This is a genomic window from Arthrobacter sp. P4_H3 (assembly GCF_056400885.1).
Genome location: NZ_JBFUKK010000005.1, coordinates 169,865 through 395,482, shown reverse-complemented (window position 1 = coordinate 395,482; position 225,618 = coordinate 169,865). Strand labels below are relative to the sequence as shown.

The following is a 225,618-nucleotide window of genomic DNA, read 5'->3' as shown; positions in this document are numbered from 1 at the left end:
GCACCCCGGACGCTGCGGCATCCGCAAGCGCTCCCGGCACCGTTTCGGAAACTCCGACGCTGGACACCTACGGGACTGACCTGACGGCCCTGGCTCGCTCCGGCGGCCTTGACCCGGTCATCGGGCGCTCCGATGAAACAGCCCAGACCATCGAGGTCCTTGCCCGGCGCACCAAGAACAATCCGGTGCTGATCGGCGAAGCGGGCGTGGGCAAGACGGCCATCGTCGAAGGACTGGCCCAGGCCATTGCCGCCGACACCGTGCCTGAACAGCTCCGCAACAAGCGGGTCATTTCGCTGGATCTCCCGGCCATGCTCGCAGGGACCCGCTACCGGGGCGACTTCGAGGAGCGCCTGACCAAGGCGATGGACGAAGTCACCGCGAACCCGGGCCAGTTCATACTCTTCATCGACGAGCTCCACACCGTCATCGGTGCAGGCGGCGCGGGCGACGGCGGCATGGACGCGGGCAACATCCTGAAACCGCGGCTTGCCCGCGGCGAACTCCACGTGGTGGGAGCCACCACCCTGAACGAATACCGCAAGGTGGAGAAGGACCCCGCGTTCGAACGCCGCTTCCAGCCCGTGCAGGTAGGGGAGCCTTCCATCGAAGATGCCGTGCAGATCCTTTCCGGGCTGCGCGAGCGGTATGAAGAACACCACGGTGTCCGCTACACCGACGAGGCGGTCAGGGCCGCCGTCGAACTGTCCGCCCGCTACGTGACGGACCGGTTCCTTCCCGACAAGGCGATCGACCTTATTGACCAGGCCGGTGCCAGGCTGAGCCTCAAGCTCGGGTCCCGCCAGGACGCTGCCGGTCTCCGCGAGCGGCTGGACGCGCTCGAGGAATCAAAGAACGCCGCCATTGCTGCGGAGGACTTCGAAGCGGCCTCCCGGTTCCGGGACGAAGCGAAAGACCTGAAGGAGAAGCTCGACGGCGGCGCGGCCGGCCAGGAAGCCGACGGCGGCGGGTCCGCCGTCGTGGGTGAAGCGGAGATCGCCGAGATCATCTCCCGCGCAACCGGCATCCCGGCAAGCCGGATCACCGAGGGTGACCGGGAACGCCTGGCCAGGCTGGAAGAAGACCTGCACCAGCGGGTGGTGGGCCAGGAGGACGCCGTGAGCCTGATTGCGAAGTCCGTTCGCCGCAACCGCACGGGCATGGGTGCCGCAGGCAGGCCAATCGGGAGCTTCCTGTTCCTGGGCCCCACCGGTGTGGGCAAGACCGAACTCGCCAAAGCGCTGGCGGGCTCGCTCTTCGGCAGCGAGGACTCCATGATCCGTTTCGACATGAGCGAGTTCGGTGAACGGCACACCGTGAGCCGCCTGGTTGGTGCCCCTCCGGGGTACGTGGGTTACGACGAAGCCGGGCAGCTGACCGAGCGGGTGCGGCGCAATCCGTACTCGATCGTGCTGCTCGACGAGGTCGAGAAGGCCCACCCGGACGTGTTCAACCTCCTCCTGCAGGTCCTCGACGACGGGCGCCTGACGGACGGGCACGGACGCACCGTGGATTTCCGCAACACGGTGGTCATCATGACCTCGAACCTGGGGTCGGAGTTCCTGGCCAGCAAGGCGGGACCCACCGGATTCACCGCCGCGGGGGAGGGAAGCGCGTTCGGCTCGGAGAAGGCCCTGCGCGACCGCGTGCTGGCGCGGCTGCGTGAATCGATGCGGCCGGAGTTCCTTAACCGCATCGACGAGATCGTGCTGTTCCGCAGGCTCGACCAGGCCCAGCTGCGGCAGATCGTCCGGCTGATGCTGAACGATACCGAAGCCCGCCTGCGCTCGCAGGGCATCGGCCTGGATGTCAGCGAGGACGCGGTGGACTGGATCGCCGAGCGGGGCTACGAACCCGAATACGGTGCGCGGCCCATGCGGCGGGTGATCCAGCGCGAGCTCGACGACAGGATCGCCGACCTGCTGGTGGGCTCCGGCCTGGCGGCCGGGGGACAGGTCACTGTTTCCGCGGACGGGCCTGAGCTGGTGGTGGCTGCGGGTAGCCCGGAGGTTCCGCTGGCCGCCTAGCTGGTGGATCAGCGCGCACGGACAGCAGCGGCCCGGCCGGTGACGCCTGAGGCGTCACCGGCCAAGCCGCGGGCTAGCGCGAACGGACAGCTGCGGCCCTGCTTTTGAAGCCCTGCCGCTAGTGGATCAGAGCGAGCATGATCCCCACGCCCACGAACAGGACGCCGAACGTCCGGTTCAGGATCTTCTGCCCGCGCGCGTTGTGCGTGAACCGCTGGAACGATTTGGCCGCGGCGGCGAAGAAGAACCACATGACCAAAATGTCGATGACCACCACGGTGGCAGTCAGGACCAAATACTGGAGCAGCAGCGGCTGTTCCGGCCGGATGAACTGCGGCATGAAGGCCAGGAAAAAGATGATGGCTTTGGGGTTCAGCAGATTGACCCACAGGCCGCGGCGGAACATGGAGGGGGCCGGTTCGTTGCGGAGTTCGGCCGCTTTCTCCTGGTCCAGATCGGGCTTGTGCAGGAACTGCCGGATGCCCAGGTAGACCAGATAGGCGGCCCCTGCATACCGGATCACGTTGAAGGCCACGAGGGAGCTGGCCACCAGGACGCCCACGCCCAAGGCCACGATCAGCACATGGACCACCAGTGCAGCCTGCTGGCCCAGTATTCCCCAGATGGACCGCCGGAATCCCGAATTCAGCGAGTTGCTCATGGTGTTGATGGCACCGGCTCCGGGAGTGAAACTGATCAGGACGCCGGCGCCGGCCAGGGCCAGCCAAAGGGAGGATTGCACCAATCCAGTTTAGGGGCGGGAACGCTGCCGCAGCATCGCCGTGTTTCCTCTAGGCGCCCAAACGGCCGTAGCGGAGGATCATGTTCCCCTTGCTGGTGCGCTGCGAATCCTGCAGCTCCAGCCGCGTCACGGGGTCGCCGTCCTCGAACAGGCGGCGTCCGCTTCCGGCGATTACGGGGTGGACCATCAGCATCAGAGAATCCAGCAGGCCGGCGAACAGAAGCTGGCGGGTGAGCGAGATGCTGGCGAACACGGCAATCTCGCCGCCGTCGCCGTCCTTGAGGCCGGCCACAAACTCCTCCAGCGGGGCATCCATGAGGCGGGAGTTCTGCCATCCGAGCTCACCCGAAAGTGTCCTCGATGCCACGAACTTCGGCAGCTTGTTGATGAACTCGCCGAAGTCGGCGTCGTCGGCCGCGCTGGGCCAGTAACTGGCCCACTGCTCGTAGCCGATCCGGCCGAGGAGCCCGGTTTCCACCCGTGCCATCATCTGATTCATCCCCGCGCCGAGTTCCTCATCGAAACTGTCGAACTGCCAGAGGTTCGGGGACTCGACCACGCCGTCCACGGAATAGAAAAGGCCTGCGGTCAACGTGCGCATTGTGGGTTCTCCTCGCTGGTGGTTTTCCTTCGCATCCTAGGGACAGAACGGAGCCCAGGGAATGGGCTGCAGGAAGTACTAGGCCCTTGCGATGACTTCGCCGTTGGGGATCAGGAACCAGCCGTCGTCCGTGGAGCCCCAGCGGTGCCATCCGGCCGAGATCCGGGCCAGGTCCGCCGCGTTGGCGAAGCCGTATTCCAGGGCCTGGTCCGCGAATGCCGAGTGCAGCACACGCTCGCCCCACACCCGGGCCTGCCATCGGCGCTGCTGGCCGGTGGCATACAGCCAGTTGCTGCTGGTGGGTGCCACGTCGGTGAACCCTGCGGCCTGCGCCCACGAGACCAGCCGGCGTCCGGCATCGGGCTCGGCCCCGTTGCGCCGGGCAATGCGCTGGTAGAGCTCCATCCACTCGTCCAGTTCCGGGATGGCGGGATACCAGCTCATGCCGTGGAAATCGGCGTCCCGCACTGCCACAATGCCGCCCGGTTTGGCCACCCGGCGCATCTCTCGCAGGGCCTCGACGGGATCCGTCAGGTGCTGGAGCACCTGGTGGGCGTGGACAACGTCGAACGTTTCGTCCTCGAAGTCGAGGTCATAGATGTTGCCGGCCAGGAACTCGACGTTCTCCACCCCGCGCTCGGAGGCAAGGGCGGTGGCGTGGGCGATCACATCCGGGGAGCGGTCCAGCCCGGTCACGTGCCCCGGCGCCACCAGGCCGGCGAAATCGCAGGTGATGCTGCCCGGCCCGCAGCCGACGTCCAGCACGGACGCCCCCGGCGTGAGGTAGGGGATGACGAACGCGGCTGAATTCTCGGCGGTCCGCGAGGCATGGGCACGGACCACTGATTCGTGGTGTCCGTGCGTGTACACATCTTCAGGCTGCTGCGCACTCATAAGGAAACGCTACAGCGCCGTGGGGGAAATGCGCGGCAGCCGGGCGGAAGGAAAACAGGCAGTTTATGGTGCCTCGCCGTCCGTTTCCCCACTTCTGCTGCCCGCCGTTCTGCGGATGATTGGAGGAGTGGGAAACAACAAATCCAGCAATCCGGCAGGGCTCGGGCTGTTCCGGGCAACAGGCATCTACGTGGGCGCAATCCTCGGATCGGGCATCCTGGTGCTCCCGGCCATCGCCGCCCGGGAAGCGGGCCCGGCCTCGCTGCTCGCATGGGCCGCCCTGCTGGTGTTCTGCACGCCCGTCGCCTTCAGTTTCGCTGAGATGAGCCGCCAGGAGCCCGACGCCGGCGGGATCGCCCACTTTGTCACCCGGGCCTTCGGGCGCCGCGCCTCCGTGGTGGCCGGCTACCTGTTCTACTTCGCCATCCCGTTCGGCGCGCCCGCCACCGCGGTGATCGGCGGCAACTACATCGCCAATGCGCTGGGCGGCGGCCACGGGACCGCGCTGGTGGCCGCGGCGCTGCTGCTGGCGGCCGGATTCGCGAGCAACGCCGTCGGAATCAAGCTGTCCAGCCGCCTCCAGCTGGTGCTGATGGTCCTCCTTGTGGCGCTGCTGGCGCTCGCCGTAGCCGTGGCCGCACCCTTTGCCAAAGCGGAGAATTTCCAACCCTTCGCGCCGCACGGCTACTGGGCCGTCGGCGGAGCGGCCAGCCTGCTGTTCTTCTGCTTCGCGGGATGGGAGGCGGTGACGCACCTGGCGGCCGAGTTCCGGGATCCCGGCCGCGACCTCAAGCGCGCCACGTGGCTGACGCTCGTCGTCGTCGGGGTGGTGTACATCGGCGTCGTGGCAGCCTCCGTGGCCGTACTGGGTCCGGCCCTGCCCGGAAGTCCGGTGCCGGTCGCCGACCTGCTCGAAAAGGGGCTGGGGCCGCTGGCGGCCCCGCTGACCGCGGTTGCCGCGGCTGTGCTGACGTTCGGCCCGCTCAACACGTTCATCGCCGGCGCGAGCCGGCTCGGTGCCCGGCTGGCGGCCGACGGCGTGCTGCCGCCGGCGATGGCGCGCGGCGGCGGGCCGGGCGAGGTGCCTTCCGTGAGCCTCGCCGTCCTGGCCGGGATGACATTTCTGTCCTTCGGGGCGGCGGTCGCCGGGCTGGCCAGCATGCAGTTCCAGATCGGCGCTGCCTCGGCCTGCTTCACAGCAGTGACGGCCTTCGGCCTCGCGGCGGGCACCCGGCTGCTGCGGCCCGGAACGCCGGCGTGGTACGGCGTTATCGTCGCTGCGGCGGTGATGCTGCTGATCCTGCTGTTCAGTGGCTGGGCGCTGGCGGTTCCGGCGCTGCTGGCCGCGGCCGCGGTGTGGTCGGGGGCGCGGCTGCTGCCGGTTCCTGCGCGGCCGCTTCCTGTGCTGCGCTGATAGTCGCCCCGATCATGGACTCCATGAAGCGGGCGGCCACCTCCAGTTCCGCCGCGGTGAACTCCGCCATGGCGGCGCCCATGTGGCGGGCCAGCGGAAGGAACATGGCGCCGCCGTCGCGGTAGGCCTTGGGAGTCATACGGAGCTGGACCTGCCTGCGATCCGCTCCCTGGCGTTCGCGCACCACGTGCCCCGAGCCCGACAGCCGGTCGATCAGCGCCGTGGTGGCCGGGGAGCTGAGGTTCAGTTCCTTCCGGAGCACCCCGGGGGTGACGATCTGCTCCTTGGCCGTGTGCCGCATGATCACGGCCAGGGCATTGAGGTCCGTGCGGTGCATGTCATTGCGTCCGCCGGCGGAATCCACATACCGGTTGGCCTCGAGGGTGAACTCCTGCAGCAGCCGGACAAGGCCCTGGGGTGCAGCCGGTTCGGGCCGTTCGGATGACTCTTCGGACACGTCGACCTCCTTCTGCAGTGGCTTCGCAAATGCTCCGGCCTCGCGAAGATTCTCTCACTCAAAGCCGGACGGCACGATTTTCGGCGTGTACTTATCTCTACCTTGTACTTATCTCTATGGTGGAGATAGTCTATTATGGAGTTGATTCTACCCGGCCGAGGCAAGCACCAGAAGGACACATGAAACAGAGACATCCCGGCACTGCGCGCGTTCCGTTCTGGCTCCGCTGGCTGGTCCCCGTGTTGCTGGTAATCACGTGGCTGGCCATCGCGGGCCTCGGCGGCCCCACCTTCGGCCGGCTGGACGAAGTGTCCTCCAATGACCAGGCTTCGTTCCTGCCCTCTGGTGCGGAAGCCACGGAGGCCCAGGACTGGCAGGCAAAGTTCAGGGACTCGGATGAGATCCCGGCCGTCATCGTCGTCGAAAGCGGTTCCGCCTTCACTCCTGCGCAGCTGGGCGAGGCCGCCGTCCTCAAGGGCAAGCTCGAGGAAGTACAGGCAGGCAGCGCGGTCATCGGCCCCATCCCGTCGGAGGACGGCAAGGCGGTCCAGTTTGTGGTGCCCATTTCCTCCTCGGGCGAAGTCAAGGAGATCGTCCAGGAGTTGCGCGATGAGGTTCAGGCTTCGGCTCCGGAGGGAATGCGGACGTTCGTTACGGGTCCCGCGGGGCTGACCGCGGACCTGGTGAGCGCCTTCGCGGGCATCGACGGCATCCTGCTGCTCGTTGCCCTTGCCGCCGTGTTCATCATCCTGCTGATCGTCTACCGTTCCCTGCTCCTGCCCATCGCGGTGCTTTTCACCTCGGTGTTCGCGCTGTGTGCGGCCATCCTGCTGGTGTTCGGTATGGCCAAGCTTGGCTGGATCCAGCTCAGCGGCCAAAGCCAAGGCATCCTCTCCATCCTGGTCATCGGTGCCGCGACGGACTACGCGCTGCTGTACGTGGCCAGGTTCCGGGAGGCGCTGACCCACACCACCAACCGCACCGCGGCAGTCCTCACTGCCTGGAAGGCCTCCTTTGAGCCCATCCTGGCTTCCGGCGCCACGGTGATCATCGCCCTGCTGTGCCTGCTGTTCTCCGACCTCAACTCCAACAAGGCGCTGGGGCCGGTGGCGGCCGCCGGCATCCTGTGTTCGCTCTTAGCGGCCCTCACGCTGCTTCCGGCCCTGATGGCGTTGCTGGGCCGTGCCGCCTTCTGGCCGTTCCGGCCCAAGCTGGTGCCCGAAACCGAGCGTGAACCGCAGCTGGTCACCGGCCTCGAAGGCCAGAAAGGGCTGTGGCGCGCCACCGGCTCGCTGGTCTCCCGCCGGCCCCGGACCGTCTGGGTGGCCTCCGTGCTGCTGCTCCTGGTAGCGTCCGCCGGCATCCTGCAGCTCAAGGCCAACGGTGTGCCGCAGACCGACGTCATCCTGACGGCGTCCAACGCGGTGGACGGCCAGGACGCCCTGGCCCGCCATTTCGACGCCGGCTCCGGCAGCCCCGTGGTGGTCGTCGCTGACGAGGCGAAGGCGGAGGACTTGCTGGAGGCAACCAAGGCGACGGACGGCGTCGGCGACGCCTACCTGCTGGCGGACGGCGGCGCGCCCATCATCAGCGGTTCGCAAGCCGCGCCCGGCGCACCCGCGGCGCCCGGTGTCCGGGACGGCAAGGTGCTGATCAACGCGACCCTGAACTATGCGGCAGACTCCGGTGACGCCGAGAACGTGGTGGTGAAGCTGCGCGAGAACGTCAAAGCGGTCGACGGCGGCGCGCTGGTGGGCGGCGTGACCGCGACGGCCCTGGACACCAACACCACGGCCCAGCGCGACCTGGTGGTCATCATCCCCGTGGTGCTCGCCGTCATCCTGGTGATTCTGATGCTGCTGCTGCGCTCGGTGCTGGCCCCGGTGCTGCTCGTTGCCTCGGTGGTTCTCTCCTACGCCGCCGCCATGGGGGTCTCCGCCCTGGTGTTCAACAACATCTTCGGGTTCCCGGGCGCCGATGCCACTGTGCCGCTCTTCGGCTTTGTGTTCCTGGTGGCGCTTGGCGTCGACTACAACATCTTCCTGATGAGCCGGGTCCGCGAGGAATCGCTCAAGCACGGCACCAGGCCCGGGATCCTGCGGGGCCTCGGTGTGACGGGCGGCGTCATCACCTCAGCCGGTGTGGTGCTCGCCGCAACGTTCGCTGCGCTGGGTGTCATCCCCATCATGTTCCTCGTGCAGCTCGCCTTCATCGTCGCGTTCGGGGTCCTGCTGGACACGGTGCTGGTCCGCTCGCTGCTGGTCCCCGCACTCTCCTGCGACCTGGGCCGGCGGATCTGGTGGCCCGGCAAGCTCAGCCGGCCGGAGCCCGATGCGCGGGTACAGCGGGACGCCGGTACCCCGGAATCCGAACCGGAGACCGCCGGCCGCCGCTAGCCGGGGTCCGCCGTCCGGAGCCTCAAGCCTGCCCCCGCCACCAGGCCACCGTGGCGGCGGCGGCCTCCGGAAGGGGAGTCGGATGCAGGCCCAGGCTGGCTTCGCTCACCCGCGAGTCCATCACGAACGGCCGCTCGAACTGGTAGAGCATCTCGGCAACCTCCCGCATTCCGGGGGCGAACACCCCGATTATCCGCAGCAGCCAGCCGGGTATGGCGCCAACCTTCGCGGAAGCCACGCCGCCGGCTTCGGCGAAGGCGGTGGCGAGCTCGCGCTGGGTGAGGGCCGGGCCTGTGGGGGCATGCCACACCCGGTTCCACAGCCCCGGCGTCTGCGCCGCCCGGATCATGGCTGCGGCAAGGTCCGGCACGTAGGTGAAGGAGTGGGGCTGGTCTGCGCTGCCGATCACCAGCAGCCGCTTTCCGGCCAGCACCGCCGGCACGATGCGTTCGCCGGCGTGGGAGGTCCGCACCTGCGGACCGAAGAAGTCGCCCGCCACGACGCTCACGGTGTTCGTAGGGGAGGCTGCACGTGCCTTCAGCAGTTCGGTGCGCACACCGCGCTTGCCGCCCTGCGCCTCCCGGGGGCTGTCTTCAGCCATGACGGCGTCCGGCTGGCTGTAGGAGTACAGGCTCTCAGGAAATACGACGACGGCGCCCGCCTTGCCTGCCGCCGCCAGTACGGCCTCCTCGGCTTGCGGGAGCTCCTTTCGCCACGCTTCCGCTGCGTAGGCGGAGCCGTGGATGCAGTGGAACACGGCCGCCGCCCCGTCAAAAGCCTCGCCAAGCAGCGCGGGGCTGGAAACGTCCACGGACATCCTGTCGATGAGGGGGTGCTCAGGACCGCTGCCGGAACGGGTCAGGATCCGCACCCGTTTGCCTTGACCGGCAAGTTGCTCCGCGACGGTCCAGCCAACGGGACCGGCGCCGGTGACCACATACAGTTCGGGCATTGGCTTCTCTTTCCTATGGAATGTCATTCTGCTCTTCAGCAGCCAGTCTGCGGTTGATCCGCCATCCTGCGCTCTATCGAGAGAGCAGTGCTCTCGAAACAAGGATGTCCCTTGAGGGCGGGCATGTCAAGAGCAGTGCTCTCAATTGTTGACAGTGCTCTGATTCGTGGAATGCTGGACTCATGCCAGTCCCTGATTCCTCCGCACCCGGCCCCCGCTCAGCCGGCGCGGCCGCCGGTGAAGCCAGTGCTCCGGCGCCCCGCACGCCGCGGGAGCGCGCCAGGGCGCAGACCGTCGCCGATATCGTCCGGCTGGGCCGGGAGCACCTGGCCGTCCACGGGGCCGGAGCGCTGTCGCTTCGGGCCGTGGCGCGGGACCTTGGCGTCGTCTCTTCCGCGGTGTACCGGTACGTGGAAAACCGGGACGAACTGCTGACCCTTCTGCTGATCGACGCCTACGGCGAGCTCGGCGACGAGGTGGATGCCGCCGTCGGCCGCGTGGCGGACGCGGACTTCATGGGGCGCTTCCAGGCGCTGGGCCGCGCCGTCCGCGGCTGGGCCATCCGCGAGCCCGCCCGCTACGCCCTGCTTTTCGGCAGCCCGGTACCGGGATACCGGGCCCCTGCCGAGCGCACTACCGGGCCGGGGACCCGGGTGATCTCTAGCCTGATGGCCATCTTCGACGCCGCCTGGCGGGCAGGCGCGTTGGGCGCCGAGGCGGCGCCCGCGGGCGGGATTCCTGCGGTTCCCGGCCCCCTGGCGCCCGACCTGCACGCCATCCGGGAGGAGCTCGGCCTGGCCTTGCCCGATGATCTGCTGGCGCGCGGCGCACTGGCGTGGACGTCACTCTTCGGAGCCGTCAGCTTCGAAGTCTTCGGGCAGTACGGGGCGGACACCTTCTCGGCCCCTGACGCGCTTTTCGAACATCATCTCCGGGTGCTGGGCGGGCTGGCCGGGCTGGGCTAGGGGCCAATGTGGCCGCCGGGGCCAGCGGTTTCGTAGCAATTGTGAACGCTAACAAAAAAGTCTTGTCTGCCCTTCTACAACGATGTAAAGTGTGGTGCAGCCCACGGTCGCGCAGGCCGGCTTCCGGTCATCCGAAGGCGGCTACAAGTTTTGTCCGGCTACGTCCAAAGGAGTGACGGTGAAGCACCAGGATTCCGGCAGTACCCATTTGAACCGCAGGCAATTGCTGCTGAGCGGAGGTGCCCTGTTCGGCGGGCTCGCCCTCGCCGGTGGCCTGAGCGGGTGCGGCGGTGCAGCCCAGGCCGCCGCGGACGACATCCGCTTCTGGCACCTGCTCTCCGGCGGAGACGGCATCAAAATGATGGCCATGATCGACAAAGCCAACGCGGACCACGCTGACTTCAGGATCAAGCCCACTGTGCTCGCCTGGGGCGCGCCGTACTACACCAAACTGGCCATGGCCTCTGCGGGCGGGCGGCCGCCCGAGGTGGCCATCATGCATGCGGCCAGGGTGCCCGGCTATGCTCCCGGCGGACTGCTGGATGCCTGGGACCTGGACCTGCTCGCGGAGTTCGGGGTGCGGCCGGAGGACTTCGGCCCGAGAATCTGGGAGAAGAGCCAGTTCAACGGCAAGGTGTTTTCGCTGGCCCTGGACTCGCACCCGTTTGTGATGCTCTACAACACGGAGGTGGCGGGCAAGGCCGGCGTGCTGGGGGACGACGGGAAGCTGGCCAAGATTTCCTCGCCGTCACAGTTCCTCGAAGTAAGCCGTGAACTGCAGCGCGTCACCGGCAAGCACGGACTCTCCTACGGATACCTGGGCGACGGCGCGCAGATGTGGCGTCTGTTCTATACCCTCTACCGGCAGCACGGCGCGGACTTCGTCCTGGATCCCGGCAAACCCGCCCAGGTGGAGCGGGATGTGGCCATCGACTGCCTGGAGTACATCAAGTCCCTGCTGGATAACACCATTTCCACAAGAAGCGGCGACGGCGGCACCGCCATCGCGGAATTCGCCAGTCAGGGGTCGGGGCTGCTTTTCACCGGCGTTTGGGAACTGCCCACCATGAAGACGGCGGGTGTTCCGCTCGGAGCCAGCACCATCCCCACCCTGTTCGGAACGCCGGCTGCCTTCGCCGACTCGCACTCGTTCGTGCTGCCGCACCAGGCGAAGCTTGACGAATCCAAGCGCCGCGGTGTGTACCAGTTCGTTGCGTCGATGCTCCAGGGCTCCCTGAGCTGGGCGGAGGCCGGCCACATTCCGGCCTACCAGCCGGTGGTGAAGTCCAAGGAGTACGCGGCACTGGATCCGCAGGCGGATTATGCGAACGCGGCGGACATCATCAACTACGATCCCGAGGCCTGGTTCACGGGTTCCGGATCCGACTTCCAGAGCTATTTCGCCGAGAACGTCCAGAACGTGTTCCTCGGACGGGACAAGGCCACCGACGGCTGGGACGCCTTCATGAAGCGCATCAACGCGGTCCTCGCCATGCCTAACCCGGTGTGAGCACCTAACCCGGCAGCACTGCCGGAGCACGCATCGCCGAATCCCGATTGAGCACCGCCCCGTTCGTGACAAAGGAGTCCTCATGAGCACCGCCCCAACAACAGCGCCCGCCGGGAAATCAACCCGCAGCCGGCGCGACGATATCCCAGCGCCCACCATCCCAGCGCCCGCGGCGAAATCATCCCGCTCCAGGCGCGACAACATCCACGGCTGGGCCTTCTCTGCCCCGTTCCTGGCCTTCTTCCTGACGTTCCTGGTCTGGCCCATGATTTCCGGGGCCGTCATGAGCCTCACCGGAAAGTCGCTCACCGGCGCCAACAGCGGGTTCATCGGCCTGGCCAACTACACCGAGGCGTTCGCCGACCAGGACATGTGGCGGTCGCTGGGGAACACCCTGTACTTCACGCTAATCAGCACCGTGCCCCTGGTAGTCATCGCCCTGGCCCTGGCAGCACTGGTCAACATGGGCCTTCCCGCGCAGTGGCTGTGGCGGCTCTCCTTCTTCTCGCCCTTCCTGCTCGCCTCCACCGTGGTCTCGCTCTTCTTTGCCTGGATGTACAACCCGGAGCTTGGGCTGTTCAACGATTTGCTTGCCAACCTGGGCATTCCGCCGGTGGCCTGGCTGAACGATCCCGCCGTGGCGATGTGGGCCATCGTGATTGCGACGGTCTGGTGGACCGTGGGCTTCAACTTCCTGCTGTACCTGGCCGCGCTGCAGAACATCCCGCAGCAGCACTATGAAGCGGCCTCGCTCGACGGCGCCGGCGGCTGGCGGCAGTTCTTCTCCATCAGCCTTCCCCAACTGGGCCCCACCACGGTGATGATCGTTATCCTGCAGATCCTCGCGTCCCTGAAGGTCTTTGACCAGATCTACCAGATGACCGAAGGCGGACCGGGCGGAGCGACCCGCTCCATCGTGCAGTACATCTTCGAGGCCGGATTCACGGGCTACCGGCTGGGCTACTCCGCAGCCATTTCCTACATCTTCTTCGGCCTGATCCTGCTCATCGCACTGGCCCAGGTCTTCACCGCACGGAAAAGGAGCGCCTAGCCATGGCCACCACCACACTTTCCAAGCCTGCACTCCGGCCCAAGGGCTCCGCCGAAACCGTGCCAAACCGCCGGCCGAAGACGCCGCTGGCCCGCATCCTGGCCACCGCCGTCGTCTCCGTCCTCGCCGTGGCGTGGCTCGTGCCCTTTGCCTGGGCCACCGCCACCGCACTGAAGACCGAAACGGATGCCGCGACCACCCCCATCAGCTGGATCCCGGCGTCGGGCTTCACCTTCGATGCCTTTGCCAAAGTGCTGCAAAGCGGCAACATCCCCACCTGGACGCTCAACTCACTGTTCACTTCCGCGGCGATCACCGCCATCACGCTGGTGATCTCCGCGTCCGTGGCCTACGCCATTTCGCGGATCGACTTCCGCGGCAAGAAGATGCTGATGGGCGTGATCGTGGCCTCCATCATCATTCCTCCGCCGGTCCTCATCATTCCGCTGTTCCAGCAGATGCAGTCGCTGAACCTGATCGACACTTACTGGGCGTTGATCCTGCCGCAGGTGATCCACTCGCCCATGGTGTTCGTGCTCAAGAAATTCTTCGACCAGATTCCGCGTGAACTCGAGGAGGCAGCCCTGATGGACGGCGCGGGCCGGCTGCGGATCTTCACCACGATTGTGCTCCCGCTGTCCCGCCCGATCCTTGCCGCCGTGGCCATCTTTGTGTTCATCGGGGCGTGGAACAACTTCCTGTGGCCGTTCATTGCCACGAACGAGAGTTCCCTGCTCACTTTGCCTGTGGGGCTGCAGACCATCAAGAGCGCCTACGGCATCCAGTACGCCCAGAACATGGCCTCCGCCCTGCTGGCCGCACTGCCCCTGATCGTGGTGTTCCTGTTCTTCCAGCGGCAGATCATCAGGGGCGTGGCCACCACCGGCCTCGCCGGCACCTAGGCCATCGCCGGACCTCAACACCCTGCGCCATCCACACCAAGCCAAACACCAGGACAGGAGCAAAATGTCCCGCGCACGAATCACCATTGACCGCGACTTCACCGTAGGTGAAGTTCCCCGCCGGATCTTCGGATCCTTTGTTGAGCACATGGGCCGCTGCGTCTACACCGGCATCTACGAGCCGGGCCATCCCCGGGCGGACGACCGCGGTTTCCGCCGTGACGTTATGGACCTCGTCAAGGAACTCGGCGCCACTGTCGTCAGGTACCCCGGCGGAAACTTCGTCTCCGGCTACAACTGGGAGGACGGCATCGGACCGGTCGCGGACCGGCCCCGCCGGCTGGACGGCGCCTGGCACACGCTGGAAACCAACGCGTTCGGGCTGCACGAATTCGTGGACTGGTCCCGCGAAGCCGGGGTGGAGGTCATGGAAGCCGTCAACCTCGGCACCCGCGGCGTCGATGCCGCCCGCGAACTGGTGGAATACGCCAACATCCCGTCCGGCACCCGGCTGTCCGACCTGCGCCGCAAGAACGGCCATGAGGACCCCTTCAACATCAAGCTGTGGTGCCTGGGCAACGAGATGGACGGGCCGTGGCAGATCGGGCACAAAACGGCCGAGGAGTACGGCCGGCTGGCCCAGGAAGCCGCGAAGGCCATGCGGTTCGTGGATCCCGACATCGAACTCGTGGCCTGCGGCAGCTCGAACTCGGGCATGCCCACCTTCGGCGCGTGGGAGCAGACCGTCCTGACCCACACCTACGATCAGGTGGACTACGTCTCGCTGCACGCTTACTACCAGGAGCACGACGGCGACGCCGGCAGTTTCCTGGCCAGTGCCGTGGACATGGACTACTTCATCGAATCCGTGATCGCCACAGCGGACGCCGTCCGGGCCAAGGGCAAGCACAAGAAGCACATCAACCTGTCCTTCGACGAATGGAACGTCTGGTACACCCGTCCCGGTGACGCCGACAGCCCGGCGGAAGTGGGCAGGCACGGCTGGCGCGAGCACCCCCGCGTCATCGAGGACCAGTACAACGTGACGGACGCCGTCGTCGTCGGGACCTTCCTCAACTCCCTGCTCCGGCACGGAGACCGCGTCAAGATCGCCAACCAGGCGCAGCTGGTCAACGTGATCGCCCCCATCCTGAGTGAGGAAGGCGGGCCTGCGTGGAAGCAGACCATCTTCCACCCGTTCGCCCGCATGGCCGAGCTGGCCCACGGCCAGATCCTCCGGCTGGCGGTCGATTCGGACAAGTACAGCAACACCAAATTCGGCGACGCCGACCTCGTGGACGTCAGCGCCACCTGGAACGAGGAGACGGGGCGCATCGCGCTGTTCCTCGCCAACCGCGGGCTGGAAGAGGCGGCGGACATCGAAGTGGTGCTTCGCGGCTTCGACGCCCGGCAGGTGGTCCGGGCCGAAGTGCTCCGGATTCCTGACGGCGCCGACCGTTTCATCACCAACACGCAGGAAAACCCCGGCGCCGTCGGTCTCACTCCGCTGGAGGGGGTCAAGGCCGCCGGCGGCGAAGTCCGTGCAAGCCTGCCCGCCCTTTCGTGGGCTGCCATCGAACTGGAGGTCGTGCGCAACTGAGGTGAAGTGCTGACACAGTGACGGGCGACGGCGGGCGGCACGTTTTCGTGGCCGCCCGCCGTCGTGCGCGGGGCCGGGGACGGGGCCCGTTCGGCCCTGTCGGACGGCCGGCCGGATGGGTAGACTGCCACTGCGCCCGTCCGGGCGTCCGATGCTTCCAGGAGGGATCCGTCAGTGTCAGAGAACAGTGAATTCGAAGCACCAAAGCAGCCCGCCACCGAACCCGCGCCGGCAGGCGAAGCGGACAGCGGTCAGTATGTCGACGGTGACTACGGCAAAGCGGGAATTGCTCGCGAGGACGAAATGACCGCCGTCGAAGGCGAGTATCCCGAAGGCGATTATGGAACCGCCGGGGATGTCGAGGAACCGGCCGGCGCCGTCGAAGGCGAGTACGAGGCCGGCGACTACGGCAAGGCCGGCACGGCGGGGGAGAACCTCGTCACCGTTGAGGAAGCCGAGTATCCGGACGGAGACTACGGAGCCGCCGGCACGGCAGGCGCTGCCGGGAGCGCCGAGGGCATTGAGAGTGTGCCTGAGGAGCACCGGCTGGTCGAGGACGAAGTGCCCGTGGAAGACGAGGCCGACAAAGAAGACGAGGATCAGCCGCGCGATCCCGCCTGAAAAAGCCCGCCTAGGACGCTGCCCGGGGGCCGTTCACGCACAGCGAAACCCGGCCGCGGCCGCCGTCGTAATGCCTGTAAACCGGGGGAAACCCGGGTCCTTCGCCGCAATCCCCCGCCGCCGCAATCCAAAGTTGAGTCGAACTGGCTCAACTTTGGATTGACTTAAATCCGGCCATGAGTAAAGTTGAGTGTAGATCGCTCAATCAGTGGGCGTGCCTGAATTTCGACCAGCCCGGACACCGGGCCCGGGATCGTTTCCAAGGAAAGAAGGAAGCAACACATGTCACGTGCAGTAGGTATCGACCTCGGAACCACTAACTCCGTCGTCTCCGTTCTCGAAGGTGGCGAGCCCACCGTTATTGCCAACGCCGAGGGCGGCCGCACCACGCCGTCCGTCGTTGCGTTCTCCAAGTCCGGCGAAGTCCTGGTCGGCGAGATCGCCAAGCGCCAGGCCGTCAACAACATCGACCGCACCATCGCCTCCGTCAAGCGCCACATGGGCACTGACTGGTCCGTGGCGATCGATGACAAGAAGTACACCGCGCAGGAAATCTCCGCCCGCATCCTGATGAAGCTGAAGAACGACGCCGAGTCCTACCTGGGCGAAAAAGTCACCGACGCCGTGGTTACGGTTCCGGCCTACTTCAACGATGCCCAGCGCCAGGCCACCAAGGAAGCCGGAGAAATCGCCGGCCTGAACGTCCTGCGCATTGTCAACGAGCCCACCGCGGCCGCCCTGGCCTACGGCCTGGACAAGGGCAAGGAAGACGAACTCATCCTCGTCTTCGACCTCGGCGGCGGAACCTTCGACGTCTCCCTCCTCGAGGTGGGCAAGGACGAAGACAACTTCTCCACCATCCAGGTCCGCTCCACCGCCGGTGACAACCACCTCGGCGGCGACGACTGGGACCAGCGCGTCGTTGACTACCTGCTGAACCAGCTCAAGGTCAAGGGCATCGACCTGTCCAAGGACAAGATCGCCCTGCAGCGCCTGCGCGAGGCCTCCGAACAGGCCAAGAAGGAACTTTCTTCCTCCACCAGCACCAACGTCTCCCTCCAGTACCTCTCCGTCACCCCCGACGGCCCGGTCCACCTGGACGAGCAGCTGACCCGCGCCAAGTTCCAGGACCTCACCAAGGACCTGCTGGACCGCACCAAGAAGCCGTTCCAGGACGTCATCAAGGAAGCCGGCATCAAGCTCTCCGAGATCGACCACATCGTCCTGGTGGGCGGTTCCACCCGTATGCCCGCCGTGTACGAACTGGTCAAGGAACTGGCCGGCGGCAAGGAGCCCAACAAGGGCGTCAACCCGGACGAGGTCGTCGCCGTCGGCGCCGCGCTGCAGGCAGGTGTCCTGAAGGGCGAGCGCAAGGACGTGCTGCTGATCGACGTCACCCCGCTGTCCCTCGGCATTGAAACCAAGGGCGGTGTCATGACGCACCTGATCGAGCGCAACACGGCCATCCCCACCAAGCGGTCCGAGACGTTCACCACGGCTGACGACAACCAGCCGTCCGTGGCCATCCAGGTCTTCCAGGGCGAGCGCGAGTTCACCCGCGACAACAAGCCGCTGGGCACGTTCGAGCTGACCGGCATTGCTCCGGCTCCGCGCGGCGTCCCGCAGGTCGAGGTCACCTTCGACATCGACGCCAACGGCATCGTGCACGTCTCCGCGAAGGACAAGGGCACCGGCAAGGAACAGTCCATGACCATCACCGGCGGCACCGCCCTCTCCAAGGAAGACATTGACCGCATGGTCAAGGACGCCGAGGAGCACGCAGCCGAGGACAAGGCCCGCCGCGAGGCAACGGACACCCGCAACACGGCCGAGCAGCTCGCCTACTCCGTGGACAAGCTCATCGTCGACAACGCCGACAAGCTGCCCGAAGAGGTCAAGACCGAGGTCCAGGCCGACGTCGACGCCCTCAAGAAGGCCCTCGAAGGCACCGACGATGCCGCGGTGAAGACCGCGTTTGAGAAGCTGCAGGCTTCCCAGACCAAGCTCGGCGAAGCCATCTACGCGCAGGCCGGTTCGCCGGACGGTGCCACGGGTGCAGCAGGCGCTGAGGGTGCTCCCGCCGGCGGCGACAAGACGGGTTCTGCTTCCAGCGAGGAAGACATCGTCGACGCCGAGATCGTTGACGAAGAAGAGAAGAAGTAATCATGCCGCATCACGGTAACGAGGAAGAGCACAGCTCTTCCAAAGACCATGGCCGCGACAACCGGGAGAACGAGCGCCAGGAGAACGAGCCGCAGAAGCCGGTCATCCACGACAACCGCAAGGTTGATCCGAAGACCGGCCAGGCCCGCCACCCTGACCAGGAGCGCGCTGCCGCAGGGGACTCCGGTTCCGGGGACGCACTGTCCCAGGCCGAGGACATCCTCAACAGCGTTGAGGTTCCGGCCGAGGAATCGGTGGCGCAGGGCGTAGGCGCAGAGGAGGCGGAGGAACTCAGGAACGATCTCCGCCGCCTGCAGGCCGAGTACGTCAACTACCGCAAGCGCGTGGAACGCGACCGTGCCGTGGCAGGGGAGATGGCCGTCATCGGCGTCCTGAACTCGCTGCTTCCGGTACTGGACGACGTCGACGCCGCCCGCCAGCACGGCGACCTTGCCGACGGCCCGTTCGCCGCGATCGCCGCCAAGCTGGAGAACGCGCTGAAGACCTACGGCCTGGTGCGCATCGATGAGACCGGAGTGGAGTTCGATCCCACGATCCACGAGGCCCTCATCCAGCAGCCCGGCGAGGACGTCGAAATCGACACCGTCAGCCAGGTCCTGCGCTCCGGCTACAAGTCCGGCGAGCGGGTCCTCCGGGCAGCACGACCAAGCCACCACGCGAAGGGGCGGGGGCCCATCACCTGCGCAGCGCATTTTGTAAGAACTTGAAAGGAAACGCCATTGGCTAGCCAGGACTGGGTCGACAAGGATTTCTATAAGATCCTTGGAGTCGCCAAGGACGCTTCCGACGCCGATATCAAGAAGGCCTACCGGAAGCTTGCGCGCCAGCACCACCCGGACACGAACGCGGGTGACGTGGCTTCGGAGAAGAAGTTCAAAGACATCTCCGAGGCCTATTCCGTGCTCTCGGATCCCGATGAGCGGCAGCAGTATGACGCGATCCGTGCCATGGGCGGCGGCGCGCGGTTCGCTCCCGGCGGCGGGGGCGGAGCGCCTGGCGGTGCCGGCTTCGAAGACCTCTTCGGCGGCCTGTTCACCGGTGGCAGCGGCCGTCACTCCGGTGGCTACAGCACCTCTGGCGGCATTCCGCCGGAGTTTGCCGACCTCTTCGGCGGACAGTTCGGCGGGCCCGGCTCCGGGGCCGGGTTCCAGCGCGCACCGCAGAAGGGCGCCGACCGCACGGCGACCACCACCATTTCATTCGCGGGTTCCATCCGCGGCACCACCATCGGCCTGCGCGAACCTGAGGGCGACGTCATCGACGTCCGTGTCCCGGCAGGCATCAAGGACGGCCAGAAGGTCCGCGTCCGCGGCAAGGGCCAGTACGGTCCCGCCGGCAACGGTGACCTCATGGTCACCGTGAATGTCAAGGGCCACGACTTCTACACCCGTGACGGCGACAATCTCCGCATCCACGTTCCGGTCTCCTTCCCCGAAGCGGCCCTGGGCGCTGACATCGAGGTGCCCACGATCGACGGCGAGAAGGTCAAGGTCCGCGTTCCCGCAGGAACCCCGTCCGGACGCACGCTGCGTGTCAAGGGCCGCGGAGTCAAGCACGCCAAGGCCACCGGCGACCTGCTGGTGACCATCGACGTCGTGGTTCCGCAGAAGCTGACCAAGGAAGCGGAGGAGGCCGTGAAGGCCTTCGCCGCAGCCACCGCCGGTCAGGACGTCCGCGCCGGCCTGGCAGCCAAGGCACGCCTCTAGGGTTTCGGGGGACAGGGCAGGGATTAGGGAGAGGGCGGGCATGGACATTAACTTCGATCAGCCGATCTTCGTCATCTCGGTGGCGGCTGAGCTGGCAGACATGCACCCGCAGACGCTGCGGCAGTATGACCGCCTGGGCATCGTTTCGCCCAGCCGCGCGCCCGGAAAATCCCGGCGGTACTCCCAGCGTGACGTCAACATGCTCCGCGAGGTGCAGCGGCTCTCGCACGAGGGCGTGTCGCTGGAAGGAATCAAGCGGATCCTGCAGCTGGAGAACCAGGTGGCTGCGCTGCAGCGACGCGTGGGCGAACTGACCGAGGAACTGGGCCGCCGCCGCACGCCGCTGGACTCGCGCATTTTCGCTGCCGGGACCGCGGGCGACGTGGTCAGCCTGGCGCGCGGCCAGCGTCCCCGCGCCCGCTCCCAGGCCGTTGTGGTGTGGCGCCCGCGCCCCACCGACTGACCCGCAGACGGGCACGGCGGCTTTGCCTTGACAGGCGAAGCGTACCGGAACAGAGTGGATGGTCACGCCCGCTCGCTGCCAGTCTTCATTGCCCCGGAAGGAACGCCCTCATGGCCTTTGTCTCTGTCGGAAAAGAAAACAGCACCACCGTTGAGCTGTACTACGAGGACCACGGACAGGGACAGCCGGTGGTCCTCATCCACGGTTACCCCCTCGACGGAGCCTCCTGGGAACGGCAAACCGCTGTGCTGCTGGAGGCCGGCTACCGGGTGATCACCTACGACCGCCGCGGGTTCGGTAAATCCAGCAAGCCCACCGAGGGCTACGACTACGACACCTTTGCCGCGGACCTCAATTCCCTGCTCGCCGAGCTCGATCTGGGTGACGCCGTGCTGGTGGGCTTCTCGATGGGAACCGGCGAAGTGGCGCGCTACCTCAGCACCTACGGATCGGCCCGCGTGTCCAAAGCCGTGTTCCTTGGCTCCCTGGAGCCCTTCCTGCTGAAGACGGCGGACAACCCCGACGGCGTTCCCCAGGAAGTCTTCGACGGCCTGCTCAGCGCCGTGAAGGAAGACCGCTACGCCTTCTTCACGGAGTTCTTCAAGAACTTCTTCAACACCGACGACACCCTGGGCAGCCGCCTCAGCGAAGAAGCGCTGCGGGCCAGTTGGGTCACCGCGAGCAACTCCTCCGCGCACGCCTCCGTGGCTGCGCAGCCCACCTGGCTGACGGACTTCCGCGAGGACATCCCGAAGATCGACGTTCCCGCGCTGATCGTCCACGGAACGGCGGACAACATCCTGCCCATCGACGTCACCGGCCGCCGCTTCAAGGAAGCGCTGCCCGCCGCGGACTACGTGGAGATCGAGGGCGCCCCGCACGGGATGCTGTGGACCCACGCGCCGGAAGTCAACGAGGCACTCCTGGCGTTCCTCAAAAAGTAGGAGCTCCCCGGCCTTCCCGAGGCTGCGCTAACGGAGCGGCACGCTAGCTGGTTGCGGCGTGGACCCTGAGTTGCATCAGGGCGAGGTCGATCAGCGGCGTGCGGGCCCCGAGGAGCCGTGCCCGCCGGGTGAAGTCGCCCAGCAGGTGTTCCGTCTCGCCGGGGAGGCCGGCAACGATGTCGCGGTAGAGGGACGATGTGAAGCTGGATCCCGGCTGCGTGAGTATGCTCACGGACTGCTCCGTTTCGTGGTCCGGCACCGGATGGCCGGCCGCGGCCGCGACGGCACCAGCTTCGGCCAGGACGGAGTGCACGAACTCCTTGCCGCCGGGCACTGCGACGATGGCGCCCACCGGTCCCCGCATCAGGCAGGTCACGGTGCCGGCAGAGACGATGAAGACCCATTTGTGCCACATGGATGCCAGGGCATCCGCCGTGGCCGAGGCCTTGAACCCGGGCACCGTGAAGAGCTCCACCGCCTGCAGGACGCGGTCACTCGGCGGGCCGTGCTGTTCCCCGACGGTGAGTGTCGCCAGCGGATTCATCTGCAGGATGTCGCCGTCGTCGGTGACGGTGGTGACCACCTTGACGATCCCGCCGAGGACCCGTTCGGCGCCGAATGCGGCCTCCAGCGTGTCCATGTGGGCCAGGCCGTTGAGGAACGGAATGATCACTGTCTCCGGCCCGACTGCCGGTGCCATGTCGGCCAGCGCCTGGGGGAGGGCTGATGCCTTCACGGTAACCAGCACCAGATCGTAGGGGCTGTTGAGGTCCGCCGCGGTGACAAGCGCAGGTTCGATGATGTCCTCTTGTCCCAGTCCGGTGATGCGCAGACCGCGCCGGCGCAGGGTGGCGGCCCGACCCCCGCGGACCAGGAAGGTCACGTCCCGGCCGGCCTGCGCCAGGCGCGCGCCGAAATATCCGCCGGTGGCGCCGGCACCGACAACCAGGATCCTTTGGGCATGCGGCTGGCTTTTCATAGTGCTCCTCAGTGATGCGGGCGCCACCGGACTGAGTACCCGGGAGGGCTTCCCGGCGCCGGGACAGGCAGAATAGAGTACACGCTACTCGTGACGGACCGCAGCGGCAGCCGCTTGAATGGAGCACAGCTGGGTCTCACAGCTTGTTTCTGGTCTCTCTGGGGGTTTTCCTTATGCGTGTTCTCTGCAATCCCGAGGTGTCACTTCCGTGCCCTGCGGCAACTCCATGCCCTGCACAAATTGGCGGCGTCCGATGAGCGCGGGAATGGAATCCGTTGCCATGTTCGCGGGCTCGATGTCCGGGCAGGTCCTGCTGTCCCTAGGCCAGACTATGGTGGTGGTGTGCCTCTGTTTCGATATGGTGCGTGCCCTGTCCGTGCCCAGGTCGCACCGGCGCTACGTGGCCAGCACCATTTTCCGCACACTGGCCGTGCCGTCCGTCCTGGTCATGGGCATCAGCGTGCTGGTTGACGCCGCCTTCTGGTCCTGGATGGACGTGGCCATGGGCGTCTTCGTGATGGTGATGATCGTCTTCCGCCTGCACCACGACAAGGACGAGGACAACTGGTGGAAGGGCAAGGGCAAGAAACTCGCCCGCTGGGCCCGGAAACAGCTGTCGTCGGGACGGTCCCTCGTGCCCGCGATGGCCTGACGTCCGGCGTTGGAACGCTGGCCGTCAAACCCTCAGTCGTTGAACAGGCCGGCCAGGTCCTCTGCTGTCAGGGAACCGCCGGAGAGCGCATCGCCCTCCATGACGTCCGCGAACAGCTGAGACTTCTTCGCCTTCAGCGCCATGACCTTTTCCTCGATGGTGTCCTTGGCGACCAGCCGGTAGACCATCACATTCCGTGCCTGCCCGATCCGGTGGGTGCGGTCCACGGCCTGTGCCTCCGAGGCCGGGTTCCACCACGGGTCCAGCAGGAACACGTAGTCCGCCTCGGTCAGGTTCAGGCCGAAGCCGCCGGCCTTGAGGCTGATCAGGAACACGGGGGCGGTGCCGTTCTTGAACTCGTTCACCACATCGGTACGGTTGCGGGTGCCGCCGTCGAGGTAGCAGAACTCGATCTTCTCCTCGACCAGCCGCTCACGGACCTTGCCCAGGAACCCGGTGAACTGGCTGAAGATCAGTGCCCGGTGGCCCTCGGCCACGAGGTCCTCCAGCTGCTCGAACAGCACGTCCAGCTTGCTGGACCGGACACCGGACAGGGAAGGATCCACCAGGGATGCGTCCAGGCTGAGCTGGCGCAGCAGCGTCAGCGACTGGAAGATGGTGAAGCGGTTCTTGTTGACGTCGTCGATGAGGCCCAGGATCTTCTGGCGCTCCCGCTGCAGGTGGGTTTGGTACACCTTCTGGTGCCGGGGGTTCAGCACCACCTCGAGGATCTGTTCCTGCTTCGGCGGCAGGTCGTGGATGACCTGCTCCTTGGTGCGGCGCATCATGAGCGGACGGACCCGACGGCGGAGCTTGTCCAGCTGCCCCTTGTCGCCGTTCTTCTCCACCGGCTTCTGGTAGTACTCGGCGAACCGCTTGGGGCTCGCGAACAGGCCGGGCGCCACAATTGAGGTGAGCGCCCAGAACTCCATCAGGTTGTTTTCCAGCGGCGTGCCGGTGATGGCCAGCTTGAACGCCGCCGGTAGCTTCCGCGCGCACTGGTAGGCCTTGGACTGGTGGTTCTTCACGAACTGGGCCTCGTCCAGCACCAGGGCCGCCCATTCGCGGGACGCGTACGCCTCGTAGTCGATCCGGAACAAGGCGTAGGACGTGATCACGATGTCCGCGCCGGCCATGGCCTCGGCCGGGTCCACGCCGTTCTTTGCAAACGTCTCACCGATGGCCCGGACGGTGAGGCCGGGAGCGAACCTTGCGGTTTCAGCCTCCCAGTTGCCCACCACGCTGGTGGGGGCCACAACCAGAAAGGGTGCGGAGCCCGGTGCGGCGGCCGCACCCGGGGCGGCGTCGTCGTCGGAAGCCTGCGCCCCGTCAGCAACGATGCCCGCCGGAACCCGGGTGGCTTCCTTCGCTGCGCAGATCAGTGCCAGCGCCTGGACGGTCTTGCCCAGGCCCATGTCGTCAGCCAGCACCCCGCCGAGTCCGTGCCGGTAGAGGAAGCTCAGCCAGTTGAAACCCTCCAGCTGGTACGGGCGCAGCTCGGCATTCAGCGTGGCCGGCAGGGGCAGCCCTTTGATGCCGCCCTCGAGCAGCCCGCCCACGGCCTCGCGCCAGGCGGCGGCCTGCTCGTCCACAATGCCCAGGTGCGCCAGTTCGTCCCAGAGACCCGCCTGGAACCGGCTGATCTGCAGCGGTGCATCCTTGTTGTCCTGCAATGAACGGGCTTCGTCAATGAGGGCGCGCAGCTGATGCAGTTCGGGCAGGTCCAGGGAGAAGTACGCGCCGCTGGGCAGGAGCATCCGGGTTTCACCGGCCGCCAGTGCGGAGAACAGCGCGGCGAAGGAAACCGGTTGGCCCTCAAGCGTGATCACAATGCCCAGGTCGAACCAGTCGCGGCTGTCCGTGGCCTTGGTGGAGATGGCCACCACGGGGGCTTCCTCGGCCTCGCGGTAGTCGGCGATGTCGCCCGCGGTGTCCACCACGACGTCCGGGGTGTTGCGGAGCTGCGGCAGCACTTCCTCGGTAAAGGCCAGGGTGTCCAGCCCGCTCAGCTCTGCTGACGCCGCCAGCCGCGGGGTGCCCCAGCCGCCCGTGGCGGATTCGCCCAGCTTGGGTACAACCTCCCAGGGCTGGCCCACGGACTCGAGGATGCGGGCTTCGGTGGGGTCGTCCCGGTAGCCATGGTCGCCCGGGTGGCGCCACAGCGGCTGTGCCGTGACCAGGTTCCCGGACTTGTAATGCCATTCCCAGTGCAGGCGCACTTTGTGGTCGGTGCCGTAGTTTGCCAGCAGGGACAACGTGGGAACGGCCAGCGTGGGCAGCTCAACGGACTCGTCCGACGCGGTGACCCGGGCGGCCTGCTTGAGCTTGGGGTAGAAACCGGTGAGGAACCGGGTCTCGTCCCGGGCCGGAATGTGCAGGGCGCTGCCGGCCGTGACGAACGTCAGGAGTTCCTCGCTGAGGCCGCTTTCCAGGGGAGCCAGCGTGATGATCGATCCGGTGCCCACGCCCGGAAGGGCGTCCCCTCCGGACGTCAGGAAGATCCCGTGCGCAGGACGGCCGATCGTCCCCACGGACGCCGGATCAACCACATCCCCCTCGACGGTGATGGTGGGCGCAAGCGTCAGCCCGCCGTCGTCGGGCGTTTTCCCGTTTGAGACGGCGCCGGCTTCATCCCCGCCGGAAGCGCCGAACCGGGTCAGATTAAGTCCGACGGCGGCAGGGTCCTCCACGAACCGTACGGGTTCCGGGCCGCTGGCGTGCACCAGGGCGACGCCGATCTTCCGCGCCTGGGCCAGCAGGCTCCACAGGTTTTTTCCGGCGTAGGTGTTCAGTCCCAGCCAGGGCGCGGTGGAATTGTGCTGGCGGTTGGCGAGGGCGGTGTGGGACGCAAGGAATTCCTGCATCCACTCCACGTGCGACTCGTTGCATTCGCGCCGGTAGTTGAGGTAGCTGAGCGTGTTCCAGGAGACGTCGCCGCGGATCCACTTGCCCTTGGCGCCCATGATCACGGGGCGTGCCTTGAGCTGGCGCACGCTGCGGAGCGGATCACGCCGGCCCGTGTAGGAGAAGTGCGGGGCAGGCTCTTCGATGTCGAACTGCAGGGCCAGCGGGATGCCGTTGGTGGACTGGGTGATTCCCGGCCGCGCAATGAGCGGGCCCAGTGCCTGCTCCCAGTCCGGCATCTCCTGCGCGAGCGGCTCACGGGCCAACCTGGTGGCCCCGGCCGGGGCCAGCAGCTGGACGCGAGTGGCCGGATTGTCCTCCGCGGCGAACAGCAGCGCGGCCACGTGCTTGCAGTCCTTCCGCACGGGGCAGCTGCAGACGCCCACGGTGCAGCTCCAGCCGCCCGCCTTCCGGACCAGCTTCGCAGTGGTTGAATAGGGCGCGTCCGATCCGCCGCGGACCTTGCCGAGCATTAGGCCGGTGGCGGCATCGAAGGAAATCCCCGAGACCCGGCTGCCCATGGCGTAGGCGAGTCCGGCCGCGAGGGAGCGGTCGTTGATCGCGGGGGTCTGTATTGCCAGTGCCGCACTCTCGTCCGGTTGGGATGGCATGGTGCGCGCTACTTTCAGCAGGTAAAAATCTGCAGGTTATCTGACCCATCTTACCGAGCCGGGACAGGCCCTGAAACTTCGCCCAACGTTCAACTCCTCCTCAACCCGTGGACCGGTCCGCTGCATAGCGTGAAAGGGTCCTGAGCACCACCCGCTTTCAGCAGTGAGGATTTCCCATGAGCACCGTTCAGCCCGCCAGCAAGCACCCCGTTGTCCTGACAATCGATAGCGCCCCGGCGGCCAACGAGGACGTGGTTGATTCCAACGTGACGGTGGTCAACGCCATGTACGCGGAACTGCTCGACGCCCCGGAAATTGCGCCGAACGCCCTGCGCAGCTACTACGTTGACTTCTACCTCACCCAGGCGCTGGCCGGCGGCTTCGCGCAGTACGTCTTCACCGTGCCGGAGCGCGAAGAGATCGACGCCTACGTCCGCGAAGGCCTGGAAGGCATGGGCGCCACCGCCCACCTGGCGCTGTTCAACCGCGCGGCCGCGGCTTTTGATGCCCTCTCCGAAGACGACGCCGACACGTATCTGGACGGGGACACTGAACACTTTGACGACGCCGACGACGACGGTGACAGCACCGACGACGCCGACGACGACGGCGACGCCGACGACAGCACCGACGGCGACCGCGGGAGCGCCACTGCGGAGGCGGCCCGGTCTGCCGAGGCAGTCCGGGAACTCCAGGGGCTTGACGACGACTTCGAGTCGCTGCTGGAGACCGAGGACATCCTTGCGCTGAACGCCGCGTGGCTCCGCAGCCAGGAAGGACTGCTGGTGCTGGCCGACGAGCAGCTGGAGCTGCACATCGCAGAGCGCGTGGCGCAGATCCCCAACCTGGCCGAACGCCAGGCCGAGGCCGCGGAAGAGGCACTTGAGAACGCGCCGGAGTTCGAACTGATCATCCGCGAACTGTGCGACGTCGCCGGCCACGAGCTGCAGAAGATCACCATGGGCGATCCCAACTACGAGCACAACGGCGAGACTGTCCTGGCCTGGCACTTCATCACGGACCACGGTGATTTCATCATGGTGGAAGAGGACGATGAGGCTTACATGATCAGCCCCTCGACCAAGGAAATTGTTGCTGCGGTTGAGTTCGAAGAGGCTGACGCCTAGGTCCCTGCGCCAGGGCTGCGGCGACCGCGGCGGGAACACCGGGGCGCATCCCCTGTAAAATTGAGTGAAATCAGACCAGAATGCAGAACGCCGGCGCCGGCTATAAACCCGGCGCCGGCGTTTTTGCATCACGATGATCGGTGGACATGTCACTCAGGTTTCTTCCCAGCAAACTCACGCCACGGGCCCTGTGGGCCGCGGTGGCCGCTGCCGCTGCCTTGGTGCTGGTGGCGGTGGCCGTGGTGGTGGGGTTGGGGTCCCGGCCGGACCCGGGCAGCCCGGCTGAGCAAGCGCTGGCTGACGTTGCCAGGGCGCAGTCGGAAGCCAAGGATGCAAAGGGCCGTTACGGCTCGTACTGGCTGGCCGGGGGAGACCGCAGCCTGGAGGGCCTGGCGCATCCGCTGGTGACCGACGGCGTCTCCGACCTCCGCACCATCGAATGCGCCGAAGGCTGGGTGGCCGCTGCCCGGCTGGGCCAGGACGTCTATGTGCGGTCCAGCGTGCGGGACCAAGTGGTGCGGGCGGGTTCCGCGGACATTCCCCGGCCGGGCTGCATCACTCCCGAAGCGGTGGATGCCATGCTGGCCGACCTCGGGGCCGGACCGGAGGTGCCCGCACCGGCAGATTCGGCGTTCGCGCGTCCGGACGGAGCCTCCGCCTACCGGCCCAGCTACCACATCACGCCCCGGGAAAACTGGATGAACGATCCCCAGCGGCCTTTCTGGCTGGACGGTCAGTGGCACTACTACTACCTCTACAACTCCGGCTACCCCGGGGAGAACGGCACCGATTGGTACCACCTCACCAGCACCGACCTGGTGCACTGGAAGGACGAGGGGGTGGCCATTGAGAAGTACAAGAACGGCCTTGGAGACATCGAGACGGGCAGCGCTGTGGTGGACCATGGGAACTCCGCAGGGTTCGGCAAGGACGCCGTGATCGCCGTTATGACCCAGCAGGACGAGGGGGTGCAGCGGCAGTCGCTGTTCTACTCCACCGACAAGGGGTATTCGTTCAAGGCCTACGACGGCAACCCGGTGATGGAGAACCCCGGGGAGCAGCACTGGCGCGACCCGAAGATCATCCGCGATGAAGCCAACAACCAGTGGGTCATGGCCTTGGCGGAGGGCGGGAAGATCGGACTGTACGCGTCCTCCAACCTGAAGGAATGGCATTACCTGTCCGGTTTTGAGCGCGAGGGCCTGGGCGTCCTTGAGTGCCCCGAGCTCTTCCAGCTCGACGTGGACGGCGACCCGGCCAAACGGACATGGGTGCTCGCCGCCAGCGCCAACGGGGCCGAGGAGGGAAAGGCCACCGGTGTGGCCTACTGGACCGGTGCCTGGGACGGCACACGCTTCACGCCGTCCCACGAGAAGCACCAGTGGCTCGACGACGGCTCCGATTTCTACGCCGCCGTGACCTGGGACGACCCGCGGCTCACGGAAAGCCAGCGCATGGGTTCCCGCCACGCCATCGCCTGGCTGAACAACTGGGCCTATGCGCGAAAGCTGCCCACGGAAGACTGGCACGGCGGCGCCGATACGGTGGTCAGGGACATCCGGCTGAAGACCGTTTCCGGCAAGCCCACGCTCGTCTCCACGCCCACCAACGCACTGAAGTCACTGGAAGGCAGGACGGTCACTGTGGAGGACAGGAAACTGACTCCGGACGGTACTGCCGGGCTGCCGTCGCCCGACGGCGGTGCGTACCGGCTTGACCTCACGCTCGAACGCGCGGCCGGGGACGACGGTTCCGAGGCCAAGGTGGAGCTGCTCGCCGAAAACGGGGTCTTCGCCACAGTGGGCTATGACTTCGAATCGGAAACCGCGTTCGTCTCCCGTGACGGCGGAGCCAAGGACACCGCCGGACTCGCACCCGATTACGGCACGGTCCGGCGGGCGGAATCAGCTCCCCGCGAGGGCCGGGTGCAGCTGACAATCTATGTCGACTACAGCTCCGTTGAGGTGTTCGTCAACGGCGGGGAGAAGACCCTGACATCGCTGGCGTTTCCCGAGGGCGCCCCCAAGGGGCTGAAGGCATCGACCAAGGACGGGGCACTGACGCTGAAGTCCTTCAGCTACACGCCGATGGCCGCCGCGTCCTGATCCGCCCGCTGATGGGCGGCCCGGTCCTGGGCAGCCGCGTCCTGGGCCGCCCGGAGTTCGTCGAGGCTGGGCGGGTTGGCGCCGGGGCGGCTGACCGTAATCGCCGCCGCAGCCGATGCTGTCCGGCCGATGGCCTCGAGCACCGAAGGGGCCAGCCCGGCGGTGCCGCGGGTCAGCAGCCCCAGGATCAGGGCGGCCATGTACGAGTCGCCCGCGCCGATGGTGTCCGCCACGGACGTGGTCACGGACGGAATGTGAAGACTGCCCTCAGCCGCGCGGAGCAGTGATCCTTCGGCTCCGGCCGTTATGACGGCAAGCCCGGTGCCCAGGGCCAGGATCCTCTCCGCGGTCTGCTCCAGGTCCTGCCCCGGGTACAGCCAGCGGGCGTCTTCGTCGCTGAGTTTGACGACGTCGGTCAGGGGGACGAGTTCCTCGAACAGGGACTTCGCTTCATGGTGGCTGCCGAGCAGTGCCGGCCTGATGTTGGGATCGTAGGTGACCATGCAGTCCCGGTGTGCCTGCTCCAGCAGGGTCCGGACGGCGGCGGCGCCCGGTGCCAGGAACGTGGCGATCGAGCCGGTGTGCAGGACCTTCGGAAAAAAGGCCGGCGCCAGCGCCGCCAGCCGCCAGTCGATGTCGAAGACGTAGCTGGCCGAACCGTCAGCGGCGATCGTGGCCGTTGCCGAAGCAGTGCGTCCGAGGGAACGGGCCCCCGGCAGCAGCACGACTCCGGCGCTGGACAGGTGAGCTTCGATCGCCGCCCCGCGGGCGTCGTCGCCGATTGCCGTCAGCAATCCCGTGCTGACTCCCAGCCGGCCGAGCCCGTAGGCGACGTTGGCCGGCGAACCGCCGGGGTGCTCCACGTCGCCGTCGGGACGGCTGACGACGTCGATCAGCGCCTCGCCGACGACGATGACGTCGGGGCTGTCGGCAGGGGAGGGGTGCGAACCGGGATTGAACATTGGGTCTCTTTCGTGAAGCCGTCCGCGGACCGGTGATCCGGTCCGCGGACGGAGTTTTGGTGAAACTACTGCGGCGCTCAGGCCGTGGCCGCGCCGGTCATAATGGCCACCGCATCGGTCATGCTGTGCGACTGCGGCGTGATGGTGGCAGCGCATTTGCCGAGGCGCTGGATGTGGATACGGTCGGCGACGTCGAATACGTGCGGCATGTTGTGGCTGATCAGGATGACGGGGAGCCCGCGGTCCCGCAGGTCGCGGACCAGTTGCAGGACCTGGTTGGATTCGCGCACGCCGAGCGCCGCCGTCGGCTCGTCCAGGACCACCACTTTGGAGCCGAACGCCGCGGCCCGCGCCACCGCCACAGCCTGGCGCTGGCCGCCGGACAGGTTCTCCACGGGGACCGTCACGTCCTGCAGTGTCGAGATGCCCAGCCGGGTCAGCTCTTCCTTGGCCTTGCGGCGCATGCCCTTGGTGTCGAGGACGCGGAAGATTTTGCCCAGCGGGCCGGGCAGGCGTTCCTCCCGGCCCAGGAACAGGTTGGAGGCCACGTCCAGGGCAGGCGAGACTGCCAGGTTCTGGTACACGGTTTCAATGCCGTGGACGCGGGCGTCCTGCGGGCGTTTGAAGTGCACCTGTTTGCCGGAAACCATGAGTTCGCCCGAGTCCGGAATCTCGGCGCCGGTGAGGCATTTGATGAGCGTGGATTTGCCGGCGCCGTTGTCGCCGATGATGGCCAGGACTTCGCCGGGGTACAGGTCGAGGCTGACTCCGTCCAGGCCCACTACGCGGCCGAAGGTCTTGACGAGGTTCCTGGCCTGCAGGATGGGCTGGCGGAGCCCGGTGCTGGCAGGCTGGTATTGGGTGGCGGTCATGATTTCACCTTTCGGATCCACTGGTCGATGGACACAGCGAGGATGATGAGGACGCCCACGGCGAGGGTCTGGTAGAGCACATCCAGGCCGGCCAGCGACAGGCCGTTGCGGAACACACCGACGATCAGGGCGCCCAAAAGGGTTCCCCAGACGGAGCCGCGGCCGCCGAAGAGGCTGGTTCCGCCGATGACGACGGCGGTGATGGAGTCGAGGTTCAGGTCGACGCCGGCGTTGGGGCTGGCGGCGTTGGTCCGGCCGATCTGGATCCAGGCGCCGATGGCCAGGACGGCGCCGGCGGCGAGGTAGACGCTCATGAGGACTTTGTTTACGGGGATACCGGCCAGCCGGGCGGCTTCCTTGTCGTCGCCCACGGCGTAGACGTGCCGGCCCCAGGCGGTTTTGCCGAGGATGAACGCGATGGCGATGTAGAGCAGCAGCATCACGACGACGCCGGTGGAGATCCGCACCGGGCCCACCGGGAAGGTGGATCCGGTCCATGTCAGCAGGTCCGGCATCGCCGAGCCGCGCACGGTGGCCCCGTTGGAGTAGAGAAGGGTCAGCGCGATGAAGATGTTCAGTGTGCCCAGGGTGACGATGAACGGGGGGAGCCGGAACCTGGTGACCAGGAACCCGTTCAAGGCTCCGGCGGCGAGTCCGATGACCAGGCCCGCGAGCAGCGCGAGGGGCGCGGGCAGTCCGTTGTTGACGGCGAGTTGGGCCACGACCATGGAGGAGAGGATCATGACGGCACCGACGGAAAGGTCGATGCCGGCGGTGAGGATGATGAGGGTCTGGGCGATGGCCAGGGTGCCGACGACGGAGACCTGCTGCGTAATCAGCGAGAGGTTTTCAACCCGCAGGAACCTGTCATTGAGCAGGCCGAACACGACCACCGCGATGAGGAGGACGAGGGCAGGGCTGACGGCGGGGTAACGGTGGAGGATATTGCGTATCCGGCTAAGCGGCGTTTGTCGGTCGAGGAATTCCTCCGCCAGGTCGGCATGCCCGGCGCTGGGCGGTCCGGCGGTCTGTTGCTGGGTCACGATATGTCCTGATCTTCGATGATGGGTGCTATTGCGTAGCGGGATAGCTCGGGAGATGAAGTGCGGGGCGGCCCAACTGGCTCAGACCTCCCCGCACTCAGTGATACTGCGTGGCTACTTCCCCCAGCAGATGTCGGATGCCGCGGTGGTGGTGATGCTCTTGATGCCGTCGGCCGGCTTGTCCGTGACGAGTTCGACGCCGGTGTTGTAGAAGTCCAGGCCTTCGGAGTTGGCGGGCTTCTTGCCGGTCTTGGCCAGGTCGACGATGGCCTTCACACCCAGTTCGGCCATCTTGACCGGGTACTGCTGTGCAGTGGCGCCGATGACACCTGACTTGACGTTGTTCACACCGGTGCAGCCGCCGTCGATGGAGACCACCAGGACGTCCTTTTCCTTGCCGGCAGACTTCAGGGCCTCATACGCTCCGGCGGCTGCCGGTTCGTTGATGGTGTAGACGACGTTGATATTCGGGTTCTTGGCCAGGAGGGTTTCCATGGCTGTGCGGCCGCCGTCCTCGTTGCCCTGGGATGCCTGGTTGCCGACGAGCTCGTAGTCGCCGCCCTTGCCGCCGGTGTACTTGCCGGTCTTGGCCTCGTCGCCGTTCTTCTTCGCGTCGGCGGTGTCGATGCCGAGCCCGGTGAGGAAGCCCTGGTCGCGGTTGTAGTCGACCGAGACAATCTTGTCATCGAAGAGGTCCACGAGGGCGATGGTGGCCTTCTTCCCGCCGAGCTGGGCCGCGGTCCATTTTCCGATGAGCTCACCCGCGGCGAAGTTGTCCGTGGCGAAGGTGATGTCAGCAGCATCCGCCGGGTCCGGGGGAGTGTCCAGGGCGATGACGAAGAGGCCGGCGTCCTTCGCCTTCTTCAGGGCGTCGACGACGGACGGGCCGTTGGGGGTGATCAGGATGCCCTTGTCGCCCTTGGAGATGGCGTTTTCGATGGCCTGGATCTGGGTGTCCTCGTCGCCGTCGGCCTTGCCGGCTGCCAGCTTGAGGTCCACTCCGCCGGACTCGGCGGCCTTCTTGGCGCCATCCTGCATGGAGACGAAGAACGGGTTCGAGGTGGTCTTGACGATCAGCGAGACGCCGATCTTCTCCGACGACGAACCGCCGGTGGAGCCGGCGGAGGAGGTGTTACCGCCGCACGCCGTCAGGCTGAGCGTGCCGAGCGTCAGGACGGCGCCGAGGGCGAACAATCGGGTTGCGACGGTCCGTGGGGCTGTGGAACTCAACATTGAATCTCCTGTTTCCGTGGCACTAGTTGTGCCTGACAACGATGTCATGGAACATGTAACCAAGCTCACAAGGTACAGTCAAGGCATAAATCGATAATGAAGGGCGAGGTTTGACAACGATGTCTAATCGTTACCAAGCAGAGGCGACGCAGGGCAGGCCCACAATGCGCCATGTGGCGGCGCTGGCCGGGGTCGGCATCAAGACGGTGTCGCGCGTTATGAACGAGGAACCGGGCGTTTCCGAGTCCACCCGGCTCCGCGTCCTCGGGGCCTCCCAGCAGCTCAACTACCAGCTGGACATGGCCGCGGGCAGCCTCCGGCGGACCGGGCGGCAGACGCTGAGCATCGGCCTCCTGCTGCCCAGTGTGTCCAACCCGTTCAGCGGAGAGATCCACCGGGCGCTGGAGGACTCACTCGCTGAACGCGGGATCGCCGTGTTCGCCGCTAGCCTGGACGACGATCCCCAGCGTGAGAAAGCGCTGGTCGCCGCATTCCTGGGCCGGCGGGTGGACGGCCTGGTGCTGACGCCGATTGCCAAGAGCCAGGCATACGTCATCCCGGAGCACTCCCGGGACCTGCCCATGGTGTTCATCGACCGCGAGCCCGTAGGCATCGACGCCGATGCCGTGGTGACGGACAACGCCGTCGGTGCCGCTACAGCGGCCTCCCATCTGCTGGCCCACGGACACCGGAAGCTCGCCTACCTGGGCGACCGCACCGAAATCCAAACAGCGCGGGAACGGAGGCAGGGCTTCATCGGGGAACTGGGGAGGGCCGGCCTCGCCACGTCAGCTGTTCCAGTCCGCGAAGGACTGCACGACGAGGAGTCGGCGCGGCTGGCGGCACTGGAGCTCCTGGCCTCCGACGACCCGCCAACCGCCATTTTTTCCAGCCAGAACCTGGTCACCTTTGGAGTGATGAGGGCGCTCAAGGAGCTGGGTGCCAGCAAGCGCGTGGCGCTGGTGGGGTTCGACGACTTCACGCTGGCGGACATGATGGAACCGGGGATCACCGTGATTGCCCAGCACCCGGAGCGGATAGGCAAGCTCGCAGCCGAGCGCCTGCTGGCCCGCATCGACGGCGACCGGATTGCCCCGACAACGTACATCGTGCCGTCGGAACTCATCGTGCGGGGGTCCGGTGAGATCCCGCCGTCCTGAGCGACCGGCCTGGTCCGCTTTTGCCTCACCCCACACAGCCCCAGTACAGACACATCCTTGAAAGGGAGCACCATGACCAAAACGCTTTACGCCGAATTCACGGTCAAGCCCGGCAGCGAAGCCCGGGTGGCCGAAATGATGCGCGAACTCACCGAGAAGGTGCGCAGCGAACCGGGCAACGAACTGTTCCTGCCCTACACGCGTGAGTCGAACCCGAGGGAGTACTTCGTCTTCGAGGTGTACCGGGATGAGGCCGCGTTCCAGGAGCACATCAGCGCGGACTACGGTGCGGCCTTCAATGGAGAGTTGGTGCGCCATATCGAAGGGGACGGCTCGGTTCTGACCTGGTTGCAGCCCCGGGCCTAAGGAGGCCTCGAGTGAGAGGGCCGGTGCCCGCGGGGGATCCCGCGTGCACCGGCCCTTTTCCTTTGGGCGTTGCAGCTACCTGCTGTTCTTTACAGTACTGAGTGCGGCGGCAAACATGGATGGCTGAAGCGGGGTGACCGTGAGCGACTTGACCCTGGCCGTGCCGCCTTCGGCAAAGAGGGCCACCTGACCGGCACCGGCGCCCGGGAACACCTGGTCCGTAATGGTGCGCAGGCCGTTCTGGGCAAAGACCTCCACGGACGCGCGGTCAACGTAGATCCGCAGGGTCACGTTGCCGCTTCCATCAACGGTCACCGGCGCCGAGTCCACCGACGTGAACAGTGGGTGGAAGCCCGTATTGCCGGAATTGCTCCGGTCCACATACACCTCGCCGGTTGCAGCGTCGTAGCCGATCTCAGTGGACGTTGTCCCGTCTCCCAGCACCGTTATGCCGGACTTGGCTGCCGTTCCCGGGGCGAACGTGACATCGATCCGTTGGACATCACCCGACGCCGCAGCCGGAAGCGGGTGGACGCCCGGTGCAATGCTGCGGGCAGACTTCTCGCTGTAGGAAGATTTGGCGGCCAGCTTGTCAACCTGGCTGGCCGCCTTCTGGGTCAGCCGCGGCCCGTCAGCAGTCTGGGTGAGGCCCACTTCGCGGGGCAGCGACATCGCGCTGCGCCAAGGGGACGTGGGGACGAGGTTGGCGTAATCCCAGTTGTTCATCCATCCGAGCATGATGCGCTTGCTCTGGGGCATGTTGCCGAAGGAAACCGAGGCGTAGTAGTCACGGCCATAGTCCAACCAGTCATAGCCCTGCAGCCGGGGCTTGGCCGGCCGTGCCGAAGCAACGAACTCATCGGCCAGGATGTGCCCCCAGCCGAAGCGGTTGTTGTCCACGATCCGGAGGTTGGCCTGGCGGCCCCTGAACTCCGCGACATTCCACGATGCCCAGTCCAGGACTTCGCTGTTGGTTCCCGTGGCGGACCTGACCACTTGCCCGTCCACCACGAGGTTGACTGTGGTCTCGTCCGAGCGGGGAACGGCCGCCTGGTCGGTCAGCATGACGTGGTCAAGGGTGAGGTGTCCCCACCCCCCGCCCGCCTGGTCCACGACCCGTAGCTGTGCGCTCCGGCCGGCGAACTCCGAAACGTCCCAGCCCTTCCAGTTGAGCGCGCCGGCGTTATCTCCGCTGAGCGTCCTGACAACGTTGCCGTCGATCAGGAGCTGGGCTTCCAGCACTTCCCCGGAGTCAGCGGCGCGTTGCCCGCCGCCCACGAGCATGCTCATGAAGTTCCGCGTGACGGTGAAGGCCGGGGACGTGAGGGTGCCCTGGCGGTCATCACCCGGGGCGCCGCCCGCTTCGAAGGTGTTGATCCGTTTGGCCCCGATGAAGTAGTCGCCGCCTGCCGTGGCCGGCTGGAAGGCGGGCGCCAGGTCCGCAGTTCCGGTCCAGCCGGCGTCGGCCAGGGTGCTGCCGTCCGGGACCTCGAAGCCGTTGAACAGCAGGTCTCCGGCCGGGGCATTGTTGTCCAGCTTGTCCGAGATGCGGGGATGCTGTCCGCCGCCCACGAGGAAGTTGATGTAGTCACTGCCGACCGTGAACTCCGGTGAACTCATGGAGCCAAGCGGCCAGTCGCCGTCGTTGAAGGAATTGACCAGCCCGGCCCCGGCATAGCCGGTGACCTGGCTCTGTCCTGCCAGTGATCCCTGTGCCGGGGTGTCGGCAAACGGCCCGTTCTTCCAGTTTCCGGGTTCGTTGTTGACCGTCCAGCCGCCGTAGCTTCCGTCGTTGAAACCCGCCAGCGGGGTTCCGGCCGGGAGGGAATCCGCGGGGTCCGTGGTGTCCGACGTGAACGTGGTGCCGTCAAAGTCACCCACGAAGTACTGCCCGGCAGAACCGCCCGCTACGCCGCCGGGATTGATGTTCACCACCATGACCCACTTGACGTTGTCCGGGTTTCCGTCCACGGCCAATGGAAAGAGGTCAGGGCATTCCCACAGGCCGCCAGTTGCGTTCGCCGGCCCGAAGGAGCTCAACTCGGTCCAGTCCTTGAGGTTATCGGACTTGTACAGGAGCACCTTGTGGTCCAAGGCCTCCACGGCGGTCATCACCCAGTAGCCGCTGCCGTCCGGGGCGTCGTACCAGAAGACCTTCGGGTCGCGGAAGTTGGCTGAGTTGCGGTTGAGGACAGGGTTCTGGCCGTACTTGGTCCAGGTCTGGCCCTGGTCCAGGCTGTACGCCAGGGACTGCGCCTGCAGCCCCCGGTGCGGGGAGGCGTCCTTGTAGGCGCTGGTAAAAATCGCCACCAGGGGAGGATTTGCCGCGGTGCCGAAGCCGGAGGAGTTGTTCTTGTCCACCACCACGCTGCCGGAGAAGATGTCCTGCTGGTCATCGGTGGGGATCGCCAGCGGCTGCTCCTTCCAGTGGACCAGGTCAGTGGACGTCGCATGCCCCCAGGACATGTTTCCCCAGGTGTTCCCGGACGGGTTGTGCTGGTAGTAGAGGTGGTAGACGCCCTTGTAGAAGACCATCCCGTTGGGATCGTTCATCCAGTTCTTCTCCGGCGAGAAATGGACGGCCGGGCGGTACTGCTCTTCACCCGGAGTGGTGGCCGCTCCGGCCGGGATGGCCCCGGCCAAGGCTCCGCCAAGGGCAAGGCCCGCCAGTGCCACGGCGGTGACTGCCCGCAAGCCGGTGGTTCGTGTTGTGTGCATAGTGCTGAGGTCGCCCTTCATCGCGCGTGCCTTTCCCCAAAAAGACAACGTTGTCAGTGGAGGGAACGCTAAATTAAGTCCACGAGACAAGTCAACGTACTGGTGCGCGATAGGCAGGATAAGGCACGGCAGAGCACAACGGGCAGGACCGTCCCGGCGTCACTGGCCCCCGGCAGGGCCAGGGCCCCTAGTCCGCAGCGCTGGTCCGGTACGAGGCGAGGAAAGTGGCGATCCTGCGCACGGCTTCCTCAATGTCCTCGACGGCCGGAAGGATGACAAAGCGGAAGTGGTCCGGCCTGGGCCAGTTGAACGCCGAACCGTGTGAGACCAGGATCTTTTGTTCACGCAGCAGGTCCAGGACGAACTGCTCGTCGCTCTTGAAGGGGTAAAGCTCCGGGTCAAGGCGGGGAAACAGGTACATGGCCGCCGCCGCGGGCACACACGTGACGCCGGGAATGGCGGTGAGCAACTTATGGGCGCGGTCGCGCTGTTCGCGCAGCCTGCCGCCGGGCCGGATCAGGGCCTCGATGCTCTGGTAGCCGCCAAGGCAGGTCTGGATGGCGTGCTGCGCCGGCACGTTGGGGCACAGTCGCAGGGAGGCCAGCAGTTCCAGGCCTTCCCGGTAGGCCAGTGTTGCGGCGAGCGGACCGGTGACGGCCACCCAGCCGGCGCGGTACCCCGGCATCCGGTAGGCCTTGGAGAGCCCGCTGAAAGTCAGGACGCAGACGTCCTCGGCCACCGAAGCGGTGTGGATATGTTGGGCGTCCTCGTACAGGATCTTTTCGTAGATTTCATCCGAGAACAGCACCAAATGGTGCTTGCGGGCCAACTCGGCAAACTGCTCCAGGATGTGCCGCGGGTAGACGGCACCGGTGGGGTTGTTCGGATTGATGATCACGATTGCCTTGGTACGCTTGGTGATCTTTGCTTCGACGTCGGCCATGTCCGGCCACCAGTGCTCGTCCTCATCGCACAGATAGTGCACGGGCTTGCCTCCGGTCAGGGTGACGGCGGCCGTCCACAGCGGGTAGTCGGGCGCAGGAATGAGGATCTCGTCGCCGTTTTCCATAAACGCCTGCAGGCACATGGAAATGAGCTCACTCACGCCGTTGCCGATGAAGATGTCCTCGACGCCGATCTGCATCAGGCCCCTGGTCTGGTAGTACTGCGAGATGGCCGTGCGGGCCGAGAAGATGCCCTTGGAATCGCTGTAACCCTGCGCCCCGCGCAGGTGGTGGATCATGTCCACCACCACGGACTCGGGGGCCTCCAGGCCGAACGGTGCGGTGTCGCCAAGATTCATCTTGAGGATCCGGTGCCCTTCGGCTTCCATCTCCTTTGCCGCCTGGAGGATGGGCCCGCGGAGTTCGTAGCGGACATTCTGGAGTTTGCTGGAGTGCTGCATCGGACGCATGCTTGATCTTTTCACAGCGCTGGTCCCACGACGCCGTCGCGTAGTATTCCCAACCGTGCAACGTGGCGGGTTTACACTGTGGTCAGCGCCCTTGAAGCAGCCCGGGGGACTCTTTTCTGTGCCGGGGGGACAGACCGATGAACCGTATCCAAGGATCAACCAACCCGCTTCGAACGCTGCGGCGGGCGGCGGCGTCCAACGATGACCGATCGCCGGCCGAATCAGGCTCGCCGGCCGGGGACGTGCCGCTGTCCGATGACGCGCCGCTGATCGAGGGGATCGACCGGATTTTCGGCGGGTTCGGGGCCCGGGGCCGTGTGGTGCTGAGCCAGCTGCCCCTTTCGGTCACCCTGTTCCTGGTTGTGGTCGCTGCCGCGATCTTCAGCCCGGCAACGCTGGCGGATGACGCGTTCAGGCTTGCACTGCTGGCACATGCCATACTGTTCGCCCTCTGCCTGGCGGTTCCCTGGGGGAGGGTCCACCCCGAAACATTCACTCTGATTCCCATCCTCGACTGCGTGGCCATCGGATTTACGCGGCAGGCCGGCGGCCCCAGCTTCAACATCCTGAGCCTGCTGCTGGTTTTCCCGGTGGTCTGGCTGTCCGTGGGCCGGCGCCGGCACCGGGTTGTCCTGGCAGTCCTCGCGACAGTGCTCAGCACCGTTGTCCCCGCCGCCGCCATGGGACCGGACCCGGCGCAGGCTTCGATGATCCGGACCCTCTTCCTGCCGCTGGTGATGGCCGCGATCGCGGTGACGGCCCACGTCGTGGCCGGCGCTCTGTACCGGCAACGCCGGACACTGGTCCGCAAGGACCGTGATCTGGCTGCAACCCTCGCCGAGAGCGTGCAACATCAGGGGTTGCTTGATGCCGTGCTTTCAACCGTTGATGTGGGTGTCTGGGTGGTGGACGAAAACGGCCAGGACGTGCTGACTAACAGGGCGATGCGGACCGACCCCTCGTTGGCCCGGCTGACACGCGCCGCAGGGTCTGGGAAGCTCTATCACGGCGACAGGACCACCGTTGTGCCGCCGGAGGGGTTCCCTGCCGCGCGGGCTTCCCGGGGTGAGGCGTTCACCCATGAGCTTTACTGGGCGGGCGAAGAAACGGAGCAACGCGCCTATTCCGTCAGCGGCCGCGCCATCCGGTCCCTGGACGGGACCAATTCGGGGGCTGTCGTGACTTTCGCCGAGGTGACCGCCCTGATAAACGCGCTGGCTGCCAAGGACAATTTCGTTGCCACGGTATCCCATGAACTGCGCACGCCGCTGACGTCAATACTTGGCTACCTGGAACTGGTCCTGGACGAGCCTGGCCACGAGGACATAGAGCCTGAGCTGCGGATCGTGGAGCGGAACGCCGGCAGTCTGCTGGGCCTGGTGAATGACCTGATTGCCGTCGCGTCCGAAAACGTGGAGCTCGTCCTGCGGGAAACGGATATCGCAGATCTCCTCGCCGCCGCCGTGGCCGCCAACCAGGCGCGCGCTGCCCTCTGCGGAGTGGCCCTGGTGCTCGACGCGGACCAACCGCTCACGGCCCGGGTGGACCCCGCCCGGATCCGGCAGGTGTTCGGCAACCTGATATCGAACGCCGTGAAGTACTCACCGGACGGCGGGAGGATCACCGCCCGTGCCCGCAGGAACGGCACGGAACTGGTCTGCTCGATCACCGACACAGGCATCGGCATGACGGAGGAGGACCAGGAACAGGCATTTACCAAGTTCTTCCGTTCGGCCCGGTCCCGCGATACTGCCATTCCGGGAGCAGGCCTTGGCCTTCCCATCAGCAAAACCATCATCGAAGGGCACGGCGGGTCGATCGGCCTCACCAGCGCACCGGGAGAGGGCACCACCGTGACCTTCACCCTTCCGGCTGACCCGCGCTAAAGCCCAGACCAGCTGTTCGGATCAGCTGGTCTGGTGGCGCGCTTTCGCCAGGATGTCCAGTATTCGTCGTCCACTTCGTCGACCGACGTCAGCCGCACCCTCCGGTCGAAGAACCCACGCGCCCGCGCCTTGACGGGCTCGAGCCTGCCCTCAGCCGGAGCGCAGCCCAGGCCAGGAACGCATCCGCAAGGGGCCGCAGCACGGGGTGGCTGGCGTACTGGGCGTCGATCAGTTCATCGGCGTCACGCGTTCTTCAGATCGGTCGGCTTGCCCATGGTCAGATCCTAATGCCGGCGGCTGTTACGCGGTCCCCAAAAAGAATTTTGGGGACCGCGTAACTTTTCCGGAACCCGCAGCGATGTAAGGGGAGTGTGGACCGCGTCCGCACCGCTTGAGTGGCCGGATCCAACCTGGCCGTTACTGACACTGTTGTATATGTTTTCGGAGGGTTCCATGTCCTTGTTCACTGTTTTTGCCACTAGCAAGATTGCCGCGAGCGCATTGGCGGCCGGCACGCTGGCGGTCGGTGGCACCGGCGCAGCCGCATTCGCCGGAGCGCTTCCCTCCGACGTTCAGCAGAGCGCCCACGAGCTGCTCGGCGCCCCCGCCCCGCACGTCGGCGGCGTTTCCGAGACCGCCACGGCCGACGCCAACGCAGAGGCTTCCGCTTCCGCCACGCCGTCCGCTTCCGCCGATGCCGCCGCTGAGAGCGACAACGCCAAGGCCGAAGCATCTGCAACCGCTGTTGGCCCGGACGCCACCGGCCCCGCCGCTTACGGCCTGTGCACCGCCTTCACCAAGGGTGGCCTGGCAACGTCCTCCACCGGTTTCGCATCGCTGGCCATCGCCGCTGAAGGCGAAGCCAACATCGACAGCTACTGCGCCGATGTAGTTGCCGCTACCAAGTCCGACAGCCACAAGGTTGACGGTGCCGGCTCGGGCGACGCCGCCGCCGACGTCAACACCCCCAACGTCCCGGAGGTTCCGGAAGCACCGGAACTGCCCACCCAGGCAGCCGTTCCCGCCGCACCGGAACTCCCCGCCGAGGTCCCCGCCCAGCTCCCCGAGGTGCCCGCCTCAGCTGGCCGTCCGTAACACAGCCGCCTATGGTGGATCGCGGGACTCCTTCACTTTGGCAGGAGTCCCGCGGTGCAACATGCGCCAGTCCCCAGCCTTCCGGAACCCGGATATGTGACCACGCTGCGTGGCATGGAGGAGCCTGACGGTGCTCGACACTTTGGCAGATGAATACGTGCACACGGCCGGGGCCGACCCCGCCGTGCTGTTCACCCTTGTCTACCGAAAGTTCTCCGGCGCCGTACTCGGTTACCTGCGGGCCCGCGGTGTGGATGATCCGGAGGCGGTCACCCAGGACGTCTTCCTGGCCTTCTATCCGAAGCTTGACGGCCTGACCGGCGGACTCCAAGGCGCCAAGTCGCTCATCTTCTCAATCGCCCACGCCCGCATGGTGGACCACTACCGCCGCGACGAGCGCAGACCGGTCCTCAGTCCTTACGAGTCAGACCTCGACGGCCGAAGCTCCGCCTCGGCAGAGGAACAGGCGCTCGCAAAGGTTGACTGCGGAGGTGCCGGAGCCCTCCTCGACGGACTAAGCCCGGACCACCAGGAAGTGCTTGCACTCAGGGTGGTCGCGGACCTCTCCGTGGAACAGACCGCTGACGTCATGGGCAGGACTCCAGGAGCAGTCAAACAGTTGCATCGCCGGGCGCTCAACGCCCTCAGGGAACGCGCCTTAACAGGAAGCCAGGCACATCATGAGTGACATCTCCTCATCCCGGGACCAGCGGATCATCGACGAACTGCTGGCCGACGCCGGCATGGACGACGACGGCGAGCTTCGCCCCGTCCTGCTGGAACTGCGTGCCCTGGCAGCCGACAGCCCCCGTCCATCCGCAGCGGTGGAGGCGCTGATGGCACCGGCAGCCATGCTTGCGGCAGCGCCCACGGCGTCCGCCATATCCGCCAGTCCAGAGTCAGCCGCGCCGGCCATTTCCGCCGCCGCTGCATCCGCCGCCCCCACCGTCGACGAACTTGCCGCCCGACGCCGGCGCAAAAGCCGCCTTCCGCTCACAGCCCTCACCGTCGCGGCGGCCCTGGCCGCAGGAGGCGCCGCTGCTGCGGCCTCGGATGAAAACTTCCGCCACACCCTGGGCAACGTCGGTCATGCCGTGACGTTCATCGTGGGGACCATGACGCCCGGCGGGAAGACTCCCGCCCAGCCCGCACCGGACAACGGTGGAACCGTGCCTGGAACGCCCGCCCCTGCACCGACGTCACCGGCGCCATCCCCGGCGGACGGCGGATCAGCCCCCGGCGGGCAGGCTGGCGGGAACACCCCCGCCGATCCCGCCACACCCTCACCAGGCGCATCCGGGACCCCCGGGCTTACGCTGCCCGCAAAACCCGATCCCCGGAATCCGGGCACCATTCCGGGGCAGGGCCAGTTGCCCACCGTGAAGCCGCTTCCGTCTCCTCCGGTGAGCCCCGATCCGTCCGGGCTGGTTCCCACGCCATCCGTTGAAGTGCCGACTCCCGAACTGCCCAGTCCGCAGCCGGGCCGCTAGCCACGCTGACGCCGCGGGCTAGTATCCGGTGGCCGCGGCCTTCACCATCTCTCCTGCAGGGCTGACCAGATACCAGACGCCGTTGACGCCTTGGCCGGTGATGTCCCCCGCGGCCTTGTCCTTGATGTAGTAGTACACGGGAAGCCCGTTGAGGGTGACCTGCTTTTTACCTTCCGGCGTCGCGATGGTTCCCACCGTTCCGGTCACGCCGTCAACTGCCGGTGAGTCCGTTTCCGTGAGAACCGGCGGCCATGCCGCTATGCAGGCGCCCGTGCAGGCACTGGTAGCGGAGTCCTTGACGTCCTTGGTGAAGAAATAGACGCTCATGCCCTTGGCATCCACCACGATCTGGCCGGCACCGGATGATGCCGTCTTCAGCTCCGCCGCGCCCGCGGGGACCGGGGACGACGCCGGCGCGGATTTTTCGACAGGGGCGGAGGCCGACGTCGTTCCTCCCGCAGTGGTGGGAGTCGTTTCGGTGCCGCCGCCACAGGCGGTGAGAAGCACGGCCAGCGCCACAGCTGACAGCCCTGCGCCGAGTTGCTTTTTCATGTCCAGCTCCTTGGATTCGTGCCGGCCAAAACGGTGGGGTCCGGCGCTATCCGGTACGACGTACTTGGGCGGAGAATGGTTCACAGCGGCCGCTCCCTGAACCGTTTGCGCCGCGGCGTCGTCGTAACAGGGGACGGCGGGCGGGAGGCCTGCCGCAGCAGCACGAGGCAGCACAATGCAGGGCACCATCAAAACAGCGGGAGGGCCGCGGATGCCGCTCGATGAAGAGGTCGTGGCAGCGATCTACCGCGAGCACGGGGCGGCTCTGCGGCGCTTTGTGCTGAGCGCCTCCCGCGATCCGCAACTGGCGGACGACGTTGTTCAGGAGACCGTACTCCGCGTCTGGCAACAGGCTCCGGAAATTACCGGCAGCCTGCGGAGCTACCTCTTCCGCACTGCCCGGAACATCATGATCGACAACTACCGAAAGGCCCAGCGCCGTCCCATCGAGGCGACAGAGCGGGACGTGGCTGATCCGGCGGAAGCCAGCGAACGGGTTGACGAGCTGCTCAACCGCGTCCTGATGGAGGAGGCCCTGCTGCGGCTAAGTGCTGAACACCGGGACGTCCTGGTGGCCCTGCACTATCGCCGCTGCACTGTTACGGAAACGGCTGTGGAACTCAACATCCCTGCCGGGACAGTGAAGTCCCGCGCGTTCTACGCGGTGCGGGCGCTGCGGACCATCCTTGACGAAATGGGGGTGCAGCGGTGAGCGGCGCGGAAATGCACAAATTGTTGGGGGCATACCTGCTGGGCGGGCTGGAGCCAGCTGAAGCGTCGCGCTTCGAACAGCACCTGACCGCGTGCGCGGACTGCCGCCGGGAGCTGGACGAACTCGCCAGCCTGCCGGCGCTGCTTGACGCCCTCCCTGTCGCCGACGCCGTCGCCCTCACGGGCACCGCCTCCGCGGCGCCGGCAACCCCGGGGACCGTCAGCGGGGCGGGCGAGGGCCTTCCCGCAACCGCCGCCACGCCCGCGGAAGCCACCCCTGCGGGAGCCGCATCGTTGGGGGACGTGGCTCCCGCGGGGGACACCGCCGGCCTGCTGGACGAGCTGGCGGTGCGGCGGCGGAAATCCCGACGGCGGTGGACGGCGTTCGTCGGGGCGGTGGCCGCCGCGTGCCTGGCGCTGGGAGTCCTGGCCGCTCCGCTGTTCAACCAGCCGCCGAAGCCGGACGCGAGCTATTCGGTGGAGGCACCGGGCGGGCTGCAGGTCCAGCTTGCCCTGATGCGGAAGGCGTGGGGGACCGAAGTCTCGTTCACGGGGACCAGCCTGCCCACCCAGGGAACATTGTCCCTGTGGGTCAAAGGCCAGGACGGCACTGAGGACCGCGCCTGCAGCTGGTCCGCGACGCCCGGCGGCCGGTCCAGGATCACCGGCGCAACGCCCACCCAGATCAGCCGGATCAGCAGCGTGGAACTGCGTAACGAAGGGCAGCAGACAGTGGCTGTCATTTCCATGGTGGACGGCACATCCGGCGCCCATTGACGCGGTCCGTACCCGGTGGGACGCTGGGCACATGGTCCGCGGCAGGACCGGGCGTTTCGCCCGGATTCAGCCTTTCGGCATCGACAGGGTGGCAGCCGCCGTCGGTGGTGATCCCGACGTGCTCCGGATGGAAAACCTGGACACTGACATCGCGCCGCCGCCGTCGGCCATCATCGCCACCCGCGATGCGGTGGGAGACATGGCCGCCAACAGCTGGCTGCCCTTCACCGGGAAGCTGGCCCTCCGTCAGGCGGTGGCACACCGGCTCCGGCAGCAAACAGGTCTCTCCTACGATCCACGCTCCGAGGTGGTGATCACCGGCGGAGCGCTGGCGGGAATGCTCAGCGTCCTCCTGGCCACCGTGGACCACGGGGACGAAGTAATACTCACTGATCCCACCTACGCTGGAATGATCAACCGCGTCCGGCTTGCAGGGGCCGTGCCGGTATTCGTCCCGCTGACGGTGTCCGGCGGGCGCTGGCGCCTGGACCCGGGGCGGCTGGCGGCCGCGGTCTCCGCCCGGACCCGCGCCATCCTGCTGATGAGCCCGTCCATGCCCTCCGGCCACGTGTTCACCGACGCCGAGTGGGGCGCCGTCCGCGACGCCTGCCAGCACGCGGACTGCTGGCTGCTGTACGACGCCGCCATGGACCGGATCCTGTTCGACGGACTGCCGTACCGCCATCCGGCGTCGTTCCCCGAGCTGGCGCACCGCACCATCACCCTGGGCGGCGTGTCCAAGAACTACCGCATGATCGGCTGGCGCGTCGGCTGGGTGGCGGGTCCCCCGGAGGTCATGGGGGATATTGCCCTCGCCGCGATCTACAACACCGCGGTGGCCAGCGGTTTCGGCCAGGCAGGTGTCCTTGCCGCGCTGACCACCGACGACGACGGCATCGCCGGTGCCGTGCGGGAGTGGCAGTCGCGCCGGGACCTGGTTGCCAGTGAACTGGCGGGGCTTCCCATCGTGATTCCCGAAGGCGGCTGGTCCCTGCTGCTCGATGCCGAGGCGCTGGGGATGCGGGCACCGGAACTGTCCCGGCGGCTCCTCGAAGCGGGCCGGATCGCAGCGACGCCCATGACGGCGTGGGGCCAGGACGTGGCCCCACGGTACGTGCGGCTGGTCTACGCCACCGAACCGATGGGCCGGCTGCAGGGCGTCGGGGCGCGCGTCCGGGCCGCCCTCGAGGACTCCGAGCGCGTGCTCAGGCGTTGAGGGCGCGGAACTCCGCCACGAGCCGCGGGTCCTCGCAGGCCCGGGCGAAGGCTTCGATGCGTTTTTCGATCTCGCGGCCCAGCAGCCAGCCGCCGATCCGCTCCGCCACGGGCCGCAGCCACGCCGGCCGGCAGGAAAAGGTGTACTTCCAGACTGCACGGGTGCCGCCGTCGGCCGGGGTGAACCGCCACCCGCCGCCAAAGGTGCCGAAGAACCACGGACCGGAGACCATGGTCATGCCCACATTCCGGGGCGGCGTGTAGGAGACGTATTCGCTCACCATCACCAGCCCCATCTTCGAGACCGTGCGGGTGCGGACGCCCTTGCCGGCGGCCCGGGCACCGTCCAGCCAGCCCTGGGCCGAAATGAAGGGATCCCATTTCAGCCGGAAGTCGCCGGTGGTCTGCGAGAAGGCAAAGGCAGTTTCCGGATCGAGGCGGATGAAGCGTTCGGCGCGTACCTGGGGCATGCGTCCACCCTAGCCCGGAGGGCGCGGGCGGCTCACATTTTGGCCAGTTTTGCCCGTGCCACCTGGAACACGCCATAGGCAATCAGGCCGATGCCGACGGCGGCCAGCAGGTACACCCCGAACGGCTGGTCCCGCAGGGCCTTCAGGCCGCCGTCGAGCCCGGTGGATTCCTCCGGGTGCGCCCGGACGGTTGCTATGACAATCAGCAGGCCCACCAGCAGGAGGGCAAAGCCCTTCGCAACATAGCCCACCACGCCGAGCACGCTTACGGCGGTGCGCTGCGTGCCCGGTGCAGGCATCCTGAGGTTCTTTTCGAACGACTTGCGGATGCCGCGGATACCGTACGCAATTCCGGTGATCGCTACGGCTGCGCCAATGACGATCAGCAGCGCGACACCGCCCGGGGCCCTCATCAGGGCCACGGTGAAGTCGCTGGTGGACTGGCTGTTGTCCTTGCCGCTGCCGATGGCGAAGGAGGCAAACGTGACAGCGAAGGCGGCGAAAACCAAGGCCTGCCCGGCAGCCTTGAGCTTCCGGAGGATCTTTTGGCGTTTCGGCAGGTTGCTGTAGTCGAAAACTGCGTCGCTGGCCTGCCAGATGGCCAGAGCCACACAGGCGGCGAAGCTGCTCCACAGCAGGAGGGGCCCGGCTGGCTGGCCGGCAAGCTGCTGCACGGCACCGCTGACATCCGCGTGGCCCTCCCCGCCCATGGCCAGGCGGATGGCGATGGAACCCACCAGGAAATGAAGGAGGCCGCTCACGGCGAACCCGGCGCGGGCCATGATCTCCATCGGCCGCGAATTGGTGACTTCCTCAGCCGTGCCGGCGGCCGATCTCAGTTCTTTTTTGATGTCCGGTTCCTCGCGCAGTTCTCGTGGCCGCGGGCTTGTCCCGCCGTGGTGTTAAAGGCCAATCGTGCCACGGGAACCGGATCCGGAACAGCTCCTTTTCCGGCAGTTTTTCCGGTGTCCCTTTCCGGCAACGTGCACGCTGGACACGGACCCTGCGGGGCCGCATGGGGAGGGATGCCCATGGCGCGCCCCGTAGTGACATGGCACGATGTGGACCAGCCGCCGCCCTCGCAACGGCACCATTCTCTGGGGAGACACCATGACCTTTTACGGTGCTGACGTCAGTCAGCTTCGCGCCTTGGCCAAAGCCGCAGACAAGGCTGCGTCGCTTCTCAGCACCAGTGCTTCCTCGCTGCAGAGCCAGATTCTTGCCGCTCCCTGGAAGGGCAGTGACGGGGAACGATTCCGGCAGGAATGGACGGGCACCCACCGCCCGAGCCTGGAGCGCGTGGTGGCAAGCCTCCGGCAGAACTCCAAGGTCCTGCTACAGCAGGCCGCGGAGCAGGAAAAATCCTCGGGGGCCGGCCCGGGCGGCACGGGTGCGGGGCCGGGCGGGCTTGCCGGGCTTTTCGAGCAGATGAAGAGCTGGGTGCAGGAAAAGCTGGAGGCCGCCCGTGAGGCGGCCGAACACCGGGCCGACCTCCAGGGCCAGCTGGACACGATGGCCGGGGCCAGCCCGGAGGAACAGGCGAAGTGGTGGGACAGCCTCTCCGCGGCGGACAGGAAGTACCTGATCGAGGGCGAAGGCCCGGACGGTCCGCTGGCCAAGGACCTGATGGCCATGGACGGCGGGATCCCGGAATCAGCGCAGGACCTCGCCCGGAAGCACCTGCTGGAGCTGGCCAAGGAGGACATCCCCGTCTATACGGAGACGGGCAAGGCGTCCATCGAAGCCCGAGTCCTCTGGGTCCACGGCGGCGCCGAGGTGGGCACCGAAGTGGTGGAAAACGCGGACGGCTCGGCCACTGTGAAGGTGTACGGCAACATGGGCCTGGGCGTGAACGACGCCACGGGGTCCGCCGGTGCCACGCTCACGGGCGAAGTAGCCCGTGAGTACACGTTCGACAGCGTCGAAGAGGCCATGGCTGCCCGCAACCAGATGTACGAGGACCTTCCGCCGGACAGCGTGGGCGAGATCAAGGACGTGGCCGGAAACCCGCCGGACTACATCCTGGACACCCTGAACGAGGCGGCCTCGGATAACGGCTCCAGTGGCCACGAGGACAAAGCCAAGGGATCGTTGAGCCTCGAGGCGGGGTCCGAGTCCACCGATGCCGCCGGTTCCGCAAAGCTGGAGCTGGCCTATGAGAAGAACCTGACCGACGGAACGTCCAAGGGCAGCGTAGAGGTTTCCGCCGAGGGCAACCTGGACCTGGACGGGCGGACGTTCGAGGCCTCCGGCAAGGGCGGGCTGGAGCTCAACATGGACAAGGACAACAACATCAGTTCGGTGTCGCTGTCCATGGAGGGCACTGTGGCGCAGGGCGTCAAGGAAGGTATGGACGTCAAGGCGGGCAACGTCGAATCCAGCGTGACGGCAGGTACCCAGGGCTCGGTTAAGATCGACATCGATTACACGCCGGAGAACAGCGCCTTGATCGACAGTTACATGAAGAACGTGGCCTTGGGGAACAATGGGGCAGCCGCACAGGACGCCGCCAGGCTCTACGACGCGGGCTCGGCCACCGTCCAGGTGAACACTGTGGTCACGGCGTCCAACGAGGCCGGATTCGACATCAAGGCCGGCGAGGTCAAGGTCAGCACGGAGAACCAGGTCACCACCAACGTCAGCACGTACCAGAAGGTTCCGAACGACACCAAGCTGTCCCGGCTGTAATTCCGCGGCCGCCCGTAATCGTCGCCTTCCCCAAAAACACTGCGTTACCGCTGAAGGAGCAACCACCAGCCATGACAGTTCACATCGAATCCCCGCTCGGTTTCACGGCGGACTTTCCCGACCACACCCTGGTCCTGGACGACTCCACCGCGGGTCCCAACACCGAGCAGTACGGGCTGCTGGGGGACGTCCTGGTCACGGTCATCACGGACGACGTATCCGTTGAGGGCCCGGCCCAGGCCAACGGCTGGGCACACCTGATGGCAAGCCATTACCTTGACGAGCGCGGCGGAAGCCTGCTGACCGAAGGCGAACTGAACCTTCCCGGCAAAGCCGCGTACGCCGTCGTCGTCGGTTATGACGATGCGCGGGGCGACGCGAAGGCGGCCGCCACCGTGGGGGTGTGGGAAAAGGACCGCTTCATCGGCGTGGTGGTCATCTGGCCGTATGTCGACCCCCAGCTCGAGCCGCGGATCGGCCTGCTCAAAGACGTGGTCGGCGCCATCCGGGTGAGCTGACGCCCCGCTTATCCGAAGGTGAACCAGGGACCGGCAACGCCGGCCCACGTCCAGAGGCCGCCCGTCAGGTTGAACGCGGTGAACGCCAGGCCAAGCAGCCCGGTAATCCGCCCGGCGCTCATCCGGGCCGACCGCTTGATGGCCACGATTCCTGTAATGACCGAGGTCAGGACCAGCCCCGCCAGGATGCCCGCCAGTTCGATGAGCATGACCCAGTACCCGCCGGTGTCCCGCACGGGGACGTTGGCCAGGAGGGGTTCGGCGGCGGCCATGATGAACGTGGACAGGCTGAACATGGCCGCAACCGGTGCCAGCACGGCGGACACCAGGCTGATGATGCCGGCCGCCAGCCCGCGCGAATCAGCGGAGCGGCCCTGCGGGGTCGCGGGCAGTGCGGAGGCCATGCTGCATCATAGCCGCCGGTAGCACAGATCGAAGATGAGGCGGCCGGCCTCGTGGGCCTTGTTTTCGAAACTCGTCCGGATGCGCCCCTCGAACCGCGGTGCCCAGCCGCCGGTCTCGTCCACGCCCTCGTTCGGGCCCGTGTGTTCGGTGCTGACCGGGGCGCGGCCCTCTTTGACGGGCGCGCCGCCCACCAGGGACTCGACGCCAGACTGCCATACCTGGGTGAGGGGGCTTTCGGGGCCCCTGCGCTCGCCGTCGTGCAGGTTCATGAAGTCGGCAGAGCCGGCCATGACATCGCGGACGTGCACCGCGTAGTTGGACCAGTCCGTGGCCACGCGGAACAGGCCGCCGGGTTTGAGTGCCGTGGCAACGAGCGCGGCAAACTCGGGCTGGATCAGGCGGCGCTTGTGGTGGCGGGATTTGTGCCAGGGGTCGGGGAAGAAGACCCAGACCTCGCTGACGGACCCCGCCGGCAGCATGGTGGCCAACACCTCCGGCGCGTTGGCCTCGACCACGCGGACGTTGCTGAGCTTGCGGCTGTTGATCTTGATCATGGTGTTGGCCAGGCCCGGGGTGTAGACCTCCACGGCCAGGAAGTCCCAGTCCGGGTTCTCCTCGGCCGCATGGCAGACGGCATCGCCCAGGCCCGAACCGATCTCCACGATCAGGGGCGCCGTGCGGCCGAACTCCGCCTCGGCGTCGAAGACATAGTCCGGATGCACGGACGTGTTGGCGATGTGCCGCGGAACGTCAACCGCCCAGCGGTCCGAGTGCTCCTCCCAGGCAACCTGCCGGCGGCCCTGCAGGCGGGTTCCTCGGCGCACAAAGCTGACGGGCCGGCCGCCGTAGGTGCCGAACGAAGCCTGCGTGCCGGGGGTCACCGGGCGGGCTGCCTGCTGCTGTTCCGGAGCGGCATCCGGCGACGGGGCAGATTCCGGTGCTGCTTCCGGCGTCTGCGCGTGCGTCGGTTCGGGGGTTTCTGGGGATTCACTCATCATTTCCAGAATAGTGGACATCGTCAGGGGAGCCGGGCCCGCGGCCCCTTGGCCGGACTGGGGCTAGAGCCGGCCCGGCCCCTGAGCCGGCCCGGGGCGGGGATGGGCGCCGTCAGAACAGAATCATGAAATCCCCGTTCCGGAGCACCAGCGCCATGGCGGCGGCCACTTGCAACCCGGAGATCCACAGGCTGGCGGCGGCGGTCGTCCAGCTGTTTGATCCGGGCGGGGATCCTCGGACTGCAGCGACGCCCAAAGACACCGCCAGCAGTCCAAAAAGCATCGGGAGGCTCCACAGGACCAGCGGGGCAACCCACATCAGCGAACCAGTGCCTTCATCAGGCCTCGTAAACAGTGCCGTCAAGAGGCTGGCCGGGGCGGTTACGATCATGCTCGCGGGCGCGATGAGACTAAAAACCAGGCTGGTGTTGCCTGCACCGTCGCCGCCGCGACGCCGTGGCTGGGCGGGCGGTGGCTGGGCGGGCGGTGGACCAGGCGGTGATCCGGCGGGTGAAACGTACGATTCCGGAAAGCTCATGGGTCCCCCTGTGCCGGATATGCGGGTCCTGTGGCGCCAGGACGTGGTCAGTCCAGACTAGGGACGGCCGGGCGACGCCGCAGCCGGGATTCGGCCCTATGTGGATAACTCCTGCGAGAATGGGCCGGTGACCGAAGCCAACAACGCTGCCACGAACGCAGCCAGGAACGCTGCCCCGAAAACAACAGCGCCGGGCCGCGTCCTCAGGGACCCTTCCGGCACGCTGGTGGACGCCGAAGTCGACGAGCTGCCCGCCGCCGAGCCCACCCGCGTCAGCGGACCCCGCGGGCTGATCTACCTTGGCGTCTGCCTGGTGCTGATCGGGCTGAACCTGCGGACCGTGTTCTCCAGTTTCGCGGCGGTCCTGCCGGAAATACGGTCCGACGCCGGCCTGCCGGGCTGGGCGGTGGTGGTCCTCACCACCGTGCCGGTGACCCTGCTGGGTGTGTTCGCCCCGCTGGCGCCGGTGCTCGCCCGGCGTTTCGGCGCCGAGCGCGTGCTGCTGGGGGCCATGGCCGTGCTTACCGCGGGCCTGCTGCTCCGCCCGGTTGAACTGCCGGGCGCCGGGCACCTGCCCGCGCTGCTTGCCGGAACAGCGGCCTGCGGCGCCGCCATTGCCCTCTGCAACGTGCTGCTGCCGGGCCTGGTGAAACGCGACTTCCCGCACCGGCTGGGGCTGATGGGCGGGCTGTACACCACCGCCATCTGCGCCTCGGCCGCCCTGGGTGCCGGCTTCACCTACCCGGTGTTCGCTGCGTCGGGGGAGTGGACAGCGGCGCTGTGGTTCTGGGCGCTGCCCGCCGTCGTCGTACTCTTCCTGTTCCTTCCGCTGGCCGTCCGGCAGCGGCACCCGCGGCACCAGGCCGTTGCCGACGGTGTCAACGTGTGGCGTTCGCCGGTCGCCTGGCAGGTCACCATCTTCATGGTGCTGCAGGCCATGATGTCCTTCAGCGTGTTCGCCTGGCTGGCACCCATCCTGCGGGAGCGCGGAGTGGACGGCGGGACGGCCGGGCTGATCGTCTCCGCCTCCATCGTGCTGCAGATGCTGGGGTCCCTCTTCGCGCCGGCGCTGGCCGCGCGGTTCCGCGACCAGCGGGCGATCAACACGGTGGTGGCGCTGATGACCGGCGGCGGGTTCGCGCTGAGCATTTTCGGTCCGCTCGACCTCATCTGGATGTGGACCGGGCTGCTGGGCCTCGGGCAGGGCAGCCTGACCGCGGTGGCGCTGACCATGATCATGCTGCGGACAAGGGACGGGCATACGGCCGCCCACCTGTCGGGCATGATGCAGGGCGTGGGCTACGGCCTCGGGTCCACGGGCACGCTAATGGTCGGGCAGCTGCACCAGGCCACCGGCTCCTTCGCCGCGGCCGGCGTGCTGTTCCTCGTGGTGGGGGCGCTCGCCGCCGTGTTCGGTTACAGGGCGGGACGGGACCGTTTCATCGGCGGGTGACGCTCGACGGCGGTAGCCCTGCGGTAGCCCTGCGGTAGCCCTGCGGGAGAGCCGGAGGCACCTGCCGGGAGTCCCGGCAGGTGCCTCTGTCCTTGCGGTGCGCTGGTTTCAGTCCTTTCCTGGCTTATTCCTTGCCGAGGCCGGCGGCGCTCACCTTGTCTCCGCCGGTTTCGGCGGTGACGCTGTTCAGGGCGGTGAGGTCGAAGATGCCGTTGATGTCCGCCTGCTTGGTGGTGCCCGCGTCCACACCGTCCTGCAGCAGCTTCTTGTAGGCTCCGGCCAGCGGATCCACCGTGAAGACGATGTTCTTTAGCGACCGCTCAATGACGTCCGGCTTCAGTTCGGCACCGGACGCGTCCTTCAGGGCAGCGTTGATGACGGTGGACTTCTCGTCCGCAGCAGCGGAGTTGAGCCACTTCACGGACTCGGCGTGGCCCTTCAGGAGGGCTTTGACGGTGTCCGGGTGCTCGGCGGCGAACTTCTTGTTCACGATCAGGATGGTGGTGGGGAACTCGCCGGGCTTGCCGGTCAGCGACCCGTCCCACAGGTCCTTCTCATCGACCAGGACCTTCGCACCGGCCTGCAGCACCAGGCGGGAGGCCCAGGGCTCGGGCAGCCACGCGCCGTCGAGCTTGCCGTCCTGGAACAGTTTCAGCGTCTGGGCGTTCTCGGTCGGGTTGATCGCCACATCGCCGCTGCCGTCGGTGCTGGTCTTGTAGCCCTGCCCGGCCAGCCAGGCCCGCAGCGCCACATCCTGCGTCCCGCCCAGCTGCGGCGTGGACAGGGTCTTGCCCTTCAACTCCGCCGCGGAGCCAATCTCCGGCTTGACCACCAGCTGCGCCCCGCCCGCCGCRGCGCCGGCAATGATGCTGAYGGACTCSCCCTGGCTCTTGACGAACGAGTTGATCGCCGGGTTCGGCCCGATGTAGGCGGCATCGATCGCGCCGGCGTTCAGCGCCTCGATCGCRGCCGGGCCGGCGTTGAACACCTGCGTGCTCAGCTTCGTTTCGCCCAGGCTCTTGGCGATGAAACCCTCCTTGACCCCAACCAGGGCAGGAGCATGGGTCACGTTGCCGAAGAAGCCAAGTTTCAGCTCGGCCGCGGGGGTGGGGGCGGCCGCCTGGGCTTCGGTGCTTCGGGAAAGTGTTGACGCCACCACGGCACCGGCGGCAATGAGCAGCACCAGGCCGAGGGCAACCAGAACCTCGACGGCGCGCTTGCGCTTTGGTTTGTTGCTCTCTCCTGCCACGATGCGGGTCATTTCGGGCTGGGGACTTGTCATTGTTTCACCATAGGGAGTGTCATAAACGAGGTTCAATGACTGGGAAACCGGGGGTCACGCGCGTTCATGCAGCGTCATATTCGCGCAACACAGGGCAAGGCCATTCCCGCCGGAAAAGGGCGCGGGCATTGCTGCCCGGCCGGGAGACTGCCACTCTTGCTGCATCGGCACCACCGGCGCCATCCGTGCCACCGGCGCCCAGGAGAGGAAGGACCAGACGATGCCGCTCTACCTGTCGAAATTCAGCTACACACCGGAGACGTGGGCGAGGCTGACCAGCAACCCCGAGGACCGCAGGAAGGCCGCACAGGCATACATCGAATCCGTCGGCGGTAAACTCCACGGATTCTGGTACGCCTTCGGCTCCCACGACGGCTACAACCTCTGGGAGGCACCCGACAATGTGTCCATGGCCGCGGTTGCACTGGCGATCAGCGGAGGCGGCGCACTGAGCTCATTCGACACCACGGTGCTCCTGACCGTCGACGAAACGCTGGAGGCCCTGCGGAAGGCCGATCAGATCAAGTACAGGCCGCCCGGCACCTGACCTTCGCCGGCACAGCCGGCCCGGCCCGCTCGGCGGCCCAGGCGGCCGCGCCAGCCGGAGGACCAGCTCAGTCCCGTATGCGCTCCAGCCGGTACGTCAGCTTCGATTCACGCTTGGGGTCGTCCCCCAGGGATTTGGTGCGGGAAATGTAGTCCCTGCCCCAGGTATTCAGCAGGAAGTCGTCCGCAATCCGGACGTGGCCGGCAGGGAACTTGTAGTCCATTCTTTTGGCCACGGTGGACCAGTCGGCGGCGCCGAAGAGCTCCTCGGCGTCGGCCACGGTCCGCACACCGTTGGCGGCAAGCAGGTCCCCCAGCCAGTCGTATTGCCGGGCCTGGCTCCTGGGGTGTTCCGAGAGCAACCGCGTGAGCATGTCCTGGAGGATGTCCCCGGTGAGCTCGGTGGCGGGGCTCTCGGCGAAGTCGGCAGTGCTTTCGGCCTGGCGGCGTTTGACGATGTCGTTGATCGCGGAGAACTGGGCGTCGGCGAGTTCGATGAGCGTTGACGCCATGGTGAACGCGCGGTCCACCTCGGCGTTGGCCTCGCTGCCGCCCTTGTAGCGGATGTCGTGTTCGAAGGCGGCCCACGCATGCTGCAGCACGGTCCGGATCTGGACCTCGAACCGGTCGCCGATGAACGAGTGGCAGCCCACGGGAACGTTCTCGGCAGGGATTTCGAGGACGAGGTGCCTGCCTGCGTAGCCGATCTGGCCGTTACGCCGCTGGGAGCTCGTTTTGTCGTCGTCCTCGCGGCAGCTGAATTGCCCCTTCAGCGCCGTTGCGACGTCGGCGATGTCGGGTTCCAGGAACATGATGACGCGGACGCCGATGAGGTCGTCGAGCTGCTCGAGGCCCCGTTCATACTTGAAATTTCCGTCGGCTTTGAGCCGGTCCAGTTTTGCCTTGACCGAGGCCGGGTCCTTGACCCTGGCCTGCACGGTGTGGTGGTTGAGGCCGTCGTCCCTGAGCCGGGCCCGGATGGCGTGCCCGATTGCGTCCGAAGCCGCGTTCAGCCGGGGCAGCAGCTCCGCGTACTGCTCCAGGGAGCGGGCCACAACTGCCTCATGATCTTCCAACCGTTCCCCCGATCATCAGCGGCCCATGTACCCAGCAGAGTATCCAAGCCAGCCGGTTTCAGCTACTGACCGTGCTCAATCCCCTTTGACATTGATCAGCTGCCGAAGGGTGTGACGGATCCTGACCAGATCCTGCGCGTCGCGCATCACGACGTCAATGGGCTTGTACGCCGCTGGAATCTCGTCGATGAAGGCCTCGGTGGCGCGGAATTCGATCCCGACCATGGCCCTTTTCAGCTCTGCCAGCGAGAACGTCTTGCGGGCGGCGGTCCGGGAGTACTCGCGGCCGGCTCCGTGCGGCGAAGAGTTCAGGGATGCGGGGTTGCCAAGTCCCGCCACCACGTACGACGCCGTCCCCATGGACCCGGGAATGAGTCCCGGATCGCCGTGCTCGGCCCTGATCGCGCCTTTACGCGACACCCAAACGGACTTCCCGTAGTGCCTTTCCTGCTGCGTGAAGTTGTGGTGGCAGTTGATCCGCTCCCGCTCCCTGACGTGGCCGCCCACCCAGTTGGCGAACTGTGTGATCACACGCTCCATCATTTCTTCCCGGTTCAGGAGGGCGAAGTGCTGGGCCCATCGTAGCTCCGCGATGTACCGGGTGAACTCGCTGGTGCCTTCCTCCAGGTAGGCGAGGTCCGGGTCGGGCAGCCTGGTTCCGCGTTTCCGGGTCACCTGCTGGGCCACGCCGATGTGATGCTGGGCGATCTTGTTGCCGACGCCGCGCGAACCCGAATGCAGGAACAGCCAGACGGCATCGGTTTCGTCAGCGCAGACCTCGATGAAGTGGTTGCCCGATCCCAGCGAGCCGAGCTGGAGTTCCCACTTGGCCAGGTACTGGGCCGGATTGAACCCGGCCTGGGCCGCCATTTTTCGGAGTTCGGCAAGGCGCGGCTCGGCTGAGGCCGTGACTTTCCTGTTGTTGTGGCCCGCCGAAAGCGGGATGGCCCGTTCGATGGCCTCGCGCAGCCGTTTGCGGTCCTTCGGCAGGTCCTTCAGCGAATACTGCGTCCGTACGGCGATCATTCCGCAGCCGATGTCCACGCCGACGGCGGCCGGAATGATCGCATGAAGGGTGGGGATGACCGAGCCCACGGTGGCGCCTTTGCCGAGGTGCGCGTCGGGCATCAGGGCCAGGTGCGGGTAGATGAACGGCAGCGTGGAGGTGGCCAACGCCTGCTCGAATTTGCGGCGATCTCGCACGTTTCCGGCGACCTCAGCGCAATCAGATCGAGTAGCGCTCGTCCTCGTGGTCACCCGGGTGGTCGTTGACCAGCCCGGCGGCAAGGGTGTTGCCGTCCAGCGGGTCGATCACCAGGAAGGCTCCGGTGCGGCGGTGGTGCAGGTAGTTCTCCAGCGGCAGCGGGGCGGCGAGCCGGAGCTGCGCGTGGCCGATGTCGTTGAGTTCCAGGCTGGACGCGCCCTCGAGCTTGAAGGTGGCGAGGTCCAGCTTGCCGCTGACACTGCGGACCAGGGCCTGCACCGTGCGGGTGCCGTGCTTGACCAGCACCTTGGCGCCTTCACGGAGCGGCTTCGGGGACAGCCAGCACAGCGCGGCGTAGAGGTCTGCGGAGGCTTCGCGGACGGTGCCTGCGGCAGCGATCGTGTCACCGCGGGCGACGTCGAACTCGTCAGCGAGGCGCAGGGCCACGGACTGCGGAGCCACGGCTTCGGTGAGCTCGGCCCCCGCGAAGTCGATGCCCGTCACGGTGGTGGTGCGGGGGGCCTGGCCGGGGGTCAGCACGCTGACTTTGTCCCCCACCTTCACCGAACCTTCGGTGATCTGCCCGGCATAGGCGCGGTAGTCGCGGTACTTCTCGACGTCGAGTCCGCCGGCAATTGCGTCGGGAGCCAGCGCGCCCTGCGGCCGGACCACCAGCTGTACCGGGAAGCGGAAGCTCTCCAAGTGGCTTTCGAGTTCGTCCGCGGCGGGCAGGGTTTCGAGCACCTCGAGCAGGGCCGGGCCGGTGTACCAGGGGGTCCGCTCGGAGCGCTCCACCACGTTGTCGCCGTCGAGCGCGGACACCGGAACCACCAGCAGGTCGGTGATGCCGTCCGAACCGAGGCCGAGCTCGCGGCCCACCTTCTGCACGTCAGCTTCGATCTCGCGGAACACGCTCTCGCTGAAGTCCACCAGGTCGATCTTGTTCACGGCCACGATCACGTGGGCCACGCGCAGCAGCTGCAGCACCGAAAGGTGCCGGCGGGTCTGCTCCAGGACACCCTTGCGGGCGTCAATGAGTACGACGACGGCATCCGCGGTGGACGCGCCGGTCACCGTGTTCTTGGTGTACTGCACGTGCCCGGGGCAGTCGGCCAGGATGAAGCTGCGGCGGTCGGTGGCGAAGTAGCGGTAGGCGACGTCGATGGTGATGCCCTGCTCGCGCTCGGCACGCAGGCCGTCGGTCAGGAGGGCCAAGTCAATCGCTTGTACACCGGCTGCGCCGGGTCCCCCAAAGCCGCGGTCCGCGGAGGTGCGGGCAACGGCGTCGAGCTGATCTGCCAGGATCGCCTTGGAGTCATGCAGGAGGCGGCCCACCAAAGTGGACTTCCCGTCGTCGACCGATCCGGCGGTGGCGAAGCGGAACAGCGAGGCGTGGGCGAGGGGTGCCTCGTCAAGAAGGGCAGCCGCGCGGGCTGTATCGATTTCGGTGCTCATTAGAAATAGCCATCCTTCTTGCGGTCTTCCATGGCGGCCTCGGAGATGCGGTCATCCGCACGGGTGGCGCCACGTTCGGTGATGGTGGAGGCTGCAACTTCAATGACGACGTCGCGCACCGAAGCGGCGGCCGACTCTACGGCACCGGTGCAGGACATGTCGCCCACGGTGCGGTAGCGGACCGTCTTGGTGATGACTTCCTCGTGCGGCAGCGGCTGGGAAACCTCGCCCACCGCACGCCACATGCCGTCGCGGGCAAACACTTCGCGGTCGTGGGCGTAGTACAGGCCCGGCAGCTCGATGTTCTCGCGTTCGATGTAGCGCCAGATGTCCAGCTCGGTCCAGTTGCTGATGGGGAATGCGCGGACGTGCTGGCCCACGGTGTGGCGGCCGTTGTAGAGGTTCCACAGCTCGGGGCGCTGGTTGCGCGGGTCCCACTGGCCGAATTCGTCGCGGAGGCTCAGGATGCGCTCCTTGGCGCGGGCCTTGTCCTCGTCGCGGCGGCCGCCGCCGAACACGGCGTCGAACTTGTTCTTCTGGATCGCGTCCAGCAGCGGGACGGTCTGCAGCGGGTTGCGGGTGCCGTCGGCGCGCTCGGCCAGCTCGCCGCTGTCGATGAACTCCTGGACGGAGCCGACGACGAGCTTAAGTCCCAGCCGCTCGACGGTACGGTCGCGGAAGTCGATGACCTCGGGGAAGTTGTGGCCGGTGTCCACGTGCAGCACGGGGAACGGGACCTTGCCCGGCCAGAACGCCTTCGTGGCCAGGTGCAGCATCACCACGGAGTCCTTGCCGCCGGAGAACAGCAGCGCGGGCTTCTCGAACTCGGCCACGACTTCGCGGATGATGTGGATCGCTTCGGACTCGAGGGCGTCCAGGCTGGAGAGGCGCGTGGATACGGCGGCTTCAGTCACCTGGGTGGTCTCCTCAGTTAGGAAAGTGCTCATACGTGTAGTCCGCATTCTGTCTTGTCGGTCCCTGCCCAGCGGCCGGCGCGGGGGTCGTCGCCCGGCGCCACCTTCCGGGTGCAGGGCTGGCAGCCAATGGAGGGGTAACCCTGGGAAAGCAGCGGGTTGACCGGCAGGAGGTTGTCATCGGAGTACTGGACCAGCTGGTCGAACGTCCACGCGGCAACCGGGTTGACCTTGACCAGGCCGTTGGTCTCGTCCCATGTGACCAGCGGGGTGTTGGTGCGGGTGGGTGCCTCATCGCGGCGGACGCCGGTGAACCAGAGCTCGTAGCCGGCCAGGGTGCGGCGCAGCGGGGCCACTTTGCGGAGGGCGCAGCACTGGGCTGCGTCGCGGGCAAAGAGGTCCTTGCCGAGGAGCCGGTCCTGCTGCTCCACGGTGTTCTCCGGCAGCACGTCAACGACATTGACACGCAGGTTCGCGGCCACCTCATCACGCGTGGCGTAGGTTTCCGGGAAGTGGTAGCCGGTCTCCAGGAACAGGACGTCGACGCCGGGCATCTGGTCCGCGACCAGGGCCGGCAGGACGGCGTCGGCCATGGAGCAGGCGACCGCCACTGCGGAGAGGTCGAAGTTGCGTTCCACCCAGGCGATCACGTCGCGGGCAGGAGCGTCCCAGCCGAGCTCGGCGGCGCCGGACTCGGCGATGGCCTTAAGCTCGTCGTGGGTGCGGAGCTTGGGGGTTTCGACGGTCTCAGCGACCGGGTCGATGCCTGCTGCGTGCTTGCTCACTGGAGGGCCTCCTCATCTGCTGCGTGGGCCCACTCGGCGAAGGTCTGGCCTTCGGCGCGCTGGGCGACGAACGTGCGGACGACGCGTTCGACGTAGTCCGGCAGGTCCTCAACGTAGACCTTGAGGCCGCGGACGGTGCGTCCCAGGCCGGCCTCCTCGCGGTCGGTGGAAGCCAGCCCGCCGCCGAGGTGGACCTGGAAACCCGGGGTGGGGTCGCCGTCGGGCGTTGGAAGCATCATGCCCTTGAGGCCGATGTCCGCGGTCTGGATGCGGGCGCAGGAGTTGGGGCAGCCGTTGATGTGCAGGGACAGCGCGTGCGGCAGCTCGCCCGACGCCGTGAGGTCAGCCAGGCGGCGTTCCAGCTCAGCGACGGCGGTGGCCGCGGTGACCTTGGTTTCGACGATGGCCAGCTTGCAGTATTCGATGCCGGTGCAGGCGATCGTCCCGCGGCGGAACACGGACGGGCGGGCGGACAGGCCCAGCGCGTCGAGCTCGGCAACCAGCGGCTCAACGTGGTCCTTGGCAACATCCAGCACCACGAGCTTCTGGTGCGGGGTGGTGCGCAGGCGGTACGAGCCGCGCGCCTCAAGGGTGTCCGCGAGCTTCACCAGCTGACCGCCGGACAGGCGGCCGGCCAGCGGAGTGGCGCCGATGAAGAACTTGCCGTCCTTCTGCTCGTGCACACCGATGTGGTCACCGGGGGACGTGGGCTTGGGCGCGGCGGGACCGTCGGCCAGCTTGTAGCCCAGGTACTCGTCCTCAAGGATCTGCCGGAACTTCTCCGGACCCCAGTCAGCCATCAGGAACTTCAGGCGGGCCTTGGTGCGCATGCGGCGGTAACCGTAGTCGCGGAAGATGCTGGTGACGCCGAGCCAGACTTCGGCGGCTTCCTCGGGCTTCACAAAGGCACCGAGGCGCTTGCCGAGCATCGGGTTGGTGGACAGCGCGCCGCCGGCCCAGAGGTCGTAGCCGACGCCCAGTTCGGGGTGCTTCACACCCACCAAGGCGAAGTCGTTGATCTCGTGCACCACGTCCTGGCTGGGGTGGCCGGTGATGGCGGTCTTGTACTTGCGCGGCAGGTTGGACAGCAGCGGGTTGCCGATGAACCGCTCCCCCAGCTCCGCGATCAGCGGCGTGGGGTCGATGATCTCGTCCTTGGCGATGCCGGCCACCGGTGAGCCCAGGATGACGCGGGGCACGTCGCCGCAGGCCTCGGTGGTGGACAGGCCAACACCTTCCAGGCGGGTCCAGATCTCGGGGATGTCCTCCACGCGGATCCAGTGCAGCTGGATGTTCTGGCGGTCGGTGAGGTCGGCGGAATCCCGGGCGAAATCAACGGAGATCTGGCCGATGACGCGCAGCTGCTCGGTGGTGAGCGCACCGCCGTCGATCCTGACCCGGAGCATAAAGTACTTGTCTTCGAGCTCGTGCGGCTCAAGCGTGGCGGTCTTGCCGCCGTCGATCCCGGGCTTGCGCTGCGTGTAGAGGCCCCACCAGCGGAAGCGGCCGTGCAGGTCCTGGCCCGGGATGGAGTCGAACCCGTCCTTGGAATAGATGGACTCGATACGCTCGCGGACGTTGAGGCCGTCGTCTTCCTGCTTCCAGGTTTCGTTGGCGTTGAGCGGGGTGGTGCCGTCAACCTTCCACTGGCCGTGCGGCTTCGCTGCCGGACGGTTGGCGCGTGCAGGTCGCTTGGCGGCAGCGGAGTCCGCGGACGCTCCGGCTAGAGCTGTATCAGTCATGCATCGACTGTAGGTCCGACCCGAAAGCCGTCACAAAGGGTCAGAAACGCGAGGTCACCTAGGGAAACATTTCGTCATGAATCGCCGGGGAGCCTTGAAGAAGGATTGGGGCTGTGCATGGTCCGGGGCTGTCCGCCAGGGTGTTCAGCACGGCCCCGTTAGAGGTGGCCTCAGGGGCCCCGCCGCGGGCCGTCAGGGGCGGCGACGGCGGCGCCAGGGTGCCGCGTCAGGGGGTCGCTGCCGCGGCGGCTGCCGCAGCGGCGACGGCGGCGTCAGGGGGTCGCTGCCGCGGCCTCTGCCGCAGCGGCGACGGCGGCGTCATAGCGGTCCAGCGCAATCTCGGCCATGAGCCGGGAGGGCAGCAGCGGCTCCGTCACCACGTCCGCTTCGGCCTTGGCCAGCTGGTCGTGGAAGAAACCGTGCGCCAGCAGGTACGACGCAATGATCACGCGCCCCTGCCCCTCCCCTCCCGGGTATTCGGCACGCAGCGAGGCGACGGCGTCGGGCACGGAGGGCTTGGCGGCCGCACCGTAGGCGGGAACGATCCTGTTGCCCCGCAACGCCCTCAGGTGTTCGGCGAGCTCTTCAACGCTGACCGAGGCTTTGGGGTTGGTGGATCCGGCAGCCGCGAGGACCACGGCATCCTGCTCGGTGGCTCCGGCTTCGCGCAGCCGCTGGTCGAGGATCTCTGCCAGCCTGGGATCCGGCCCGAGGGGATCCGACGCGGTGCTGCCTTCCCGGCCCCGCGCCGCGCGCGCGATGTCCACCTTGGTGTGGAAGCCCACGCTGAGCAGCAGCGGCACGATGACGGCCTGCTCGCCTTCCGGCAGCCCGGCCATGACATCCACCAGGTCCGGGTCCTGGACGTCAACATAGGCTTCGCGGACGTCCAGGCCGGGGCGCAGTTCGCTGATCCCGGCACGGAGGCCGTTGACCTCGGCAGCACCCAGAGGGCTGGACGTTCCGTGGGCACAGGCGATCATGATGGGGCTATTCATAGGGGCTAGCGTAACGTTGGAGCCGCCCTATCCGCCCCTTGAAATTCACCGGGACGCCCCATGACCTTCTCATTCAACGCCGTTCTGGTATGGCTGGATCTGGCGGGTGTCTTCTTTTTCGCGGTGTCCGGCTCCCTCCTTGCCGCGCGGAAACAATTCGACCTCATCGGATCCTTGCTTCTCGCCTCCCTCGTTTCGCTGGGCGGCGGCGTGATCCGCGACATCATCCTCAACAGCGGCCCGCCCGCGGCGTTCACCAACCCGGCCTACCTGGCTCCCCCGCTGCTGGCCACCGTGCTGGTGTACTTCCTGTTTTCCAGCTTCCAGCGCTTCACGTCGCTGCTCATCCTGTTCGACGCCGGCGGCCTGGCCCTGTTCTGCATCACCGGAACGCTGAAGGCACTGAGTTTCGGAATGAACCCCGTTTCGGCCGTGCTCCTGGGGGTCACGACGGCGGTGGGCGGCGGACTGCTGCGCGACATCACGGCCAACGAGGTGCCGCAGCTTTTTGACCCGAAGGACCTCTACGCGCTGCCTGCGTTCACGGGGGCGGCCCTCACCACGGTCCTGTGGGTGTCCGGTGCATTCAACGCATTCACCGCGGGGGCCGTGGCCGCCGTCGTTTTCGCCTTCCGGGTCACGGCCTGGCGCCGTTCCTGGTACGTTCCGCTGGCCGTCCGGGGGTGGCACCGGCTCGGGCTGGGGACGGCGGAAAACAGTGGCCGGGATTAGCTAGGATATGAACCATGACTGACATGTTCCTCGAGAAGTTCCGCGCGCTTGTTCCGAAGTATCTCGAAGACGAATGGCAGGAAGAGGACGGACTGGCCGAAGACGAGCTCGAGTCGGCCCTCGCCGAGCACCAGTTCCAGATCCCGCTGGTCCTGAAGGAGTTCTACCAGGCACTGGGCGGCTGCGAGGACCTCATGGAGGCCTACCACTACTTCTGGGACCCCGAGGAACTCGAAGTTGATGACGAGGGCTTCCTCATGTTCCTCGAGGACGAAGAAGAACAGTTCACCTGGGGCTTCCGCGTGGGCGACCTCGGTGTCCCGGACCCCATTGTGTACCGCCGCAACAACGCCCGCGGCCAGTGGAAGAGCGAAGAGGGCACCTTCTCGGAGTTCGTGTTCGACATGTTCGAGTGGGCGTTCAACGACGAAGAGGACTAGGTCCCGCGGCCTCGTTTGGGCGGCTCCCCCGGCCTAAACGGGGCACTTCGACACGGACACGCCGTCGGCTAAGCCCGGTTCCGCGGTTTCGGCGTCCAAAGTGCCCCACGACGGCGGCAGGAATGCACGACGGCGGCGGTCACCGCGTGCTGAAACCTCCCCGCCGGCACAGCTCCAGTACCTCCAGCACCTCGGCCACCATCCGCTGCGGGTGATTGACGACGTCGTCATAGCCGTACCGGAGGCCCAGGCGTCCGCCGATGACGGTGGCATTGTTGCGCTTCCGGTCCTTCTTCACCTGTCGGGGCTCCAGATGCGACCCGCCGTCGGTTTCCACCACCAGGCATTCCTCAATGAGGAAGTCCACCTCGCCCACGCCCGGAAGCTCCACATGCCGCCGGACATGCAGGCCAGCCCGCCGGAAGTGGTAGTTCGCCAGAACTTCGAGGATGGAGTCCGCCCGAGGGATCACGCTGTCCAGGACCGCCCGGGCGCGCGCGTTGCGGTTTCCGGGCAGCTTGCGGCGCAGGAACTCCACGGTGATGTCTCCCCGTTGGGCTGCGCACTGGACCATAACCAGCGATTCCACCTCCGGCAGGCAGCGCAGGGCGTGAATGAGCACGTCGGCCAGGCCGGCGACGGGAAGCCACGGATGGGCCGGATGGAGGCATCTGCCATGTGTCAGCGTCCCTGGCGGCGTCTTTCTGTGCGAGGGACTCAGGTGCACAGGCCCCGCATCAAGCACGGTCCACAAGCCGTAAGTGGGCGCGGCCGACAGGCACGTCAGCAGGGCATTGTGCCGTAGCGCCATCCCAAGTGCTCCTGCCTCCGCGGGCAGGCTGTAAATGCCTCGCCGGATTCGCACAATGCGCCCCGCAGCCAGTGCTTTGTCGCGGGCAGTGTGCCTAAAACCCGCCGCGCGGAGTGCCGACGCCTTTGTTACGCCGGACCGAGTGCGGAGGAAGGTCTCGATGTCCATGCTCCCAAGCTGCCCCTTGGCCGGCGGGATGGGCAGATCCGGGCTGCGTCATGTGGACAACCCGTCCGTCCTGGGGCACTTCGACACGGACACGCCGTCTCCTGAGCCCGGATTGCGCATCCCCGGGCTCAATGTGCCCCGCGACGGACGAAGGCCCGCACACCGGAGGCAGTGCAAGGCCGGCAGTCAAGGCCGGCCCAGGAAGTGTGACACGCCCATTAACATCCGATTCGCGTTCGTGACAAAGCTGTCATAGACTTATTCACGGATCCACTAAATGCCTCCGGTGGATCTGATGCGAACGGAGAAATGGCCCCGGTTCGATGCAGCGAGTGACTCGTATTGCTGCAAAGGACCGGGGCCATTCCGTGTTTAAGCACTTGGCGGGAAGCAGGCGCCTCCGGGCAGGGCCCTAGCTGGCGCGGTCCACCACGGCCAGCGCGAAGCTGATGAGCGAGGACTTGACCACGCCTTCGGGCAGCGGCGCCAGCGCGGCGATGGCCTCATCGGCCCAGGCGCGGGCCACTACCCACGATTCCGCGGTGACCCGGTGGTCGCGCAGGCCGGCCACGGCGGCAGCCAAAGCAGAGTCGGAGGTGAGGTCGCCGTCGATCAGTTTCAGGAGTTCGACGGCGGACGCGTCACCTTCGGCGGCGGCGTTGCGGAGCAGCAGCACGGGCAGGGTGGGCACCCCTTCGCGCAAATCCGTGCCGGGGGATTTGCCGGATTTGACCTTGATGCCGGTGACATCGATGACGTCGTCGGCCAGCTGGAAGGCCACACCGATCTTCTCGCCGTACTCCACCAGCAGCGGCTCGTAGGCTTCGTCGGCACCGGCAAAGATGGCACCGAGCTGGCCGGAGGCAGCCACCAGGGATCCGGTCTTGTCCGCGATGACGGACAGGTAGTGCTCCACCGGGTCCTCGTCGGGGCGGGGTCCCACGGTTTCGTGCAGCTGGCCCAGGCACAGCCGTTCGAAGGTGCGGGCCTGGATTCCCAGCGCGCGCGAGCCGAGTTCGGACACCAGGATGGACGCCCGGGCGAAGATCAGGTCGCCGGTGAGGACCGCCACGGAGTTGCCCCAGACCTCGTGGGCCGTGGGGGCGCCGCGGCGGAACGGGGCCGAGTCCATCACGTCGTCGTGGTACAGCGTGGCCAGGTGGGTGAGCTCAACCACCACGGCAGCCTGCACCACAGCCGGCCGCGAGGCGTCACCGAGGTGGGCGCAGAGCAGGGCCAGCAGCGGGCGGATACGCTTGCCGCCGGCTTCCACCAGGTGACGCGACGTCGCATCGGCCAGCGGATCGGAGTTGGCAATGGCCTCGCGGAGCTTCTTTTCCACGCGGGCAAGGTTGGTGGTGATGGCGGGGCCCAGCTCCGGGTCCTCGGCGATGGCGGCGAAACCGGCCGGCAGCTGGAGTCCTGTGGCGATCGCGGTGGTGTTGGGCTCGGGCTCCCTGGAGTCCGGCAGGCCGTGTCCGGCATGGGTCCAGCTGTGCTTGGCAGAGTTCGTCACGGGTTAACCCTAACTTTTTGTTGCGGAAACCGCGGATGTGTAGCTGGACGGGGAGAGGGAGGTGTTGGACGTGGCAGGCACCAGGGCCTCCAGGAGTCTGATCACCCTGTCCTCGAATCCCTTGGCTGAGTCATCCGTGACGTTGGCCATCAGCCGGACTACGAACTTCATGAGTGCCGGCAGCGGCATGCCGGTCCGGAGCGCGAGCTTCATCACGGACGGCTTGCCGATCACCGAGGCGAAGGCCCGGCCCAGGGTGAAGTGGCTCCCCCACTGGCCGCGCACATAGTCCGCGTACCCCTTGAAGTGGAGGTCGGCGTCGTCGTGCGTCCATTTGGCGTAGCGGCTCTGCCAGGTGTTGGCGTCGATGACGTATTCGGCCGCAAAGCGGGCGGACTCCATGGCGTAGGAGATGCCCTCGCCGTTGAACGGGGACACCATCCCGCCGGCGTCGCCCAGGAGCAGCAGGCCCGGGTAGTAGTGCGGCGTGCGGTTGAAACCCATGGGCAGCGCGGCGCCGCGGATCTCGCCCACCTGGTTTTCGGGCGTGAAGCCCCATTCGGCGGGCATCCCGGCGGTCCATTCGCGCAGGACCTGCTTGTAGTCGAGCCGGCCGAATTCCTTGGAGGAGTTCAGGATGCCCAGGCCCACGTTGGAGGTGCCGTCGCCCACGCCGAACACCCAGCCGTAGCCGGGGAGGAGCTGGCCGTCGCGGCCGGGGAGCTCCAGCCAGCCTTCCATCCAGTCGTCGTCGTGCCGGGGGCTCGTGAAATAGGTGCGCACGGCCACGCCGAGCGGGCGGTCGTCACGCTTCTGGATGCCGAGGGACACGGCGGTTCGGGACGAGTTACCGTCCGCGGCGAGGACGACGTCGGCAAGGAAGTCGCGCGTCTCCCCCGTCTTGCGTCCGGACTCGTCAAGCAGCGCGGCGCGGACGCCGATGACGCGGCCGTCCGGCGAGCGCAGGGCTTCGGTGACGCTGTGCCCTTCCAGGACGCGGGCGCCGGCGGATTCGGCGTGCCGGGCCAGCTCTTCGTCGAAGCCCAGCCGGGTGCGGATCAGGCCGTATGTGGGGAAATCGGAAACCTCCGGCCAGGGCAGTTCAATGGTGCGGCCGCGTGCGATCAGGCGGAGGCCCTTGTTGCGGCGCCAGCCGCCTTCCTCGGGGTGGGGCATGCCGAGCTTCTGGATCTCGCGGACGGCGCGCGGAGTGAGCCCGTCGCCGCAGACCTTTTCACGCGGGAACCTGGTTTTTTCCAGCACCGTGACGCGGATGCCGGCCTTGGCGAGGTAGTAGGCGGCAGTGGACCCGGCGGGCCCTGCGCCGACGATCAGTACGTTCACGGCAGGTTCGGCTAGCTCGCCGGCCGGGTGATGTTGCGGCGGAGCTTCGCCACGGGGCCGGTGTGGTTGGCGATGGCGGCCGCGCTGCCGGACAGCGGCTTGTGCGCGCGGTGGACGGCGACGATGCCGCCGCTGAGGTTGCGGTACGTGACCTTCTCCCAGCCGGATTCCTGCAGCCAGCCGGCCAGGTGGTCCTGGTCCGGCCAGGCGCGGATGGACTCGGCGAGGTAAACGTAGGCGTCCGGGTTGGACGAGACCTTCACGGCGATGGCCGGCAGCGCACGCATGAGGTATTCGGTGTACATGGTCCGCCACAGCGGGACCACGGGCTGGGAGAACTCGGCGATCACCAGCTTGCCGCCGGGCTTGGTGACGCGGAGCATTTCGGCCAGCGCCTTCTTGGGCTCGTTGACGTTGCGCAGGCCGAACGAAATGGTGGTGGCGTCAAAGGTGTTGTCCGCGAACGGCAGTCGCGTGGCGTCGCCGGCGATGAAGTCGATGTCCGGGCGGCGGCGTTTGCCCACCTTGAGCATTCCAAGCGAGAAGTCGCAGGCGATGACGTTGATCCCTGCATCCGCGTAGGGCTCGCTGGATGTGCCTGTTCCGGCGGCGAGATCCAGCACGCGCTGGCCCGTCTTCACATCCATGGCTTCGACGACTACCCGGCGCCAACGGCGCGTCTGTCCCATGGACAGGACGTCATTCACGACGTCGTATTTGGGGGCGACGTCGTCAAACATCGTGGCTACTTCGTCCGGACGCTTATCCAAGGATGCTCGGTTCACCATGTCATTGTCTCAAATGTTGGGCGGACCCACGAACCACGGCCCGGCGCAGCGCGGCGAAGGACCCCAATCAGGCGCCAGCGGCACTCGGGAGTACTGTTATCTCATCATGACGAGTACGTTCCGCGCCGGCATTATTAAGACACTGACAGTCCCCCTGGATGGAAGATCATTCTCCGGGGGGCTGCCGTCATTTCTGGTCCGGGACGATGTCCTCTGCTGGACCCGCCGCGAAGCCGGACTGGTGGGCTTCGGCGAGATCGCCCGCTTCACCGCCACCGGCCCCGAGCGTTTCCTTGAGGCCGACATCTGGTGGCGGCACCTGGTCCTGGAAGCGGACATCACCGACTCCGTGGAGTGCCCCGGCACCGGCCCGGTGGCGTTCGGCTCCTTCGCGTTCTCAAAAGTGTCCACGCACCGCTCCCGGCTGATTGTTCCCGAAGTCGTTGTGGGGGTCAGGGACGGCCGCGCCTGGCTCACCCAGTTAACGTTCGACGACGGCGAACTCACCGAAGCGGGCGCCCTCGCCGCCCTGCAGCGCTGGCTGGACGCTGATCCGCTGGATGCTTGGGGCGACGGATCCGAAGCCTCAACAGCCGACGTCGGCCGCCCCCTTGGCGCCCCTCCGGGAGGTGGCGTTGCCGCGGAACCGGCTGCCGACGTCGTGCCCAAACTCGAAACCGGCTCCCTCAGCGAGCACGACTGGATGGCGGCAGTGGCCGCCGGCGTCGCCGAAATCCGCACCGGCAAGCTCGAAAAGCTGGTGCTGGCCCGGGACATCGTCGCCACGATTCCGGAAGGCGTGAATGCCGCGGAAATCCTCCGTCAGCTGGCCGTCCGGTACCGCGAATGCTGGACCTACGGCGTGGACGGGCTGGTGGGGTCGACCCCGGAAATGCTGATCCAGGTGGAGGGCCGCACAGCCCAGGCGCGGGTCCTGGCCGGCACCCTGGACCGCCGCGATGCCGAGGGGATGGACGGCTCGCCGCTGGAATTCGCCGAGCGCGTGCTGGCCGGGTCCGAGAAGCAGCGACACGAGCACGAGATCGCCATCCAGTCGCTCACTACCCAGCTGGCACCGTTTTCCGAGGCCATGAACGCGCACAGTGAACCGTTCATCCTGGAGCTGCCCAACGTGTGGCACCTGGCGTCGGACGTCAAGGCCGAACTGACCGAGGTGGAAGGCCACGTGCCCACGTGCCTGGCGCTGATCAACGCGCTGCATCCCACGGCCGCGGTCTGCGGAACCCCCACCACGGTGGCCGGGGCGCTGATCCGCAAGCTGGAGCACATGGACCGCGGGCCGTACGCAGGTCCGGTGGGCTGGCTGGACGCGGCGGGGAACGGCGAATGGGGCATCGCGCTGCGCGGCGCCGTCGTCGAGGCGCCGGACTCGGTGCGGCTCTATGCGGGCTGCGGCATCGTGGAGGGCTCACACCCCGAGGCGGAACTGGCGGAGACGTGGGCGAAGTTCCGGCCGATGCTCGAGTCGCTGGGCATCAGCAACTAAGTTCGCGCCGCCCGCACCCAACTAGGTAGCAGTAGGTGTCGTTTTGGCCGCCCAAAACGACACCTACTGCGACCCAGTTGGGCGGAGTGTCCGGGGACGCAGACACCAGCGCCTCGCCTAGGCTTGAAATCAGAGGTAGTTTGGTTATCCAATAGTGAAACTAAGTTTTCTGTGATGCACATCTCGTGTTCGGCGTTACACTATAAGCCGTTTTAGTCACGCATACCCCTGCAACAAAAGGTAAGAAACTATGCAGCCCATGTCCTCCGCCACGGCAAAGCTGGCCGCCAAGGCAGCCGCAATCCTCGCCGTCGGCGCCCTTTCCCTCACGGCCTGCGGCGGCAGCTCCACGCCTGCAGCGTCCTCCGCGGGCGGCGTCCAGCTCATCAACGCCGGCAAGCTGACCGTTTGCTCCGACGTCCCCTACGAGCCGTTCGAATTCCAGAAGGACGGCAAGATCGTCGGCTTCGACATGGACATCGCCGCCGAGGTTGCCAAGGACCTGAAGGCCGAGCTCAGCGTTGTGGACAGCTCCTTCGAGGCCATCGAGACCGGCACGGCGCTCACCGGCTGCGACGTCTCCATCTCCTCCATCTCCATCACGGACACCCGCAAGGCCGTCATGGACTTCTCCGAGCCGTACCTGAACGACGACCTGACCCTGGTGGCCACTGAGGCTTCAGGCATCACGAACATCGACGGCGCCAAGGGCAAGAAGGTGGGCGTCCAGCAGGCCACCACCGGCGCCCAGTACGCCAAGGACAAGGGCATCGACGCCCAGCAGTTCGAGGACACGGGACTCCTGGTCCAGGCCCTCAAGGCAGGCACCATCGACGCCGCCCTGGGCAACCAGTCGGTCCTCGGCTACGCCATCAAGGACGACGCCAAGTACAAGCGCGTGGAAAACTACGCCACGGGCGAGAAGCTGGGCATCTCCATCAAAAAGGGCAACACCGCCATGGCCGACCAGGTCAACTCCACGCTCAAGCGCCTGACCGACGACGGCTCCTTGAAGAAGTACGAGACCACCTGGTTCGGCGAAGCCGCCAAGTAGCACACACTCCGGCCCGGGCACTCCAGCCAGAGAAACCCGGGCAGCCCTGTGACCTACCAAGTTGGGGCCCTGTACCGCTGTATGACAGTCCGCTGTAAAGCACTCCGCTGGACAAACAGCCCGTACGGGGCCTCAACTGCGCAAACGAATGTGAGAACACCATGGCAATGACCGCACGTCAACGAGCCAAAGTCAGCCTGTACGTCCAGGCCGGAATCTTCGTTCTGGCTGTGGCCGCGCTGATTCTGGCCACAGACTGGAAGACCATCGGCAACAGCGTCTTCAACTTCGCCAAAATCGGCCCAATGTTCCCGGACATCTTCCTGGTCGGCCTCAAGAACACCCTGATCTACACGGCCCTGGGCTTCATCGTGGGCCTGTCCGGCGGTTTGCTGCTGGCCCTCATGAAGCTCTCCAGCTTCCCGCTCTACCGCTGGATCGCCACCGGCTACATCGAGTTCTTCCGCGGCATCCCCGCGCTGCTGGTGTTCATCGCCTTCGGCTACGGCGTTCCGCTCGCGTTCGGCGTGCAGTGGAACGTGACCATTGTGGTGATGATCTCGCTGGGCATGGTGGCTGCGGCCTACATCGCGGAAACGCTCCGCGCCGGCCTGCAGGCCGTGCCCAAGGGACAGCTGGAAGCTGCCCGCTCCCTGGGCATGCCCCAGTGGCGGGCCATGGTGTCCATCGTGATCCCGCAGGCTTTCCGGATCGTGCTGCCGCCGCTGACCAACGAAGTCATCCTCCTGACCAAGGACTCCTCGCTGATCTACGTGCTGGGCCTGACCGCCTCGCAGTACGAGCTCACCAAGTTCGGCCGCGACGGCATCTCCAGCCTGGGCGCAGGGCTCACCCCGCTCCTCGTGGCGGGCGCCTTCTACCTGGTGATCACCATCCCGCTGAGCCTTTTGGCCCGGAAGTTCGAAAGCCGCTCCGCGCGGACGAAGCGATAGGCAGGACAGTCATGAACGACGTCGAAAACACCGCCCGCAATACTGCCGTACATGCCGCCGGGGTTTCCCTCAAGGACCTCCGCAAGTCCTACGGCTCCAACGAAGTCCTCAAGGGCATCAGCCTGGAGGTCGCCCCCGGCGAGGTGGTCTGCCTCATCGGCCCGTCCGGTTCCGGCAAGTCCACCCTGCTGCGTTGCGTGAACCTGCTGGAGCAGCCCAACGAGGGAACCATCCACGTGGGCGGTTTCGAGGCCACCGACCCCGATGTGGACATCGACAAGATGCGCCGCAAGGTGGGGATGGTGTTCCAGCAGTTCAACCTGTTCCCGCACCTGAACGCCCAGCAGAACTGCACCATCGCCCAGACCAAGGTGCTCAAGCGCCCGCAGGCCGAGGCGGACAAGGTGGCGCGCGCCAACCTGGACCGCGTAGGCCTGGGCCACCTGGCAGACCGGTTCCCGGACCAGCTTTCCGGCGGTCAGCAGCAGCGTGTGGCCATTGCCCGTGCGCTCAGCATGGACCCCGAGCTCATGCTGTTCGATGAGCCCACCTCGGCCCTGGACCCGGAAACCGTGGGCGACGTGCTGTCCGTCATGCGGAACCTGGCCAAGGAGGGCATGACCATGCTGGTGGTGACCCACGAGATGGGCTTCGCCCGCGAAGTGGCCGACCGCGTGGTCTTCATGGACGGCGGCGTGGTGGTGGAGGAAGGCGTGGCCGAGCAGGTCATCAGCGCCCCCAAGCAGTCCCGCACCAAGGAATTCCTGAAGCGCGTCCTGGACCCGACGCACATCGACATCTCCAAGTAGGTTTTGCCCGCATCCGGTGTCCGGAAGCGCACGCACTTTCGACACGCAAATGCCCTGGCGCACCCGGAATTCCGGGTGCGCCAGGGCATTTGGGCGTCACAGGACCTTTTGCGCGTCGAGAACTGCCGAACGCGTCCGACGGCGGGGCACCCCGGCCGCTGCCACCTTGCGTTCCAGCCGGGCCGGCTGCATCAGATCCGCCCACACCCACCGGACAACGGTGAACCCGAGAGCGCGGATCCGGTCCTCGCGGTACTTTTCCTCGACCACCACCTGGGATGGCGTCCTGCCCCTGAGATACTCCGGTTTGAGGTACTTCTCCTCGCCGTCAAACTCACCCACCACCCTGGCCCGCTTCCAATAGAAGTCGGCGTAGCCAATCAAACCCTGTTCATCCCTAAATTCCTGCTGGAGGACCGGCGCTTCAAACCCCGCAAGATGAAGGAGTGAACGGCTATACGACTCCCCCGCCGAACCCGACCGGGCATCAGCGAAGTCCAGGGCCGCGTGGATCCTGCGCTGTCTGGCCGCGCTATAGATTGATCCGGCTGCCGCCCGGAGATCGTCCTTGCTCAGGGCGGACAACTTTGCGGCAGCGCGGGGTCTAAGCACATGGTCCAGCGGGACGACAGCCTCAGCGAACGGGGTGAACGCCGCCAGATCCAGGACGGTGCGGACACGGGACGTGACCAGCAACCCGTCCCGTCGGACGACTTCCAGGCCGGAAGGGGCAGCGAAGTGGCGCCTGACACCCGCCCGCGACCTCCCGCCGTCGTTCGTCAGGGCCAGTGCCTGAACCGGGTGTCCTACGCCGATGGTGGGAACTCCCCAAACGCTTGCCGCCGAGTGCCTGGCGAAAATGGTGGGCTTTTCGAACATTTCCGCAGCGGCACGGATCCGCAGCCCGTACTTCTGCCAGTCTTTCAGTTCCTGCCACACAGCCCCGTTCGTATAGACGCCGTGGCGGATCCGCACCAGGGCGCCGGAGCGAACCTGCTTCGCGAGGTCCTTAGCCGTAAGCCCGTGCAGCCCGCGGTCACGGGCAAGGAGGAGGGGCGGGAGGTCCGTCATGCATTCAGGCTGGCAGGGGCACGCCGCAGGCTTCAGGACGAATGCTCCTATGTGGAAATCCTCCCGGGCTCTTTCGACGCGCAAATGGGCTGGCGCAGGGGTTATTCCGGGCGCGCCAGCACATTTGCGTGTCGCCAGCCACTTTGGGCGTCGTGTCTTACGGGGACAGCACGCCGCGGACTGCTTCCGCCACTGCGGCCTTGATGCGGCCGTGCAGCTCCCTGAGGCCCTGCCGGTCGGTGCGGACCTCAATGATGCTGCGGCCCTGCTGCGGTGCGGCGAGCGCCTCGGCGAGTTCCGCCGTCGTACTCACCGCGCAGTGTCCGACGCCGTACGCTGCGGCGAGTGCCGCGATGTCCACTGTGTGGGGGGTGCCGAAGAGGCGCTCGACGGCGTTCCCGTACGTTCCGGCTTCCTGCACGGCTCCGTGTTCCAGGAGGTTGAAGATGGCCCCGCCGGCGTCGTTCAGGACCACTATGCGCAGGAGGGGCTCGTTCTCGGCGAAGCCCAGGAGGAGGCCGCCGGCGTCGTGCAGGAAGGTGACGTCGCCAACCAGGAGGGTGGTTTCCTGCCGGCCGCCCCAAGCGATGCCGGTGGCAGTGGAGATGGTGCCGTCAATCCCGGCGAGGCCGCGGTTGGCGAACACCGTGGCCTGCGGTTCGGGCACGGGCTGACCGGCGAGGTCCACATCCCGGATGCCGTTGGAGGATCCCAGCATCAGCTGTCCGCGCGCATGCTTCCACACCAGCGCCCCGACTGACGGTCCGGTTGCTGCTGCTTCTCCGGACAGCACCTGGTCCAGCGCGTGCTGCGCGGCGGCACCGGCCAGCAGCCAGGCATCCAGCCAGGCCGAGGAGCCGCGGCCGGAGAAATCGGCGAGGTCCGCGAGGTTGTCCAGCAGGAGTTCCGTCCGCCGGCCCGGTTCGAACCAGGCCACGGGAACCGGCTGGTAGAGGGCGGACGGGACGTCGGCCCGGGCCAGCAGCGCGGAGACCGGGCGGGACAGGGTCGGCCGGCCAAACAGGACCACGCGCTCGATCGGCTGGGCGGAATCCGGGCCGAAGTGCTCCAGCAGGAGCCGATACGGGCCCACGGCATTGGGGCCGAAGCGTGCGTTGGAGGACGGTTCGGCGAGCAGCGGCAGGCCGTGGGCGCGGGCGAAGGCCTCGGCGGCCGGACCGGCGTCGTGCCCGGCCAGGACCACGGTGCGCCGTTCCTCCAGCGTGGCCGGTGCCGGCGGCAGGGTCATGGGCTCCGGGCCGCGCCCGATCCTCCACGTCCTCCGGCCCGCTGCTTCCGGGAGTCGGTCGCCGGCGGCGGGGACCAGCGGATCACGGAAAGCCAGGTTCAGCTGGACGGGCCCCGGTGCGACGTCTTCGAACACGCCCGTGGCGGCGCTGAGGGCGGTCTCCACCGCGCGTTCGGGATCGGTGCCCGCGGGGACGTCGGCGGCAAACCGCACGTGCTCGCCGAAGAGGTCCAGCTGGACGGTGGTCTGGTTGGCGCCGGTGCCGCGCAGCTCGTCGGGCCGGTCAGCCGACAGCACCACCAGCGGCACAGCGGCGTGGTTGGCTTCCATGACGGCGGGCATGAGGTTCCCGACGGCGGTCCCGGACGTGGTGAGCACGGCGGCCGGCGCTCCCGTGGACAAGGCAATGCCCAGGGCGGTGAAACCGGCGGAGCGCTCATCGATCCGGACCAGGAGTTCCACGCGGCCGGCGGCGTCGGCCTCGGCGAGCGCATAGGCCATGGGAGCTGACCGCGAACCCGGCGAGACCACAACATACCGGACGCCGCCGTCGAGCAGGGTTTTGACAGCGACCCGGGCGGCCTCGATAGCGGTCAGGGTGTCCTTCGCCGTGTCGGCCGGGGCGCCGGTGGCGTCACCTTCGGAAAGAGGGGCGTCGTCGGCGGCGGCATAGGCATTGAGCGGGTCCAGCGGGTTCTCGGAAGTCACCAATCCAGTCTCCCATCAACCCCAACGCTCTCTCACTTCCTGCCGCCCAAACCCCCAACGCTCTCTCACTTCCTGCCGCCGAAACCCCGGACGCTCTCTCACTTCCTGCCGCCCAAACCCCGACGCTCTCTCACTTCCTTCGGCGAAGTGAGAGAGGATCGCAGGAAATCGCGCAGGAAGTGAGAGAGCGTCGCAGGAAAACCCACAAAAAGTGAGAGAGCGTCGCAGGGGGCGCACCAGCTCACACGAGTTAGGTAAACTGCAGCAAAGCAGTGTTTTCCCCACCCGGAGGATCAGCCCATGAACCGCAAGGCCACCGCACTGGACGTCGCCAAGCTGGCGGGTGTCTCGCGCAGCGCTGTGTCGCTCGTGCTCAACGGGCGGGGTGACGGCAACGTGGCCGCGGAAAGCCAGCAGCGCATCCGGGAAGCAGCCGCCGCGCTCAACTACTCGCCGAACAAGATTGCCCTGAGCCTGCGCAACCAGCAGTCGCGGATCATCGGGATAGTGTCGGACGAGGTGGTCACCAGCCCGTTCGACGGCAACATCATCGCCGGCGCTGACGCCGTGGCGCGGTCGCACGGCTTTGTCACCGTGGTGATGGATACGGAGCACGACGGGTCCCGGGACGAAGGTGCCGTGGAAACCCTGCTGGACCGGCAGGTGGACGGGCTCATGTACGTGACGGTGGGGCTGCGTCCCCTGAACGTGCCGCCGAACATGGCCCGGGTCCCGTCGATTCTGGCCAACTGCTTCGATGACCGCCCCGAGGCAGGCCTTCCGGCCGTCATCCCGGACGAGGTTCGGGGCGGGCGGGAAGCCGCGGAACACGTGATGGCCCTCGGCCACCGGGACATAGCCTTCCTCGCCGGGGACTCCCTGACTCCCGCCGCCCCCCGCCGGATCGAGGGCTACCGCGATGCGTTCAAGGCCGCGGGAATGCCCGTGAATGAGGACCGTGTCATCCAGGTGGGCTGGGACATCGACGCCGGATTCCACGGCGCCATGAAGCTGCTCGACAGCGCGGACGCGTCCACCCGTCCCACCGCGATCCTGTGCGCCAACGACCGTCTGGCCATCGGCGTCGTGCTGGCCTGCTACCGGCTGGGGCTGAACGTTCCGCAGGATGTGTCCGTCATGGGCTACGACGACGAATTCCGCGTCGCCAAGACCATGGTCCCGGCGCTCACCACCATGGCCCTTCCGCTCCGGGAAATGGGCGCCGTGGCCATGACGGCGCTGCTCGCCGAGGTGGAGGCGGCTCCGAACGGAAAGAACGACGACGGCGGCGGCTTGGGTGCCAGCGATGCCGCGGGTGCCAGCGCCGAGCCCGCGGCCAGCTCCCAAACGATGGTTCCGTGCCGGCTGGTGGTCCGGGATTCCACCGGCCCTGTCCCGGCCGGGCGCTGAGGCCCGGCCGGATCAGGACCTTTGGCGTCAGCCCTGGGCCGGCGGCTGCTTCAGTTCCCAGACGTCGGCCGTGGCGCCGGCCGGAAGGTGCAGCTGCCATTCTTCCCCCGCCGCCGGGTACGCCCGCAGCGTGGTGGCCACGGAACCGGCGCGGTAGACCTCCACCAGTGAGGCATCGACAAAGACGCGCAGCTCCTCCCCCGGCTGCAGGTTTCCGCTGAACACGCTCTGGCGGCCGCCGTCACCCACGAGCAGGAGTTCGACGGCGGTGTTCCCGCCGCCGGCCCCGCCGCCAGTCCCGTCTCCAGTAGCCGCACCGGCAGTAACCAAGGCTTCAGCAAACGGGGGCAGTACAACGGATCCTGCCGCTTGGCTGGCCGTCAATGCTCCACGGTAGGCGTTGACCTCTGGGGCAGGACTGACGGAAAGGGCGCCGTCGACCACGGAGAGTTCTCGCGGGAAGGTCAGGACCCCGGCCCAGCCGGCGGCGTCTATTTCGTCCTGGCTGCGGCCGCGGCGTCCGTCCCGGCCCGGTCCTTCATTGGCCCAGCCCCACAGCAGGGCCCGGTCCTCCAGCGCCACGATCTGGGGCGCGTAGAAGTCCCGTCCGAGGTCGGACTTTCCGCCGCCGCGGGGCGTGAAGACCGGCAGTCCGGTCGCCGGGTCCTCGGTCAGGGAACCGACCAGGTGTCCCACGCCGTTGGCATGTTCGTGTGCGTCACCTGAGAGCCAGAGCGAGAACATCATCAGCCAGGTTCCGGCGTCGCCTGCGGACTCCCCTGCGGACCCGGACCGGGACCCGGAGTCGCCGGACAGGCCGGAGGAATCCGGCACGCGCACCAGCTGCGGGCATTCCCAGATCTCCGCGGGCGTGAACTCCGAAGCCACCGGATTCTCCGAGGTCAGCCAGATGCCCTGGTACTTCCAGTCGGACAGGTCCTCCACCGTGTACAGCAGGAGTGCGGCGTGCCCGCTTGCGAGGCCCGCGCCCTGCATGGCGTACCGCTTGCCGTTGAACCGGAAGATAAACGGGTCGCGCACCGCGATGACCCGCCCGTCGTTCGGCATCGAGGCAGCAACATGGCCGGTCTGCTCCCAATGGACCAGGTCCTCCGAACCGCGGGCGATGACCACCTGGGAGTGGCCCCCGTCGCCGCGGACGCCCGAGTACGCGGCGGTGGGAACACCGCCGTCGTCCGTCACCACACCGGTCCAGCAGCCGTACTCATCCGGTCCGCCGGGCTGGGGACGCAGCGCCACCGGGTGTTCCTCCCAGCGCACCAGGTCGGCGGAGCTCACGTGGCCCCAGGCGATCCTGTGGTGCCGGGCGGAGTCCGGGTTGTACTGGAAGAACACGTGGTAGCGGCCGTTGATGTAGCTGATGCCGTTGGGATCGTTGATCCAGCCCTGCGCGGGACGCGGGTGGAACCGCGGGAAGGCGGGATCGGTGTGGGCGGCGGCGACGTCGTCGAAGCGCAGGGCGGCGAGGTCCGGGGAGGGCATAACGGGGGGCCTTTCGGTGAGGAGGTTATTTTCCGGTGCCGGCCGTGAGGCCGTCCTGGAGTGCGCGCTGGCCGAACATAAAGACCACCAGCGCCGGGATCATGGACAGGACCACGCCTGCAAGCACCACGGAGATGCTGCCGGTTCCCAGGTTGCCCTGGAGTGAGACAAGTCCCAGCGGGAGCGTGAAATTCTGCTCGGAGATGGTCAGGATGAGCGGGCGGAAGAACTCGTTCCAGTGGAAGTTGAATGCGAGGATTCCCACGATCGCCATGCCGGGCATCGCCAGCGGTGCATATATGGAACGGAACGTCCGCCAGGGTGAGGCGCCGTCGATCGAGGCGGCCTCGGCCAGCTCGGTCGGGAGCCCCATAAAGTACTGGCGCATCAGGAAGGTGCCGAACGCCGTCGGAATGGCCGGCAGGATCAGCGCCAGCAGTGTGTCCGAGAGGCCCATGCCGCGGATCAGCATAAAGACGGGCACGATCGTGACCTGCACCGGCACCATCATGGTGGCCAGCACGATCGAGAAGAGTGCGCCGCGGCCGCGGAACTTCAGGTGCGCGAAGGCGTAGCCTGCCATCGCCGCTGTCACCATCTGGCCCACCGCGATCAGTCCGGTGACCAAGGCGCTGTTGAGGACGAGCAGGAAGATATTCAGTTGCTGGAATACTTGACCGTAGGACGTGAAATCCGGGTTCCACGGGAAGAATGACGGCGGCAGCTTGAAGGATTCCGACGGCGACCGCAGCGACGTGGACAGGGTCCACAGCACCGGACCCAGTGTCAGGGTTGCCGCGATCAGCAGCAGGACGATGCGGATGGCGAAGTTCCAGCTGAACCTGCGCCGGTTGGGTGACGTTTCCGGGAGGCCTTCCGAGAGCCGGGGGGAATGCCCAGCCAGGCCGTGGTCTGTTGTGGTTGTCATGGCTGGCCTTACTGGTAGAAGACGAATCGTTTGCTGAGCCGGAACTGCGCGGCCGTGATGGCCATGATGATCAGGGTGAGAAGCACGCCGATGGCGGAGGCCTGACCGAACTCGAGGCGCTGGAAGGCCGATTCAAAGATGACCATGACGGCGGTGCGGGTGGAGTCGCCGGGGCCGCCGCGGGTCAGCACGTAGGGCTGGTCGAACACCTGCAGGGCGCTGATGATCGCCATCACCGAGGCCACCAGCGTGGTGGGGCTGAGCAGCGGCAGCGTCACGTAGAGGTGCTTGCGCCAGCCGGTGGCGCCGTCGATCGATGCCGCTTCATATGTCTCCACGGGAATGGAGGCCAGGCCGCCGATGAACAGCAGGAAGGAGAACCCGAAGTTCTGCCACACGTAGACAAGGATCACGACGGCGGCGGACCCGCCCGGCGTGGTCAGCCACGGCACCGCGGGGATTCCCGCGAGGGACAGGAACCAGTTGACCACGCCGAACTGCTCGTTGAAGAGGTACCGCATGAAGATGGAAACCGAGGCCGCGGACAGGATCAGCGGGAAGAAGAAGGCCGAGCGGAAGAAGACGCGCAGCCAGGCCGGCATCTTCTCCTGCACCATGATGGCCAGCGCCAGTGCCAGCCCAAGCTGGAAGGCCACGGCCACCACCACAAAGAGGATGGTGTTCAGGAACGACACCCGGACGGTGGGGTCCTGGACCACCTCGGAGAAGTTGTCGAAGCCCACGAAGGTCGGCGCCGAAATGATGTCCCAGCGGAAGAAGGCCAGGACCACGGAGGCCACGATCGGGATCAGGGTGAAGAGGCCCATACCCAGGATGGTGGGGGCCAGGAAGATCCAGGCCAGCCAGCGCTGGCTGTGCCTGCCGTTCGTGGCGGGTGCCTTGGCCTGCGAGGCCGGTCCGGCCGCCTGCCTCGGCCGCTCCCGCGGCGTGGTGGTGGTGCTCATGACTGCCTCCTCAGGGCCAGTTCAAGGTCGCGCTGCATGGAGGCGAGGGCCTGCTTGAGCTGGCGCTCGTCGCCGCTGACGGCCAGCGATACGTTCTTCATCAGGGCCGTTTCGACGGCGGCCTGCTGCGGTGGGGCCGGAATGGGGCCGGTGGTGGGGAACCTGTCCAGGGTGTCGTAGAAGACCTTCCAATTGGCGGGTCCCTTGCCGGCGTAGAGCTGCTCGTTGACCATGGAGCGGCGCGCCGGCGTCGTGATCGGGTTGGGGAAGATCAGTTCCATCGCCTCGCGGCTGGAGCTGAACTTGATCCACTCCCAGGCGGCGTCCTTGTCCTTGGCGGTCTTCATGATCGCGTAGCCGGCGGTGCCGAACTGGTGGCGCTGGGTCTTCCAGCGCGGGAAGAACTGGACGTCGAAATCGTTTTCGCCCATCCCGGCCTCGTGCAGGCCCTGCACCCAGTAGCCGCCGGCCGGCGTCGTACCGATGCGGTTGGACGCGAACAGCCCGACGAGCGAACTGCCGCCGCCTTCCTCCGGGCGGACCCCGAGTCCGTCCTTGACCAGCCCGCGCAGGTAGTCGAAGGACTCGAACACGCGGTCGTCATTGGCGTTGGGCTCCAGCCACTGGTACCCGCCGGACCTGAGGCTGCGGGAGGGATCGTTGGCGTAGAAGCCGTCCCAAAGCCACTCCCCGCCGGCGGACCTGGTCTCCTTCAGGAAGCTGGTGTCGTTCGCGTACAGCCACGGCACCACACCGCCGAAGAGCCGGTTGGTCCAGTAGTACGGGGTGAAGTCCGAGGTACGGGCCTTGCGCATGGCGGCGAGGCTGTTCCGGAAGTCCAGGTGGGTCCAGTCATCGGCGGGGCGCTCCAGCCCTGCCTGTGCGAAGGCGGTGGTGTTGTAGTACATGTTGGCCGCGTTCCAGTCCATGGGGAGCTGGTACAGGCTGCCCTTGTACATGAAGGCTTCCACCAGGCTGGGGTGGACGTCGTCGAAGAACTCCGCCATGTCCGCGGCGTCGCGGCGCACGTACTCGTCGAGCGGGTGGGCGAGTTTTTCCGCGAACAGCTGGGCGCCTTCGGTGGCCACATAGACCACATCCGGCGGGGTGCCCGCGGCCACCATGGTGAGGATCTTGGTGAAGAAGTCCTTCCAGTCCACGGCCTGGATGGCCTGGACCTTGACCTTGATCTCCGGGTGGAGTCGGGTGAAAGCGTCGATGGCGCGCTGGCGGGCGGCGGCGTCCGCGGCGGTGCCCATGATGGCGATGCTGAGGCTGTTGTCCCCGCGGCCCGGAATGTCCGTCCCGGAGAGACGCGGCCACGATGCCACGGTTGCTCCGATAATTCCCGCGCCGAGGGCACCAAGGGCGGTACGGCGGGTGAATTCCCGCAGGTGCCCGTTTGTGGCTCCGGTCATGTCAATTTCCTTCCTAACACGTGTTAGGAACTGTAGATCAACGACCTAACACGTGTCAAGCGTCACAAGTCAGGCGTCGCGGCTGGGCGCTTCACCGCCCAACGGCTGGCCGTCCGGGCCGGGCCCGGCCGGGCCCGGCCCGGCCGGCTTGGTCTCATCCGTTCTTGGAGCCGGTCCCCTCGCTCATCCCCGGCTGCGGTGGTCGGTGCTGCGCATGCGGACGGCCACCAGGATTCCGGATGCTGCCGTCAGGGCGGCGGCGACGGCGACGGCGGCAGGGATGCCATACGCGTCGGCGATGAGGCCGGAGAGCAGGGCGCCGAGAGCGAAGCCGCCGTCGCGCCACAGGCGGTAGATTCCCACGGACCGGGCCCGCCATTCAGGGTGGGCGACGTCGCCGATCGCTGCGAGCAGGGTGGGGTAGACCATTGCTGTGCCGGCGCCGAGGAGGACGACGGCGGCAAGCCAGGTTCCGAAATCATGTCCGACGGCGACCATTCCCAGTGCCAGGGCTTGGATGAGCATGCCGCCGGCGATGAGTGGTTTGCGGCCGATCCGGTCTGAGAGGGCACCGGTGACCAGTTGCCCGGCGCCCCAGACGGCCGGGTACACGGCGGCGAGGATGCCGATGCGGTCGATGCTGAGCCCTGCTGCGGCAAACAGGACCGGAAACAGCCCCCAGGCCAGTCCGTCGTTGAGGTTGTTCACCATGCCCGCCTGGCTGACGGAGGACAGTGATTTGTCCCGGAAGCTTGTCAGGATGAAGACCTGACCGTTGCTCAGCCCGGCCTGGGTCCCCGCATGGACCGGGACGTGGTTCGCGGCTTCGGATTTGGCGTGATGGCGTGTTTCGCGGACGGTCAGCACTGACAGGCCGAGTCCGACGGCGATGAAGGCGGCGCCGAGCAGGAACGGGCCGGGACGCAGTCCGTAGGTGGACGCGATGTAGCCGGTGGCCAGAGCGGTGCCTGCGACGCCGAGGTAGCCGGCTGCCTCGTTCAGTCCCATTGCCAGGCCGCGGCGTTCGGGGCCGACGAGGTCCATCTTCATCATCACGGTGGTGGACCAGGTCAGTCCCTGGCTGATGCCCAGGACGACGTTGGCCACGATGATCCAGCCCCACGAATCGCCGAAGATCAGAAGGAAGGGGATCGGGAGGGCGATGAGCCAGCCGGCGACGAGGACCGGTTTGCGGCCGTAGCGGTCAGAGAGGGTTCCGGCGAAGTAGTTGGTTGCCGCTTTGGCCACGCCGAACGCCAGGATGTAGGTCAGGGCGGAGGTGTACAGGTCCAGGTGGAAGACCTCTTCAGCCAACAGCGGCAGTACCGTCCGCTCCTGGCCGAGAGTGCCGCCCACGAGCGCGTTGACGGTAACGAGGAGCATGAACTGGGCCAGGTTCTGGCGTAGGCCAAGTGTGATGAGATCCCGCTGCCCGGGTCGCCGCGGTGAAGGGGTGTTGCCGGATCCCATGGTCGCGCTCCAAGTTTCAGTGCGGGGTGGTTGGTGTTCCGATGGCGGGAACACGGCTTTGGCGGCGGCCGGGTGTTCCGTGCCGCCGCCTTGCCTGTCATTGAGCGGGTGAACTGCCTTGCCTAGTTGGTGGACACGGTTTCGCGTGTCTGCTGCCATGCGGCCCAGCCTGCGTAGCTGCCGTCGAGTTCGACGACGTCGTACCCGGCGCGGCGCAGGGCGCTGGCGGCCACGGAATTGCGGACACCGCTCTGGCAGTAGGTCACGATGGTGCCCTCGGAGGGCAGTTCATCGAGGTGCCACATGAGCCGGCCGCCGCTGAGCTGGTGGGATCCGGGGATGTGTCCTGCCGCGTGCTCGGTGCGGTTGCGGACGTCCAGGACCATGGCCGCATCGAAGCCGGCCAGGTCTGCCGGCCGGATGAGCTTCGGGGCCGTCATGGGGAGGCCCTGGATGCTGGTGATGTAGCCGGCGACGTTGTCGATGCCGACGCGGACCAGGTGGTCCCGCATGTCCTGGGCCTGCTCCTGGTCCCGGACCAGGAGCACCAGGGGGTTCTTGTCGGTCTCAGGGTTGACCACCCAGGCGCCGTAGCTGGCTACGGACTTGCCCGCGGGAACGTTCAGGGAACGGGCCACGGTGCCCTCGTGGACCTCGGTGTTGGAGCGGGTGTCGATGAAGGTCACTGCGTCTTTTGCGAGGTCCTTGGCGACGTCGGCGGGGTCCAGTTCCTCGAGCGGGGAGCGTTCGCCAATGATGGCCGGGCCTTCACGGTTTTCGCGCTTCATCCGGCCGAAGTAGGCGTGTGCGTCCGGCTGGCCATCGAGGAGTTCGTCGATGAAACCCTGCTCGTCATTGGCGGCGAGGTAGGGCCCCCACCAGGCGTAGAGGCGCTCGTAGCCGACCGTGGTTGAGGGGATGGCTCCGAGGGCCTTGCCGCATGCGCTGCCTGCACCGTGGGCGGGGTGGACCTGGACGTGGTCCGGCAGGGCCAGGAACTTATCCCGCAGGCTGGCGAAGAGCTGCTTCGCGCCCACGAAGCGGGTGTCCACGCCGCCGGCCGCCTCGTCGAGCAGGTCCGGCCGGCCCAGGTCACCGGAGAAGACGAAGTCACCGGAGAGCAGATAGCCGGGCCGGTCACTGAACGCGCCGTCAGTGACCAGGAACGAAAGGTGTTCCGGGGTGTGGCCCGGAGTGTGTACGGCCTGGATGCTGATGTTGCCCAGGGTGATCGTGTCGCCGTCGTAAAGCCGTTCGCCGTCGAAACCGTACTGCCAGTCCGGGCCGCCTTCGCCGGAGACGTAGATCCTGGCGCCGGTGGCGGCGGCCAGTTCGCGGGTGCCGGAGAGATAGTCGGCATGGATGTGGGTCTCGGTGACGGCGACGATCTTCATACCGTTCTTCCCTGCCAGGTTCTGGTAGACCGCGATGTCCCGGCGGCCGTCAACAACAATGGCCTCACCCTTGGCCTGGCAGCCGATCAGGTAACTGGCCTGGGCGAGATCCTCGTCGTAGATGCGCTCGATAAGCATTGATGCTCTCCTTCGTTGGGAAGTTTTCGTTGGGCTCTTGGTTCAATTCTAATACCCCGGGGGGTATCCAGCAATCAGTGGTGTGCCACGCTGTCGTGGCTGTGGGTGTTAGGCCTGCTGCCGTGCGGCATCGGCCCGCAGTTTGTTCATATCCAGGTTCTTTACGCCCTGAATGACCTCTTCCAGTCCTGCGGCGTTCAGCGCTCCGGGCCGGGAGAAAACCAGGGTTTTGTCCTTGAAGGCCATCAGTGTGGGGATGGAGGTGATGCCGGCTGCCGCGGCCAGGGCCTGTTCGGCTTCGGTATCCACCTTGGCGAAGGTGATACCAGAGTGCCGTTCGGCGGCGGCGCCGTAGGTGGGGGCGAACATGCGGCAGGGGCCGCACCAGGCTGCCCAGAAGTCAACGAAGACGATGTCGTTGTTCTCCAGGGTGGCTGCGAAGTTCTGTTCAGTGATGTCGATGGTTGCCATGACCGGTTCGTGTCCTTCCGATGCTCTCTCAAACGGGTGTGTGGTCCTGACCCTTGGCGGGCGGTCAGGTGGTGGGCAGGCCTGCGCGGGTCCAGGCGATCATGCCGCCAGTCATGGTGTCGGCGGTGAAGCCGGCACCGTTGAGTGCGTCTGCGACGCGGGCGGAACGGTTGCCGCTGCGGCAGACAGCGATCACTGGCACGGAGCGGTCCAGTTCGGACAGCCGTGCCTGCAGCTGCCCCAAGGGGATGTGCAGTGCCCCCGGGATCATGCCTTCGGCGACTTCAAAGTCCTCGCGGACATCGAGGATCCGAGCTGTGGCGCGGCGCTGGTCGGCTTCATTGATGGTGATTTCAGCCATTGGTTTCTCCTTCGAATGGTTCGGCTGGATGGGGTTCGGGTGCTTCTTAGCGGACGGGCTCGCCGGCCCCGCGCCAGGCGCCCATGCCGCCGCGCAGGGAATGGGACTCATAACCTTGTGCGGCAAGGACCCGGGCGGCGGAGGCGGAGCGGACCCCGGACTGGCACATGGCGATCACAGGCCGGGATTTCTGGATCCCGGCAGTGCTGGCCTGGAGCCTGTCCAGCGGAACGTGCTTGGCCTGCGGCGCGTGTCCGGAACGCCATTCCTGGGCGGAGCGGACGTCGATCAGCGTGGCGCCTGAGGCCAGAAGTTCCTTCGCCTCAGCTACTGAGACCGTCTTGTACGGCTTGCTGAATGCCTTCTTCAGCGAACGGATGAGGCCCATGGTGTTCTCCTTTTGTTTCGGTAGGGGGTAGCTTTTCAAGCGGTAACGGTGCCCGCCGTGACCCAGGCCGCGACGGCAAAGATGAGCACGGCGAACGAGACGCGGATGTGCTTGTCGTTAAGATGGCGGACGAGGCGGGCAGCAATGAGGGATCCGAGGATCGCCGGGAACGCGAAGCTCAGAACGCTGGGCCAGTCGATGGTAAATCCCGCGGCGTGGGCACCGAAGCCCGCGGCCGAATTGATCACGATGATGGCCAGAGACGAACCAACGGCCTGTTTCATGCGCAGGCCCAGGAACAGTGTGAGAGCCGGGGTGATCAGGAAACCTCCGCCCACACCGAGCAGTCCCGTGAGGAACCCGACGAGGACCCCGACCCCCATGGCCTTGGGGGCGCAGGAGCGGAAGGCACGGTTGGGACCGGTACTGCACGACCCTTCCGTTTCCGCGGTCCGCATGAGCATCCGGATCCCCGCGATCACCATGATGACAGCGAAGGCAAGCATCAGGATGTCCGGATCCAGAATCCGGCCAACAGCAGCCCCGCCCCACGCGGCGGGGATGCCCGCCGCACCGACAATCACGACCACCGGCCAGTTGATACCTTCGCGCAGCCGCGGAATCAGCGCAGCCAGGGAAGAGATGCCCACCACCAGAAGGGAAGTGGGAATGGCCTCCGCCGGGCTCATACCCACGCCGTAGACCAGGGCGGGGACAGCGATGATCGAGCCGCCGCCACCGACTACACCGAGCACGATCCCGACAAAGAGCCCCAGTGTCAGGGCGGCGATCATGCTGCCGGGGTCTGCTTAGCCCCGGCCACCGGGAACTGCAGGATGACGCTTTCGCGGGTTGGCTCCTTGGTGGACCTGTTCCACGGCATCGCCGCGATCGCCTGGCCCATGGCGCAGGTGTTGGTGGCCGCCGAGACGGTCAGGCCTGCGCCAATGACGCCCGCGAGCGTCCGAATCTTGGGCGAGATGAACTTGCCGCCGGCCAGGCCCAGGACCACCAGGGACCCGGCGGCGAGGCGAACCTGCCGTTCCAGGTCCCAGCGGTCCTTGCCCCTGACGACGTCGCCGCCGGCCGCTGCGAAGCCGGGGACGCCGCCGGTCAGGACGTAGGCCGTATCGATGCCGGAACCGGCGAGACGCTGACGCGCCTGCTCGGCGCGGGCTCCTGACTGACAGACCAGGACGACGCGGCTGCCCAGGCGGGCGGCGAGCTCGTCGGTGTGTTCGGAGAGCAGCGGCAGCGGCACGTTGTAGGAGCCGCGGATATGCAGGGAGTCGAATTCCGCCGCGGAACGCACATCGATAACCACGAGGTCCTGGTGTTCGATGACCCAGCTGCGCAAGGACTCCGGAGCAAGGGCGGTGATGGCGGTGGAGGGGGAAGGGAAAGTCATGGTCAGCCTCTCGAAAGGGGGATTACCGGTGGATACCCCACCCAGTATTACAGATACCCATGGGGGTATGCAAAACACCCCACGGGGTATATGGTTGATGGCAAGACACCCACGCCTTTGGAGACTCCATGCAACTCGATTCGACTGAACTGACCCCGGTGGTCAACCGCCTCAAGCGCGCCCAGGGCCAGCTAGCAGCTGTCACCCGCATGCTGGAGGAGGGCAGGGACTGCAAGGAAATCGTCACGCAGCTGGCTGCCGTGTCGAAAGCCCTGGACAAGGCCGGCTTCGCCATCATCGCCAGCGGCCTGGAGCAATGCATCGTCCGCGAAGACGCCACCATGGACCGGAAGGAGCTGGAAAAGCTCTTCCTCTCCCTCGCCTGATAAGCAGGGACTGCACGACCCCGTGCCGAAACCCACCCGGACCGTATCTGCAACGACATTTCAGGAGCAGGTTTATGAGCTACACACACTCCGTTACCGTCCCGCTATCGTGGGAGGATGCGGTTCAGCGCACCCGGGAGGCACTCGGGGAAGAGGGCTTTGGCATACTCACGGAAATTGACGTCCGCGCCACCTTTGCATCCAAACTCGGGATCGACGCCGGGGATGCCGTCGGCGACTACGTAATCCTTGGCGCCTGCAACCCCGCTTTGGCGAGCCGGGCCCTCGCAGCCGAGCCTGAGCTCGGTGCGCTGCTTCCATGCAACGTCATTGTCCGACGAGCCAAGAACGCACGCGAGACCACAGTCGAAGCCATCGATCCGCAAACCATGGTCCAACTCAGCGATAGTCCGGCCGTCCGCGAGGTCGCGGACGACGCCGATGCCCGCCTGCGCAGAGCCCTCGCCGGGCTCGTCCATGCAAAGGAAATCTCCGACTGACCAAAGTGTAGGCACTTGTAAAGGGCAGAGAAGCTAGACCAGGCCCTGGCACCCCGGACGCTCTCTCACATCCGGGCGCCTCACCCCGGACGCTCTCTCACATCCCGGCGCCTCACCCCGGACGCTCTCTCACATCCCGGCGCCTACATGTTCTCCGGGGTCTCGATGCCCAGCAGGTCCAGTCCCTCGGAGAGCCTGTGGAGGACCAGAGCGCACAGGGCCAGCCGCGACTGGCGAACGGAATCCTCCGCCTTGAGCACGGGGCACTGGTCGTAGAAGGACGTGAACAGCTGCGCGAGCTCGAACAGGTACGCACACAGCCGGTGCGGTTCGAGGAGTTCCCCCACCCGGCGAAGGTTGGCGCCGTACTCCAGCAGGTGCAGGGCCAGGGCACGTTCGGCGGGTTCGACGACGGCGATGGACGCAGCCGCCGTCGGCTCGCCAGCCGCCTCGCCCAGGGAAGCCGCCTCACCCGGGGACCCAGCCTCGCCCGCAGACTCTGCCTCCGCCACAGACTCCGCCTCGCCGGCCTTCCGCAGAATGGAGCGGATCCGCGCGGCGGCGTACTGCACGTACGGGCCGGTGTTGCCGCTGAGTGCCAACATGCGGTCAAAATCGAATACATACTCGGTATCGTGCCCCACGGAGAGGTCTGCGTACTTCACCGCTCCGATGCCCACCTGCCGGGCGGTCACGGCGCGCACGTCCTCCGGAAGGTCAGGGCGGCTGGCGTCCACCACGGCACGGGCGCGGTCCACGGCCTCGTCCAGCAGCGCCATGAGTTTCACCGGGGTGCCCGAACGGGACTTCAGGATCTTGCCGTCCTCGCCCAGGACGTTGCCGATCTGCACGTGCGTGGCCTCCACCGTGTCCGGCAACCAGCCGGCCTCGCGGGCGGTCTCAAAAACCATCCGCAGGTGCACGTTCTGCGGGGCGCCCACCACGTAGAGGATGCGGTCGGCCTGAAGGTCCTGGACCCGGTACCGGATGGTCGCGAGGTCCGTCGTGGCATACCCGTACCCGCCGTCGGACTTACGGATGATTAGCGGCAGCGGCTCGCCGTCCCGGCCCGTAAACCCGGCGGGGAAAGTGCACAGTGCCCCTTCGCTGACGCGGGCCAGGCCCCGCTCCTCCAGTTCCTGGCACAGCTGTGCTAGATGGCGATCGTACGAACTTTCACCCGCGATGTGGTCGTCCTCGAGGCTGACTCCCAGCGTGGCGTAGATGGCGTTGAAATAGACCTTCGAGTGGTCCACCAACCGCTGCCAGACCTCCAGCGTCTCCTCGTGGGCCGACTGGAGTGACACGACGCGGAGGCGGGCCCGCGTCGCGAAGTCGGGGTCGCCGTCGAACTTTGCCCGCGCCGCCTGGTAGAACGCGCTGGGGTCCTCCACCAGCAGCGCGGCCTCGGGCGAATCCTCGCCGATCTCCAGCCAGTGCTCAATCAGCATGCCGAAGGGCGTGCCCCAGTCGCCGATGTGGTTCTGCCGGATCACCGTGTGGCCCAGCGCCTCGAGGACGCGGACCAGGCTGTCCCCCACCACGGTGGTGCGAAGGTGCCCCACATGCATTTCCTTCGCAACGTTTGGGGAGGAATAGTCGACGACGACGCGCTGGGCTTGCGTCTCCGGCCCGCCCTGCGGCTGGGAAGCCTGGGCGTTGAGCAGCTCCTCGATCCAGGTGCCGTCGAACGTGAGGTTGATGAAGCCCGGGCCGGAGATTTCAACGCCGGTGCAGAGGCCGTCCAGCTCCAGGGACTCGACAATGCGCGCGGCAGCGTCGCGTGGAGCCAGGCCCACCTTCTTCGCGAGCGCCATGGCGGCGTTGACCTGGATGTCCGCGAATTGCGACGGCCGGACCACCGGGTCGGTGTCCCGGAACTCTTCGCCGAACGCTTGGGCAATAGCTGCCTGGACTCTGGGGACAACCATCTCGGCCGGATTATTCACAAGCTCAAATTATCAGTCCCGGGCCCTTCCGACGCTCTCTCACTTCCTGCGGATAAATCCGGGACGCTCTCTCACTTCCTGCCGCCAAAAAACGGACGCTCTCTCACTCCCCCGACCGTGCGGTCAGGGAGTGAGAGAGCGTCCTCCAAAAACCCACCAAAAGTGATAGAGCGTCCGTCAAAAAGGCACCAAAAGTGAGAGAGCGTCCTGGAAGGGGGCGGGAAGGTGGGGCGGGACGGAGGGGCCGGTGGGGTGACCCGGCCCGATGAGTGGGAAGCGGGCGTTAGCCCCGGAAGACCTGGACCACCGACGGGCGCGGGGCGCGCGCTTTACCGGCAGCCGGCGTCGTGCCTGCCGGAACGTAGTCCGGGAAGTACGAGTTCGGTGCGTCGAACGTGCCTTCCTCCCCCGGGTGCTGCACGGACACGAACACGGTGCGTTCGTCGTCGTGCACGATCGGTCCGCAGGTCTCGGCGTCGCGCGGGACGGCCAGGAACTGCTCCACCTTGCCGCGATCGGCGCCGTCGAGGGTCACCTTGAACAGGCCGTCCGCGCGTCCGATGCCGGCAGGGGCGCCGTCGGTGGAGATCCACAGGTTCCCCACCGAGTCGAACGCCAGGTTGTCCGGGCAGGAGATCGGCGAGACCTGGTCCGCCGGGAAGCCGGAGAAGTAGGTGACGTCGCCCTGGGCGGGATCGCCGCAGACCATCAGCAGGTTCCAGGTGAACTTGGTGGAGGTCTGGTCGCCGGTTTCGGTGATTTCCACGATGTGGCCGTCGCGGTTGGCGTTGCGCGGGTTGATCTCGGTGGCGCCTTCCTTGCCGGCCTTACCGCGGTCCGAGTTGTTGGTGCAGGCAACGTAAACCTTGCCGGTGTGCAGGCTGGGCTCCACGTCCTCGCAGCGGTCCATCTTGGTGGGGCCCACCTTGTCTGCGGCGAGGCGGGTGTAGACCAGGACCTCTTCGACGGTCATCCCGGGCACGGCCGAGGCGCCGTCAACCACCAGCGGCAGCCATTCGCCGGTGCCGTCGAACGCGCCGTCGGCCGGCACCGCGCCGGTCCCGGTGATCTCGGCCGCCGGCGAGTTGCCCGTGAACTTGGCCACGTAGAGGTTGCCGGCGGACAGCAGCGTCATGTTGTGCTTGCGGTCGCCGTCGCGGTACTTGTCCTTCGAGACGAACTTGTAGAGGTAGTCGAAGCGCTCGTCGTCACCCATGTAGGCCACCACGTGGCCGGATTCGGCCACGATCACGTTGGCGCCCTCGTGCTTAAACCGGCCCAGCGAGGAGTGCTTCTTCGGCGTGGACGTGGGGTCAAACGGGTCCACTTCCACAATCCAGCCGAAGCGGTTGGTCTCGTTCGCGTAGCCGGCGTTGCGGGTGTCGAAGCGGGGGTCGTCCAGTTCCCACTGGCGGGCGGTTGCCTTTGAGGTCAGCCCGTAACGGAGGTCCGAAGCGGACGTGCCCGGGGCGACGAAGTACCCGTTGAAGTTCTCCTCGCCGGACAGGACGGTTCCCCACGGTGTGGTGCCGCCGGAGCAGTTGCCGAGCGTGCCCTTGATCTTGCGCCCGGACGGGTCGTCGATGGTCTTCACGAGCGGGGAACCGGCGGCGGGACCGGTGAGTTCGTAGACGGTGCTGTTCAGGTAGCGGCGGTTGAGCCCGGCGCCCTGGACGTAGCTCCACGGCTTGTTCTTGTTCTGCCGCTCCAGCTCCACCACGGTCAGGCCGTGCGCGGCCTGGCCCACGGCGCGGACATCGGCGGCCGGCATGGTGGCCGGGAACATGATGTTCTCGTTGGTGTATTCGTGGTTGGCGAAGAGCACGGCGCGGCGGCCCTTGCTGCCCGGGACCTCGAGGATGTCCGTGTAGTCGTTGTTGTAGCCGAACTGCTTTTCCTGCGCGGCCGCCGTCTGGTTGTTGATGTCGAACGCGGGAGCATCCTTGAAGATCGGGTCGCCCCAGCGGATCACGGGCTGCCAGGTGAACCCGGCCGGCAGAGTCAGGGTGTCCACGTCCGCGGCGATGGACGGGATCGCGGTGAACTGCAGCTTGGACTTGCCGAAGCCGTCCTTCGCTGCGGCGGCGAGGCCGGTGCCGCCGTCGGCGACGGCAGTTCCGGCGGACGTGACCGCACTGCCCAGCACGACGGCGAGCGCACCGGCGGCGCCGAAGCCGAGGGCGGCGCGGCGGGACATGGTGGCGGAGGCGATGTCGCGGAAGTAGCTGTTTGAGCTGGTGTTGCAGACCTCGCCCGAGCAGGCGTTGTCGCACTTCAGCGCGCAGGTGACGGGGCTGCGCTTGCCTTTGGTGTGGCCGAGCATGGGGAGCAGGGCAAACTTGCGTCCGGTCGTTTCAGACATGAGGGGGCCTTCCAAGGAATCCGATGCGGTCCCGCCAACCCTGCCAGCAGCTTCCAACCGGGAGCCGACAACCAGATGAAGATCCGGTGAACCGGCGGTGTCGCGCAGAAGGGTGAGAGAGCGTCCCAGGAAAACCCGCAGGAAGTGAGAGAGCGTCGCAGGAAAACCCGCAGGAAGTGAGAGAGCGTCGCGGGAAAACCCGCAGGAAGTGAGAGAGCGTCAGGCCTGGGCGGGGGCGGCCAGCGCTGCGTGCACCCGACGGAGGCGGTCCAGCCACCAGTCCCGGCGGTCGGCGGGGGCGGCGAACTCCTCGAGCAGCCCGGCGTCGGCCGTGACGTCGCGAAGGCGGATGGCGCCGTCGTCGGCCACCAGCGGATCCCGGGTGACGTCGGCCGCGAGCAGGGACACCGTCCCCAGCCCGCACGCGTACGGCAGTTCCGGCAGCGCGGCCGCCAAAGCCAGCCCGGCGCGGATCCCCACCGAGGTGTCCAGCGCGGAGCTCACGACGGCGGGCAGCCCGGCCTGCGCCACGATGTCCAGCGCACGCCGGACTCCCCCGAGCGGCGCTACCTTCACCACGATGAGATCTGCTGCGCCCGCCCGCGCCACGCGCAGGGGGTCGTCCTCCTTGCGCACGCTTTCGTCGGCAGCGATCAGCAGGGGAATGCCGGCGGCCCGCAGCCGGCGGCGCACCTCGGCCAGGCCGTCGATGTCCGGCACCGGCTGCTCTGCGTATTCCAGCCCGACGGCGGACAGCCGGGTCAGTGCCTCCACGGCTGCGGGAACGTCCCACCCGCCGTTCGCGTCCACCCGGATGGCTGCGTACGGGAGGGCGCTGCGGACGGCGGCCACCCGGGCGGCGTCGTCGTCGAGCGTCTGGCCGCGTTCAGCCACCTTGATCTTGACGGCATCCACCCGGCCGAAGCGGGCCAGCACCTCCGGAACGCGGTCCGCCGAGACGGCCGGGACGGTGGCATTCACCGGAATCACGGACCGCAGCGGCGCGGGAAAGCCCTGCCAGCCGGCCTCGACGGCGGCGGCCAGCCACCGGGAGGCTTCGGCGTCGCCGTATTCGGGAAAGGGACAGAACTCGCCCCATCCCAGCGGGCCTTCCAGCAGCAGGGCCTCACGCTGGGTGATGCCGCGGAACTTCACGCGCATGGGCAGGCTCACCACGTGCGCGGACGCCAATAACCGGTCCAGGGAAGGAAGGCCCTGGTCCATTTCGGAGTCTTTCCCCCGGGGCTGGCTGGGTGCGTCGGCAGGCATGATTTCACTCTACCGGCCACCCCTGACAACGGGCCGACGCGAAAACGGGCGGCCGCGAAAAAGCCCCGCTGCAGACAGGGAGGCCAAGGAGTCCCTTGGTAGGGCCGACGGCGACTGGGGGCGAGCTTCACGTTTATGAGACTCGTCGCCGCCGGCCCAGCTCAAGGAGCCCCGGGCGCACATTCCCTGCGGATAACCGCCGGATCTGCTGCGGGGCGGTCCGTGCAAAACCGGACCGTTGCTAAAATCCTAGGGACCCCGGGCCGCCGCCGCATGAGTATCCGCTACTCGTTTTGGCGGCTCCGATGTACTCAGGAAAGCGGCCATCACGCGCCGCGAACAGCGTGCGATGGCCGCCGGCTGGAAGGGCCGAACGCGCCCTGGCAAACGTGGATTTACCGGTGGTTGTGGTCGTCATCCTTGGCGCGGTCCAGCAGCTTGCAGATGTCCTTCGCGTCCCGGATGCTGTTGTGCGTGACCTCGCCGGAGACGATCTCCATCTGGTCGGCGGCGGCGTAGACAACGTTGCCTGCCAACCGTCCGCGTTCGAAGTAGAAGGCCTTCGGCAGCCCGGCGTCCTCAAAGGCCTTCTCGTCAGCGGCTCCCATAGCGAACACCAGGCTGGGACCCCGTGCGGAGAGGTGGGCGCTCAGGCCGTCCGCTGCGAGCCTCTGGGTGAAGGGTCCGGAGACGTCCAACTCGTCGATCGTGGCGCCGTCGGAAACGCGGGTGAGGTCAATGGTGGCGTCGCCCCGGAACCTGATCACCAGGGTCCCGTCGTCCTTCTTCTCGCCCTTGTACTTCACCTCGCGCTCGTCGCCGGCTTCCACCTTGATGGTGGTGTCGCAGGCCTCGAACTCGTAGGGCTCGTAGTACGAGTCGGGAACCGAGACGTACTTTCCGTCAGTGTCCTGCGGGGGCCACGGCCCTGCAGCCCCGCCTCCGCCGTCGGATCCGGCGGACGCCGGAGCGGAAATTCCCGTAAGCAATGCCAGCGCCAGGGCGGCGGGCAGGCACAGATACCTCATTTTTCGGTTCATGGCAGCACTCCTGAAGATGGCAGGAGGGGACGCAACGGGGCCTGACCTGCCAATGTTTATAAACATCAAATGCCAGCTAGGCGACGAGACCAGTTGTGATGCGGTGATGTTGCGGGTGATGTTGCGGCCGCTGTGTTCAGGCCGACAATACGTTCAAGCTAGCGCCGCCGTCGCCGGGGTGTCAACGGTTAATCGGACGCCGGCGTACGCCACATCCGGACACGGAAGAGGACGGCGAATACGCCTCGAAACGGGGCGAGTAAACAGGGCGAGCAAATGCGGGGTTTTGCGGACGCCAATGCCCTGCGTGTCACCGTCGTCGTGGGCATTGGCATCCGCTACGGTCGCCGGCTTAGTGCTGATCGGCTGGCGGCCGGTATCCCTAGCGTAGGAAAATCGCTGCCGGCCAGCACGAGTATTTGCTACCTGTTTTGGGACGCAAGTGCAGCCAGTGGTGGCCCTCGGTACGGTGCTCCCAGCCCGCGGAATCGGCGGTTTGATCCGGGAGAGCGAGCCTCTTACTTCGGTCCGCGACGAGGGGTCTTTGGTCTCTGTTAGTTGTTTTCCGGCGGGTATGTACTGAAAGAACACCGGCCACTCTTCTGGCCTTTCCCTGTCCATAGTTTGGAGAAAGCCATGTCTGATTTGTTCAAATGGTCCCCGCGTGCGGCTTCCCGATGGACCTCTCCGTTCGACACGCTGCTGAGGTCCCCTCTGGAGCTGATGGACTCCCTGGACCGCATGTTTGAATCCACCACGGCAGCTGCCCCGATCCGCGTCGAGGAGTTCGTCGACGGCAAGACCCTGGTGGTGCGGGCCGAGATGCCGGGGGTCGATCCCGACAAAGACGTGGAAATCACCCTCACCGACGGCTTTCTGCACATCCATGCCGAACGCCAGGAGAAGGAAGAGCACAAGGACAAGGACCGTTACCGGTCCGAGTTCCGCTACGGATCCTTCAGCCGCCGCATCCCCTTGCCCGAAGGCGTGAAGGAAGAGGACATCAAAGCCTCCTACACCGACGGTGTCCTGGAAGTCCGCACACCCCTGCCGGACGAGGCCGCAGCCCAGACCGGGGCCCCGAAGAAGCTCCCGATCAGCCGCGGCTAGCGGGGGCCCACGCCCCGGCCGTCCGGCCGCCCCGGCCGTCCTGACTGAGCACGCGAGACGGACATCCTGACATCTAAAGGCCTCATCACCGAAGGAGCATCACGTGGAACGAGTCATCGACAAAGTAGCGCTGGTCAGCGGGGGTGCACGCGGAATTGGAGCTGCGATCGCATCGCGGCTCCATGGTGAAGGGGCAAAGGTCGTCCTGGGCGACATCCTGGACGAAGAGGGAAAGGAAGCCGCGGAGCGCATCGGCTCTGGCGCGCTTTATGTCCACCTCGATGTGACCAGCCCCCAGGACTGGGAGGCTGCGGTGAGCGCCGCCGTCGAGACGTTCGGAGGCCTGAACATCCTGGTGAACAATGCCGGCATTGTGAACTTCGCCTCCATCGAGGATTACACCTTGGAGCAATGGAACACCGTCATTGCCGTGAACCTGACCGGCACCTTCAACGGGATCAAGGCCGCAATCCCCGCCCTGAAGCAGTCCAAAGGCGGGTCGATAATCAATATTTCCTCGATTGCCGGCATCCGCGGCTACGAGCAGATCCCCGGATACACGGCCTCGAAGTTCGGCGTGCGCGGACTCACCAAGAGCGCCGCGCTGGACCTGGGACACTATGGCATCAGGGTCAACTCCGTCCATCCCGGAGTCATCTCCACCCCAATGACGGCCGACATGACAATGGACATGAGCCACGTGGCGCTCAGCCGTATAGGCCATCCCGGAGAAGTCGCGGACCTCGTCCTCTACCTGTCTTCCAACGAATCTTCGTTCGTCACCGGAGCCGAGTTCGTGATCGATGGTGGAGACACCGCGGGGACAGTAACGCCACGGCAGAAGACGTAACCACTCAGACGGAGCCTCTGCTCGGGCACAGAGGGCGTTCGCCGCCAGGTGCCTAGCGCCGGGTGCCTAGGACCGGGTGCTTGGGACCGGGCGCTTAGGACCGGGCGCTTAGGACCGGGTTGGCAGCGGGCGGACGAGCGTCAGCGGGGTCCGGGCCGCGGCGAGTGCTTCGGCCAGCCGGACGACCCCTGCTGCCCGCATGCCGTCCGTGAAGGCCACAGTGCCGGCCTCGCTGGTGCAGTTCAGCAGCGCAGCGGTCACCTCGGCGATCAAAACCGGGAACCGGCTGGACCGGTAGCCGCCGTAGGCCGGATCCTCTGACCGATTCAGCGTCCTGGTGACGAGCACGGCTGCCTGCGTCCGGCGCGTCATCCCGAGTTTCACCAACACGGACGAAACCAGGTTCTTGACGGTCTTTTCCGCCAGGAACATCTCCTGGCTGATCTGGCGGTTACTCAACCCTTGCCCCAGGCCCATGGCCACGTTCTTTTCCTGTCTGGAGAGCCTGAGGAGTCTCTCATCCGGCCGGTCCGGCCCGAACCCGGAGACCGGAGTCAGGATCCCCGGCTGGAACCGGCGGCTGTAGGCGGTTTGCCCGTCCAGGACCCGGCGGATCAGCCGCAGCTGTTCGGTGCTGTCATCCTGTTCCGACAGACACCCCCACGCTCCGGCCAGAATCGAGTCAATCAGCACCCTTTCGTCGGTCTCCCCGGTCATCAGCACGCACCGGATGGACGGGTCGGCAGCGGCGACGGCACGGCACACGCCAGCACCGGAACCGTCGGCAAGATCATCGTCCAGAATGACCAGATCCGGGCGCAGGGCAGGGATCCGACGGACGGCTTCGCAGGCGGATCCTGACTCCCCGACGACGCTGAGTCCGCCGGCCTCCAGCAGTCGCCGCAGGCCGCGCCTCACCACTTCTTCGTCGTTAAGGATGTACACGTTCTGGCCGGCCAACGGGTACCTCGGCCGGGCTTCCTGGACAGCCATCATAGCCGTTCCGTTCCTTCGCCCTGGGAGACCGAAAAGGCGCTGTTCCTGTTCCTGACGCCGGCCTCACTACTGCGAAAACCAACCTGACCGGATCCCCACCCGGTGTTTGCAGCCAGCGCGCAGATGCGCACCCGCCCTCACTGCTCACGCTAGACCTATCAGCCTTCAGAAGACAGCGTCCAGGCACTTTCGGAGGCACGGCGCAGGCATCTTCGGAGGCACGGCGCAGGCACTTTCCTCAGACGGCTCTCAGCATTTTGTGGGACGCTGATGGTGATGAGTTCTCACCTTAAAGATTCCCGACGACGGCGGCCGGCCGGGCAGGTGCGTGGCACCAAGCGACTGGGGGCGCTGTGCATCCTCGCAACACTGGCCTGTGTTGCCGGCCTGATTGCAACGTATTACTTCTTCGTGCGGACCACCACGGGGCAGTACATCGACGAATCCGCCCTCGTGGAGGCCGTCGCCATCCACGGGCCCGCCGGGAAGGCCGCAACCAGGTTCCTGGACTGGCTGCCCACCATCTCGCTGGTGATGGCCGCCGTCGTGGTCCTCTTTGTCACGGTGATCCGCAAACGGTGGAGGGCCGCAGGCATTGCCGTGGCCGCATGTATCGGCGCGAACATCGCCACGCAGGTACTGAAGGAACTGCTGCCGGCCCGGCCGTTCCGCGGGGTCGAAACCCTGGAATTGAATTCGTTGCCGTCCGGCCACACCACCCTGGCTGCGTCGGCTGCGGCCGCCGTGTTCCTGATGGCCTCGCCGCGCTGGCGGCCGTTCGCAGGCTTCGTGGGCGGCAGCTTCGCCATCGTGTCCGGGATTTCCACGGTGGTGAACCAGTGGCACCGGCCCGCCGACGTCGTGGCGGCCTTCCTGCTGGTGGGCGCCTTCGCGATCCCGGCCGGATGGCTGATCATCCGCACGGGCAATTCCTGGAACGTGTGGGACGGCTTCGGCGGGCACTGGGCGTCCTCACGCTGGTGGATCCGGCTGCCGGGCCTGATCTCCCTGGTGTTTGCGGCAGCCGCCGCGTATTTGCTCACCCGGTACATCCCCGGCCAGGGCGGCAGCACCACCAGCTACTTCTGGGGCGGCATCTCACTGATCGTAGTGGCCGGGTACCTTGCCACCGTGGCCACCACCGCGCTGTTCGCCTTTGCCGCACGACGGCGGGTGGCCGGCGGCCGCTGACGGCCCGCCTGGCGCTGACAGAGCCGGGCGCTACTTCAGGAACGAGGCGTGGAAGGAGTTCAGGTCCACCGGCACGCCGTTGAGGCTGTGCTCGAACTTCTGCTGGATGCCGATCCGCATGGTGGTGGACGTGTTCCAGCCGCCGTACTGCACCGGGGCGGGCGCAAGGTAGTCAGCTGTCCAGGTTGAGTAGTCGAGGTTGCTTGTGTCGGTGTCCCACAGTGGAACGTCGGCGAAGGCCGCGCTGCTACCCATGAGGGCCGGCCAGATGTGCCGGCCGCTGTAAATCACCGGACGCACACCCAAGCCCTTGACGCCGTCCACCATCGCCCGGGTCACCGGCGAACTGCCAGGCTCAACATCCAGGGCGAAAAACTGCAGCTGCGGGACATACGGTCCGGCCGCGCTGATGCCGCCCTGCCAGCAGGACGCATCCCGCGTGTAGATGGCAATTTTCAGGCCGGCGTCGAGCGCCATCTTGAGCTGGGCCTGCGTCCGGTGCCACGGCTCGCAATTACCCCACGCAGTGGAATGCATCACGTAAAGCCGAATACCGGCGTCGAACGCTTGTTTGAACCACGCAGGGTCGCTGATCTCCGCGGTGCTGTCCACAGCCTTCACGGAGGGGTCCGTTTCAAGCGGGAGCGCTGCCGTGACCTGCAACATCGTCTCCTGGTCGGAAGCGGGCCGGGCCGCCGCGGATGCCGCTGCGGGTGCAGATCCGAGGCTCAGTAGAAGAGGCAGGGCGGCAAGAACAACAACGAGGTTGATCGGAAGCATGCGATACTCCTGGGTCTGGCCGGCCCGGTTCGGTCCGGTGGGATGCGCAAGTTGATCGGACCCAGTTCCCGGTCAACCCGTGGACACCACAAGTGATGCAGGTTGGTCCCTAATTTTACGGCCATTGCAGCGAAAGGCGCGTCCCTTTACCAGCGGATTCCCATTTACATTGCCGCGGGTGAAGGCCAGAATAAATCGCACCACAGCCTCCACTGGCTCAGCAGCGAGCTGACTTCCATGCTGCTCAATTCAGGGGGCTGCTCTGATGGCCGATCTCTACGAATCCAAGCTTTCCACGCGGGTGGATTTCCCGGCCCGGGCCAGGGCCGTTGCCTCAATTCCGTCGTTGCTGAGGGTCCAGGGATTCCTGCGCGCGCATGCCCGGCGCCAGAACGATCCGGGAATCTGCGACTTCACCCTGGGCAATCCGCACCAAATGCCGCAAGAGGCATATGTAGCGGCATTGCGGGATCAGCTGGAGCCCAGGAACGAACTCTGGTTCGCGTATAAGTCCAACGGCGCCGAAGCCCAGCAGGCGGCGGCGGCATCGCTGCAGCGCCTGCTGGAAATGCCGTTCGAGCCGGAGGACATCCATCTCACCACGGGCGGGTTCACCGCCATCGCCATGGCACTGAAGGCCGTGGCGGACCCGGGTGATGAGGTGATTTACAGCCTGCCCCCGTGGTTCCTGTACGAGCCGATCGTCGTCGAGGCCGGCCTGGTCCCGGTCAAGGTGCGGCTCGACGAGGAGACGTTCGACCTGGACCTCACGGCTGTCGCGTCCGCCATCACGCCCCGCACCCGGGTGGTGATCGTCAATACCCCCAACAACCCCACCGGCCGGATTTACCCGACCACGCTGCTGGTAAAGCTGGCGGCGATGCTGGAGCTGGCGTCGGAGCGGAACGGCCGCCGGATCTACCTCCTGTCCGACGAGGCCTACAACCGGATTGTCTATGACGGCGCCCGCTTCCACAGCCCGGCCGAGTACTATCCGCATACCCTGCTGGCTTACTCCTACGGGAAGACGCACCTGGCACCCGGACAGCGCATAGGCTACCTGGCCCTGCCGCCCACCATGCCGGACCGGGACGCCCTGCGGGAAATCCTGGGTGCGGTGCAGGTGGCCATGGGCTGGATCTACCCCAACGCGCTGCTCCAGTACGCGCTGCCTGCGTTGGAGACGTTTTCCATCGATGTGGGACAGCTGCAGCGGAAACGGGACCGGCTGCACGAGGAGCTGACGGGGATGGGCTACCGGCTCCACCGGCCGGAGGGCTCGTTCTACCTGTTCGTCCATTCGCCGGTTCCCGACGACGAAGCGTTCACCGAGTCCCTGGCCACCCGTGACGTCTTTGTGCTGCCGGGGGTCCTGTTTGAAACACCGGGATTCTTCCGGATCTCGCTCACGGCCAACGAAGAGATGATGGAGCGCAGCCTGCCCGCGTTCGCGGAGGCGATCAGGCTCGCGGGGGTTGGGTGAGTTGGCGCGGGTTGGGTGAGCTGCGGGGGTTGGGTGAGTTGGCGCGGACACACAGGATGGCCCGGGCGCCGCACTGCGCCCGGGCCATCGGTCTGGAGATGCTTACGACAGCGCTTCGCAAACGTCCACGGTTTGGCCCGCTGGGGCTTCCACATCCACCACATTAAAGGTGGTCAGGGAATCCAGAGTGAGCACCAGCCTGCCCGTGTATTGCGTTATCGCCGGCCCACCCACGTCCGTCACAGGGAAGAACGCAAAACCGTTGTGTCCTGTGAACGTGACCGTCACGGTTCCGTCCGGGTTCGTGACATACTTCGCGACGGATCCGGAGGTCTTCACCGTGTAGGTTTTGCTCGTGTCTTCAAGGTTCGTGTAGGTGAGGAGGACGCCCTTGCCAGCGGTGAAGAAGTCCCCGTTTCCGAACGTTATTCTGGTGATCTTGCCTCCGGTGCCTGTGACCAGAACCGGGAAGTCGCAGCCCGGCGTGGTGAACTCAAAGTCCTGAGCTCCAGGTGGACGGTCGACGACGGCACCTGCGGCCGGCGCCGTCAGAAGGACAGCTGCCGCCGCAGCGAGTGGCGCGAGCCAGCGGGTTGATTTACCGAACATGGAAGTCTCCAAATCTTTTGCAGGGGAACGTATCACCCGGTGGGCGGAGACCATACGTTGCAAACAGGTACGGGCGAACCCTGACGGCGGCATCCACGCCGCCCCGCCGCGGTCCGGTGTTCGATCCACCGGCGCACGGGATTGACCTTACTCAGCAGCCTTAGGGTCCACCTGAGTGGTCAGTACCTGTTCTTCCCGGCCCACTCCTGCATGGGGGCCCGGCTGCTACGCACTGTGCCGCAGGCTCCCGAACACGCCGGGTCTGTGTGTTGACTCGCCGGTGGTCGCGGAGGAATATCGCACTTGTCCGCACCGGCGCTGCCAGGGCTCTCCACCGCCGTGCAGCGCGGGTGGCCCCAGCCGGAAGAAGGATCCCCCATGTCCATACTCGCCACCACTCCCGAAAGCCAGGCGTTCGGCCTGAAGGCGAAGATATACGACGACGACCTCCGGTCCCACGGTTACGTCGCCAAGCACACGAAGGACCTGGCGGTGAACCCGGAGGCGTATGTGGCGTTTGAAGCGCTCATCAGCGCCATCACGCAGAACATGGATGCGCGGCGCTACGAGCTGATCACCCTGGCCGCCGCCCAGTCGCTGGGTTCGGCACACTGCCGGCTGGCCCACGGACTGAAGGCGCTGCGGGCCATTGCCGAGGACGAGCTGGTGCAGATCGCCAAGGACTATCACAACGCGGGGCTAACACCCGCGGAGGTGGCCATGATGGAGTACGCCGAACGGCTCAGCACGGACGCGGTGGCCATGACCGACGCCGACACCCTCGAGCTGCGGGACCACGGCTTCACCGACCGGGAAATCCTGGACATCACGTTGGCTGCGGCCGCCAGGAACTACATGAGCCGCACGCTGCAGGCCATCGCCGCGGAGGTGGATGTTCCCACCAAGCTCTCCCCGCAGCTCCGCAGCGCCCTGCTGTCTCCCCTGGCACAGTACGGCGCGGCGGCGAAGCCCCGGCACCGCGACGCCTGAGCCCAAACGCTCTCTCACTTCATGTGGCAATAAACCCAAACGCTCTCTCACTTCATGCGGCAATAAACCCAACGCTCTCTCACTTCATGCGGTAAAAGGCCCAACGCTCTCTCACCCCGCCGGGACGCCGGAGATGGTGAGAGAGCGTTCAGGGAAGAAGGCACAAGAAGTGAGAGAGCGTTTGGGGAAAAGGCACAAGAAGTGAGAGAGCGTCACGAGTCGTAGGGCTTGCTGCCTGGCTGGTTGGGTGGCGCCGGGAGTGCGTGGGCGACTGCCCGGCTTCCATGGCTCGCCCTAGGCCTGCCGGCGGTACGTTGCGTCGACCACCTGGTACGGATCGTGGCCGGGCACCATGTTGTGCATGGTGATCCGTCCGCCGTTGCCGTCGCCGGGGTGGACGTGGATCTGCCAGCCCCAGTCGGGTCCGGACGGGGCGGGGTACCAGCCGGTCAGACGGATCACGCCGTCGTCGTCGATGGTCCCGTCAAGGGTCAGCCATTCCGGCCCGGAGTGGAAGGAATCAACCCAGACCGCTTTGGCCCCTTGGGTTCCGGCGGCCGCGTCCGACGGCGGCACCTCACCCGCCGCCGTTCCGGGCACCTCACCACCCGCCTCACCACCGGCCGGGCCGGAGCCCAGGAGCAGCAGGCCGCTCTGCGGCTTGCCCTCGTGCTGCCACGTGTACTCGATGGTCACGAACGCCCCGGCGGTCACGGTGACGGTCGCGGCCGACACTGATTCCTGGTACTCGTCCGTGGGCATGATCCGCAGCAAGTTGTGGCCCTGCCAGCTTCCGATGAACGGCGCCAAACTTTCGATAATCGTCATACCGGCAGTCTGGCGGGTAAGCGCGGCCGCCGCCAGCACGGCACGCGGTCCTGCTGCGTCAGCTAGTAGTTCCGTCGGTGTTTGAGCCGCGGAATCGTGATGGCGAAGACGACGGCGGCGGCGAACCCCAGCACGCCGGTGGCCCACACGCCCGCCCCCAGTGAGACTGCCGCGGTGACGCCGGAGAGCAGCGCCGGACCGCCGGTGGCGCCGGCGTCGGCAATAAAGCGCCACAGTCCCAGGAACTGGCCGCGCCCGCGGGGCGGGGAGAAGTCGGCCCCGAGGGTCATGATGAGGCCGGAGCTGATGCCGTTGCCGAACCCGATCAGCAGGGCCGCCAGCAGCAGGCCCACAAAAGTGCCCGTCAGCGGGATGAGCATGAGGGCGGTGCCCATGATCACCGTGGACGGGATGGCCACCCATTGCCGGCCCTTGCGGTCCATGAGCTTGCCCGCCGGGTAGAACACCAGCATGTCGATCGCTCCGGAGAGGCCGTAGATCAGCGAGGCCTGCGTGGCGTCCATGCCCAGGTTGTCCGCCCACAGCGGGATGACCACCTGGCGGGAGGCGCGCAGGGCACTGAGCAGCAGGATGCCGGCGCCCACGGTGAGGAACACCCCGGCGTGGGACCGGGCGATGCCGCGCATGGTGGGCTCCGGGCCGTGGTGCCCGCCGCCCGAACCGCCAACAGCAGGCAGGTCGGGGATGGTGATGGACAGGACGGCAGCGGCTGCCATGGCCGCCACGCCCACCCAGTACGCACCGCTGATCCCGGCGAACTGCATGATGCCTGCGCCCACGAACGGTCCGATGAAGATGCCGATCCTGCTCACGCCGCCCAGTGTGGACAGGGCACGGGCGCGGAACGCCACCGGCACCGCCTCGGTCAGGTATTTTTGCCGGGCAAGGCTGAAGACGCTTGCGGCCATTCCGACGACGACCATCGCCACGGCGAGCAGCCACAGTCCGTCGGGGATCACCGAGGACAGCCCGGCCGCCGTCAGCGCCAGGGCGCCGGCCGCTGCGGCCCCGACGATGGACCAGCGTTCGCCGAATTTGAGGGTGATGAGGGAGGCGGGCAGGTTGAAGAACCAGGAGCCCAGGCCGATGAGCGTGACGATCAGCGCGGCCACCGCCACGGACGCGCCGAGGTCCCGGGCGGAGAGCGCCACCACCGGGAGCACCGACCCTTCGCCGATGCAGAACAGCAGCGCAGGTCCGAATGCGGGGACGGCGATGCTGCGGAGGCTGAAGGTCTTGGTGGCTTGCGCGGAGGTCATCCCCTTCATCCTATGACCCGGGTTCCGCCGCCGGCACCGCAGGGAATCCGACGCACATTCGGGGGTCACAAAATGCCTCGCGAGGACTACCGTTTGCCTTGTGGGGTACTTACACGTGTGCCCGTCACCAAAAGGAGGATCGTCCCATGGGCGAAGTGTGGATACGCACGGTCAACAACAGCCTGGTCCGCGGCAGCATGGTCACCGAGATCGCTTCCACCCGCGGGTCCCTTCATGAGGACCAGGGCTACGCGCTGAAGGTCATCCTGGACGGCAAGGCCCACGTACTGATCGACGACGGCGAGCTCCGGGGCTCGCTGACCGAACGGCTCGAGTATGCCCGGAACCTGGAGGACGCTCTGCTGCTTGCCCTGGACGAGGCCGGACGGATGGAGGCGTCCGCGGTGGTGGAGCACGATCCGGAGCGGGACCGGTGGCAGGTTATTGCCGCCGCGGAACTCGGTGGTGGTGTCCGGGCCGGCCTCAATGCTGCGGCAGGATCGCGCATGTAAGAAAGTAGGCACTCCGTTCTCTTGCCGGGATTGGCTGCCTGCCAGCAAAGGAAGCAAGCTATGAAAATCGCCGTTGCCGGGGGAACCGGAATTGTCGGTCACCACGTGGTCAGCATCGCCAGGGACCGGGGGCACCAGGTGGTGAGCCTGAGCCGTGCAGACGGCGTGGACCTGGTCACCGGCCGTGGCCTCGACGAGGCACTCCGGGGTGTGGAGACGGTCATCGACGTTTCCGGCATTCAGACCAGGTCGACCAAGAAGGCCGTGGACTTTTTCACGAACAGCACCCAGAATCTGTTGGCTGCCGAGAAGAAGGCCGGAGTGCGCCACCATCTTGCCCTCTCGATTGTGGGCATCGACACGGCGACGTCGGGGCTGTACGCGGGAAAGCTGGTGCAGGAGGATACGGTCCGCCACGGCGGTGTGCCTTGGACCCTCCTGAGGTCCACCCAGTTCCACGAGTTTGTGCCCATGACCGTCGGCATCGCTTCACTGGGCCCGCTGGTGCTTGTTCCGCAGATGCGGACCCAGCCGGTGGCGGCGCGGGAGGTGGCGGAGGCGCTGGTGGATGCCGCAGAGGCAGGGCCTAGTGGCCGCATGCCAGACCTCGGCGGGCCACGCCCGGAGGAACTGGACGACCTCGTCCGCGCCTACCTGCAGAAATTCCGCATGCGGAAGCAGATCGCGAAACTATTCATCCCCGGTTCCATGGGCAAAGCCATGCGCAGCGGCGAGCTCATCCCCAAGCCGGGTGCCGCCGTCGGACGCCAGACGTTCCAGGAGTGGCTGGAGACGGACGCCTCCTCCCCCAACTAGGTAGCAGCAGATGTCGTTTTGAGCGCCCATAACGACATTAACTGCTACCTAGTTGGGCAGGCGGAGCAAAACGGGAAGCGCCTAGACGTACCCGTCCACAATCGCGGCCGCGATTTCCTTGTAGGCGCGGCGGGTCTCGGGGCGCAGCACGTCCAGGGTGACCAGGTCGCCGTCGGCCACTCCGCGGTCGTGCGGGACGGCGATCAGCTGCCGGCAGATGCCGGAGAGGTGTTCCTCGATGGCGTCCTTGTCCACGCGGGAGGAGACCTCGTCCTTGTCCGTGATCACCACGATGGCGTTGCGTGCCAGCTCCTCGTAGCCGTGGCCGGCGAGCCACTGCAGGGTGCTGCGGGCACGCTTGGCCCCGCTCACCGCATACCCGGCGGCGATCACCAGGTTGTCGGCGGACTGCAGGATACCGCTCATCGCGTTGTGCGTGACGCCGGTGCCGCAGTCGGTCAGGGCCACCGAGTAGTAGCCGGAGATGAGCTTGCGGATGCGGAGGTATTCCTCGGCCGTTAGCGAGTCCGACACCTCCGGGTCCTGCTCCCCCGCGATCAGGTGCAGCCGGCCGGCGTGGTGCATGTAGCGGGCCAGCGCCGTGAGGGAATCGACCGAGTCGATGTTCTTGAGCAGGTCCGTGATGGTGCGGGGGCTGGCCTGCTGGTAGATGCCCTCGCCCAGGGCGCGCTCCACGAGGTCGCCGGAGTCCGGATTGGCGTCGATGGCGCACGGGGCGTCGCCGCGGAATTCGGCGAGGGTCAGGCCCACGCCCACGGTGGTGGAGGTCTTGCCGATGCCGCCCTTGAGGCTGAGCACCGCGGTGTTGTAGCTGCCCTGCAGCTGGCGGGAGATCCGCCGGCCCAGTTCGTCCTCTTCACGCTGCCGCGGGCCGGGGCCCAGGTTGATGGCTCCGCCGCTCAGGGCGAAGAGGGCGCCGCGGAAGCCGCCGCGGGGGCGGGGCTTCTGCTGGCGGACAAAGGAACCCGGCGAGGTGATGAAGTCGGGCGCGTCCGCTGCCGCCAGTTTCGCGGCCTGGCGCGAGGTCGCGCGCTGCGGGGAACCAGCGGAGGTGGTCTCTTCAGCGGTAGCGTTCGACGGCGGCGTGCTCGGTTCCGCGGGAACGGCCCGGCGGGAGGCGGCCGGCTGCGACGTGGGGAGAGCGGGTGCTGACGCAGGCACCGGGGACGGCACCTCTGCGGGAGCTTCCTCCGGACCGATCTCTACTTCGGCCTGGGCGTCGGCGACGGCGGCCGCTTCTGCCCAGGAACTCCGCCGGGTGGGAGCAGTGCGGCTGGTGTTGGGAGTTGCAGCGGCGGGCATGGTTCCTGTCCGGGCATCCGGAGATGCACCGGCCGGGCGACGGAGGTCGCGGCGGCGGCGCGTCTGAGACTGCCCTGCATTTTTTGCAGAGGCTCGTGCGTTCTTATCGGCCGATTCGGGCATGTTTGTCCCCCCAGGACGTTCGGCAAAGCGTGCAGCTGCTCTTTAGGGCGTGGGTCAATCAGCAATTCTAGGCGCTTCGGGACGAAAGTCCGCCACACAAGGGGTGGAAGAGACGCGGCGCACAGTTGCCCCGCACGGGTGGGCGCCTTACATTGAGGCATGGCCAACTCCACCGAGCGCGAACGCGTCCTGGAACTTCAGGACCACATTATTGGCAGCGAGAATGTTGCCGAGTTTCTGCAGCGCCTGTCCGTCATGGCGGCCGCCGCTGTGAGCAGGGCGACATCCAGCAAGGTGGAGTGCGGAGTGACACTGAAACGCCGCCGGCGGACGGCCACCGTAGCCGGGAGCAGCCCCAAGGCACTGACCCTTGACCGGATCGAGCAAAGCATCGGAGAGGGTCCCTGTATCGAGGCACTCAAAATCAAAGCCCCCGTGCTGCTCAGCAACCTGGACACGGATCCCCGCTGGCCTGCTTACCGGGATGCGCTGTCCGCCGAGGGGTGCCAGGGCACGCTGGGCGTACCGCTGGAGCTTGGTGAGGAATCGGCGGCTGCACTGAACTTCTTCGCGTTCTCGTCCGGGGTATTCACGGACAGCGTCATCCAAGAGGCCTCAGACTTCGCCGATATCGCCGGCGGCGCCGTGCGGCTGGCGGTCCGGCTTGGCACCGCGCAGTCGCTGGCGGATGATCTGTCCGCCGCAATGGAAAGCCGGACGTCCATCGACCTGGCGTGCGGTGTGATCATGGGCCAGAACCGCTGCTCGCAGGCCGAGGCCATGGCCATCCTGACCAAAGTGTCCAGCAACCGTAACCAGAAGCTGCGCCTAGTCGCGGAAGAGATGCTCAGCAAGCTCACGGGTGCAGACATCCGTACCCACTTCGATCCCGCCTGATCTCGACGCCGGCCAACGCCCCCGCGCGCCCGCAGCCTGCGCGCCCGCGCGCCCGCGGCCAATGGGCCCGCGGCTAATCTCCCGGCTTGCCTGCCCGCGGGTCCAGCCGCTCGGCGAGTCCGGACAGCAGGATGCTGATTCCCTGATCCAGCTCCGCCTCGCCGTCGTAATCCGCCAGAACCGGCGCCAGCTCCCGGAGGTGCGGGAACTCGCGGGCCGGGAGCCGGTGCAGGCCCAGCCGGAGCAGCGCCTCATTTTCGTCCGGGTCCACAACGAACTCTTGAAGCTCATTCAGGATGTGGCCGTACAGGAAGCCGTAGTAGGCGCGGTAGACGTGGAGGGCGTCGTTGGGGGCAAAACCGGCCTCAATGAGCAAGCCGAGGATCTGTTCAAGCGGGCGCAGCGTTCCCAATGGCCGCAGCCCCAGCGGGGTGGACAGCGGACGCGTCACCAGCAGCGGCACAACGTTGGGATGCCGGAGGGCCAGGAGCCGCAGGTCATGGGCGATCCGGCGGAGCTGCGACTGCCAATCGGGGTCCTCCGCGAAGATTGCCAGCTCATTCAGGACCAGTTCGGTGATCCCGTCCAGCAGATCCGCGCGGTTGGCCGCATAGCGGTAGAGGCCCATGGGGTCGCGGTCCAGGGCCTGGCCCAGCCGTCGCATGCTGAGGGCTTCAAGGCCTTCGGCATCCACCAGCTCGAGCGCCGCTTTAAGGACCACCTCGCGGTTTAGCCGTCTTTTGGGGGCCGTGTCCTGCGGGGCTGTCATCGTGGTGGTCCTTTGGTCGGAAATGGCCGGCATGCGATCGCATCTGGCTGCCCTCTATTGCTTTACCCGTAGTCTACGCCTAGAGTCTACGGTGTAGATATATTCCGTTGAAGACACCAAAACTCCTGGATACGTCACACCCGCCGCTTAGATCAGGGTGGACCGCTTCAGGCCTTGTGCAAGGATCTGGAACGTAGCTGCTGTAGCCGAACGGCGGCACATGATGCACTGCATGGAAAAGAACCAATCATGGCCGTTTCACATTTTGACCGCTTCCTGAGTGAAGCCACCGCACCGGATCACGACGGCGACCTGTCGCTGAGGAAGGACCAGCTGTACGGGCTGTACACCAGCTGGTGCCTTCTCAACCGGTCCAACCCGGTAGCCGGATCCGATTTTTGGTCCGCAATGAAAAGCCACCGCATCCGGCCTTCGGACACCGGGCTCCGCATGACGGGGCCCGCCGCCGCAGACTACATCCTGGCCACGTACCCGGTGCTCGTCTAACCGACAAACCGGAGAAAACCCTCCCGCAGCAACGGACCACAAAGGGCCGGTTCGCGGGTCAGCCTTGGGGGCTGACCCAGGAACCGGCCTTTTGCCTGCCCGGCGCACGCCGCCGCCCGGCGATGCCGCGCGGATGCCCCCGTCTCGAAGGGGACGGGCCCTACTCGTGCGTCGGTTCGCCGGTGATCCGGTGGTCGGCGTGGTTGATGGTTTCGCGGATGAGCCGCACCAGGTGCCCGTCGTGAAGCGAGTAGATGACATGGCGGCCGTCTTTGCGGGTGTCCACCAGGCCGCTGAGGCGGAGTTTGGCCAGATGCTGGCTGACCACCGTCCGGGGCACGCGGGCGACGCCGGTGAGTTCAGTGACGGTTTTCGGACCGGTGGAGAGCTGCCAGAGCAGGTGCAGCCGGGTGGGTTCGGCCAGCATCCGCAGGGTTCCGGCGGCGGCCTCGAGCAGCTCCGGGCCCGGGGCCACCGGGTGCACCAGGGACGGGTGGTCAGGGTCCGCTGCGGACGGGCGCTCCGGCTGGCTGCTCATCGCTGTGCTCCTCGCTCTCGATCTTCGGGGGCACCGCGGCAGGGTGCCGGGGCCAGGACAGGAATGCACCTGCACTGCCTATCATCGCAATAAACGTCAGCGCGGCGGCGGCCCAGCCGAGTCCGGCAGCTGCTCCGACCCACCCGGCCAGCGGATAGGTCAGGAGGTAGCAGGCGTGGGAGAGCGAGAACTGCGCGGTAAAAACATAGGGTCTCGTCTCCTCATTGGACGCATCGCGCAGCAGCCGGGACGACGGCGTGAGGATGGTGGAGTTTCCGGCGCCGAGCAGGAACCACAGCCCCAGCAACAGCACCCATCCGGCACCGCCGACGCCAAAGGCGGTCAGGGCGGTGGCGCCGGCCAGGCCGACGGGTATCAGGGCGGCGCCGGTGAGCATCACGGCCCGGTCCCCGAACCGGTCCAGCACCCGGGGCGCCGTCAGCGCCACGATCATGGACCCGACGCCAAAGCAGGCGAGCGCCAGGGCAAGATCGGTATTCGGCCGGTGCAGGACGTCCCGAACATAGATCACCGTGTTGACCAGCACCAGGGCCGTGGGTGCCGCGACCACCACGTTCAGCGCCAGCAGGGACCGCAACCGCCGGTTCCGCCAGAAGATCCTGGTTCCCAGCGTGGTCCGGTGCCACAGCGACGTCACGGGACCCGCAGCTCCGCTGACCCTGGGCAGCACCGTGACGGCGACCATGAGGGCCGAGAAAAGGAAGCCGCCCACGGTTCCGAGGAACAGGTTGTTGTAACTGACCAGGGTCAGCAGCAGGGCAGCAATGGCCGGGCTGACCATGGCCTCCATGTCATAGGCCAGCCGGGACAGGGACAGCGCGCGGATATAGTCCCGCTCGTCCTTCAGGATGGTCGGGATCAGCGACTGGAAGGCCGGCGTGAACGTCGCGGACGCGGACTGCAGCAGGAAGATCACGATATAGATCTGCCAGACGTCGGTGATGAAGGGCAGGCACAGGGCCATCGCCGCGCGCACCAGGTCCGCCCCGATCAGCACCCGCTTCTTCGGCCAGTGCGCCGCCACGGCATTGATGACCGGGGCCAGCCCGACGTAGGCCATCATCTTGATCGTCAGCGCCGTGCCCAGCACGGCGCCCGCGTTGCTCCCGGCCAGGTCATAGGCCAGCAGCCCCAGGGCGACCGTGAGCAGACCGGTGCCGATCAGTGCCACAATCTGCGCAGCGAACAGCCGGCGGTACGTCGTATCCCTCAGAACTGCCAGCATCGCCCACTCCATACGTGCATAGGTGCATGTCTATGCACCCATGCTACAGCTCCCCAGAAGCGGCCGGTGTCGACGCATGCACACACGCCCGGATTCCCCGGGCGCTTACGATCCAATAGTAATCATGCTTAGTATTAGGTGAGGTTTCACACCACCCACCACCGTGTCCCCAGCCGCGGTACTCCGGAAGGCAGGCACCAGGACATGGCCTCGGCCCATCAGAACAGACCGGCAGGATGGTCAACACACCGCTTATTGTCGACGGCGGCCCGGCTGGACGAGCGCCGGATCAACCGCTGCCTGGTCGGTCTGGGCCTCTCCAAGTCATCCTTCGACGCCCTTGACTGCGTGGAGGAGCTGGGGCCGGCCACCCAGAACCGACTTGCCGATGAGCTGGGAATCACCGCCCAAAGCCTCGGCAAGATCCTGGACCGGCTGAGGGACCTGGGCCTCCTGACCAAGGAGCGCGCCGCGGGCGACGGCAGGATCAGGAGCGTGCGGCTGACGCAGCGCGGGCGTTCGGTGCTGCGGACGGCCGAGGAACTGGTCCGCGGACTCCCCCGCCCGGAACGCGAGGCGGAGCTGGGCCTGCGGCAGCATCTGGAACGGCACATCGCTCACCTCTCCGAGGCCCACCAGTCCCGTGCGGAAGCGTAAACAAACGCCCTGAACCCTGCAAGACCCGTAACAGGAGTTACAGAATCACCCTTGAGTTAATCTTGAGCATTTCTTGGGGGGCACTTGACCGTTCCTTGGCGGCCACTTGAGCGAGGTCCACGAGACTTTTTCTAACGGAGCCGGACAGGGCCCCGAAGGTCGGCGGATACTCCGCACAAGTTCAAGGGGAACTTCAAATGAGCAAAGTAGCTGGACGTAAAAAGCGCATCATCATCACCACCGCAGCAATGCTGGCAGTCGGCGGCGGCGCAGCCTTCGCTTACTGGTCCGCTACGGGCATCGGCACCGGCTCGGCCAGCGCCGGCTCGACTGTGGCCTTCACGGTGCTCAGCACCCCCGCCGCCGGCGATGCACTGACCCCCGGCGGCCCCACCCAGACCGCTGCTTTCACGGTCAAGAATGAAAACACCGGTTCGCAGAACCTGGTCGCCGTTACCGCCAAGGTTGCCAAGTCTGACGGTACTGCCTGGACTGCCGGAAACTGCTCCGCCACTGACTTCGCCGTTGGCACTCCTGCCATCACCTATGGCGAGATCGCAGCAGGGACCACGGTCACCGGTTCGGTCACCGTCCAGATGGTCAACCGGGCCGCCAACCAGGACGATTGCCAGGGCGTCACCGTTCCCCTCTACTTCGAAGCAAAGTGAAGGAATAACGCACTACGGTTCCTCCTCAGTACCGTCACCTTCATCCCCCAATGGTGAACGTGGCACCCCCACCACCCCCTGAGCCAACGTCGAGAAGGTACGAATGTCCGGCAGGCGCAACACCAGCTCCCCCGAAGCCCCCCATGGCTTCCGGCGGGGGCTGGTGTTGTTTCCCCGCTCATTCGGCCGCGTCATCGCCGCTGGCATCGCGCTGGTGGTGGTGGCCCTTTTCGGCGCCCCGGCGGCTTCCGCGTACTGGCCGGCTTCAGGGACGGGAAGTACGACGGCGGCAGTCGCCACCCTGGCCGCGCCCACCAATGTGGCGGTCCCGGCAACCAGCAACTCCAACGTAGCGGTCACCTGGACTGCATCAACGGGAACGCCCGCACCGACGGGCTACTACGTCACCCGCATCACCGGCGCCACGTCGATGCTGGCCTGCGGCAGCAGCCCTGCCGCGCTCATCACGGGCACCGCGTGCACGGATGCTTCCGCGCCCGAAGGCACGCACCATTATGTGGTTACAGCCGTCCACCGGTCCTGGACCGCAACCAGCCTGACCAGCGGGAACGTCACTGTCGACAACATCAACACCATCAACTTCATCGTCCAGCCAGGGGCCAGTGTCACAGCCGGCTCGGCCCTGCAGTCCGTCACCGTCGAGCTGCGGACCGCATTCGGAATCAAGCTCCTGGCGCCCGGAGTCCAAGTGACCATCGGCATCGGCAACAACCCCGGCGGAGGCACACTCTCCGGCACACTGACGGCAACCACCAACATCTGGGGCGAGGCCACATTCGCGGGCCTGTCCGTCAACAAGGCCGGCACCGGCTACACCCTGCTGGCAACCAGCCCGGGATACTCCGGCGCCGTGAGCACCCCGTTCACCGTCTCGCCTGCGGCCGCCTCTCAGCTCGTGGTCACAGGCCCCGCTTCGGGCACCGCCTCCGCAACCGCAACCATCGGACCGTTCACCGTGCAACGCCAGGACGCCTACGGGAATCCCGTAACCACCGGAAGCACCACCGTCACCCCCACGTCGAATTCCACCGGCACCAAGGTCTTTGCCCTGACAACCGGCGGCGCAACCGTCACAACGGTGACCATTCCCGCCGGGGCCTCATCGGCGTTGTTCTACTACGGCGACACCAAAGCGGGCTCGCCCAGCATCACGCTCACGGCATCCGGGCTGGCCCAGGCATCGACGCCGGTCACCGTTTCGGCCTCAACAGCCACGACCATCGAGTTCATCCAGGGTCCGGCCAACACAGCCAACGGGCAGCCAATGGCACCAGTTACCGTTCAGGTCCTGGACTTCTTCAGGAATCCGCTGATCACCAGCATCGACCCGGTTACCATCACCAAAGTGGAGCAGGCGGGTAGCCTCAAGGGGGCAACACCGCAGAACCTCACGGGCGGCGTTGCGACCTTCAACGGGCTCTCAATCACCGGGAAAAACACCTACCACTTGGTCGCGCACTACGGCACGCTGACCGTCACCAGCGCGGCCTTCTCCATCACCTGATCGGGATCGGCAGCCCTGGCATCTCGAGTGAACAGTGTTCATGGATGCTGCGTATGGGGCCATTGATACGAGTGGTCCCAGCGAGAATTACGGGTAGTTGGCACTCGCGATTCGCGGCGCGGCGCCTCCTACTGTGGAGGCATCGCAACCGACCGGGACGAGCTGCCAAAAGGACCAGGGGGCTCAACGTCCGGCCGGCCGAACATCAGGACCCGCCTTCCGGCGCGTGCAGGAGCTGAGCACCCTGCCCGTCCGAAGGCGGGTCCTCCTGCATCCCTTGAAGGGTCGGCCAAGGCCGTCTGCCTGGTGCTTCGCGGGTAGTGGTTAGCCACGGAACAGCGTGGCAGCCATGAAGGCGCCCGGCCACCGCAAGGGTGGCAGGCACTTGTTTTGGGACCCGCCAAGTGTTGGGATGTTCCCAGGCGACAGCCTCGCCTGACCGGTCTTCGGCCGGCCCCTGACGCGAAGGAGCTTCCCATGGCAGGACTTGGCAGTAAGTTCGACAAGGATTACGAAGACAAGAGCATTGAGGAGCTGGCCAGTGCGCCGGTGGGGGCCCTCCAGGGCATCTCGGAGGCCGATGCCCTGAAGCTTCAGGAGGCCCTCGGCATCACGACGGTAAAGGACCTCGGGACCAACAAGTTCTTCCTCTGGGCGCAGGCCGTCGCGAAGCTCGCCGAGTAGCCGCCCGCCAACCGAATCACAGACCCAACAAAAGCCTCGGGCGAGAACATTCTCGCCCGAGGCTTTTCTGTGGAATAGCCGCAGCTCAGGGTGACGGTTGGTTAGCCCCGGAACAGCGCCGCAGCCACGACGGCGGCTGTGAGGACCAGGAGAATGCCGAGCAGCACGTACCCCCGCCATTTGGGGCCGGAGCGGTGCGGGTTGATGTCTACATACGGCATTACTGGCGGACCTTCACAGGAACGGGCTTCGTTGCCGCGCCACGCTTCAGGCGGAGCAGCAGGTATAAAGCGGTGAACGGAATGACAAGGGTGCCCATCAGGACGCACAGCGCAAAGGCATATTCACTCAGGGCCACGGAATTACCTCCAGGATGCGTCGTTGCATTCGAGCTGTCCCGTTACGTGAAGACTCTTCAGGCGAACGGCGGGCAACGAACTGTGAGATCCCCCATAGCGGATCGCTCATCACCATAATGTCCGGATATCAAATCTGTCCAATTTCGCTAAAGCATCCGACAAATCTTGTCAACCGCATACCGATTTATCTCATGTCCTGCCGCACTCAGCGCCCCAGTGCCATCACCATCACGACGGCGGTTGCGGCGGCCAGCGCCGCCAGCCCCACGTAGGCCAGCACACGGAGACGCCGCTTGCGCAGCTCCCGTCGCGAATCCCGGGCCGTCAGTCCACGCGCATAATTCCCCATGCCGGTGATGGTACCGGCACAATGTTTCAGGGAAACCAAGTCAAGCGGTATATGACGGTTAGGTCAGTGCTGCCATCCGTTGGCGTCCTTGATGGGCGGCGTGAAGGTGGGCCGGGTTTCCGGCGGCATGTTCTGCTGGTCCAGCCAGGATCGGACGGGGTACGGATCATCTGCAACGATGTTCCTCGCCACGAAGCGGCGGATCGCTTCCTTAATGTCCTTAATCATGCACTTACGCTACGGCTCGGTAACTCCTCTAGACAGAGTGGTCTGTACTCGTCTTTTGGGCACTCCACCACTCGTTTTCCGGGAAATCCGGTACTCGTTTTGGAGTACTCGCGCGGACTCCTGTTAACGGCCATTCCACAGTCAAAAACACAGGCCAAAATACCCCTGTTTTTATCTTTGCGCAGCGTCTAGCGCACTTTTTGGCGGGAGGAGCATACTAATACCGCCGCCCAAATCGATGGATGTTTTTCGCTATCCGGGCGGCTCATTCACCGGCAGTGCCCGTCGGGCCGGCCGGCATCCTGGCGAGGGTGGGACACCTTGTTCCCACGCTTCGCATCCCTTACCGAAAGAACAAATCTCGGGTCTCAGAGGGTTGGAAAAGAAAATGATGTCTCGCACCAAAACAGGAATGATGTCCATGGTTGCCGCTGCCGTTCTGGCAGTGGGACTTGCCCCGGGCGCCGCCGTTGCACACGAGGGCTCGGGCGGAGGTTCAGGGCACAACGGCTCGGACAAGAGTGACGACTGGAAGAAGGATTCCGAGCAGCGCCGGCTGGTGAAGACCCTCCGGAATGTCACTGACGACTACCGCTGGCTGGATAACGCAATTGCGGATGGCTACGAGAAGGCCAGCGAATGCGTGGAGAAGGCCGGCACCGGCGCCATGGGATTCCACTACCTGAAGAAGGACCTGCTGGACGACAAGACGCAGGCCCGCAAGCCGGAGGTGCTCGTGTACATGCCCAACGAGCGCGGACGGATGAAGCTGGTGGCCGTCGAATTCCTGTCAACAGCAACGGAGCGGCCCGAGATCGCCGGCCTGGACTTCGAAGACGGCCCGTTCCCGGGCACGTTTGCCCTGCACGCCTGGGTGTGGAAGGACAATCCGGACGGCATGTTCGCCGCTTACAACCCTGCACACAGCTGCCCTAAGTAACGGCCCCACACATCGGCAGTGAAAGGCCGCAGGTGAAGGTTGGCCGCACCGGCGGAACCCGCGGATCTGCCGGATGCTGCCAACCTTCACAACGTCTGGCAGGCCTCAGGCCCTGGCGGTGATCAGGGCCTTCTGCAGCAGCGGAACCAGCTTGGAGTTCCGGCCCCAGACAGGATCAAAGATCTGCAGCTCCCAGCACTCGGCCAGCGATTTGGCGAGTGTCTCGTTGACCCAGTCCGTGTAGGTTTCGTGGGCGTAGGAGGGCCCGCCGGAACTTCCCAGCCACGTGAATTCCCTGGACCCCTCCAGGGCCACGCAGATCTGCCCGTTGCCGGTTTCGCCCGGAGGGAACACCAGCACCACCAGGTCGGTTTCCACCAGGACCGCTGAAATGACGGCTGCGGACTGTTCCGTGCAGCGGCCGCTCACAAACGCGCGCTGCATGTTGCCGCCGGCCATGCCCGTTCCGGGCTGCGAATCATCCGTGAGGAAGCCGAGCCGGTTGATCGCGGCCAGGGCCTCGCTCATCGGTCCGTTCTCTCCGGCGTACTGCGGCGCCGTGTAACCGGGCACATAGCTGAGGGATCCCTCGAGCCATCGTGCCGTCAGTTCACAAGCGCCTTCGAGCGTGGTGCAGTTGCGCCACGCATCCTCGTCAGGGACACCTTCAAACATGGGCTGTCTCCTTACGTTCCCCAGTTGTCACAAGCAGAATGTATCACTGCTCACATGCGTTGTGCTCTGTCACTTACGTAACAAGCGTGTGAACGGGCCGGCACGCCGGTGGGCGCGTAGTGCACCCCGCAGCGGCCCCCGGCACCGAGCCGGCGGCTCTACGGAGCGGCTAGTGCTTCGCCGCGTAGCGGTACATAAAAGCGGCCATCTGGTCCCGGAGGATGGATGCGCCTGGCCGGAAGGTGCGTGTGGTGGCGGATTCCGCCCAGCCGTTGCTGATGCCGTTCTTGGCCAGCCACGAAATCTCCTTGTAGAAACCATGGTCCGTGGGAATGTCCACAAACGGCGACTGGGTTTCGGGTACGTAGTCGGGTTTACCGGCGTGGCGGTAGATGAAGGCTGCCATCTGGTCGCGGTTGACCGTGGCGCCCGGCCGGAAGGTCCTGGTGCCATCCGGTTCGTTCCAGCCCGTGCTGATTTGCTTCCACTCGAGCCAGGAGATCTCCCTGTAGAAGGCATGGTCGGTCGGGATGTCGGCGAACGGCGAGACAGCAGGCGGAACAAAGTCCGGCTTGCCGGCCAGCCGGTACAGGAAAGCGGCCATCTGGTCCCGGTTCACTGGCTCCGCGGACCGGAACGTCCGCGTCCCGTCCGGCTCGGCCCACCCCTGGGTAATCTCATCGGTTGCCAGCCAGTTGATCTCCAGCGCAAAGGCCGAACCGTCGGTGATGTCGCGGAACACTGAAGAGTCGAACGTGTGGCTCCACCAGGTAATTTGCCCCTCTATCAGGGCATAGCCCGCAGTGGCCTGGGCCACCAATCCTATGTTGCCGGCACCCGGGTAGGTCCCGGCGGCGACCACGGTGCCCGCCATCACGTACTCCACCCCTTCGGAGGCGGGCACGGTGTAGGTGTCGTTCGGGGTCCCGATTCTGTCGGTGAACTGAACAGGCGCAGGAATTACGCCTGTGGTCACCACGGCCGTTTCTGCGCTGGTCCGTTCGGCCGGCGTGTACCCGGCCTTCGTGCCGTTGATACGGACAGATAGCGCCTTGCCTTTGTCGTCCGCCGTAGGTGTGTACGTGCTGGCGACCGCGCCGGGAATCGCGGTGCCGGACCGGAGCCACTGGTAGGACAGGGCCACTGGCGCCGGATACCAGTCCCCTGCGTAGGCCGTCAGGCGGCCGCCGACGATGGCCTGCCCCGAGATGTCGACGTGATCCGGCGCGATGACCAAAGCCGCCACCGGTGCCGTCGGAGCGGAAGTGAACGTTACGCTTTTCCCGAAGAACCGGCTGCCGGTGACGGTGACCGTGAGGTTGGTCCCGGCGTCGTCCGGTTGTATGAAGTAGCTCGATGCCTGCGCTCCCTGAAGCGGGGTGCCGTTCCGGTTCCACTGGTAGGACAAGCTGATGTCGCTGGGGGTCCAGTTGCGGACCTCGGCGTAAAGGTTGTATGCGACGGCGGCCTGTCCACTGATGGTGGGGGTGCTTCCGGTGATCTCCCGGTCGGGCTTGAAAGTGAGTGCCGCCGCCGCGTTCACCACGCCGCTTCCGCAGCCTTTGGCACATTCGGATGCGTTGTTCCACGCCGTGTCCTTGAGTCGCATTTCCACACCGGCTGGGGTGATCTGGTCTCCCAGCCGGGACACCAGGAGGGCGGCAAGTCCGGAGGCGTGCGGGGCGGCCATGGAGGTCCCCTCCGAATACGCGTAGGTTTCGGCGGAAGGCGCCTGGGTGCCCTGGTTGAACAGCACCACAATTCCGTCCTGCGGGGCTTGGGCCATGCTGCCGCCCGGCGCCGCCACATCAACGGCCGTGCCGAAGTTCGAGTAGGGTGCCAGCCAGCCGTAACGGTCCGTTGCCGCCACGGAGATGACGCGCTGGCAGTTGGAAGGACTGGTGTCCCTGGCCGGCCGGCTCTCGTTTCCGGCCGCGACCACCACGGCAGCTCCGCTGTTGTAGGCGAAATCGACGGCGTTCTGGAAGGTCGCCGAACAGGGAACGGTGGCGCCGAGGCTAAGGTTGATGACCCGGGCGGGCGTGGGGTTGGCGGGCAGGCCCGCGACACTTCCGCCGGCGGCCCAGATGATGCCGTCCGAAATGTCGGACAGGTAACCGCCGCACGGGCCCAGGGCGCGGACCGGAAGGATCTTGGCCTCCGGCGCCACTCCGGCGATGCCGTTGGCGTTGTTGGCCGTTGCGGCGATGATGCCTGCCACCTGGGTGCCGTGCCACGAGGACGGGCTGGCCGGGCGGCCGTCCCCGCACGCGCCGGCCGCGGTCCAGTCACCTTCGTCGCGCGCGTTCGCGTCGCGGCCGTCGGAATCTCGAGAATAGGCGGGGTCGGACATCATGTCGTAGCCGGGGAGGACGTTGGCGTTCAGTTCCGAGTGGCTGGTGATGCCGGTGTCCACCACGGCCACCACCGCGCCGGCGCCCTTGCTGACGTCCCAGGCGGCGGGCAGGTGGATTGAGCCCCATCCATCGGCGTGGAGGCCCCATTGCTGCGGGTAGTACGGATCGTTTGGAGTTGCCGCCGTGGCGTACATCCGGATGTCCGGTTCGGCGTGCTCGACGGCGGGATCCCCCCTCAGCGCTGCCAGCGCCTTCTCGGTTTCACCGGCATCCAGCGTGCGCTCGGCCCGCAGGACGCGGGCACCTGAGGCTGTCCCGCGGACGTCGGTCACGGTGACACCCGCGTTCCGGGCAACTTTGCTGAGGGACTCTGTCCGCATCGGAGATCCCGCAGTGGCCTTATCTTTGAACTTCACAATGAACTGGTCGGTAGCGGTTCCGGGACTGCCGGCGGCCGCCGGTGCAACCGGAAGCACCGGCGCGCCGTCGGCGGCTGCCGGGAGTGAAACCACAGAGCCGCAGACCAGTGCCAGAACACCGGGTATCAGTAAGCGGGCGGACAGACGGGTGCGCAGGGCATGAGACATCGCGAAATCCTAGGGGCCAGGCGTCGACCCCCCAGGAGCCGGACCGCGGGAAATAGAGACCGCGATATCCGCGTCAAGCATGAGTGTAACAACGACTTTAGAAATTGCCAGAGCTTGATGTCATCAGTTTCTAGTGGTGCGCTGTGTACATCCGTCGCGTGTTTATATACCGGATTTCCTAATTGCTGATAAAGGGGCTGCATGCTCCATCGCATAGGACACGAGATCGTTGTCGAGCCAGCCTTCATACGGTTCAACAACGAATGTGCATTTCTCCATGGAGCCTAAAGCGTTGGCCGCACTGGCAACCGCGGCCTGGTCGGCAGGAATGCCCTGCGCGAGCCTGTGCCAAGTAGGGCTTCAACATGTTCCATCTGAAGAGTCCCTATGCTGAAGCATGGGCTCCCAGTGGGTGGTGGGACTTGCGCCCGCGGTCGTCACGAGTCACACTCCCCAGGGGCGCGCGGATAAGCTGTGCACCATGACGCAGAAATATGATTTGGGGGCGGCGCCATCTTGGGGGCAACGTCTTATCGGCATCGAAGGCCTTCGCGGCCTCGCAGCGGCGATGGTAATCATCACCCACACCAACCAACGAATGGCTCCAGACGCAGGACCTGACTGGCTCGGAACCGTCGCCAACCTGGGCGGACAGGGACTGACCTTATTCTTCGCACTTTCCGGCTTCTTGCTGTACCGGCCCTTCGCCAGTGCGATGGTCAACGGAACCAGCTTCCCTGAACTCCGGCGCTACTTCAACAATCGTGCGCTACGCATTTTTCCCGGCTACGTTGCTATATTCCTCATCGTGGCCCTCGTCGCCGGGGTGGCATACCTGCGTCCCGCGGAGCTCGGCGAAGTTTCAGTAGCCGGAGATCAGCCTGTCGGCTACATGACTGACCCACTGCTGCTAATCAGTAATGCCCTCATGTTGCAGACCCTAATTCCTACCGCCATCAAAACGGGCATCCCCGTTGCTTGGTCGCTCACGGTTGAACTGGTCTTCTACATCGTGATGCCGCTTATGGCCTTGATCGCGTTCAAGCTCATCGGACGAGCACGCAAGTCCCCCGTGCTGTGGGCGTCACTGCCCATAGCCGCTATGCTCGTCATCGGGCTAGCCGGGAAGTTCTGGTACGCACTCATAACCAACCCGGCTAACCGAGCCGAGGAGTACTACCTCGAATGGGGCGGAAACTGGACAGCCGTGCTGGCCAGGAGCTTCCTGTATCACGCGGACCTCTTCGCGTACGGCATGATTGCCGCCCTGGTCCTTTGCCTTTACAAGAGCGGAACGATCACACCTGAGACGCTCCAGCGATACCGCTGGGCTGCCCTCGCTGCCGGCGTTGTCTGCGTACCAATCGCGTGGAAGTTCGGCTACTCCAACTCCGGGTTCGCCGTACTATCCGGGGCCGTGATCCTCTTCGTCTCCACACCGAACGTGCGCAACCAGCCGGGGCAGCTCTCAGGAATTCTCGAAGCCCGTCCGTTCAAAATTGCTGGGACCATCTCGTACAGCGCGTACTTGTGGCACATGCCGGTCATCCTGCTGCTGCAGAAGTTTGGCCTGGCGCTCCCCGACACAATCCCCGGCTGGATCGGGAACACCCTCATTGTTCTGGCCATCACGGCACTTCTTTCCGCCGTCACGTACAAGTTCATCGAGAAGCCGCCGATGGCCTTCAAGAAGCGCACTGACTCTGCCAGGCGACGAGCGGTTCCAGTTCCTGTCTAGGGCGGATGGTAGCCCGAAGCCTTGGCTACTTAATCAGTGCAAGCGTGACAACCAGAAAAGTGCAGCCAGCCAGAACGACTAACCCGCCGAATTGGATGTACGGCCACCACGGCGCCTTGGACATGGGCAATTTCTCGTAACGGTTATATCTGCTCACGCTTCACTTCTACACGCCGGTCCTGAGTGGCACCTGACTATGACTAAACGTTGTGGCTCATAGGACCGGGCGGGGCCACTTTCAGGAAGGTTGGTCGACAACCAACTTTGCCTGGGCCATGAGGTCCTCGTGGGTCCGGGCACGTCCAAGCATGACAACTAGGCGTCAGCGCGGATCTGTCGCGCCACACCCATTGAACCTCTTGCACCTGTTAAGCTAGCTCGCCGCCGGCGTGATGAACCCCGCTCGTTTGGCAGGGACCTGTTGGCAGCACGCCGGAAACCGGCTGTCCGCGAGCAACGCGAATGTCGAGCGGCAGCGAAATCCTAGTGGTGCGCGCGGGTCTCCTGCAGGCGTTTGATGAACCAGCGGGACTGCTCCGGCCCGTACGGCAGCACAGGGATCGCCTTGGTGGCGTCGCTCGGGGTGTCACGGATGGACTGAATGGCCTGGCGGACGGCGGTGGTCATGGTGTTGGCCATGGTCTTCACGAACTGGTCGCTGCAGGGTTCGCCGTGGCCCGGGATGAGGAATTCGTAGCGGTGCCGCAACGCGGACAGGTGCCGCAGGGCGTCGGCCCATTCCTCCGGGAAGGCGTCCTCGAAGGACGGGTGCGAGCCCTGTTCCACCAGGTCGCCGGCGTACAGGGTGGTGGACGTGCCCACCAGCAGGTCGCCGTCAGTGTGGCCGCGGCCCAGGTAGAACAGCGTCACGGTCTGGCCGCCGAGGTCCACCAGGACAGGCTGGTCCTTCACGATCGCGTTGGGGACCACGAGTTCGGCGTCGGCGCCTTCGCCGGCGGCCATTTCGGGTTCCAGGGCGGCGACCATGCGGCGCTGCCGGTCCCCGTTTTCCTCAATCTCGCGCGCACAGTTCTCGTGGGAATAGAACTCGGTGACGCCGTCGTCCGCGAAGACGGCGTTGCCGAAAAAGTGGTCGTAGTGTGCGTGGGTGTTGACCACTACAAGCGGCAGCTGGGTCTTTTCACGCACGGCGGCGAGGATCTCCCGGCCCTGCCGCGGTCCCCCGCCAGTGTCGATCACCATGGCGCGTTCGGCGCCGATTATGAGTCCGGTGTTGAGCTTCGAGCCTTCGGTGGTCAGCACATGGTTGCCTTGGCCGACCTCCATCCATCGCGACATTCTGTTCTCCGTATTCATGCGTTTCGGCGATCCTAGGCCTCGATTCTACCCACGCCTTGCTGGTGGAAGCTTGATGGAAGGCACGCGGCGGCGGACCAAAACAGCGGTCATCGTCTTGGTCGGCGCGGGCCTGTGCCGTACCTCAGTTGTCCGGCCGAGCAAGCGGAGGTGCCCGCATGGAATCCGGAACGTCCCTGGAGCGGATGGTGTTTTTCAGCGACGCCGTATTGCCCTGCTGCTCAGCCTCGTCTCAACCGTCGGCATACTGGCTGCGCTGGTGCAGTTCCTCGGGCTGATCCGCTAGCCGTTCCCGGTGCCGTATCTGGCCCGGGTGGCGGCAGAGCCGGACGCTTCCGATGCTCGGAAGGAGGCGGTGAACGTTGTCTTCCAGGCGTTCAACCGGTACCTGGGGGTGGCTGTGGGCGAACATCTCGGCTACCCGTTCACGGGAACGTGGAGCGTCTTGGTCGGGGCCGCAATCATGCAGAGCGACGAAGTACCGGCGTGGCTGGGCGTAGCGGGGATTGCGGTGGATGCGGTGCTGGCACTCTGCTCGCTGGAGTTCGTTGGGCCATTCGAGCTCGACGGCTGGAAAGTGGCCGCTGCTCTGACGCCAGTTACCTACATTGCCTGGTCGCTGTGGCGACGGCAACGGGCGTGGCAATGTTGCTGTGACCTTGCCGCACACCTTTTGTTCCACAGCGGTAACCCCCGGGAAACCCAAACCTGCTTATGATCTGGCTATGGCTACTAAACAGCACAAGACTTTCTGCGCCCCCTGCGGCGCCACGACGAACCATGTCACATCCTATGGGTCACCCGACGGCGGAACCGGCATGTCGGTGATTAGCGTCAGGTGTGCGGAGCACTCTGACTTGTATTCCTAGCGCGGGTTCTGCGCACCTGCGCGATGCATTAGGTCGCCGTATCCCCCATTGTCGAAACGTTGAATCGCCCTAACGAGGACCTATTTCAGCACAGCAACCCTCGCAGCAGGTTGGACCGATTCCAGAAGCTCTAGTAGATAGGCGCCATAGCCGCTTTTGACTAGTGGCTCGGCGCGGGCGCGAAGCTCGTTGTCGGAGAGGAACCCAACACGCCATGCGATTTCTTCGGGCGATCCGACTTTCAGCCCTTGTCGGCTTTCGACGGTTCTGATGAAGTTTGATGCGTCATTGAGGTCGTCGAAGGTGCCAGTATCGAGCCACGCAGTCCCGCGCGGCAGTACTTCCACCTGCAGCTTTCCTCGCTCAAGGTAGGTCTTGTTTACGTCAGTTATCTCGAGTTCACCGCGAGCTGACGGCCGAAGATTTCGCGCAATTTCCACGACGTCGTTGTCGTAAAAGTAGAGACCCGGCACCGCGAAGTGACTCTTCGGATTCTTGGGTTTTTCTTCTAGGGAAATCGCGCGTCCGGCTTGATCAAACTCCACGACGCCGTAGGCTCGGGGATTTTGCACCCAATATCCGAACACTGCGCCCCCGTCTATATTAGCGAAGCGGCGAAGCTGAGTTCCCATACCTTGACCGTAAAAGATGTTGTCGCCCAACACCAGTGCAACTGAATCGCTGCCGATGTGATCCGACCCCAAGGTGAAGGCCTGCGCCAACCCGTCGGGAGACGGCTGTTCCACGTAACTCAGGTTCACCCCAAATTGTGATCCGTCGCCCAAGAGCCTTTGGAACTGCTCAGCATCGTGCGGTGTAGTGACAATCAGAATGTCCTGGATGCCCGCAAGAATGAGCGTTGAAAGGGGGTAATAGATCATCGGTTTGTCGTATACCGGAACAAGCTGTTTGCTGATGCCGAAAGTAATTGGATGCAGTCGCGAACCAGTTCCCCCAGCCAATATGATTCCTCGCATGTGACAGATCATTTCGTGTTCGCAACATTTCCGCAAACCCGTACGGATATGCGTCATTCTGCACATTGCTGCGATCCACGCGAAGCAACTGCATTGTCCAGTTCCGTTCGGCAGGGCGCCAGCCCGCCGAACGGCGTTCACCGTGGAACAGATCCCCCCATATCCGTTGCGTTTCAACGATTGTCCGGCGCCGAATTGCCAGGGTGGCCCGAATTCAGGCAGCAACTACGGGGCCACTATCGCCGGCGACTGTTGGAAACGATCCGCCTCAAGCACGCTCTCAAGCCATATGGTTCATCCCAGTACCGGCGCCCGCGTCCCGACAATCTGTTCTTGGACAATGCCGACTGAGTAACCGGTCGAGGGCAATCCGATACGTCGGGGCCTAATGCCACCCGACCGACTAGCCGCGACAGGTGGCTCCTCTGAAGTGCCGGGTCCGGGCACGCTCTCCAGGCCGGTGTTGGCTCGACCAACGAATGCTCGCGCGCAAGGGCTACAGCAGAGCATTCACAAAGCAGGCGCGGAACTTGAAGCGCCAGGCCGTATCAGGCTCTCGCAGTAGTCGCGGGTCCTTGGCGGGTTGCTCCGACGGCGCGATCCCAAGCCAGCGACATCGATCCCCATTGGACGTGTGGCATGACGGCAGCCGCACTAGTTCAGGGCATGACATAACACTAACCACTTCATGCGAGCGGGTTAGGGTTATGTCATGCAGCGCTCAAACAGGCCTCTGACCAAGCGGCCAGCAGAACATTCGTCAATGGCGGACATATTCCCATTCGCGATGCTTGTGCTGTCGGTCACTGGGATCGTAATAGCTGCTGAGGTGGGCAGCACAATCGTACTTCTTGGCGTTACTGGTCTAGCCGTTGTCATGATGCTGGGCGTTCTGGCACCAAGTCTCGGCATGAAGAGGCCTGATATCTCAATCTTCCTCATAGTGCCGACCGTCATTTCGGCATCACAGAACGTTTACCTGTCGTTCGTGGCAGAATACGTCGACGGCGCCGAGCTGCAGTTGGTCGTCATCGTGAACTTCATTTACTCGGCGGCCCTTTACATAGTCCTGCTGTCGAAGGAGGACCCTTCGGCCGACCCGGCACGAACCCAGCTCTACCGCAAGGTGACCTTCTACCTAGCCGTCCTCATGGGCTACGGATTGCTGACGGTCGTTTTATTCCGGACAGAGCCCATGGCTGCACTCGCATCTGCCCGGAACATCATGGCTCCTCTCCTGTTCTTCCTTGTCGGCATTCATGCCAGCCGACTAGCACGACTTCACAGCTACCTCCGATACCTGGTGTGGCTCGGCGTGCTTGCGGTTGGCTTCGGCTTCTTGGAGGCCAATACGCCTGGGTTCTGGCAATCCATCGGGCTTCCGACTCTTTGGGAGAACAAGGGCATCCCAGTGAGTCCCGGAACCGGGCTGCCCCCTAACTTCTACGCCTCCGAGCAGATCGACGGACAGTTCATTCGCCGCATGGTCGGGCCGTTCGCTGACCCGGTCAACTTCGGGACATTCCTTTTTTCAGTATTTATGGCCGCGTGGTTCCTAAAAAGTCGAATTGCAGTTCTGCTGGTAATAGTCGCGTCAGGGCTGGCTGTCAGCAAAGGCGCACTCCTCGGCATGCTTGTCTGGTTCGCTTTTTGGACCCGATACTTTGCGTCTCGGACCATCCATTTCATAGCGATTATCATGGCCGCCGGCGCCGGACTATCCTTCTACGTCTTCACACTGGACAGCTCCACAGGCTCGACAACCGCACACGTGAACGGGTTCCTGGCCGCATTCGTGGAGCTTCCCGCACACCCACTTGGTCGCGGCATGGGCGGCACGGGTGTGCTCGCCGGCCTGTTCTCCGAGGGCGCTGAGTCAACGTCGGCAATCACGGAGAGTGGAATCGGAATGATTCTCGGGCAACTCGGGGTAGTGGGACTCGTGACATACGTGGCGTTCTTCGTCGTCCTCGCCAAGTACACCCGACGCATACGGGACCGGCGACACAAGCTCCTGGCCGCAGGAATCCTCGGCGGGTTTATCCTGAACGCAGCCTTTAACGAAGTCGCGCTCAGCCCGAACTCATCCGGAACCTACTTCATCATCCTGGGCCTCGTCATAGGCTCGGACCTGATCGGCCGCGAGGCCATCGTGAAGGAAACCGCCAAAGCCGGACCAGGACGACCGCGAATCGCCGCCACTGGGAACGTATGGCGAACAGGCCGGCAGTAGAGAAACAGTAGATCCGCAAAGTCCTGTCAACCCGAGATATGCGGCACCGCGGGCGGATTTCGATATCCTGTAAACCAGTGCGGAATAGAAACCACTAACAGGGAAGCTTTGCTGCGGCCGCGAGCGGGCCGACATGAAGCCAACTAGCCCCGCACAGTGCATTGCGTCTTTGTCGCCCGTTATATGCCCTTCTGAGCATTGCACGATATGGCGTCTGGACGCCCATTTAAAACAGGTGTCAATTGTCGCCCGACTTTGGAAATATGGCGCGAACCGCAACGCTGAAGCCCACCGCCGGCAGCAGGACGAGGGCTCCGACGATAGACGCGCTGGTCAAGCACAAGTCCCGGAACGTGTGTCTTTCTGGCTGCCTGGGCTCCCATCCGCCGCCATTCATCAGGTAGATCATGTGTCGACGGTACAGACTTGGTGGGCCGTGGGCACGAGTATCAGATACTTGTTTCTCGAACCCATAACACTTGCCTCTATGGTTTCATTACACCGGCCCTCTTGCGGGGTTTATCTAGCTGCGGGAGCACCTGCTAGGTCGTGGCCGGGGAAGCCTGGGTCTAGGCAAGGCCACACTCGGAAGATGCCGAGTGTGGCCTAATCCGCTTCACAGGGACCTGATGGGCCACGAAGCCATCGTTGAACCGCCTACGCGGATCCTAGCTTTTTATATGCGGTCCAAGTATTTGGAATTCCTCCTTAAGAAACAACTGAGTACAAATCGATTTTAACTAAGTACTCGAAAATAAATAAACACGTAGTCGCCACCGTGGTTTATGAAATTGAAAGGAAATAGCTTTCTGAGGACGACGATTCATGAGTTTGGGAGGCTCAAGATGTTGACCTTTACAACAATGACCCCTTTGCGACGCTGCGATGACTAGCGAGATGGGGGAGAGGAAGCAGTCCGCCGCTGAAGTCACTGCAGGGTTCAGGCGCCGCGGGCTCCTGCGCCTTGGAACACTAGTAACGGCGCTCACAGGAGCTTCAGCAATCTCAGCTCTGAGCACAAACGCTGCCCAAGCTGCCCCAGGTGACAAGAACCCACCTACCGCATACGTTCCCACTGCGGAAAAGGGTGTGGCGTCCGGTGTGGCTACGCTGGACATCGAATCGAAGATCCCGACTGCCCAACTTCCAGACCTGTCTAAGATTTATGGCCCAAAAGCAGAGCTCATGCAGGCGGCATTCGCCGCGGGCAGTAACGGCGAACGCTACGTACAGTTCGGTTTACCTCAGCACGAAGACGGTACAACCTACAAATACCCATCCCAAATTGACTTCGGCACCGTAACTCCTCCGCCACCGGCGCTTGCGCCGGCGAGCAAGGGGTTCGATATTGTTGCCCACTGGTACAACGACTTCGGTTTGGATTCCGCCGCGCTCGCGGCCGCAGAGACGAACGGATGGTACGGCTGGTACGACTGGCGGTGGAACAAAACCTCGAACACAGGTGATGGAGTTACGAGCTTTGGTTATGACGCAGCCCGCCACCCCATCCAAGGTTTCTACAAGGGCGATAACCCCAACGTTCTCGGTTGGCAGTGTCTATGGATGGCCGAGGCCGGTGTCAATGTAGTGAGCATCACGCAGGCGCCCGGCTTCACGACTTCGGGGTGGGCATCCCCCAGTAGCGTCAACCACTGGGTTTACCAGTTGTTCAACAACACGCCTAACTTTGATGCCCTTCAATACATGTTGTGGCTGAAGTCCAAAGGGACCACAGGAGAAATCGAAGCTCAGAACGATGAAGTGGTGGCGGCCTACGCCGACTATCCTGGCGCCTACTCTTACAGCGAAGACGGCAAGACCTACGCCGTCGTCTACATATGGGACTTGGAGGCGACCCGAGGAGTCTATGACAACTTCGTTGGACACACACGCACTGTTGCATACCTCAAAGCTCTAGCCGCAAAATTTAGGACGATCGGCTATGACGGGATGCTGGTCATGGCACGAAACGGTGGAGTCGTTACGGCCACCGCCGGCATACAGCAGGACCTCCGACTTGGGGGTGTTCTAGCTGTCTCGTCGGAATACGGCGCCAGGTACGGGACCGATGCCAGCTACGGGAACTCCTACTCAAACTACGCTGCCAATGTGGTTTTCCCGACCGCAGGCATCGTCAATGTTGTCACCTCTGCAAATTCGGCTTACCCTCACCCTTCCGCTTGGAGACTCTCCGGCACCACCCCTGCGCTCTTCAAGACGGTGCTGCGCAAGGCTGTCAGCCACATCATCCGTAACAAGATGCGCCGCATCGTGACGATATACAACGTGTCTGAATGGGCCGAAGGCGGTCCCGGACTCCTTCCCAACAAGCAAGACGGGTTCGGCTATCTCGACGCGATCCGTACGTTACCAGTTGCGCCTCTGCCGCGGAGCACAACTTCACGGCCTGGAACGATCCTTGGGGTGACCACCTATCGGCCAGATAGTGACGTCATATTCGGCGCAACGGGGGCTTCACTGCAGGATGCCAACGCCGCAAGCCTTTCGGTAACCTTTCTCGCTCCCGAAAGTGGCAGTGTTCGAGTGTCGTTGTCTGGGGTCGGTTTCTCATCCACCGCTGACGAATCCGTACGGGTGTACTGGGCCCTCCGCGAGGGGAGTACTGACATCGCTGCCTCAACCACCCTTATCACCACCGGAACGGTCAGGCGAAGGTGCTGTGCGGAGATTCCGGTCACCGGCCTTACGCCGAAGCAGTCCTACACCTATAAGTGGACAATGAGAGCAGGCGCCTCATTACAGACCGTTGCCTTGGCACAGGGCCAAAACTTTGGAGCCTCGTCCATGGTCGTTACGGCTACTGACTAAGCGGTGGGACGCGATTTGGGGGTGCCCCTCACTAAAGCCAACAACATACTGAGCGCCGCACCAACTTAATTCAGCACTCTCAGATGTCAGCCAGCACGGACCCCGGATTCTCCATCGAGTCAGCTACATAGCGGAGGAATCCTCCGGCCGTTCCGCCATCGCACACCCGATGGTCGAACGTCAGTGTCAGCTCGGTAACCTTACGGACGGCCAGCTCGCCGTTGACCACCCAAGGTTTGTCGATGATCCGCCCAACGCCAAGAATCCCCACTTCAGGGTGGTTGATGATCGCTGCTGAGCCATCCACTCCGAAGACCCCGTAGTTGTTGAGTGTAAAGGTGCCACTGCCCAGCTCGGACGGTGTCGCCTTGCCCTCGCGTACGACCGCGGTGAGCCTGCGGATTTCGGCGTCCAGTTCACGGGCACTCATCTTGTCCGCGTTGCGCACTGACGGCACCATCAGTCCGCGGTCTGTCTGTGCTGCGAAGCCCAGGTTGACGCCGTCGAAGGCGACGATCTCCTGGCTCTCCCCGCCCGCGGCGTCCTCCGTGGTGACAATCCGGGTGTTCAGTGCCGGGTACTTCTTCAACCCGGCCGTCACAAACCGCGCGATGAATGCCAGGAGGCCTGGAGTATTGTGCGGGTCCGCCTTCTTCAGTGCTGCCCGCATCTCCACGAGGGCCGTGGCATCAACGTCGACCCACACCGTGGCTTCCGGGATCTCGGAGCGGCTGCGGGTCATGTTCGCGGCGACAGCCTTGCGAACGCCCCGGACCGGCGTTCGTGCTGTGATGCCGAGGCCTGTGCGGGAGTCGGTCTCCGCGCCCGTTCGGACGGGCCCAGCCACAGAGCGCGTCTCAGCCGTCGGGCGTCGGGTTTCGCCAGGCTCGACCACCGGATGGGGCTCATCCAACCTGCGCGGCTGTACCGCCGGGGCGGGAGCGATCGCCGCCTCGACATCCTTGCGCAGGATCAGCCCGCTGGCACCCGACCCTTGGAGTCCCCCCAAATCAACTCCATGGTCGCGGGCCATCCTGCGGACCAGCGGCGAAATCACCGCGCCGAGTTTGCCCGGCACTCGGGTGCGCAAAAGAAGGAGATCGTCGGCTGCCTTCTCCGCACTTGTGATTTCGACAGGCTCAATTGCCGGGCGGTCAGGCTCAATCACCGATGCCGCGGTCGAGGATTTCCGGGGGCGGGTGCGCCCGGTGACGCCGTGTCCACCTGGTGTTCCATATCCGATGAGGACGTTGCCGGATCCGGCTTTTTCCTCTTCCCGGTATGCTTCCGCCGCGGCCGAGGCGGCAGGCTCGGTTTCGGCAGGTTCAACCGCCGGAGCCTTGGGTTCGGACGGCTCAGCCACCGGGGAGCCGGTGGGTGTGACCGAGATCAGGGGCTTCCCGACGTCGAGGGTCTGGCCAGGCTCGCCGTGAAGCACGGCAACGGTCCCGGCGTACGGGGACGGGACCTCCACCATGGACTTCGCGGTCTCAACCTCGGCGATGGGCTGGTCGACGCGGATTTCGTCGCCCACGGCCACGAGCCAGTTCACGAGCTCGGCTTCGGTGAGGCCTTCGCCCAGGTCCGGCAGCAGGAATACTTTCGTTTCGCTCATCTGATCAGTCTTCCCACTGGAGGTCGTCAACGGCGTCGAGGATGCGGTCCACGCCGGGCAGGTAATAGTGCTCAAGCTTCGGCGCCGGGTACGGCACGTCGAAGCCGGTGACGCGGCGAATGGGCGCGGCAAGGTAGTGGAAGCAGCGCTCCTGGACCCTTGCCACGATCTCCGAAGACACCGATGCGAAGCCATGGGCTTCGGCGATTACCACGGCACGGCCGGTCTTGCGGACCGACGCGCAGACGGTCTCATCGTCGAACGGCACGATGGAACGGACGTCGATGACTTCCAGCGAGCGGCCCTCCTCTGCTGCCGCGGCAGCGGCGGCCAGGGCGGTGGGCACGGACGGACCGTAGGCGATCAGCGTGGCATCGGTACCGGGGCGGGCGACGGCGGCGCGGCCTTCGGAGGAAGTCCCCCGCTCGGCGTTCGCGGCGTGCTCGGCGCGGAGTCCTTCAAGGTCCACCAGGTCCTTGGACCAGTAGAGCTTCTTGGGCTCCATGAACATCACCGGGTCATCGGAGTCGATGGCTTCTCGGAGCATGCGGTAGCCGTCGGCGACCGTGGCCGGGGTGAAGACCTTCAGGCCCGCGGTGTGGGCGTAGTAGGACTCGGACGAATCGCAGTGGTGCTCCACTCCCCCGATGCCGCCGGCGTACGGGACACGGATGACGATGGGCAGCTTGACCGCACCCTTGGTGCGGTTGTGCATCTTGGCCACGTGGCTGACGATCTGTTCGAAGGCCGGGTAGGCGAAAGCATCGAACTGCATCTCGATCACCGGACGCATGCCGTTCATGGCCATTCCCACGGCCATGCCGACGATGCCGGACTCAGCCAAAGGTGTGTCGAAGCAGCGGGACTCACCGAACGTCTTGGTGAGGCCGTCCGTGATCCTGAAGACGCCGCCAAGCATTCCGACATCCTCGCCGAACACCAGCACGGAGGAGTCGGCGTGCATGGCGTCGGCCATGGCGGTGTTCAGTGCCTTGGCAAGGGTGATGGTCTGCGGGCCGGTCGATTCGGCGGTGGCGGCTGCCTTGGCGGCGGCGCGGGCTGTTGCCGCACTCACGTTGCCGTTGACCTCGGAGGAGGTGGTGACCGTGGGGCTCATTTTGCGGCCTCCGTATCGGATGTTGCACCGGCGCTGGCGTCGCGGGCCAGTTCGTCGGCAAGCATGGCGGACTGTTCCACTAGCTGCGGAGTGGGGGTGGAGAAGACGTAGCGGAAAAGGTCCTGCGGATCGACCGGGACGTCCTCACCCAGGCCTTCGCGAAGCTGCGTGGCAACTTGTTCCGCTTTCTCGGCGATCCGGGCGGCGCCGTCGTCGTCCAGCAGTCCGCGGTCTGTCAGGTACTTCTGCATCCGCTTCAGCGGATCCCTGGCCACCCACTGGGCCACCTCGCTGTCCTGGCGGTAGCGGGTGGCGTCATCGGCGTTGGTGTGGGCCTGCATGCGGTAGGTGTGGGCCTCCACCAGGAGCGGGCCGGACCCTTCGCGGGCCAGTTTGACTGCGCGGCCGAGCACGGCGAGGAGGGCGACGACGTCGTTGCCGTCCACACGTTCGCCGGCCATGCCGTAGCCGACCGCCTTGTGGGCGAGCGACGGCGCCACGGACTGGTGGGCGAGCGGAACAGAGATGGCGTACTGGTTGTTCTGCACGAAGAAGACGACAGGCAGGTGGAAAACGGCCGCGAAGTTCAGGGCCTCGTGGAAGTCGCCCTCGCTGGTGGCGCCGTCGCCGCACATGGCCAGGACCACGGTGTCTTCGCCGCGGAGCTTCGCGGCGTGGGCGACCCCCACGGCGTGGAGCAGCTGGGTGGTCAGCGGCGTGCACTGGATGCCCACCTTGTGCTTGACGGGGTCGTAGCCGCTGTGCCAGTCGCCGCGGAACAGTGTCATGGTCTGGACCGGGTCCACGCCGCGGGCCATCACGGCCACGGAGTCGCGGTACGTCGGGAAGATCCAGTCACCGTCGGAAAGGCAGAGGGCGGCTGCCACCTGGCACGCCTCCTGGCCATGGCTGGAGGGGTAGACAGCCATGCGGCCCTGACGGACCAGAGCGGAGTTCTGGTCATTGACTCGGCGGCCAACAACGAGTTGCTCATAGGCAGCCAGCAGTTCGGCGTCACCGGGCAGGGAGTATTCGTGGCCTGGCTGGGCGCCCTGCTCGGTGTGGGGGTTCAGGGTGCCGTCCTGGTCCACCATCTGGATCTGGTGGCGGGCCGGCAGCATGTAGTCCTCCACCGTGATGCCGAACTTGCGCACAGCCTCGGCTGCGGCGTCTTCGGTCACGTGGTTCCCGGCCGGCTGGTCCGGCGAGTGCTGCCCGAGGGCAGTCTGATCCGCGGAGATCGTCATTGGTCCGTCCTTCTGTAGCCACTATTCGTTTCCAGTATCGTCCTGAGGGAACTTTCGTATCCAGTCCCGCGGGAAATCGTGGAGAAGTATGGAATTTTGGCCTAGTCTGAAAGACGAATCGTAAGTGTGAGCTGCGTTACCGGCGGGAGTTGTGGACAAATGGCAGGGACCGAAGGGGACCAGGTGGCAGTGCCGCTGGATGACGTGGACCGGAACATCATCGCGGAGCTGACGCGGGACGGGCGGATGTCCGTCACTCAGGTTGCGGAGAACGTGCACATCTCACGTGCGCACGCATATACACGGATCGCACGGCTGACCGGTGAGGGGGTGCTGACCAAGTTCACGGCCCTCGTTGACCCTATTAAGGCCGGGCTCAAATCCTCCGCGTACGTGACGCTGAAGGTAAGGCAGCATTCGTGGCGCGAACTGCGCGAACTCCTCAGGGCCATCCCGGAGGTGCACCACATTGCCCTGGTGGGCGGGGACTTTGACGTCATCCTGCTGGTGCGGGCAGTAGACAACGTGGACCTGCGCAGAGTGATCTTCGACCAACTGCAGTCCATGCCGGGGGTGTTGGACACGCAGACGTTCCTGGTGTTTGAGGATGTTGATACGCGGTAGGTGAGCTACTTCAGTAACGCATGTCCAATGGCCCCTGTTGGGCTGAATTCAGACCAGGCGTGCCAGATTCGTATCTCGCGGGCAATAAGTGGCAGTTAGCCCAACATAATTCAGGCACCGACCAGCAAGCGCACTGATGCACTGCGATGAGCCCCTCTGGTAAAGAGCCCGATTCGGATCCGATTCTCCTGGATCGAGGGACCGAGAAACCTGCCGCTCGCCGTCCCACCCATTCAGACCAGTTGACTCGAGGACTGCTGCCGCGCCGTGGGCCTGGTTACCGTCACAGTTGGACGGCAGACCGAATAGATACTGAGGGCCGGTACAATTGCTTTGACCGCACGAATATTGCCGTTCTGGGGGCAGGCCGTCCGGCTGTCCCCCAATCGACACAGGGGGACCCCAGTTTGGACTTACGCGATTACTTGCGCATCCTGCGACGCAACTGGATTTTGATAGTGGCCAGTACGCTGTTGGGTTTGATGGCGGGAGGTGCGGTTACTCTACTTACACAGCCGACCTACACGGCCCAGACGCGGCTCTTTGTTGCACTTCTGAATTCCGGTTCAGTTCAAGAGTTGCAGCAGGGGAATACGTTTAGTCAGTCCCGTGTCCTGTCATATGTGAAAACAGTCGATTCACCGGCCGTCCTGCAGCCGGTCATCGATTCCCTGGGCCTCGACATAACGGCCGCCGACCTAGGCAAGAAATTGCGTGCGACATCCGAACCCAACACAGTTCTGATAAGCATTTCCGTAACTGACCGTTCCCCCGCGCAGGCAGCGGCGATTGCCGAAGCCGTCGGAAATAGTCTCATCAGCACGGTGGACCGGCTTGAGAAGCCTAGAACTGACGGGCCGTCCCCGATTAAGCTGTCCGTCATCACCCCGGCTTCCGCTCCGGTGGCACCTTCCGCGCCGACTCCCAGTCTCAACATACTCATTGGATTGATTGCTGGTCTCGTCGGAGGCGTTAGCGTTGCTCTTCTTCGTTCCACGCTTGACACAAGAATTCGAGGAGAGATTGACCTCCGCCTCGTGAGCAATTCTCCCCTCCTCGGGGCGATCACGTTCGATGCCGACGCCACGAAGAAGCCTCTATTGACACAGGCAGCAGCTCAAAGCCCCCGCGCAGAGTCGTTCAGGCAATTGCGAACCAATCTTCAATTCGCAAATGTATCCGGGCAGGCAAAGACCGTTCTTGTTACGTCGTCCGTTCCCGGAGAGGGCAAGAGCACGACAGCAACAAATCTGGCTATAGCTCTAGCCGAAGCAGGACAGGCTGTCTGCATCATTGATGCCGGCCTTCGGCGTCCAATGATCAGCGAGTACCTCGGTCTAGATCGAAACGCGGGGCTGACAACGGCCTTGGTGGGCGCGGCGGACGTTGACGATCTCTTACAGCCGTGGGGCAACAATAACCTGTTCGCCCTGACGTCGGGCCAGGTTCCGCCCAACCCCAGTGAGCTGTTAGGTTCGGAAGAAATGCGGCAACTCCTCGCTCGCCTTGAGCAGGTCTTTGACACGATTGTCATAGACGCCCCGCCCCTGTTGCCAGTGACGGATGCGGCAGTTCTGTCTCAGCACGTAGGAGGTGTCGTGCTCGTTGTAGGTTCCCAGAAACTTAGACGCCAAGACCTTCAGAAATCATTGGATGCCCTAGAACTCGTCGGGGCAAAGTTGATGGGGATCGTCCTGAATCGCTTGCCCGCCAAGGGCCCGGATGCATACTCGTATGAATATTACTCGCGCGAAGAAGAACCAGCACGGGTTCAACGCGACGCTGGATTCGATGTCCAGTCTCTGGACTCATCGGAATTCGACGCCACGATCTTCAGTGATGCGCGAAATCCAGCCAAGGCCTTTCCCGATACCCGTTCGAAGCGCTAAACGATATGAGCGCGGTGGGCTGGCCTACCACGCTCATATCTCTCATAGGTCGATAGACGTTGCACGCTCCGCCAAGTGGTGTTTCGCGGCTGGTTAGCGACTAGCCCTAAGGCGACTCCACCCGACTGATTCTAAAGGACCTCTTCGGCGGAAAAGCAAGAATGACAATAGTACGGAGCAATGGCGCGGGCGTCCGGTAAACAGTCATGTCAAGGCCCTTACACTCTCCGCGCTAGGCGGCGTGGACAGGCGTGGTGGTCACCAGGGGCACATTCCCGGCCAGCGAAACGGGAAAAATGCGGCGGAGTGGATCCGTCGCCGCACTCAGTTTGGTAAAGCGGCTCTTCACGGGAACGCAGCCCACCGACTGCTGGAGGTCTTTGCCGCCGATGACGCGACCGGCAAGCTCCAAGCCAGCCGTATGGAAGGTCAAGGAACAGCTCAGGGTTCTGCTGCGCACCAATTCCCTCGCCAAATGCCGCCGCCGCGAAAGAGGAATTCAAGGTGCTCGTGGACGCCGCAGCACGGCCGGAGACGAACAAGCTCTACCGCACCATTTGCAGGTGGTGGAACGAGATCGAAGTCCTCATCGTCACCGGCGCCACGACATGCAAGGTCGAGGCAAACAACACCGGCATCAAACACATCAAACGCACCGCACGCGGCTATCGCAACCCCGGCAATTACAAATCGATTATTCTCATGAGAAGTGCCCTCCGGACGGCGGCATGACACTCATCCAGGGAATCCCGCTCCCCATGAACCTTGAAGAACCGGCAAAGCCCACTGTGCTCGAGCAACGGGCTCCTTCAGAGCAAGGCTGACGGGCCTTTTCAAAGTGAGCACTTCTCCATTTACCGAAAATAGGCGACCCATGCGTTGATCCCGCCATGCCAACGTGGATTCGGCGTTCTCGATCACGACCGTTCTCACTCCTAAGCACAGCCACGACGGAGCTCGTTCGTCCCCAGGCTAGCGGGTTCGGAGAAAGACTTCTGAGCTTCCCAGCCGCCCGGCGCTCGATCTACACTCAGCGACCGGGCGCATGCAACGCAGTCAGCTACCTCGTTGTGGACCTGTCATCGGGAATCGGCTCATGCCCTTCACTAACACCTCTCCAGATGATGGCGGTGACGGTCGAAAACAGACTGGCCAGGCAGGAGGGCCCTGTGGCCGCCGCTGTCGCACGGGCCGAGGCGAGAGATGGCTCATGTCTGCCGAAATCCAGGGTGGGACGGCGGTAATGCGGCGATCATCCTCGCCTCGTACCTGCACCACGGCTGCGTTCATCCGGGAAACTTTCGGCGGCGCGAGCACCCTCCTCCCCTGACGAAAGAGCCTGCAGCGGCTAAGCATCCACTGCGACCCACAAATTCAGCCAGGACTGGACGTCCTCGCCGCAATCGAATCCTCACCCACGGTCATCATCCGCATCTACAACCTGGGGCCAACAACGGGGGGCGTGCCCCACCGGAAAGGAGCTACCCCAAGTTCTTCGTTCCTAGACACATCATCCGCCTAGTAAAGATGCCCCTGGCCTTACTCTCCTCGGAGAGGATCCGTAGCCTCGTGACACTACTCGTGGATGTTCAAGATTTCATCAATGCCTCTTCGTGGTGACCGGGCAATTCGATACTCAGCTGGCGCATACCCGATGGCGACAAGCATAATAATGTCATTCGACCCGTGAATTCCACCGGATTTGCGAAGGGCATCCGACTGCGCATTCGACATGGACCAATTAAGCATGCAGGTGTCAACGCCAAGTCCGTGCAACGCCATTACGAAATTCATGGCGAAGAGCCCGCCATCTACCCAGCGCTGGTTTCGTTCATTGTGGCCGGCGAAAAGCCTTCGGTCGACTGTAATCACGGCAACTTGCGGGACGAGATCCGTGAACCCGCGGTTCCCGTTCTGGTGACGCAATATTTCGCGGGCTTTTTCCCCGCTGAACACGTGCGCCTGCCAAGATTGACGGTTGCACACTGATGGCGTAGTTCCAGCCAATTTCGCTGCATTCTGCAAGGTTTCAAGGGGCACGCGTCGCGTAGTGTCGAAGTTCCGCACACTTCTTCTAGTCCCGTAAAAATTCGTGAGCAACTCGGGCTCTATAAGCGCGTGGGCCTCGCGAACAACGACAGGGCTCACGATGTCGTCGATGGACTCGCCATCATGCCATTGTTCCAACGCCTCAAGCGCACTAGTCGCGTGTGCAATGTAGTGGGAATCGGAGCCCGTAGAACGAGCATGTGGGATCAGCGTCGACAACCTTGACATTACTTCCGTCCCAAACCTCGGTTTCGGAGCATTCAGGGCCAAGCCCTTTTCGACGCGGTGGTAGTCCTTTGTCAACTGGCATTCCAATTGGCGACCTTGAAGTTTCGTGGACGCCCGTGAGTCGGTCGGCGCGCAGTCCGCCAAGTAACGTTGAGCATCAGTCCGAAACTCACGCCAAGCCTGGACCTTATCGCGTCCACTGCGGAGCACACTGGCAAGCGGCTTAGGGATCAGATCAACAGACGAACGCACAGAAAAAAACGACGCCATAGAGCGTACACTTCCCTTCAAATCGGAGTGAGTGAGCGCTTTTGCCCCACTTCCAGAATATCCTATGAATTTGTGGGAGTAGTTTTTTGGCTACTGAACTACGTTGACCGATGTGTAGCCCCGATAGATTCGAAAACTCCTCAGATCAGTCTCGAACAAACTCCCTAGCGACCAATATTCTTGACATTCGACGCGAGAGTGACATCAGCAGGAATGGAGACTGACTCTTTCCTCAGCCAAGATCCAACCCAGCAAGTCGCCCAAATGGTCCTAGATACTTCACCAAGCACTAACCCAAGCTGGCTGCCAGCCACTCCGGAACTCAGGGACAGCAGTATTACACCCCCAGCTGCTATGGGGAGGACTACGATCTTGCCTAGCAACGTCGTCCTTACCCGTCCTGCTGACTTTAGGATCAGGTTTGGCCCCGCAGCCAGTCCGGCAGCCGCTGTGGCGAGCGCTACATAAGGAAATACGTCGGAAGCTCCTTGTGCCGAGTCGCCGAGAAAGACTGCCAAGACGTCTAACGGCAGGAGTTCCACAACAGGAATCCACACGACAGTAACGAGTACGGAGCTCGCGGACATCAATATCCCCAAGTTGCGAACTGACCGAAACTGCCTTTTCGCGATGAGTCGGTTAGATTCTGCGGCTAAGGCCAATATCACTCCGCGGGTAAGCAGCAGAATCGGTAGGACCAGCATTGAGGCAGCCCGTATCTGGCCGGCAGCCACTGCACCGAGCAGCAACGCGATGAAATAGACGGCGCCCGTGGAGACTACGTTAGTCAAGAGAAAATCACCAGCGAAAAACTTGGGCTGCCCCCCGGCTACCGCTATCCATTCTTTGGCGTTCGCGAAGCTCAACCTTGTTTTCAGCAGAAATAGTCCGACGAACGCGGAAAACCATGCCGCGGCACCCCAGGCGCAAACAAACCACAGCAAATCGCCGAGAAAAGATGCGAGAACTAGGAAGCCGATGGTTGCAGCCAGCGCTGACGCGTCAAGCAGGCTTGCATGCCCAGTCCGCCCATGTGCCATCAAAACGAACCTGACGTTGTCTTGGAGCACAAGTCCAATGAGCGCAGCAGCCACGACCATCCATAAAGCTGAACTCATGACCATACCGATCATCAGTGTCACCAGCGCCGCAGATAACCCAAGAACCGCGCTAGCGCTCAAACATGCTGAGGTCGCAAGCGACTGCTGCTCCCCGGTAGCCGATGAATGCCTAAATACGAGAACCTCGGAGGTGAGCGCGCGAATGAGTCCCGTGACAAAAAAAGCGGATGTAAGCGCCAGTGAAAATACACCATAGTCTACTGCGCTAACGGACCTCGCGGTAAAGATCGTAAGTGCCAAGCTGATTGAACTCGCGAAGACTTGAGAGGACATGCCCCACAGAATCCGTTTGACTCGACTGAACTTAGTCATAACCGAGTCATTCTGGGGTCCGTTTCATCGAATGACAATTCAATCGCGACTGAGGGCATCGAAGTTCCTTTTCGAGGAGATCAGTATTTCCGGCAGAGCGTTTGAGATATTAGAACAAATATTGGGGCGATCCCTTTCGATTGTTCTCAACAAATCGATGCACTGCGCGCCCACTCCAATCTTCGGAGCAACACAGAAGCTCTCAAGGTTTACCAACGCGTAAAGGCCTTCGACCTTGCCCTGGGTGCCAAAAGTTATGGTGGGCACGGCTGCGGAAAGCGCAATAACAGCCAAATGCATGCGCCCTGTTACCACAACGTCGACCTGCGAGACCACCGCTTTGACTTGCCCCGGCTCTAGCAAGTAGTCGACTCTGTGGATGTTTTCATCGGTCTTCGGCCAAGAGCTCATCAAAGCTGCAATGGCCTTCGAATCATCGTCACCGGACCTAATCACGTGCGGAAGTAGCAAGACACTATAGTTGGACGACGTCAAATATTCGACAATTTCCGAATAATCTTCAGATAGATCAATATTCCTTGAAATTAATCCACTAACATTCAGAATCGCAATTCGACGTCCAGAATCCTTACGGTCTTTTATCCAAGCGTTAAGGCTTGGAACATCTTGGTGAACATCCAACGAGAAGACGGTATCCGCTACGAGATGCGCGTTTGTGATTCCGTCCAGCTTCAATCGGTCAAGGCTCTTTGGGTCCCGGGCGTAGATTCGTGCCCCATGATTCAGCCTTCGCATGGCGGACTTTGCGCTACGTCCAGCATTAGGGGACCAACTGAACCCGAGAATCCGCGAATCCACGCCCATCATCAGCGCGCAGTTGATGGAACTCATACGGGCAACTGACTGTTCAGGGCTGTAAACGCCGTCCATGATGTCGGCGCCAATAACCGAATAGCTCCGCGCACCCTTAAGTAGGCGGATCAGCCCACGCGTCGCGCTAAGCCTCACCACAGGGAATCCGTTCACAAGATTCGGAATCTCGTGGACGGTTACCCTACTGACTTGTTCCTCGGGAACCTTTAGGCTCCTCGCGTCGGAAGTGATAATTGCCAGCGGTCCGTCGGCATTCTGTATGAACGACTCCAGCATTGCCTGGTCCCCGATGTTTCCTCCGCCCGTTGCGGCTAGTAGAACATGGTGACCGCCGCGGCTCAATTGCGCCCTTCGAGCCATCAACGCGAGGAGGACGTCGAGTCTCCAAACAACCTCTAGGTAAAAGTAGGACGCCCTGAGCGTCCTAACGATCTTTCGAATCAAAGTAATCTCCTGCGTTTTTCGCTTGGCTGCTCATTAGCACACATTAGGATGCGGTCTCTTAACGGTCAGTCAGTGATGGAAGTCTGACTAGCCCGACATTGTCCTGAATGATCACTTGGTCGTTCCGGCGCATTCGCCGAAGAGAGCCATCCAAGAATCATCAGTTCGCCGACGGTAGTCTTCGAATATTTCACTCGGGCTGGTAGTCGATTCCGCAACAGCCACTAGATGGTCAAGGACTTCAGCAGCTGGGGCCTCCGGTCGATATATTGTCTCGGGAATCGCACCGAAAACATCCCGCGCAAAGGAATTTTCCGGAGATACACTAAGCCTTCCTCGCTCGAGCGCTCGGATGGCGATACCGCTTTGAAAATAGTTACGGTAGGGAATGAGCACAACCGCTGCCTCGTCTATTGCGGCATCCAACTCGGACTCTCCGAGGAATCGGCTGTCGACTTCCCACCCTGGTATATTCTCTGGCCATCCTCTGCCGAAGATTCGTGGCCGAAGGTGCTTGGCACGCAGCAGGGGACCAATCTCGGCCAAAAGCGAAAGGTTTCGTTCGGGCTTAAACTGGCCAGCAACTATGATGTCGCTCCCGTTGGCGATCGGCTTTCTCAAATCTGTCAGCAGTGGGTGGAGAGCCTTTCTGACTGACAGCCTAGGAAAGAGCTTCTGCGCTTCAATGTGTGCATCATCGGAGTGGACCAAAATGACCGGAGCGCGATCCGATTCGTACGTCGAGGCTAATTTTCGGCTGAATCGGTCGAAACCAATTTGTTTTCGGATAGGAACCGGATCATGAAACACTACTATGTTCGGACTGCCCTTTTTGTGCCAGAGTGCGGGTTCAAGTAGTCCTAAACTCGGCCAGCACTGAATAGTCCGAGACTCTGCTGGCACTTTGTGGCGAGAGTTCTGGACCGCGTTCTTGAGCTTTACTGCCTTTCCCCAGATTCCAGGCCTATCCTCGACGGCCAGCGATGCCGTCGAAGAGTGTGTCAATCCCACCCGATTAAGCGTCTGGGCAAGCTCATTTTCATAATGGCTCAATGCATGCGGTAGAGGATTACTAATGTAGATGGTCAACGGGTCTCCCAATTCAGAGCTACGAAGTTGCCTTGCCCGCAATGGGCGATCGGCTCAATTCCCGAGTTGACAGCTCACTAACGGATTCGAGGAGAGTCTCTTCGTATAGTCTGCACACGAGTTCCCAGCTGTAATGTTCGCGCGCCCGTTGGAGGCTCAAGGAACTCGAACTCAACTGGAGTTCCGAATCCGCCAGAAGGGCGCTAATAGCGCTGGCAATTGCTCCGGGCTCCGGCGTGACGAATTCAGCCCCAGCAGCAAGGACTTCACGGTTGTACACAGTGTCCCGTGCAACGATCGGGGCGCCGCAGGCCATAGCCTGTACCAAAGCCGGATTAGTACCTCCGACGCTGTGACCGTGAAAATACGCGCCTGCGTGCTGCCATAGCGCCAGCAGCCTTCGATCATCGCTTACATGCCCGAGCCACTTCACATTCTCGTACTTACGCGCCAGTTCGGCGGCTCGCTCATCGAGCGGGCCACCATAGCCAGATGAGCCAACAATTACCACTTTCGTGGTCGTGGCCAGCAGTTCGGCGGCCGCAAAGAACTCCGCGACCGTGTTTTCCGGAACGAAACGTGCCACCAGGAGAACATAGGAGCGGTGCTCCAAACCCGGTTCCAGGGGCAAGTCCCCTGGGACGTCACCGCCATAGGGGATAAAGACGCTTTCGCGGGAAAATCCTTGAACCCATCGCCGCTGAATCTCGGCGGCGTCTGCCACTAGTGTGGTGCCGAACCAAGATGTGAAACGGGCTGAGAGTTTGAAGATGCCCTTGGCCAAACGCCCCCATTTAGCCCGTTCCCATTCGATTCCGTCCACGTTTACAACTACCGGGATTCCTCGGAGCCGGAGCAACGGCAGCCAGAAGCCGTTTGCCACATTCATTACCAGCGCGACATCTGGTTTCCTACGTATCGTGTCGAGGACAGCAGTCAGTCCGTAAGACAGAGTGCTTAGTGATTTGCTCTCGATGCCTGATGTGACCACAGTTTTCACGCGGAGGTCGCGAGTCTCGTCGTCATCTCGAGTCGAACCGTGCCGGCCGTATACCGTTACATCCCAACCGGATTCAACTAGAAATGGTGCGAGCTTCCGCACAGCGGTCTCGAAGCCGCCGTAATAGCTCGGATACCCTCGCGTGCCGATGATGGCTACTGATTTAGACATGCGTCCCCCTCTATATCTACAAAAGGCCGGCTTAGGCCGGCTGAATCACACGGCCCTTAGGTGCCCGCCCGTGATCGGAATAATTCAGTCCTGTCCCCCCGTATGCAGCCAACAGGTATCGACCATAGGCTACAGTTGGGAAGCCTTTCTGAAGTGTGCCCGCAGATGATCGTTCGGATACGGAAGGCGGCAGAAGGGTTCGGGGGTAAAAACAGTCTCATAGTATCCCGTTGCCAGGTAGCCACCACGATGGGTTTCCTCGGCGGACTTCAAACCTGGGTTAAACTTCGACATCCGGCCACTGTCCTACGGCTTGGTTGGGCAGGCAGAGCATGTTGCTGGCGCCTGAGCAGGAGCAGAGAATAAGGATGAGTGCAACATTTCAGCCGTTGAACAAGCGGCTGTAGCATATGCACGGGATCACCCTTCAGTTAGAGATGAATACGTTATGGGGATGCTGAGTGGGGACCATGTCGAATTGGCGGGTGCGGACAGCGCGCACTCTTGGGGTAGTTGACGCGTTTGTCATTGTTTGGGCAGTAGCTGGGGCGTATGTTGTCCGGTTTGGATTCGAGCCAAACTTCGTCATCTCGGGTCAAGAAACCAACTACGTGTGGCTATCGATCGTTCTGTGCCTGGCTTGGTGGTTCATGCTAGGCGCGTGGAACAGCCGCCAAAGCCGTATATTGGGCGCTGGCCCCGACGAATATAAGCGTGTTGCAGCAGCGTCCCTCTGGCTTTTTGGATTGGTCGCTATAGTTTCGTATGTTTTTCGAATCGAGACGGCTCGTGGCTACGTCGGCATTGCACTTCCCGTCGGGCTCGCCGGCCTGGTCCTTGCCCGGTGGTTACACAGACAACATTTGAGCGTCAGCCGGCAGAAAGGCGCGAGCATGTCGCGATTGCTCATACTGGGCGGTCCGAGTGCGGTGGCTCATTTGGCGTCGACCCTTGTTGGCGCGAAGGATGCAGGCTATCTTCCAGTGGCCGCTTACACTCCTGGCAATCAAGTCGAGAATCTCGACGAGGAAGTTTCCGGCTTGCCGATTCTTGGAGTTCGCCCTGACACCTCCTCCATCCTCGACGCAATAGATGAATGCAGCGCCGACGCGGTCGCCGTGTCGGCTGGTGTTCAGTTGCACCCGCAGACATTGCGGCACCTTGGTTGGGAACTTGCAGCGCGAAACGTTGGGCTAATTATGGCCCCCGCTCTGACCGACATCGCTGGTCCGAGAATTCATACGCAACAGGTTGCGGGACTTCCACTAATTCACGTTACTACTCCGACGCTCGAGGGCGGTCAGCGAGTAGCGAAGCGGCTCTTTGACATCGTGGTTTCAGGTGCCCTAATCGTGGCTTGTTCCCCACTCATGCTAATTCTTGCGCTCTGGGTCAGAACCGACAGCCGCGGGCCAGTCCTTTTCCGTCAGGAACGGGTCGGCATCGAAGGGGCGCCCTTCCGAATGTTAAAATTCCGTTCAATGGTTGTAGACGCAGAGAAACGACTCGCGGACTTGGCCGAGCGCAACGAGGGCAATGGCGTCCTCTTTAAGATGAAGAACGATCCCAGGGTTACTCGGGCTGGGGGCGTCCTCCGAAAGTACAGTCTTGATGAACTGCCGCAACTCTTTAATATTTTCGCGGGAAGCATGAGCCTTGTCGGCCCTCGCCCGCCGCTGCCAAGTGAAGTGGAAGCATACGAGCACGACGTCAGGCGAAGATTGTTGGTAAAGCCCGGCCTGACTGGACTCTGGCAAGTCAGCGGCCGCTCGAATCTATCGTGGCAAGACTCGGTAAGACTTGACCTGTATTACGTAGAAAACTGGTCCCTTGCCGGGGACCTCGTCATTATCCTTCGGACGGTGCGTGCTGTATTCCACAGCACCGGCGCCTACTGATCCGCTAAGACGACCGCCAGCCCTTGTTCCGGAAGGACGCCGCTCAGTATGACGGATGGTAATACGCAATCAAATTCCAAATACGGCAGCACCTCTCGCCGTGCAGGCGGAGGAACCTCCCGTAGACGGAACCGTCGTCGCCTTATTCTTACCCTCGCAGGGATAGGGACGGCAGCGATCCTCCTCGTCATAACTGCATTGTGGATTGGGGGGCGGGCGGGAACAATCAAGTCTGAACTGGATGCCGCAGCCCGACTTGTTCCACAACTCAAGGACCAGGTCGCCAGCAATAGCGCACAAGAAGCCGAAGGCTCCGTTAGGCAGCTCCGGTTACACACAGCCGTAGCTCGCGGTGCCGCCGAAGATCCGCTGTGGACATTGGCCTCCGCGATCCCGGTTATTGGCCCTAACTTTAGCGCCGTAGCAGAAATCGCGCGCTCGGCTGACGACGTCGCCACCCTGGGTGCTGCGCCTCTCGTGAAGGTTTTCGATTCGCTCAACTGGGATAGTTTGATGCCAAATGCCGCCGGCACGAACTTGGAACCGCTCCAGAAGGCTGCCCCTAGTGTCGCCTCCGCGGCGCATGCAGTAAGAATTTCTGCAGAGCGGCTGGACCGAATCGATACGACGAACCTATTGCCTCAAGTGGCAGAGCCTCTGGCTCGAGCCAAAGAACAACTGCGGTCGGTAACCGGGGCTCTTGACGCATCGGCTGACGCCGCACGAATCGCCCCGGCAATGTTGGGCGCCGAAGGGCCTCGCAACTATCTACTCATGATCCAAAATAACGCCGAGGCTCGTGCCACCGGGGGAATTCCGGGAGCCCTCGCGGTCGTTACTCTCGAAGGAGGGAAACTAACTTTAGGCGCGCAGAGTACCGCTGGTGATATTGGTGTTGCGTCACCAACGCTCCCCGTGGATCCCGAGCAGCTACAGATATATTCGTCGCGTCTTGGCAAATACATGCAAGACGTCAACCTGACCCCCGATTTCCCAACGGCAGCCAGCACAGCCATGGCAATGTGGGAGAAGAAAACCCAGCAGCGCCTCGACGGCGTAGTTTCCATGGATCCCGTCGCGTTGAGCTACATCCTTGCCTCGACCGGACCTGTAAATGTCAAAGACTCTGACCTCGCGATTGCCGGTAGCGGCCTTCCTGCTGAACTGAATAGTAAGAATGTTGTGTCAACCCTGCTTTCGGACGTCTATGCCAAGATTGACCGGCCACAACTTCAGGATGCATATTTTGCGGGAGTAGCCCAAGAAGTTTTCGCAGCACTATCGAGCGGTAAGGGCGATGCCAAAGGGCTAATTTCCGGCATTTCGCGAGGAACCTCAGAAGGTCGCGTGCGAGTGTGGTCCGCCACGTCGGCCGAGCAGACCTTGATTGGAAAGTATCCGCTCAGCGGTTCTATCGCCGGTGGCAGCATCTCTCCGGCCGAGTTCGGCGTTTACTTCAACGACGGTACAGGCGCGAAAATGGACTATTACGTGAAGCGCACTGTGCAACTGGTTCAAGAATGCACCGACGATGATTACGGACAGGTGAAAGTGCGCATCACAAGCACCAATAATGCTCCGGCTGATGCTGCAACGTCCCTCCCTGCCTACGTGACTGGCAACGGGGCGTTCGGGGTTTCAGCCGGAACTGTTCAAACAAATGTGATCGCTTATGGTCCGGTTCAGGCGTACGTCGAAACAGCCATGGTTGACGGCAAGAAGACGGACTTCGCCGCAAACCGACACGGCAACCGGCCGGTAGGAACTGTGACAGTTTCGTTGGCACCAGGACAAAGCACCACTGTGGAGCTGACTTTTGGAAAGATTGTCCAGCATACTGAACCTAACTTGGTTGTCACGCCAACGGTTCAGCCTGTCAAAGACGTGGTACTCGGGACGGAAATAGCGGAATGCGTTCCTGGGAAGTAGACATCACGTTAACAGTATGTAAAGCGACTTGATTCACTTTGGTAACACCCGTCACGGGATGCTAACGTCTACTTGGGCACAGCAAATGAGATTTCAACCTACGGTCACTCGGGGGATCGGAAATCTCCACTCATCACGTGACACACATCGTAATTACGGTCTCAGGGGGACTCATGAAGAAATCACTTGCAGCACTCGCACTCGCAGGTTCCATCGCACTTATCGGCGCAGCACCGTCCATGGCAGCCACCTACCCGGCACCGCCGGCCAACGCTGCGGTTTCTGACGGAACCGTTGGCCCGGGCGAGCAGTTCATCTTCCGCGGCAACGGCTTCCTTGCCGGCGAAGGCCTGAGCATCACCGTAACTCCGGGCAACCCGCCGGCAGCAAACGGCTCCAGCGTCTCCAACGGTAGCCGCACTGTACCGACCAAGATCACCTTGCCGCTGGCAACCCAGACGTTCTCCGCAACGGCTGACGCCAACGGCGCATTCGCCATCCCGCTGACTCTCAGCGAAGCAGGTACCTACACTCTCACCGCAACCGGCCTGACCTCAGGCAAGACTGCAACCGCAGTCATCACCGTTGTAGGCGCCGGCTTGGCAAACACCGGCGGTGCCCCGCTGGCCAACACCGGCACCGGCCTCGCCAACACGGGTGCGGACGCAAGCCTGGTTCTGTGGTCCCTCGTGGGCGCAGGCGCACTGGCTGCCGGCGCAACCTCGGTAGTTGTGGTTCGCCGCCGCGCCAAGGCTGAGGCCGCAGCGTAAGGCTAAACCAACAAGCACCAAAGAGGGTGGGTGGTTCTCCGGGAAACCGGAGAACCACCCACCCTCTGCTTTAACTGGAATCTGCGGGCCAGACCTCTGACCTTTGTGGTATTCATAAGAGTTATGGGGAGACATTGGCGCCGTCCACGCTGGCAGTTCGACTTTTCTGTGCCCTTGCCACCGCCCCACGCGCTCCCCTACGTCTTCCTGATTCTGTTGGCGATCGCGGCAATTGCTGTGTCCATTTTGGCCGTCCTCAAGACAAACTGAGGCCTGTGTGAAGCGCCTGGACCAACCCCGTTTCTGGCAGGCAATCCTCGCAGCAATGTTTGTGCCGCTGGGGGTTGTGGCATTCTGGCCGACCCCAGTAGACGAACCCATGCAAGGCGTTCTTGCGGGCTTCCTCATCGTCATCCACGCCCTAGGAATTCCCGGCTGGGTCAATTATTCGCTCATAGAAGCCACAGCGAACGTGATCCTCTTCGTGCCGCTCGGAGGAGTAGCATCACTGGCCTTCCCGGCGAAGCGAATTTGGCAGCTCGGTGCCTTCGGTCTGTTGGTCTCTGGCTGCATGGAACTGGGCCAGCAGCTATTTCTTCACGATCGCTTCGCGAGCCCTTCAGACCTTGTCACAAATACCGCAGGGTGTGTCATAGGGGCACTTGCGTCGCGGTTCGGTGTCCGGGAGCTTAAGCGGCGAGAGGCTCAACGCCAGCTGGCGTTGAGCCTCTCTAAGAGCACCTCGTGAAGTGAATTATTCGTTCACGAATTCCTTCATCCATGCTTTCAGGTCTTCGCCAAAGTCCACTCGCTCCGAAGCAATGGAAATGACGGCCTTGATGTAGCTGAGCTTGTCTCCGGTGTCGTAGCGGCGCCCACGGAACACAACTCCGTACACGCCGCTGCCTTCACCCTCCGACGTCGCGAGGGTCTGCAGCGCGTCCGTCAGCTGGATCTCGCCACCGCGGCCCGGCTGGGTCTCCTCCAGAACGTCGAACACAGCCGGGTGCAGCACGTAGCGGCCGATGACGGCCAGGTTCGACGGAGCCTCGTCCACAGAGGGCTTCTCCACCAGACGGTTCACCCGGAAGTAGTTCTCGCCGTCCACGGGCGTAATGTCCGCGCAGCCGTAGGCACTGATCTGGGACGGGTCCACCTCGATCAGGGCAATGACAGAGCCGCCGGTCTTGGCCTGGACATCGATCATGGTGCTGAGCAGCTCATCGCGTTCGTCGATGAGGTCGTCACCCAGCAGCACCGCGAACGGCTCGTCCCCCACGTGCTGGCGGGCGCACAGCACTGCGTGGCCGAGGCCCTTGGGGTCCCCTTGGCGCAGGTAGTGCAACGGCGCGAGGCTGGAGGCGTGCCGGACGGCCTCCAGGCGGTCCAGGTCGCCCTTAAGCTCCAAGGTGTGCTCCAGGGCCGGTGCGCGGTCAAAGTGGTCCTCCAGGGCCCGTTTCTGGCGCCCAGTGATCATGAGGAGATCCGTCAGGCCGGCTTTGACGGCTTCTTCCACCACGTACTGGATTGCGGGCTGATCAACAACCGGCAACATTTCCTTCGGCATTGCCTTGGTGGCGGGCAGGAAACGAGTCCCCAATCCGGCAGCAGGAATGACGGCTTTTCTTACTCTTTTCCCCAAAGTCATAGCTGCACCATACAAATCGTTGGGCGAAACTGGCAATGCAGGTCCAAGATTACGCGGCGTATGGGGAGCGCTGCCCATCGCAGGATTTCTGTTCACCGGACATACTTCGGATTGCAGCATTCACGAAACTTGGGGGACATCTTGAACAACGACCAGCAACAGCCCGGTACTCCGCAACAACCGGACCACAACGGATGGCAGCAGCCCGACGCCCCGGCGCCGGGACCCGACGGCCAACACCAGCAGTTCCCGCCGTACCCGCCTCAGCCCGGGCAGCCGTACCCGCCGCAGCAGGGCCAGCAAAACCAACAGGGCCAGCCGGAATTCGGCCAGCCGCCCTATCCCCCGCAAGCGGACCAGTACAACGCTGGCCAGTCGCCGTACGGCGACCCCGGACACGGACAATACGGACAGCCCGGACCGGGTCAGTTCGGGCCGCCCCCTCGGAAGGGCGGCATTCCTGTCTGGGGCTGGGTTGCCGGCGGTGTTGGTATTGTGGCGGTCCTGGCTGTGGCCGGCGTGATGGTCCTGGGCGGCATCGTGTCAGCCAACGCGCGGAACGTAACCCCGGCACCGACGGAGACCGCCGGACGCTCAGAGTCAGCTGGCGCTACCGAGGAAGCTACTACCCAAGAGTCCTCGGCCGCAGCCACTGACGACGCGGTGTACCTCTTCGAGGACGCCGACTTTACCTCGGCGCCGGTCTGGTCCACCGCAATGCCCGCCGGCTGGACCATGTCCGACGCGAAGAGCGGCACTTTCACGTACCGCAACAGCGAGAACGGGTGTATGTTCACAACGCATCAGGCAATCCTGCCGCCGCGCAGTGCCGTCACCGATGAAGAGGCGACCAAAACCTCCATGCAGATCGAGATGGATGGCATCAAGAAAGCGGCCGCCTCCCCGGTCACGGTGGTGGCTGACGCCGACTCGCTCTACACGAAACTTCGGAACGCGGACGGCCGGACCATTGAACTCCAGGAAGCCGAACTGCAGTTCAAGAACAAGAGCAACGTGGACCTGGTGTACCGCATGGCAATCCGGTCCATGCCCGCCGGCGACGGCCTGATGGAACTCATCCTGGTCTGCCCGGCCAGCCTGCCGACCGAGTCTGAGGTCTGGACGGAGCTGACGGACAGCGTCACCATGGTTGACGATCCCGCGGCCTGATTTCGCCAGGCCGGCTCAGGGGCCCTTACCGGCCCTTGAACTCCGGCGTCCGCTTCTCCTGGAACGCCTTGAAGCCCTCTGAGTAGTCCTCGGATTTGCACAGCCGGGCCTGCTCCGCGTTTTCCTCCTCCATGGCCTCCCAGAGGCCAAGGCGCTGGTCGCGGATGTGGGCCACCAGGTCCTTGCTGGCGTTGAAGGCACCCGTGGCGCCCGTGGCAACCTTCGCCACGATGCCGCGGGTGTTTTCCAGCAGCTCGCCCTTGGGCATCGCCCGGCTGAACATCCCCTGCGCCACGGCCTCGGCGCCGGTCATCAGCTCGGCCGTGTAGATCAGGTCCAACGTCCGGTGCATGCCCAACCGCTCGGTGAAGTACCAGTGCCCGCCGGAATCCAGCGTGGCGCCCAGCTTGGCGAACGGCGAGCCGAACTTGGCGTCCTCCGCCACGTACACCACGTCCGTGGCCAGCAGCAGCCCCAGCCCCACGCCCAGGCAGGCGCCCTGCGCCGCCGCGAACGTCGGCGCGGGGAAAGCTGTCATCTTCTTCAGCAGCGGCTGCAGCAGCCCGCCCAGGTACCCCTGGACGTCGTCCGTCTCCGGCGTCACGCCGGCGATGTCCCGGCCCGCGCAGAAGGCGCGGCCCTCTCCCCTGAGCAGCAGCGCCCGCACCTCACCGCGCGAGGCGGCGTCAGCGGCGTCGTCGTACGCCTGTGTTAAATCCTTGAGCGCCTGCTCGTCCAGTGAATTCAGCTTGTGCGGGGCGTTCAGCACAACCTCGGCGATGCCGTCGGCGATGGAGAGGGAGATCATGGGGCTCCTTGCAGTTCGAAAGACTTAGACGTCGAAGTCGACGGTGACTTCGGGCGTGGTGGGGTGGGACTGGCAGGTGAGCACGTAGCCCTTGTCCAGTTCATCCTGCTCCAGGGCGTAGTTTTCGTCCATGGTCACCTTGCCCGTGACCACCTTGGCCCGGCAGGTCCCGCACACTCCCCCGGCACACGCGAACGGCACGTCCGGGCGCACGCGCAGGGCGGCGTTGAGGATGGATTCGCGGGCGTGCGTGGGGCTGGCCACCTTGCCCTCGAGGCCGTCCAGCTTGAACGTGATCTTGTAGGTGTCCGATGAGGTGTCCTCACTAACCGGCCGGCCGATGTTGCCCTCGGGGCGGTCCGGCTTGCCCGAGGTGAACAGCTCGAAGCGGACGTGTTCCGGCTTCACGCCGCGGGCGGCCAGGGTGTCGCGGCACAGCTGCACCAGCTCGAACGGCCCGCACAGGAACCACTCGTCCACATCGTCCGCGTGGATGGCCGTGCCCAGCAGCTGCTGGAGCTTCTCGGCGTCGATCCGTCCGCTCAGCAGCGGCGCGATGCGCTGCTCGCGGGACAGCACGTGGTGCAGGGCCAGGCGCGACGGGTACTTGTCCTTCAGGTCCGCCAGCTCCTCCAGGAACATCACGTCCATGGCGGCCTTGTTGGCGTAGATCAGGTCGAAGCGGGTGTCCGGGTTCGCCGCCAGCAGCGTGCGGGCAATGGCGATCACCGGGGTGATGCCGGAACCGGCGGCGATGGCCACGAAGCTGCCGGGCTCCCCCACCAGATCCTCAGGGTGGTTCATGGAGTTCATGACGTTCTGCTCCACGGCTTTGCCGTCCCGGCCGTGCTTGGAGACGAACGCACCCATGGGGCTCATGACGTCCAGCTCGTCGCCGGCCTTGAGCTCGGCGTTGGCCCAGGTGGAAAACTGGCCGCCCAGGTCCTTCTTGATGGCCACCCGGATCTCGCTGCTGCCGTCCGCGAAGCTGCGCGGCTCGGCGCAGATGGAGTAGCTGCGGCGCACCTCGTGCGGCTGGCCGTTCTCATCCGGCATGGTGGTGCGCAGGGCCACGTACTGGCCCGGCAGGTAGTCATACTGCCCGGCCAGCTCGGCCGGGACCCCGAACGTCACCTCGATCGCATCGTCTGTGAGCCGGCGGACTTCGTCCACGGTCAGGGTGTGGAAGGACGCACGACGGCGGCCGGTGGCTGCAGCCTGCTCGGCGGCGGTCTGGCGGACAACAGGCATGGGGGCTTCCTTACAAAACTTTGAAGTAGTCGAACGGTTCCTTGCAGTCCTGGCAGACGTACAGCGCCTTGCAGGAGGTGGAACCGAAGCGGGTGAGTTCCTTGGTGTTCAGCGATGAACACTGTGGGCATTTGACAGCCATTTGCAGGCGGACGGGGCCGGCATGCCTGGCGGCATCCGAACGGCCGGTGGGCGGCGCAATGCCGTATTCCTGCAGCTTGGCCTTGCCGGACTCGGTCATCCAGTCCGTGGTCCATGCGGGCGAGAGCACCAGCTCCACGTGCACGTTCGGGTAACCCTCCTTGGCGAACGCCGCCGTGAGGTCATCCCGGATGGCGTCCATGGCCGGGCAGCCCGAGTACGTCGGCGTGATGGTGACCTGCACCGCAGGAACCATGCCGCCGTCGTCGAAGAGCCTGACATCCCTGAGGATGCCCAAATCCGCAATCGTGAGTACCGGGATCTCCGGATCGCACACCGTGGCGGCGAGGTCCCAGGCCTTCTGCTCGGGAGTCCGCGCGTCCGCGCGGCCTTCTGCCGCGGTGGGGTGGCTGACGTACATGTTCGGCATGGCTACCAGCTCGCTCCGGGGAACTGCCGGGCCAGGACCTGCATCTCGGCCAGGAGGTAGCCCAGGTGCTCGGAGTGCTCGCCCTGGCGTCCGCCGCCGCGGGCGGCCGGAACCTGCGGAATGTCCAGTAGCGCTTCGGCCAGGACCTCGCCGGTGAGGCGGTCAAAGTCCGCGCGCAGGCTGGAAGGCTCGACGGCGGCACCCGCCGCCGCGAGGCGGGCGGTGAGTTCGTCGTCGCGGAACAGCTCGTCGACGTAGGGCCAGATGACATTGAAACCGTGGATCATCTTGGCGCGGGACTCGTCCGTGCCGAGGGCCAGCCGGAGCACCCACTGCGTGCTGTGGTCCCGGTGGTAGTCCACTTCCTTGACGGCCTTGGCGGCGATGCCGGCCAGGGTGGCGTCCGTGGAGTCGGTGAGCCGGCGGTAGAGCTCGAACTGGTAGTAGCTCACCACGAACTGCCGGGCGATGGTGACGGCGAAGTCCCCGTTGGGCTGCTCGACGAGTTCCACCGAGCGGAACTCCTCTTCGTCGCGGAAGTAGGCGAGATCGTCCTCGCTCTTGGCTGTTCCGTCCTCTCCGAGGGCCCCGCCGGCGTAGCTGAGGAAGGAGCGGGCGTGGCCCAGCTGGTCCAGGGCGATGTTGCCCAAAGCCACATCCTCCTCCAGCTCGGGGGCGCGGGAGATCCAGTGACCCAGCCGCTGGGCCAGGACCAGGGCGTCGTCGCCCAGGCGCAGGGCGAACTCGGCGGCGTCCTTGGTGGGCTTGGCGGTGCCGCGGCTGACGGCGAGCGCGATGTCCTCCGGGCGGAGGGCGTTGCCCGGCGTGATGCGGGTGGCGCTGGCGTTGGCGTCTCCGCTGGTGCCGCCGGTGGCGACGCCGACGGAGATGTCCCCGTGGCCGCCGTCGTCGTGCGTTTCTGTTGTCTTGGTCTCGGGGGTGCTCACAGGTGCTTCACGCCCTCACTCTTGGTGTAGTACGTGGCGTGGCGGTAGTCCTTGCCCTGCGGCGACTCGAAGAAGGAGCCCTTGGCGTCCGGGTCGCTGGAGGCGATGGCGTCCGCGGGGACCACCCAGATGGACACGCCCTCGTTGCGGCGGGTGTACAGGTCGCGGGCGTTGCGCAGCGCCATTGCTGCGTCCGGCGCGTGCAGGGATCCGGCGTGCACGTGGGACAGGCCGCGGCTGGAGCGGACAAAGACTTCCCAGATGGGCCAGACGTTGCCGGCGGGGGTTTGGGGATTCATGCTGCGGATTCCTTCTCTGCTTGCTTCTTGGCGTAGGCTGCGGCGGCTTCGCGCACCCAGGTGCCGTTCTCGTGTGCTTCGCGGCGGCGTTCCAGGCGCTGGGCGTTGCAGGGGCCGCGGCCCTTCAGGACCTCGTGGAACTCGTCCCAGTCCAGGGGGCCGTGTTCCCACTTTTTGGTTTCCTCGTTGAAACGGATGTCCTTGTCCGGGAGGGTGAGCTCCAGGACCTTGATCTGCTCCATCATCATGCCGACGAACCGGTTGCGCAGTTCGTCGTTGCTGAAGCGCTTGATGTTCCAGGCCATGGACTGCTTGGAGTTGGGTGAATCGTCATCCGGCGGGCCGAACATCATCAGGGCCGGGGCGTACCAGCGGTTCACGGCCTCCTGGGCCATCTGCTTCTGCTCCGGGGTGCCGTGGGAGAGTTCCAGCAGGATCTCAAAGCCCTGGCGCTGGTGGAAGGACTCTTCCTTGCAGACGCGGACCATGGCGCGGCCGTAGGGGCCGAAGGAGGCACGGCACAGCGGCACCTGGTTGGCGATGGCGGCGCCGTCCACCATCCAGCCGATGGCTCCCATGTCCGCCCAGGTGCGTGCGGGGTAATTGAAGATGGAGGAGTACTTGGCCTTGCCGTCCATCAGGTCCTGCATCATCTGGTCCCGCGGCTGGCCCAGGGTCTCGGCGGCCGAGTACAGGTAGAGCCCGTGGCCGGCCTCGTCCTGGACCTTGGCCATCAGGATGGCCTTGCGCTTCAGGCTGGGGGCGCGGGAAATCCAGTTGGCTTCCGGCTGCATGCCGATGATCTCCGAGTGCGCGTGCTGTGAGATCTGACGGATGAGGGTCTTGCGGTAGGCAGCCGGCATCCAGTCGCGGGGCTCGATGCGCGAGTCCTCCGCCATGACGCGGTCAAAGTACGCCTGACCTTCTGCCTCGTGCCGGGCTGCCTCTGCGAGCTGTTCTGGTGACAGCTCAGCGGGCACTGACTGCAGGGTCTGCGATGCCATGGTTGCTCCTATGCATATCCGATAAATAATTACCGACCGTTCGTTCAGGATATGCGGAAGGCGCGAGATGCGTCAAGGAGGCTGGGGCAGAGGGCGTGGGGAGTTAGGGCCCGCATGCGGGACGCAGGCCAATGCAACCGGCCTGCGTCCCGCATCCGATCAACTACTGCCCTGTGGCAGGGTGGCTAGGCCGACCAGGCGAACGGGGCCGAGAAGGAGTTCTTACCTGCGTTGTCCCAGGTCATCCCGAACACGTCGACGCGGCCAGTGCTCGCGGTGCCGGCTGCCAAGGTGTCGGCAGGAAATCCGATCCCGCTGACTTTCACCCCACGTTCCGTAGGGTCCATGGAAGACACAAAGTCCTCGACCGCCATGTCCACGGCACTGCCGATCCTGACCTGATGCCGGCGCCCATTGTTGGAGTAGGCCATCTCCAGAGACTCCATGCCAACCATTTCATCGATCAAGCCGGCCAGACCCTCCATCGGTCCGCCAAGCTGGCCGCCGAAGACTGCACCGAGCGACTCGGCCTGCTCAGCTGAGGCGGCAGCATCCATCAGGACCCCGACCTTCCAGCCCCCGCCACCCATCAAAGCGGGTGCGTCGGCGACGACGCAGACGGTGAGGCCACCGACGTCGACACCATTAACGTCGCCGGTGTCAACGTGGAAGGCCAGCGCCACCTGGCAACGTTCGTTATCCGCCGGTGCGGTCAACCCGGAAGTCGCGCACGGGCAGACCATATCGCAGTTGCAATTCTCAAAATACGTACCCTCTACACGCCACGCCATTTTGGGGCTCCCTTCGAAGTGGCACCCCCCGAAATAAAGTCTCCTCCCGCCCATCACCACGGTCAACGGCCTCAGATGACCATTCAAAGACGCCGGCCTGGCGGCACTCAGGGGCGGTGGGCGTCCTGCGGCTGGGTTGTGCGGGCGACGTCCTGGATCCGTTCCGTTGCCGCCCAGCTGGCGAGCAGGCGCAGCCGTTCATCGGAGGGGGATCCGGGCACGGCCGGATACACGGTGAGGGTGAAGCCGGGATCCTCCGCGAGCTCCATGGCTTCATAGGGGAGTTCGAGTTCCCCGACCACCGGGTGCCGGAAGACTTTTGTGCCGGCGTAGTGGCGCCGGACATTGTTGGCCGCCCAGCGGGTCCGGAATTCCTCGCTGCGCACGGACAGTTCTCCGACCAGGTCGGCCAGGCGTTTGTCGAAGGGGTTGCGCCCGCTCTGGGTCCGCAGGATGGCCACGTTCGTGTTGGCCGCCAGGTCCCAGTTGGGGTAAAAGTCCCGGGCCCTGGGATCGAGGAAGATGAAGCGCGAGTGGTTAGCGGGCCGCGCCGGACCGCGGTACATCTCCGAATAGAGGGCGTAGCCGAGCTGGTTGGCCGCCACGATGTCCATGTGGTGGTTGCCGATGAAAGCCGGGGCAGCGGTAATGGCGTCCAGCATGAACTGCAGGGCGGGCCGGACGTTTCCGCTTTGGAGCGGACGGCGCTGGCTCCTGCCGGACGGACTGGCTGCACGGGCCAGGTTGTAAAGGTGGTCCCGTTCGGCCTCGTCCAGCTTCAGTGCCCTGGCGATGGCGTCGAGGACGCTTTCGGACGTACCGGCGAGGTTCCCGCGTTCAAGCTTTGTGTAGTAGTCCACGCTGACGCCGGCGAGCATCGCCACCTCTTCACGGCGCAGGCCGGCCACCCGGCGTCGTCCGCCATAAAGCTTGAGCCCGGCCATTTCGGGAGTGATCTTTGCTCGTCTTGAGGCGAGGAACTCGCGCACTGCCATCCTGTTGTCCACTCATCCACGCTACCGCCCACGAGCTTCCCTAGGGAGGTACTGCCAGAACCCGGATCAGCAGGGCACTCGCTAGGGATGGCGGGCCCGTGTTGCATTGAAGGTGAACGGGTCACCCCCCACAATGCGAACGGAGCCAGCGTGACAGCCATTGACACACCGACGTCCACACCTGCACAGACCGTCGGCCGCCCACTGGCGACGGTCCTCGGCCTGCTGACCATCTTCGGTCCGATTTCCATGGACCTTTACCTGCCGGTTCTGCCGGCGCTCACCGCCGAACTCCAAAGCACGACGTCGGTAGCCCAGCTGACCATCACAGCCTGTTTGCTTGGACTGGCGATAGGACAGGTCATCGCCGGCCCCCTCTCGGACCGTTTCGGCCGCCGGACGCCGCTGCTCATCGGAGTCATCGCCTACACCGTCACCTCGGCCCTGTGTGCGCTGAGCCCGACCGTCGAGACGCTCATCGCCGCAAGGTTCGTCCAGGGACTCGCGGGCGCGGTAGGCATCGTGATCGCACAGGCGGCCGGACGGGACGTCTACTCGGGCGGCAAGCTGCTCCGCTACTACGGCCGCCTCACCGTCCTCGGCGGAGTTGCCGCCATTATCGGCCCCGTCATCGGAGGCCAGTTGGCAACGGTCACCGACTGGCGCGGGGTCTTCCTCTTCCTCGCAGCCGTGGGCGTCGCCATCCTGGTGGCATCCCTGGTGATCTTCCGGGAGACGCTGCCGGCAGACCGGCGCACCACCGGAGGCCTCTCCCATACGCTGGGCGACTTCCGCCGCCTGCTCGCCGACCGCGTGTTCGTGGGAGCGGTCCTGATCACCGGCTTCACCTACTCCGCCATCTTCGCCTACCTGAGCGGGGCGACGTACATCCTGCAAGGCGTGTACGGGCTCTCACCCCAGGGCTACTCCTTCGCGTTCGGCCTGAACTCCCTGGGCTTCGTGATCTTTGGATTCATCGGCGGCCGCCTGTCCGAACGGTGGTCCGAACGGGGCACGCTCGCAGTGGGACTGGTCATGACCCTTTTAGGGGCCCTCGGATTGTTCGCCACGGCCATCCTGCACCTGCCGTTGATCGCCATCATCCTGTCCCTGTTCACGATGGTCAGCGGCGTGGCCGTGACCAGTCCCCCGGCCACGTCCCTGGCGCTCAAGGACTATCCTGACATCGCCGGCACAGCCTCCTCACTCCTGGGGCTGGCCCGGTTCGCTTTCGGCGGCCTGGCCGCTCCCCTGGTGGGCATCGGCGGCGCCAACGACCCGGTGCCGTTCGGCATCGTCGCCGCCGTTGCCGCGGGGGCGGCAGCACTCAGCCTGGGGCTGGTGCGGAGGCAGCGGAAGGAAAACCAGAAGGCGACCGTCAAGGAGAAGTAGCTGTCGGTTCGTTCATACAAGTGGGGGCTCGTCCAAAGGGCGGCCCCCACTTCCGTTTGTTTCCACCTGGTCTTAGAGGCGGGTGACGCCGATTGTGTGGTCGGCGGTGAACTCCTCGATGGCCCAGTCGCCGTTAAAGCGACCCAATCCGGAGTTGCGTTGCCCGCCGAAGGCAACGTGGGCTTCATCCTGGATTGTCATCTCGTTGATGAAGGTCATACCGGCCTTGACCTTGTGGGCGAACTGCAGGCCGCGGTCGAGGTTCTGGGTAAAGACCGCGCTGGAAAGGCCGTAGGCGTGGTCGTTGGCGAGGTCAAGGGCGTGATCCTCGTCCTCGGCCCTCAGGATGGCGACCATGGGGCCGAAGATCTCCTCGCGGGCGATCTCCATGTCAGGGGTGACATCGGCGAAGACGTGCGGGGGCACCACCCGGCCGCTGATCTCGCCTTCGACGACGGTGCGGGCGCCGGCCTCCTGGGCCCATGTGATCTTCTGCTTGAGTCCTGCAAGCTGGGAGTCGTTGACCACAGGGCCTACCAGGGTGCCCTCGGCGGTGGGGTCGCCGTACGCCACGGACGAGGCAGCCTCGGCGAAACGGGAGACGAACTCCTCGTAGACCGGGGCTTCGACAATGATCCGGTTGACGGACATGCAGATCTGGCCGGAGTGCAGGAAAGCGCCCGGGACGGCGGCGGCCACGGCCGCTTCGAGGTTGGCGTCGTCGAGGACCACCAAGGGGGCGTTACCGCCAAGCTCCAGGGCCACTTTCTTCAGGTGTTCGCCGCTGGTGGCCACTGCACCCACATTCTGTCCGACCGGGGTGGAACCGGTGAAGGAGATCAGTCCCGGCACAGGGTGGGCCACGAAGTCGTCACCGATCTCCGAGCCGGCACCGATGACAGTGGAGAGCACTCCTGCCGGCAGGCCTGCTTCCTCGAAGATCCGTGCCAGGATGAGCGCGCCGGTAACGGGAGTGTCGCTGGCCGGTTTGATGACAACGGCGTTACCCAGGGCCAGGGCCGGGGCGACAGACCGCTGGGACAGGTGCAGTGGGAAGTTCCAGGGGCTGATCACGCCCACCACACCGATCGGCTTGCGGTAGACGCGCATCTCTCGGTTGGGGGTGTTGGAGTCAAAGATCCTGCCGTGGACCCGAGTGGGAAATGATGCCGACTCCTGCGTGATTCCGACGGCGAGGGAGACCTCGATGTTGGCCTTCAGCAAGGTGGAACCGGACTCGCGTACCAGCCAGTCCACGATTTCTTCGCGGCGCTCCTCGAGGATCTGCGCGGCACGGCGCATCACCTTCTGGCGCTCGGCCGGCGGCAGGGCGGCCCACCCGGCCTGGGCCGCCTCGGCGGCCCGGTAGGCGTCGTCGACGTCTGCGACGGAAGCCTGACGGATGGTGGTCACTACGCTGTCGTCGTAGGGGTTGGTCACGGTGAGGGTCTTCGCCGACTGGCCCTCACGCCAATTTCCGGCGATGTATTGCAGGGTAGTGGACTGGCCGGCGAATGTCGCCGGGGCTTCGATGGTGGAGATGGTCATGGGGTGTCGCTCCTGTTCACGTTATGCGGGAAGTATGGCTGGACTAGTTGGTGTGTTCGCTGGCCAGGACCCGGAGGGAGTCTTCGATCTGCTCGCGGTCGGACCAGCTGCCGTGGAAACCGAAGGGAATGCGTCCGGGCAGCTTCACCCTGGCGAGCGGGGTGCGGCCGAAATCCGCGGTGTCATAGATGCACAGCTCTGATAGCTCCGTCTGGCGGTTCCACCAGATGGAGAGCAGGTAACCGTCGTCCTCATTCACGGCCCCGGTCCGCGGCACGAAGATCGGTTCGGAGGGGTTGGTCAGGTCATCCAGCCCTTCGATGACCGTGACCGTTTCCTTGTCCAGGTCGGTCTTGGCGAGGCCGTCACTCATGGTGTCGGCGTCCCGGCCGCGGGTCGTGGCGAAGTAGCCGAATTTGTGTTCCAGGCCGACCTTGTTCGGGTTGATGGCCGGGAATTCGCCCGCGATGTGGCTGGTGGCCTGGTTGGTGACGCGTCCGGTGGCGGTGTTGACGGTCCAGCGCCACGGGATTGCGTTCATGAACCACTCATGGGAGTCCACGGGCCGGGTGATACGGTCCGCCGGGGTGCCGAAGCGTTCCTTGATGCGGGGGGCTTCGATGACGATTTCGTTGCCTCGCTCGTAGGCGTTGAAGAAGTGGGTCGGGAAGAACGTCTCGTCGACCCGGTAGGTGCGCACTTCGTGGGTCGTCCGGTGCATGGTGACAATCTCGACACCGTTGTTCGTGGCTGCGGGGTCCCACACGAGGCCTGGCTTGCCCTGGCCGATATTAGGAGCCAGGAAAAGCCCCGGGGTGACGAAGAAGATCGCGTAGTTCTTGCTCACCGCGAAGTCGTGGAACATGGACGGGGCACTGGTGCTGAAGGCGAAGGTGTCGAGGACCTTGCCGTGCCGGTCTGCCTCGTACCAGGTGACGTTGGTACCCATGTAGGAGTAGAAGAGCATATTGCCGGTGTCCGGGTCGAGCTTGTAGTGGGCGGTGCAGGTGAACGGGACATCGCCGTTGAAGTCATATGTCCCGAACGTTTCCAGGGACTGCGGATTCATCTGGTGCGGCAGGCCGCCCTCGAAGAATACGAGCAGCCGGTCGGCGAGGACGCCGACATTGGTGTTGGGCACGTTCTTCATGGGCGGGGCGCCGGCCGGCAGCGATGGGGCGGTGCCGCCGTTGACGAACCCGGAGTAGACCGCCTCCCCCGCCTCCATCTCGACTTTGAGCGCGTCGGTCATGACCCATTTGTTCCGGTAGGCGGCCTTGCCGTCACGCAGATACGTTGCGTAAACCATGCCGTCACCTTCGAACCAGTGGTAGCGGTCCGTGTTGCGCGGCTTGAACCTGGGGTTGGACCCGGTGCGGAACAAGGCTCCGTCCAGGTCATCGGGAATCTTGCCGATGACCTCCAGGTCGAAGGCTTCGGTCTCCTCATGCCAGGGGGTGAAGGGGCCGTTGAGGAACTTGTTGTCTGTCTCCCACATGGTGGTGCCTTTCGGTCTCTGAGTTCTTGGGGTTCTTGGAGTTCTAGGAGTTCTTGGAGTTCCTGGCCGACGAGGGCCAGATGCCGTGGTTGCCCGGCGAGAGCGTTCCGGCGGGGTCCAGCGCGTCCTTGAGGGAGGTGTAGAGCCGGTTCAGGGCGTGGTCGTTGAAGTCGAAGTTTCCTGCCACGTGCTCGATCAGCGAGGGGTGGGCGCGGTATTCGCTCCAGCCCCATTCGGCGGCCTTTTCACACATGAGGTCGACGGCGGCGTGCGCGGCTGCCGCTTCGGCGGGGTCGTTCACGTCGAAGAAGACCATGCAGGCGCCCACGAGGCTGCGCGTGTTGGCGATCCAACCGAAGCCCGCCACCAGTCCGGCTTCTTCGAGGATGGTGCGGACCATGAGCTCGTGCTTGGCCGCGGATTCGCCGTCGAACGGGATCGCGGGCGAGAAGTCGATGTGGCCCACGTTTTCGCCGATGTGCTTCTTCATCATGTCCAGCAGGAACATGTTAGGGATGCCGGCCGGGACCAGGTCCAGCGGGTGCACTTCTTCCGGGCTGACGTCGCCGCGGTAGGACCGTAGGTCGACGGTGACGCCGGGAAGGTGGGCGACGGCGTCGGTGACAATGCGGCGCCGTGCCTCCACGATGGCTTCGTGGCCGTAGAAGGCGATGCGGGCGTGCCAGCGTCCCGGGGGCAGCGTCGCGGACAGCTTCGCCGTCTTCGACATCCCGGTGGTGTCCTCCATCGGGTTGGCCCGGCCGTCCTCGGGTTCCGGTGAGCTGGTGATCAGCGGCAGGCCTTGGATGGTGCCGTCCAGCACCAGAGGGCGGAGCGCGTCGATCAGCGGAGCGATGTCCTCGTCGTTGTGGCAGATGACCGCCCCGGTGGTGAACACCTCGGGTTCAGGCATGAGCCAGACGCCCATCTTGGACACGATGCCGAAGTTGGACTGCATGAACAGGCTGTCCAGGGACGGGCCAAAGCCGCGCTTGTGCCGCTGCCACATGGGGCTATTGCTCATTGCGCCCAGGCCGGTACGGACCACTTCGCCGGAGGCGAGGACCACCTCCATGCCGCAGACGGCACTGGCGTGGTCGCCGTTGACGGTGTAGCCGTAGCCGTGGTCCAAGGTGTTGCCGACTATGCTGCCCCAGCCGAGGTCCGGGACCGAAATCCAGAGCTTCAGCCCGCGGGCCTTGATCTCCTTGTAGAGGTCGAAGAAGCTGACTCCGGGCTCGAGCAGGGCGTAGCCGGCGGCTTCATTGATTTCCAGAATCCTGTTCATCCTGCGCAGGCTCAGCACGACGGAGCCGTTGACCACCGGTGCGGAGCCGCCGTAGCCGTAGTTGCGTCCGGTGGAGGAGGTCCAGAGCTGGATCTGCAGTTCGTTGGCGATCCGGACCACGGCCTGTATCTCTTCAACGCTGGAGGGCTGGACCACAAATGAGGGCTGGTAGTCCTTGGCGTCGTCGCCCTCGTAGGGGTCGCGGAAATCTTTAACCTGGCTTTCATCCAGCAGGACGGCGTCGGCCCCGAGGACCTCGGTCATCCGCGCAATGGCCTCAGTCAGGACCGACGATGAGTCTTTGAGTTCAGCGGTGGTTGTCATGTGCTGTGTCACGCTCCGTTGCTTGACGGGTGTTCAACTCCGAACACCGATTGGTTCAAGTGTGGTGTGGGGCACAGGGTTGGTTCTTGGTGCCGGACGGCAAGAAAAGCCGTTCCGTATGGCGCCCGGGAGCAAAGACCGTGCGCGCATCCCTATACTTGGCTTCCGGTAGGCAAGACCAAAGGGGGTTTATGGCAGTGATGAACTGGATGGAGAGCCTCCACCCGCCAGCGGACCGCGCCGGCGACGGTCCGGCGTCGGATCCAGAGATCATTGCCAGCGCCGAGGCGGAAATCGGCGCGCCAGCCACGGCATGGGCTGTCGAGACTGCCGCGGAGATAGTCCGCCAGGTGGATGAGGACTTCAGCCTCGCCGGGACGCCCGGCATGATGACAGGCACCGAGCGGGAGGGCTGTGAAGCGTCCCTCCTCACGACCTTGATCGGTTTGCACCGCGGCACCGCGGCGGCGGACATTGTGGCCCCTCGCGGTGCACAGGAGAACGTCCGGTTATCCGTGCGGCAGGGCGTCCCGATCGGTTCCGTGCTGCGCACCGTCTGGGCCTGCCACACCCGAGTCCAGGATGCGCTGCTCGCCGTCATCGAGCAGGAAGTCCCTCCCGATCGCATGGTCGCTGAAGTGCGCGAGCTCAACGCGGCGCTTTTTGCCTACGTGAATTCCTACGTCGTCGACCTCATGCACGGTTACGAGGACGAGCTCACCCTGTGGCATGGCAGGCTGCCCGCCGAGCGGCTGAGGGTCATCACCGCAATCCTCGACGGTGAAGAGCCGGGCGAAGACGCCGAACGCATTCTGGGGCTCAGGCTCGGCAGGCACCATCTGGTCGCCCTGGCGTGGCCCGCCACCACCGGGCACATCCCGGACCGTGAGGCGGCGCGTCAGCGGTTCGGCACCGACGCGGCAAAGGCGCTCGGCGCCGCCGGCTTTTTGACCTTCGACTACCAGGGCACCACGCTCTTCTGGTGGGCGTTCAACACCCGCCCGGACCCTTCTGTGGCAGGTGGGCTACGTGCTGTGCCACGTGCCGACTGGATCCACGTCGCTGCCGGACGGCCCGGTTCCGGGCTAGCCGGGCTACGGTACAGCTACTTAGAAGCCCAGCAGGCTGCCCGGGTCGCACGCCTTTCGCCACGGCAGAATTTCTGGGACTACGACGAAGCCGGGATGCTGTCACTGCTCCTTGCCGACCCGGAGGGAGCTGCCAGGTTCGTCCAGGTCCGGCTCGATGGGCTGCTGGGTCCGGACCAGAAACTGACCGACATCCGCGACACCCTCCGGCACTTCCTGCTGGCCGGAAGCAGCCGCCTCGCCGCAGCCCAAGCCCTGCATCTGGCCACCAACACCGTGGCGTACCGGGTCAAACGCGCCGCCGAGCTCCTCGGCCGGCCCATCAACGAGAACCAGGCGGGGACCCTGGCGGCACTGGAGATGGCGCACACCTTCCCACATCTCATGGACGCGCAAGCCCCTTATGCGAGGCGGAACTTCACCCGGTAACAACATAAGGAATCTCACTGACGTTGGGGGCTAGCCCAGGCGTGCCTTGAGATTATCGTCCAGTGCTGCGAGGAACTCCTCCGTGGTGAGCCATTCCTGGTCCGGTCCCACCAAAAGAGCCAGATCCTTGGTCATCTGGCCGGCTTCGACCGTCTTGATGACGACGTCTTCGAGAGTGACGGCAAAGTCAATGACGGCAGGGGTGTTGTCCAGTTTGCCGCGGTGCATGATTCCCCTGGTCCACGCGAAGATCGAGGCAATCGGGTTGGTGGAGGTCGGCTTGCCCTGCTGGTGCTGGCGGTAGTGGCGCGTCACGGTACCGTGGGCGGCTTCGGCCTCGACGGTCTTGCCGTCCGGGGTCATCAGCACGGAGGTCATGAGGCCGAGCGAGCCGTAGCCCTGGGCGATGGTGTCGGACTGGACGTCGCCGTCGTAATTTTTGCAGGCCCAAACGTAACCGCCTTCCCACTTCATCGCCGATGCCACCATGTCATCGATCAGCCGGTGCTCGTAGGTCAGTCCTGCCGCGTCGAACCGGTCCTTGAACTCGGCGTCGAATACCTCCTGGAAGAGATCCTTGAACTGGCCATCGTAGGCCTTCAGGATGGTGTTCTTGGTGGAGAGGTACACCGGGTAGTTCCGCTGCAGCCCGTACGCGAAGGAAGCGCGGGCGAAATCCCGGATGGAGTCGTTGAAGTTGTACATACCCATCGCCACCCCTCCCCCGTCCGGGTAGGTCACCACCGTCTGTTTGATCTCTTCGCCCCCGTCGGAGGGGGTGAAGGTCATGGTCAGCGTGCCAGGACCCGGGACCTTGAAGTTGGTTGCCATGTACTGGTCGCCGAAGGCGTGGCGGCCGATGATGATCGGCTTGTTCCAGCCCGGAACCAGGCGCGGGATGTTGGAAATGATGATGGGCTCGCGGAAAACGACGCCGCCCAGGATGTTGCGGACGGTTCCGTTCGGGGACGGCCACATCTTCTTCAGGCCGAATTCCTCGACCCGGGCCTCGTCAGGGGTTATCGTGGCGCACTTGACGCCGACGTTGTATTCCTTGATCGCGTTCGCGGCGTCGACCGTGACCCGGTCATCGGTAGCGTCACGGTTCTGGAGGGACAAATCGAAGTACCTCAGGTCCACATCCAGATACGGGACGATCAGGCGGTCCTTGATGAACTGCCAGATGATGCGGGTCATCTCGTCGCCGTCAAGCTCCACAATGGAGCCAACGACCTTGATCTTTTCGTTCATGCGGTCTCCTTGATTTCGGCGAAACGGTTCTTGAGATGTTGCAGCTCGGCCGCCAGTTCGCCGGGCAGCGACTCACCGAACCGGGCGTACCACTGATCGATGCTGTCGATTTCCCGGGCCCATTCCTGGGAATCGACCGCCAGGGCGGCACTGAGGTGTCCGGAGGTGACGTCGAGGCCTTCGATATCTAGGGACTCGGGCGCGGGGACGAAGCCGATGGGGGTTTCGATGGCAGCCGCTGTCCCCTCGAGGCGTTCCATGGCCCATTTCAGGACGCGCGAGTTGTCTCCGAACCCGGGCCAGAGGAAGCTCCCGTCGCTGCCGCGGCGGAACCAGTTGACCAGGAAGATCCGGGGCAGTCGGGCAGGGTTGGCCGTGCGGCCGGTCTCCAGCCAGTGGTTGAGGTAGTCCCCTGCGTCGTAGCCGATGAAGGGAAGCATGGCCATGGGATCGCGGCGGACGACCCCGACCTGACCGGCGGCTGCCGCCGTCGTCTCGGAAGACAGCGTTGATCCCATGAAGACACCGCCCGCCCAGTCCCTGGACTCGGTGACCAGAGGGATGGTTGTCTTCCGGCGGCCACCGAAGAATATGGCCGAAAGCGGCACACCCTCCGGCTGGTAGTACTCCTCGGCCAGGATGCCGACCTGGCTGATGGGCGTGCAGAAGCGTGAGTTGGGATGGGCCGCGGGCCGGCCGGAGGCGGGGGTCCAGTCCTGGCCTGTCCAGTCGGTCAGGTGCTCGGGGATGTCCCGGGTCATCCCTTCCCACCAGACGCCGCCGTCATCGGTGAGGGCCACGTTGGTGAAAATGGTGTTGCCCTTGGCGATGGCGTCCATGGCGTTGGGGTTGGTCTGCCATCCGGTGCCGGGTGCCACGCCGAAGAGGCCCGCCTCCGGGTTGGTGGCCCGCAGTTCCCCGTCCTTGCCCGGACGTATCCAGGCGATGTCATCCCCGAGGGTTTCCACCGTCCAGCCCTCCACGGTGGGGTTCAGCAGGGCGAGGTTGGTTTTGCCGCAGGCCGAAGGGAACGCCGCACTGACGTAGTAGGTCTTTTGTTCGGGGCTGGTGAGTTTGAGGATGAGCATGTGTTCCGCGAGCCAGCCCTCCTGCCGGGACATCGCGGACGCAATGCGCAGTGAGTAGCACTTCTTGCCCAGCAGCGCGTTGCCTCCGTACCCGGAGCCGTAGGACCAGATGGACCTCTCCTCCGGGAAGTGCACGATCCATTTCTCGTCGTTACAGGGCCAACTGACGTCCTGCTGGCCCGGTTCCAGCGGCGCACCGACGGAGTGCAGCGCAGGGACGAAGTCCGCGTCCAGCTCCACCATTTTGGCCAGGACGTCGGAACCGGTGTGTGCCATGATGCGCATCGACGCCACCACGTAGGCGCTGTCAGTGATCTCAACCCCGAATTTGGGGTCCTCCGCGTCGAGGTGGCCCATCACGAACGGGATTACGTACATGGTGCGCCCGCGCATGGCGCCGGCGAAGAGCCCCCGCAGCTTCTCTTTCATCTGCGCAGGCTCCATCCAGTTGTTGGTGAAGCCCGAGTCCCGTTCGTCTTCGGAGCAGATGAAGGTCCGCTCTTCGACGCGGGCGACGTCCTTGGGGTCGGAGAAAGCGGCAAAGGAGTTCGGGAACTTGGCCTCGGCCAGCCGCGTCAGCGTGCCGGCTGCGACGAGTCCATCGGTAAGCGCACGGTATTCGGCCTCGGATCCGTCGACCCAGTGGATACGGGCCGGTCCGGTGAGGGCGGCGACCTCCCCGACCCAGTCCAGAAGCCGATCAGAAGCAACGGGGGCGGTGTCCAGGAGGCTGGAGTATGTGGTGTTGTGCACGGTTTTTCTTCCTTCCCCCGCACTTACGACGGGCGGGGCGGTCCTAGAAAAGTCATGGAAATTGTTCGCAAAGCCTCGGCCAGGGCTGACAGGAATCAGTAGCGGCCGTCCGGGCACCGGTAGAGAATCCGGCGAATGCTTTACTATTTGATGAATACATCATCTAATATAACAGTCAATCAGTGATGCGGGTCGCCCTGCCGTCACCGCGACCCCCTTGGACCCACAACTTTGCGAGGATGCCCCATGACCGCTCTGCACTCCATTCCACTCACCCTCATCGACGGAACGGACACTGACTTCGGCCGCTTCAAGGGGGAGGTGGTGCTGGTGGTGAACGTCGCGTCCCAGTGCGGGTTCACCCCGCAGTACGCGGGGCTTGAGGCGCTGCACAACAAGTTCCGCGACCAGGGCTTCGCGGTGCTGGGCGTTCCGTGCAACCAGTTTGCCGGGCAGGAGCCGGGGGCCGACGCCGAGATCGCCGAGTTCTGCGAACGAAACTTCGGCGTGACGTTCCCGCTGACCACCAAGGCAGACGTCCAGGGTGAGAACCAGCACCCGCTCTATGCGGAACTCACCAATTTCAAGACCGGCGAACTTCCGGACCTGGTGCAGTGGAATTTCGAGAAGTTCCTGGTGGACCGCGACGGCGCGGTCATGGCGCGTTTTTCCCCCGGTTTGGCGCCGGACTCGCCCGAGATCATCGAGGCCGTCCAGTCAGCCCTCGCCTGAGCCTGACGCAGGGCCAAGGGCGGGCCGTCACCGGCAGGGATGCTGCCGGCAGGTATTTAGGGCCTCGCTGTCAGACTTTCGGCGTAGGGCAGGACGGTCCTCAGGTCGGGGGCGCCGGTTTCCAGGCGCGCCCGGGCGAGGGCGATGACGTCCAGGTCGGTGTTTTCGGCAAGGCGGACGACGGGGTGACCGTTGGGCAGCAGGCGCCACCGCGCCACGGGGAGGTTCCGGACCAGGACGGTGCCGATGAAAAGCCCGGTTTCAACCCTGAGTCGCCATGTCGCCGGCCGGTTCCTGTCCGGCCCGGCGAGGAGTCCTTCGAGTACCTCGATCCCCGACGCGGCGTCAGCGAGCGTTGCGCCGCGGGCTGCGGTCCATTGACGGAGGCTGCTGCACTGCCCCAGATGGGCAGTGAGCTGTTTCTCCGCGGCAGCGGTGCCGAGCGCCGGTTCCCTGGTGAAGAAGATTGCATAGTCCCGGGGGGTGCCGGTACCAGGGTTGTGCCGGGAAAAATCCGCGGGCTGTCCGCTCATATCCTGAGGCCTCCCGTTACCACCCGGGTGAGGGGAATCCCCGTCTGGAGTTCGTGTCCGTTGAGGGAGCTGTAGGCGGTGATGCGGCGATCCTCCCCCAGACCGGCCAGGGAAGCCCGGGGGAAGAGGGCCGTGACGGAGGACCCCGCGCAGGACGCGCCGCCGCGGGGATGCACTGTGCGGGTGGCGGTCCCGAAATCGTAGGTGGACAGGCCGGTGACGCGCCCGTCCCGGAGGCTGACCGTGAGGTGCCGGACCGTGGTCCGGTCCGCGTCGCCGGCACGGAGCCCGACCAGGTAGCTTCCCTTGCCTGGCGGCCTGTTCAATTCGAATTCCACGCGCACGTCCGGGCCGGAGGAGTCCACCGAGACACCGGCAATGAGCGGAGCCGGAGGCACGGGGGCGGGAACGGGCGCTGGCCGCTCGACGCGCGACTCCATCCGCGGGTCCCTCATGGCCGGGCCTCTGCGGTCCGGCGGGCCGTGGCCGCCGCCGTGGTCATTGTCGCGCAGGGCATGCGGTGCCCCTTTCCCCGGTCGGGCAAAGTGGCTGCCGATGCCCTTGGCCGGTGTGGAGTGTCCGTCCGGTCCACTGAAACCCGGGCCTGACAGGGAAGGAACGTTCCGACCCCTGTTATATTGGATGATGGATCTATAAAATAGTCAAGCAAGTGCAGATTGTGATCGGCCGGAGGCAGACATGGAAGAATTCTCGGATTTCCGGGCGCCGTTGTACGAGGTCAAGGCCAACCTTTTCAAAGGCCTGGCGCATCCCGTGCGGATCAGGGTACTGGAGCTGCTGTGCGAGGCACCGGAGGTGTCCGTGACGGATCTTCTCGCCGCCACCGGGCTGGAGGCGTCGCATCTGTCCCAGCACCTGTCGGTGCTGCGCCGCTACCACCTCGTGAAGAGCGAACGCAGGGCACTACAGATGTTCTATTCACTGGCGTACCCGCAGGTCGCTGACCTGCTGTCCGTGGCACGTTCGCTGCTCAATGACATTCTGCACACCACCCGCCAGCAGCTCGAACATTCGGCGGCCGCGTCGCCGCTGGCCGGGGCCTCAGGCAGCTCACAATGAAGGCCCTGACCGCGGCCCGGGCGCTTCTGCCCGGCCGGGGGGACTATGCAGATGTGCCCCGCACCTGGAAAGGGGACCTCATCGCCGGGGTCACGGTGGGCATCGTCGCCCTCCCCCTCGCTCTGGCTTTCGGGGTGAGTTCCGGCGCCGGAGCGGCCAGCGGACTGATTACCGCTGTGATCGCCGGCATCGTCGCCGCCGTCTTCGGTGGTTCCAACATCCAGGTTTCGGGCCCGACGGGGGCGATGGTCGTCGTACTGGGTCCCGTCATCGCCGCACACGGCCCCGGGGCCCTGGCCGCGGTGGCCGTCCTCGCCGGGATCATCGTCGTCGCCGCCGGTGTCCTCAAGCTCGGCCGGGTGGTGACCCTGATTCCCTGGCCGGTGATCGAGGGATTCACCCTCGGGATCGCCATGATCATCTTCCTCCAGCAGGTCCCGTCCGCCTTCGGCGTCAAAGCCGGACCGAACAGCAACGCCGCCGTGTCTGCCGTGCAGGGACTCGCAACGGCGTCCCCCGCAGCCCTCCTGGCCCCGCTGGCACTGGTGGCACTGGTCGCCGTCATCATGATCGCCGCACCCCGGATCCACCCGCAGATCCCCGGTTCCCTCATCGCCATCATCATCGCCAGCATCGCAGCCCAGGTACTGGACATGCCGGTGGCGCGGATCGGCGCCCTGCCCAGTACCCTGCCGGCCCCGGTCATACCCGCGCTGGATTGGGGCACCGTGGCTGCCCTGGCCGGGCCGGCCGCGACCATCGCCGCCCTCGCCGCGATCGAGTCACTGCTTTCGGCCCGGGTTGCCGCGTCGATCTCCGACACCGGCCCTTACGACGCGGACCGTGAACTCGTGGGCCAGGGCCTGGCCTCCGTCTTTTCCGGGTTTTTCGGCGGCATGCCCGCCACCGGCGCCATCGCCCGCACCGCGGTGAACATCCGCTCAGGCGGCCGGACCCGGCTGGCCGCCGTCACACACGCACTGGTGCTGCTGGGTGTGGTGTACCTGGCCACCGGCCCGGTCTCCCGGATTCCGCTCGCCGCACTCGCCGGTGTCCTGATGGTCACCGCGACCCGTATGGTCTCCGTCAGCACCCTGCGCAGCGTCATTGGCTCCACCCGGGCCGACACGGTCGTTTTCTTCGTCACCGCCCTGATCACCGTGTCCTTCGACCTGATCCAGGCCGTCGCCATCGGCATCGCCGTCGCGTCCTTCTTCGCCCTGCGCACCCTGGTCAAGTCCAGCGGCGTGCACCGCGAAGAGATCCCCGGCCCCATTCAGGAAGGCGACGAGCACATCGCCGTGTTCCGGCTCGACGGTGCCCTGTTTTTCGCTGCGGCCGAACGCGTCCTGGACCGGGTCAGCGCGATCCGCAACGTCGATGTGGTCATCATCCGCATGTCCCAGCTCCAGGTCCTGGACGCAACCGGCGCCCGGGTCATCACTGACATCGTCAACGCCCTCGAACGCCGCGGTATCACCGTGCTGATCAAAGGCATCCAGGAACGCCACCTGGCCTTGGTCACCAAGGTAGGTGTGCTGGAATCCCTGCGCCACCACAAACACCTGTTCGATGATCTGCCGCCCGCCGTGGAACACGCCCGCAGCCACGTCACCCGCGCCAGGGCCGCCCGTACCGCAGAAAATCCCGCACAGGACAAGGCGCCCAACGCCGGCCAAGACCCCGCCCGTGGCCGGGGCGCGGCAGCCACTCCCGGCCGCGCCACGGACCGATGAATGATCAGGAGCATCCTTTGCCGCCAACAGCGCCCCTGGAATCCCGGGCCGAACCGGACCGCCTGCCGCTCTACCTCCTGGGTTTCGGACTCGCGGCCCTTCTGCTGTTCGACCTCCCGGCACTTTTTGCGGGGCCCACGAACCCGGCCTGGCTGGCCGCGGTGGTAATGACCGGCCCGACCGTCGGCATCCCCGCCGGGATCGCCGCATGAGCGTGGACGGCATGCCGCTGCCGGCGTGGAAGCACGCAAGGGGACGGCCCGGCTACCCCGCCGACGCCGCGGCCTGGAACCGCTGGTACGCCGAAACGGACTACGGCTGGGCCCCTGCCAGCTCGTCCGTGCGCTCGGAACTCAACGGGCTGGTCCCTGGACGGGCGCTGGACCTCGGGGCCGGGGACGGCCGCCACGCGGTGTGGCTGGCCGGCCGCGGCTGGCACGTGCAGGCCATCGATTTTTCCACCGAAGCCCTGCTGATCGGACGCGAACGCGCCTTCGCCGAGGGCGTCACGGACCTGATCACCTGGTCGGTGGCCGACGTCACCGCCCACACCCCGGGACCGGGGAGCCTGGACCTGGTCCTGGCCGCCTTCCTTCACCTGCCCGGCACGGACCTTGAGGGCACCATAGCCCGCACCGCCCCGGGTCTGGCCCCCGGCGGGCTCTTCCTGTACATCGGCCACGACCCGGCGGACCCCCGCGAAAGCGCCCTCGGACCAAGGACCGCAGCAGTGCTGCACGACAGCGCCCGGGTGGCCGCCTGGGCCAGACGGTCCGGACTGCAGGTTGAATCAGCCGAAACCCGGTCCCGGCCAGTTCCCGGTTCCCGCATCCCCGCGCTGGACTGCGTCGTTCTCGCCCGCAGTCCGGTCCCTCCCGCCCCGTCTCCGTCCGCAATTCCCGGCCCGCCCCGTGTACAGGAAGACAGTCATGGATAAATACCTCAAGAACATCTGGTCAGCTTCGGCGGAACTGGAATTGATCCAGTTCCGGACCGATCAGGCCCACGAGGACCTCGTCCAGGCCCTGTGCGAGGCAATGGCGGCACAAATATCCCCGGCCTCCGTCGCGGCTGCCGCCAACCTGAGCCTCAGTGAACTCTTCGACACGCTCCGCAGGCCCAGGACCACCCCTTCCCCCCAGACCAGGAGCCACTCATGAACCCTTCCCCGCCCCGCAGCATGACGGACGCGGCTGTCCACGGATCCCGTGTGGTCGGCGTCGGGTCCTACCAACCTGAAAGGGTCCTCACGAACAGTGAACTGAGCCTGCTGGTGGACACCAGTGACGAATGGATCCGCAGCAGGGTGGGAATCGAATCGCGCCGCATCGCGGACGCCGAATCCGTGGCCGACATGGCCATCCGGGCCGGACTGGACGCCCTCCAGGATGCCGGGATGGACGCCACGGACCTGGACCTGATCATCGTTGCCACCGTCACGGCCAAGGACCGCTCCCCCAGCACCGCCGGCCGGGTCTCGGCCAGCATCGGCGCCGGGTCCCCGGCCGTCTTCGACGTCAACGCCGCCTGTTCGGGTTTCACCCATGCGATGGCCATCGCCGATCAGGCGATCAGGGCCGGGTCCGCAACCACGGCCCTGGTCATCGGAGCGGAAAAACTCAGCGACTTCACCGACTGGACCGACCGGAGCACCTGCGTCCTGGTCGGCGACGGGGCCGGCGCCGCAATCCTGACCGCCAGCGACGAACCCGGGGTCGGGCCGGTCCACTGGGGCTCAGTACCGGCCCTCGCACAGGCAGTCAGAATAGAAGAACCCTCCCTGCATCTGGAGCAGGAGGGCCTCACCGTCTACCGCTGGGCCATCACACAGGCAGCGCAACTGGCACGCCGGACCTGCGAACTGGCGGGAATCCGCCCCGAGGATCTCGCCGCGTTCATTCCGCACCAGGCGAACCTGCGCATCATCGAACCCCTCGCGGACCAGCTCGGCATCCCCCGGGCAATCACTGCCCGCGACGTCATCCACTCCGGGAACACGTCATCGGCCAGCATCCCGATCGCCCTGGCCAAACTCGTCCGCAGCGGGGAAGTACCCCCGGACAGCCCCGCCCTGCTCTTCGGGTTCGGCGGCGGGTTCGCCTTCGCCGGCCAGGTCATCCGCACACCCCGGAACACATGAGGCTTCGAGTGGTCCCCCACGCGGTGGGCGGCTCAGTCGCCGCCCTGTTCCAAAACTGATGTGGCGATGAGCTGCCCCACGGCTGCCGCGACGGCGGCCTGGTAGCCTTCCGACCGGCCGTGCCGGTTGCCGACTTCTTCGGCCAGCCGGTCCAGCGGGACCGCCGTGGCGGTGGCCTCCCAGATGGCCGGCCCGATCCCGCTCAGCCGCACTATCTCCGCGTCCAGCATCACCAGCAGATCGTCGCCGACAGCCACCGCATCCTTCGGATCGGCCCGCCGGATCCACCCGTCCGGGATATCCCCGGACACGGCTTCTGCCAGGCGCGCTTCCCACTCAGGCTTGGAGCGGCGCCGCTTCCGGAAGAGCGGTTCCAGGGCCTCCGGCAGGTCCGCGGCCTCGGAGTACGTCACCTGCCAGACTCCCCCGACGCGGTCGACCAGCCGGCACAGCGACTGCAGCGGCTCGTCGATTTCACCCTGCGAGGACGAAACAGGGACCAGCGCCAGCAACGCCTCCGCCAACGGCAGCTGGCGCAGCACGGGGGCCGGGCGGTCCTGCTGGTCGGCGCCGTGGTCGGCGCTGCGGCCCGCTGTGGGGTCCGCCGTGGGGGCCACGTCAAGGGCCGCAGTTGGGGCCGCGTCAACCCGGTCCAGCAGCACGATGGACTGAATGAACGGTTTGGCCGGCGCCGGCTGAAGTCCCAGTTCGTCCGGGCCCACCTGGTGTATGGGCTCCCCGGGCCCCTGCTTCACGGACAGCGGCTTGGGGTAGGGAACCACAGAGCCGTCCGGGCCGATGGCCACGGTTTCGTCCGAAATGTAGCCGTACGTTCTTGCCAGCACCGAGGCTGCCGTGGTTTTGCCCGTTCCCGGCTTGGCCACGAGGGCCACCACGGCCCCGGTCACGGGTGAGGCCACCGCGCAGGCGTGCAGCATCATGAGCTCCCCGGCGTTCTCCAGGATGGCGGCAACAGTAACCCGGGAGGTGACGGTCTCGGCCAGCTCCTCAAAGGAGGCGGCCTGCAGGGCGAACGTCCCGCCGTCGTACATCGACAGATACGAGATGGAAGCGGAGAACGGCGAGGCCTCCGTGGGTTCCTTGGGCAGCGGCGGAATCAGGGGCGCCCCGCTGCCGGCACATCTCGCCCAGGCAGAGCGCATGTTTTGCTGCTGCTCCTCCGTGACCGAGCGGCCCCAACGCACAGCGAACTGCGTGCCCAGGACGTCGATCCAGAGCAGTTCCCCGCCGCTGAGCAGATCCTCAAAGAGCCGCGCATCCCATCCGTTTGAGAAATCCCACTCAAACGGCGGCTCCCGGCCGGGTTCCCTGTCCTCACCGCTCACGACTCCCCCTCAAGTCCAGGCCGGTTACTGCTCTGCGCTGCCCGAAATTTCGATCAGCCGCTGGGCACCGATCACGCCACACCTTTGACTACCCTGCGGCGGCTGAATCCGCCGTGCCCGTCATTGCTGGTGACTTCCGCGTTCATGACCTCAGACAATTGCGCCCCCGACGTTGTTTTGGCTGGGGCCGTCCCTCTTGGACCGGCCGAAGACCGCGCCGCGTTTTCACCGGCTGCGCCCACTCTCCCCGACGGCGCCAAAGGTTCGCGCAAGCGATTTGCAGGACTTCATCAAGGTTTGCTGTGTCAATGCGAAGCGGAGCTTGCGAAGCATCGCGTAGCTAAGCGTCGTGCAGCTAAGAGTCGTAGGTAAAGGGGCAGGGCTTAAATGTCGCACCCCTCTGGTTGAGTTATCCCATGGAAGCCATCGGAGAACTCGCCCCGAACCAGGCCCCGCGCCTCGGGCGGTTTTCCACCGCGCCATTTGCTCCGACGATTCCGATGCGGACCCTTCGCACGGTACGTCCGGTTAGTGTCGTCGCCGCGGGTCCACCGGATACAGCTCAACCGGATACAGCGTCCGACGGCGGGAGCACCGGTGATCTGTTCCGGTGCGTTGAGCTGTTGCAAGGTTTGGGGTCGAGGGCTGTTGCGGACGCCGAGTTGCTGGATTTTCGGGCAGCTGCTGATTTCGCCGCCAGGGTGGAGGAAGCTGCCCGGAACCTTGAATTTTTGCAGGTGGTCGCCGCCGGAGCTGTGGAACGCAGCCGACGTCAGGCACAGGCGGAAGCGCGCTCAGCCGCCGTCGGCTCAGTCTCAGCGGGCTCAGGTCCGGCCGGGTCCGGTCCGGCCGGGTCCGGTCCGGCCGGTTCAGGTCCGGCCGGTTGGTTCACCGGCGGGGGCCCGGAACCGGCCGCGGCGGATCATGCGGTGCCCCCGGCGCCGAGCTCCGCCGGACCTGATCCGGCCGATGACGGGTGCCGGAACGCGGCCGAGTTCCTCCGAGACAGATTGCGGATCGGCATCGCCGAAGCCCGCCGCCGCCTCGCCCTCGCGTCCGCGGTGCTGCCCCGGGCGGGGTTCAGCGGGCACATCGAGCCGGCGGAACGGCCCGTGCTCGCGGCCGCCGTCGCCGCAGGGACTGCGGCGTCCCGGTCCGCGACCATCATCGCCCTGGCCCTGGAGAAGGTCCGGCACCACGCCCCCGAGGAAACCTTGGCCCGGATGGAACACCAACTGACCCGGCAGGCTGTGGAGAGTGATGCCGATCTGCTGTCCCGGGTCGCCCGTCGCTGGATCGAGGGGATCGATCAGGACGGGTCCGAACCGTCTGAGGAAGAACTCCGCCGCCGCCAGGGTGTGTTCCTCCGGCAGGTCCGCCGCGGCCTGCAGCACATCGAAATCTTCGCAACCCCGGACCAATGCGAACCCCTCCTGACCGTCATGAACACCGCCACCAACCCCCGCACCCGCGCCAGCGGCGCTGTGGACAGCGACGCCGACAACAACGAAAACAGCCGCGGCGACGGAACCGACTCCAGCGGGACCGGCGGCGCAGCTGATGCCGATCTGGACCGGCGGACCCGTCCGCAGCGGCTCCTCGACGGCCTGGTCGGCGCCTGCAAAGCGTCCCTCACCACCGGAGGCCTGCCGGCGGCGGGCGGGCTGAAGCCCCAGGTCATGGTTACCATCGACTACCGCGACCTCCTGGACCGCCTCGACCACACCACCAACCAGGGACCCCGCTACCGCTCCGCGGCCACTGGCACCAGCAACGGCACTGGCGCCGGCACTGCTGGGCCGGCCGGACCCTGGGACACGGACCACGGCAGCGAGACCACCCTCAGCCCCGGAAGCACCGCCAGGCTCACCGGCACCGGCACCGGCTCGTTCACGTTCACCGGCCCCGTCCCGGCGTCCATAGTCCGGAAAATCGCCTGCGACGCCGACATCATCCCCGTCCTGCTCGGCAGCCAGGGACGCATCCTGGACATCGGCCGCACCACCAGGATCTTCCCGCCCCACATCCGCAAAGCCATCACCGCCCGCGACCAAGGCTGCGCTTTCCCCGGCTGCACCATCCCCGCCCCCTGGTGCGAAGCCCACCACATCTCCTATTGGTCACACGGCGGACCCACCAGCACAGACAACGGAACCCTGCTCTGCAGCCATCACCACCATTTGATCCACAAGGAACAGTGGCACATCCAGGTCAAAACCGGGGTCCCGTGGTTCATCCCGCCACCCCATATCGACCCACGCCAAAAACCCCGGCAAAACACCTACTTCAAATGCTGAAAATTTCCGGCGCTGCTCTAGAGGCTGAGGCGCTGCTCTAGAGACTGATGAGGGAGCTGGAAGCCAGAATTGTCGGCACCTGCTTCCCGTGCTCCTGGAAAGTGATCACTGCGGTCACCGAGAAGTCGAGGTGATCTGTCTTCCCGCCGCAGTATCCGTAACCGTCGATCGCGAAGTCCACCTCCGTGAGGCCCGCGGTAGCGGCCAACATGAGGTCCGCCGTGCTAGTGCCACTCCTGAGGTTGTGCGTCGTCGAAACGCTGGCGGCGCCCATACCTAAGGATGAAAATGTCAACAACAGGTCGCCGGTGACCGGCGTCCGCCGGGGTCCCTGCAAGGCCGATGCAAGCGGCGCTACCGGGCTCATGGTCAGTTGAACGCTCAGCGAACCGGCGAGGTCGCCGAGTCCCCGCAGACTGAGCATGACGGGTACCTTGACGGCGGGCCGCAGGTGGCCCGCCTCATTGGGATGCGTGATCGAAGGAATGGCACGAATGCCTGAAACCAGCGCGGCGGAAGCCTGAGTTGCCGAACCTGCCGTTGCCGAGGCCGGCGTGATCGATGCCGCTGCGGCCGCCGCCGCGGGCACGATCCTAAGAGGCGGCATGGCCGCGACGGACCTTGTGTCGGCCCACATCGCCCTGCTCCGAGTGGCTTCGGCAGGTTCCGTGGCGCGATATGCGAGTTCTGACATCTTCGTCCCCCGTACATTCGGTTGGGGATCCGCGACGGACCGCCCAGCTGCTGCGGCCGGGATCTCACCGGCTGACTCCACTGTGCACACTGTGCCTCTGGTTTGCCTCAATCGAGCCGCAAGACTCGGTCAATATCTGCTGATGTCTCTGGGCGATTCACCCCCGGGCCGGGGCTGCCCTGCGTGTTAAGTTGAATATCCGGGATCGCACCGATCTGCCAGCAACTCCGGAAAGAGCCCTCACCGTGGAATCGCCAACGCCCATACGGATCCTGACAGTCTGCACGGGAAACATCTGCCGCTCCCCCGTGGCCGAACGCCTGCTGCAGGCCGGACTGGACCAGGTCCTGCCCGGCGGCTTCGAAGTGCGCAGCGCCGGAACCCGCGCCATGGTGGGCAGCCCCATCCAGCCCCTCTCCGCGGACATCGTCCGGATGTACGGCGGCACGGACAAGGCGTTCGCCGCCCGGCAGCTGACCGCCAAGATCCTCCGCGACACGGACATCGTGCTGACCATGACGTCCAAGCACCGCGGCGAAGTGCTGCAGCTGGACGCCTCCCTGCTCAAGCGCACGTTCACCATCCGTGAGTTCGCCCGCATGCTGGAGGCACTCGAGGAACGCGACGCCGCCTCCTCCGAGGCCGCCGCCGCCTCCGCCGAAAAGGCGCCCTCGGCAAAGGCGTCCGACGCCGGCACGCTCTGGCGCGGGCTGTCCGCCCGCCTCGCCTCCGTCCGGCACCTCGCCCTGGCGGCGGACAGCGCCGACAACGAAGTGATCGACCCCTACAAACGGGGCCCCGAGGTCTACCGCCAGATGGAAGACGAACTGGCCCCGGCCATCCTCACCATCCTCCGCTACGCCCGGCTCAACACGCCCACATAAACAGGACCTTCGGCGTCGTTCTTTTCGGTGTCCGCGGTGGTACCGTCCGGTTATGGACAACCAGTCTGATCCGGAAGGGGCGGCTGAGAACAAGCCGCCGCGGGGAAATTCCGCATGGGTTCCCGCCTGGCTGCGCCGGCAGCCCACCTGGCTCAAAGCGGTTCTGGCGATGGTCCTGGTGATCGCCCTGGGCAGCACCGCCTACGCATTTTCGCAGGTGGGACGCGGCGGAGCGCCCGCCCCCACCGCCAGCGGGGCTGCGACGGCGGAAGGCGCCACGGCGCCGCCGTCAACGGAGGCTCCGACCGAAACGGCCCCGGCACCCGCCCCCGCTCCGACGCCGCCGCCGGCACCTGAACCGCCGCCCGTCGCGCTGAACATCCTGCTGATCGGCAGTGACAGCCGCGGGGATTTCCGGGCCGAGGAAGCCCAGGCCGCCGCCGGAAGTCCGGCCGACCAGCGCGCGGACGTGCTGATGCTGATCCACATCCCCGCCGACCGGCAGAAGGTCTACGGCATTTCCCTCATGCGCGACCTGTGGGTGAACATCCCCGGCTACGGCGAGGCGAAGATCAACGCCGGGCTGGAGCTGGGCGGCACCCCGCTGATGGTCCGGACCGTGGAGACGCTGTTCAACACCCATATCGACCACGCCGTGATGGTGGACTTCAAGGGGCTGTGGGATGCCACCAACGCCCTGGGCGGCGTGGATGTGAACGTCACCGTTCCCTTCACCTCGGGTACCGACTCGGGCCACTACTTCCCGCCCGGCATTAACCACCTCGACGGCGGCCAGGCCCTGCAGTTCGTGCGGGAGCGCTACGCCTTTGCGGACGGCGACTTCCAGCGGATCCGCAACCAGCAAACGTTCCTCAAGGCGTTCATCGGCAAGTTCATGAGCGAGGGCACGCTCAGCAACCCGGCCACGGCCATGCTGCTGGTCAACACCCTCCGTCCGTTTGTGCTGGTGGACCCGGGCCTCACCCCGGAGACGCTCGTGCGGCTGGCCTTCGGCCTGCGCGGAGTGGGGCCGGAAGACGCCACTTTCTTCCGGCTGCCCGACGCCGGCTTCGGCACCAGCACCACAGGGCAGTCGATCGTCATCCAAAACCCCGCGGCGGTGGCCGCCGTCTCCGCGGCACTCGCAAACGGCACCCTGGCGGACTATGTGGCGGCCAACGGATTCGAGGGCGGTAATTGAGCGTTCACAATCGGCCTCGACACGCGAGCAGGGCGTAAACTAAGGGCCAACTGCAGGGGCCGGGGAGCTGATGGGGATGCACGCACACTGCGTGGTGATTGAGGAGGATCCGGACATCCGGAGCCTCCTTTCCCTTGCGCTGTCCCGGGCCGGCTTCAACGTGAAAACCGAGTCGACCGGAGCTGCCGGCATCAATGCTGTGGCCGAGGACAAGAACCTTGAGCTGGTCACCGTTGACGTGGCCCTGCACGACGTTGAAGGCAACGACGTACTGACCGCCCTCCGCGGAGTCTCGCGTGCGCCCATCCTGGTGATCTCGGCACGCGCCGAACCCGTGGACCGGCTCACCGCCCTGGAATCGGGCGCGAGCGCGTACCTCACCAAGCCCTTCCGGCTACGGGACCTGCAGGACCTGGTCCACACCCTGGCCCCGGCGAACTAGCCAGGGCACACCACGCCAGAACCACCTGCAGGCGATTAGGTGCCTACACAGCTGGTCCGTGGTGCAAGGTGATGGAGTCATGCCGGGCGGGTCCACGCCGCGGCGAGCGCCGCCGTCGTGGGTGATGCCGGGTGGGTGTCTGCCGGGTGGGTGTTGCCGGTGTGGGTGTCTGCCGCTTAGGCGGCGAGGCTCATGGCCCGGCTCCTGGCTCCTATTGCCGTCCCGGAGCCCAGTGACGCGGGAGCCAGGACGCTGATGTTGCATTCCGACTGGAGCGGGTCAATCGACGCCGGGAGGTGGTGCGATTCCGAACATGCCTGCAGCTGCTCCATTGCAGCTGGTTCAACACGTGCGTGGCTGACATCCACAACGAGGTGGAGTCCTTCTTTCAGGTGGTTGGCCCGCTTTACGACTACATACAGGGCCTGGAGGCTTTGAGCCGTCACATGCCCCTGGGCTGCTACTTCTGCTTCTCCACAATCGAGGTCGAGCCGGACTAATACCTTGAGCTTGTCGTTCAAGTGAATCCCCTATTCGTGCATGGCCGCGACGCTGCGACCGCATTCAGCCTATGGACCTGATGTGACCTACGCAACACTTGGCGTCACATCAGGGCGGAGTGGCGTTACGAACGGCGCGGGTTGTTGAACCCTGCTTCGCGGTGGGGTAAGGGGTCGCCGCATCGCCACCGGGGGCGTGGGCTGAGCCAATTCACGTGAGCTAAGGGCCGGCGGCGCCTGGGGAAGCCTCGGTCTCAGAAGGCTTGTCACCACCGGCCCAGCTCAACGTGATCCGGATATTGTCCGGGCCAAGTATCGGTCTGGCGGGGCCTTCCCAGGGGGACCGGGATGTCCGTCGACCGACTCCTAAAGACTATTTACAGCAGCCATTCCGATCTTGAGTGACCGCTACTTGTCTTTAAGTTGCAGAAGTGACGCCGTGTGCAGGGCGCTACGCACGGAGAAAGCGGACCACTCTATCCCCCGGTAGCGAACGCGGGTGCCCGCAGCGGAATAGCTTTATATATTGAGTCAATGACCGAGACTTCAGTGCAGCACCCAGCCGACAACACCCAAGCGGCCGCCGCCCCCGTAGCCCGGAAGGTCCCCACGGAACGGATCCACCACGGCGACACGTTCGTGGACAACTACGAATGGCTGCGCGCCAAGGACTCCGCGGAGGTGGTGGAGCACCTCAAGGCCGAAAACGCCTACCAGGAGACCGTCACCGCCCACCAGGAACCGCTCCGCGAAGCGATCTTCCAGGAAATCAAGGGACGCACGCAGGAGACAGACTTGTCTGTCCCGAACCGCAAGGACGGCTGGTGGTACTACACCCGCTCCGTGGAGGGCAAGGAGTACGGCATCCAGTGCCGGGTCAAGGCCCAGGACACCGGGGACCCGGTGGCCGACTGGACGCCCCCGGCGGTGGAGGCCGGCGTCGAACTTTCCGGTGAAGAAGTCCTGCTGGACTGCAACGTGGAGGCCGAAGGCAAGCCGTTCTTCGCGGTGGGCGGGACCGCCGTGACAGTGGACGGCAATCTCTACGCCTACGCGGTGGACAACGCCGGCGACGAACGCTTCACGCTGCGCTTCAAGGACCTGCGCACCGGGGAGATGCTGCCGGACGTCATCGAGAACATCTTCTACGGGGTCTCCTTCTCCCCCGACGGCACCCGCCTGTTCTACACCGTGGTGGACGACGCCTGGCGCCCCTACCAGGTGAAGTCCCACGTGCTGGGCACGCCGGTCACCGACGATGAGGTGATTTACCAGGAGGACGACGTCGCCATGTGGCTGGGCTTCGACCTCTCCTCGGACCGGCGCCACCTGGTGCTGAGCATCGGCTGCTCGGAGTACAGCGAGACGCGGCTGCTCCGCTTTGATGATTACGACGCCGGACTCGCCACCGTGATCTCCCGCGACGAACACGTCCTGTACGAAGCCGAACCGTTCCTGCTCGAGGGTGCCGAAAAGATCCTCGTGACGCACAACCGGGACGCCATCAACTCCATGGTGTCGCTGGTGGACCCGGCCGAGCTGACCAAGCCGCTGGCCGAGCAGGAGTGGACCACCGTCGTCGGGCATTCTGACCAGGTGCGCGTCAACGGCGCGGGCGTCACCTCCACTCACGTGATTGTGTCCGTCCGCAAGGACACCATTGAGCGCGTCCAGGTGCTGGCGCTGGCCGGGCTGGGCACGCCCGCGCAGGGCGATCCGGTGGAGCCCGCGTTCGACGAGGAGCTGTACACGGCCGGTGTGGCGGGCTCCGACTTCGAGGCGCCGGTGATCCGGATGGGCTACACGTCCTACTTCACGCCGTCGCGCGTTTACGACTTTGTGCTGCCCACGCCTGCCTTGCCGGCCGGCGAACTGCTGCTCCGCAAGGAGAGTCCGGTGCTGGGCGGCTACTCCTCCGCCGACTACGTGGCGACCCGTGAATGGGCGACGGCGGCTGACGGCACCCGCATTCCCCTCTCGGTGCTGCGGCACGCCTCGGTGGCCCGGGACTCCTCCGCGGCGGGCCTGGTGTACGGTTACGGCTCCTACGAGCTGAGCATGGACCCGGGCTTCGGCATCCCGCGGCTGTCGCTGCTGGACCGCGGCATCGTGTTCGTGATCGCGCACATCCGCGGCGGCGGCGAGCTGGGCCGGCACTGGTACGAGGACGGCAAGAAGCTCCACAAGAAGAACACCTTCACGGACTTCGTGGCCGCCACGGACTGGCTGGCTTCTTCTGGTTGGGTCGCGCCCGGCCGCATTGCAGCGATGGGCGGCTCCGCCGGCGGGCTGCTGATGGGCGCCGTGGCCAACCTGGCACCGGAGAAGTACGCCGCCATTGTGGCCGCTGTGCCGTTCGTGGACGCGCTGACCACCATCCTGGATCCGGAGCTGCCGTTGTCCGCCCTCGAATGGGAGGAATGGGGCAACCCGATCACGGACCCCGAGGTCTACGCGTACATGAAGTCCTACACGCCGTACGAGAACGTTCATTCGGTGGCGTACCCGAAGATCGCCGCAGTGACCTCGTTCAACGACACGCGCGTGCTCTACGTGGAGCCGGCCAAGTGGGTGCAGGCCCTGCGTGCTGTTTCCACTGGGGCTGAGCCGATCGTGATGAAGATCGAGATGGACGGTGGCCACGGCGGAGCCTCCGGCAGGTACGTCCAGTGGCGCGAACGGGCCTGGGACTACGCCTTCGTGGCCGACTCCGTGGGCGCGACAGAACTGCTGCCGGGGGCCGGGCTGAAGTAGGGCTTCATTTCCCCCCATCGATTGCTCCGTAGCCGCCCTTTTGGAACCCCACAAGGGTGGTTACGGAGCAATGGATGGGATTTTTGGCCCCATCAACCCGAATTAGCGCGACCGGGCGTTCCATTCGTCGCGGAGCATGGCGTAGATAACTTCCGTGGCCCACTCGCCCTTGTACCGCCATTTGTCCACGTGTTTGGCCTCGAGGCGCATGCCCAGCCGTTCACAGATGGCGGCCGACGCGGTGTTGAGGGCGTCCAGCTTGGCGTCGATGCGGTGGAAGTCCAGGCCCTCGAACCCAAGCCTCAGCACGGCCTCCGCAGCCTCGGTGGCATAGCCATGGCCCCGCGCACCGGGAGCCAGGCTCCAGCCCACCTCGCCCTGGCCATGACCGGGAAGCCATTTGAGCACCACTTCGCCGATAAGGCCGGGCGAATCCGCCGCCTCAATCGCCAGCGCCACCCAGTCACCCTCCTTGTCGAACACAAAGTTTGCGTAGTGGCCCACCCGTTCCATGCACTGCGTATAGGTCTTGGCCGCCCCGGGCAGGAACCGTGCCGTACCGGGCAGCGAGTGGTACGCATGGAAGGCATCGAGGTCGGCGGCCTCGAAACGGCGCAGGACCAGGCGTTCGGTGCGGATGGGGAGTCGGATATCCGGCATGGTTCGAGCGTACCGTCTCCCGCGGTCCACCCATTTGGGGGTGACCGCGCGAAGGTCAGCCCGGAGCAGGCCGGGAGCCTGGCACCACGGTTTGCCACTAGTGGCCGCTATTCCGGATTCTTAGCGGCCACTATTGGCAAACGGGCGGCCGCGGCCAGCGAAATTACGAGGCAGCCGATGAATCGACGACGGCGGCAGTCGCCTCCGCGATCGCACGCTCCTCGTCCGTGGGCACCACCAGGACGGGGATGAGCGACTCCGCGGTGGAAATCACGCGAGGTTCCTTGGACCGCTCACTGTTCAGCCCGGCGTCGAGCTCTATGCCCAGCGCACCCAGCTTCTCCCCCACCAACGCGCGGAACTGGTGCGAGTTCTCGCCGATGCCCGCGGTGAACACCAGGGCCTTGGCCCCGCCCACGGCCACGTGGTAGCCGCCGATGTACTTGGCCAGCCGGTAGGACGCGACGGCAAGCGCGGTGGCGGCCCGTGCGTCGCCGGCTTCGGAGGCCTCCACGACGGTGCGCATGTCGTTGTTTCCCGCGAGCCCCTTGAGCCCGGATTCGCGGTTGAGCAGGGAGTCGATGTCCTCCGTGGACCAGCCGGCCCGGCCGAGGAACACCAGGATGGACGGGTCCAGGTCGCCGGAGCGGGTGCCCATCACCAGGCCTTCCAGCGGGGTGAAGCCCATGGACGTGTCCACCGATTTTCCGCCGCGGATGGCCGTGACCGAGGCGCCGTTCCCCAGGTGGGCGATCACGCCGTCGAACTCTTCCACCGGAAGGTCCAGCAGCGCCGCCGACTGGTGGGCCACGTACTCATGCGAGGTGCCGTGGAAGCCGTAGCGGCGGATGCCGTGGTTCGTGTAGAGCGAGTCCGGCACCGCGTAGCGCCAGGCGTGCTCGGGCAGGGTGCGGTGGAAAGCGGTGTCGAACACGGCCACCTGGGGCATGTCCGGCCACTTCCTGGCGATGGCGCGGATGCCCAGCACGTTGGCGGGGTTGTGCAGCGGGGCCAGCGGGTTGAGCCGCTCGATGGCGCGGGTGATCTCGTTGTCGATCAGCACGGGCTCGCCGAAGCGTTCGCCGCCGTGCACCACGCGGTGGCCGACGGCGTCCAGCTTCCGGTCGCCCAGCACCTCATGGATGGCGGCATCCACCTGCTCCAGGGCCTCCGCGTGGTCGCGCGGGCCCTCGATCTCGCCGTCGCCCCCGCCGCCGTTGCCCATGCCGATCTTCTCGATCAGGCCCTCCGTGAGGACGCTGTGGGATTCCACATCGCGCACCTGGTATTTGAGCGAGGACGAGCCGGAGTTGATGACGAGGACGAGCACTGGGCCTCCTAAGCCTTGGCTGCTGCGGTGGTCGGTGGAAGTTCGATCGTAGCGTGGCCGGCCACCGGGAGCTGCCGGGTTGCTGTAACGTCGCTGGGGGCCGGGCCCTTCGCCTTGTGCTCCCGGGCCGGCAGGGCTTTTTCCCGCTGCAGGCTCCCGTTGCAGGCGGAGACCGGACAACCCCAACCTCTAAGGACACATGACGACGACCAAACCAGCCGACAATGCAGGCCACGGTCTGCCTCCTGCAGATACCCCAGCCGCCGGGCCGGCGGGGATGCCGTTGGGAGCCAGGCGCCTTGCCCTCATCGGGGGCCTCTGCATTCCGGTGGGTTTGGTCGCCGGTCCGTATCTGTTCGGTGTTCAGGCCGTGGCAGTGGCCGGGGCGGTGGCGGTTGCCGTCGCGTTGTCCTACAGGCTCGGCGAGCGCTGGTTCTCGCCGTGGTCGTGGCTCACCGCAGCTGCCGGCGCCCTCTGGATCGCCTCCACGCTCGGATACTGGGCGACCATCGTGGCGGCTGCCGAAGCGTCTGCTGCCTTGTCTGCCTGGTCCGCTGTGCTGTTCAACATCGGCGTTGGCGCGGTGGTGCTGATGACCGCCGGTGCCCTCGCTGGAGCGATCGCACGGTACCGCGCCGGACGGCAGCCCGGCGCACCGTCGGCCTGAAGCCGGTGTGGGGCGCGCCCCCGTCCCTTACGGGCGGGCTCTGCCGCGGCGGAGACCGGCAGCCATCCGGATTGTCGCCGAAACATGACTTTTCGGTACACCTAAATTAACGCTATCCTCGTCCTAACAGGACCCCGATGACGAGGAACGACGATGACCACCACCACTCTTCCGGCCCGCCCGGCCACGAACGGGCGTTGGTCGCGGCTGCTGCTGATGGGGCCGGCCTTCGTTGCCGCCATTGCGTATGTGGATCCGGGAAACGTCGCGGCGAATCTCACGGCGGGCGCGAACTACGGCTATCTGCTGGTCTGGGTGCTGGTGGCTGCGAATGCCATGGCGGTCCTGGTGCAGTATCAGTCGGCCAAGCTTGGTCTGGCGACGGGGCTCAGCCTCCCGGAAATTCTTGGCAAACGCCTTGGTACCCGTCGGCGGCGGCTGTACTGGGTCCAGGCTGAAGTGGTTGCCGGGGCCACGGACATGGCAGAAGTCATCGGCGGCGCCGTTGCCTTGAACCTGCTCTTCGGGCTTCCCTTGCTGGCCGGCGGCCTCATCATCGGGCTCGCGTCCATGCTGCTGCTGGCACTGCAGTCCGCCCGCGGCCAGAAATCCTTCGAATACGCGATCCTGATCCTGCTCGGGATTATCGCCGTCGGGTTCGTGTCCGGGCTTTTCGTCAACCCCCCGGACGCGGGAGGCGCACTGTCAGGTCTAGTGCCCCGTTTCGAGGGGACGGACACGGTCCTGCTCGCGGCCAGCATGCTCGGCGCGACGGTGATGCCGCACGCAATCTACCTGCACTCTGCCCTGGCCCGGGACAGGCACGGTTTCTCCGAGGACCCTGCCGTCAGGACCCGGCTGATCCGTGCCACGCGCTTCGATGTGGCCGGAGCCCTGTTGCTGGCCGGTGTGGTGAACATCGCCATGCTCCTGCTGGCCGCGTCCAGCCTGCGGGGCATTGAGGGAACGGATACCATTGCCGGCGCCCACGCTGCCGTGACGTCAGCCCTTGGCCCCGTGATCGGCGTGGTGTTCGCGATCGGGCTGCTGGCTTCAGGTCTGGCCTCCACCTCGGTGGGCTGCTACGCGGGAGCGACAATCATGGGCGGCCTGCTCAAGATCCGGGTGCCGCTGCTGACCCGCCGGGTGCTTACGCTGATACCGGCACTGGTCATTCTCGGCGCGGGCATTGAGCCGACCCTCGCCCTGGTGCTGAGTCAGGTTCTGCTCAGCTTCGGGATACCGTTCGCCCTGATTCCTCTGATCCGGCTGACCGGGAAACGGGACGTCATGGGAATCCACGCAGACTCCACGGCGCTGAAGATCGCCGGCTGGACCAGCGCAACGTTGATCGTTGGCCTGAACTGCGTCCTGATCGTCCTGACGATTACCGGGCAGTCCTAAACAAGGCGCCGCCCGCACCTGACCGCCCGGGCACTGCTGTTGCAAGGCACTGCTGTTGGGCGGGCCCGGCTGTTGGGCTGGCGCTGGCTATTGGGCGGGCTCGGCTGTTGGGCTGGCGCTGGCTATTTTGCGGCGTCATCAAGCAACTGCCGGAATTGTTCCTCCGAGTTCAGTGTCAGTTTTTCGCCGTCAAGGAAGAACGTGGGAGTGCCCGTGACGCCCAAGGCGGTACCGTCGGCAACGTCTTTGCGGATCCGGTCCTTGGTTGCCTCATCGGCGACGGCGGCATCGTATTTGCCCAGGTCCAGCCCGAGCTCTTGCGCGTAGGTGCGGAACAGGGCCGCCTGGGAATCCTGCTTTTCACCCCACTGCGGCTGGGTTTCGAACATCTTGGTGTACATCTGTTCGTATTTTCCCTGCTGGGCGGCGGCTTCGACGGCGAGGGCGGCGGTGCCGGAGTTCCGGTGCCCGGGTAGGGGAAAGTACCGGTTCACGAAGGTGACCCGGTCACCGTAGTCCTTCTTCAGTTCCTCCACCAGCGGCACTGCCACACGGCAGGACTCACACTCAAAGTCCAGGAATTCAACCAGCTGCGCCTTTTCGGTGGCCGGCTTCGTGACCCGGTGACTGTCCTCGCGCACGAGCTGGGCGTCGACCGCAGGCTGCACGGCCTCCGGGGTCGGTTTGGTGGCCGTGAAGACCGCGTACCAGATCAGGCCGCCGCCGACGACAACTGCCATCAGGACCCAGAGGACCAGGCGGACTTTCCGGGCGGGGTCGGTGGTGTTCGCGGGCGTGGACGGTGCTGGTGTCATTTAGTGGGGCATGCTTTCCTGGTCGCGGTGGGCGGCGGGTTCTATCTGGAAAGTGGAGTGTTCGACGCTGACGTCGAAGTGTTCCGCGACGCAGTGCTGCAGGTCCGCCAGGATGGTCGCGGCGTGGCCGTCCCTCATGCACGGGTCCTGGACGGTGACGTGGGCGGAGAGCACCGGTGTTCCGGAGCCGACGAGGGAAGCGTGCAGGTCGTGGACGTCGATGACGTGCGGCAGGGCCAGGATGTGTTCGCGGACCTTGCCCAGGTCCAGGCCCCGGGGCACGCTTTCCATTAGCACGTCGGTGGTGTCGCGGAGCAGCTTCAGGGTGCGGGGAATGATCAGCGCGCCGATCAGCAGGGACACGACGGCATCGGCCCTTGTCCAGCCGGTGAGCGCGATGACCACCGCGGCGACGATGACGGCCACCGATCCGAGGGCGTCGTTGAGGACCTCGAGGAAGGCCGCCTTCATATTGAAGTTGTGGTGCCGGCCCGAGGCCAGGACGATCAGGCCGATGGCGTTGCCCGCCAGGCCGATGATGCCGAACCACAGCATGGTGGACCCGCCGACTTCCGGGGGTTCGAAGAGCCGCCGGATGCCTTCGATGATGACGAATCCGCCCACGCCCAGCAGAAGGGCTGCCTGCCCGGCGGCGGCGATGATTTCGGCGCGCTTGTACCCCCACGTCCGTTTCAAGGTGGCAGGCTTCAAAGCCAGCGATGACGCGATCAGTGCGATGAGCAACCCGGCCGAATCGGTGAACATGTGCCCTGCGTCCGCCAGCAGCGCCAGGCTTCCGGTCAGGACGGAGCCGATGATTTCAGCGACCATCACCGCGAAGGTGACGCCGAAGACGATGACCAGTTTGCCGCGCTGACTGGCGGCACCGGCGGCACCGTGTGAGTGGTCGTGCCCGCTCCCCATGGGTCAGACCTTCCTGCGGGTGTTCAGCGTCAGGGCCTGCGGCCCCTCCTCGGATTCACACCCGGCACAGCAGCCGTCCGTGCTGGCGCCGTGGGCGGTGCCGGTGGTGTTGGGGGCCGTGCCGGTGTTGGGGACGGTGCCGGTGTTGGGGACGGTGCCGGCGGCCGGGTGGGCAGCGGCGGTGTTGTGGACCGTGCCGGCGGTGCTGGGGACCGTGCAGCAGACATCGCCGCGCCAGGCGTTGATGCCTTCCCGGATGGCGATGGCTGCGATCACCAGTGCGGCGCCGGCATCCGCCCACCACCATCCCAGCGTGCTATTCAGGACAAGCCCCGCCAGCAACACCGCAGAGAGATACGTGCACAACAATGTCTGCTTTGAGTCCGCGACCGCCGTCTTGGAGCCAAGTTCCCGGCCCGCGCGGCGCTGTGCCCAGGACAGGACCGGCATGACGGCCAGGCTCAGGGCCGCAATCACGATCCCTGGCGTGGAGTGCTGGGCCTCTCCTCCGCCAGTGAGTGACCTAACCGCGTCGACGGTGACGAACGCCGCGAGGGCGAAGAAGGACACCGCGATGATCCGCAGCGTCAAATGCTCACGCCGTTCCGGGTCCTTGGCGGAAAACTGCCAGGACAACGCCAGCGCGGACGCCACCTCGATGACCGAATCCAGTCCGAAACCGATCAGGGCGGAGGAGTCCGCGACGCCGCCGGCCCACAGGGCCACCACCGCCTCGACGAGGTTGTAAGTGATGGTCGCGGCAGCGAACAGCCGGATCCTGCGGCTCAGTACCGCACGGCGTTCCGGGCTCAACGTGTTCACCAGGACCGTCATGCGAAGCACTCCCCGTCCGGGGCGCAGCAGGACGGATCCACCGCGAGGACAACACCGATCAGGTCCCTGATTGCGTGGCCCAGCCGGGCGTCCGCGAGTTCATACCGACTACGGCGGCCATCCGGGACGGCGACCACAAGTCCGCAGCCGCGCAGGCACGTCAGGTGGTTGGACATGCTCTGCCGCGACACCCCCAGGGAGTCGGCCAGATCCGAAGGATAGGACGGGGCATCTGAAAGGGCCAGGAGGATCCGGGCCCGGGTTGGGTCCGAGACCGCGTATCCGAACCGGGCCAGCACGGGAGCCTTGGTGAGCGTTTCCATTCCACCAAAGTACATCTGTGGATGTACTCACACAAACCTGTCTTAGCAAACCGGGCGTTTCTCAGGCTGTCCGTCCCAGACGATGGTGGGAAACCCCAGCCGTTGCGAAAGGTCCGGCGGGAGCCTAGAGTCGGCGGACCAGTTGGACAACGCACGGAGGACTTTGCCATGACTGATAGCACTTCCCAGCCGGACAGCAACGAGCCGGGCACCGGGGCCAAGAAGCCGGATCCCACCGGCGTCGAAGGTGCCAACCCTGCCTTGGACGACACTGGCAACGTCAAGGCCGCCGAGGTGGGCGAGGCCCCGGAGCCGCCCGAGAATCCGGAAGAGCTGGATCTCACGCCCGAGGGCCCGGCCAACGAGCCGGCCAAGCAGGAGGATCCTGACAGCCCGGCGGAGCCCGAAAACAGCTGACGGCGCCGGCCGCCGTGCCCGGGTACTGCATTCCGCGACCGGGTGCTGCATCCGGTGCCCGGGTACTGCATTCGGCGCCCGTACCCGCGCCGGCCGCCGAATGACCGCGGCTACGCGTGCGCGGCTGCGGGTTCCGGCTCGGCGGCGGGCTCCACGGACTGCGCCTGCACGGCGGTGATGGCCACCGTGTTCACGATGTCCTCCACGGTGCAGCCGCGGGACAGGTCGTTCACCGGCTTGCGAAGCCCTTGCAGGACAGGCCCGACGGCGACCGCTCCCGAGGACTGTTGCACCGCCTTGTAGGTGTTGTTGCCCGTGTTGAGGTCCGGGAAGATGAACACCGTGGCCTGCCCGGCGACGGACGAGCCCGGCATCTTGGACTGGGCAATGGCGGCGTCCACGGCGGCGTCGTACTGGATGGGGCCCTCGACGGCGAGATCCGGGCGGCGCGTCTTCACCAGTTCGGTGGCCTGCCGGACTTTGTCCACAGCCTCGCCGGTCCCGGACCCGCCGGTGGAGTAGGACAGCATGGCCACCCGCGGGTCCACGCCGAACTGCGTGGCAGTGTCGGCCGAGGCCAGCGCGATGTCCGCCAACTGCTCCGCGTTGGGGTCCGGGTTGACCGCGCAGTCCCCGTACACCAGCACCCGGTCCGGCATCAGCATCAGGAACACCGAGGAAACGATCTTCACGCCGTCCCGGGTCTTTACGAACTCCAAGGCCGGGCGGATGGTGTGGGCGGTGGTGTGCGCGGCACCGGAGACCATTCCGTCCACCACGCCGAGCTGCACCATCATGGTGCCGAAGTAGCTGCCGTCCAGCATGACCTCCAAGGCCCGGGCCAGGTCCACGCCCTTGTGCGAGCGCAGCTCCGCGTACTTCTCGGCGAATTGCTGGCGCAGCCCGGACGTGGCGGGATCCACGATCGTCATTCCCGAGAGGTCGATCCCCTGGGTGGAGGCCAGTTCACGGACATCCGACTCGTTGCCCAGGATGGTGAGGTCGCAGACGTCCCGCCGGTGCAGGATCTCAGCGGCCCGCAAAATCCGCACGTCGTTACCCTCGGGCAGCACGATGTGCCGGCGCTGCAGCCTGGCCCGTTCAATCAGGTCGTGCAGGAACCGCAGCGGCGTCATCCGCTCCAGCCGCGGCAGGTGCAGGCGCTCCACCAGCTCGGCCTCGTCCACGCGCCTGGCCCACAGCCCGACGGCGGAGGCCACCTTGCGGCGGTGCCCGGACCAGATTTCGCTCCGGACCTCGGACACCCGTTTGGCGGTGGTGTAGGTGTCGTCCGGGCTGGCGAACACGGGGAACGGCGCCTGCGCCAGCAGCGAGTAGATGTTGGGTTCCGGGGCCAGGCCGCCGGTGAGGATCAGCGCGGACGGCACCGGGAACTCCGGCGAGAACGACGACGCCAGGCACGCGACCATCACATCCGCACGGTCACCCGGCACGATCACCAGTGCGCCGTCGTCGAGCACGTGCAGGAAGTTGGCCACGCTCATGGCCGCCACCTTGATGGAGTGGACGTCGCGTTCCATGTCCGGCCGGCCGGCCACCTGTCGGATCCCCAGGGCCGTGGCCACCTCGCCCGTAGTGGGCCGGGCAATGTCCTCCAGCTCCGGGAAGACATACACGGGCCGGCCGGAGGCGCCGGGCTTCACGGCCGCGACGATCCCGTCCACGTCCTCCGGGTCCGCGCGGTTAACCATGATGGCCAGCAGGCTGCAGCGTTCCGCCGCCAGTTCCTTGCGGGCAACCTCGACGGCGTCAGCCGCCTCCTCGACGGTCCGCCCCTTCGCGCCGACAACCGCCACGACGGAGGCGGCCAGGTTGTTCGCGAGGCGTGCGTTGAGGTCGAATTCGACGGCGGCGTCCTGGCCGGTGAGGTCGGTGCCCTCCACGATCACCACATCGCAGTGCCGTGACATTTCGGCGAAGATCTCCACGCAGCGGGCGTCGATCTCCGCCCGGTTTCCCTCGGCCAGCAGGGCACGGACCTCGGCATATGTCAGGCCGCCGCGGCAGCGGTCGTCGTCGAGATCGAAGCGGGACTTCATCAGCGCCACCATGGGGTCCGACGCGGCGTCGGGGCCGTGGACCACCGGCTTGAAGAAGCCAATGCGGTCCGCATGCCGGTGCAGCGTGTCCGCAAGCCCCAGCGCTATGAGCGACTTGCCGGATCCCGGCGTGGTCGCGCTGACGTAAATCCCCTTGGCCATGATCCGCCCTTAGGTAGTGACGTGGTGGTGCTCCGTCCTTCCATACTTTCATTTGTTGGCGCCGGGGGCGATCCGGCCCGCTTTCTCCGCGGGGGCTTGGGAGTATCGGCGCCGCGTGCTGCTCAGCACGGCCAAACCGTAAACTATGGCGGTGGGGGTCGCGACGGCCGCCAGGGCGACGCCAAGCGGCGACACCTGCCCGTCATGTGCCAACAGAAGCCCGGTGGGACCCTGCAATGCCGTTGTGGCGCAACCAACCCACGTCACCAGCGCTGCCGGCCGTGCGCGGGATGCCGAGCCTCGAGCCAGGAGCGGTGCAAGGAACCCTCCGGCCGCGGCGAGCGCGGTGACAATAAGGACTGTTCGCTGCGCCACCGAGCCCATGGCGGCCGGCCCGGTGGTTCCCGGTCCGAAAACGCCCCAGTAGGCCATCGCCGTAGCGAACCAAAGCATTCCAATTCCGCAGACGACCGTCACGACGGCGTGCGCAGGGGGTCGCGGCCCGGTAGCGATGAGGTTACCCCAGCGGCCGTCTGCGTACAGGGCCAGCAATATCGCCAGTGCGACAGCCATTAGGCCAAACCCGCCATAAATGATCGCAAACATCCAGCCCTCGAGGTTTCCTTCACCGCCGGACGTCACGCTGCCTTCGATTACCAACTGAAGCGCACTGCCCAGGGGAACGCCGATCAAGATGGGTGCGAGCAAGCCAGTAGCAGCACCGGCGACGGCGATGACGGACCACACGGGCAGGCGCCGTCCCCACGGTTGGATCAGCGCCAGGGCCAGCACCACAGCGGACAGGTCCATGCCGATGGTCAGGATGTTTCCGCTGACGAAGCGCGGTGTATCCATCTCGCCCACGCCGGTTCCCGGCCGCATGCCAACCTGAGAGCCTGCCAGCCACGCAATCTTCACCACAGCATAAGGAGCGACCGAGGCTACTACGCCCCAGAAGGCCGCGATCCGCAAGCGTTGTTTTGAAAGCACCATGTTCTTTCCCCCAAAAGCTAGAGACGGTTCTCTAGATGCTGATCTCCAAGATGCCATAGAATGACGGAAATGCCAACGCCCACTTCGTATACCCGAGAGCAAATCCTCGACGCGGCCATGCACGCAGTGCACGAGCACTGGCGCTCAGCGACGGTGGCTCACGTCACTGCCAGGCTCGGCGCCCCGTCCGGTTCGATCTATCACCGCTTCCGCTCCCGGGAGGCGCTCTTCGCCTCGGCCTGGGTTCGCTCCATCGGGCGTTTCCATCGGGAATTGGAGCGCGTTAGTGCCGGCGACCCGGTTGAAGCAATCGTCGAGACTGCCCTGCTCATCCCGCGCTTCTGCCGCGAGAACCCCCTGGACGCCCGGATGATGACCGCGTACCGGTACAACGACCTCATGCAGAACCCCCCGCCCGGCTTGCTGGCGGACTTGGAAAACCTCAACGCCCCCGTCGGCGAAACCCTGAATCGGCTTACCCTTGCCCGCTACGGCCGGGTGACGCCGCGCGGTCTCAGCATCGTTGCTCTCGCCTGCCGCGAGGCACCCATCGGCCTGATCCGTCCGATGATCGGGGACGCGATCCCGCTGTGGATCGACGATGCCGTCCGCGCTGCGAGCACCGGGATCGCAGGCCTGCCGGACGCGCCGTAGTCCAGCGGGATGATCCGCCCTTAGGGTGCGCCTTGGCGGCGCTTCACCCCCGCTCAATGCCGGAATAGGGCCCGGAATCAGCCTCGCGATCATCGACTGCTCTTGACAGCATGCCCCAAAATGGGATTACCTAATGAACATTCGGTAAATAAAGCTGGAGGCAATGACGCATGGCTGAACTAACCATTCCCGGGGCAACCCACCAGATCCTGAAGGACGACTATGCCTCCGAATGGATGGGCATCGAAGTCCTCAAGCTGGACGACGGGCACGCCACCATCCGCATGACGCTCCGGCAGGAAATGCTCAACGGCTTCGGCATGGCCCACGGCGGAATGATCTTCGCCTTCGGCGATACCGCCTTCGCCCTCGCCTGCAACCCCGCCAGCCCGCCACCCGGCGCAGCAGGGACCGAGACCGACACCATCACCGTGGCCGCCGGCGTCGACATCAACTTCCTCAAGCCGGCTTTCCGGGGCCAGGTGATCACCGCCGTCGCCAACCGCCGCGCCCATTCGGGCCGCAGCGGACTGTACGACATCCAGATCTACGCCGCAGACCCACACGTCGCCGCAGGCGCCAACACCGCAGGCACCAACGCCGCAGGCACCAACACGGGCGGCTCCACCGCGGACGCTGCCGCTACCGACACCCCGGGCGAGCTCATCGCCGAGTTCCGCGGCCGCAGCCGCACCATCTCCAAGAAATAGAAACAGGGAACCCAGATGACCCTCCACGCCACTGAACCAGCCTCCGCCACCGGCGCCGTACTGGACCCCGAAGAAACCATGTCCCGCGACGAACTGGAGACCCTGCAGCTCAGCCGGCTCCAGCACACCGTCGCCTACGCGTACGACCGCGTCCCGCTCTACAAGCGCAAGTTCGACGAAGCCGGCGTGCACCCCACGGACCTCCGTGAACTGGCGGACCTGGGCAACTTCCCGTTCACCACCAAGGACGACCTGCGCCAGGAATACCCGTTCGGGATGTTCGCGGTACCGCAGAACCAGGTGGCCCGGATCCACGCCAGCTCCGGCACCACCGGACGCCCCACCGTGGTGGGCTACACCAAGAAGGACCTGGCCGACTGGGCCAAGCTCGTGGCCCGCTGCTTCCGCGCCTCCGGCGTCCGGCCCGGCATGAAGGTCCACAACGCCTACGGCTACGGCCTCTTCACCGGCGGCCTGGGTGCCCACGCCGGCGCCGAAGCGCTGGGCTGCACCGTGATTCCCATGTCCGGCGGGCAGACCGAACGCCAGATCCAGATGATCCAGGACTTCGAACCGGACGTCATCCTGGCCACCCCCACGTACCTGCTCACCATCGCCGACGCGATGGCCCACAAGGGCATCGACCCCGCGTCCACGTCGCTCAGGTACGCCGTGCTCGGGGCCGAACCGTGGACCCAGGAAATGCGCCACGAGCTCGAAGTGACCATGAACATCAAGGCCTGCGACATCTACGGCCTGTCCGAGGTCATGGGCCCCGGGGTGGCCGGCGAAGCCGTGGAAACCCAGGACGGCAGCCACATCTGGGAGGACCACTTCCGCCCGGAGATCATCGACGCCTTCAACCCGGCGCCCGGCAAGGAGAACGTCCTGGGCGACGGCGAGCACGGCGAACTGGTGTTCACCTCGCTCACCAAGGAAGCCCTGCCGATCATCCGCTACCGCACCAAGGACCTCACCCGGCTGCTCCCGGGCACCGCGCGCCCGGCACACCGCCGGATGGGCCGCATCACCGGCCGCAGCGACGACATGATCATCCTCCGCGGCGTGAACCTCTTCCCGTCCCAGATCGAGGAAATCGCCCTGCGCATCCCCGAGCTCAGCCCGCACTTCCAGCTGATGCTCACCAGGCCCGAAGGCCAGCGGATGGACCAGCTAACGGTCAAAATCGAATGCCGCGAGAACGTCACCTCCGCGGACAGTACGACGGCGGCACGCACCCTGCGCGAACAGATCAAGATCCACGTGGGTTCTTCGTGCACGGTGGAGATCGTGGAGCCCGGTTCGCTCGAACGCTCCAGCGGCAAGCTGCGCCGGATCTACGACATGCGCCCCAAGGGATAGCGCGAACGGACACTTAGGGCCCTGGCGTTCAACCCACGACACGGGGATGGTCCCCGGCTACGGCAGCCGGGGACCATCTTTTCGGGAGGCATTCAGTGCACTGCTGCCAATGCGCGACAGCGCTGTGACGTGCCGATGGCTAACCGTCTACCGGGCAACCCAATGTGCCTGATCCCGTCCCGGTCTGTGAAGTCCCGGACTTTGAAGCTGTTCCATTGTTTGGACCGGTCCCCGCGCCGGCAAGTTCCTAATACAAAGTTTCTAGCACCGGCGAATCCCCCAGGCAAGGGTTTTTTGCGGGCGCCTCCCGCCGGTTACGCCGGATGACCGAACGTTCATGAGAAAATAGCCGGTATGTCCACAACTGATGCACCCACCAAGCGCGGCCGCCCGGGATACGACCAGCAGTCGGTGCTGCAGATCGCCGTCGAGGTCTTCAACCGCCACGGCTACGACGCCACGTCCATGGGCATTCTTGCCGAAAACCTGGGCATCTCCAAGTCGGCCATCTATCACCACGTGCCGTCCAAGGGAGACCTCCTCAAGCTCGCCCTTGACCATGCCCTGGGCGGCCTCGAGGCCATCCTGGACCAGCCGGAGGCCCAGACCGGAAGCGCCGACGCACGGCTCGAATTCGTCCTCCGCCAGACCATCTCCGTACTGGTGGAACGCCTGCCGTTCGTCACCCTGCTGCTGCGCCTGCGCGGCAACACGGACATTGAGCGTAACGCGATGGAGCGCCGACGCACCTTCGACCACAAGGTGGCGGAACTGATCTCCGCCGCCCGCGATGAAGGCTCCCTCCGCGAGGACATCGACCCCCGCACCGTCACCCGCCTGCTGTTCGGCACCATCAACTCCATCGTGGAATGGTACAAGCCCGGCGGCTCGCTGTCGCCGGAGAAACTGGCCGACGACGTCATCACAATGGCATTCACGGGGCTCAGCGCGCCACGCTGACGCTGTTCTCCCCCACGTCCTCACCGCGGCTGCGAGGGCAGTCATTGACGGCGGGAATGGCGGCGATCACCCTGTAGTCATGGCCACGAAGTTATCCGAAGTCATCTTCGGCACGTTCCCCCAATTGCGTTACCAGCCCACCGCCAAAAGGGTCCGTGCCATGGTGGGCGGGAACGCCGTCGTCGACACTTTATATGCACTCCTGGTGTGGGAGCCCAAGCGCGTCACCCCCATCTATGCCGTCCCCGAAGTGGATCTTCGGGCCGAACTCGCGCCGCCGCGGCAGGAGCGGGGCGAGGTCACGGAACACGGTTTCAGGCTCGGCTCGGACGGGCCCCCGGCGCTGGATCCGCGCACCGGTTTTGGCCGGCACACGGCGCCCGGTGAGGAGTTCGACGTCGTGACCTCCGGGGCGAGGCTGCCCCGGGCGGCCTTCCGGCCGGCGGACCCCGACCTCGCCGGCTATGTGGTGCTGGATTTCAAGGCCTTCGACTGGCTGGAGGACGATGAGGAAATCATCGGCCATCCCCGTGATCCGTTCCACCGGGTGGATATCCGGGCGTCGTCGCTCACCGTTGAAGTCAGGCTCGACGACGTTACGCTGGCCACCACGAACGGTGCCCAGCTGCTGTACGAAACCATGCTGCCGGTGCGCTACTACATCCCTCCGGCGGACGTCCGGCTGGACATCATGGAGGCCAGCCCCAAGAAGACGGTGTGCCCGTACAAGGGAACGGCAAGCTACTGGACCTACCCGCAGTCCGAAAACGGTCGGAACATCGCGTGGATGTACGACCTGCGGTTCCGCGACGCCGCACAGATCCATGGGCTGGTGAGCTTCTTCAACGAACGGGCGGACATCACGGTGGACGGCGTCAGGCAGGAACGGCCGGTGACGCCGTGGTCCACGCCGCCGGAATCGCCGTGAGGCCGAGTGATTCCTGGTCGCCCTGAGGCAGGGGTCATCCTGATGCAGGGGTCATCCTGATGCAGGGGTCATCCTGATGCAGGGGTCATCCTGATGCAGGCAAAAGATAAGGCGTCCCGCTGAGCCGGAACGCCCGTCTTCTTCGCCCTGGCCGGCCTGGTCACCGGCAGGGGCCCACAGCCGCTAGAGCTGGTACTCGGCCTGCTGGATGCCGAGGGTTTCGTGAACGCAGAGAATATTATTCTCTGTGTCCATGAACCATGCGCATTTTTCGGAATCGGTAGTACAAATGTGGTGTTCGCCAGTCTTCAGATCAGGGCGATCGTAGTCCTGGAACCGGACGCCGCGGGCTTCCATTTCATCAACGGTCCGCTCGATGTCCCTGACCTCAAAGCTCAGCGTGGTGTGCTCGGAGTGCCTGCCATCCTTTACGGGCATCAGCTGCAGCATGGGGCCGTCGCCGCTGCCAAACAATTCGCTTCCGTCATCTGCCACGCCGCGATGAGGCAGTCCGAGTGTTTCCGCGTAAAAACGACGGGCGCGCTCTTTGTCATCCACGGGCAGGACGGTTGTGGCTGTGTTCAATACTAGGGTCATTTCGCCACCTCCTACGCTGAAAATTTTACGCCGGGGCAGGGCGGAAAGATCTTACGAAACCCTCTCTCAGATCCTGCCGCCCAAACCCCCAACGCTCTCTCACCGGGGTGAGAGAGCGTCGGGGGAAAACCCACCAAAAGTGAGAGAGCGTTGGGGGGAAACCCACCAAAAGTGAGAGAGCGTCGGGTGGGCGCTACTTCTCCACGAGGGTGAGGACGTCGTAGGTGGCCACGATTTCGTCGTTCTGGTTGGTCAGGACGGCGTCCCAGGCCACCTCGCCGTACTCGTCGGTCTCGCGCGGGGTGATCTTCTTCGCCGTCAGGGTGACGCGGATGGAGTCCCCCGCGGCCACCGGAGTGATGAAACGCAGGCTCTCCAGGCCGTAGTTGGCCAGAACGGGACCCGGAGCCGGCTCGACGAACAGCCCGGCACCCCAAGCCAGCAGCAGGTAGCCATGCGCCACGATGCCCGGGAAGAACGGGTTGGCTTCGGCGGCCGCCTGGTTGGTGTGCGCGTAGAAGGTGTCGCCCGTGGAATTGGCGAACGCGGTGATGTCCTCCAGCGTGACCTGGCGCAGCTCGGACCGGACAGCGTCTCCGATGTGCAGGCTCGCCAGCGACTTCCGGAACGGGTGGGTGCCTTCGGTCTCAATCGTGAAGTTGCGGTCCGCGCCCGTGTGCCAGACGCCGGTGACGGCGGTGAGCATGTTGGGCGAGCCCTGGATGGCGGTGCGCTGCATGTGGTGCATCACCGAGCGGATGCCGCCCAGTTCCTCGCCGCCGCCGGCGCGTCCCGGTCCGCCGTGGACCAGGTGCGGGACCGGTGAACCGTGGCCGGTGGAGCTGCGGGCGTCCTCGCGGTTGAGCATCAGCACGCGGCCGTGGTGCGCGGCAATCCCGGTGACCAGTTCGCGGGCGACCTCGGGATCGTTGGTGCACACCGAAGCCACCAACGAGCCGCCGCCACGGGCGGCGAGGCGCACGGCGTCGGCCAGGTCGGTGTAGCCGATCACCGAGGACACCGGGCCGAAGGCTTCCAGCGAGTGGACTTCCTCGGCTTCGGCGTCCGCCCAGCTGAGCAGCACCGGGGACATGAAAGCACCGTCTTCGACGACGCCTTTGGCTCCGTCGGCGCGGGTGACCGACGGCGAATCGAGGGTGCCGTACGCAAGCTCGCCGCCGGCGTCGAGCATGGACTGAACAGCGGCGCGGACATCGGCCAGCTGCTCAAGGGAAGCGAGCGCACCCATGGTGACGCCCTCGGCACGAGGATCACCCAGCACCACGCGTTCCTCGATGCGGGCACCCACGGCGGCAACGACGTCGGACACCAGCTCCCGGGGCACGATGGTGCGCCGGATGGAGGTGCACTTCTGACCGGCTTTGACGGTCATTTCGGTGACCACGGACTTGATGAAGGCGTCGAACTCGGGCGTGCCCTTGACCGCGTCCGGGCCCAGGATGGCGGCGTTGAGCGAGTCCGTCTCCGAGGTGAAGCGGACGCCGCCCTGCACAACGTTCGGGTGCGACTTCAGCGCGTTGGCCGTCGACGCGGAGCCGGTGAAGGCCACCAGGTCGCGGTAGTCGAGGTGGTCCAGGATGGTGCGGGCCGAGCCGGAGATGAGCTGCAGCGAGCCCTTCGGCAGGATGTTGGACTCGATCATGGCCTTGACCACGGCCGCGGCCACGTAGCCCGTGGGAGTTGCGGGCTTGACGATGGTGGGAACGCCGGCGATGAAGGCGGGCGCGAACTTCTCCAGCATGCCCCACACCGGGAAGTTGAAGGCGTTGATCTGCACGGCGACGCCCGGGATGCGGGTGTAGATGTGCTCGCCGGCGAAGGAACCGTCGCGGGACAGCACCTCCATGGGGCCGTCCACCACCACCTGGGAGTTGGGCAGCTCGCGGCGGCCCTTGGAGCCGAAGGTGAAGAGCACGCCGATGCCGCCGTCGATGTCCACCATGGAATCGATCTTGGTGGCACCGGTCTGCGCGGACAGCTCGTAGAAGTGGTCGCGGCGCGCGTTCAGGTACTGCGCCAGTTCCTTCAGCTTGAGGGCGCGCTGGTGGAAGGTCAGCGTGCCGAGTTCCTTCTGGCCGGTGGTGCGGCCGTAATCCACGACGTCGGCAAGGTCCAGTCCCTCGGTGCTCACCTTCGCGAGGAGTTCTCCTGTGCTGGCGTCCAGGACCGGAACAGCGGAAGCCGCGGCTCCGGCGTCGGGCGTCCACCAGGAGTCCCGGACGAAACTGGGGACTGTCTCAACAGTGTCCAGTGAGGATTTCGGAGCAGTTGCTGTGGTGGTCATCGTTGACGGGTCCTTCCAACGGGGGGCAAGATCTTCACGGTCAGAGCATTACTGACCGTCCGTTCGGTAATATGTCTACAGTACATGAATGTGCCTTGCTGCACACTAGAGGAAGACCAAGGAAAGAAAGGTGGCCATGCAGCCCGAAACAGGCAGCCCGGAACTGTGGAAAATCACACTGGGCGAACTCGACGAGAAAATGGGCGTGAAAATCCTCGAGGAATCAGTGGAGCGCGTTGTCGCCACCATGCCTGTGGAAGGTAACCGGCAGTCGTTCGGGCTGCTCCACGGCGGTGCGTCACTGGCCGTGGGCGAGGCCGTGGGGTCCTGGGCCGCCGTGATCCACGCCAGCACCCTGGGCAAGACGGCGGTGGGTGTGGACGTGTCCGCGACCCACCACAAGTCAGCGCGCGAAGGGCAGATCACCATCACGGCCACGCCCATCCACCTGGGCGGAACGCTGACCACGCACGAGGTCCTGCTCACCAACGACGCCGGCCAGCGCCTGTGCACCCTGCGGATCACCAACCTGCTGCTGGACCGGAAGAACTAACGACGCGGGGGAAACTTGCCCGTGCCGGGACTTATGGCACGTTCGAATCGGCTCAGCTTCCATGAGACTGAGAAGGGAAGGAGGCCCCGTTATGACTGTTCTTGTGGCCTATGCAAGCGAGCTGGGTTCCACCAGGGAGATAGCCGAGCACATGGCCTCCCGTATTGCGGTTGCACTGGGCGCGGTCGAGTGCCGGTCCGTGGAGGAGGTCGATTCTGTCTCCGGTTACGACGCTGTCATAGTCGGCAGCGCCATCCACAACCAGGCGTGGCTACCCCCGGCTGCGCTGTTCTTCACCCGCTTAGCACCCGAGCTGGCCAAACGACCCGTCTGGGCCTTCAACGTAGGGATGTCAGATGCATTGCCCAAGCCGTTCCGCAAGCGCGGTGCGGCACTGCAGCAGAAGCGTCTGAGAGGTCTTCTGCCCGAGGAAGTTCCGCTTCGCGACCACAGAATCTTCTCCGGTGTCTACCAGTCCGATCAGATGCCAGTACCGCTCCGGGTCTTGTTCCGGTTTACCGGTGGCCAGTTCGGGGACTTGCGGAACTGGGCGGCTGTCGACGCCTGGACGGATCAAATTACAGCCCAACTCGCTAAACCTGCTTCCACGGCTTCAGGCAGCATCACGCCATAGCTTCTCCTCACGGGCTGGCAGGACCGGCTGCTACCCTTTTTCCATGCGCCCGGCAACACACCGGCTCGCCGCGGTCGACGAGGCGAACTTGGTGCTTGACCACGCCGGTCAGGTCAACGTTTTCCTGGTCGCCGGCCTGCTGACGGCGGGCGGCTTCGTCGGTCCCGATGGCACGCCTGACCTGACCGCCCTGCGCGCTTCCCTTCGCGATCGGATCACGACGCTGCCGCAGCTCCGGAAGATAGCTGTGGCCACGGGTCGCCGGCATCGCTGGGTTGAGGCGACGCCCGATCTCGAGCACCACATCCGGCTCATTGAGGCCGTCGACGGGCTCGCTGGCTTCGAGCAGACGTGCGGGGAACTGATGAGTGCGCCGCTGGGACTGGATCGTCCATACTGGGAGATTCTGGTGGTGCCGGGTGCGACCGTGGGTGGGCTCGGGGTCGTGCTGCGCATCCACCATGCTGTCGCCGACGGGGTGGCGGCGGCAGCGATCGTACAGCAGCTCTTCGACCCCGTGGAATCGCGGGGGACGCCGGCGCACGTGCCTCGTGTCCTAGTGCCGAGGCAGGCACCGCGACGCGACCTACGGCAGATCCTCGGACGGCTCGGCTTCGGTCTGCGCCGCATGCAGATGACCCTGAGCGGTCGTGAGGTCGGTCCCACGGTGCTGCTCGGTGAGCGTAGTGCGCATCGCGGGGTTGTGTTCCTGGATGCCGACCTCGCTGCGCTCGAGGCGCATGTTCGGCCGCTCGGCGCCACCGTCAATGATGCCCTGCTCGCTGCAGTGGCGTTGGGTTACCGGGCGGCGCTTTCCACCGCCGGAGAGCGGATCCCTGCCCGGCTACCCGTCTCCGTGCCGGTCGCACTGCAGCGCCGCGGGACAGCGGGGAACCAAGTCGGGGTCATGCTCGTGCGGCTGCCGCTCGGCGAGGTCGAACCCGACGAACGCGTCCGGCTCATCGCGGAACAGACCCGGGAGGAGAAGGCGCGGGCGAGGGAGCAGGGAACGCTCGAGTTCATGCGCGGCCCGATCGGCGTACGCATCATGGACCGCATGGCTCGAAGGCAGCATCTCGTCGCAGGGTTCGTCACCAACGTGCCAGGCCCGGCCGGCACCTTTCGCCTCGCAGGCGCCCCGGTCGTCGCGATCTGGCCGGTTGCCGTGCTCGCCGGCAACGTACGGCTCGGCGTCGCTGCTGTCTCCTACGCCGGCCGGCTCCACTGCGGCATCCATTTCGACGCGGAAAACGTGCCCGGAGCAACCTTCGCGCGCGCTATGGGCGAGGAACTGGCGCGGCTGGGCTCGTGACCCCAAAAAACTTCATGACTTTGCATCCAAAGAGGGCCTCCGGCCGGTAGTAAGGGCGTAAGCACAAACACAGCCCGTCACCGGGCGTCCCTCTGAGGAGTTTGAAATGCACAAAACAACCTACGCCGCCGGAGCACTGTCGCTCCTGGCTGCACTGACCTTCGCGACCCCGGCCCAGGCCGGCGGCTGGCACCACGACGATGCCCCTGCGAAGCTCTCGGTCCTGCACGGCGTGCCCGGCCTGACCGTGGACGTGTGGGTGGACGGCAACCTCACGCTGGATGACTTCACCCCCGGCACCCTGGCCGGTCCGCTGGAGCTCGCGGCCGGCGACTACGAAATCGCCATCACCGCCGCGGACGCCACCAGCGCCGACAATCCCGTCATCGGGCCGGTGGACGTTGAACTCGACGGCGGCGGAGACTACACGGCGGTGGCCCATCTCGACGCCGACGGCGCCCCGACGGCCACGCTGTTCGCCAACGACACGAAGGCCCCGCGCAACGACAGCAAAGGCAAGCTGACGGTCCGGCACGTAGCCGCGGCCCCCGCCGTCGACGTCCTGGCCGGCGGAACGGCCGTGATCGAGGGACTCAGCAATCCGGACGAGGCGACCCTGAAGCTGGAGGCCGGGACCGTCTCGGCGTCCGTTGCCGCGGCCGGAACCACAGCTCCGGTGATCGGGCCGGCTGACGTTACCGTCGAGGCCGGCAAGAACACGATTGTCTACGCCTGGGGAAGCCTGGCCGACGGCACGCTGGCTGTGGCTGTCCAGGCAGTTGACTCCTCCGAGCGGTGGTGCGGACGCCACTGAGGCCGCACCTAAGAACGTCGTGCGCCTTCACTGAAAACCGCTGCCGGCGGGGCCGCCTGACAGGCGGCCCCGCCGTCGTGCCCGCACCGCCTGCGTCAGCGTGCCCCCGCCCCTGCGTCAGAGTGCCCCGCCCGCCGCTTCCGGCGTTGCGGAGTCGTGGCTGGCGCCGCCGTGGCCGCCGCCGTGATGGTGACCGCCGTGGCCTCCTCCGTGACCGCCGCCCCCGCCGCCGCCGGAGTCGCCCACCCTTTCGCGGGCAAGGAACATTTCGACATCGAAGAGGTTGTCCGCGCGGCGCGCAACATTCAGGAGCGTGGACATGGATGCCACCTCTTCCACCTGCTCCTTGAGGAACCAGAGCATGAACTGCTCACCCAGGGGGTCGTTTTCCGCCCGCGCCGTCGCGAACAGCTCCTTGATGCGGTCCGTGACTTCGACCTCCTGGGCCAAAGCCAGGACCAGGGGTTCCTCCGCCGACGTGAAGTCGTTCCGGACCGGCTCAATTCCGGGGATCGTGATCCTGATGCCGCGGTCCAGGATGTACCGCACCATCATCATGGCGTGGTTCCGTTCCTCCAGCGACTGCCGGTAGAAGTGCTTGGCCAGCCGGGGCAAATCCTGCCCGTCGAACCAGGCGGCTATGGCGATGTACTGCTGCGATGCTGCGAATTCGTTGCCCACCTGTTTGGCAAGCAGGTCATTGAATGTGGCGCTCATGGGGCACTCCTCGAGTCGGGGTACAAGGCTGAGGACCTGCGGCACAAAGGCTCGTCTTGGCCCGGGGTTGCCGGAGGGCCTGAAATGAGCTTGCTCCGGTGCGGCGTCGGCGGTCAAGACCCTCCCGGCAGCTGCCCTGGCGCGCACCCATGGGTGCGCCTCTCGCCGCATCCATCGCCGCATCTATGGCGGACCGTCAGGCGGCACGGCATAATGTGGTTCCACAGGTCTCACTGCCGCTCGAAGGAGCCACCGATGACGCCTGCCGGCCCGCAAGATTGGGACGCTGCTCTCGATCATGCGTTCGCAGCCGGCCAGGAAGCTGCACTCGCCGAGGCCTACAGGCGGCTGAGCCCGCTGGTGTACACCCTGGCACTGCGATCGCTGGGGGAACGCGCAGCAGCCGACGACGTCACCCAGGAAGTGTTTATCCGGGCCTGGAAATCACGCTCCAGCTACCGGCCCGAAGCCGCCCGACTGCCGGCCTGGCTGGTGGGGATCACCCGCAACGCCATTGCCGATGCGTTGTCCGCCCGCATGCGCCGGCAGGAGTTGGAGCACGCGGCCGGCCAGTTTGCAGGTGATGGCCTCGCCGCAGCTCCACCGGCAGCTGACGTGGAAGCCGTGGCCGACCGCATAACCTTGGAGGAAGAGCTGGAGCGGTTGGGCGATCCACAGAAGGCGATCATGAAGCTGGCGTTCTACGAGGACCTCACACACGATGAGATCTCGTCGCGCCTGCAACTGCCGCTCGGTACCGTCAAGAGCCATATCCGGCGCAGCCTCACCCGGATGCGGACCCGCCTGGAGGTGGGCCATGAAGCATCTTGACGACGAGCAGCTGAGCCTGATGGCCCTTGGTGAACCAGCACTGACGCCGGCCGAGGCTGACCACCTGGCGTTCTGCAGTGACTGCGCCGGCACTCTCGCGGCGCTGGAACGCACCGTCCATGCCGCCACGATCGATCCCGCCGAAGTGGAACTGGCAACGCCCGGACCGCACAACTGGACAGCCATCCACCAGGCGTTGGGCCTTTCCCCTGACCAGGCGCATGACCCGTTGGGCCGGAAGGGGTCGTGGGGCAGTTCAACGACGACGACGGCGGGCACCGCGACTGAGTCACCGACGACGGCGGGCACCGCGCCTTTCCGCACTCGCGTCCGCGAACGGCGTCCCGGTTCCACGGGCCGCCGGTGGGTGGCGACGGCCGCAGCGGCTGGGATCATGCTCGGCGCCGCCGCTGTGTGGGCAGCCTACAACTTCCTCGGGCAGGGCCCGGAAGCGGCGCCTTCACCCACCCCGACAGCTCCCCAGGCCGTGGTCATCGCCCAGGCGCCGCTGCAGCCGTTGGAGTCCTACACGGCCAACGGCAAGGCCCTGGTGGAGAAGCTCCCCGACGGATCCCGCCAGCTGGTGGTCCAGCTGTCCGACGGCCAGGTCAGCGGCTTCCGCGAAGTCTGGGTGATCTCGCCGGACCTGAGCAAACTCGTCAGTCTTGGCGTGCTGGATGGCGAACCCGGCGTCTTCGCGATCCCCGAAGGACTCGATCTTGCCGAGTACCCCATCGTGGATGTCTCCAACGAGCCGTTCGACGGCAACCCCGGGCACTCCTCGGACAGCATTGCCCGCGGCGAGCTGGCCGCTGAAAACTGAGAGGCTGGCGGGGGTTACACCCAGCTTCCTGTGCGGTGAAAGTGCCAATCGGCCCATAAGTGGACGGACCCTGCCTGCTAGGTTTGGTGTGCTGAGCAACGAACACCACCTGCTTAAAACCGGTATCACCGGAAGGGATCCATCATGCTCTCAGACACCTCCGCTCCTGTCATCAAGGCAACGCTGCCTGTCGTAGGCGAGCACATCGAGGAGATAGCCAAACGGTTCTACCAGCACATGTTCGAGGCGCGTCCGGACCTTCTGGACGGCCTCTTCAACAGGGGTAACCAGGCGGACGGCCGGCAGCAGCAGGCATTGGCGGGCTCCATCGCGGCATTCGCCGGATTCCTCGTGGACAAACCCGATCAACTGCCGGACCATCTGCTCTCCCGGATAGCCCACAAGCACGTCTCACTCGGCCTGAGCCCGGACCAGTATCAGGTTGTCCACGACCATCTGATGTGGGCCATTGTGGATGTGCTCGGAGACGCCGTCACACCCGACGTCGCAGCGGCCTGGGACGAGGTCTACTGGCTCATGGCCAACATGCTCATCAACAAGGAGCGGGGACTCTACAACGCCGTGCATCTCTCGCCCGAGACGATCTGGCGGACCTGGCGCGTTGCCCGGCGGATCCAGGAAACTGACGACGTGGTCACGTTCATCGTGGAACGGACCGACGAGCGCGACGTCAAACCGTCCCTGCCCGGCCAGTACGTCACCATCAAGATGGCCATGCATGACGGCGTGCACCAGCCCAGGCAATACAGCCTCACCAGGGCCGACGACGGGCATCACCGGCAGTTCGCGGTGAAGCGGGTTCATGGCCTCCCGACGCCCGATGGCGAAATGTCCAACTTCCTCCACGACGAGGTCCACGAGGGCGACGAGGTGGTGCTTTCGGTACCCTTCGGTGACGTGGTCCTGGAATACACGGACAGGCCTGTGGTCCTGGCCAGCGCGGGCATCGGCATCACGCCCATGGCTGGAATGCTTTCCCATCTGGTGAAGTCCGGTTCCCGACGCCAGGTCATGCTCCTGCACGCGGATGACTCGGCAGAATCTTTCCCGCTGCGGGCCCAGGTCACCGAGGATCTGGCAAAACTGCCGGACGCGTCGTTGAGCACGTGGTTCCTTGAGCCTGCGGTCCCGGGGACGGGCGGAACCGGCGGGGCCGGGGGTGCGCCGGAATTCGAAGGTTTTATGGACGTCAACGCCGTCGATCTGCCCGACGACGCCGAATACTATCTCTGCGGCCCCCTGCCCTTCCTCAAGTCAGTCCGGAGCGCGCTTGTTGCACAGGGCGTCCCGGCCAAGGACATCCAGTACGAAGTGTTCGGCCCGGACCTCTGGCTGGCCGATTTCCAGTAGCACTGAGTTTTTGTCCACTTATCGCGAGATATGGCACCTTTTGGACGCAATAAGTGGACAAAAACTCGAGGGCGTCTTGCTCAGCGGCGGGAGCGGCGCCTGGCCAGGACCAACGCGATGCCGCCGAGGACCAGAACCCCGGCCCCGACACCCGCAGCGGTGAGCAGGCCGTCGGCGCCGGTGGCCGGCAACTGGCCCGAGATGCCTGCCGGGGTGACGCCGGCGGGGGTAATAGCGGCGGGGGCAACCACTGGAGCGGGGTCAACCACAAAGGTGACGGTCACCGGAACCGAGGCAACGCCGTCGACCGTTTGGCTGGCCGACGCCGTATGCGTGCCGGCCGCGAGTCCCGCCGGAAGCGGCGAGCTCCAGGTGCCGTTCGACGGGGCCCGCGCCGGTGCGGCGCCGTCGATGGTCACGGTCACCGCCGCGCCGTTGAGCGCGGTACCGGTGATCTGGCCGGGAACCGCGTCGTGGGCAAAATGCTGGCCGCCCTGGATGTTGGTGACCGCGGGCGCCGGCGGTGCAACCGTGAAGGTCCGGCCTGCCGGCGGGCTGTCTGCGATGCCGCGGGCGGTCTGGACTGCCGTGACGGTGAAGGAACCGGCCCCCGCGTTCCCGGTGACGGGCACGGTCCAGTTTCCGTCGAGGCCAACCACGGCCTGCCCGGAGGCATCCCCGGAGATTTGCACGGTGGCGCCGGGGGTACCGGTGCCCTGAATGCGTTCGAGCGCCGTGAGGACTTCCCCGTCAGCCGGGCTGGCAATGGAAGGCGCCGGGAGGTCGGACGGCAGCACCGTGACGTCGAACGTACTGGCGCCGGAGTGGCTGAAGCCGTTGATGGTTTCGGCCGTAAACCGCAGCCGGCCGGCCGGAGACGGAGCAGTGAACTGCCAGTGCCCGGAGGCGTCGACGGGCACCTCTGCGGGAGCCTGGCCCGGCACCGTGATGCGGACGGTTGAACCTGCGGCGACGGCGGAGGCCGGAGCTGCCGGAACCTGTCCGGTGATGGGCTGCCCGAGCGCCACTCCGCCGCCCCCGGGCGGTTCCGTGAGCACGGGTTTGTTGAGGAACAGCTGGAGCTGAACACCGGGAAGCCTGGTCATGGCGTCCTCCAGGGTGGTGGCCACGGCGAAATTCGACGCTGAACCTGGCGCGTCACCCGCAGAGTGTGTGCCGACGGCGAAGTTTCCGCTGATCCACGGGCCGCCGGAGTCGCCGCCGCTGGACTGGACCGAGTTGGACAGGAAGCCGCGGAACGCCCGGAGATCGGAGGGGTCAGTGGCGGAATTAATGCCGCCCACGACGTAGATTCCCACCTCATCCACCGTGCCGCAGGACCAGCCGTCGGTGCGGCCGGAGCGGCAGACGGCCTGCCCGGGCGACGGCGGCGCGGTTCCGATGATCTTCACGGCCGTGGCACCGGGGTTTGTGGGAGCATCCCAGCGGGAGGCTGCAGGCTGAACAGCCAGGCCGGAGCGGATGGACTCGATCACTGCGATGTCCGTGCCGATGTTTCCCGGGTTGGCCTCGTCACCGGTGATCCACGAGTTTCCCGGCCCGCCGAACTGGCTGAAGCCGAGGGTGCCGAGAAGGTTGTTGGTTGGCGATTCGGGACGTTCCACGTTGGCCGTTGAAAGGGTTCCGTCGTCAGTGCAGTGGCCGGCGGTAAGAACTATCGGCTCCCCTGCCGGGCTGTAGGCGCCATACCCTGCGGAGCAGATGATTCCGTTGTTGAGGACAAACCCCTGCCCGCCGAAGAAGTCCTCCTCCGGGGCGAGCGGTTCGCCCTGCTCCAGCCGTACGTTCGAGTACCGCGCCACGAACTCGGACGGCGAGGCCGCCGGGGCTGACGATGTGGTGGCTGCGTGTGGGGCGGCGCCGGCCGGGGCCGCCGGGGCCGCCGGGGTTGTCGGGGTTGCCGGGGTTGCCGGAGCAACACCGGCCTCCGCCTGGTTGGTGCCGCCGGTGCGGATCACAAAACTGCCGTTGGCGTAGGCGACGGCCTGAAGGCCGGCGGCGCCAACTTCGCTGACGTAGTCCTTGAACAGCTGGTCCGTGCTGGCCGCGACCCGGTCCGGCGTTTCCGCGTCGGATGGTGTTCCCGCTGCGGCAGCAGCGCTGGGTGACGGCGCCGCGGGCGACGGTTCAGGGGCCGTCGGCGCCCCTCCTGATGGCTTCGGGGCCGGCGCCACCAGGACGAATTCACCGGACACACCCGGCTGACCCGCCGCGCCGGATCCTGCAGCATTGAGTTCAGCCACACGGGCCGCAAGCTCCGGGCCACTGCCCTCGACCACAATCCGGCCGTCCTTCAAGCTGATTCCCACATAGCCGGGCAGTCCGCGCAAGGAGGCAACGGCGTCGGCCGCGCGTTTGCCCTGGTCACCGGCGGCATTGAACTGTTCGAGCGTCATTCCCAGGTCGCGGAGGACGGCCTCCGTCAGGCCGGCATCGCTGATCGCGGGCGCGGAATCGCCCGCTTCGGGGGCCTGCGCAGCCACGGCGGGCGCCACCGGCGCCGCGGGCCCCGCGGGAGAGGCAGCAGGCGCCGTAGTGGCAGCAGCCGCTGAAGGACCAGGGAGCGGCGGACCGGACTCTGCGGCGGCGGGGCCTGCGAGGAAGGTGGAGCCGAGGGCCAGGGCGGCTGCGGCAGCGAGTCCCAAGGCGCGGTTGAAGCGGTTACGGCCGGAATGATGCGTCAAAGCGTCCCCCAAGTTTCGTTCACATCGCCACCCTTGTTGCCAGCCGGGACCGGATCGCAGCCAGCTCGGCCACGGTGATCCCGTGCCGCAGAAGATAGTTTGTGGTGTCCAGCCGCCGGACGAACTCGAGGGCTCCGCCGCCGCGCTTCTCCAGCAGGGGCAGCAGGGCGTGTTCCTCCAGGTAGCGCTCGTGCTTGTGGGGCACCGTGGCCGTGCGGTGGCGTTCGTTGATTCCCCGCATGGCGGCCTGATAGCCCGAAACAATCTCGTGGTCACCGGCGCCCGTGAGGTCCTGGAGCATGGCAGCGATCATGCCGCTGCGGTCCCGCCCGGCCGAACAGTGGATCACCACACCGGCGGGCGCAGCGGCGACGGCCCGGAAGACGGCCACGAGCCTGTCCGGAAACAGCCGGGCGTTGGCCGCGTAACAGTCCGGATCGTTCAGGTACGGGGAACAGAGTTCCTTGAACTCCGGGTGCTCCGGGTCTTCGGTGGGAGCATGCACCACGTCGAACGCCGCCAGCACGTCCGCGCCCACCTCGGGATCGGTCTCCCGGCGGCCGTGTTCGGCAGCGTTCCGCAGGTCGATCACCGTGCGGACGCCGTCGTCGTACGCCTGTTTCCAGCCCGCTTCGGTGACCCATTCCCGGCGTCCCATCCGGAACACGCTGCCGGAAATGCGCCACGCATTCACGGCTCCGTCCCAGTGCACGGGCTGTCCAGGCTGTTCCATCCAGCCAGCTAACCACAGACCCCTGCATCCGGCACCGGTACTCGCCGAAAAATGAGGTGCCAGCAAACAAACGGGTATGCCAAACGGTGTTCGCAGGGCCGGCGCAAGCGTACTCTTGGGCGTACTTGCGGCTTTGCCGCCCGCCCGCGGCACGCAGCCCGGCGCACAATTCAGAACAAAGGGGAAACTGATGGGTGACCGGATATTACGACGGCGGCGCGCGGCCTTCGCGGCAGGCCTGGCGACGCTTGCACTGGCGTTGGGAACCGCGGCGGGTCCGGCGACAGCCGCTCCGGCCCTGGCCTACGTTGCACTGGGTGACTCATTCGCTGCCGGACAGGGAGCCGGCCCGTATTTGGATGAGTGCTTTCGCAGCTCGCTCAGCTACCCGGCCGACGCCGTAGAAAAGAAGACCGTGCGCCTGGCCATCAATGCCGCGTGCCAGGGATCCACCACGGAAGTGGTTGTGGCCACGCAGCTCGAACGTCTGAACAAGAGCGTTGCGGTGGTGACCATTACCGCAGGAGGCAACAACCTCGACACCACCGGTCTGTTGGCCGTGTGCACGTCACCGGGCCAGGAGGCCGCCTGCTTGCAGGGCCTGCAGTCCCGTTCGATCGCGCTTGCCGAGGCACAGACCGGTTCCGGGCCCCTGTTCCAGGGCCTGGTGACCATGATCAACGCAGTGAAGGCCACGGCACCCGATGCCCGGGTCTATGTGACCGGATATCCGCTGCTGTTCCATTCACCTGAGCCCGGTTCGCTCCAGGAAACCGTGAACGGACTCACGCTGGGGCTCAATGCCGTGATCGCAGGGGCAACCGGTGCCGACGGTCCCGGAGGCGCACAGTACGTGGACGTAGCCGGAGCCTTCCTGGGCCACGGGATCGGCTCCGCGGACCCCTGGATCAACTACAACCCGTTTGTGCCGGGGCCGGAGAACTTCCATCCCAACGCGGCCGGGTACCGGGCCTACTCCGCGGCCCTCACCGCGGCCGGCGCCTACTCCATCCCCTAGCGCTGTTTCGCGAGCCTGAACTCCAGGCCGGTGCGGACCATCGGCCATTCGTGCTCGAGGATCGAGAAGACCACGGTGTCCCGGAGCGTGCCGTCCGCGGTCCGGCTGTGGTTGCGCAGCACGCCGTCCTGCTTGGCTCCGAGCCGGGCGATGGCTTCCCGGGACTGGTGGTTGAGCCAGTGCGTCCGGAATTCGACGGCCGGGCAGCCCAGCGTTTCGAAGGCATGCCGGAGCAGCTGCAGCTTCGAATCCGGGTTGCTGCCGCTGCCGTGCGAGGAAGCCGCGTTCCAGGTGGAGCCGATCTCCACGCGGGGAGTGGCGGCGTCGATGTTCATGTAAGTGGTCATCCCGATGACCCTGCCGGGGCCTCCGGTGGCGGGGTCGATCAGGCGGGTGGTGAACGGCAGCATGGAGCCCTGCTCCTGGAGCCCCAGCCGTCGGTCGATCTCGGCAGCCATGCCTTCAGGGGCGGGCACACTCGTGTACCAGAGCCTCCAGAGCTCGCCGTCGCGGGCCGCTTCCACCAGGCCGTCGTGGTGCGCGTGGCTTAGCGGCTCGAGGACGACGTATTGCCCGGTCAGCGTAATGGGTTCGATGGAAGTCACGGCACCATCCTAGGGGGCACCGGCTAGGCTTCTCGGATGATCACTGTTGCAGGAACCGTCCGCTCTCCCCTCGCCGCAGAACAAGCCTTCGCCTACCTGTCGGCATTTGAGCACACCGCCGAATGGGACCCGGGCACGCCCGTGGTGAAGAAGCTCTCCGAAGGGCCCGTTGCCGTGGGCCACCGGTACCACGCCGAAGCGGAATTCCGGGGCAAACGGCAGACCCTGGTCTACGAGGTGGTGGAACTGACCGGCAGCCACATCAAGCTCCGCGGCGAAAACAAGACGGTCATTTCCGAAGACTCGATCGACGTCTCGCCGGACGGCACCGGCTGCGCGGTGAAGTACACAGCCGAGTTCCAGCTCAAAGGCCTGCTCAAGATCGCCGAGCCCTTCATGAAACCGGCGTTTATGTCCCTGCGGGATCCCGCGATGAACGGCCTGAAGTCGGCCCTCGACGCCCGGGCAGCCGGCTAAGGGTTCCCAGCTTTAAGCCGTCCCGGCAAAGCCACCACGCTTACGCCGGCCAGGCGGCGCTAGGCCGCGAAGCTTACGCCGGCCAGTCGAAGAATCCCTTGCCGGTCTTCCGGCCCAGTTCCCCGCGGGCCACCTTGTCGCGCAGGATCTGCGGCGGCGCGAAGCGCTCCCCCAGGGTCGACTGCAGGTACTCCGCGATGCCCAGCCGGACATCCAGGCCCACGATGTCGGTGGTCCGCAGCGGCCCGGTGGGGTGCTTGTAGCCCAGCACCATGGCGTTGTCGATGTCCTCCGCGGACGCGACGCCCTCCTCCACCATGCGCATGGCTTCCAGCGCGATGGCCACGCCCAGCCGCGACGATGCGAAGCCGGGCGCGTCATTGACGACGACGGCGCTCTTGCCGAGTGCCTCGACCCACCTTTTCGCCGCAGCGGCAAGCTCCTCGGAGGTCTGCTCACCGAGCACCACTTCGATGAGCGTGGACGCCGGCACCGGGTTGAAGAAGTGCAGTCCCAGGAAGTTCTGCGGACGCTTCAGTTCGCGGGCCAGGCCGTTGACGGACAGCGAGGACGTGTTGGACGCGAGGTAGGCGTCGTCGGAAAGGCGCGCCTCGATTCCGCGGAGCGAGGTGACCTTCAGGTCCCAGTCCTCCGGGACGGCCTCCACCACCAGCTGGCGGTCCTTGAAGTCGTCGTAGTCCACGGTCACGGAGAGGCGGGAGGCCATCTCGTCCAGGTTGGCGTCCGTGGCGCCCCGTTCGATGCTCTTGGCTGCCGCGGACTCGACGCGTTCCCGGGCGGCTTCGGCGGAGGCTTCGTCCCGCTCAACCACCAGGACGTTGGCACCGTTGATCAGGAAGGCGTGGGCGATGCCGGCCCCCATGCGGCCGCCGCCGAGAACCCCAACGAAGTCGGGAAGGTTGGCGTCGGGAAAGTTGGCGCCGCGAAGGTTTGCCGGAAGTGCGGAGTTGCTCATGGTTACTGCTTCCCGTCGGACTGGTCTGAATTCTTGGCTGACTTCTTATCTAAGAAGGCCTGCATGCGGTCGAACTTCGCCTGGGATTCGAAAAGGATCCCCTGCGCCAGCTGGTCGATCAGCGGGTGCGCCTCGGCCGGTGCATGGAACACGGATTTGGTGATCCGCACGGCCAGCGGGTCCTGCCGGGCGATGCGGTCGGCGAGGCTGTGGGCTCCGTCCATCAGCACGGGGGCCTCGTGGATCTCCGTGATGAGGTTGACGGCGAGGGCCTGTTCGGCGCGCAGCACCAGACCCGCCAGCAGGATCTGTTTGGCAACGGGCTCGCCCACCAGTTCCTTCAGCCGCCAGCTGGCGCCGGCAGCGGCGAGGATGCCCAGGCCCGTCTCGGGGTTGCCGATGCGGACGCTGGGTGTGCCGATCCGGAAGTCCGCTGCGTAGGCAAGCTCGGCGCCGCCGCCCAGGCAGTAACCGTCCAGTGCGGCAATGACCGGCATGGGCAGCTTGGCGATCCGGACGAAAATCGTGGAGTTGATGCCCTGCAGCGCATCGTCCCGGCGCCGTTCACGCAGCTGGGCGATGTCCGCGCCCGACGCAAAGACGCCGTCGACGCCCGCGATGATGAGCACCTTGGGGTTCTGCTCCAGCGCGGCACACACGATGTGGAGTTCGTCCACCATCTGCTGGTCGATGGCGTTGCGGACCTCGGGGCGGTTGAGGAGCACCACCACGCGGTCGTCACGCTCCTCGACCAGGAGGGTGCGGAAGTCGTGGGTGCTCAAGTGTCCGTTCGCGCTGTCCGGAGCCGGCATTAGACACGCTCCAGCAGCATTGCAGTGCCCTGGCCGACGCCAATGCACATGGTGGCGAGACCCATTTTGGCGTCTTCGCGTTCCATCCGGCCCAGCAGGGTAATAGCGATCCGTGAGCCGCTCGAACCGAGCGGATGCCCCAGGCTGATGGCGCCGCCGTCGTTGTTCACAATGTCAGGGTCCAGGCCCAACCGCCGCATGCTGGCGAGCGACTGGGTGGCAAACGCTTCGTTGAGTTCGACGGCGCCGAGGTCGCCCACGCTGTAGCCGCTGCGGGCCAGCACTTTCTGGGTGGCGGGGACGGGGCCGATGCCCATGATCTCGGGTTCGCACCCCGCCGAGGCGCCGTCGATGATGCGGGCGCGGGGGGTGAGGCCCAGCTTCTGGATTGCTGCCTCGGACGCCACGATGATGGCTGAGGCGCCGTCGTTGAGGGTGGAGGAGTTGCCGGCGGTGACGATCGAGCCGCCCTTGACCACGGGGCGGAGCCCGGCCAGCACGTCCATGGTGGTCCCGGCGCGGGGTCCTTCGTCGGTGTCCACCACGGTTTCGCCCTTGCGGGTCTTGACCGTCACCGGCACGATTTCCTCGGCGAAGCGTCCGGCGGCGATGGCCGCGAGGGACCGTTCGTGCGAGCGGACGGCAAAGGCGTCGGCGTCTTCGCGGGAAATGCCGTCAACGCGGCCCAGTTCCTCCGCAGTCTCCGGCATGGAGTACGTCATCTTGCCGTCCCGGGAGAGTTCGCCCTTCTGGAACAGCGGGTTGGCGAACCGCCAGCCGATGGACGTGTCGAAGATTGCGCCGGGCTTGGCGAAGGCCGTCTGCGGCTTCTCCTGCACCCAGGGTGCCCGGCTCATGGATTCCACGCCGCCGGCAATCACGATGTCCGCGGCTCCGGACTTGATCATGTGGCTCGCCATGATGATGGCGCTCAACCCGGATGCACACAGCCGGTTCACCGTGATTCCGGAGATGTGGAGGGGAAGCCCCGCCAGCAGCGTGGCCATGCGTGCCACGTTGCGGTTTTCCTCGCCGGCGCCGTTGGCGTTGCCCAGGATCACTTCGTCGATGGAGTCGGGGTCGAGCCCGGCCCGTGAAACGGCCTCGCGGACCACGAGGGCGGCGAGGTCATCCGGGCGGATGGCTGAGAGCGCGCCTCCGTACCGGCCCACCGGAGTCCGGGCACCGCCCACCAAAAATGCCTGCGGTCCTGCTACTGCTGAGGCCATGGAAACACCCTTCACGCGATAAACGGCACTGTCATCTGCGGCGGCAAGAGCCCTGCGACTAATTTACCGACCGTTCGTTCTATAAAGATTACACGGCGGCCGCAAGGGGTCAACCGGGCTCCCGGCGCCTAGAGGACAGTTATGCCGAGATGGGCTGCCAGCAGCGGGGCCAGCAGGCTCAGCTGGTAGTCGTCGATCACCACGCCGGACAGGCTTTCGAGCCCGCTGATGGTGCGGAAGTCGGTGCCGCGGAGGTCGAAGTCCTTGAACTTGGCGCCGGCCAGGTCGAGGGTGCCGATGGTGCAGTTCTTCAGCGCCACCCGCGTCCCCGTCACCGAGCCGAGGTCCAGCTCGTTGATGATGCAGTCGCTGATCTGCACGTCGGTCAGCCGCGATCCGCGCAGGTTGACGTAGTCCAGCTTCCCGCCGTCGATCCGCACCGACGTCCAGCCACTCTCGTACAGCTCCGCCGATCCCCACCTCGGATTGCTGATCTCGACATCCCGCAGCGTGGCCCGCGCCGCCGTAAACACCGGGGCGTAGACCTCCGCCAGGATGCAGTCCCGGAACGTGGCACCGCGCAGCTGGGTTTCGTTGAAGGAGACCCCTCCGAATTCACACTCGGCGAAGTCCGTGCCGGTCAACTCCAGGCCGTCGGCATCAGCGCGGCTGAACCTCAGGCCGTCGTATCGTTCTCCACGCTGGAAATCCGGCGACGGCTCATCGCGGAGTTCCTCGAGCCGGACCGGAGAGAGCCGGGGTGCCGTCACCCTTGCTGCCTTGCCTGCCGCAGCCTTGCCTGCTGCCTTGCCTGACGGCGCCCTGCCCGTGGCGGGCCTGCCCGCCATCAGAGGGACTCGGCCTTCGCAGCAATCTCGGCCAGGTCCCTGGCCAGCGCCTTCCTGGTCATGCTCATGCCGATCTTGCCAAAGAGGGCCATGGCGATCCTGCTCAGCAGGGTGGGCTTGACCACCTCGGCGCCGAAGGTCAGCGAGAGGTCCGTCCCGCCGTCGCGCCCGGCAAGCGTGAACCGCGTGGTGTAGTCCGCGCCGCCCTGGAGCGCTTTGACCGTGGTGCTGCCGCCCCGGGTCGGCGACGGCGGTTCGGCCTGGGATACCCACATTTCCACGGTTTCGGCGCGGCCCATCATGGTGCGGGTTTCCTTCCACCGGGTGCCTTCGCCGTATCCGCCCTCGCTAAGCATCTGGATGGAATCTATTCCGGACAGGGTGGCCGCCGAGCCCGGAATGTCCGAGATCACAGCCCAGACCTTGTCCGGACTGGCTTTGACGTGCTGGGTGAGGGTGGTCTTGTGGTCCATGCAATCGAGCCTAGCCGGGAGCACCGACAACCGTCACGGACGGCGCCGGGCACCCTTGAAATTCCCTTGGAACCCCGCAAAGTGCCCTTGAATTAGTAAGCATGCTTTGTGTTATTGTATTGATGCTTAGTTTTTTACCGGCAACGAGAGGTGGAATACACCATGGGAATCGGCGACAAAATTCAGAACGAAGCAGAGCACCTCGGCGGCAAGGCCAAGGAAGCGGCCGGCAACGCCACGGACAATGACCGCCTGCGTGCAGAGGGTCAGAAGGACCAGGTTGTTGCCGACGCCAAGAAAGTTGGCGAAAACGTGAAGGACGAGTTCAAAAAAGACTAGAGCAACCTAGGCAGCGGCCACGGCAGCTGCCTGGAAACGACGGCGGGCATTCCTTTGGGGGATGCCCGCCGTCTTTTTTGTGAGATTCTCTGGTGACAGCAAACGCCCTACGGAAGGTCCGCACGATGCCGATCATCGACCTCAGCGGGGCCGGCACTGCCCCGAAGAACGCAGGGAACCTGCGCGGCTACCTCGCCGAACCTGCGGGGACGGGTCCGTTTCCCGCCGTCCTGATGATTCACGAGGCGTTCGGCCTCAACGACATTGCCCGGCGCCAGGCGGACCGGCTGGCAGCGGCCGGCTACCTCACCCTGGCCGTGGACCTCTTCAGCGACGGCGGCCCCCGCCGCTGCCTGGTGTCCACCATGAAGTCGATGCTGTCCGGCTCCGGCAAGGCATTCACGGACCTGGCCACCGCGCAGGCCTGGCTGCAGGGCTCGGGGCGCACCAACGGCAAGATCGGCGTGATCGGCTTTTGCATGGGCGGCGGCTTCGCCCTGCTGGTCGCCAGGAACGGATTCGATGCCGCGGCCGTCAATTACGGCAGGCTCCCCAGGCACCCGGAAGAAGCCCTGCTGGGCGCGTGCCCGGTGGTGGGCAACTTCGGCAAGAAGGACCGCACTTTGCCCGGCGCTGCGGCCAAACTCGAAGCCACGCTGGAATCACTGGGCATCGAGCATGACGTCAAGGAATTCGAAAACGCCGGCCACGCTTTTATGAACGACGCCGAGGAAGGGCCCCGGCCGCTGCGGCCCCTGTTCCGGGTGATGGGCATCAAGCCGGACCCCGAAGCGGCCCCGGAAGCCTGGCAAAGGATCGAGGACCACTTCGCCCGGCACCTGAAGGACGAGGCACCTGAAGGGAAGGACTGACCCCGGGCGCGAACGGACACTTGAGGCCCTACCGCCGGGCCCCAAGTGTCCGTTCGCGCTCATCCCGGGGGCCTCAAGTGTCCGTTCGCGCTCATCCCGGGGGAACGACGACGGCGGCGGCCACCTCGGAAGGTGACCGCCGCCGTCGTCGTACTACTTGGGTGGAAAGCTTTAGCTGAAGAGTTCGCTCTTCGGTTCGTTGTTCCTGACCTTCTGCCAGCCGAGCCACAGCACCAGGGCGAAGAACGGGATGGTGGCGAGGGTCCAGAGGCCCAGGTGGAAGACCTCGCCGGTCTTGCTGGTCATGGTGTCGAAGCCGATTAGCACCGTGATGAGCAGCAGGGCGACCAGGCCGGCCCAGCTGCTCCAGGTTCCGCCGGGCGCGGGCAGGGAGGAGACCTTGCCCTTCTTCTTGCGCAGCGCGATCTGGCTGGCGAAGATGGCGCCCCACGTGAAGATCACGCCGATCGACGCGGAGTTGAGGGCGAGGTCGAAGGCGTGCGAGCCGCCAAGCCAGATGTTGAGCAGGATGCCGACCAGGTAGACGGCGCCGATGGCCAGGATGGCGGCGTACGGCACGTGGCTCTTGGACATCCGCGTCAGCCACTCCGGAGCGTGTCCGTTGTTGGCCATGGTGCGGAAGATCCGGCCGATCGAGTACAGGCCCGAGTTGCAGGACGACAGCGCGGCGGTGATGACGATCATGTTCATGACGTCACCCATCCAGCCGAGGCCCATCTGGCCGAACACGGTGACGAACGGCGAGGTGCCGGCCACGTACTGGTCCGACGGAAGCAGCATGGCCAGGAGGGTCACGGAACCGACGTAGAACACCACGATGCGGAATACGACGGCGCGGATTGCCTTGGGCACTTCCTTGGCCGGGTCCTGCATTTCGCCGGCCGTGATGCCGACGAGCTCAATGCCGTTGTAGGCGAAGATCACGGCGTTCAGGACCAGGATCATGACCAGCGCACCCTTGGGGAACATCCCGCCTTCCGCTGCGAAGAGGTTGCTGACCGAGGCGTGTCCGTCGCCCACCTGGGCGTTGGTGACCACCATGAAGGTGCCGACGGCCAGGAAGATCAGGATGGCGCCCACCTTGAGGCAGGAGGCCCAGAACTCGAATTCGCCGAACGCCTTGACGCTCAGGAGGTTGACGCCCACGAGCAGCAACAGCGCTGCGATGGCGGACAGTTCAACAGGCACGTTGGGGAAGAAGAACTGGAAGTACAGTCCGATCGCGATGAGCTCGGCGATGCCGGTCATGGCCCAGTTGATGAAGTACATCCAGCCGGACAGGTACGCGCCCTTCTTGCCGAACATTTCGCCGGCATAACTGACGAATGAGCCCGAGGTCTGGCGGTACATGATGAGCTCGCCCAGGGCGCGCATCAGCAGGTAGGCGATGACGCCGGCAATGGCATAGGAGAAGATCAGCGCGGGGCCCGTGGAGGCCAGGCGTCCGCCGGCACCCATGAAGAGGCCGACGCCGATGGCGCCGCCCATGGCGATCATGGTGACCTGTCGGCCGCTCAGGGACTTCTTGTAGCCCTCGGCGC

At 65.5% G+C, this 225,618-nt stretch carries 210 protein-coding genes (2 of these 210 only partly in view); 98 read left to right on the top strand and 112 right to left on the bottom strand.

Features of this window, described 5'->3' with window-relative positions; translation table 11 throughout:
- Window positions 1–2,027 carry the 3' portion of an ATP-dependent Clp protease ATP-binding subunit gene (locus AC1DRE_RS09965; protein WP_476984475.1) on the top strand. It extends 553 nt beyond the left edge of the window, so the window shows 2,027 of its 2,580 coding nt (coding positions 554–2,580); its start codon lies beyond the left edge, outside the window; it ends in the stop codon at window positions 2,025–2,027.
- A 118-nt stretch (window positions 2,028–2,145) separates the two neighbouring features.
- On the opposite strand, the gene AC1DRE_RS09960 is transcribed toward AC1DRE_RS09965, so the two are convergent.
- The 3 genes from AC1DRE_RS09960 to AC1DRE_RS09950 all read right to left on the bottom strand — a co-directional run bounded on the left by AC1DRE_RS09960 (window position 2,146) and on the right by AC1DRE_RS09950 (window position 4,264).
- A complete protein-coding gene (locus AC1DRE_RS09960) occupies window positions 2,146–2,769 on the bottom strand; it encodes a LysE family transporter (RefSeq protein ID WP_476984474.1) in 624 nt (207 codons plus the stop codon).
- 49 nt (window positions 2,770–2,818) lie between these two features.
- Window positions 2,819–3,370: a dihydrofolate reductase family protein gene (locus tag AC1DRE_RS09955; protein ID WP_476984473.1), complete on the bottom strand. Its 552-nt coding sequence runs from the start codon at window positions 3,368–3,370 to the stop codon at window positions 2,819–2,821.
- Between the two features lie 78 nt (window positions 3,371–3,448).
- A complete protein-coding gene (locus AC1DRE_RS09950) occupies window positions 3,449–4,264 on the bottom strand; it encodes a class I SAM-dependent methyltransferase (protein ID WP_364123831.1) in 816 nt (271 codons plus the stop codon).
- A gap of 127 nt (window positions 4,265–4,391) precedes the next feature.
- On the opposite strand from AC1DRE_RS09950, the gene AC1DRE_RS09945 reads away from it, so the two are divergent.
- A complete protein-coding gene (locus AC1DRE_RS09945; RefSeq protein ID WP_476984472.1) occupies window positions 4,392–5,678 on the top strand; it encodes an APC family permease in 1,287 nt (428 codons plus the stop codon).
- Here AC1DRE_RS09945 and AC1DRE_RS09940 read toward each other — a convergent pair.
- Window positions 5,572–6,135, bottom strand: a complete 564-nt coding sequence (locus AC1DRE_RS09940) for a MarR family winged helix-turn-helix transcriptional regulator (RefSeq protein ID WP_476984471.1) — start codon at window positions 6,133–6,135, stop codon at window positions 5,572–5,574. The two genes, AC1DRE_RS09945 and AC1DRE_RS09940, sit on opposite strands and share 107 nt — an antisense overlap.
- A 179-nt stretch (window positions 6,136–6,314) precedes the next feature.
- On the opposite strand from AC1DRE_RS09940, the gene AC1DRE_RS09935 reads away from it, so the two are divergent.
- Window positions 6,315–8,531, top strand: coding sequence for an MMPL family transporter (locus tag AC1DRE_RS09935; RefSeq protein ID WP_476984470.1), 2,217 nt, complete (start codon window positions 6,315–6,317; stop codon window positions 8,529–8,531).
- 22 nt (window positions 8,532–8,553) lie between these two features.
- On the opposite strand, the gene AC1DRE_RS09930 is transcribed toward AC1DRE_RS09935, so the two are convergent.
- Window positions 8,554–9,483 (bottom strand): NAD-dependent epimerase/dehydratase family protein, encoded by a 930-nt coding sequence (locus AC1DRE_RS09930; protein ID WP_476984469.1) that lies wholly within the window; start codon window positions 9,481–9,483, stop codon window positions 8,554–8,556.
- A 182-nt stretch (window positions 9,484–9,665) separates the two neighbouring features.
- On the opposite strand from AC1DRE_RS09930, the gene AC1DRE_RS09925 reads away from it, so the two are divergent.
- The 11 genes from AC1DRE_RS09925 (at window position 9,666) to AC1DRE_RS09875 (ending at window position 21,429) form a co-directional block, all read left to right on the top strand.
- A complete protein-coding gene (locus tag AC1DRE_RS09925; RefSeq protein ID WP_476984468.1) occupies window positions 9,666–10,448 on the top strand; it encodes a TetR/AcrR family transcriptional regulator in 783 nt (260 codons plus the stop codon).
- Window positions 10,449–10,626: 178 nt separating this feature from the next.
- Window positions 10,627–11,958: an extracellular solute-binding protein gene (locus AC1DRE_RS09920; RefSeq protein ID WP_476984467.1), complete on the top strand. Its 1,332-nt coding sequence runs from the start codon at window positions 10,627–10,629 to the stop codon at window positions 11,956–11,958.
- 82 nt (window positions 11,959–12,040) lie between these two features.
- Window positions 12,041–13,009: a carbohydrate ABC transporter permease gene (locus AC1DRE_RS09915; protein WP_476984466.1), complete on the top strand. Its 969-nt coding sequence runs from the start codon at window positions 12,041–12,043 to the stop codon at window positions 13,007–13,009.
- Between the two features lie 2 nt (window positions 13,010–13,011).
- Window positions 13,012–13,911, top strand: coding sequence for a carbohydrate ABC transporter permease (locus AC1DRE_RS09910; protein WP_476984465.1), 900 nt, complete (start codon window positions 13,012–13,014; stop codon window positions 13,909–13,911).
- A gap of 64 nt (window positions 13,912–13,975) precedes the next feature.
- The gene (gene arfA, locus AC1DRE_RS09905; protein WP_476984464.1) at window positions 13,976–15,511 is read left to right on the top strand and encodes an arabinosylfuranosidase ArfA; all 1,536 of its coding nucleotides are present in this window, start codon (window positions 13,976–13,978) and stop codon (window positions 15,509–15,511) included.
- A 174-nt stretch (window positions 15,512–15,685) separates the two neighbouring features.
- Entirely contained in the window at window positions 15,686–16,132 is a 447-nt protein-coding gene (locus tag AC1DRE_RS09900; RefSeq protein WP_476984463.1) for a hypothetical protein, read from the top strand.
- Window positions 16,133–16,414: 282 nt separating this feature from the next.
- Window positions 16,415–18,295, top strand: coding sequence for a molecular chaperone DnaK (gene dnaK / locus AC1DRE_RS09895; protein ID WP_476984462.1), 1,881 nt, complete (start codon window positions 16,415–16,417; stop codon window positions 18,293–18,295).
- 2 nt (window positions 18,296–18,297) lie between these two features.
- The gene (locus tag AC1DRE_RS09890; protein WP_476984461.1) at window positions 18,298–19,023 is read left to right on the top strand and encodes a nucleotide exchange factor GrpE; all 726 of its coding nucleotides are present in this window, start codon (window positions 18,298–18,300) and stop codon (window positions 19,021–19,023) included.
- A 12-nt stretch (window positions 19,024–19,035) separates the two neighbouring features.
- Window positions 19,036–20,022, top strand: a complete 987-nt coding sequence (locus tag AC1DRE_RS09885; RefSeq protein ID WP_104174732.1) for a DnaJ C-terminal domain-containing protein — start codon at window positions 19,036–19,038, stop codon at window positions 20,020–20,022.
- Between the two features lie 40 nt (window positions 20,023–20,062).
- The gene (locus AC1DRE_RS09880) at window positions 20,063–20,485 is read left to right on the top strand and encodes a heat shock protein transcriptional repressor HspR (protein WP_476984460.1); all 423 of its coding nucleotides are present in this window, start codon (window positions 20,063–20,065) and stop codon (window positions 20,483–20,485) included.
- Between the two features lie 110 nt (window positions 20,486–20,595).
- A complete protein-coding gene (locus AC1DRE_RS09875; protein ID WP_476984459.1) occupies window positions 20,596–21,429 on the top strand; it encodes an alpha/beta fold hydrolase in 834 nt (277 codons plus the stop codon).
- A gap of 43 nt (window positions 21,430–21,472) precedes the next feature.
- Here AC1DRE_RS09875 and AC1DRE_RS09870 read toward each other — a convergent pair whose 3' ends face one another.
- Entirely contained in the window at window positions 21,473–22,408 is a 936-nt protein-coding gene (locus tag AC1DRE_RS09870; protein ID WP_476984458.1) for a ketopantoate reductase family protein, read from the bottom strand.
- A 265-nt stretch (window positions 22,409–22,673) separates the two neighbouring features.
- On the opposite strand from AC1DRE_RS09870, the gene AC1DRE_RS09865 reads away from it, so the two are divergent.
- Window positions 22,674–23,060, top strand: a complete 387-nt coding sequence (locus AC1DRE_RS09865; RefSeq protein ID WP_476984457.1) for a hypothetical protein — start codon at window positions 22,674–22,676, stop codon at window positions 23,058–23,060.
- A gap of 32 nt (window positions 23,061–23,092) precedes the next feature.
- Here AC1DRE_RS09865 and AC1DRE_RS09860 read toward each other — a convergent pair whose 3' ends face one another.
- Window positions 23,093–26,575 carry a DEAD/DEAH box helicase gene (locus AC1DRE_RS09860; RefSeq protein ID WP_476984456.1) on the bottom strand — a complete coding sequence of 1,161 codons (3,483 nt, stop codon included), beginning with the start codon at window positions 26,573–26,575 and terminating at the stop codon, window positions 23,093–23,095.
- A gap of 176 nt (window positions 26,576–26,751) precedes the next feature.
- Between AC1DRE_RS09860 and AC1DRE_RS09855 the strand changes: the two genes are divergently transcribed.
- Window positions 26,752–27,702, top strand: a complete 951-nt coding sequence (locus AC1DRE_RS09855; protein WP_476984455.1) for a DMP19 family protein — start codon at window positions 26,752–26,754, stop codon at window positions 27,700–27,702.
- Window positions 27,703–27,848: 146 nt separating this feature from the next.
- On the top strand, window positions 27,849–29,807 hold the full coding sequence (locus tag AC1DRE_RS09850) for a glycoside hydrolase family 32 protein (protein WP_476984454.1): 1,959 nt from the start codon (window positions 27,849–27,851) through the stop codon (window positions 29,805–29,807).
- Here AC1DRE_RS09850 and AC1DRE_RS09845 read toward each other — a convergent pair.
- From AC1DRE_RS09845 to AC1DRE_RS09830, 4 genes are all read right to left on the bottom strand, one after another.
- Entirely contained in the window at window positions 29,780–30,769 is a 990-nt protein-coding gene (locus AC1DRE_RS09845; RefSeq protein WP_476984453.1) for a carbohydrate kinase family protein, read from the bottom strand. The two genes, AC1DRE_RS09850 and AC1DRE_RS09845, sit on opposite strands and share 28 nt — an antisense overlap.
- 77 nt (window positions 30,770–30,846) lie before the next feature.
- Complete coding sequence (locus tag AC1DRE_RS09840; RefSeq protein ID WP_476984452.1) at window positions 30,847–31,641, bottom strand: ATP-binding cassette domain-containing protein; 795 nt, start codon at window positions 31,639–31,641, stop codon at window positions 30,847–30,849.
- The gene (locus AC1DRE_RS09835; RefSeq protein ID WP_476984451.1) at window positions 31,638–32,684 is read right to left on the bottom strand and encodes an ABC transporter permease; all 1,047 of its coding nucleotides are present in this window, start codon (window positions 32,682–32,684) and stop codon (window positions 31,638–31,640) included. Before AC1DRE_RS09835 ends, AC1DRE_RS09840 begins: the two co-directional genes overlap by 4 nt.
- Before the next feature lie 114 nt (window positions 32,685–32,798).
- Window positions 32,799–33,917 (bottom strand): substrate-binding domain-containing protein, encoded by a 1,119-nt coding sequence (locus tag AC1DRE_RS09830; protein WP_476984450.1) that lies wholly within the window; start codon window positions 33,915–33,917, stop codon window positions 32,799–32,801.
- Window positions 33,918–34,081: 164 nt separating this feature from the next.
- Here AC1DRE_RS09830 and AC1DRE_RS09825 point away from each other — a divergent pair, with 164 nt between their 5' ends.
- Both AC1DRE_RS09825 and AC1DRE_RS09820 read left to right on the top strand, forming a co-directional pair.
- The gene (locus AC1DRE_RS09825) at window positions 34,082–35,077 is read left to right on the top strand and encodes a LacI family DNA-binding transcriptional regulator (protein WP_476984571.1); all 996 of its coding nucleotides are present in this window, start codon (window positions 34,082–34,084) and stop codon (window positions 35,075–35,077) included.
- Between the two features lie 72 nt (window positions 35,078–35,149).
- A complete protein-coding gene (locus AC1DRE_RS09820) occupies window positions 35,150–35,443 on the top strand; it encodes a putative quinol monooxygenase (protein ID WP_476984449.1) in 294 nt (97 codons plus the stop codon).
- Between the two features lie 75 nt (window positions 35,444–35,518).
- On the opposite strand, the gene AC1DRE_RS09815 is transcribed toward AC1DRE_RS09820, so the two are convergent.
- Window positions 35,519–38,161: a GH32 C-terminal domain-containing protein gene (locus tag AC1DRE_RS09815; RefSeq protein WP_476984448.1), complete on the bottom strand. Its 2,643-nt coding sequence runs from the start codon at window positions 38,159–38,161 to the stop codon at window positions 35,519–35,521.
- 187 nt (window positions 38,162–38,348) lie between these two features.
- Window positions 38,349–39,575 carry a pyridoxal phosphate-dependent aminotransferase gene (locus AC1DRE_RS09810; RefSeq protein ID WP_476984447.1) on the bottom strand — a complete coding sequence of 409 codons (1,227 nt, stop codon included), beginning with the start codon at window positions 39,573–39,575 and terminating at the stop codon, window positions 38,349–38,351.
- A gap of 137 nt (window positions 39,576–39,712) precedes the next feature.
- Between AC1DRE_RS09810 and AC1DRE_RS09805 the strand changes: the two genes are divergently transcribed.
- The 4 genes from AC1DRE_RS09805 (at window position 39,713) to AC1DRE_RS09790 (ending at window position 44,046) form a co-directional block, all read left to right on the top strand.
- Window positions 39,713–41,461 (top strand): sensor histidine kinase, encoded by a 1,749-nt coding sequence (locus AC1DRE_RS09805; protein ID WP_476984446.1) that lies wholly within the window; start codon window positions 39,713–39,715, stop codon window positions 41,459–41,461.
- Between the two features lie 453 nt (window positions 41,462–41,914).
- Window positions 41,915–42,556 carry a protein tyrosine phosphatase gene (locus AC1DRE_RS09800; RefSeq protein WP_476984445.1) on the top strand — a complete coding sequence of 214 codons (642 nt, stop codon included), beginning with the start codon at window positions 41,915–41,917 and terminating at the stop codon, window positions 42,554–42,556.
- Window positions 42,557–42,686: 130 nt separating this feature from the next.
- Window positions 42,687–43,244 carry an RNA polymerase sigma factor gene (locus AC1DRE_RS09795; protein ID WP_476984444.1) on the top strand — a complete coding sequence of 186 codons (558 nt, stop codon included), beginning with the start codon at window positions 42,687–42,689 and terminating at the stop codon, window positions 43,242–43,244.
- Complete coding sequence (locus AC1DRE_RS09790; protein ID WP_476984443.1) at window positions 43,237–44,046, top strand: hypothetical protein; 810 nt, start codon at window positions 43,237–43,239, stop codon at window positions 44,044–44,046. The genes AC1DRE_RS09795 and AC1DRE_RS09790 overlap by 8 nt, the downstream gene beginning before the upstream one ends.
- 18 nt (window positions 44,047–44,064) lie before the next feature.
- Here the strand turns inward: AC1DRE_RS09790 and AC1DRE_RS09785 are convergent, their stop codons facing one another.
- Entirely contained in the window at window positions 44,065–44,598 is a 534-nt protein-coding gene (locus AC1DRE_RS09785) for a COG4315 family predicted lipoprotein (protein ID WP_476984442.1), read from the bottom strand.
- A 211-nt stretch (window positions 44,599–44,809) separates the two neighbouring features.
- Here AC1DRE_RS09785 and AC1DRE_RS09780 point away from each other — a divergent pair, with 211 nt between their 5' ends.
- From AC1DRE_RS09780 to AC1DRE_RS09770, 3 genes are read left to right on the top strand one after another with little or no spacing between them, the layout of a single operon-like run.
- Window positions 44,810–45,310: a sigma-70 family RNA polymerase sigma factor gene (locus tag AC1DRE_RS09780; protein WP_476984570.1), complete on the top strand. Its 501-nt coding sequence runs from the start codon at window positions 44,810–44,812 to the stop codon at window positions 45,308–45,310.
- Window positions 45,307–46,086 (top strand): anti-sigma factor family protein, encoded by a 780-nt coding sequence (locus AC1DRE_RS09775; protein WP_476984441.1) that lies wholly within the window; start codon window positions 45,307–45,309, stop codon window positions 46,084–46,086. Before AC1DRE_RS09780 ends, AC1DRE_RS09775 begins: the two co-directional genes overlap by 4 nt.
- Window positions 46,087–46,117: 31 nt before the next feature.
- Window positions 46,118–47,302 (top strand): pyridoxal phosphate-dependent aminotransferase, encoded by a 1,185-nt coding sequence (locus AC1DRE_RS09770; protein ID WP_476984440.1) that lies wholly within the window; start codon window positions 46,118–46,120, stop codon window positions 47,300–47,302.
- On the opposite strand, the gene AC1DRE_RS09765 is transcribed toward AC1DRE_RS09770, so the two are convergent.
- Together AC1DRE_RS09765 and AC1DRE_RS09760 are read right to left on the bottom strand one after the other, a co-directional pair.
- Window positions 47,292–47,771 (bottom strand): SRPBCC family protein, encoded by a 480-nt coding sequence (locus AC1DRE_RS09765; protein ID WP_476984439.1) that lies wholly within the window; start codon window positions 47,769–47,771, stop codon window positions 47,292–47,294. The genes AC1DRE_RS09770 and AC1DRE_RS09765 overlap by 11 nt on opposite strands.
- Window positions 47,772–47,803: 32 nt before the next feature.
- The gene (locus AC1DRE_RS09760; protein ID WP_476984438.1) at window positions 47,804–48,562 is read right to left on the bottom strand and encodes a DUF1206 domain-containing protein; all 759 of its coding nucleotides are present in this window, start codon (window positions 48,560–48,562) and stop codon (window positions 47,804–47,806) included.
- Between the two features lie 319 nt (window positions 48,563–48,881).
- Here AC1DRE_RS09760 and AC1DRE_RS09755 point away from each other — a divergent pair, with 319 nt between their 5' ends.
- A complete protein-coding gene (locus AC1DRE_RS09755) occupies window positions 48,882–50,459 on the top strand; it encodes a hypothetical protein (protein ID WP_476984437.1) in 1,578 nt (525 codons plus the stop codon).
- 71 nt (window positions 50,460–50,530) lie between these two features.
- Complete coding sequence (locus AC1DRE_RS09750; protein WP_476984436.1) at window positions 50,531–50,977, top strand: hypothetical protein; 447 nt, start codon at window positions 50,531–50,533, stop codon at window positions 50,975–50,977.
- 8 nt (window positions 50,978–50,985) lie between these two features.
- On the opposite strand, the gene AC1DRE_RS09745 is transcribed toward AC1DRE_RS09750, so the two are convergent.
- From AC1DRE_RS09745 to AC1DRE_RS09735, 3 genes are all read right to left on the bottom strand, one after another.
- The gene (locus AC1DRE_RS09745) at window positions 50,986–51,381 is read right to left on the bottom strand and encodes a hypothetical protein (protein ID WP_476984435.1); all 396 of its coding nucleotides are present in this window, start codon (window positions 51,379–51,381) and stop codon (window positions 50,986–50,988) included.
- A 6-nt stretch (window positions 51,382–51,387) separates the two neighbouring features.
- A complete protein-coding gene (gene trmB, locus AC1DRE_RS09740) occupies window positions 51,388–52,377 on the bottom strand; it encodes a tRNA (guanosine(46)-N7)-methyltransferase TrmB (RefSeq protein ID WP_476984434.1) in 990 nt (329 codons plus the stop codon).
- A gap of 112 nt (window positions 52,378–52,489) precedes the next feature.
- Window positions 52,490–52,768 (bottom strand): hypothetical protein, encoded by a 279-nt coding sequence (locus AC1DRE_RS09735; RefSeq protein ID WP_476984433.1) that lies wholly within the window; start codon window positions 52,766–52,768, stop codon window positions 52,490–52,492.
- A gap of 370 nt (window positions 52,769–53,138) precedes the next feature.
- Here AC1DRE_RS09735 and AC1DRE_RS09730 point away from each other — a divergent pair, with 370 nt between their 5' ends.
- Window positions 53,139–54,368 (top strand): MFS transporter, encoded by a 1,230-nt coding sequence (locus tag AC1DRE_RS09730; protein WP_476984569.1) that lies wholly within the window; start codon window positions 53,139–53,141, stop codon window positions 54,366–54,368.
- A 124-nt stretch (window positions 54,369–54,492) separates the two neighbouring features.
- On the opposite strand, the gene AC1DRE_RS09725 is transcribed toward AC1DRE_RS09730, so the two are convergent.
- A complete protein-coding gene (locus tag AC1DRE_RS09725; protein WP_476984432.1) occupies window positions 54,493–55,650 on the bottom strand; it encodes an ABC transporter substrate-binding protein in 1,158 nt (385 codons plus the stop codon).
- Between the two features lie 220 nt (window positions 55,651–55,870).
- Here AC1DRE_RS09725 and AC1DRE_RS09720 point away from each other — a divergent pair, with 220 nt between their 5' ends.
- The gene (locus tag AC1DRE_RS09720; RefSeq protein WP_476984431.1) at window positions 55,871–56,197 is read left to right on the top strand and encodes a GYD domain-containing protein; all 327 of its coding nucleotides are present in this window, start codon (window positions 55,871–55,873) and stop codon (window positions 56,195–56,197) included.
- A 67-nt stretch (window positions 56,198–56,264) separates the two neighbouring features.
- Here AC1DRE_RS09720 and AC1DRE_RS09715 read toward each other — a convergent pair whose 3' ends face one another.
- The 7 genes from AC1DRE_RS09715 to AC1DRE_RS09685 form a co-directional block, all read right to left on the bottom strand.
- Window positions 56,265–57,251 (bottom strand): GTP pyrophosphokinase, encoded by a 987-nt coding sequence (locus AC1DRE_RS09715; protein WP_476984430.1) that lies wholly within the window; start codon window positions 57,249–57,251, stop codon window positions 56,265–56,267.
- Window positions 57,252–57,347: 96 nt separating this feature from the next.
- Complete coding sequence (locus AC1DRE_RS09710) at window positions 57,348–58,475, bottom strand: RtcB family protein (protein WP_476984429.1); 1,128 nt, start codon at window positions 58,473–58,475, stop codon at window positions 57,348–57,350.
- A 22-nt stretch (window positions 58,476–58,497) separates the two neighbouring features.
- Window positions 58,498–59,931: a sulfate adenylyltransferase subunit 1 gene (locus AC1DRE_RS09705; protein WP_476984428.1), complete on the bottom strand. Its 1,434-nt coding sequence runs from the start codon at window positions 59,929–59,931 to the stop codon at window positions 58,498–58,500.
- Window positions 59,931–60,878 carry a sulfate adenylyltransferase subunit CysD gene (gene cysD, locus AC1DRE_RS09700; RefSeq protein WP_476984427.1) on the bottom strand — a complete coding sequence of 316 codons (948 nt, stop codon included), beginning with the start codon at window positions 60,876–60,878 and terminating at the stop codon, window positions 59,931–59,933. Before cysD ends, AC1DRE_RS09705 begins: the two co-directional genes overlap by 1 nt.
- A complete protein-coding gene (locus AC1DRE_RS09695; protein WP_476984426.1) occupies window positions 60,875–61,630 on the bottom strand; it encodes a phosphoadenylyl-sulfate reductase in 756 nt (251 codons plus the stop codon). The genes cysD and AC1DRE_RS09695 overlap by 4 nt, the downstream gene beginning before the upstream one ends.
- A complete protein-coding gene (locus tag AC1DRE_RS09690; RefSeq protein WP_476984425.1) occupies window positions 61,627–63,372 on the bottom strand; it encodes a nitrite/sulfite reductase in 1,746 nt (581 codons plus the stop codon). Before AC1DRE_RS09690 ends, AC1DRE_RS09695 begins: the two co-directional genes overlap by 4 nt.
- 272 nt (window positions 63,373–63,644) lie before the next feature.
- Window positions 63,645–64,370, bottom strand: coding sequence for a sirohydrochlorin chelatase (locus AC1DRE_RS09685; RefSeq protein ID WP_476984424.1), 726 nt, complete (start codon window positions 64,368–64,370; stop codon window positions 63,645–63,647).
- A gap of 60 nt (window positions 64,371–64,430) precedes the next feature.
- Between AC1DRE_RS09685 and AC1DRE_RS09680 the strand changes: the two genes are divergently transcribed.
- Both AC1DRE_RS09680 and AC1DRE_RS09675 read left to right on the top strand, forming a co-directional pair.
- Complete coding sequence (locus tag AC1DRE_RS09680; protein ID WP_476984423.1) at window positions 64,431–65,102, top strand: trimeric intracellular cation channel family protein; 672 nt, start codon at window positions 64,431–64,433, stop codon at window positions 65,100–65,102.
- 14 nt (window positions 65,103–65,116) lie between these two features.
- Window positions 65,117–65,542: a hypothetical protein gene (locus tag AC1DRE_RS09675; RefSeq protein ID WP_364130251.1), complete on the top strand. Its 426-nt coding sequence runs from the start codon at window positions 65,117–65,119 to the stop codon at window positions 65,540–65,542.
- Between the two features lie 139 nt (window positions 65,543–65,681).
- Here AC1DRE_RS09675 and AC1DRE_RS09670 read toward each other — a convergent pair whose 3' ends face one another.
- The 4 genes from AC1DRE_RS09670 to AC1DRE_RS09655 all read right to left on the bottom strand — a co-directional run bounded on the left by AC1DRE_RS09670 (window position 65,682) and on the right by AC1DRE_RS09655 (window position 70,166).
- Window positions 65,682–66,521, bottom strand: coding sequence for an endonuclease domain-containing protein (locus AC1DRE_RS09670; protein ID WP_476984422.1), 840 nt, complete (start codon window positions 66,519–66,521; stop codon window positions 65,682–65,684).
- A 412-nt stretch (window positions 66,522–66,933) separates the two neighbouring features.
- Entirely contained in the window at window positions 66,934–68,037 is a 1,104-nt protein-coding gene (locus AC1DRE_RS09665) for a polyprenyl synthetase family protein (RefSeq protein WP_476984421.1), read from the bottom strand.
- A 9-nt stretch (window positions 68,038–68,046) separates the two neighbouring features.
- Entirely contained in the window at window positions 68,047–69,381 is a 1,335-nt protein-coding gene (locus AC1DRE_RS09660; protein WP_476984420.1) for a geranylgeranyl reductase family protein, read from the bottom strand.
- An 11-nt stretch (window positions 69,382–69,392) separates the two neighbouring features.
- On the bottom strand, window positions 69,393–70,166 hold the full coding sequence (locus AC1DRE_RS09655) for a demethylmenaquinone methyltransferase (protein ID WP_476984419.1): 774 nt from the start codon (window positions 70,164–70,166) through the stop codon (window positions 69,393–69,395).
- A gap of 109 nt (window positions 70,167–70,275) precedes the next feature.
- On the opposite strand from AC1DRE_RS09655, the gene AC1DRE_RS09650 reads away from it, so the two are divergent.
- The 4 genes from AC1DRE_RS09650 to AC1DRE_RS09635 all read left to right on the top strand — a co-directional run bounded on the left by AC1DRE_RS09650 (window position 70,276) and on the right by AC1DRE_RS09635 (window position 74,492).
- A complete protein-coding gene (locus tag AC1DRE_RS09650) occupies window positions 70,276–71,676 on the top strand; it encodes an isochorismate synthase (protein WP_476984418.1) in 1,401 nt (466 codons plus the stop codon).
- Between the two features lie 250 nt (window positions 71,677–71,926).
- On the top strand, window positions 71,927–72,730 hold the full coding sequence (locus tag AC1DRE_RS09645) for an ABC transporter substrate-binding protein (protein ID WP_214953546.1): 804 nt from the start codon (window positions 71,927–71,929) through the stop codon (window positions 72,728–72,730).
- Window positions 72,731–72,891: 161 nt separating this feature from the next.
- On the top strand, window positions 72,892–73,683 hold the full coding sequence (locus AC1DRE_RS09640; protein WP_476984417.1) for an amino acid ABC transporter permease: 792 nt from the start codon (window positions 72,892–72,894) through the stop codon (window positions 73,681–73,683).
- 11 nt (window positions 73,684–73,694) lie between these two features.
- Window positions 73,695–74,492, top strand: coding sequence for an amino acid ABC transporter ATP-binding protein (locus AC1DRE_RS09635; protein WP_476984416.1), 798 nt, complete (start codon window positions 73,695–73,697; stop codon window positions 74,490–74,492).
- A gap of 96 nt (window positions 74,493–74,588) precedes the next feature.
- On the opposite strand, the gene AC1DRE_RS09630 is transcribed toward AC1DRE_RS09635, so the two are convergent.
- Both AC1DRE_RS09630 and menD read right to left on the bottom strand, forming a co-directional pair.
- Entirely contained in the window at window positions 74,589–75,563 is a 975-nt protein-coding gene (locus tag AC1DRE_RS09630; RefSeq protein ID WP_476984415.1) for a hypothetical protein, read from the bottom strand.
- A gap of 157 nt (window positions 75,564–75,720) precedes the next feature.
- The gene (gene menD, locus AC1DRE_RS09625) at window positions 75,721–77,520 is read right to left on the bottom strand and encodes a 2-succinyl-5-enolpyruvyl-6-hydroxy-3-cyclohexene-1-carboxylic-acid synthase (protein ID WP_476984414.1); all 1,800 of its coding nucleotides are present in this window, start codon (window positions 77,518–77,520) and stop codon (window positions 75,721–75,723) included.
- 300 nt (window positions 77,521–77,820) lie between these two features.
- On the opposite strand from menD, the gene AC1DRE_RS09620 reads away from it, so the two are divergent.
- On the top strand, window positions 77,821–78,930 hold the full coding sequence (locus AC1DRE_RS09620; protein WP_476984413.1) for a LacI family DNA-binding transcriptional regulator: 1,110 nt from the start codon (window positions 77,821–77,823) through the stop codon (window positions 78,928–78,930).
- A gap of 27 nt (window positions 78,931–78,957) precedes the next feature.
- Here the strand turns inward: AC1DRE_RS09620 and AC1DRE_RS09615 are convergent, their stop codons facing one another.
- The 11 genes from AC1DRE_RS09615 to AC1DRE_RS09565 all read right to left on the bottom strand — a co-directional run bounded on the left by AC1DRE_RS09615 (window position 78,958) and on the right by AC1DRE_RS09565 (window position 89,374).
- Window positions 78,958–80,433, bottom strand: a complete 1,476-nt coding sequence (locus AC1DRE_RS09615) for a glycoside hydrolase family 32 protein (protein ID WP_476984412.1) — start codon at window positions 80,431–80,433, stop codon at window positions 78,958–78,960.
- A 25-nt stretch (window positions 80,434–80,458) separates the two neighbouring features.
- Window positions 80,459–81,361, bottom strand: a complete 903-nt coding sequence (locus AC1DRE_RS09610; RefSeq protein WP_476984411.1) for a carbohydrate ABC transporter permease — start codon at window positions 81,359–81,361, stop codon at window positions 80,459–80,461.
- A gap of 8 nt (window positions 81,362–81,369) precedes the next feature.
- Complete coding sequence (locus tag AC1DRE_RS09605) at window positions 81,370–82,326, bottom strand: carbohydrate ABC transporter permease (RefSeq protein ID WP_476984410.1); 957 nt, start codon at window positions 82,324–82,326, stop codon at window positions 81,370–81,372.
- A complete protein-coding gene (locus AC1DRE_RS09600; RefSeq protein ID WP_476984409.1) occupies window positions 82,323–83,744 on the bottom strand; it encodes an extracellular solute-binding protein in 1,422 nt (473 codons plus the stop codon). Before AC1DRE_RS09600 ends, AC1DRE_RS09605 begins: the two co-directional genes overlap by 4 nt.
- A gap of 183 nt (window positions 83,745–83,927) precedes the next feature.
- Window positions 83,928–85,214 (bottom strand): MFS transporter, encoded by a 1,287-nt coding sequence (locus AC1DRE_RS09595; RefSeq protein ID WP_476984408.1) that lies wholly within the window; start codon window positions 85,212–85,214, stop codon window positions 83,928–83,930.
- A gap of 122 nt (window positions 85,215–85,336) precedes the next feature.
- On the bottom strand, window positions 85,337–86,746 hold the full coding sequence (locus tag AC1DRE_RS09590; protein ID WP_476984407.1) for an MBL fold metallo-hydrolase: 1,410 nt from the start codon (window positions 86,744–86,746) through the stop codon (window positions 85,337–85,339).
- A 108-nt stretch (window positions 86,747–86,854) separates the two neighbouring features.
- Window positions 86,855–87,217 (bottom strand): thioredoxin, encoded by a 363-nt coding sequence (trxA, locus tag AC1DRE_RS09585; protein ID WP_476984406.1) that lies wholly within the window; start codon window positions 87,215–87,217, stop codon window positions 86,855–86,857.
- 64 nt (window positions 87,218–87,281) lie between these two features.
- On the bottom strand, window positions 87,282–87,578 hold the full coding sequence (locus AC1DRE_RS09580) for a rhodanese-like domain-containing protein (RefSeq protein ID WP_476984405.1): 297 nt from the start codon (window positions 87,576–87,578) through the stop codon (window positions 87,282–87,284).
- A gap of 46 nt (window positions 87,579–87,624) precedes the next feature.
- Window positions 87,625–87,966 carry a rhodanese-like domain-containing protein gene (locus AC1DRE_RS09575; RefSeq protein ID WP_476984404.1) on the bottom strand — a complete coding sequence of 114 codons (342 nt, stop codon included), beginning with the start codon at window positions 87,964–87,966 and terminating at the stop codon, window positions 87,625–87,627.
- A 35-nt stretch (window positions 87,967–88,001) separates the two neighbouring features.
- The gene (locus AC1DRE_RS09570) at window positions 88,002–88,760 is read right to left on the bottom strand and encodes a sulfite exporter TauE/SafE family protein (RefSeq protein ID WP_476984403.1); all 759 of its coding nucleotides are present in this window, start codon (window positions 88,758–88,760) and stop codon (window positions 88,002–88,004) included.
- Complete coding sequence (locus tag AC1DRE_RS09565; protein WP_476984402.1) at window positions 88,757–89,374, bottom strand: rhodanese-like domain-containing protein; 618 nt, start codon at window positions 89,372–89,374, stop codon at window positions 88,757–88,759. The genes AC1DRE_RS09570 and AC1DRE_RS09565 overlap by 4 nt, the downstream gene beginning before the upstream one ends.
- Before the next feature lie 128 nt (window positions 89,375–89,502).
- Here AC1DRE_RS09565 and AC1DRE_RS09560 point away from each other — a divergent pair, with 128 nt between their 5' ends.
- A complete protein-coding gene (locus tag AC1DRE_RS09560) occupies window positions 89,503–89,760 on the top strand; it encodes a metal-sensitive transcriptional regulator (protein ID WP_476984401.1) in 258 nt (85 codons plus the stop codon).
- Window positions 89,761–89,834: 74 nt separating this feature from the next.
- Window positions 89,835–90,260, top strand: a complete 426-nt coding sequence (locus AC1DRE_RS09555; RefSeq protein WP_476984400.1) for a DUF302 domain-containing protein — start codon at window positions 89,835–89,837, stop codon at window positions 90,258–90,260.
- 143 nt (window positions 90,261–90,403) lie between these two features.
- Here AC1DRE_RS09555 and argS read toward each other — a convergent pair whose 3' ends face one another.
- The 4 genes from argS to AC1DRE_RS09535 all read right to left on the bottom strand — a co-directional run bounded on the left by argS (window position 90,404) and on the right by AC1DRE_RS09535 (window position 96,880).
- Window positions 90,404–92,191, bottom strand: coding sequence for an arginine--tRNA ligase (gene argS, locus AC1DRE_RS09550; protein WP_476984399.1), 1,788 nt, complete (start codon window positions 92,189–92,191; stop codon window positions 90,404–90,406).
- Window positions 92,192–92,492: 301 nt separating this feature from the next.
- Window positions 92,493–94,571, bottom strand: coding sequence for a PhoX family protein (locus AC1DRE_RS09545; protein ID WP_476984398.1), 2,079 nt, complete (start codon window positions 94,569–94,571; stop codon window positions 92,493–92,495).
- Between the two features lie 219 nt (window positions 94,572–94,790).
- Window positions 94,791–95,840 carry an o-succinylbenzoate synthase gene (locus AC1DRE_RS09540; protein ID WP_476984397.1) on the bottom strand — a complete coding sequence of 350 codons (1,050 nt, stop codon included), beginning with the start codon at window positions 95,838–95,840 and terminating at the stop codon, window positions 94,791–94,793.
- Window positions 95,841–96,235: 395 nt separating this feature from the next.
- Window positions 96,236–96,880, bottom strand: coding sequence for a hypothetical protein (locus AC1DRE_RS09535; protein WP_476984396.1), 645 nt, complete (start codon window positions 96,878–96,880; stop codon window positions 96,236–96,238).
- A 636-nt stretch (window positions 96,881–97,516) separates the two neighbouring features.
- On the opposite strand from AC1DRE_RS09535, the gene AC1DRE_RS09530 reads away from it, so the two are divergent.
- Together AC1DRE_RS09530 and AC1DRE_RS09525 are read left to right on the top strand one after the other, a co-directional pair.
- Entirely contained in the window at window positions 97,517–97,990 is a 474-nt protein-coding gene (locus AC1DRE_RS09530) for an Hsp20/alpha crystallin family protein (RefSeq protein WP_476984395.1), read from the top strand.
- A gap of 103 nt (window positions 97,991–98,093) precedes the next feature.
- Window positions 98,094–98,840 carry a glucose 1-dehydrogenase gene (locus tag AC1DRE_RS09525; protein ID WP_476984394.1) on the top strand — a complete coding sequence of 249 codons (747 nt, stop codon included), beginning with the start codon at window positions 98,094–98,096 and terminating at the stop codon, window positions 98,838–98,840.
- A 108-nt stretch (window positions 98,841–98,948) separates the two neighbouring features.
- Here the strand turns inward: AC1DRE_RS09525 and AC1DRE_RS09520 are convergent, their stop codons facing one another.
- Entirely contained in the window at window positions 98,949–99,836 is an 888-nt protein-coding gene (locus AC1DRE_RS09520; protein WP_476984393.1) for a response regulator, read from the bottom strand.
- 270 nt (window positions 99,837–100,106) lie between these two features.
- On the opposite strand from AC1DRE_RS09520, the gene AC1DRE_RS09515 reads away from it, so the two are divergent.
- Window positions 100,107–101,027 (top strand): phosphatase PAP2 family protein, encoded by a 921-nt coding sequence (locus tag AC1DRE_RS09515; protein ID WP_476984392.1) that lies wholly within the window; start codon window positions 100,107–100,109, stop codon window positions 101,025–101,027.
- A 30-nt stretch (window positions 101,028–101,057) separates the two neighbouring features.
- On the opposite strand, the gene AC1DRE_RS09510 is transcribed toward AC1DRE_RS09515, so the two are convergent.
- On the bottom strand, window positions 101,058–101,807 hold the full coding sequence (locus AC1DRE_RS09510; RefSeq protein WP_476984391.1) for a glycoside hydrolase family 25 domain-containing protein: 750 nt from the start codon (window positions 101,805–101,807) through the stop codon (window positions 101,058–101,060).
- Window positions 101,808–102,072: 265 nt separating this feature from the next.
- Between AC1DRE_RS09510 and AC1DRE_RS09505 the strand changes: the two genes are divergently transcribed.
- Window positions 102,073–103,290 carry an aminotransferase class I/II-fold pyridoxal phosphate-dependent enzyme gene (locus tag AC1DRE_RS09505; RefSeq protein WP_476984390.1) on the top strand — a complete coding sequence of 406 codons (1,218 nt, stop codon included), beginning with the start codon at window positions 102,073–102,075 and terminating at the stop codon, window positions 103,288–103,290.
- Window positions 103,291–103,392: 102 nt separating this feature from the next.
- Here the strand turns inward: AC1DRE_RS09505 and AC1DRE_RS09500 are convergent, their stop codons facing one another.
- Window positions 103,393–103,899, bottom strand: coding sequence for a hypothetical protein (locus AC1DRE_RS09500; RefSeq protein WP_476984389.1), 507 nt, complete (start codon window positions 103,897–103,899; stop codon window positions 103,393–103,395).
- A gap of 378 nt (window positions 103,900–104,277) precedes the next feature.
- Between AC1DRE_RS09500 and AC1DRE_RS09495 the strand changes: the two genes are divergently transcribed.
- Window positions 104,278–104,889 (top strand): carboxymuconolactone decarboxylase family protein, encoded by a 612-nt coding sequence (locus AC1DRE_RS09495; protein ID WP_476984388.1) that lies wholly within the window; start codon window positions 104,278–104,280, stop codon window positions 104,887–104,889.
- Window positions 104,890–105,183: 294 nt separating this feature from the next.
- Here the strand turns inward: AC1DRE_RS09495 and AC1DRE_RS09490 are convergent, their stop codons facing one another.
- Both AC1DRE_RS09490 and AC1DRE_RS09485 read right to left on the bottom strand, forming a co-directional pair.
- Window positions 105,184–105,717 (bottom strand): DUF1579 family protein, encoded by a 534-nt coding sequence (locus tag AC1DRE_RS09490; protein WP_476984387.1) that lies wholly within the window; start codon window positions 105,715–105,717, stop codon window positions 105,184–105,186.
- Window positions 105,718–105,779: 62 nt separating this feature from the next.
- Complete coding sequence (locus AC1DRE_RS09485) at window positions 105,780–106,997, bottom strand: MFS transporter (protein WP_476984386.1); 1,218 nt, start codon at window positions 106,995–106,997, stop codon at window positions 105,780–105,782.
- A 146-nt stretch (window positions 106,998–107,143) separates the two neighbouring features.
- Between AC1DRE_RS09485 and AC1DRE_RS09480 the strand changes: the two genes are divergently transcribed.
- Both AC1DRE_RS09480 and AC1DRE_RS09475 read left to right on the top strand, forming a co-directional pair.
- The gene (locus AC1DRE_RS09480) at window positions 107,144–107,509 is read left to right on the top strand and encodes a hypothetical protein (protein WP_476984385.1); all 366 of its coding nucleotides are present in this window, start codon (window positions 107,144–107,146) and stop codon (window positions 107,507–107,509) included.
- A 60-nt stretch (window positions 107,510–107,569) separates the two neighbouring features.
- A complete protein-coding gene (locus tag AC1DRE_RS09475) occupies window positions 107,570–108,325 on the top strand; it encodes an SDR family oxidoreductase (RefSeq protein WP_476984384.1) in 756 nt (251 codons plus the stop codon).
- An 81-nt stretch (window positions 108,326–108,406) separates the two neighbouring features.
- On the opposite strand, the gene AC1DRE_RS09470 is transcribed toward AC1DRE_RS09475, so the two are convergent.
- The gene (locus AC1DRE_RS09470; RefSeq protein ID WP_476984383.1) at window positions 108,407–109,648 is read right to left on the bottom strand and encodes a MinD/ParA family ATP-binding protein; all 1,242 of its coding nucleotides are present in this window, start codon (window positions 109,646–109,648) and stop codon (window positions 108,407–108,409) included.
- A gap of 282 nt (window positions 109,649–109,930) precedes the next feature.
- Between AC1DRE_RS09470 and AC1DRE_RS09465 the strand changes: the two genes are divergently transcribed.
- Window positions 109,931–110,668 carry a GAF and ANTAR domain-containing protein gene (locus AC1DRE_RS09465; protein WP_476984382.1) on the top strand — a complete coding sequence of 246 codons (738 nt, stop codon included), beginning with the start codon at window positions 109,931–109,933 and terminating at the stop codon, window positions 110,666–110,668.
- Between the two features lie 73 nt (window positions 110,669–110,741).
- Here the strand turns inward: AC1DRE_RS09465 and AC1DRE_RS09460 are convergent, their stop codons facing one another.
- Window positions 110,742–111,437 carry a TetR/AcrR family transcriptional regulator C-terminal domain-containing protein gene (locus tag AC1DRE_RS09460; RefSeq protein WP_476984381.1) on the bottom strand — a complete coding sequence of 232 codons (696 nt, stop codon included), beginning with the start codon at window positions 111,435–111,437 and terminating at the stop codon, window positions 110,742–110,744.
- 249 nt (window positions 111,438–111,686) lie between these two features.
- Here AC1DRE_RS09460 and AC1DRE_RS09455 point away from each other — a divergent pair, with 249 nt between their 5' ends.
- Window positions 111,687–111,944, top strand: a complete 258-nt coding sequence (locus AC1DRE_RS09455; protein WP_476984380.1) for a hypothetical protein — start codon at window positions 111,687–111,689, stop codon at window positions 111,942–111,944.
- Window positions 111,945–112,104: 160 nt separating this feature from the next.
- On the opposite strand, the gene AC1DRE_RS09450 is transcribed toward AC1DRE_RS09455, so the two are convergent.
- Complete coding sequence (locus tag AC1DRE_RS09450; RefSeq protein WP_476984379.1) at window positions 112,105–112,482, bottom strand: ArsR/SmtB family transcription factor; 378 nt, start codon at window positions 112,480–112,482, stop codon at window positions 112,105–112,107.
- The gene (locus tag AC1DRE_RS09445) at window positions 112,442–113,728 is read right to left on the bottom strand and encodes an MFS transporter (protein WP_476984378.1); all 1,287 of its coding nucleotides are present in this window, start codon (window positions 113,726–113,728) and stop codon (window positions 112,442–112,444) included. Before AC1DRE_RS09445 ends, AC1DRE_RS09450 begins: the two co-directional genes overlap by 41 nt.
- 255 nt (window positions 113,729–113,983) lie before the next feature.
- Between AC1DRE_RS09445 and AC1DRE_RS09440 the strand changes: the two genes are divergently transcribed.
- The 4 genes from AC1DRE_RS09440 (at window position 113,984) to AC1DRE_RS09425 (ending at window position 117,262) form a co-directional block, all read left to right on the top strand.
- Complete coding sequence (locus tag AC1DRE_RS09440) at window positions 113,984–114,385, top strand: MarR family winged helix-turn-helix transcriptional regulator (protein WP_476984377.1); 402 nt, start codon at window positions 113,984–113,986, stop codon at window positions 114,383–114,385.
- Window positions 114,386–114,582: 197 nt separating this feature from the next.
- The gene (locus tag AC1DRE_RS09435; protein WP_476984376.1) at window positions 114,583–115,053 is read left to right on the top strand and encodes a hypothetical protein; all 471 of its coding nucleotides are present in this window, start codon (window positions 114,583–114,585) and stop codon (window positions 115,051–115,053) included.
- A 103-nt stretch (window positions 115,054–115,156) separates the two neighbouring features.
- Window positions 115,157–116,578, top strand: coding sequence for a hypothetical protein (locus tag AC1DRE_RS09430; RefSeq protein ID WP_476984375.1), 1,422 nt, complete (start codon window positions 115,157–115,159; stop codon window positions 116,576–116,578).
- Between the two features lie 477 nt (window positions 116,579–117,055).
- Window positions 117,056–117,262, top strand: coding sequence for a hypothetical protein (locus AC1DRE_RS09425; RefSeq protein WP_476984374.1), 207 nt, complete (start codon window positions 117,056–117,058; stop codon window positions 117,260–117,262).
- Window positions 117,263–117,482: 220 nt separating this feature from the next.
- On the opposite strand, the gene AC1DRE_RS09420 is transcribed toward AC1DRE_RS09425, so the two are convergent.
- From AC1DRE_RS09420 to AC1DRE_RS09410, 3 genes are all read right to left on the bottom strand, one after another.
- A complete protein-coding gene (locus AC1DRE_RS09420) occupies window positions 117,483–117,620 on the bottom strand; it encodes a hypothetical protein (protein WP_476984373.1) in 138 nt (45 codons plus the stop codon).
- Between the two features lie 206 nt (window positions 117,621–117,826).
- Window positions 117,827–117,970 (bottom strand): hypothetical protein, encoded by a 144-nt coding sequence (locus AC1DRE_RS09415; RefSeq protein WP_476984372.1) that lies wholly within the window; start codon window positions 117,968–117,970, stop codon window positions 117,827–117,829.
- 63 nt (window positions 117,971–118,033) lie between these two features.
- The gene (locus tag AC1DRE_RS09410) at window positions 118,034–118,198 is read right to left on the bottom strand and encodes a hypothetical protein (RefSeq protein WP_476984371.1); all 165 of its coding nucleotides are present in this window, start codon (window positions 118,196–118,198) and stop codon (window positions 118,034–118,036) included.
- Window positions 118,199–118,586: 388 nt separating this feature from the next.
- Here AC1DRE_RS09410 and AC1DRE_RS09405 point away from each other — a divergent pair, with 388 nt between their 5' ends.
- Window positions 118,587–119,138, top strand: coding sequence for a hypothetical protein (locus AC1DRE_RS09405; RefSeq protein WP_476984370.1), 552 nt, complete (start codon window positions 118,587–118,589; stop codon window positions 119,136–119,138).
- A gap of 105 nt (window positions 119,139–119,243) precedes the next feature.
- On the opposite strand, the gene AC1DRE_RS09400 is transcribed toward AC1DRE_RS09405, so the two are convergent.
- The gene (locus AC1DRE_RS09400) at window positions 119,244–119,813 is read right to left on the bottom strand and encodes a DUF6919 domain-containing protein (RefSeq protein ID WP_476984369.1); all 570 of its coding nucleotides are present in this window, start codon (window positions 119,811–119,813) and stop codon (window positions 119,244–119,246) included.
- A gap of 169 nt (window positions 119,814–119,982) precedes the next feature.
- On the bottom strand, window positions 119,983–122,757 hold the full coding sequence (locus AC1DRE_RS09395) for a S8 family serine peptidase (protein ID WP_476984368.1): 2,775 nt from the start codon (window positions 122,755–122,757) through the stop codon (window positions 119,983–119,985).
- A gap of 481 nt (window positions 122,758–123,238) precedes the next feature.
- Between AC1DRE_RS09395 and AC1DRE_RS09390 the strand changes: the two genes are divergently transcribed.
- A complete protein-coding gene (locus AC1DRE_RS09390; protein WP_476984367.1) occupies window positions 123,239–124,495 on the top strand; it encodes an acyltransferase family protein in 1,257 nt (418 codons plus the stop codon).
- A 483-nt stretch (window positions 124,496–124,978) separates the two neighbouring features.
- On the opposite strand, the gene AC1DRE_RS09385 is transcribed toward AC1DRE_RS09390, so the two are convergent.
- A complete protein-coding gene (locus AC1DRE_RS09385) occupies window positions 124,979–125,794 on the bottom strand; it encodes an MBL fold metallo-hydrolase (protein ID WP_476984366.1) in 816 nt (271 codons plus the stop codon).
- Window positions 125,795–126,107: 313 nt separating this feature from the next.
- Between AC1DRE_RS09385 and AC1DRE_RS09380 the strand changes: the two genes are divergently transcribed.
- The gene (locus tag AC1DRE_RS09380; protein ID WP_476984365.1) at window positions 126,108–126,530 is read left to right on the top strand and encodes a DUF4386 family protein; all 423 of its coding nucleotides are present in this window, start codon (window positions 126,108–126,110) and stop codon (window positions 126,528–126,530) included.
- Window positions 126,531–126,761: 231 nt separating this feature from the next.
- Here AC1DRE_RS09380 and rfbA read toward each other — a convergent pair whose 3' ends face one another.
- Window positions 126,762–127,658 (bottom strand): glucose-1-phosphate thymidylyltransferase RfbA, encoded by an 897-nt coding sequence (gene rfbA / locus AC1DRE_RS09375; RefSeq protein ID WP_476984364.1) that lies wholly within the window; start codon window positions 127,656–127,658, stop codon window positions 126,762–126,764.
- Window positions 127,659–128,421: 763 nt separating this feature from the next.
- Between rfbA and AC1DRE_RS09370 the strand changes: the two genes are divergently transcribed.
- Window positions 128,422–129,891 carry an O-antigen ligase family protein gene (locus AC1DRE_RS09370; protein ID WP_476984363.1) on the top strand — a complete coding sequence of 490 codons (1,470 nt, stop codon included), beginning with the start codon at window positions 128,422–128,424 and terminating at the stop codon, window positions 129,889–129,891.
- A 1,101-nt stretch (window positions 129,892–130,992) separates the two neighbouring features.
- Window positions 130,993–132,720: a hypothetical protein gene (locus tag AC1DRE_RS09365; protein ID WP_476984362.1), complete on the top strand. Its 1,728-nt coding sequence runs from the start codon at window positions 130,993–130,995 to the stop codon at window positions 132,718–132,720.
- A gap of 79 nt (window positions 132,721–132,799) precedes the next feature.
- Here AC1DRE_RS09365 and AC1DRE_RS09360 read toward each other — a convergent pair whose 3' ends face one another.
- Genes AC1DRE_RS09360 through pdhA form a run of 3 tightly spaced genes read right to left on the bottom strand, consistent with a single transcriptional unit; the run spans window position 132,800 to window position 136,699 of the window.
- Window positions 132,800–134,335: a dihydrolipoamide acetyltransferase family protein gene (locus AC1DRE_RS09360; RefSeq protein WP_476984361.1), complete on the bottom strand. Its 1,536-nt coding sequence runs from the start codon at window positions 134,333–134,335 to the stop codon at window positions 132,800–132,802.
- 4 nt (window positions 134,336–134,339) lie between these two features.
- A complete protein-coding gene (locus AC1DRE_RS09355) occupies window positions 134,340–135,452 on the bottom strand; it encodes an alpha-ketoacid dehydrogenase subunit beta (protein ID WP_104173215.1) in 1,113 nt (370 codons plus the stop codon).
- Window positions 135,449–136,699 carry a pyruvate dehydrogenase (acetyl-transferring) E1 component subunit alpha gene (gene pdhA, locus AC1DRE_RS09350; protein ID WP_476984360.1) on the bottom strand — a complete coding sequence of 417 codons (1,251 nt, stop codon included), beginning with the start codon at window positions 136,697–136,699 and terminating at the stop codon, window positions 135,449–135,451. Before pdhA ends, AC1DRE_RS09355 begins: the two co-directional genes overlap by 4 nt.
- A gap of 159 nt (window positions 136,700–136,858) precedes the next feature.
- Here pdhA and AC1DRE_RS09345 point away from each other — a divergent pair, with 159 nt between their 5' ends.
- On the top strand, window positions 136,859–137,323 hold the full coding sequence (locus AC1DRE_RS09345) for an Lrp/AsnC family transcriptional regulator (RefSeq protein WP_104173217.1): 465 nt from the start codon (window positions 136,859–136,861) through the stop codon (window positions 137,321–137,323).
- A 407-nt stretch (window positions 137,324–137,730) separates the two neighbouring features.
- Window positions 137,731–139,212 carry a tyrosine-protein kinase domain-containing protein gene (locus tag AC1DRE_RS09340; RefSeq protein WP_476984359.1) on the top strand — a complete coding sequence of 494 codons (1,482 nt, stop codon included), beginning with the start codon at window positions 137,731–137,733 and terminating at the stop codon, window positions 139,210–139,212.
- A 232-nt stretch (window positions 139,213–139,444) separates the two neighbouring features.
- Here the strand turns inward: AC1DRE_RS09340 and AC1DRE_RS09335 are convergent, their stop codons facing one another.
- Complete coding sequence (locus AC1DRE_RS09335; RefSeq protein WP_476984358.1) at window positions 139,445–139,624, bottom strand: hypothetical protein; 180 nt, start codon at window positions 139,622–139,624, stop codon at window positions 139,445–139,447.
- 98 nt (window positions 139,625–139,722) lie between these two features.
- Here AC1DRE_RS09335 and AC1DRE_RS09330 point away from each other — a divergent pair, with 98 nt between their 5' ends.
- On the top strand, window positions 139,723–139,944 hold the full coding sequence (locus AC1DRE_RS09330) for a transposase (RefSeq protein ID WP_476984357.1): 222 nt from the start codon (window positions 139,723–139,725) through the stop codon (window positions 139,942–139,944).
- A gap of 843 nt (window positions 139,945–140,787) precedes the next feature.
- Here AC1DRE_RS09330 and AC1DRE_RS09325 read toward each other — a convergent pair.
- From AC1DRE_RS09325 to AC1DRE_RS09305, 5 genes are all read right to left on the bottom strand, one after another.
- The gene (locus AC1DRE_RS09325; protein ID WP_476984568.1) at window positions 140,788–141,489 is read right to left on the bottom strand and encodes a nitroreductase family protein; all 702 of its coding nucleotides are present in this window, start codon (window positions 141,487–141,489) and stop codon (window positions 140,788–140,790) included.
- 434 nt (window positions 141,490–141,923) lie between these two features.
- The gene (locus AC1DRE_RS09320; protein WP_476984356.1) at window positions 141,924–142,892 is read right to left on the bottom strand and encodes an MATE family efflux transporter; all 969 of its coding nucleotides are present in this window, start codon (window positions 142,890–142,892) and stop codon (window positions 141,924–141,926) included.
- Window positions 142,893–143,231: 339 nt separating this feature from the next.
- Entirely contained in the window at window positions 143,232–144,470 is a 1,239-nt protein-coding gene (locus AC1DRE_RS09315) for a polysaccharide pyruvyl transferase family protein (RefSeq protein WP_476984355.1), read from the bottom strand.
- Between the two features lie 111 nt (window positions 144,471–144,581).
- Window positions 144,582–145,559, bottom strand: coding sequence for a hypothetical protein (locus tag AC1DRE_RS09310; protein WP_476984354.1), 978 nt, complete (start codon window positions 145,557–145,559; stop codon window positions 144,582–144,584).
- 19 nt (window positions 145,560–145,578) lie between these two features.
- Entirely contained in the window at window positions 145,579–146,730 is a 1,152-nt protein-coding gene (locus AC1DRE_RS09305) for a glycosyltransferase (RefSeq protein WP_476984353.1), read from the bottom strand.
- Between the two features lie 470 nt (window positions 146,731–147,200).
- Between AC1DRE_RS09305 and AC1DRE_RS09300 the strand changes: the two genes are divergently transcribed.
- The 4 genes from AC1DRE_RS09300 to AC1DRE_RS09285 all read left to right on the top strand — a co-directional run bounded on the left by AC1DRE_RS09300 (window position 147,201) and on the right by AC1DRE_RS09285 (window position 152,075).
- Window positions 147,201–148,628, top strand: coding sequence for a sugar transferase (locus tag AC1DRE_RS09300; RefSeq protein WP_476984567.1), 1,428 nt, complete (start codon window positions 147,201–147,203; stop codon window positions 148,626–148,628).
- 378 nt (window positions 148,629–149,006) lie between these two features.
- A complete protein-coding gene (locus AC1DRE_RS09295; RefSeq protein WP_476984352.1) occupies window positions 149,007–150,557 on the top strand; it encodes a DUF4012 domain-containing protein in 1,551 nt (516 codons plus the stop codon).
- A gap of 173 nt (window positions 150,558–150,730) precedes the next feature.
- Window positions 150,731–151,327, top strand: a complete 597-nt coding sequence (locus tag AC1DRE_RS09290; RefSeq protein ID WP_476984351.1) for an LPXTG cell wall anchor domain-containing protein — start codon at window positions 150,731–150,733, stop codon at window positions 151,325–151,327.
- A gap of 277 nt (window positions 151,328–151,604) precedes the next feature.
- Window positions 151,605–152,075 (top strand): VanZ family protein, encoded by a 471-nt coding sequence (locus tag AC1DRE_RS09285; RefSeq protein ID WP_476984350.1) that lies wholly within the window; start codon window positions 151,605–151,607, stop codon window positions 152,073–152,075.
- Between the two features lie 6 nt (window positions 152,076–152,081).
- Here AC1DRE_RS09285 and galU read toward each other — a convergent pair whose 3' ends face one another.
- A complete protein-coding gene (gene galU / locus AC1DRE_RS09280) occupies window positions 152,082–152,975 on the bottom strand; it encodes a UTP--glucose-1-phosphate uridylyltransferase GalU (RefSeq protein WP_476984349.1) in 894 nt (297 codons plus the stop codon).
- Between the two features lie 141 nt (window positions 152,976–153,116).
- Here galU and AC1DRE_RS09275 point away from each other — a divergent pair, with 141 nt between their 5' ends.
- Window positions 153,117–154,145, top strand: a complete 1,029-nt coding sequence (locus AC1DRE_RS09275) for a hypothetical protein (protein ID WP_476984348.1) — start codon at window positions 153,117–153,119, stop codon at window positions 154,143–154,145.
- Between the two features lie 25 nt (window positions 154,146–154,170).
- Here the strand turns inward: AC1DRE_RS09275 and AC1DRE_RS09270 are convergent, their stop codons facing one another.
- From AC1DRE_RS09270 to AC1DRE_RS09235, 8 genes are all read right to left on the bottom strand, one after another.
- Entirely contained in the window at window positions 154,171–154,953 is a 783-nt protein-coding gene (locus AC1DRE_RS09270; protein WP_476984347.1) for an enoyl-CoA hydratase/isomerase family protein, read from the bottom strand.
- Between the two features lie 24 nt (window positions 154,954–154,977).
- Window positions 154,978–156,204 carry a 1,2-phenylacetyl-CoA epoxidase subunit PaaE gene (gene paaE / locus AC1DRE_RS09265; protein ID WP_476984346.1) on the bottom strand — a complete coding sequence of 409 codons (1,227 nt, stop codon included), beginning with the start codon at window positions 156,202–156,204 and terminating at the stop codon, window positions 154,978–154,980.
- A 10-nt stretch (window positions 156,205–156,214) separates the two neighbouring features.
- Window positions 156,215–156,766, bottom strand: a complete 552-nt coding sequence (gene paaD / locus AC1DRE_RS09260) for a 1,2-phenylacetyl-CoA epoxidase subunit PaaD (RefSeq protein WP_476984566.1) — start codon at window positions 156,764–156,766, stop codon at window positions 156,215–156,217.
- An 11-nt stretch (window positions 156,767–156,777) separates the two neighbouring features.
- Entirely contained in the window at window positions 156,778–157,722 is a 945-nt protein-coding gene (gene paaC / locus AC1DRE_RS09255) for a 1,2-phenylacetyl-CoA epoxidase subunit PaaC (RefSeq protein ID WP_476984345.1), read from the bottom strand.
- Window positions 157,719–158,021, bottom strand: a complete 303-nt coding sequence (paaB, locus tag AC1DRE_RS09250) for a 1,2-phenylacetyl-CoA epoxidase subunit PaaB (protein WP_364131158.1) — start codon at window positions 158,019–158,021, stop codon at window positions 157,719–157,721. Before paaB ends, paaC begins: the two co-directional genes overlap by 4 nt.
- Entirely contained in the window at window positions 158,018–159,025 is a 1,008-nt protein-coding gene (gene paaA / locus AC1DRE_RS09245; RefSeq protein WP_476984344.1) for a 1,2-phenylacetyl-CoA epoxidase subunit PaaA, read from the bottom strand. Before paaA ends, paaB begins: the two co-directional genes overlap by 4 nt.
- 185 nt (window positions 159,026–159,210) lie before the next feature.
- Entirely contained in the window at window positions 159,211–159,816 is a 606-nt protein-coding gene (locus AC1DRE_RS09240; RefSeq protein ID WP_476984343.1) for a DUF1326 domain-containing protein, read from the bottom strand.
- A gap of 107 nt (window positions 159,817–159,923) precedes the next feature.
- Window positions 159,924–160,823 (bottom strand): helix-turn-helix transcriptional regulator, encoded by a 900-nt coding sequence (locus AC1DRE_RS09235; protein ID WP_476984342.1) that lies wholly within the window; start codon window positions 160,821–160,823, stop codon window positions 159,924–159,926.
- Window positions 160,824–160,961: 138 nt separating this feature from the next.
- Between AC1DRE_RS09235 and AC1DRE_RS09230 the strand changes: the two genes are divergently transcribed.
- Window positions 160,962–162,203, top strand: coding sequence for a multidrug effflux MFS transporter (locus AC1DRE_RS09230; protein WP_476984341.1), 1,242 nt, complete (start codon window positions 160,962–160,964; stop codon window positions 162,201–162,203).
- 72 nt (window positions 162,204–162,275) lie between these two features.
- On the opposite strand, the gene AC1DRE_RS09225 is transcribed toward AC1DRE_RS09230, so the two are convergent.
- Genes AC1DRE_RS09225 through AC1DRE_RS09215 form a run of 3 tightly spaced genes read right to left on the bottom strand, consistent with a single transcriptional unit; the run spans window position 162,276 to window position 166,861 of the window.
- On the bottom strand, window positions 162,276–163,751 hold the full coding sequence (locus AC1DRE_RS09225; protein WP_476984340.1) for an aldehyde dehydrogenase family protein: 1,476 nt from the start codon (window positions 163,749–163,751) through the stop codon (window positions 162,276–162,278).
- Window positions 163,752–163,794: 43 nt separating this feature from the next.
- Window positions 163,795–165,249 (bottom strand): carotenoid oxygenase family protein, encoded by a 1,455-nt coding sequence (locus AC1DRE_RS09220; RefSeq protein ID WP_476984339.1) that lies wholly within the window; start codon window positions 165,247–165,249, stop codon window positions 163,795–163,797.
- A 43-nt stretch (window positions 165,250–165,292) separates the two neighbouring features.
- Window positions 165,293–166,861: an FAD-binding oxidoreductase gene (locus AC1DRE_RS09215; protein ID WP_476984338.1), complete on the bottom strand. Its 1,569-nt coding sequence runs from the start codon at window positions 166,859–166,861 to the stop codon at window positions 165,293–165,295.
- Between the two features lie 191 nt (window positions 166,862–167,052).
- On the opposite strand from AC1DRE_RS09215, the gene AC1DRE_RS09210 reads away from it, so the two are divergent.
- Window positions 167,053–168,378, top strand: coding sequence for a PucR family transcriptional regulator (locus AC1DRE_RS09210; protein WP_476984337.1), 1,326 nt, complete (start codon window positions 167,053–167,055; stop codon window positions 168,376–168,378).
- Window positions 168,379–168,408: 30 nt separating this feature from the next.
- On the opposite strand, the gene AC1DRE_RS09205 is transcribed toward AC1DRE_RS09210, so the two are convergent.
- Together AC1DRE_RS09205 and AC1DRE_RS09200 are read right to left on the bottom strand one after the other, a co-directional pair.
- Window positions 168,409–169,629: an NADP-dependent isocitrate dehydrogenase gene (locus AC1DRE_RS09205; protein ID WP_476984336.1), complete on the bottom strand. Its 1,221-nt coding sequence runs from the start codon at window positions 169,627–169,629 to the stop codon at window positions 168,409–168,411.
- A complete protein-coding gene (locus AC1DRE_RS09200) occupies window positions 169,626–171,470 on the bottom strand; it encodes a phosphoenolpyruvate carboxykinase (GTP) (protein ID WP_476984335.1) in 1,845 nt (614 codons plus the stop codon). Before AC1DRE_RS09200 ends, AC1DRE_RS09205 begins: the two co-directional genes overlap by 4 nt.
- 246 nt (window positions 171,471–171,716) lie before the next feature.
- On the opposite strand from AC1DRE_RS09200, the gene AC1DRE_RS09195 reads away from it, so the two are divergent.
- The gene (locus AC1DRE_RS09195; RefSeq protein ID WP_476984334.1) at window positions 171,717–172,202 is read left to right on the top strand and encodes a glutathione peroxidase; all 486 of its coding nucleotides are present in this window, start codon (window positions 171,717–171,719) and stop codon (window positions 172,200–172,202) included.
- A gap of 56 nt (window positions 172,203–172,258) precedes the next feature.
- Here AC1DRE_RS09195 and AC1DRE_RS09190 read toward each other — a convergent pair whose 3' ends face one another.
- The gene (locus tag AC1DRE_RS09190) at window positions 172,259–172,735 is read right to left on the bottom strand and encodes a DUF6278 family protein (RefSeq protein WP_476984333.1); all 477 of its coding nucleotides are present in this window, start codon (window positions 172,733–172,735) and stop codon (window positions 172,259–172,261) included.
- Window positions 172,732–173,190, bottom strand: a complete 459-nt coding sequence (locus AC1DRE_RS09185) for a hypothetical protein (RefSeq protein WP_476984332.1) — start codon at window positions 173,188–173,190, stop codon at window positions 172,732–172,734. Before AC1DRE_RS09185 ends, AC1DRE_RS09190 begins: the two co-directional genes overlap by 4 nt.
- A gap of 244 nt (window positions 173,191–173,434) precedes the next feature.
- On the opposite strand from AC1DRE_RS09185, the gene AC1DRE_RS09180 reads away from it, so the two are divergent.
- The 6 genes from AC1DRE_RS09180 to AC1DRE_RS09155 are packed head-to-tail and all read left to right on the top strand — an operon-like array spanning window position 173,435 to window position 177,691.
- Window positions 173,435–173,815 carry an ArsR/SmtB family transcription factor gene (locus AC1DRE_RS09180; RefSeq protein WP_476984331.1) on the top strand — a complete coding sequence of 127 codons (381 nt, stop codon included), beginning with the start codon at window positions 173,435–173,437 and terminating at the stop codon, window positions 173,813–173,815.
- Entirely contained in the window at window positions 173,812–175,551 is a 1,740-nt protein-coding gene (locus tag AC1DRE_RS09175) for a SulP family inorganic anion transporter (RefSeq protein WP_476984330.1), read from the top strand. The genes AC1DRE_RS09180 and AC1DRE_RS09175 overlap by 4 nt, the downstream gene beginning before the upstream one ends.
- A 17-nt stretch (window positions 175,552–175,568) precedes the next feature.
- Window positions 175,569–175,763 carry a hypothetical protein gene (locus tag AC1DRE_RS09170; protein WP_476984329.1) on the top strand — a complete coding sequence of 65 codons (195 nt, stop codon included), beginning with the start codon at window positions 175,569–175,571 and terminating at the stop codon, window positions 175,761–175,763.
- The gene (locus tag AC1DRE_RS09165; protein ID WP_476984328.1) at window positions 175,760–176,488 is read left to right on the top strand and encodes a class I SAM-dependent methyltransferase; all 729 of its coding nucleotides are present in this window, start codon (window positions 175,760–175,762) and stop codon (window positions 176,486–176,488) included. The genes AC1DRE_RS09170 and AC1DRE_RS09165 overlap by 4 nt, the downstream gene beginning before the upstream one ends.
- Window positions 176,481–176,711: a hypothetical protein gene (locus AC1DRE_RS09160; protein ID WP_476984327.1), complete on the top strand. Its 231-nt coding sequence runs from the start codon at window positions 176,481–176,483 to the stop codon at window positions 176,709–176,711. Before AC1DRE_RS09165 ends, AC1DRE_RS09160 begins: the two co-directional genes overlap by 8 nt.
- Window positions 176,708–177,691: a beta-ketoacyl-ACP synthase III gene (locus tag AC1DRE_RS09155; RefSeq protein WP_476984326.1), complete on the top strand. Its 984-nt coding sequence runs from the start codon at window positions 176,708–176,710 to the stop codon at window positions 177,689–177,691. The genes AC1DRE_RS09160 and AC1DRE_RS09155 overlap by 4 nt, the downstream gene beginning before the upstream one ends.
- Window positions 177,692–177,723: 32 nt before the next feature.
- On the opposite strand, the gene AC1DRE_RS09150 is transcribed toward AC1DRE_RS09155, so the two are convergent.
- The gene (locus tag AC1DRE_RS09150) at window positions 177,724–179,037 is read right to left on the bottom strand and encodes an ATP-binding protein (RefSeq protein ID WP_476984325.1); all 1,314 of its coding nucleotides are present in this window, start codon (window positions 179,035–179,037) and stop codon (window positions 177,724–177,726) included.
- A 416-nt stretch (window positions 179,038–179,453) separates the two neighbouring features.
- Here AC1DRE_RS09150 and AC1DRE_RS09145 point away from each other — a divergent pair, with 416 nt between their 5' ends.
- On the top strand, window positions 179,454–181,334 hold the full coding sequence (locus AC1DRE_RS09145) for an HNH endonuclease signature motif containing protein (protein WP_476984324.1): 1,881 nt from the start codon (window positions 179,454–179,456) through the stop codon (window positions 181,332–181,334).
- A 37-nt stretch (window positions 181,335–181,371) separates the two neighbouring features.
- Here the strand turns inward: AC1DRE_RS09145 and AC1DRE_RS09140 are convergent, their stop codons facing one another.
- Window positions 181,372–181,941 (bottom strand): hypothetical protein, encoded by a 570-nt coding sequence (locus AC1DRE_RS09140; protein WP_476984323.1) that lies wholly within the window; start codon window positions 181,939–181,941, stop codon window positions 181,372–181,374.
- A gap of 332 nt (window positions 181,942–182,273) precedes the next feature.
- On the opposite strand from AC1DRE_RS09140, the gene AC1DRE_RS09135 reads away from it, so the two are divergent.
- From AC1DRE_RS09135 to AC1DRE_RS09125, 3 genes are all read left to right on the top strand, one after another.
- Window positions 182,274–182,912 (top strand): arsenate reductase/protein-tyrosine-phosphatase family protein, encoded by a 639-nt coding sequence (locus AC1DRE_RS09135; protein WP_476984322.1) that lies wholly within the window; start codon window positions 182,274–182,276, stop codon window positions 182,910–182,912.
- 52 nt (window positions 182,913–182,964) lie between these two features.
- Window positions 182,965–184,113 (top strand): LCP family protein, encoded by a 1,149-nt coding sequence (locus tag AC1DRE_RS09130; protein ID WP_476984321.1) that lies wholly within the window; start codon window positions 182,965–182,967, stop codon window positions 184,111–184,113.
- 70 nt (window positions 184,114–184,183) lie between these two features.
- The gene (locus tag AC1DRE_RS09125; RefSeq protein ID WP_476984320.1) at window positions 184,184–184,555 is read left to right on the top strand and encodes a response regulator; all 372 of its coding nucleotides are present in this window, start codon (window positions 184,184–184,186) and stop codon (window positions 184,553–184,555) included.
- A 176-nt stretch (window positions 184,556–184,731) separates the two neighbouring features.
- Here the strand turns inward: AC1DRE_RS09125 and AC1DRE_RS09120 are convergent, their stop codons facing one another.
- The gene (locus tag AC1DRE_RS09120) at window positions 184,732–185,076 is read right to left on the bottom strand and encodes a hypothetical protein (RefSeq protein ID WP_476984319.1); all 345 of its coding nucleotides are present in this window, start codon (window positions 185,074–185,076) and stop codon (window positions 184,732–184,734) included.
- A gap of 513 nt (window positions 185,077–185,589) precedes the next feature.
- On the opposite strand from AC1DRE_RS09120, the gene AC1DRE_RS09115 reads away from it, so the two are divergent.
- Window positions 185,590–187,809, top strand: a complete 2,220-nt coding sequence (locus AC1DRE_RS09115) for a S9 family peptidase (RefSeq protein WP_476984318.1) — start codon at window positions 185,590–185,592, stop codon at window positions 187,807–187,809.
- A gap of 102 nt (window positions 187,810–187,911) precedes the next feature.
- Here the strand turns inward: AC1DRE_RS09115 and AC1DRE_RS09110 are convergent, their stop codons facing one another.
- Window positions 187,912–188,469: a GNAT family N-acetyltransferase gene (locus AC1DRE_RS09110; protein ID WP_476984317.1), complete on the bottom strand. Its 558-nt coding sequence runs from the start codon at window positions 188,467–188,469 to the stop codon at window positions 187,912–187,914.
- A 163-nt stretch (window positions 188,470–188,632) separates the two neighbouring features.
- The gene (locus AC1DRE_RS09105) at window positions 188,633–189,799 is read right to left on the bottom strand and encodes an acetate kinase (protein ID WP_476984316.1); all 1,167 of its coding nucleotides are present in this window, start codon (window positions 189,797–189,799) and stop codon (window positions 188,633–188,635) included.
- A gap of 199 nt (window positions 189,800–189,998) precedes the next feature.
- On the opposite strand from AC1DRE_RS09105, the gene AC1DRE_RS09100 reads away from it, so the two are divergent.
- A complete protein-coding gene (locus AC1DRE_RS09100) occupies window positions 189,999–190,466 on the top strand; it encodes a hypothetical protein (RefSeq protein ID WP_476984315.1) in 468 nt (155 codons plus the stop codon).
- A 153-nt stretch (window positions 190,467–190,619) separates the two neighbouring features.
- Complete coding sequence (locus tag AC1DRE_RS09095) at window positions 190,620–191,870, top strand: Nramp family divalent metal transporter (RefSeq protein ID WP_476984314.1); 1,251 nt, start codon at window positions 190,620–190,622, stop codon at window positions 191,868–191,870.
- A 122-nt stretch (window positions 191,871–191,992) separates the two neighbouring features.
- On the opposite strand, the gene AC1DRE_RS09090 is transcribed toward AC1DRE_RS09095, so the two are convergent.
- Genes AC1DRE_RS09090 through AC1DRE_RS09075 form a run of 4 tightly spaced genes read right to left on the bottom strand, consistent with a single transcriptional unit; the run spans window position 191,993 to window position 194,766 of the window.
- The gene (locus AC1DRE_RS09090; RefSeq protein ID WP_476984313.1) at window positions 191,993–192,685 is read right to left on the bottom strand and encodes a DsbA family protein; all 693 of its coding nucleotides are present in this window, start codon (window positions 192,683–192,685) and stop codon (window positions 191,993–191,995) included.
- Window positions 192,686–193,609 carry a cation diffusion facilitator family transporter gene (locus tag AC1DRE_RS09085; RefSeq protein WP_476984312.1) on the bottom strand — a complete coding sequence of 308 codons (924 nt, stop codon included), beginning with the start codon at window positions 193,607–193,609 and terminating at the stop codon, window positions 192,686–192,688.
- Window positions 193,610–193,612: 3 nt separating this feature from the next.
- Window positions 193,613–194,443: a cation diffusion facilitator family transporter gene (locus AC1DRE_RS09080; RefSeq protein WP_476984311.1), complete on the bottom strand. Its 831-nt coding sequence runs from the start codon at window positions 194,441–194,443 to the stop codon at window positions 193,613–193,615.
- A complete protein-coding gene (locus AC1DRE_RS09075) occupies window positions 194,440–194,766 on the bottom strand; it encodes an ArsR/SmtB family transcription factor (protein WP_364125139.1) in 327 nt (108 codons plus the stop codon). Before AC1DRE_RS09075 ends, AC1DRE_RS09080 begins: the two co-directional genes overlap by 4 nt.
- Window positions 194,767–194,934: 168 nt before the next feature.
- On the opposite strand from AC1DRE_RS09075, the gene AC1DRE_RS09070 reads away from it, so the two are divergent.
- Entirely contained in the window at window positions 194,935–195,183 is a 249-nt protein-coding gene (locus AC1DRE_RS09070; protein ID WP_476984310.1) for a hypothetical protein, read from the top strand.
- Window positions 195,184–195,293: 110 nt separating this feature from the next.
- Here AC1DRE_RS09070 and pta read toward each other — a convergent pair whose 3' ends face one another.
- Window positions 195,294–197,405: a phosphate acetyltransferase gene (gene pta / locus AC1DRE_RS09065; protein ID WP_476984309.1), complete on the bottom strand. Its 2,112-nt coding sequence runs from the start codon at window positions 197,403–197,405 to the stop codon at window positions 195,294–195,296.
- Window positions 197,406–197,453: 48 nt separating this feature from the next.
- A complete protein-coding gene (locus tag AC1DRE_RS09060; RefSeq protein WP_476984308.1) occupies window positions 197,454–198,398 on the bottom strand; it encodes a hypothetical protein in 945 nt (314 codons plus the stop codon).
- A 69-nt stretch (window positions 198,399–198,467) separates the two neighbouring features.
- Between AC1DRE_RS09060 and AC1DRE_RS09055 the strand changes: the two genes are divergently transcribed.
- The 5 genes from AC1DRE_RS09055 (at window position 198,468) to AC1DRE_RS09035 (ending at window position 203,012) form a co-directional block, all read left to right on the top strand.
- Window positions 198,468–199,052, top strand: a complete 585-nt coding sequence (locus tag AC1DRE_RS09055; protein WP_476984307.1) for a TetR/AcrR family transcriptional regulator — start codon at window positions 198,468–198,470, stop codon at window positions 199,050–199,052.
- A gap of 170 nt (window positions 199,053–199,222) precedes the next feature.
- Window positions 199,223–199,762, top strand: a complete 540-nt coding sequence (locus tag AC1DRE_RS09050; RefSeq protein WP_476984306.1) for a hotdog fold thioesterase — start codon at window positions 199,223–199,225, stop codon at window positions 199,760–199,762.
- 15 nt (window positions 199,763–199,777) lie between these two features.
- A complete protein-coding gene (gene paaK, locus AC1DRE_RS09045; protein WP_476984305.1) occupies window positions 199,778–201,124 on the top strand; it encodes a phenylacetate--CoA ligase PaaK in 1,347 nt (448 codons plus the stop codon).
- Window positions 201,125–201,478: 354 nt separating this feature from the next.
- Window positions 201,479–202,084 (top strand): TetR/AcrR family transcriptional regulator, encoded by a 606-nt coding sequence (locus AC1DRE_RS09040; protein ID WP_476984304.1) that lies wholly within the window; start codon window positions 201,479–201,481, stop codon window positions 202,082–202,084.
- A 79-nt stretch (window positions 202,085–202,163) separates the two neighbouring features.
- Window positions 202,164–203,012, top strand: coding sequence for a DUF427 domain-containing protein (locus AC1DRE_RS09035; protein WP_476984303.1), 849 nt, complete (start codon window positions 202,164–202,166; stop codon window positions 203,010–203,012).
- A 183-nt stretch (window positions 203,013–203,195) separates the two neighbouring features.
- On the opposite strand, the gene AC1DRE_RS09030 is transcribed toward AC1DRE_RS09035, so the two are convergent.
- Together AC1DRE_RS09030 and paaZ are read right to left on the bottom strand one after the other, a co-directional pair.
- Window positions 203,196–203,609 carry a VOC family protein gene (locus AC1DRE_RS09030; RefSeq protein ID WP_055804662.1) on the bottom strand — a complete coding sequence of 138 codons (414 nt, stop codon included), beginning with the start codon at window positions 203,607–203,609 and terminating at the stop codon, window positions 203,196–203,198.
- 193 nt (window positions 203,610–203,802) lie between these two features.
- Window positions 203,803–205,914, bottom strand: a complete 2,112-nt coding sequence (paaZ, locus tag AC1DRE_RS09025; protein WP_476984302.1) for a phenylacetic acid degradation bifunctional protein PaaZ — start codon at window positions 205,912–205,914, stop codon at window positions 203,803–203,805.
- A 136-nt stretch (window positions 205,915–206,050) separates the two neighbouring features.
- Here paaZ and AC1DRE_RS09020 point away from each other — a divergent pair, with 136 nt between their 5' ends.
- The 4 genes from AC1DRE_RS09020 (at window position 206,051) to AC1DRE_RS09005 (ending at window position 209,227) form a co-directional block, all read left to right on the top strand.
- Window positions 206,051–206,467: a PaaI family thioesterase gene (locus tag AC1DRE_RS09020; RefSeq protein WP_476984301.1), complete on the top strand. Its 417-nt coding sequence runs from the start codon at window positions 206,051–206,053 to the stop codon at window positions 206,465–206,467.
- Window positions 206,468–206,558: 91 nt separating this feature from the next.
- Window positions 206,559–207,101 (top strand): flavodoxin domain-containing protein, encoded by a 543-nt coding sequence (locus tag AC1DRE_RS09015; RefSeq protein WP_476984300.1) that lies wholly within the window; start codon window positions 206,559–206,561, stop codon window positions 207,099–207,101.
- A gap of 43 nt (window positions 207,102–207,144) precedes the next feature.
- Window positions 207,145–208,413, top strand: a complete 1,269-nt coding sequence (locus AC1DRE_RS09010; RefSeq protein ID WP_476984299.1) for a wax ester/triacylglycerol synthase domain-containing protein — start codon at window positions 207,145–207,147, stop codon at window positions 208,411–208,413.
- A gap of 106 nt (window positions 208,414–208,519) precedes the next feature.
- Window positions 208,520–209,227: a DUF4397 domain-containing protein gene (locus AC1DRE_RS09005; RefSeq protein WP_476984298.1), complete on the top strand. Its 708-nt coding sequence runs from the start codon at window positions 208,520–208,522 to the stop codon at window positions 209,225–209,227.
- A 117-nt stretch (window positions 209,228–209,344) separates the two neighbouring features.
- Here AC1DRE_RS09005 and AC1DRE_RS09000 read toward each other — a convergent pair whose 3' ends face one another.
- Complete coding sequence (locus tag AC1DRE_RS09000; protein ID WP_476984297.1) at window positions 209,345–209,944, bottom strand: ferritin; 600 nt, start codon at window positions 209,942–209,944, stop codon at window positions 209,345–209,347.
- Between the two features lie 255 nt (window positions 209,945–210,199).
- Between AC1DRE_RS09000 and AC1DRE_RS08995 the strand changes: the two genes are divergently transcribed.
- The 3 genes from AC1DRE_RS08995 to AC1DRE_RS08985 all read left to right on the top strand — a co-directional run bounded on the left by AC1DRE_RS08995 (window position 210,200) and on the right by AC1DRE_RS08985 (window position 212,969).
- Window positions 210,200–210,775 carry an RNA polymerase sigma factor gene (locus tag AC1DRE_RS08995; protein ID WP_476984296.1) on the top strand — a complete coding sequence of 192 codons (576 nt, stop codon included), beginning with the start codon at window positions 210,200–210,202 and terminating at the stop codon, window positions 210,773–210,775.
- The gene (locus AC1DRE_RS08990; protein ID WP_476984295.1) at window positions 210,762–211,598 is read left to right on the top strand and encodes an anti-sigma factor; all 837 of its coding nucleotides are present in this window, start codon (window positions 210,762–210,764) and stop codon (window positions 211,596–211,598) included. Before AC1DRE_RS08995 ends, AC1DRE_RS08990 begins: the two co-directional genes overlap by 14 nt.
- A gap of 144 nt (window positions 211,599–211,742) precedes the next feature.
- Window positions 211,743–212,969: a globin domain-containing protein gene (locus AC1DRE_RS08985; RefSeq protein ID WP_476984294.1), complete on the top strand. Its 1,227-nt coding sequence runs from the start codon at window positions 211,743–211,745 to the stop codon at window positions 212,967–212,969.
- An 80-nt stretch (window positions 212,970–213,049) separates the two neighbouring features.
- Here the strand turns inward: AC1DRE_RS08985 and AC1DRE_RS08980 are convergent, their stop codons facing one another.
- Together AC1DRE_RS08980 and AC1DRE_RS08975 are read right to left on the bottom strand one after the other, a co-directional pair.
- Entirely contained in the window at window positions 213,050–215,674 is a 2,625-nt protein-coding gene (locus AC1DRE_RS08980; RefSeq protein WP_476984293.1) for a S1 family peptidase, read from the bottom strand.
- A gap of 19 nt (window positions 215,675–215,693) precedes the next feature.
- The gene (locus AC1DRE_RS08975; protein ID WP_476984292.1) at window positions 215,694–216,407 is read right to left on the bottom strand and encodes a tyrosine-protein phosphatase; all 714 of its coding nucleotides are present in this window, start codon (window positions 216,405–216,407) and stop codon (window positions 215,694–215,696) included.
- Between the two features lie 190 nt (window positions 216,408–216,597).
- Here AC1DRE_RS08975 and AC1DRE_RS08970 point away from each other — a divergent pair, with 190 nt between their 5' ends.
- Window positions 216,598–217,425, top strand: coding sequence for an SGNH/GDSL hydrolase family protein (locus AC1DRE_RS08970; RefSeq protein ID WP_476984291.1), 828 nt, complete (start codon window positions 216,598–216,600; stop codon window positions 217,423–217,425).
- On the opposite strand, the gene AC1DRE_RS08965 is transcribed toward AC1DRE_RS08970, so the two are convergent.
- Window positions 217,422–218,030: a GNAT family N-acetyltransferase gene (locus tag AC1DRE_RS08965; RefSeq protein WP_476984290.1), complete on the bottom strand. Its 609-nt coding sequence runs from the start codon at window positions 218,028–218,030 to the stop codon at window positions 217,422–217,424. The two genes, AC1DRE_RS08970 and AC1DRE_RS08965, sit on opposite strands and share 4 nt — an antisense overlap.
- A 36-nt stretch (window positions 218,031–218,066) precedes the next feature.
- Here AC1DRE_RS08965 and AC1DRE_RS08960 point away from each other — a divergent pair, with 36 nt between their 5' ends.
- Window positions 218,067–218,507 carry an SRPBCC family protein gene (locus AC1DRE_RS08960; RefSeq protein ID WP_476984289.1) on the top strand — a complete coding sequence of 147 codons (441 nt, stop codon included), beginning with the start codon at window positions 218,067–218,069 and terminating at the stop codon, window positions 218,505–218,507.
- A 73-nt stretch (window positions 218,508–218,580) separates the two neighbouring features.
- Here AC1DRE_RS08960 and AC1DRE_RS08955 read toward each other — a convergent pair whose 3' ends face one another.
- The 5 genes from AC1DRE_RS08955 to AC1DRE_RS08935 all read right to left on the bottom strand — a co-directional run bounded on the left by AC1DRE_RS08955 (window position 218,581) and on the right by AC1DRE_RS08935 (window position 222,845).
- Window positions 218,581–219,483, bottom strand: a complete 903-nt coding sequence (locus AC1DRE_RS08955; RefSeq protein WP_476984288.1) for a 3-hydroxyacyl-CoA dehydrogenase family protein — start codon at window positions 219,481–219,483, stop codon at window positions 218,581–218,583.
- Between the two features lie 2 nt (window positions 219,484–219,485).
- Complete coding sequence (locus AC1DRE_RS08950) at window positions 219,486–220,295, bottom strand: enoyl-CoA hydratase/isomerase family protein (RefSeq protein WP_476984287.1); 810 nt, start codon at window positions 220,293–220,295, stop codon at window positions 219,486–219,488.
- On the bottom strand, window positions 220,295–221,524 hold the full coding sequence (locus AC1DRE_RS08945) for a thiolase family protein (protein WP_476984286.1): 1,230 nt from the start codon (window positions 221,522–221,524) through the stop codon (window positions 220,295–220,297). The genes AC1DRE_RS08950 and AC1DRE_RS08945 overlap by 1 nt, the downstream gene beginning before the upstream one ends.
- A gap of 128 nt (window positions 221,525–221,652) precedes the next feature.
- Complete coding sequence (locus AC1DRE_RS08940; RefSeq protein WP_476984285.1) at window positions 221,653–222,372, bottom strand: pentapeptide repeat-containing protein; 720 nt, start codon at window positions 222,370–222,372, stop codon at window positions 221,653–221,655.
- Entirely contained in the window at window positions 222,372–222,845 is a 474-nt protein-coding gene (locus tag AC1DRE_RS08935; protein ID WP_476984284.1) for an SRPBCC family protein, read from the bottom strand. The genes AC1DRE_RS08940 and AC1DRE_RS08935 overlap by 1 nt, the downstream gene beginning before the upstream one ends.
- Window positions 222,846–223,007: 162 nt before the next feature.
- On the opposite strand from AC1DRE_RS08935, the gene AC1DRE_RS08930 reads away from it, so the two are divergent.
- Together AC1DRE_RS08930 and AC1DRE_RS08925 are read left to right on the top strand one after the other, a co-directional pair.
- A complete protein-coding gene (locus AC1DRE_RS08930) occupies window positions 223,008–223,184 on the top strand; it encodes a CsbD family protein (protein WP_427172338.1) in 177 nt (58 codons plus the stop codon).
- A gap of 125 nt (window positions 223,185–223,309) precedes the next feature.
- Window positions 223,310–224,056, top strand: coding sequence for a dienelactone hydrolase family protein (locus tag AC1DRE_RS08925; protein ID WP_476984283.1), 747 nt, complete (start codon window positions 223,310–223,312; stop codon window positions 224,054–224,056).
- Window positions 224,057–224,227: 171 nt separating this feature from the next.
- Here AC1DRE_RS08925 and AC1DRE_RS08920 read toward each other — a convergent pair whose 3' ends face one another.
- Window positions 224,228–225,618, bottom strand: partial view of an amino acid permease gene (locus tag AC1DRE_RS08920; RefSeq protein ID WP_476984282.1) — the 3' portion only. It continues 70 nt past the right edge of the window; the window shows 1,391 of its 1,461 coding nt (coding positions 71–1,461); the start codon falls outside the window, past its right edge; it ends in the stop codon at window positions 224,228–224,230.

Bases quoted from the DNA above. Each gene is read 5' to 3' on its own strand.
- AC1DRE_RS09755 (WP_476984437.1), top strand. From the start codon at position 48,882: ATGACCTTTTACGGTGCTGACGTCAGTCAGCTTCGCGCCTTGGCCAAA.
- AC1DRE_RS09460 (WP_476984381.1), bottom strand. From the start codon at position 111,437: ATGACAGCCCCGCAGGACACGGCCCCCAAAAGACGGCTAAACCGCGAG.
- AC1DRE_RS09390 (WP_476984367.1), top strand. From the start codon at position 123,239: ATGACGCAGAAATATGATTTGGGGGCGGCGCCATCTTGGGGGCAACGT.
- paaZ (WP_476984302.1), bottom strand. From the start codon at position 205,914: ATGACCACCACAGCAACTGCTCCGAAATCCTCACTGGACACTGTTGAG.
- AC1DRE_RS09400 (WP_476984369.1), bottom strand. From the start codon at position 119,813: ATGTTTGAAGGTGTCCCTGACGAGGATGCGTGGCGCAACTGCACCACG.
- AC1DRE_RS09645 (WP_214953546.1), top strand. From the start codon at position 71,927: ATGCAGCCCATGTCCTCCGCCACGGCAAAGCTGGCCGCCAAGGCAGCC.
- AC1DRE_RS09455 (WP_476984380.1), top strand. From the start codon at position 111,687: ATGGCCGTTTCACATTTTGACCGCTTCCTGAGTGAAGCCACCGCACCG.
- AC1DRE_RS09540 (WP_476984397.1), bottom strand. From the start codon at position 95,840: ATGCCTGCCGACGCACCCAGCCAGCCCCGGGGGAAAGACTCCGAAATG.
- AC1DRE_RS09110 (WP_476984317.1), bottom strand. From the start codon at position 188,469: ATGCCGGATATCCGACTCCCCATCCGCACCGAACGCCTGGTCCTGCGC.
- AC1DRE_RS09570 (WP_476984403.1), bottom strand. From the start codon at position 88,760: ATGATCGCCGCCCTGACACTGGGGCTCTTTGTCGGGATCGTGCTCGGT.
- AC1DRE_RS09840 (WP_476984452.1), bottom strand. From the start codon at position 31,641: ATGACCGCCACCCAATACCAGCCTGCCAGCACCGGGCTCCGCCAGCCC.
- AC1DRE_RS09095 (WP_476984314.1), top strand. From the start codon at position 190,620: ATGACCACCACCACTCTTCCGGCCCGCCCGGCCACGAACGGGCGTTGG.
- AC1DRE_RS09830 (WP_476984450.1), bottom strand. From the start codon at position 33,917: ATGTTGAGTTCCACAGCCCCACGGACCGTCGCAACCCGATTGTTCGCC.
- AC1DRE_RS08995 (WP_476984296.1), top strand. From the start codon at position 210,200: ATGACGCCTGCCGGCCCGCAAGATTGGGACGCTGCTCTCGATCATGCG.
- AC1DRE_RS09010 (WP_476984299.1), top strand. From the start codon at position 207,145: ATGCGCCCGGCAACACACCGGCTCGCCGCGGTCGACGAGGCGAACTTG.
- AC1DRE_RS09195 (WP_476984334.1), top strand. From the start codon at position 171,717: ATGACCGCTCTGCACTCCATTCCACTCACCCTCATCGACGGAACGGAC.
- AC1DRE_RS08975 (WP_476984292.1), bottom strand. From the start codon at position 216,407: ATGGAACAGCCTGGACAGCCCGTGCACTGGGACGGAGCCGTGAATGCG.
- AC1DRE_RS09020 (WP_476984301.1), top strand. From the start codon at position 206,051: ATGCAGCCCGAAACAGGCAGCCCGGAACTGTGGAAAATCACACTGGGC.
- AC1DRE_RS09650 (WP_476984418.1), top strand. From the start codon at position 70,276: ATGACGAGTACGTTCCGCGCCGGCATTATTAAGACACTGACAGTCCCC.
- AC1DRE_RS09055 (WP_476984307.1), top strand. From the start codon at position 198,468: ATGCCAACGCCCACTTCGTATACCCGAGAGCAAATCCTCGACGCGGCC.
- AC1DRE_RS09370 (WP_476984363.1), top strand. From the start codon at position 128,422: ATGGCGGACATATTCCCATTCGCGATGCTTGTGCTGTCGGTCACTGGG.
- AC1DRE_RS09485 (WP_476984386.1), bottom strand. From the start codon at position 106,997: ATGACCTCCGCGCAAGCCACCAAGACCTTCAGCCTCCGCAGCATCGCC.
- rfbA (WP_476984364.1), bottom strand. From the start codon at position 127,658: ATGCGAGGAATCATATTGGCTGGGGGAACTGGTTCGCGACTGCATCCA.
- AC1DRE_RS09800 (WP_476984445.1), top strand. From the start codon at position 41,915: ATGTCCTTGTTCACTGTTTTTGCCACTAGCAAGATTGCCGCGAGCGCA.
- AC1DRE_RS09080 (WP_476984311.1), bottom strand. From the start codon at position 194,443: ATGACGGTCCTGGTGAACACGTTGAGCCCGGAACGCCGTGCGGTACTG.
- AC1DRE_RS09955 (WP_476984473.1), bottom strand. From the start codon at position 3,370: ATGCGCACGTTGACCGCAGGCCTTTTCTATTCCGTGGACGGCGTGGTC.
- AC1DRE_RS09545 (WP_476984398.1), bottom strand. From the start codon at position 94,571: ATGTCTGAAACGACCGGACGCAAGTTTGCCCTGCTCCCCATGCTCGGC.
- AC1DRE_RS09470 (WP_476984383.1), bottom strand. From the start codon at position 109,648: ATGCCCGCCGCTGCAACTCCCAACACCAGCCGCACTGCTCCCACCCGG.
- AC1DRE_RS08950 (WP_476984287.1), bottom strand. From the start codon at position 220,295: ATGCCGGCTCCGGACAGCGCGAACGGACACTTGAGCACCCACGACTTC.
- AC1DRE_RS09765 (WP_476984439.1), bottom strand. From the start codon at position 47,771: ATGCCCCAGGTACGCGCCGAACGCTTCATCCGCCTCGATCCGGAAACT.
- AC1DRE_RS09210 (WP_476984337.1), top strand. From the start codon at position 167,053: ATGGCAGTGATGAACTGGATGGAGAGCCTCCACCCGCCAGCGGACCGC.
- AC1DRE_RS09745 (WP_476984435.1), bottom strand. From the start codon at position 51,381: ATGGCCTCCGCACTGCCCGCGACCCCGCAGGGCCGCTCCGCTGATTCG.
- AC1DRE_RS09385 (WP_476984366.1), bottom strand. From the start codon at position 125,794: ATGTCGCGATGGATGGAGGTCGGCCAAGGCAACCATGTGCTGACCACC.
- AC1DRE_RS09115 (WP_476984318.1), top strand. From the start codon at position 185,590: ATGACCGAGACTTCAGTGCAGCACCCAGCCGACAACACCCAAGCGGCC.
- AC1DRE_RS09435 (WP_476984376.1), top strand. From the start codon at position 114,583: ATGAGCAAAGTAGCTGGACGTAAAAAGCGCATCATCATCACCACCGCA.
- AC1DRE_RS09475 (WP_476984384.1), top strand. From the start codon at position 107,570: ATGAAAATCGCCGTTGCCGGGGGAACCGGAATTGTCGGTCACCACGTG.
- galU (WP_476984349.1), bottom strand. From the start codon at position 152,975: ATGACTTTGGGGAAAAGAGTAAGAAAAGCCGTCATTCCTGCTGCCGGA.
- AC1DRE_RS09300 (WP_476984567.1), top strand. From the start codon at position 147,201: ATGTCGAATTGGCGGGTGCGGACAGCGCGCACTCTTGGGGTAGTTGAC.
- AC1DRE_RS09450 (WP_476984379.1), bottom strand. From the start codon at position 112,482: ATGAGCAGCCAGCCGGAGCGCCCGTCCGCAGCGGACCCTGACCACCCG.
- pta (WP_476984309.1), bottom strand. From the start codon at position 197,405: ATGGCCAAGGGGATTTACGTCAGCGCGACCACGCCGGGATCCGGCAAG.
- AC1DRE_RS09675 (WP_364130251.1), top strand. From the start codon at position 65,117: ATGACTGACATGTTCCTCGAGAAGTTCCGCGCGCTTGTTCCGAAGTAT.
- AC1DRE_RS09760 (WP_476984438.1), bottom strand. From the start codon at position 48,562: ATGGAGATCATGGCCCGCGCCGGGTTCGCCGTGAGCGGCCTCCTTCAT.
- AC1DRE_RS09125 (WP_476984320.1), top strand. From the start codon at position 184,184: ATGGGGATGCACGCACACTGCGTGGTGATTGAGGAGGATCCGGACATC.
- AC1DRE_RS09445 (WP_476984378.1), bottom strand. From the start codon at position 113,728: ATGCTGGCAGTTCTGAGGGATACGACGTACCGCCGGCTGTTCGCTGCG.
- AC1DRE_RS09180 (WP_476984331.1), top strand. From the start codon at position 173,435: ATGGAAGAATTCTCGGATTTCCGGGCGCCGTTGTACGAGGTCAAGGCC.
- AC1DRE_RS09480 (WP_476984385.1), top strand. From the start codon at position 107,144: ATGGGCGAAGTGTGGATACGCACGGTCAACAACAGCCTGGTCCGCGGC.
- AC1DRE_RS09185 (WP_476984332.1), bottom strand. From the start codon at position 173,190: ATGAGGGACCCGCGGATGGAGTCGCGCGTCGAGCGGCCAGCGCCCGTT.
- AC1DRE_RS09735 (WP_476984433.1), bottom strand. From the start codon at position 52,768: ATGATCGTAACCGCCCCGGCCAGCCTCTTGACGGCACTGTTTACGAGG.
- AC1DRE_RS09560 (WP_476984401.1), top strand. From the start codon at position 89,503: ATGCAACTCGATTCGACTGAACTGACCCCGGTGGTCAACCGCCTCAAG.
- AC1DRE_RS09950 (WP_364123831.1), bottom strand. From the start codon at position 4,264: ATGAGTGCGCAGCAGCCTGAAGATGTGTACACGCACGGACACCACGAA.
- AC1DRE_RS09175 (WP_476984330.1), top strand. From the start codon at position 173,812: ATGAAGGCCCTGACCGCGGCCCGGGCGCTTCTGCCCGGCCGGGGGGAC.
- argS (WP_476984399.1), bottom strand. From the start codon at position 92,191: ATGGTTGTCCCCAGAGTCCAGGCAGCTATTGCCCAAGCGTTCGGCGAA.
- AC1DRE_RS09060 (WP_476984308.1), bottom strand. From the start codon at position 198,398: ATGGTGCTTTCAAAACAACGCTTGCGGATCGCGGCCTTCTGGGGCGTA.
- AC1DRE_RS09515 (WP_476984392.1), top strand. From the start codon at position 100,107: ATGGTGATGAGTTCTCACCTTAAAGATTCCCGACGACGGCGGCCGGCC.
- AC1DRE_RS09575 (WP_476984404.1), bottom strand. From the start codon at position 87,966: ATGGGCCTCATCCGTTCGCTGAAGAAGGCATTCAGCAAGCCGTACAAG.
- AC1DRE_RS09865 (WP_476984457.1), top strand. From the start codon at position 22,674: ATGGAATCCGTTGCCATGTTCGCGGGCTCGATGTCCGGGCAGGTCCTG.
- AC1DRE_RS09510 (WP_476984391.1), bottom strand. From the start codon at position 101,807: ATGCTTCCGATCAACCTCGTTGTTGTTCTTGCCGCCCTGCCTCTTCTA.
- AC1DRE_RS09160 (WP_476984327.1), top strand. From the start codon at position 176,481: ATGGATAAATACCTCAAGAACATCTGGTCAGCTTCGGCGGAACTGGAA.
- AC1DRE_RS09410 (WP_476984371.1), bottom strand. From the start codon at position 118,198: ATGATTAAGGACATTAAGGAAGCGATCCGCCGCTTCGTGGCGAGGAAC.
- AC1DRE_RS08990 (WP_476984295.1), top strand. From the start codon at position 210,762: ATGAAGCATCTTGACGACGAGCAGCTGAGCCTGATGGCCCTTGGTGAA.
- AC1DRE_RS09490 (WP_476984387.1), bottom strand. From the start codon at position 105,717: ATGACGATTATCGAAAGTTTGGCGCCGTTCATCGGAAGCTGGCAGGGC.
- AC1DRE_RS09085 (WP_476984312.1), bottom strand. From the start codon at position 193,609: ATGGGGAGCGGGCACGACCACTCACACGGTGCCGCCGGTGCCGCCAGT.
- AC1DRE_RS08960 (WP_476984289.1), top strand. From the start codon at position 218,067: ATGATCACTGTTGCAGGAACCGTCCGCTCTCCCCTCGCCGCAGAACAA.
- AC1DRE_RS09720 (WP_476984431.1), top strand. From the start codon at position 55,871: ATGCCGCTCTACCTGTCGAAATTCAGCTACACACCGGAGACGTGGGCG.
- AC1DRE_RS08925 (WP_476984283.1), top strand. From the start codon at position 223,310: ATGCCGATCATCGACCTCAGCGGGGCCGGCACTGCCCCGAAGAACGCA.
- AC1DRE_RS09630 (WP_476984415.1), bottom strand. From the start codon at position 75,563: ATGACGGACCTCCCGCCCCTCCTCCTTGCCCGTGACCGCGGGCTGCAC.
- AC1DRE_RS09620 (WP_476984413.1), top strand. From the start codon at position 77,821: ATGAACCGCAAGGCCACCGCACTGGACGTCGCCAAGCTGGCGGGTGTC.
- AC1DRE_RS09360 (WP_476984361.1), bottom strand. From the start codon at position 134,335: ATGAGCGAAACGAAAGTATTCCTGCTGCCGGACCTGGGCGAAGGCCTC.
- AC1DRE_RS09870 (WP_476984458.1), bottom strand. From the start codon at position 22,408: ATGAAAAGCCAGCCGCATGCCCAAAGGATCCTGGTTGTCGGTGCCGGC.
- AC1DRE_RS09145 (WP_476984324.1), top strand. From the start codon at position 179,454: ATGGAAGCCATCGGAGAACTCGCCCCGAACCAGGCCCCGCGCCTCGGG.
- AC1DRE_RS09320 (WP_476984356.1), bottom strand. From the start codon at position 142,892: ATGATCGGTATGGTCATGAGTTCAGCTTTATGGATGGTCGTGGCTGCT.
- AC1DRE_RS09155 (WP_476984326.1), top strand. From the start codon at position 176,708: ATGAACCCTTCCCCGCCCCGCAGCATGACGGACGCGGCTGTCCACGGA.
- AC1DRE_RS09190 (WP_476984333.1), bottom strand. From the start codon at position 172,735: ATGAGCGGACAGCCCGCGGATTTTTCCCGGCACAACCCTGGTACCGGC.
- AC1DRE_RS09140 (WP_476984323.1), bottom strand. From the start codon at position 181,941: ATGCCGCCTCTTAGGATCGTGCCCGCGGCGGCGGCCGCAGCGGCATCG.
- dnaK (WP_476984462.1), top strand. From the start codon at position 16,415: ATGTCACGTGCAGTAGGTATCGACCTCGGAACCACTAACTCCGTCGTC.
- AC1DRE_RS08930 (WP_427172338.1), top strand. From the start codon at position 223,008: ATGGGAATCGGCGACAAAATTCAGAACGAAGCAGAGCACCTCGGCGGC.
- AC1DRE_RS09070 (WP_476984310.1), top strand. From the start codon at position 194,935: ATGACTGATAGCACTTCCCAGCCGGACAGCAACGAGCCGGGCACCGGG.
- pdhA (WP_476984360.1), bottom strand. From the start codon at position 136,699: ATGACGATCTCCGCGGATCAGACTGCCCTCGGGCAGCACTCGCCGGAC.
- AC1DRE_RS09610 (WP_476984411.1), bottom strand. From the start codon at position 81,361: ATGACAACCACAACAGACCACGGCCTGGCTGGGCATTCCCCCCGGCTC.
- AC1DRE_RS09535 (WP_476984396.1), bottom strand. From the start codon at position 96,880: ATGAACCGAAAAATGAGGTATCTGTGCCTGCCCGCCGCCCTGGCGCTG.
- AC1DRE_RS09395 (WP_476984368.1), bottom strand. From the start codon at position 122,757: ATGTCTCATGCCCTGCGCACCCGTCTGTCCGCCCGCTTACTGATACCC.
- AC1DRE_RS09050 (WP_476984306.1), top strand. From the start codon at position 199,223: ATGGCTGAACTAACCATTCCCGGGGCAACCCACCAGATCCTGAAGGAC.
- AC1DRE_RS09000 (WP_476984297.1), bottom strand. From the start codon at position 209,944: ATGAGCGCCACATTCAATGACCTGCTTGCCAAACAGGTGGGCAACGAA.
- AC1DRE_RS09685 (WP_476984424.1), bottom strand. From the start codon at position 64,370: ATGAATAGCCCCATCATGATCGCCTGTGCCCACGGAACGTCCAGCCCT.
- AC1DRE_RS09845 (WP_476984453.1), bottom strand. From the start codon at position 30,769: ATGTTCAATCCCGGTTCGCACCCCTCCCCTGCCGACAGCCCCGACGTC.
- AC1DRE_RS09205 (WP_476984336.1), bottom strand. From the start codon at position 169,629: ATGAACGAAAAGATCAAGGTCGTTGGCTCCATTGTGGAGCTTGACGGC.
- AC1DRE_RS09075 (WP_364125139.1), bottom strand. From the start codon at position 194,766: ATGGAAACGCTCACCAAGGCTCCCGTGCTGGCCCGGTTCGGATACGCG.
- AC1DRE_RS09355 (WP_104173215.1), bottom strand. From the start codon at position 135,452: ATGAGCCCCACGGTCACCACCTCCTCCGAGGTCAACGGCAACGTGAGT.
- AC1DRE_RS09270 (WP_476984347.1), bottom strand. From the start codon at position 154,953: ATGATCTCCCTCTCCATCGCCGACGGCATCGCCGAGGTTGTGCTGAAC.
- AC1DRE_RS09860 (WP_476984456.1), bottom strand. From the start codon at position 26,575: ATGCCATCCCAACCGGACGAGAGTGCGGCACTGGCAATACAGACCCCC.
- AC1DRE_RS08940 (WP_476984285.1), bottom strand. From the start codon at position 222,372: ATGGCGGGCAGGCCCGCCACGGGCAGGGCGCCGTCAGGCAAGGCAGCA.
- AC1DRE_RS09415 (WP_476984372.1), bottom strand. From the start codon at position 117,970: ATGGGGAATTATGCGCGTGGACTGACGGCCCGGGATTCGCGACGGGAG.
- AC1DRE_RS09790 (WP_476984443.1), top strand. From the start codon at position 43,237: ATGAGTGACATCTCCTCATCCCGGGACCAGCGGATCATCGACGAACTG.
- AC1DRE_RS09505 (WP_476984390.1), top strand. From the start codon at position 102,073: ATGGCCGATCTCTACGAATCCAAGCTTTCCACGCGGGTGGATTTCCCG.
- AC1DRE_RS09580 (WP_476984405.1), bottom strand. From the start codon at position 87,578: ATGGCTGAAATCACCATCAATGAAGCCGACCAGCGCCGCGCCACAGCT.
- AC1DRE_RS09770 (WP_476984440.1), top strand. From the start codon at position 46,118: ATGGTCCGCGGCAGGACCGGGCGTTTCGCCCGGATTCAGCCTTTCGGC.
- AC1DRE_RS09805 (WP_476984446.1), top strand. From the start codon at position 39,713: ATGAACCGTATCCAAGGATCAACCAACCCGCTTCGAACGCTGCGGCGG.
- AC1DRE_RS09290 (WP_476984351.1), top strand. From the start codon at position 150,731: ATGAAGAAATCACTTGCAGCACTCGCACTCGCAGGTTCCATCGCACTT.
- AC1DRE_RS09780 (WP_476984570.1), top strand. From the start codon at position 44,810: ATGCCGCTCGATGAAGAGGTCGTGGCAGCGATCTACCGCGAGCACGGG.
- AC1DRE_RS09910 (WP_476984465.1), top strand. From the start codon at position 13,012: ATGGCCACCACCACACTTTCCAAGCCTGCACTCCGGCCCAAGGGCTCC.
- AC1DRE_RS09640 (WP_476984417.1), top strand. From the start codon at position 72,892: ATGGCAATGACCGCACGTCAACGAGCCAAAGTCAGCCTGTACGTCCAG.
- AC1DRE_RS09935 (WP_476984470.1), top strand. From the start codon at position 6,315: ATGAAACAGAGACATCCCGGCACTGCGCGCGTTCCGTTCTGGCTCCGC.
- AC1DRE_RS09615 (WP_476984412.1), bottom strand. From the start codon at position 80,433: ATGCCCTCCCCGGACCTCGCCGCCCTGCGCTTCGACGACGTCGCCGCC.
- AC1DRE_RS09820 (WP_476984449.1), top strand. From the start codon at position 35,150: ATGACCAAAACGCTTTACGCCGAATTCACGGTCAAGCCCGGCAGCGAA.
- AC1DRE_RS09850 (WP_476984454.1), top strand. From the start codon at position 27,849: ATGTCACTCAGGTTTCTTCCCAGCAAACTCACGCCACGGGCCCTGTGG.
- AC1DRE_RS09875 (WP_476984459.1), top strand. From the start codon at position 20,596: ATGGCCTTTGTCTCTGTCGGAAAAGAAAACAGCACCACCGTTGAGCTG.
- AC1DRE_RS09890 (WP_476984461.1), top strand. From the start codon at position 18,298: ATGCCGCATCACGGTAACGAGGAAGAGCACAGCTCTTCCAAAGACCAT.
- paaK (WP_476984305.1), top strand. From the start codon at position 199,778: ATGACCCTCCACGCCACTGAACCAGCCTCCGCCACCGGCGCCGTACTG.
- paaA (WP_476984344.1), bottom strand. From the start codon at position 159,025: ATGGCATCGCAGACCCTGCAGTCAGTGCCCGCTGAGCTGTCACCAGAA.
- paaE (WP_476984346.1), bottom strand. From the start codon at position 156,204: ATGCCTGTTGTCCGCCAGACCGCCGCCGAGCAGGCTGCAGCCACCGGC.
- AC1DRE_RS09040 (WP_476984304.1), top strand. From the start codon at position 201,479: ATGTCCACAACTGATGCACCCACCAAGCGCGGCCGCCCGGGATACGAC.
- AC1DRE_RS09530 (WP_476984395.1), top strand. From the start codon at position 97,517: ATGTCTGATTTGTTCAAATGGTCCCCGCGTGCGGCTTCCCGATGGACC.
- AC1DRE_RS09240 (WP_476984343.1), bottom strand. From the start codon at position 159,816: ATGGCGTGGCGTGTAGAGGGTACGTATTTTGAGAATTGCAACTGCGAT.
- AC1DRE_RS09690 (WP_476984425.1), bottom strand. From the start codon at position 63,372: ATGACTGATACAGCTCTAGCCGGAGCGTCCGCGGACTCCGCTGCCGCC.
- AC1DRE_RS09220 (WP_476984339.1), bottom strand. From the start codon at position 165,249: ATGTGGGAGACAGACAACAAGTTCCTCAACGGCCCCTTCACCCCCTGG.
- AC1DRE_RS09165 (WP_476984328.1), top strand. From the start codon at position 175,760: ATGAGCGTGGACGGCATGCCGCTGCCGGCGTGGAAGCACGCAAGGGGA.
- AC1DRE_RS09825 (WP_476984571.1), top strand. From the start codon at position 34,082: ATGCGCCATGTGGCGGCGCTGGCCGGGGTCGGCATCAAGACGGTGTCG.
- paaB (WP_364131158.1), bottom strand. From the start codon at position 158,021: ATGAATCCCCAAACCCCCGCCGGCAACGTCTGGCCCATCTGGGAAGTC.
- AC1DRE_RS08935 (WP_476984284.1), bottom strand. From the start codon at position 222,845: ATGGACCACAAGACCACCCTCACCCAGCACGTCAAAGCCAGTCCGGAC.
- AC1DRE_RS09005 (WP_476984298.1), top strand. From the start codon at position 208,520: ATGCACAAAACAACCTACGCCGCCGGAGCACTGTCGCTCCTGGCTGCA.
- AC1DRE_RS09430 (WP_476984375.1), top strand. From the start codon at position 115,157: ATGTCCGGCAGGCGCAACACCAGCTCCCCCGAAGCCCCCCATGGCTTC.
- AC1DRE_RS09605 (WP_476984410.1), bottom strand. From the start codon at position 82,326: ATGAGCACCACCACCACGCCGCGGGAGCGGCCGAGGCAGGCGGCCGGA.
- AC1DRE_RS09925 (WP_476984468.1), top strand. From the start codon at position 9,666: ATGCCAGTCCCTGATTCCTCCGCACCCGGCCCCCGCTCAGCCGGCGCG.
- AC1DRE_RS08970 (WP_476984291.1), top strand. From the start codon at position 216,598: ATGGGTGACCGGATATTACGACGGCGGCGCGCGGCCTTCGCGGCAGGC.
- cysD (WP_476984427.1), bottom strand. From the start codon at position 60,878: ATGAGCACTTTCCTAACTGAGGAGACCACCCAGGTGACTGAAGCCGCC.
- AC1DRE_RS09215 (WP_476984338.1), bottom strand. From the start codon at position 166,861: ATGACAACCACCGCTGAACTCAAAGACTCATCGTCGGTCCTGACTGAG.
- AC1DRE_RS09325 (WP_476984568.1), bottom strand. From the start codon at position 141,489: ATGTCAAGGTTGTCGACGCTGATCCCACATGCTCGTTCTACGGGCTCC.
- arfA (WP_476984464.1), top strand. From the start codon at position 13,976: ATGTCCCGCGCACGAATCACCATTGACCGCGACTTCACCGTAGGTGAA.
- AC1DRE_RS09030 (WP_055804662.1), bottom strand. From the start codon at position 203,609: ATGACCCTAGTATTGAACACAGCCACAACCGTCCTGCCCGTGGATGAC.
- AC1DRE_RS09915 (WP_476984466.1), top strand. From the start codon at position 12,041: ATGAGCACCGCCCCAACAACAGCGCCCGCCGGGAAATCAACCCGCAGC.
- AC1DRE_RS09590 (WP_476984407.1), bottom strand. From the start codon at position 86,746: ATGCTTATCGAGCGCATCTACGACGAGGATCTCGCCCAGGCCAGTTAC.
- trxA (WP_476984406.1), bottom strand. From the start codon at position 87,217: ATGGCAACCATCGACATCACTGAACAGAACTTCGCAGCCACCCTGGAG.
- AC1DRE_RS09810 (WP_476984447.1), bottom strand. From the start codon at position 39,575: ATGCGTCCGATGCAGCACTCCAGCAAACTCCAGAATGTCCGCTACGAA.
- AC1DRE_RS09500 (WP_476984389.1), bottom strand. From the start codon at position 103,899: ATGTTCGGTAAATCAACCCGCTGGCTCGCGCCACTCGCTGCGGCGGCA.
- AC1DRE_RS09565 (WP_476984402.1), bottom strand. From the start codon at position 89,374: ATGACTTTCCCTTCCCCCTCCACCGCCATCACCGCCCTTGCTCCGGAG.
- AC1DRE_RS09680 (WP_476984423.1), top strand. From the start codon at position 64,431: ATGACCTTCTCATTCAACGCCGTTCTGGTATGGCTGGATCTGGCGGGT.
- AC1DRE_RS09855 (WP_476984455.1), top strand. From the start codon at position 26,752: ATGAGCACCGTTCAGCCCGCCAGCAAGCACCCCGTTGTCCTGACAATC.
- AC1DRE_RS09305 (WP_476984353.1), bottom strand. From the start codon at position 146,730: ATGTCTAAATCAGTAGCCATCATCGGCACGCGAGGGTATCCGAGCTAT.
- AC1DRE_RS09750 (WP_476984436.1), top strand. From the start codon at position 50,531: ATGACAGTTCACATCGAATCCCCGCTCGGTTTCACGGCGGACTTTCCC.
- AC1DRE_RS09035 (WP_476984303.1), top strand. From the start codon at position 202,164: ATGGCCACGAAGTTATCCGAAGTCATCTTCGGCACGTTCCCCCAATTG.
- AC1DRE_RS09100 (WP_476984315.1), top strand. From the start codon at position 189,999: ATGACGACGACCAAACCAGCCGACAATGCAGGCCACGGTCTGCCTCCT.
- AC1DRE_RS09225 (WP_476984340.1), bottom strand. From the start codon at position 163,751: ATGACCATCTCCACCATCGAAGCCCCGGCGACATTCGCCGGCCAGTCC.
- AC1DRE_RS09345 (WP_104173217.1), top strand. From the start codon at position 136,859: ATGGCAGGGACCGAAGGGGACCAGGTGGCAGTGCCGCTGGATGACGTG.
- AC1DRE_RS08955 (WP_476984288.1), bottom strand. From the start codon at position 219,483: ATGAGCAACTCCGCACTTCCGGCAAACCTTCGCGGCGCCAACTTTCCC.
- AC1DRE_RS09130 (WP_476984321.1), top strand. From the start codon at position 182,965: ATGGACAACCAGTCTGATCCGGAAGGGGCGGCTGAGAACAAGCCGCCG.
- AC1DRE_RS09880 (WP_476984460.1), top strand. From the start codon at position 20,063: ATGGACATTAACTTCGATCAGCCGATCTTCGTCATCTCGGTGGCGGCT.
- AC1DRE_RS08985 (WP_476984294.1), top strand. From the start codon at position 211,743: ATGCTCTCAGACACCTCCGCTCCTGTCATCAAGGCAACGCTGCCTGTC.
- paaD (WP_476984566.1), bottom strand. From the start codon at position 156,766: ATGTACGTCAGCCACCCCACCGCGGCAGAAGGCCGCGCGGACGCGCGG.
- AC1DRE_RS09635 (WP_476984416.1), top strand. From the start codon at position 73,695: ATGAACGACGTCGAAAACACCGCCCGCAATACTGCCGTACATGCCGCC.
- AC1DRE_RS09555 (WP_476984400.1), top strand. From the start codon at position 89,835: ATGAGCTACACACACTCCGTTACCGTCCCGCTATCGTGGGAGGATGCG.
- AC1DRE_RS09930 (WP_476984469.1), bottom strand. From the start codon at position 9,483: ATGCCCGAACTGTATGTGGTCACCGGCGCCGGTCCCGTTGGCTGGACC.
- AC1DRE_RS09670 (WP_476984422.1), bottom strand. From the start codon at position 66,521: ATGGACATCGAGACCTTCCTCCGCACTCGGTCCGGCGTAACAAAGGCG.
- AC1DRE_RS09465 (WP_476984382.1), top strand. From the start codon at position 109,931: ATGGCCAACTCCACCGAGCGCGAACGCGTCCTGGAACTTCAGGACCAC.
- AC1DRE_RS09600 (WP_476984409.1), bottom strand. From the start codon at position 83,744: ATGACCGGAGCCACAAACGGGCACCTGCGGGAATTCACCCGCCGTACC.
- AC1DRE_RS08945 (WP_476984286.1), bottom strand. From the start codon at position 221,524: ATGGCCTCAGCAGTAGCAGGACCGCAGGCATTTTTGGTGGGCGGTGCC.
- AC1DRE_RS09705 (WP_476984428.1), bottom strand. From the start codon at position 59,931: ATGAGCACCGAAATCGATACAGCCCGCGCGGCTGCCCTTCTTGACGAG.
- AC1DRE_RS09785 (WP_476984442.1), bottom strand. From the start codon at position 44,598: ATGAAAAAGCAACTCGGCGCAGGGCTGTCAGCTGTGGCGCTGGCCGTG.
- AC1DRE_RS09090 (WP_476984313.1), bottom strand. From the start codon at position 192,685: ATGACACCAGCACCGTCCACGCCCGCGAACACCACCGACCCCGCCCGG.
- AC1DRE_RS09405 (WP_476984370.1), top strand. From the start codon at position 118,587: ATGATGTCTCGCACCAAAACAGGAATGATGTCCATGGTTGCCGCTGCC.
- AC1DRE_RS09815 (WP_476984448.1), bottom strand. From the start codon at position 38,161: ATGCACACAACACGAACCACCGGCTTGCGGGCAGTCACCGCCGTGGCA.
- AC1DRE_RS09015 (WP_476984300.1), top strand. From the start codon at position 206,559: ATGACTGTTCTTGTGGCCTATGCAAGCGAGCTGGGTTCCACCAGGGAG.
- AC1DRE_RS09520 (WP_476984393.1), bottom strand. From the start codon at position 99,836: ATGATGGCTGTCCAGGAAGCCCGGCCGAGGTACCCGTTGGCCGGCCAG.
- AC1DRE_RS09425 (WP_476984374.1), top strand. From the start codon at position 117,056: ATGGCAGGACTTGGCAGTAAGTTCGACAAGGATTACGAAGACAAGAGC.
- trmB (WP_476984434.1), bottom strand. From the start codon at position 52,377: ATGAGTGAATCCCCAGAAACCCCCGAACCGACGCACGCGCAGACGCCG.
- AC1DRE_RS09495 (WP_476984388.1), top strand. From the start codon at position 104,278: ATGTCCATACTCGCCACCACTCCCGAAAGCCAGGCGTTCGGCCTGAAG.
- AC1DRE_RS09595 (WP_476984408.1), bottom strand. From the start codon at position 85,214: ATGGGATCCGGCAACACCCCTTCACCGCGGCGACCCGGGCAGCGGGAT.